Annotated in this window: 216 protein-coding genes and 5 pseudogenes (2 of these 221 only partly in view); 80 read left to right on the top strand and 141 right to left on the bottom strand. The window is 45.1% G+C overall.

What is annotated here, in order from left to right:
* Both PK654_RS18965 and frdA read right to left on the bottom strand, forming a co-directional pair.
* Positions 1-128: the beginning of a succinate dehydrogenase/fumarate reductase iron-sulfur subunit gene (locus PK654_RS18965; protein WP_271699066.1), read on the bottom strand. The gene continues 610 nt to the left of window position 1, outside the view; 128 of the gene's 738 nt are visible here — the first part of the coding sequence; the start codon lies at positions 126-128; the stop codon falls past the left edge of the window.
* Complete coding sequence (gene frdA, locus PK654_RS18960) at positions 128-1996, bottom strand: fumarate reductase (quinol) flavoprotein subunit (RefSeq protein ID WP_271699068.1); 1869 nt, start codon at positions 1994-1996, stop codon at positions 128-130. Before frdA ends, PK654_RS18965 begins: the two co-directional genes overlap by 1 nt.
* Positions 1997-2490: 494 nt before the next feature.
* On the opposite strand from frdA, the gene PK654_RS18955 reads away from it, so the two are divergent.
* The 4 genes from PK654_RS18955 (at position 2491) to PK654_RS18940 (ending at position 7752) form a co-directional block, all read left to right on the top strand.
* On the top strand, positions 2491-3396 hold the full coding sequence (locus PK654_RS18955; RefSeq protein WP_271700634.1) for a LysR family transcriptional regulator: 906 nt from the start codon (positions 2491-2493) through the stop codon (positions 3394-3396).
* Between the two features lie 475 nt (positions 3397-3871).
* Complete coding sequence (locus tag PK654_RS18950) at positions 3872-5173, top strand: anaerobic C4-dicarboxylate transporter (protein WP_271700633.1); 1302 nt, start codon at positions 3872-3874, stop codon at positions 5171-5173.
* Positions 5174-5491: 318 nt separating this feature from the next.
* Complete coding sequence (gene aspA / locus PK654_RS18945; protein ID WP_271700632.1) at positions 5492-6922, top strand: aspartate ammonia-lyase; 1431 nt, start codon at positions 5492-5494, stop codon at positions 6920-6922.
* A gap of 230 nt (positions 6923-7152) precedes the next feature.
* Complete coding sequence (locus PK654_RS18940) at positions 7153-7752, top strand: TetR/AcrR family transcriptional regulator (RefSeq protein WP_271700631.1); 600 nt, start codon at positions 7153-7155, stop codon at positions 7750-7752.
* A 102-nt stretch (positions 7753-7854) separates the two neighbouring features.
* On the opposite strand, the gene PK654_RS18935 is transcribed toward PK654_RS18940, so the two are convergent.
* The 15 genes from PK654_RS18935 to PK654_RS18865 form a co-directional block, all read right to left on the bottom strand.
* Entirely contained in the window at positions 7855-8316 is a 462-nt protein-coding gene (locus tag PK654_RS18935; protein WP_271700630.1) for an A24 family peptidase, read from the bottom strand.
* Positions 8317-8334: 18 nt separating this feature from the next.
* Positions 8335-9609 carry a hypothetical protein gene (locus PK654_RS18930; RefSeq protein ID WP_271700629.1) on the bottom strand — a complete coding sequence of 425 codons (1275 nt, stop codon included), beginning with the start codon at positions 9607-9609 and terminating at the stop codon, positions 8335-8337.
* A 29-nt stretch (positions 9610-9638) separates the two neighbouring features.
* A complete protein-coding gene (gene tadF / locus PK654_RS18925; RefSeq protein ID WP_271700628.1) occupies positions 9639-10256 on the bottom strand; it encodes a tight adherence pilus pseudopilin TadF in 618 nt (205 codons plus the stop codon).
* Positions 10249-10779 carry a TadE/TadG family type IV pilus assembly protein gene (locus PK654_RS18920; protein WP_271700627.1) on the bottom strand — a complete coding sequence of 177 codons (531 nt, stop codon included), beginning with the start codon at positions 10777-10779 and terminating at the stop codon, positions 10249-10251. The genes tadF and PK654_RS18920 overlap by 8 nt, the downstream gene beginning before the upstream one ends.
* Positions 10772-11902 (bottom strand): tetratricopeptide repeat protein, encoded by a 1131-nt coding sequence (locus PK654_RS18915; RefSeq protein ID WP_271700626.1) that lies wholly within the window; start codon positions 11900-11902, stop codon positions 10772-10774. The genes PK654_RS18920 and PK654_RS18915 overlap by 8 nt, the downstream gene beginning before the upstream one ends.
* Positions 11899-12765 (bottom strand): type II secretion system F family protein, encoded by an 867-nt coding sequence (locus tag PK654_RS18910; protein WP_271700625.1) that lies wholly within the window; start codon positions 12763-12765, stop codon positions 11899-11901. The genes PK654_RS18915 and PK654_RS18910 overlap by 4 nt, the downstream gene beginning before the upstream one ends.
* Entirely contained in the window at positions 12765-13682 is a 918-nt protein-coding gene (locus tag PK654_RS18905) for a type II secretion system F family protein (RefSeq protein WP_271700624.1), read from the bottom strand. Before PK654_RS18905 ends, PK654_RS18910 begins: the two co-directional genes overlap by 1 nt.
* A complete protein-coding gene (locus PK654_RS18900; RefSeq protein ID WP_271700623.1) occupies positions 13679-14944 on the bottom strand; it encodes a CpaF family protein in 1266 nt (421 codons plus the stop codon). The genes PK654_RS18905 and PK654_RS18900 overlap by 4 nt, the downstream gene beginning before the upstream one ends.
* On the bottom strand, positions 14941-16164 hold the full coding sequence (locus tag PK654_RS18895) for an AAA family ATPase (protein ID WP_271700622.1): 1224 nt from the start codon (positions 16162-16164) through the stop codon (positions 14941-14943). Before PK654_RS18895 ends, PK654_RS18900 begins: the two co-directional genes overlap by 4 nt.
* Entirely contained in the window at positions 16164-16652 is a 489-nt protein-coding gene (locus PK654_RS18890; RefSeq protein ID WP_271700621.1) for a hypothetical protein, read from the bottom strand. Before PK654_RS18890 ends, PK654_RS18895 begins: the two co-directional genes overlap by 1 nt.
* The gene (locus PK654_RS18885; RefSeq protein ID WP_443088766.1) at positions 16652-17977 is read right to left on the bottom strand and encodes a type II and III secretion system protein family protein; all 1326 of its coding nucleotides are present in this window, start codon (positions 17975-17977) and stop codon (positions 16652-16654) included. The genes PK654_RS18890 and PK654_RS18885 overlap by 1 nt, the downstream gene beginning before the upstream one ends.
* A 9-nt stretch (positions 17978-17986) precedes the next feature.
* Entirely contained in the window at positions 17987-19300 is a 1314-nt protein-coding gene (locus tag PK654_RS18880; RefSeq protein ID WP_271700619.1) for a hypothetical protein, read from the bottom strand.
* A gap of 112 nt (positions 19301-19412) precedes the next feature.
* Positions 19413-19631 carry a Flp family type IVb pilin gene (locus PK654_RS18875; RefSeq protein ID WP_271700618.1) on the bottom strand — a complete coding sequence of 73 codons (219 nt, stop codon included), beginning with the start codon at positions 19629-19631 and terminating at the stop codon, positions 19413-19415.
* 622 nt (positions 19632-20253) lie between these two features.
* Positions 20254-20922, bottom strand: coding sequence for a glutathione S-transferase family protein (locus tag PK654_RS18870; RefSeq protein ID WP_271700617.1), 669 nt, complete (start codon positions 20920-20922; stop codon positions 20254-20256).
* A 10-nt stretch (positions 20923-20932) separates the two neighbouring features.
* The gene (locus tag PK654_RS18865) at positions 20933-21601 is read right to left on the bottom strand and encodes a glutathione S-transferase family protein (RefSeq protein ID WP_271700616.1); all 669 of its coding nucleotides are present in this window, start codon (positions 21599-21601) and stop codon (positions 20933-20935) included.
* Positions 21602-21782: 181 nt separating this feature from the next.
* On the opposite strand from PK654_RS18865, the gene PK654_RS18860 reads away from it, so the two are divergent.
* The 3 genes from PK654_RS18860 (at position 21783) to PK654_RS18850 (ending at position 24919) form a co-directional block, all read left to right on the top strand.
* Complete coding sequence (locus PK654_RS18860; protein ID WP_271700722.1) at positions 21783-22685, top strand: LysR family transcriptional regulator; 903 nt, start codon at positions 21783-21785, stop codon at positions 22683-22685.
* A gap of 167 nt (positions 22686-22852) precedes the next feature.
* Entirely contained in the window at positions 22853-23572 is a 720-nt protein-coding gene (locus PK654_RS18855) for an SDR family oxidoreductase (RefSeq protein WP_271700615.1), read from the top strand.
* A 372-nt stretch (positions 23573-23944) separates the two neighbouring features.
* Positions 23945-24919 (top strand): DUF2860 domain-containing protein, encoded by a 975-nt coding sequence (locus PK654_RS18850; RefSeq protein WP_271700614.1) that lies wholly within the window; start codon positions 23945-23947, stop codon positions 24917-24919.
* A gap of 69 nt (positions 24920-24988) precedes the next feature.
* Here the strand turns inward: PK654_RS18850 and PK654_RS18845 are convergent, their stop codons facing one another.
* From PK654_RS18845 to PK654_RS18835, 3 genes are all read right to left on the bottom strand, one after another.
* The gene (locus PK654_RS18845; RefSeq protein ID WP_271700613.1) at positions 24989-25852 is read right to left on the bottom strand and encodes an SDR family oxidoreductase; all 864 of its coding nucleotides are present in this window, start codon (positions 25850-25852) and stop codon (positions 24989-24991) included.
* Positions 25849-26499, bottom strand: a complete 651-nt coding sequence (locus PK654_RS18840; protein ID WP_271700612.1) for a TetR/AcrR family transcriptional regulator — start codon at positions 26497-26499, stop codon at positions 25849-25851. Before PK654_RS18840 ends, PK654_RS18845 begins: the two co-directional genes overlap by 4 nt.
* A 204-nt stretch (positions 26500-26703) precedes the next feature.
* Positions 26704-27387 (bottom strand): response regulator transcription factor, encoded by a 684-nt coding sequence (locus PK654_RS18835; protein ID WP_271700611.1) that lies wholly within the window; start codon positions 27385-27387, stop codon positions 26704-26706.
* Positions 27388-27644: 257 nt separating this feature from the next.
* Between PK654_RS18835 and PK654_RS18830 the strand changes: the two genes are divergently transcribed.
* Complete coding sequence (locus PK654_RS18830; protein ID WP_271700610.1) at positions 27645-28337, top strand: response regulator transcription factor; 693 nt, start codon at positions 27645-27647, stop codon at positions 28335-28337.
* A complete protein-coding gene (locus tag PK654_RS18825; protein ID WP_271700609.1) occupies positions 28330-29703 on the top strand; it encodes a sensor histidine kinase in 1374 nt (457 codons plus the stop codon). Before PK654_RS18830 ends, PK654_RS18825 begins: the two co-directional genes overlap by 8 nt.
* Before the next feature lie 97 nt (positions 29704-29800).
* On the opposite strand, the gene trpB is transcribed toward PK654_RS18825, so the two are convergent.
* Positions 29801-31024: a tryptophan synthase subunit beta gene (gene trpB, locus PK654_RS18820; RefSeq protein WP_271700608.1), complete on the bottom strand. Its 1224-nt coding sequence runs from the start codon at positions 31022-31024 to the stop codon at positions 29801-29803.
* Positions 31025-31213: 189 nt separating this feature from the next.
* A complete protein-coding gene (locus PK654_RS18815) occupies positions 31214-32662 on the bottom strand; it encodes a protein adenylyltransferase SelO (protein ID WP_271700607.1) in 1449 nt (482 codons plus the stop codon).
* Between the two features lie 138 nt (positions 32663-32800).
* Here PK654_RS18815 and PK654_RS18810 point away from each other — a divergent pair, with 138 nt between their 5' ends.
* Positions 32801-33643, top strand: coding sequence for a histidinol-phosphatase (locus PK654_RS18810; protein WP_271700606.1), 843 nt, complete (start codon positions 32801-32803; stop codon positions 33641-33643).
* A 2-nt stretch (positions 33644-33645) separates the two neighbouring features.
* Here the strand turns inward: PK654_RS18810 and PK654_RS18805 are convergent, their stop codons facing one another.
* Positions 33646-34599, bottom strand: a complete 954-nt coding sequence (locus tag PK654_RS18805; RefSeq protein WP_271700605.1) for a LysR family transcriptional regulator — start codon at positions 34597-34599, stop codon at positions 33646-33648.
* A 101-nt stretch (positions 34600-34700) separates the two neighbouring features.
* Between PK654_RS18805 and PK654_RS18800 the strand changes: the two genes are divergently transcribed.
* Positions 34701-36074: an MATE family efflux transporter gene (locus PK654_RS18800; protein WP_271700604.1), complete on the top strand. Its 1374-nt coding sequence runs from the start codon at positions 34701-34703 to the stop codon at positions 36072-36074.
* A 114-nt stretch (positions 36075-36188) separates the two neighbouring features.
* Positions 36189-37880, top strand: coding sequence for an NAD-dependent malic enzyme (locus PK654_RS18795; RefSeq protein WP_271700603.1), 1692 nt, complete (start codon positions 36189-36191; stop codon positions 37878-37880).
* Between the two features lie 131 nt (positions 37881-38011).
* Here PK654_RS18795 and PK654_RS18790 read toward each other — a convergent pair whose 3' ends face one another.
* From PK654_RS18790 to PK654_RS18770, 5 genes are all read right to left on the bottom strand, one after another.
* The gene (locus PK654_RS18790) at positions 38012-38428 is read right to left on the bottom strand and encodes a hypothetical protein (protein WP_271700602.1); all 417 of its coding nucleotides are present in this window, start codon (positions 38426-38428) and stop codon (positions 38012-38014) included.
* Positions 38429-38645: 217 nt separating this feature from the next.
* Positions 38646-39566, bottom strand: coding sequence for an alpha/beta hydrolase (locus PK654_RS18785; RefSeq protein ID WP_271700601.1), 921 nt, complete (start codon positions 39564-39566; stop codon positions 38646-38648).
* 168 nt (positions 39567-39734) lie between these two features.
* Positions 39735-40646 carry a DMT family transporter gene (locus PK654_RS18780; protein ID WP_271700600.1) on the bottom strand — a complete coding sequence of 304 codons (912 nt, stop codon included), beginning with the start codon at positions 40644-40646 and terminating at the stop codon, positions 39735-39737.
* A gap of 110 nt (positions 40647-40756) precedes the next feature.
* A complete protein-coding gene (locus PK654_RS18775; RefSeq protein ID WP_271700599.1) occupies positions 40757-41332 on the bottom strand; it encodes a DJ-1/PfpI family protein in 576 nt (191 codons plus the stop codon).
* A gap of 183 nt (positions 41333-41515) precedes the next feature.
* Entirely contained in the window at positions 41516-42448 is a 933-nt protein-coding gene (locus PK654_RS18770; protein WP_271700598.1) for a DMT family transporter, read from the bottom strand.
* Between the two features lie 107 nt (positions 42449-42555).
* Between PK654_RS18770 and PK654_RS18765 the strand changes: the two genes are divergently transcribed.
* Positions 42556-43944 carry an aminotransferase-like domain-containing protein gene (locus PK654_RS18765; protein WP_271700597.1) on the top strand — a complete coding sequence of 463 codons (1389 nt, stop codon included), beginning with the start codon at positions 42556-42558 and terminating at the stop codon, positions 43942-43944.
* An 87-nt stretch (positions 43945-44031) separates the two neighbouring features.
* Here the strand turns inward: PK654_RS18765 and PK654_RS18760 are convergent, their stop codons facing one another.
* A complete protein-coding gene (locus PK654_RS18760; protein WP_271700596.1) occupies positions 44032-44520 on the bottom strand; it encodes a glycine zipper 2TM domain-containing protein in 489 nt (162 codons plus the stop codon).
* A 100-nt stretch (positions 44521-44620) separates the two neighbouring features.
* Positions 44621-45145 carry a GrpB family protein gene (locus PK654_RS18755; RefSeq protein ID WP_271700595.1) on the bottom strand — a complete coding sequence of 175 codons (525 nt, stop codon included), beginning with the start codon at positions 45143-45145 and terminating at the stop codon, positions 44621-44623.
* Between the two features lie 339 nt (positions 45146-45484).
* Between PK654_RS18755 and PK654_RS18750 the strand changes: the two genes are divergently transcribed.
* Together PK654_RS18750 and PK654_RS18745 are read left to right on the top strand one after the other, a co-directional pair.
* On the top strand, positions 45485-45979 hold the full coding sequence (locus tag PK654_RS18750) for a hypothetical protein (protein WP_271700721.1): 495 nt from the start codon (positions 45485-45487) through the stop codon (positions 45977-45979).
* Between the two features lie 5 nt (positions 45980-45984).
* Positions 45985-47466 carry a diguanylate cyclase domain-containing protein gene (locus PK654_RS18745; protein ID WP_271700594.1) on the top strand — a complete coding sequence of 494 codons (1482 nt, stop codon included), beginning with the start codon at positions 45985-45987 and terminating at the stop codon, positions 47464-47466.
* A 25-nt stretch (positions 47467-47491) separates the two neighbouring features.
* Here the strand turns inward: PK654_RS18745 and PK654_RS18740 are convergent, their stop codons facing one another.
* Positions 47492-48190 carry an SDR family oxidoreductase gene (locus PK654_RS18740; RefSeq protein ID WP_271700593.1) on the bottom strand — a complete coding sequence of 233 codons (699 nt, stop codon included), beginning with the start codon at positions 48188-48190 and terminating at the stop codon, positions 47492-47494.
* Between the two features lie 272 nt (positions 48191-48462).
* On the opposite strand from PK654_RS18740, the pseudogene PK654_RS18735 reads away from it, so the two are divergent.
* Together PK654_RS18735 and PK654_RS18730 are read left to right on the top strand one after the other, a co-directional pair.
* A pseudogene (locus tag PK654_RS18735) lies at positions 48463-49425 on the top strand (aldo/keto reductase).
* Between the two features lie 294 nt (positions 49426-49719).
* Complete coding sequence (locus PK654_RS18730; RefSeq protein ID WP_271700592.1) at positions 49720-50334, top strand: LysE family translocator; 615 nt, start codon at positions 49720-49722, stop codon at positions 50332-50334.
* Positions 50335-50345: 11 nt separating this feature from the next.
* On the opposite strand, the gene PK654_RS18725 is transcribed toward PK654_RS18730, so the two are convergent.
* The 3 genes from PK654_RS18725 to PK654_RS18715 form a co-directional block, all read right to left on the bottom strand.
* Positions 50346-51908: an EAL domain-containing protein gene (locus PK654_RS18725; RefSeq protein ID WP_271700591.1), complete on the bottom strand. Its 1563-nt coding sequence runs from the start codon at positions 51906-51908 to the stop codon at positions 50346-50348.
* Between the two features lie 416 nt (positions 51909-52324).
* Entirely contained in the window at positions 52325-52882 is a 558-nt protein-coding gene (locus PK654_RS18720) for a helix-turn-helix domain-containing protein (protein WP_271700590.1), read from the bottom strand.
* A gap of 547 nt (positions 52883-53429) precedes the next feature.
* Complete coding sequence (locus PK654_RS18715; protein ID WP_271700589.1) at positions 53430-54272, bottom strand: LysR family transcriptional regulator; 843 nt, start codon at positions 54270-54272, stop codon at positions 53430-53432.
* A 127-nt stretch (positions 54273-54399) separates the two neighbouring features.
* On the opposite strand from PK654_RS18715, the gene PK654_RS18710 reads away from it, so the two are divergent.
* Positions 54400-55047 (top strand): glutathione S-transferase family protein, encoded by a 648-nt coding sequence (locus PK654_RS18710; protein WP_271700588.1) that lies wholly within the window; start codon positions 54400-54402, stop codon positions 55045-55047.
* Positions 55048-55096: 49 nt separating this feature from the next.
* Here PK654_RS18710 and PK654_RS18705 read toward each other — a convergent pair whose 3' ends face one another.
* The 4 genes from PK654_RS18705 to PK654_RS18690 form a co-directional block, all read right to left on the bottom strand.
* Positions 55097-55855 carry a DUF3307 domain-containing protein gene (locus PK654_RS18705; protein WP_271700587.1) on the bottom strand — a complete coding sequence of 253 codons (759 nt, stop codon included), beginning with the start codon at positions 55853-55855 and terminating at the stop codon, positions 55097-55099.
* A complete protein-coding gene (locus PK654_RS18700) occupies positions 55848-56498 on the bottom strand; it encodes a hypothetical protein (RefSeq protein ID WP_271700586.1) in 651 nt (216 codons plus the stop codon). The genes PK654_RS18705 and PK654_RS18700 overlap by 8 nt, the downstream gene beginning before the upstream one ends.
* A 142-nt stretch (positions 56499-56640) precedes the next feature.
* Positions 56641-57456 carry a TauD/TfdA dioxygenase family protein gene (locus tag PK654_RS18695; protein WP_271700585.1) on the bottom strand — a complete coding sequence of 272 codons (816 nt, stop codon included), beginning with the start codon at positions 57454-57456 and terminating at the stop codon, positions 56641-56643.
* Positions 57457-57534: 78 nt separating this feature from the next.
* On the bottom strand, positions 57535-57918 hold the full coding sequence (locus PK654_RS18690; protein ID WP_271700584.1) for a winged helix-turn-helix transcriptional regulator: 384 nt from the start codon (positions 57916-57918) through the stop codon (positions 57535-57537).
* Between the two features lie 186 nt (positions 57919-58104).
* On the opposite strand from PK654_RS18690, the gene PK654_RS18685 reads away from it, so the two are divergent.
* Positions 58105-58647 carry a nuclear transport factor 2 family protein gene (locus tag PK654_RS18685; RefSeq protein ID WP_271700583.1) on the top strand — a complete coding sequence of 181 codons (543 nt, stop codon included), beginning with the start codon at positions 58105-58107 and terminating at the stop codon, positions 58645-58647.
* Between the two features lie 168 nt (positions 58648-58815).
* Here the strand turns inward: PK654_RS18685 and xylB are convergent, their stop codons facing one another.
* The 4 genes from xylB to xylF form a co-directional block, all read right to left on the bottom strand.
* A complete protein-coding gene (gene xylB / locus PK654_RS18680; RefSeq protein WP_271700582.1) occupies positions 58816-60267 on the bottom strand; it encodes a xylulokinase in 1452 nt (483 codons plus the stop codon).
* Positions 60268-60280: 13 nt separating this feature from the next.
* A complete protein-coding gene (locus PK654_RS18675; RefSeq protein ID WP_271700581.1) occupies positions 60281-61456 on the bottom strand; it encodes a sugar ABC transporter permease in 1176 nt (391 codons plus the stop codon).
* A complete protein-coding gene (locus PK654_RS18670; RefSeq protein ID WP_271700580.1) occupies positions 61453-62976 on the bottom strand; it encodes a xylose ABC transporter ATP-binding protein in 1524 nt (507 codons plus the stop codon). The genes PK654_RS18675 and PK654_RS18670 overlap by 4 nt, the downstream gene beginning before the upstream one ends.
* A gap of 72 nt (positions 62977-63048) precedes the next feature.
* On the bottom strand, positions 63049-64044 hold the full coding sequence (xylF, locus tag PK654_RS18665; protein WP_271700579.1) for a D-xylose ABC transporter substrate-binding protein: 996 nt from the start codon (positions 64042-64044) through the stop codon (positions 63049-63051).
* Between the two features lie 369 nt (positions 64045-64413).
* Here xylF and xylA point away from each other — a divergent pair, with 369 nt between their 5' ends.
* From xylA to PK654_RS18620, 9 genes are all read left to right on the top strand, one after another.
* Entirely contained in the window at positions 64414-65736 is a 1323-nt protein-coding gene (gene xylA, locus PK654_RS18660) for a xylose isomerase (protein ID WP_271700578.1), read from the top strand.
* A 152-nt stretch (positions 65737-65888) separates the two neighbouring features.
* Positions 65889-67061: a XylR family transcriptional regulator gene (locus tag PK654_RS18655; protein WP_271700577.1), complete on the top strand. Its 1173-nt coding sequence runs from the start codon at positions 65889-65891 to the stop codon at positions 67059-67061.
* Positions 67062-67329: 268 nt separating this feature from the next.
* Positions 67330-68613: a nucleoside permease gene (locus PK654_RS18650; protein ID WP_271700576.1), complete on the top strand. Its 1284-nt coding sequence runs from the start codon at positions 67330-67332 to the stop codon at positions 68611-68613.
* A 92-nt stretch (positions 68614-68705) separates the two neighbouring features.
* Positions 68706-69728, top strand: a complete 1023-nt coding sequence (locus PK654_RS18645) for an ADP-ribosylglycohydrolase family protein (RefSeq protein WP_271700575.1) — start codon at positions 68706-68708, stop codon at positions 69726-69728.
* Complete coding sequence (locus PK654_RS18640; protein WP_271700574.1) at positions 69718-70671, top strand: PfkB family carbohydrate kinase; 954 nt, start codon at positions 69718-69720, stop codon at positions 70669-70671. The genes PK654_RS18645 and PK654_RS18640 overlap by 11 nt, the downstream gene beginning before the upstream one ends.
* Positions 70672-70762: 91 nt before the next feature.
* The gene (locus tag PK654_RS18635; RefSeq protein WP_271700573.1) at positions 70763-72010 is read left to right on the top strand and encodes an L-lactate MFS transporter; all 1248 of its coding nucleotides are present in this window, start codon (positions 70763-70765) and stop codon (positions 72008-72010) included.
* A gap of 158 nt (positions 72011-72168) precedes the next feature.
* Positions 72169-72912: a GntR family transcriptional regulator gene (locus PK654_RS18630; RefSeq protein ID WP_271700572.1), complete on the top strand. Its 744-nt coding sequence runs from the start codon at positions 72169-72171 to the stop codon at positions 72910-72912.
* Between the two features lie 681 nt (positions 72913-73593).
* Complete coding sequence (locus PK654_RS18625; protein WP_271700571.1) at positions 73594-74859, top strand: RidA family protein; 1266 nt, start codon at positions 73594-73596, stop codon at positions 74857-74859.
* Between the two features lie 259 nt (positions 74860-75118).
* Positions 75119-75532 carry a hypothetical protein gene (locus tag PK654_RS18620; RefSeq protein ID WP_271700570.1) on the top strand — a complete coding sequence of 138 codons (414 nt, stop codon included), beginning with the start codon at positions 75119-75121 and terminating at the stop codon, positions 75530-75532.
* Here PK654_RS18620 and PK654_RS18615 read toward each other — a convergent pair.
* From PK654_RS18615 to PK654_RS18540, 16 genes are all read right to left on the bottom strand, one after another.
* On the bottom strand, positions 75495-76109 hold the full coding sequence (locus tag PK654_RS18615) for a hypothetical protein (protein WP_271700569.1): 615 nt from the start codon (positions 76107-76109) through the stop codon (positions 75495-75497). The genes PK654_RS18620 and PK654_RS18615 overlap by 38 nt on opposite strands.
* 69 nt (positions 76110-76178) lie before the next feature.
* A complete protein-coding gene (locus PK654_RS18610; RefSeq protein ID WP_271700568.1) occupies positions 76179-76619 on the bottom strand; it encodes a hypothetical protein in 441 nt (146 codons plus the stop codon).
* A 116-nt stretch (positions 76620-76735) separates the two neighbouring features.
* A complete protein-coding gene (locus PK654_RS18605) occupies positions 76736-79651 on the bottom strand; it encodes a multiheme c-type cytochrome (protein ID WP_271700567.1) in 2916 nt (971 codons plus the stop codon).
* Between the two features lie 18 nt (positions 79652-79669).
* Positions 79670-81040, bottom strand: a complete 1371-nt coding sequence (locus PK654_RS18600) for a hypothetical protein (protein ID WP_271700566.1) — start codon at positions 81038-81040, stop codon at positions 79670-79672.
* Positions 81040-81633: a hypothetical protein gene (locus tag PK654_RS18595; protein WP_271700565.1), complete on the bottom strand. Its 594-nt coding sequence runs from the start codon at positions 81631-81633 to the stop codon at positions 81040-81042. The genes PK654_RS18600 and PK654_RS18595 overlap by 1 nt, the downstream gene beginning before the upstream one ends.
* Positions 81634-81663: 30 nt before the next feature.
* Positions 81664-83082, bottom strand: coding sequence for an FAD-dependent oxidoreductase (locus PK654_RS18590; protein WP_271700564.1), 1419 nt, complete (start codon positions 83080-83082; stop codon positions 81664-81666).
* Positions 83079-83897 (bottom strand): FTR1 family iron permease, encoded by an 819-nt coding sequence (locus PK654_RS18585; RefSeq protein ID WP_271700563.1) that lies wholly within the window; start codon positions 83895-83897, stop codon positions 83079-83081. The genes PK654_RS18590 and PK654_RS18585 overlap by 4 nt, the downstream gene beginning before the upstream one ends.
* Before the next feature lie 68 nt (positions 83898-83965).
* A complete protein-coding gene (locus PK654_RS18580; RefSeq protein ID WP_271700562.1) occupies positions 83966-84448 on the bottom strand; it encodes a hypothetical protein in 483 nt (160 codons plus the stop codon).
* Between the two features lie 117 nt (positions 84449-84565).
* Entirely contained in the window at positions 84566-86581 is a 2016-nt protein-coding gene (locus PK654_RS18575) for a hypothetical protein (RefSeq protein ID WP_271700561.1), read from the bottom strand.
* Positions 86582-86944: 363 nt separating this feature from the next.
* The gene (locus PK654_RS18570; RefSeq protein ID WP_271700560.1) at positions 86945-88231 is read right to left on the bottom strand and encodes a sensor histidine kinase; all 1287 of its coding nucleotides are present in this window, start codon (positions 88229-88231) and stop codon (positions 86945-86947) included.
* 3 nt (positions 88232-88234) lie between these two features.
* A complete protein-coding gene (locus PK654_RS18565; protein ID WP_271700559.1) occupies positions 88235-88918 on the bottom strand; it encodes a response regulator transcription factor in 684 nt (227 codons plus the stop codon).
* Entirely contained in the window at positions 88908-92054 is a 3147-nt protein-coding gene (locus PK654_RS18560) for an efflux RND transporter permease subunit (protein WP_271700558.1), read from the bottom strand. Before PK654_RS18560 ends, PK654_RS18565 begins: the two co-directional genes overlap by 11 nt.
* Entirely contained in the window at positions 92044-92490 is a 447-nt protein-coding gene (locus PK654_RS18555; protein WP_271700557.1) for a hypothetical protein, read from the bottom strand. The genes PK654_RS18560 and PK654_RS18555 overlap by 11 nt, the downstream gene beginning before the upstream one ends.
* 42 nt (positions 92491-92532) lie before the next feature.
* Positions 92533-93222: an efflux RND transporter periplasmic adaptor subunit gene (locus PK654_RS18550; protein ID WP_271700556.1), complete on the bottom strand. Its 690-nt coding sequence runs from the start codon at positions 93220-93222 to the stop codon at positions 92533-92535.
* A gap of 4 nt (positions 93223-93226) precedes the next feature.
* Positions 93227-94597: an efflux transporter outer membrane subunit gene (locus PK654_RS18545; RefSeq protein WP_271700555.1), complete on the bottom strand. Its 1371-nt coding sequence runs from the start codon at positions 94595-94597 to the stop codon at positions 93227-93229.
* Between the two features lie 164 nt (positions 94598-94761).
* Positions 94762-96201 (bottom strand): glyceraldehyde-3-phosphate dehydrogenase, encoded by a 1440-nt coding sequence (locus PK654_RS18540; RefSeq protein ID WP_271700554.1) that lies wholly within the window; start codon positions 96199-96201, stop codon positions 94762-94764.
* Between the two features lie 573 nt (positions 96202-96774).
* Between PK654_RS18540 and PK654_RS18535 the strand changes: the two genes are divergently transcribed.
* Complete coding sequence (locus tag PK654_RS18535; protein ID WP_271700553.1) at positions 96775-97731, top strand: surface lipoprotein assembly modifier; 957 nt, start codon at positions 96775-96777, stop codon at positions 97729-97731.
* 142 nt (positions 97732-97873) lie between these two features.
* Here the strand turns inward: PK654_RS18535 and PK654_RS18530 are convergent, their stop codons facing one another.
* From PK654_RS18530 to PK654_RS18475, 12 genes are all read right to left on the bottom strand, one after another.
* Complete coding sequence (locus PK654_RS18530; RefSeq protein WP_271700552.1) at positions 97874-99469, bottom strand: ABC-F family ATPase; 1596 nt, start codon at positions 99467-99469, stop codon at positions 97874-97876.
* 108 nt (positions 99470-99577) lie between these two features.
* Positions 99578-101683 carry a hypothetical protein gene (locus PK654_RS18525; protein WP_271700551.1) on the bottom strand — a complete coding sequence of 702 codons (2106 nt, stop codon included), beginning with the start codon at positions 101681-101683 and terminating at the stop codon, positions 99578-99580.
* 67 nt (positions 101684-101750) lie between these two features.
* Entirely contained in the window at positions 101751-103820 is a 2070-nt protein-coding gene (locus PK654_RS18520; protein ID WP_271700550.1) for a DUF1176 domain-containing protein, read from the bottom strand.
* A gap of 215 nt (positions 103821-104035) precedes the next feature.
* Positions 104036-105235, bottom strand: a complete 1200-nt coding sequence (locus PK654_RS18515) for a DEAD/DEAH box helicase (RefSeq protein WP_271700549.1) — start codon at positions 105233-105235, stop codon at positions 104036-104038.
* Between the two features lie 135 nt (positions 105236-105370).
* Entirely contained in the window at positions 105371-107134 is a 1764-nt protein-coding gene (gene adeD, locus PK654_RS18510; RefSeq protein WP_271700548.1) for an adenine deaminase, read from the bottom strand.
* Positions 107135-107388: 254 nt separating this feature from the next.
* Complete coding sequence (locus PK654_RS18505; RefSeq protein WP_271700547.1) at positions 107389-108150, bottom strand: adenosylcobinamide-GDP ribazoletransferase; 762 nt, start codon at positions 108148-108150, stop codon at positions 107389-107391.
* Positions 108151-108172: 22 nt separating this feature from the next.
* Positions 108173-108781: a histidine phosphatase family protein gene (locus PK654_RS18500; RefSeq protein WP_271700546.1), complete on the bottom strand. Its 609-nt coding sequence runs from the start codon at positions 108779-108781 to the stop codon at positions 108173-108175.
* Positions 108754-109356: a histidine phosphatase family protein gene (locus tag PK654_RS18495; protein ID WP_271700545.1), complete on the bottom strand. Its 603-nt coding sequence runs from the start codon at positions 109354-109356 to the stop codon at positions 108754-108756. Before PK654_RS18495 ends, PK654_RS18500 begins: the two co-directional genes overlap by 28 nt.
* The gene (locus PK654_RS18490) at positions 109353-110666 is read right to left on the bottom strand and encodes a cobyrinate a,c-diamide synthase (protein WP_271700544.1); all 1314 of its coding nucleotides are present in this window, start codon (positions 110664-110666) and stop codon (positions 109353-109355) included. Before PK654_RS18490 ends, PK654_RS18495 begins: the two co-directional genes overlap by 4 nt.
* A complete protein-coding gene (locus PK654_RS18485; protein ID WP_271700720.1) occupies positions 110663-112132 on the bottom strand; it encodes a cobyric acid synthase in 1470 nt (489 codons plus the stop codon). Before PK654_RS18485 ends, PK654_RS18490 begins: the two co-directional genes overlap by 4 nt.
* 303 nt (positions 112133-112435) lie before the next feature.
* Positions 112436-112741 (bottom strand): helix-turn-helix domain-containing protein, encoded by a 306-nt coding sequence (locus PK654_RS18480; protein WP_271700543.1) that lies wholly within the window; start codon positions 112739-112741, stop codon positions 112436-112438.
* Positions 112722-113081, bottom strand: a complete 360-nt coding sequence (locus PK654_RS18475; RefSeq protein ID WP_271700542.1) for a type II toxin-antitoxin system RelE/ParE family toxin — start codon at positions 113079-113081, stop codon at positions 112722-112724. The genes PK654_RS18480 and PK654_RS18475 overlap by 20 nt, the downstream gene beginning before the upstream one ends.
* Before the next feature lie 433 nt (positions 113082-113514).
* On the opposite strand from PK654_RS18475, the gene PK654_RS18470 reads away from it, so the two are divergent.
* From PK654_RS18470 to PK654_RS18445, 6 genes are all read left to right on the top strand, one after another.
* Entirely contained in the window at positions 113515-114234 is a 720-nt protein-coding gene (locus PK654_RS18470) for an SDR family NAD(P)-dependent oxidoreductase (RefSeq protein WP_271700541.1), read from the top strand.
* Between the two features lie 192 nt (positions 114235-114426).
* Entirely contained in the window at positions 114427-114678 is a 252-nt protein-coding gene (locus PK654_RS18465; RefSeq protein WP_271700540.1) for a hypothetical protein, read from the top strand.
* A gap of 79 nt (positions 114679-114757) precedes the next feature.
* Positions 114758-115240 (top strand): hypothetical protein, encoded by a 483-nt coding sequence (locus PK654_RS18460; protein WP_271700539.1) that lies wholly within the window; start codon positions 114758-114760, stop codon positions 115238-115240.
* A 97-nt stretch (positions 115241-115337) separates the two neighbouring features.
* Positions 115338-117305: a marine proteobacterial sortase target protein gene (locus PK654_RS18455; protein ID WP_271700538.1), complete on the top strand. Its 1968-nt coding sequence runs from the start codon at positions 115338-115340 to the stop codon at positions 117303-117305.
* Positions 117287-117853 (top strand): class GN sortase, encoded by a 567-nt coding sequence (locus PK654_RS18450; protein ID WP_271700537.1) that lies wholly within the window; start codon positions 117287-117289, stop codon positions 117851-117853. Before PK654_RS18455 ends, PK654_RS18450 begins: the two co-directional genes overlap by 19 nt.
* A 27-nt stretch (positions 117854-117880) precedes the next feature.
* Positions 117881-118267, top strand: a complete 387-nt coding sequence (locus PK654_RS18445) for a ribosomal maturation YjgA family protein (protein WP_271700536.1) — start codon at positions 117881-117883, stop codon at positions 118265-118267.
* Between the two features lie 40 nt (positions 118268-118307).
* On the opposite strand, the gene PK654_RS18440 is transcribed toward PK654_RS18445, so the two are convergent.
* Entirely contained in the window at positions 118308-119303 is a 996-nt protein-coding gene (locus PK654_RS18440; protein WP_271700535.1) for a DUF3080 family protein, read from the bottom strand.
* Positions 119304-119310: 7 nt separating this feature from the next.
* A pseudogene (locus tag PK654_RS18435) lies at positions 119311-119412 on the bottom strand (thiol-disulfide oxidoreductase DCC family protein); the annotation flags it as partial.
* A 175-nt stretch (positions 119413-119587) separates the two neighbouring features.
* Here PK654_RS18435 and PK654_RS18430 point away from each other — a divergent pair.
* Positions 119588-120106: a GNAT family N-acetyltransferase gene (locus PK654_RS18430; RefSeq protein WP_271700533.1), complete on the top strand. Its 519-nt coding sequence runs from the start codon at positions 119588-119590 to the stop codon at positions 120104-120106.
* Between the two features lie 283 nt (positions 120107-120389).
* A complete protein-coding gene (locus PK654_RS18425; RefSeq protein WP_271700532.1) occupies positions 120390-120644 on the top strand; it encodes a YgjV family protein in 255 nt (84 codons plus the stop codon).
* Positions 120645-120717: 73 nt separating this feature from the next.
* Here PK654_RS18425 and PK654_RS18420 read toward each other — a convergent pair whose 3' ends face one another.
* A complete protein-coding gene (locus PK654_RS18420) occupies positions 120718-121176 on the bottom strand; it encodes a TetR family transcriptional regulator (protein ID WP_271700531.1) in 459 nt (152 codons plus the stop codon).
* A 283-nt stretch (positions 121177-121459) separates the two neighbouring features.
* Here PK654_RS18420 and PK654_RS18415 point away from each other — a divergent pair, with 283 nt between their 5' ends.
* Positions 121460-121768, top strand: coding sequence for a YfcZ/YiiS family protein (locus tag PK654_RS18415; protein ID WP_271700530.1), 309 nt, complete (start codon positions 121460-121462; stop codon positions 121766-121768).
* 135 nt (positions 121769-121903) lie between these two features.
* Complete coding sequence (locus tag PK654_RS18410; RefSeq protein ID WP_271700529.1) at positions 121904-122503, top strand: hypothetical protein; 600 nt, start codon at positions 121904-121906, stop codon at positions 122501-122503.
* A 71-nt stretch (positions 122504-122574) separates the two neighbouring features.
* Here PK654_RS18410 and PK654_RS18405 read toward each other — a convergent pair whose 3' ends face one another.
* Complete coding sequence (locus PK654_RS18405; protein ID WP_271700528.1) at positions 122575-123684, bottom strand: 1-acyl-sn-glycerol-3-phosphate acyltransferase; 1110 nt, start codon at positions 123682-123684, stop codon at positions 122575-122577.
* A 243-nt stretch (positions 123685-123927) separates the two neighbouring features.
* On the opposite strand from PK654_RS18405, the gene PK654_RS18400 reads away from it, so the two are divergent.
* Positions 123928-124533, top strand: a complete 606-nt coding sequence (locus PK654_RS18400; protein WP_271700527.1) for an AraC family transcriptional regulator — start codon at positions 123928-123930, stop codon at positions 124531-124533.
* Positions 124534-124772: 239 nt separating this feature from the next.
* On the opposite strand, the gene PK654_RS18395 is transcribed toward PK654_RS18400, so the two are convergent.
* Complete coding sequence (locus tag PK654_RS18395) at positions 124773-125312, bottom strand: nicotinate-nicotinamide nucleotide adenylyltransferase (RefSeq protein ID WP_271700526.1); 540 nt, start codon at positions 125310-125312, stop codon at positions 124773-124775.
* An 87-nt stretch (positions 125313-125399) separates the two neighbouring features.
* Between PK654_RS18395 and nadE the strand changes: the two genes are divergently transcribed.
* The gene (gene nadE / locus PK654_RS18390; protein WP_271700525.1) at positions 125400-126230 is read left to right on the top strand and encodes an ammonia-dependent NAD(+) synthetase; all 831 of its coding nucleotides are present in this window, start codon (positions 125400-125402) and stop codon (positions 126228-126230) included.
* A gap of 158 nt (positions 126231-126388) precedes the next feature.
* The gene (locus PK654_RS18385) at positions 126389-126721 is read left to right on the top strand and encodes a hypothetical protein (RefSeq protein ID WP_271700524.1); all 333 of its coding nucleotides are present in this window, start codon (positions 126389-126391) and stop codon (positions 126719-126721) included.
* Positions 126722-126729: 8 nt separating this feature from the next.
* Here the strand turns inward: PK654_RS18385 and PK654_RS18380 are convergent, their stop codons facing one another.
* Complete coding sequence (locus PK654_RS18380; protein ID WP_271700523.1) at positions 126730-128559, bottom strand: hybrid-cluster NAD(P)-dependent oxidoreductase; 1830 nt, start codon at positions 128557-128559, stop codon at positions 126730-126732.
* Between the two features lie 171 nt (positions 128560-128730).
* Between PK654_RS18380 and pyrC the strand changes: the two genes are divergently transcribed.
* Entirely contained in the window at positions 128731-129759 is a 1029-nt protein-coding gene (pyrC, locus tag PK654_RS18375; protein ID WP_271700522.1) for a dihydroorotase, read from the top strand.
* 17 nt (positions 129760-129776) lie between these two features.
* Here pyrC and PK654_RS18370 read toward each other — a convergent pair whose 3' ends face one another.
* Positions 129777-130574 carry an AraC family transcriptional regulator gene (locus tag PK654_RS18370; RefSeq protein WP_271700521.1) on the bottom strand — a complete coding sequence of 266 codons (798 nt, stop codon included), beginning with the start codon at positions 130572-130574 and terminating at the stop codon, positions 129777-129779.
* A 239-nt stretch (positions 130575-130813) separates the two neighbouring features.
* Here PK654_RS18370 and PK654_RS18365 point away from each other — a divergent pair, with 239 nt between their 5' ends.
* Positions 130814-131434 (top strand): glutaredoxin, encoded by a 621-nt coding sequence (locus PK654_RS18365; RefSeq protein WP_271700520.1) that lies wholly within the window; start codon positions 130814-130816, stop codon positions 131432-131434.
* A gap of 157 nt (positions 131435-131591) precedes the next feature.
* Complete coding sequence (locus tag PK654_RS18360) at positions 131592-132464, top strand: patatin-like phospholipase family protein (RefSeq protein ID WP_271700519.1); 873 nt, start codon at positions 131592-131594, stop codon at positions 132462-132464.
* Here the strand turns inward: PK654_RS18360 and PK654_RS18355 are convergent.
* The 8 genes from PK654_RS18355 to PK654_RS18320 form a co-directional block, all read right to left on the bottom strand.
* Positions 132445-132840 carry a YbaN family protein gene (locus PK654_RS18355; RefSeq protein WP_271700518.1) on the bottom strand — a complete coding sequence of 132 codons (396 nt, stop codon included), beginning with the start codon at positions 132838-132840 and terminating at the stop codon, positions 132445-132447. The two genes, PK654_RS18360 and PK654_RS18355, sit on opposite strands and share 20 nt — an antisense overlap.
* Before the next feature lie 85 nt (positions 132841-132925).
* The gene (citG, locus tag PK654_RS18350; protein ID WP_271700517.1) at positions 132926-133834 is read right to left on the bottom strand and encodes a triphosphoribosyl-dephospho-CoA synthase CitG; all 909 of its coding nucleotides are present in this window, start codon (positions 133832-133834) and stop codon (positions 132926-132928) included.
* Complete coding sequence (gene citX, locus PK654_RS18345; protein ID WP_271700516.1) at positions 133824-134345, bottom strand: citrate lyase holo-[acyl-carrier protein] synthase; 522 nt, start codon at positions 134343-134345, stop codon at positions 133824-133826. Before citX ends, citG begins: the two co-directional genes overlap by 11 nt.
* Positions 134346-134348: 3 nt before the next feature.
* A complete protein-coding gene (gene citF / locus PK654_RS18340; RefSeq protein ID WP_271700719.1) occupies positions 134349-135818 on the bottom strand; it encodes a citrate lyase subunit alpha in 1470 nt (489 codons plus the stop codon).
* A gap of 74 nt (positions 135819-135892) precedes the next feature.
* On the bottom strand, positions 135893-136768 hold the full coding sequence (gene citE / locus PK654_RS18335; protein ID WP_271700515.1) for a citrate (pro-3S)-lyase subunit beta: 876 nt from the start codon (positions 136766-136768) through the stop codon (positions 135893-135895).
* Positions 136765-137061, bottom strand: coding sequence for a citrate lyase acyl carrier protein (gene citD / locus PK654_RS18330; RefSeq protein WP_271700514.1), 297 nt, complete (start codon positions 137059-137061; stop codon positions 136765-136767). Before citD ends, citE begins: the two co-directional genes overlap by 4 nt.
* A gap of 236 nt (positions 137062-137297) precedes the next feature.
* Complete coding sequence (citC, locus tag PK654_RS18325; protein ID WP_271700513.1) at positions 137298-138401, bottom strand: [citrate (pro-3S)-lyase] ligase; 1104 nt, start codon at positions 138399-138401, stop codon at positions 137298-137300.
* A 261-nt stretch (positions 138402-138662) separates the two neighbouring features.
* Complete coding sequence (locus PK654_RS18320; protein ID WP_271700512.1) at positions 138663-140027, bottom strand: alanine/glycine:cation symporter family protein; 1365 nt, start codon at positions 140025-140027, stop codon at positions 138663-138665.
* A gap of 590 nt (positions 140028-140617) precedes the next feature.
* Between PK654_RS18320 and PK654_RS18315 the strand changes: the two genes are divergently transcribed.
* Together PK654_RS18315 and PK654_RS18310 are read left to right on the top strand one after the other, a co-directional pair.
* A complete protein-coding gene (locus PK654_RS18315; protein WP_271700511.1) occupies positions 140618-141475 on the top strand; it encodes a D-amino-acid transaminase in 858 nt (285 codons plus the stop codon).
* Positions 141476-141773: 298 nt separating this feature from the next.
* Positions 141774-142673, top strand: a complete 900-nt coding sequence (locus tag PK654_RS18310) for a DMT family transporter (protein WP_271700510.1) — start codon at positions 141774-141776, stop codon at positions 142671-142673.
* A 12-nt stretch (positions 142674-142685) separates the two neighbouring features.
* On the opposite strand, the gene PK654_RS18305 is transcribed toward PK654_RS18310, so the two are convergent.
* The 7 genes from PK654_RS18305 to dbpA all read right to left on the bottom strand — a co-directional run bounded on the left by PK654_RS18305 (position 142686) and on the right by dbpA (position 150346).
* A complete protein-coding gene (locus PK654_RS18305; protein ID WP_271700509.1) occupies positions 142686-143687 on the bottom strand; it encodes a substrate-binding domain-containing protein in 1002 nt (333 codons plus the stop codon).
* A 16-nt stretch (positions 143688-143703) separates the two neighbouring features.
* Positions 143704-144633, bottom strand: a complete 930-nt coding sequence (rbsK, locus tag PK654_RS18300; RefSeq protein ID WP_271700508.1) for a ribokinase — start codon at positions 144631-144633, stop codon at positions 143704-143706.
* A gap of 138 nt (positions 144634-144771) precedes the next feature.
* Positions 144772-145650 (bottom strand): ribose ABC transporter substrate-binding protein RbsB, encoded by an 879-nt coding sequence (gene rbsB / locus PK654_RS18295; protein WP_271700507.1) that lies wholly within the window; start codon positions 145648-145650, stop codon positions 144772-144774.
* A gap of 68 nt (positions 145651-145718) precedes the next feature.
* The gene (gene rbsC, locus PK654_RS18290; RefSeq protein WP_271700506.1) at positions 145719-146705 is read right to left on the bottom strand and encodes a ribose ABC transporter permease; all 987 of its coding nucleotides are present in this window, start codon (positions 146703-146705) and stop codon (positions 145719-145721) included.
* Complete coding sequence (gene rbsA, locus PK654_RS18285) at positions 146702-148207, bottom strand: ribose ABC transporter ATP-binding protein RbsA (protein WP_271700505.1); 1506 nt, start codon at positions 148205-148207, stop codon at positions 146702-146704. Before rbsA ends, rbsC begins: the two co-directional genes overlap by 4 nt.
* Positions 148208-148228: 21 nt before the next feature.
* The gene (rbsD, locus tag PK654_RS18280; RefSeq protein ID WP_271700504.1) at positions 148229-148648 is read right to left on the bottom strand and encodes a D-ribose pyranase; all 420 of its coding nucleotides are present in this window, start codon (positions 148646-148648) and stop codon (positions 148229-148231) included.
* A 312-nt stretch (positions 148649-148960) separates the two neighbouring features.
* A complete protein-coding gene (gene dbpA / locus PK654_RS18275; protein ID WP_271700503.1) occupies positions 148961-150346 on the bottom strand; it encodes an ATP-dependent RNA helicase DbpA in 1386 nt (461 codons plus the stop codon).
* 155 nt (positions 150347-150501) lie between these two features.
* On the opposite strand from dbpA, the gene dmeF reads away from it, so the two are divergent.
* From dmeF to PK654_RS18260, 3 genes are all read left to right on the top strand, one after another.
* Positions 150502-151443 carry a CDF family Co(II)/Ni(II) efflux transporter DmeF gene (gene dmeF / locus PK654_RS18270; protein ID WP_271700502.1) on the top strand — a complete coding sequence of 314 codons (942 nt, stop codon included), beginning with the start codon at positions 150502-150504 and terminating at the stop codon, positions 151441-151443.
* A gap of 1 nt (position 151444) precedes the next feature.
* A complete protein-coding gene (locus tag PK654_RS18265) occupies positions 151445-151861 on the top strand; it encodes a MarR family winged helix-turn-helix transcriptional regulator (protein ID WP_271700501.1) in 417 nt (138 codons plus the stop codon).
* Positions 151862-152114: 253 nt separating this feature from the next.
* Positions 152115-152336: a hypothetical protein gene (locus PK654_RS18260; protein WP_271700500.1), complete on the top strand. Its 222-nt coding sequence runs from the start codon at positions 152115-152117 to the stop codon at positions 152334-152336.
* A gap of 59 nt (positions 152337-152395) precedes the next feature.
* On the opposite strand, the gene PK654_RS18255 is transcribed toward PK654_RS18260, so the two are convergent.
* From PK654_RS18255 to PK654_RS18245, 3 genes are all read right to left on the bottom strand, one after another.
* Positions 152396-152959 carry a sugar O-acetyltransferase gene (locus PK654_RS18255; protein ID WP_271700499.1) on the bottom strand — a complete coding sequence of 188 codons (564 nt, stop codon included), beginning with the start codon at positions 152957-152959 and terminating at the stop codon, positions 152396-152398.
* A 13-nt stretch (positions 152960-152972) separates the two neighbouring features.
* Positions 152973-154907 (bottom strand): amylosucrase, encoded by a 1935-nt coding sequence (locus PK654_RS18250; RefSeq protein WP_271700498.1) that lies wholly within the window; start codon positions 154905-154907, stop codon positions 152973-152975.
* 195 nt (positions 154908-155102) lie between these two features.
* Positions 155103-155519, bottom strand: a complete 417-nt coding sequence (locus PK654_RS18245; protein WP_271700497.1) for an RNA-binding S4 domain-containing protein — start codon at positions 155517-155519, stop codon at positions 155103-155105.
* A gap of 572 nt (positions 155520-156091) precedes the next feature.
* On the opposite strand from PK654_RS18245, the gene PK654_RS18240 reads away from it, so the two are divergent.
* Together PK654_RS18240 and PK654_RS18235 are read left to right on the top strand one after the other, a co-directional pair.
* Positions 156092-157960 carry a methyl-accepting chemotaxis protein gene (locus tag PK654_RS18240; RefSeq protein ID WP_271700496.1) on the top strand — a complete coding sequence of 623 codons (1869 nt, stop codon included), beginning with the start codon at positions 156092-156094 and terminating at the stop codon, positions 157958-157960.
* A gap of 207 nt (positions 157961-158167) precedes the next feature.
* The gene (locus tag PK654_RS18235; RefSeq protein WP_271700495.1) at positions 158168-159046 is read left to right on the top strand and encodes a LysR family transcriptional regulator; all 879 of its coding nucleotides are present in this window, start codon (positions 158168-158170) and stop codon (positions 159044-159046) included.
* 7 nt (positions 159047-159053) lie between these two features.
* Here the strand turns inward: PK654_RS18235 and PK654_RS18230 are convergent, their stop codons facing one another.
* The 6 genes from PK654_RS18230 to PK654_RS18205 are packed head-to-tail and all read right to left on the bottom strand — an operon-like array spanning position 159054 to position 163471.
* Entirely contained in the window at positions 159054-159503 is a 450-nt protein-coding gene (locus tag PK654_RS18230; protein ID WP_271700494.1) for an NUDIX hydrolase, read from the bottom strand.
* Positions 159503-160063 carry a GNAT family N-acetyltransferase gene (locus tag PK654_RS18225; protein ID WP_443088765.1) on the bottom strand — a complete coding sequence of 187 codons (561 nt, stop codon included), beginning with the start codon at positions 160061-160063 and terminating at the stop codon, positions 159503-159505. The genes PK654_RS18230 and PK654_RS18225 overlap by 1 nt, the downstream gene beginning before the upstream one ends.
* 5 nt (positions 160064-160068) lie before the next feature.
* Positions 160069-160923 (bottom strand): patatin-like phospholipase family protein, encoded by an 855-nt coding sequence (locus PK654_RS18220; protein WP_271700718.1) that lies wholly within the window; start codon positions 160921-160923, stop codon positions 160069-160071.
* An 11-nt stretch (positions 160924-160934) separates the two neighbouring features.
* Positions 160935-161504: a HupE/UreJ family protein gene (locus tag PK654_RS18215; protein WP_271700492.1), complete on the bottom strand. Its 570-nt coding sequence runs from the start codon at positions 161502-161504 to the stop codon at positions 160935-160937.
* Between the two features lie 27 nt (positions 161505-161531).
* The gene (gene cyaB / locus PK654_RS18210) at positions 161532-162077 is read right to left on the bottom strand and encodes a class IV adenylate cyclase (protein WP_271700491.1); all 546 of its coding nucleotides are present in this window, start codon (positions 162075-162077) and stop codon (positions 161532-161534) included.
* 59 nt (positions 162078-162136) lie between these two features.
* Positions 162137-163471, bottom strand: a complete 1335-nt coding sequence (locus tag PK654_RS18205) for a hypothetical protein (protein WP_271700490.1) — start codon at positions 163469-163471, stop codon at positions 162137-162139.
* A gap of 338 nt (positions 163472-163809) precedes the next feature.
* On the opposite strand from PK654_RS18205, the gene PK654_RS18200 reads away from it, so the two are divergent.
* From PK654_RS18200 to nspC, 5 genes are all read left to right on the top strand, one after another.
* The gene (locus PK654_RS18200) at positions 163810-164211 is read left to right on the top strand and encodes a hypothetical protein (protein WP_271700489.1); all 402 of its coding nucleotides are present in this window, start codon (positions 163810-163812) and stop codon (positions 164209-164211) included.
* Positions 164212-164498: 287 nt separating this feature from the next.
* Positions 164499-165356 (top strand): hypothetical protein, encoded by an 858-nt coding sequence (locus tag PK654_RS18195; protein WP_271700488.1) that lies wholly within the window; start codon positions 164499-164501, stop codon positions 165354-165356.
* A gap of 723 nt (positions 165357-166079) precedes the next feature.
* Positions 166080-168956: a pyridoxal phosphate-dependent class III aminotransferase gene (locus PK654_RS18190; RefSeq protein ID WP_271700487.1), complete on the top strand. Its 2877-nt coding sequence runs from the start codon at positions 166080-166082 to the stop codon at positions 168954-168956.
* Positions 168957-168973: 17 nt separating this feature from the next.
* Positions 168974-170218: a carboxynorspermidine synthase gene (locus PK654_RS18185; RefSeq protein WP_271700486.1), complete on the top strand. Its 1245-nt coding sequence runs from the start codon at positions 168974-168976 to the stop codon at positions 170216-170218.
* A 91-nt stretch (positions 170219-170309) separates the two neighbouring features.
* Complete coding sequence (nspC, locus tag PK654_RS18180) at positions 170310-171443, top strand: carboxynorspermidine decarboxylase (protein ID WP_271700485.1); 1134 nt, start codon at positions 170310-170312, stop codon at positions 171441-171443.
* Positions 171444-171508: 65 nt separating this feature from the next.
* Here nspC and PK654_RS18175 read toward each other — a convergent pair whose 3' ends face one another.
* The gene (locus PK654_RS18175) at positions 171509-171931 is read right to left on the bottom strand and encodes a gamma-glutamylcyclotransferase family protein (protein ID WP_271700484.1); all 423 of its coding nucleotides are present in this window, start codon (positions 171929-171931) and stop codon (positions 171509-171511) included.
* 147 nt (positions 171932-172078) lie between these two features.
* Between PK654_RS18175 and PK654_RS18170 the strand changes: the two genes are divergently transcribed.
* Both PK654_RS18170 and PK654_RS18165 read left to right on the top strand, forming a co-directional pair.
* Complete coding sequence (locus PK654_RS18170) at positions 172079-173410, top strand: MFS transporter (protein WP_271700483.1); 1332 nt, start codon at positions 172079-172081, stop codon at positions 173408-173410.
* Between the two features lie 118 nt (positions 173411-173528).
* On the top strand, positions 173529-174272 hold the full coding sequence (locus PK654_RS18165) for a substrate-binding periplasmic protein (RefSeq protein WP_271700482.1): 744 nt from the start codon (positions 173529-173531) through the stop codon (positions 174270-174272).
* A 64-nt stretch (positions 174273-174336) separates the two neighbouring features.
* On the opposite strand, the gene PK654_RS18160 is transcribed toward PK654_RS18165, so the two are convergent.
* From PK654_RS18160 to PK654_RS18130, 7 genes are all read right to left on the bottom strand, one after another.
* Positions 174337-175944 carry a methyl-accepting chemotaxis protein gene (locus tag PK654_RS18160; RefSeq protein ID WP_271700481.1) on the bottom strand — a complete coding sequence of 536 codons (1608 nt, stop codon included), beginning with the start codon at positions 175942-175944 and terminating at the stop codon, positions 174337-174339.
* A 250-nt stretch (positions 175945-176194) separates the two neighbouring features.
* Positions 176195-176935 carry a substrate-binding periplasmic protein gene (locus PK654_RS18155; RefSeq protein WP_271700480.1) on the bottom strand — a complete coding sequence of 247 codons (741 nt, stop codon included), beginning with the start codon at positions 176933-176935 and terminating at the stop codon, positions 176195-176197.
* A gap of 124 nt (positions 176936-177059) precedes the next feature.
* Positions 177060-179009, bottom strand: coding sequence for an extracellular solute-binding protein (locus tag PK654_RS18150; RefSeq protein ID WP_271700479.1), 1950 nt, complete (start codon positions 179007-179009; stop codon positions 177060-177062).
* A gap of 98 nt (positions 179010-179107) precedes the next feature.
* A complete protein-coding gene (locus tag PK654_RS18145; protein WP_271700478.1) occupies positions 179108-179407 on the bottom strand; it encodes a DUF6506 family protein in 300 nt (99 codons plus the stop codon).
* Between the two features lie 318 nt (positions 179408-179725).
* Positions 179726-180361 (bottom strand): glutathione S-transferase family protein, encoded by a 636-nt coding sequence (locus PK654_RS18140; RefSeq protein ID WP_271700477.1) that lies wholly within the window; start codon positions 180359-180361, stop codon positions 179726-179728.
* 73 nt (positions 180362-180434) lie between these two features.
* A complete protein-coding gene (locus tag PK654_RS18135) occupies positions 180435-182342 on the bottom strand; it encodes a methyl-accepting chemotaxis protein (protein ID WP_271700476.1) in 1908 nt (635 codons plus the stop codon).
* Positions 182343-182605: 263 nt separating this feature from the next.
* Entirely contained in the window at positions 182606-183082 is a 477-nt protein-coding gene (locus tag PK654_RS18130) for a DM13 domain-containing protein (RefSeq protein ID WP_271700475.1), read from the bottom strand.
* Between the two features lie 168 nt (positions 183083-183250).
* Here PK654_RS18130 and PK654_RS18125 point away from each other — a divergent pair, with 168 nt between their 5' ends.
* Positions 183251-184213, top strand: a complete 963-nt coding sequence (locus PK654_RS18125; RefSeq protein ID WP_271700474.1) for a DUF2860 domain-containing protein — start codon at positions 183251-183253, stop codon at positions 184211-184213.
* A 57-nt stretch (positions 184214-184270) separates the two neighbouring features.
* Here the strand turns inward: PK654_RS18125 and PK654_RS18120 are convergent, their stop codons facing one another.
* Positions 184271-185248: an agmatinase gene (locus tag PK654_RS18120; RefSeq protein WP_271700473.1), complete on the bottom strand. Its 978-nt coding sequence runs from the start codon at positions 185246-185248 to the stop codon at positions 184271-184273.
* 147 nt (positions 185249-185395) lie between these two features.
* Between PK654_RS18120 and PK654_RS18115 the strand changes: the two genes are divergently transcribed.
* The 5 genes from PK654_RS18115 to PK654_RS18095 all read left to right on the top strand — a co-directional run bounded on the left by PK654_RS18115 (position 185396) and on the right by PK654_RS18095 (position 190015).
* On the top strand, positions 185396-186289 hold the full coding sequence (locus PK654_RS18115; protein WP_271700472.1) for an ArgP/LysG family DNA-binding transcriptional regulator: 894 nt from the start codon (positions 185396-185398) through the stop codon (positions 186287-186289).
* A 52-nt stretch (positions 186290-186341) separates the two neighbouring features.
* Positions 186342-187226 carry an ABC transporter six-transmembrane domain-containing protein gene (locus PK654_RS18110; protein WP_271700471.1) on the top strand — a complete coding sequence of 295 codons (885 nt, stop codon included), beginning with the start codon at positions 186342-186344 and terminating at the stop codon, positions 187224-187226.
* 100 nt (positions 187227-187326) lie between these two features.
* A complete protein-coding gene (locus tag PK654_RS18105; RefSeq protein ID WP_271700470.1) occupies positions 187327-187998 on the top strand; it encodes a response regulator transcription factor in 672 nt (223 codons plus the stop codon).
* A 3-nt stretch (positions 187999-188001) separates the two neighbouring features.
* The gene (locus PK654_RS18100) at positions 188002-189288 is read left to right on the top strand and encodes a sensor histidine kinase (protein WP_271700469.1); all 1287 of its coding nucleotides are present in this window, start codon (positions 188002-188004) and stop codon (positions 189286-189288) included.
* Between the two features lie 97 nt (positions 189289-189385).
* The gene (locus PK654_RS18095; protein ID WP_271700468.1) at positions 189386-190015 is read left to right on the top strand and encodes a LysE family translocator; all 630 of its coding nucleotides are present in this window, start codon (positions 189386-189388) and stop codon (positions 190013-190015) included.
* Between the two features lie 42 nt (positions 190016-190057).
* Here PK654_RS18095 and PK654_RS18090 read toward each other — a convergent pair whose 3' ends face one another.
* Both PK654_RS18090 and PK654_RS18085 read right to left on the bottom strand, forming a co-directional pair.
* Entirely contained in the window at positions 190058-191689 is a 1632-nt protein-coding gene (locus PK654_RS18090) for a VRR-NUC domain-containing protein (protein ID WP_271700467.1), read from the bottom strand.
* A gap of 17 nt (positions 191690-191706) precedes the next feature.
* On the bottom strand, positions 191707-192579 hold the full coding sequence (locus PK654_RS18085; RefSeq protein WP_271700466.1) for a LysR substrate-binding domain-containing protein: 873 nt from the start codon (positions 192577-192579) through the stop codon (positions 191707-191709).
* A gap of 104 nt (positions 192580-192683) precedes the next feature.
* Here PK654_RS18085 and PK654_RS18080 point away from each other — a divergent pair, with 104 nt between their 5' ends.
* Both PK654_RS18080 and PK654_RS18075 read left to right on the top strand, forming a co-directional pair.
* A complete protein-coding gene (locus PK654_RS18080; protein WP_271700465.1) occupies positions 192684-192980 on the top strand; it encodes a putative quinol monooxygenase in 297 nt (98 codons plus the stop codon).
* 3 nt (positions 192981-192983) lie between these two features.
* Complete coding sequence (locus PK654_RS18075) at positions 192984-193991, top strand: Gfo/Idh/MocA family protein (protein ID WP_271700464.1); 1008 nt, start codon at positions 192984-192986, stop codon at positions 193989-193991.
* A gap of 167 nt (positions 193992-194158) precedes the next feature.
* On the opposite strand, the gene PK654_RS18070 is transcribed toward PK654_RS18075, so the two are convergent.
* The 7 genes from PK654_RS18070 to PK654_RS18040 all read right to left on the bottom strand — a co-directional run bounded on the left by PK654_RS18070 (position 194159) and on the right by PK654_RS18040 (position 198032).
* On the bottom strand, positions 194159-194293 hold the full coding sequence (locus PK654_RS18070) for a hypothetical protein (protein WP_271700463.1): 135 nt from the start codon (positions 194291-194293) through the stop codon (positions 194159-194161).
* Between the two features lie 68 nt (positions 194294-194361).
* On the bottom strand, positions 194362-194637 hold the full coding sequence (locus PK654_RS18065; RefSeq protein ID WP_271700462.1) for a hypothetical protein: 276 nt from the start codon (positions 194635-194637) through the stop codon (positions 194362-194364).
* Between the two features lie 273 nt (positions 194638-194910).
* Entirely contained in the window at positions 194911-195060 is a 150-nt protein-coding gene (locus PK654_RS18060; protein WP_271700461.1) for a hypothetical protein, read from the bottom strand.
* Positions 195061-195303: 243 nt separating this feature from the next.
* Positions 195304-195924: a glutathione S-transferase family protein gene (locus PK654_RS18055; protein WP_271700460.1), complete on the bottom strand. Its 621-nt coding sequence runs from the start codon at positions 195922-195924 to the stop codon at positions 195304-195306.
* Between the two features lie 37 nt (positions 195925-195961).
* Complete coding sequence (locus PK654_RS18050) at positions 195962-196993, bottom strand: NADP-dependent oxidoreductase (protein ID WP_271700459.1); 1032 nt, start codon at positions 196991-196993, stop codon at positions 195962-195964.
* 134 nt (positions 196994-197127) lie between these two features.
* A complete protein-coding gene (locus PK654_RS18045) occupies positions 197128-197724 on the bottom strand; it encodes a TetR/AcrR family transcriptional regulator (protein ID WP_271700458.1) in 597 nt (198 codons plus the stop codon).
* Between the two features lie 113 nt (positions 197725-197837).
* Entirely contained in the window at positions 197838-198032 is a 195-nt protein-coding gene (locus tag PK654_RS18040) for a YqaE/Pmp3 family membrane protein (RefSeq protein WP_271700457.1), read from the bottom strand.
* 177 nt (positions 198033-198209) lie between these two features.
* Here PK654_RS18040 and PK654_RS18035 point away from each other — a divergent pair, with 177 nt between their 5' ends.
* Both PK654_RS18035 and PK654_RS18030 read left to right on the top strand, forming a co-directional pair.
* A complete protein-coding gene (locus PK654_RS18035) occupies positions 198210-199103 on the top strand; it encodes a DMT family transporter (protein ID WP_271700456.1) in 894 nt (297 codons plus the stop codon).
* Positions 199104-199176: 73 nt separating this feature from the next.
* Positions 199177-199983 (top strand): Cof-type HAD-IIB family hydrolase, encoded by an 807-nt coding sequence (locus tag PK654_RS18030; protein WP_271700455.1) that lies wholly within the window; start codon positions 199177-199179, stop codon positions 199981-199983.
* Between the two features lie 74 nt (positions 199984-200057).
* On the opposite strand, the gene PK654_RS18025 is transcribed toward PK654_RS18030, so the two are convergent.
* The 6 genes from PK654_RS18025 to PK654_RS18000 form a co-directional block, all read right to left on the bottom strand.
* Positions 200058-200582 carry a prepilin-type N-terminal cleavage/methylation domain-containing protein gene (locus PK654_RS18025; RefSeq protein ID WP_271700454.1) on the bottom strand — a complete coding sequence of 175 codons (525 nt, stop codon included), beginning with the start codon at positions 200580-200582 and terminating at the stop codon, positions 200058-200060.
* Between the two features lie 228 nt (positions 200583-200810).
* A complete protein-coding gene (locus PK654_RS18020; protein WP_271700453.1) occupies positions 200811-201086 on the bottom strand; it encodes a nitrogenase-stabilizing/protective protein NifW in 276 nt (91 codons plus the stop codon).
* A 154-nt stretch (positions 201087-201240) separates the two neighbouring features.
* On the bottom strand, positions 201241-202209 hold the full coding sequence (locus tag PK654_RS18015; RefSeq protein WP_271700452.1) for a nucleoside hydrolase: 969 nt from the start codon (positions 202207-202209) through the stop codon (positions 201241-201243).
* Between the two features lie 88 nt (positions 202210-202297).
* Positions 202298-203524: an EAL and HDOD domain-containing protein gene (locus tag PK654_RS18010; protein WP_271700451.1), complete on the bottom strand. Its 1227-nt coding sequence runs from the start codon at positions 203522-203524 to the stop codon at positions 202298-202300.
* A 70-nt stretch (positions 203525-203594) separates the two neighbouring features.
* On the bottom strand, positions 203595-204500 hold the full coding sequence (locus PK654_RS18005; RefSeq protein ID WP_271700450.1) for a DnaJ C-terminal domain-containing protein: 906 nt from the start codon (positions 204498-204500) through the stop codon (positions 203595-203597).
* A gap of 142 nt (positions 204501-204642) precedes the next feature.
* Entirely contained in the window at positions 204643-205572 is a 930-nt protein-coding gene (locus PK654_RS18000) for an alpha/beta fold hydrolase (protein WP_271700449.1), read from the bottom strand.
* Positions 205573-205766: 194 nt separating this feature from the next.
* On the opposite strand from PK654_RS18000, the gene PK654_RS17995 reads away from it, so the two are divergent.
* From PK654_RS17995 to PK654_RS17985, 3 genes are all read left to right on the top strand, one after another.
* Positions 205767-206504 carry an AraC family transcriptional regulator gene (locus PK654_RS17995; protein ID WP_271700448.1) on the top strand — a complete coding sequence of 246 codons (738 nt, stop codon included), beginning with the start codon at positions 205767-205769 and terminating at the stop codon, positions 206502-206504.
* A 90-nt stretch (positions 206505-206594) separates the two neighbouring features.
* Positions 206595-207554, top strand: a complete 960-nt coding sequence (locus PK654_RS17990; protein WP_271700447.1) for a DMT family transporter — start codon at positions 206595-206597, stop codon at positions 207552-207554.
* Positions 207555-207624: 70 nt separating this feature from the next.
* Complete coding sequence (locus tag PK654_RS17985) at positions 207625-207996, top strand: hypothetical protein (protein WP_271700446.1); 372 nt, start codon at positions 207625-207627, stop codon at positions 207994-207996.
* Between the two features lie 80 nt (positions 207997-208076).
* Here PK654_RS17985 and PK654_RS17980 read toward each other — a convergent pair whose 3' ends face one another.
* The 6 genes and pseudogenes from PK654_RS17980 to PK654_RS23055 all read right to left on the bottom strand — a co-directional run bounded on the left by PK654_RS17980 (position 208077) and on the right by PK654_RS23055 (position 213647).
* Entirely contained in the window at positions 208077-209120 is a 1044-nt protein-coding gene (locus PK654_RS17980; RefSeq protein WP_271700445.1) for a hybrid-cluster NAD(P)-dependent oxidoreductase, read from the bottom strand.
* Between the two features lie 73 nt (positions 209121-209193).
* Positions 209194-210855: a hydroxylamine reductase gene (hcp, locus tag PK654_RS17975; protein ID WP_271700444.1), complete on the bottom strand. Its 1662-nt coding sequence runs from the start codon at positions 210853-210855 to the stop codon at positions 209194-209196.
* A 199-nt stretch (positions 210856-211054) separates the two neighbouring features.
* A complete protein-coding gene (gene norR, locus PK654_RS17970; RefSeq protein WP_271700443.1) occupies positions 211055-212602 on the bottom strand; it encodes a nitric oxide reductase transcriptional regulator NorR in 1548 nt (515 codons plus the stop codon).
* Between the two features lie 139 nt (positions 212603-212741).
* Positions 212742-213131, bottom strand: coding sequence for a CZB domain-containing protein (locus PK654_RS23065; protein ID WP_443088764.1), 390 nt, complete (start codon positions 213129-213131; stop codon positions 212742-212744).
* A gap of 39 nt (positions 213132-213170) precedes the next feature.
* Positions 213171-213425, bottom strand: a pseudogene (locus PK654_RS23060) (methyl-accepting chemotaxis protein); the annotation flags it as partial.
* 33 nt (positions 213426-213458) lie between these two features.
* Positions 213459-213647 (bottom strand): hypothetical protein, encoded by a 189-nt coding sequence (locus tag PK654_RS23055; RefSeq protein WP_443088762.1) that lies wholly within the window; start codon positions 213645-213647, stop codon positions 213459-213461.
* Positions 213648-213767: 120 nt separating this feature from the next.
* Here PK654_RS23055 and PK654_RS17960 point away from each other — a divergent pair, with 120 nt between their 5' ends.
* Positions 213768-215141 carry an IS4 family transposase gene (locus PK654_RS17960; RefSeq protein WP_271695076.1) on the top strand — a complete coding sequence of 458 codons (1374 nt, stop codon included), beginning with the start codon at positions 213768-213770 and terminating at the stop codon, positions 215139-215141.
* Here PK654_RS17960 and PK654_RS17955 read toward each other — a convergent pair.
* The 3 genes and pseudogenes from PK654_RS17955 to PK654_RS17945 form a co-directional block, all read right to left on the bottom strand.
* The gene (locus PK654_RS17955) at positions 215080-215343 is read right to left on the bottom strand and encodes a hypothetical protein (protein WP_271700442.1); all 264 of its coding nucleotides are present in this window, start codon (positions 215341-215343) and stop codon (positions 215080-215082) included. The two genes, PK654_RS17960 and PK654_RS17955, sit on opposite strands and share 62 nt — an antisense overlap.
* 418 nt (positions 215344-215761) lie before the next feature.
* Positions 215762-216666 (bottom strand): annotated as a pseudogene (locus tag PK654_RS17950) (DMT family transporter).
* A 102-nt stretch (positions 216667-216768) separates the two neighbouring features.
* On the bottom strand, positions 216769-217080 hold the full coding sequence (locus PK654_RS17945; protein ID WP_271700441.1) for a hypothetical protein: 312 nt from the start codon (positions 217078-217080) through the stop codon (positions 216769-216771).
* A gap of 397 nt (positions 217081-217477) precedes the next feature.
* Between PK654_RS17945 and PK654_RS17940 the strand changes: the two genes are divergently transcribed.
* Positions 217478-217738, top strand: a complete 261-nt coding sequence (locus tag PK654_RS17940) for a DUF1496 domain-containing protein (RefSeq protein WP_271700440.1) — start codon at positions 217478-217480, stop codon at positions 217736-217738.
* 130 nt (positions 217739-217868) lie between these two features.
* Positions 217869-218372, top strand: a complete 504-nt coding sequence (locus tag PK654_RS17935; RefSeq protein ID WP_271700439.1) for a GNAT family N-acetyltransferase — start codon at positions 217869-217871, stop codon at positions 218370-218372.
* Between the two features lie 81 nt (positions 218373-218453).
* On the opposite strand, the gene PK654_RS17930 is transcribed toward PK654_RS17935, so the two are convergent.
* Positions 218454-219029, bottom strand: a complete 576-nt coding sequence (locus tag PK654_RS17930) for a class I SAM-dependent DNA methyltransferase (protein WP_271700438.1) — start codon at positions 219027-219029, stop codon at positions 218454-218456.
* 220 nt (positions 219030-219249) lie between these two features.
* Here PK654_RS17930 and PK654_RS17925 point away from each other — a divergent pair, with 220 nt between their 5' ends.
* Together PK654_RS17925 and PK654_RS17920 are read left to right on the top strand one after the other, a co-directional pair.
* Positions 219250-220128, top strand: coding sequence for a LysR family transcriptional regulator (locus PK654_RS17925; RefSeq protein ID WP_271700437.1), 879 nt, complete (start codon positions 219250-219252; stop codon positions 220126-220128).
* A 182-nt stretch (positions 220129-220310) separates the two neighbouring features.
* Positions 220311-220976 (top strand): annotated as a pseudogene (locus PK654_RS17920) (cation transporter); the annotation flags it as partial.
* Between the two features lie 98 nt (positions 220977-221074).
* Here PK654_RS17920 and PK654_RS17915 read toward each other — a convergent pair.
* The 6 genes from PK654_RS17915 to PK654_RS17890 form a co-directional block, all read right to left on the bottom strand.
* Positions 221075-221566, bottom strand: coding sequence for a DUF2850 domain-containing protein (locus tag PK654_RS17915; protein ID WP_271700436.1), 492 nt, complete (start codon positions 221564-221566; stop codon positions 221075-221077).
* 114 nt (positions 221567-221680) lie between these two features.
* Complete coding sequence (locus PK654_RS17910; RefSeq protein ID WP_271700435.1) at positions 221681-222088, bottom strand: OsmC family protein; 408 nt, start codon at positions 222086-222088, stop codon at positions 221681-221683.
* A 93-nt stretch (positions 222089-222181) separates the two neighbouring features.
* Positions 222182-223273 (bottom strand): ABC transporter ATP-binding protein, encoded by a 1092-nt coding sequence (locus tag PK654_RS17905; protein WP_271700434.1) that lies wholly within the window; start codon positions 223271-223273, stop codon positions 222182-222184.
* Between the two features lie 17 nt (positions 223274-223290).
* Positions 223291-224454 (bottom strand): carbohydrate ABC transporter permease, encoded by a 1164-nt coding sequence (locus tag PK654_RS17900; protein WP_271700433.1) that lies wholly within the window; start codon positions 224452-224454, stop codon positions 223291-223293.
* Positions 224455-225465: a carbohydrate ABC transporter permease gene (locus tag PK654_RS17895; RefSeq protein WP_271700432.1), complete on the bottom strand. Its 1011-nt coding sequence runs from the start codon at positions 225463-225465 to the stop codon at positions 224455-224457.
* A 176-nt stretch (positions 225466-225641) separates the two neighbouring features.
* Positions 225642-226991: an ABC transporter substrate-binding protein gene (locus PK654_RS17890; RefSeq protein ID WP_271700431.1), complete on the bottom strand. Its 1350-nt coding sequence runs from the start codon at positions 226989-226991 to the stop codon at positions 225642-225644.
* Positions 226992-227271: 280 nt separating this feature from the next.
* On the opposite strand from PK654_RS17890, the gene PK654_RS17885 reads away from it, so the two are divergent.
* The 3 genes from PK654_RS17885 to PK654_RS17875 all read left to right on the top strand — a co-directional run.
* On the top strand, positions 227272-228324 hold the full coding sequence (locus PK654_RS17885) for a LacI family DNA-binding transcriptional regulator (protein ID WP_271700430.1): 1053 nt from the start codon (positions 227272-227274) through the stop codon (positions 228322-228324).
* Positions 228325-228350: 26 nt separating this feature from the next.
* Positions 228351-230033 (top strand): glycoside hydrolase family 13 protein, encoded by a 1683-nt coding sequence (locus PK654_RS17880; RefSeq protein WP_271700429.1) that lies wholly within the window; start codon positions 228351-228353, stop codon positions 230031-230033.
* A gap of 124 nt (positions 230034-230157) precedes the next feature.
* Positions 230158-230686, top strand: partial view of an endonuclease/exonuclease/phosphatase family protein gene (locus PK654_RS17875; RefSeq protein WP_271700428.1) — the 5' portion only. It continues 470 nt past the right edge of the window; only the first 529 of its 999 coding nucleotides appear in the window; it begins with the start codon at positions 230158-230160; its stop codon lies beyond the right edge, outside the window.

The following is a 230686-nucleotide window of genomic DNA, read 5'->3' as shown; positions in this document are numbered from 1 at the left end:
TAACCTAACGCATCTAACAGAGACATGGTGTCATCAAACGGCACCTCAAAAGTCTGTTTGTACGGCTCGGCATCTTTGGCCGGGTCGTAACGCAGAATGTCGATTTTCTGAATTCGGTTCGCTGGCATCAGACTTGCTCCTCAGTGGTTTGTTCCTTACGGGCTTGCTTTGCTTTTTCTTGCTCTGCTTTCGCCTGCGCCGCTTTTTGCTCTTCTTCTTTCTCTTTCGCTGCTGCTTCTTCCGCCGCCGCACCGTACAGACGCGCTTTCGGCTGAGACTTAGTGATGGTCACATCGCTGTAGTCAATCACAGGAGAGGCATCTTGCCGGAAGAAGGCTTGTGAGTGTTTCAGGTAGTTGACATCATCACGCTCTGTGCAGCCTTCGTCTAAACGCTGGTGCGCACCACGGGATTCACGGCGAAGGATAGCCGAGTGTGCCATGGCTTCCGCCACTTCCAGACCGTAGCCCACTTCAATGGCGTACAGCAGGTCTGTGTTAAACACCTTGCCTTTGTCTTTGATGCTGATGTTTTTATAACGGGCTTTTAGCTCCGTCAGCTTGGCAATGGTCTCTTCCAGCAAATCTTCACGTCGGTAGATACCACAACCCGATTCCATGGTGGCGCCCATTTCCGTGCGGATGGTGGCCCAGTTTTCATCACCTTGCTGGTTCATTAGCGATTGGATACGCGCTTCGACGGCTTCCACTTGTGTAGCGATAGACTCATCGTTCCAGCCTTTAAACTCTTGAGCGCGTTTCACGGCATGCTCACCCGCTACGCGGCCAAACACCACAAATTCTGCCAGTGAGTTAGAGCCAAGACGGTTCGCCCCATGCAGACCAGAGGAGGCACACTCACCCACGGCAAACAGGCCTTTAATGGTGGTTTCGCAGTTCGGGTCAGTCTCAATGCCCCCCATGGTGTAGTGCACCGTCGGGCGAATTGGAATTGGCTCTTTGGCCGGGTCAACGTTCACATAGGCTTTAGCCAGCTCACAGATAAACGGCAAACGCTCTTGTAAGTACTCTTCACCTAAGTGAGTCAGGTCAAGGTGTACCACATCCCCTAATGGGTGTTTGATGGTGTTGCCTTTTTGCTGCTCATGCCAGAATGCCTGAGACACTTTGTCTCGTGGGCCCAGCTCCATGTATTTGTTCTTTGGCTGGCCAACCGGGGTTTCCGGTCCCATGCCGTAATCCTGCAGGTAACGGTAGCCGTCTTTGTTGACTATGATACCGCCTTCACCACGGCAGCCTTCGGTCATCAGAATACCGGTACCCGGCAAGCCCGTCGGGTGATACTGAACAAACTCCATATCACGCAGCGCCACGCCGTGACGATACGCCATGGCCATACCATCACCGGTCACGATACCGCCGTTGGTGTTGGTGTTGTACACACGGCCTGCACCACCGGTTGCCAGTACCACAGACTTAGCTTTGATGGTCACCAGCTCGCCTTCCGACATATGAATGGCCACCAGACCCTGTACTTCGCCTTCGTCCACCAGCAGGTCAACTACGAAGTACTCATCAAAACGTTTGATTTGCTCATATTTGATGGATGTCTGGAACAAAGTATGCAGCATATGAAAGCCGGTCTTATCGGCAGCAAACCAGGTACGCTCCACCTTCATACCGCCGAAACGACGTACGTTCACATCGCCGTTCTCTTTACGGCTCCACGGGCAGCCCCACTGCTCCATCTGAATCATTTCGCGGGTGGCATTTTCAACGAAATACTCCACGACGTTCTGCTCACACAGCCAGTCGCCGCCACCAACGGTGTCGTTAAAGTGGTTATCCAGACTGTCTTCTTCTTTGATGACCGCCGCCGACCCGCCTTCAGCGGCCACGGTGTGGGAGCGCATCGGGTAGACTTTGGAAATCAGGGCAACTTCCAACTCAGGGTTGGCTTCTGCCGCGGCGATTGCAGTCCGTAGACCGGCACCACCGGCACCGATGACTGCGATATCTGTGGTTATGGTTTTCACAGCATTCTCCAGTTGATATTTATATTTTTAATAATTGAAAATAGATATTGGACTAAATAGTTTTATTCACTCCAATATCTATTTGCGCGGATATTAATTCAGGTTGATTAAATAAATTACGCCTAATACTTGCTCTTAAATCTAAAGGCTCAGACAGACTGAACAATAAAGGTGAATAAAGATGTTGTAAAATGCTAAAAGTACTAATCAAGATACCTAAAATGCATAGAAACAGTAGAAGAATATGTGATCAAGATAGCAGACAAATTTTTCCAATCATAAATTAACACCAGCATGTTAAATTAGATGATCGGTTTACTTAGTCACATGTTAAAAATTACCAGAAACACTGTTACATACCTGTACCAGTGCAATTGCCGTGAAAATTATAAGTTGCTCCCCGGCATTTTTAATGTTTCCATATGGCATCTTAGCCTTTCATTATTAAAGGCTGCTCGAAAATTGAGTTCGTTGGATAGATTCCGGAGTTTCAGATGAATAACATTGAAACAAAATGGCTGAGAGATTTTATCACTTTGGCCGAGTTAGGCAGTTTTTCACAGGCCGCTTCTGCACGAAATATTACTCAGCCTGCTTTCAGCCGGCGAATTAAATCGCTGGAGTCAGAGTTAAACATTACTCTGATCGACAGAAGTAAAACACCTATAGAGCTGACAAAATCCGGCAAGCATTTTAAAACCACTGCTGAATCAATACTTTATCAATTAGATGAAGAAGTTGATCGTCTGGCGGGAAGCTCGGTACAAGGCAGACATACGGTTCGTTTAAGTGCGGCACATTCTATTTCCATAGGCATACTGCCACAGTTACACGACTGTCTGTTCAGCCCTGACCTGAACACCAGTCTGGCCATCGATGCCAATGAAGTGGATGACTCTATCGAGCTTCTGATTGACGGGAAATGTGATTTTCTTTTCTCTTTCTACGACGACAGATTACAGGTAGCGCCTTACCAGTCTATTTATATCGGCAGAAGCCTTCTTTACTGTGTTTCTGCCACCGATGAAAATGGTAATGCTCTTTTTGATACCAAGCTTGACAGTCACGTTCCCTGCCTTGACTACACCCCGGATAGCTATATGGGCCGGGCACTGAACCGGACGCAAATCAAACTATCTGACAATACTATCTCCACCTCATCCATGAGCGATTTAAACAAAGAGTTTGTCTTACAGGGTAAAGGTATTAGTTTTCTTCCGGATTATATTATTAAACAAGAGCTTGAGCAGGGTAAGCTGGTTATTTTGGATGAAATTCAGCCGGTACCGCTGGATTTATATGTCTATCGCTATGTATCTAAACTTCACTCTTCCTGTGAAGCGATCTGGAAAAAGTTAATTAAAGCCTGTCCGATTAAAGAACTTAGCCAGTTTGATTAAAATTCGCTTAATTTAACGTTTGCGCGACTGATTGCTATTTAAATCCGTCGCGCGATTAGTTGAAAAACTATTCACAACATATCTACCCATTAAGTGGTACTACCTGATTTCCATCCACGATACAGAGAATTAAGTCACAAAATCTTAAGTTATTACGATGCTATTTTTGTATAACTGCTTCAAATGAAACATTTCCCAATTAGATTTAATATCAGTACTCTCTATGGTAATCAAAGTGATTTATTTAAATCTTATATAATCCATCTATACCTATCTTTTATATATAAGAGTCGTATATAAACACAAATTGATTGCTGTTATTTTTAAGTTAAAAACAGTAACAAAACATATAACAGACTTAATTAAGCCCTATTACATTTTATAAACAGAGCAGTGTAATAAGAGCTTTAACTAAATTTAAAATTATTAACTTTTTACTTTCTAAAATTACACTTAAATTTAAGGAAACAACCATATGGTAGTCGTAGAATTAGCAGTTGTACTGCTGTTTATATTCTTGGGGGCACGTATTGGCGGAATCGGTATCGGTTTTGCGGGTGGTGCTGGTGTTATTGCACTTACAATGCTGTTAGGTCTGGATGCAGGTAGTATTCCGGTAGACGTTATTCTGATCATCATGTCAGTTATCACTGCTATCGCAGCGATGCAGGTTGCCGGTGGTATGGACTGGCTGGTTGATCTGGCAGAACAGTTCCTGCGTAAGAATCCGAAACGCATCACTTTTTATGCGCCGATTGTTACTTACTTTATGACCATTCTGGCTGGTACCGGACACACTGCATTCTCAACGCTTCCTGTAATCGCTGAAGTGGCGAAAGAACAGGGAATTCGTCCTTCTCGTCCACTTTCTATTGCCGTTGTCGCTTCTCAGGTTGCTATCACAGCATCGCCTATCTCAGCGGCTGTTGTGTTCTTCTCAGGTATCCTTGAGCCACTGGGTGTTGACTATCTGACACTACTGGCAGTATGTATCCCGACCACGTTCGTTGCTTGTATGATCGGTGCATTTATCGCTAACCTTATGGGCGGTGAGCTGAAAGATGATCCAGTTTATCAGGACCGTATGGCAAAAGGGCTGATTAAGGTTCAGGGCGCAACTAAGCGTGAAATCCTGCCTTCAGCTAAAACATCTGTATACATCTTCCTTGTTGCAATCATCGCTGTAGTTTCTTACGCAACTATGATCAGCGGTACAGTAGGGCTAATCGAAAACCCATCTATCGGCCGTAACCAGGCGATTATGGCGATTATGCTAACCGCAGCAACAGCTATCGTAATGATCACTAAGATCGATGCATCTAAGATCGCCAACGCAGCAACCTTCAAATCAGGTATGAGTGCGTGTGTATGTGTTCTTGGTGTTGCATGGCTAGGTGATACATTCGTTTCAAGCCACATTGCTGAAATCAAAGAGTTCTCTGCACATATCCTTGAGCAATATCCTTGGATGCTGGCAATTACCCTGTTCTTTGCCTCTATGCTTCTTTACTCACAAGGTGCAACAACAACAGCGCTAATGCCGGCTGCACTGGCTATCGGTGTTGCTCCACTGACTGCGGTTGCGTCTTTCGCAGCAGTAAGTGCACTGTTTGTACTACCAACTTACCCTACTCTGCTTGCAGCAGTTGAGATGGACGACACTGGTTCAACCCGTATCGGCCGCTACGTGTTCAACCACCCATTCTTTATTCCGGGTGTGGTAACAATCGCGACCTCTGTAGCTTTAGGTTTTGCATTCGGTGGCCTGTTTATCTGATAAACATTAACCATCTAATTGAAAAGGGTAAGCAAAGCTTGCCCTTTTTTGTTTCTGTTAATTATTTGCTAAATTTTATCACGAATAAAATCTGATGATTTATTCATTTAAACGTTTATATTATTCACTATTTTGGACACTCTATTCTCACAGGAAATCGCAAGAAATTTTCTTAATAAAAAAGCAGATTCCCATCGTATTTTTTGTTATTCATCTATGCCGTTATCGCATTAAAAGATACTTTTTGGCATTGTACATAAACATAAGTGAGGAGCATCATTACCCCATTAGTTTAATATCCAATAAAAGGTCGTTGTCATGGTTAACGGTACAAATAATTTCCGTGTAGAAGAAGATTTACTGGGCACATTAGAAGTTCCGGCTGAAGCTTATTATGGTATCCACTCTTTACGTGCAAGTAATAATTTTAACATTTCATCAAAAGTTATTTCCGACGTACCGGAACTTGTTCGTGGAATGATATTTACTAAGAAGGCAGCAGCTAAGGCTAATATGACTCTTGGTACAATTCCTTCAGATGTCGGCTCTTACATTATTCAAGCCTGTGACCTGATTCTTGAGACGGGTAAATGCATGGATCAGTTTATCTCTGATGTCTATCAGGGCGGTGCAGGTACTTCCGTGAACATGAACGCTAACGAGGTTGTTGCTAACCTTGCTCTTGAACTGATGGGTAACAACAAAGGTGATTACCACATTATCAACCCGAACGATCATGTTAATAAGAGCCAGTCAACAAACTGTGCTTACCCTACTGGTTTCCGTATTGCTGTTTATAACAGCATTATGCAGATGATCACTTCTATTGAGCACCTGAAAGCATCTTTTGACAAAAAAGCAGAAGAGTATCAGGACTACATCAAAATGGGTCGTACCCAGCTTCAGGATGCTGTGCCAATGACAGTAGGTCAGGAATTTGGCGCTTTCAGTGTACTTCTTAAAGAAGAGATCAAGAACCTGAAATACGCTGCCGCACTTCTGCTTGAAGTCAACATTGGTGCAACCGCTATCGGTACTGGTCTAAACGCTGCCGAAGGTTATCAGGCTCTGGCGGTTCAGTTCCTTGCTGAAGCAACCGGTCTTAACTGTGTACCTTCAGAAGATCTGATTGAAGCGACTTCAGATTGCGGTGCTTATGTTACTGTTCACGGTGCATTTAAACGCCTTGCGGTTAAACTGTCTAAAGTATGTAACGATCTACGCCTGCTCTCTTCCGGTCCTCGTGCTGGTTTTAACGAAATTAACTTACCTGAAATGCAGGCAGGTTCGTCTATTATGCCGGCAAAAGTAAACCCGGTTATTCCTGAAGTGGTTAATCAGGTCTGTTTTAAAGTTATTGGTAACGACACAACGGTTACTTTTGCTGCCGAAGCGGGTCAATTACAACTTAACGTTATGGAACCTGTAATTGGTCAGGCTATTTTCGAGTCAATCGAATTATTAAATAATGCTTGTATTAACCTTGCTGATAAATGTATCGACGGAATTACGGTTAATAAAGAAGTTTGTGAAGACTTTGTATATAACTCAATCGGTATTGTTACTTATTTAAACCCATTAATCGGCCATCACGAAGGTGATATTGTGGGCAAAATTTGCGCAGAAACAGGTAAGAGCGTTAAACAAGTCGTTCTGGAGCGTCAGTTATTAGAAGAAAATGAAGTCAATGAAATTTTCTCAACTAAGAACCTGATGAAGCCTGAATATAAAGCAAAATTATTTAGCTAATAATCAAATCATAAAATAGCTCTTATCCTAATTTAAGGAGCCGCTATAAAGCGGCTCTTTTTTCGTTTTTGTGATTAATAATTATACCTGTTACTTTACAGCGTTTGGCCTCGTAGCAGTAAGCGAACACACTCGACTCTTCTTTTCAATTTAATCCGCAAACTCCGGTAGTCTTTTTTATAGGTTAGAGGTAAAATTGAACGTACGTTCATAGCCAGAAGTCAGCCAAGATGAGTAAACCAGCCAAATTTGATCGTGATGACGTGGTAGAGAAAGCAACCAATCTTTATTGGCAGAAAGGCTTTCACGCAACCTCAATGCGCAATCTGCAAGACGTTGTGGACATGCGCCCCGGCAGTATTTATGCAAGTTTTGGCGGCAAAGAGGCGCTGTTTAAGCTCTCTATTCAGCATTACGCTTCCAGAAGTAAACAACAATTAGATCAATGTTTAGAGTTGGCAGGCTCTCCCTTACAAGCACTCAAGCTGTTTATGACAAACACTGTTATAGCTAACCGGACATCGGCGCCTAGCGGCATCTGCATGTTGGTAAAATCCATATCAGAACTGACGGAAGAGCAGCCTGAACTGCTGGCTGAAGCGAAACGCCTGCTGGCCGGTGCAGAGTCCCGTTTTACCGATGTTATTCAGATGGCCATAGATTGTGGTGAACTCCCTTCGGACACTGATGCCGGTTTTCTTGCCCGTTATATTCAAATCCAGTTAACCGGTTTGCGTATCTATGCCAAAGCGACAGAGAACGACGAAGCGGTAAGTGAACTTATCAACGGTATCTTTGCCGGTCTTGCTAACGTAAAAGGCCACAACTAATGTGGCCTATACACTTTTCATCTTTCACTAGCGATTCCGCTAATTTTTTGTGCAAAACAACCTAATTGGACTATTTATCAAAAACTTAAGGAGTAATGAATATTAGACAATGGCATAGATTGAAATCAGAGAAAAAAACAGACCGCTAATCACAATTGGTACGCCATAAGGGATACCACGAGTAAATGGCTGTTGTTGATATAAGTACATAATACCCAACTGTATTCCCCCCAAAAGCCCAGTGATACACAGCATCAGTAGCGTAAACTGAGGAGCAATACCAACAGTAAATGCTACAATCAACTTAACGTCTCCCCCACCCATAACTTTCAGAAACCAGAGGACAAAAAATATAATAAACACGATAAAAGCGACCGGTATAGAATCCACTACAAAACCACTTATCCAGGCGTTAATCAGACCAACAAGCAATACACATGCGCTCAAAACATCCGGAATCCTTCTTGTTTTTATATCACAGAAAATAATCCGCACAGATAAAACACATAATATATAAAAAGCCAATAACCTCTCTTCCTGTAAGTTAGCAATAGATGAATCCATTTCAATCAATGCTTTACATTATTTGGCTTTAAGGTGTCCTGAAACATCTTCAATCAATGTCAGAATATGTTTATATATCTCGTCGGCTCCGGTTTTAGCGACATAAATTTTATTACCGAAACAGGACTTAAACGCAGAATTTTTTGTTACACCGTCAAAATCTACCCCTATCACTCCCATTGTTACCTTTGTAGGTGCGCCGCCGACTGCTGAAAAGCGGTTGTTTTTACTACCGATACGCTTTCGGATTTCATTACACATTTTATATTTTTCTATCAGCGCATTTGCCATCGGCTTGTCATCCGAATCATCATAACCATCGGCTAACAGGATAAATATCTGCTCCGGATTAACTACTTTAGGATCATTGGTTGCTTTGTCAGCCATCTGAGCGGCGGCAATAATACCCTGCCAGGACGCTGTCGGCCCATAAGGATAAAACGTCGAAAACTTAGCATAAAAATCAGAGTAATCCGTTGTCGGTGTCAGATCATGAAATTCTAAATGTGCTTTTTTCACCAGTATTTTTCTTTTGCCCTCATAAACAGGTATTTCAGGGTGATGTACCCAGTCCTTAGGGTGAATCCACATCATCTTAAATGTGGGGTAATGGTATATTGGTGAAAGAGAACTGCCATTATAGCTATGTTCAACGCTATAAGTATCACTACCAATTTTCTGAATAGATTTTGAATTATATACTGACATAGACACTCTTGCAGGATAATCCGGGTTCTGCTTGGTCTTTAAATAATCTAACACATTCTTAATAGTATATTTGACCGCCTCTATTCTGCTTAGCCCATGCCCCTGAAGCCATATCTTTCTCATCGAGCCACTCATATCCACGATAAAATGGATGTCCACAGGCCGGGCTACATATTTTTCCGCTACTATCTCACCACCAATAACATTAAACTGCGGCTCAAAAAGAGGAGCCTTACCTTTGCTAGGTTGAAGAGAGGCCAGCCATGAGTCATGCACTGTAGAGACTCTCAGTGTATTTCGGACGTAAGCTATATCGCAACCGTCACCATAAGCACACTGTGTTTTGCTTAAGTTAACCTCTGTTTTCAGGCTATCTCCCATATAACGTTGGATCAGGTTATTTGCGTACGTAAGGTCCTGTGAAGTACTCAGCTTTTGATTTTCCCTTGCGATCATAGCCAAAGCCGTTACTTCTGTCGCTTCCATATTTCGTATATGAGTTAAATACTGTTGTGATACATAAATAGCAAAAAGGGCCATCAGAATCATAACCGGCAAAAATACAAGCAGTACAACCGTAGCCATTCCCTGATACTTGTGATTAGAAATCATAATTATATCCTGGCAAATGTATAGGAGGTGCTAATCAGGCGAAACGCTTCACCTGTCATCCCGCCAATCAAATCAAGGGGAATTTCATAACACAATGAGACTTGATAAAGTGGTAGATAAACGCTGCTGCCCAACAAATTTGTTGCTTCAACAGATATTTTTGGCAGTAGCGCCATTGCCGTGTCCAGATCGATATCCTTTACAGCATTGAAATGACACTGGTGGGTATTGCCAAAGATTAAAGGCTTATTTGTATCTAGCGAAAACTGAGCCGGCGATCCTTTCACCGCGATAGAGACATAATCAATACGCATACCCAGTTTGCTTTTATCAAAAGTGGTATCCATTCGACGTAAAGAAGCGACCACTATATCATAGGCAGTTTTAGCCTCTGATTGGCAACTGTTATCATCGGAGCACAAGCTCATTTTATTGTTAAACAGTTGCTTACGTTCCGAAATTATGGTGGCGACGGAATAGGCCGCTCTGTCCAATGCACCTTTTTTATTAAAAACAAGCAAGTGATTTAAAACAATAACCAACATTCCAGACAGAAACAGTAAACCGAATGCCAGTTCAATCGTAAATACTCCCTTACCTCTTTTTATTCTGTTAATCACAACTCCTCCCTGAAACAGTTAACGCGCAGCGTTCATATTCTTGAACCGCCATGATTTCACGCTTTATAGGCATAGCAGGTAACCAATTTAGCAGCAGCGGTTGATAGGTATAACTCAGGCTATATATAGCGATAGCCCCGTTTTTATAATCGGATGAACCAGAAGGACATTTGTGCGAAGACAGATATAGTTCCGAACACTGAGAAAGAAAGGCATACTCCTTAAAATAGGTCACATTGATGGAAACACTTGAGGGCACAGTTGTTCTTCCCCAAAGTATTCTGGCTGACTTTGATTCTTTAAGCTTTAACTCAACAATATCCTGATATTTTTCCCAGCTACTATCTTCAATATTTACTTTTTTCGCATAAATTACAGCACTTGCAAACGCGTGTTCCGTTGAACTAATAGCATAAAAAATAAAGCATAACTCCACCCATAACAGAACCACAAACAGTAAAACGGGCAGCCCTATAGCGGCTTCAACCGCAATTGTTCCCCCCATACCATTACGCTTAATCATGGACGCTAACCTTTGTGTATAAATGACCGTTGCTGACAACAAAAGCCCCTTTAACCTTGACCTTTTGCAGATAGATCTTAGCTTCTTCAAAGCTCGAAAATTTACCTATACTGTATTTTCGCCAGTGTTCCACCGAGTGCGAATACACATCACCATATTTCTCCCGCATTAAGTTCAGATAGCTCTTATCGATATCATGTTTATGATTCACCACTAATACCTGAATACGGTAGATTTTCTTCGCAGCAACGCTCTTCACGGAGGATCGATTACGCTCAGGTGACGAACTTGAATGGACGGGAATATTTGCTTCTTTACTGTCTAAAGCCGTATCAGTGGCGGGATGCAATATTTCACCAATACACCGATTTAACTCATGCTCTTGATTTTCTTCGACTGACGAGCCATCTATTGCCCCCATCAACTTAGCTAACAAATGAACCGCTTTATGCTCGCCATGGTTCCTTTTAAGGATATTGAGCGCAACATCATATTTCTTTAGGTGCACTAAGGTAATCAAATAATTGGATCGCACCTTATTATCATCGGGAAAATGGCGGTAAAGGCCTTGTAGAATTTGGTCGGCAGCCGTGAAATCCTGCTGCATCATGTAAACAACCGCGATATTGTTATTGACTTCTTTATCCGATGCACCGGCTTTCCTACTTTCCTTAAAAGCCTCAATCCCTTGTTGATATTTCCCGGATTGTGCTAGTGCTTTACCGTGTAACAGATAGTACTTATCTAAATTACCTCCATTTTTCCGATAACGTTGCAGTTCTTTTTCTGCCAGTTTGAAATTTTTCTTTCGATACAGAATTTCTGCAGAAGTAAAAATATATTCCGGCAGTTCAAGCTCAGCCTTAGTATAAGTATTCCTATACAGCTCAGCGGAAGGAACATCATTCATTTCAAGATAAAGCTCTACGAGCTTTAGTTTATAGTCCGGTTCGAAGCGTAAGTTATCTTTGTAAAACTCGACTAGCTTTTGTTTATTATCTGCTGAAACAAGCAAATGTTCTTTTATCTTCATATGATCTGAAAATGAGTTGCTATTTTTATTATTCACAGAGCACCCAGACAAAACACTTAAATTTAAAACAAGAAAAAATAATTTATTCATAGCATAAATATTCTCATAACACCGGGAGCAACAATAAGAACAACAATAGGAATCATAATAAAAACAATCATAGGAATAGACATCTTAGCGCTCATTTTCCCCACTTTTTCCTCTACTTCCAACATATTAATCTCACGGATATCGTTGGCTAAAGTAAACAATATAGGACCAATAGAAGAACCAAACTTAGCGTTATTCTGTATCGTCATGACAAAACTTTTCGCTTCCGGAGTGGGGAGCATTTCATGGAACTGGTCAAGAGCTTTATGAATACCAACAACTTCTATTCTGTCTACTGTTTTTTTGATCACATAAGCTAAATCACGATCTATAATGCTTATTTCTTTTGCCAAAAAAGACAGGCTTGCATCTATTGTCATTCCTGAGTTGATACAAACATTCATCAAATCTAACAAAAATGGCAGCCTATGGTTCATTCTGTTAATGTTTGACTTTCCCCTGCTGGAAATATACATATCCGGCGCTATAACGAATATCGTCAATCCAGTCAAAAATGCTAGGGTGAAAATTAGCATTGAAATCCATTCTTCATATAGGCCATAACCTATAATGATAGTGAAGAGAACAAATGGAACAATCTTAAGAAAATAATATCCACTAGCAATATGCTCACTGTAGATTCCAGCAGTAATCAACCTGTTTTGGATTTCATCTTTATTGTATTTTACGCTTCCTATTACTTTTAACATGCTTGGAATTATCTTACTTTGCTTTTCCTCAACTCCAATCAAACTTGCTGTTAACACATCTAATCTAACTTTATCAAACAATTTCAAAATAATAGCTGACAGAATCATCGTCAAGAAAATGATTACAACATAAATGGTAAAATATATATTCATCACTTAACTCCTCTGAGAATAAGCCTGATAACAAAAAAACCAATCAACTCGCTAACCAGAACATAGTAAAATATAGGTTTTCCGGCGTCCTCATACATAACAAAATTATAACTTTCAACATTAGTGAAATATAAAATCATTAAAAACACCACAGGTAAAAATCCGATGATTTTTGCAGACATTCTCGCTTCTGATGTTAAAGAGTTTTTCTTTTTTTCGATATTCCTTGATACAAAAATCAGGCGGTTTATTCTCCCAATCAATTCTTTGAGTTGGCCGCCACGGGCAATATTTACTCTAATAGCCGATATAAAGAAAAAATATTCCAGATAAGGAAAACGCTGACTACTTCGCTCCAGAACATCATCATGTGCCTCACCTATAAGAAATCGTTTCGCCATATACTCAAACTCTTTTCCAATTTCATTATCAAGCTGATTACCTACGTATTCAAATGCCTGAACAATACCTTGTCCAGAAGAGAATGCACTAACTAGGATATTTAATGCATCCGGAAACTGGTCTCGAAATTTATTTTCCTGATGTTGCTTAAGTTTGTTATAGAAAAGGTAAAACAAAATGGGCTCTACAATCAAAAGACATTTCCAGTAGGTAAAACGGAAAAAGAGATGATTAACCCAATGGCAGAGTAACGCTGTGATAAGAAAGAACAGGATTATTTTTAAAGGCGCATTGGGGTTAAATACTCGTATTATTTTCCCAATGGATCGTAACATTCGGTTGTTAAAATTGAGATCAAAATTTCGAAAGTCGATCACATTCACTTTTTCATTCTTATTTTGCTTATCACTATCAATATTAAGCCAAATATCCAACTGTTTTTTGTTGCTACGCTGCTCTAATAATAAATACAAAATACAACTTGCTAACACGATAAAGATCAAAAGAAAATTCATGCTAATATCTCCTTCACTTTCTCTTCTAGTCCCAAATATTTTGCTTTCTGATAAACCACAGACCGCTGAGATAATCCTGAAGATATAAATTCCCCTCGTGCGATGTCTTCATCAGAATCAGTGCTAGATTGATAACGATATATGTCATCCATTACAACTTGTTGCCCCTCTAAACCAGAGACTTCCGTTATATGAATGATTTTTCTTGTCCCATCATGCAACCGTTTTACCTGTACGATCAGATCCACCGCGCTCACAATGATACGCCGGATAGCTTCAACCGGCAGATTCGAGGTTGCCATCATCACCATGCTTTCCACTCGTGAAATTGCGTCCAGTGGCGTATTTGCATGTAGCGTTGACATAGAACCATCGTGTCCGGTATTCATCGCCTGCAGCATTTCAAACGCTTCACCTCCCCGACACTCACCGACAATCACCCGATCCGGGCGCATACGAAGTGAGTTAATGACTAAATCCCGGGCAGTAACCAGCCCTGTACCCTCAATACTTGGTGGTCGGGTTTCCAGCCTGACTACATTTGGCTTTTGCAGCTGTAGTTCAGCTGCATCTTCGATAGTCACTACTCGTTCTGAGTCATGAATAAAGCCGGATATTGCATTGAGAAGAGTGGTTTTTCCCGAACCTGTACCACCTGAAATCAAGATATTGCACTTGCAATAACATGCAATTGATAAGAACTTAGCCATTTCTAAAGACATAGCGCCAAATTCAATTAAGTTGTCTAACTGTATTTTCTGTTCTCTGAATTTACGTATGGAAACTGATGTGCCATCCAGAGATAAAGGTGGAATTACTATGTTTACACGACTGCCATTGTGCATTCTTGCATCACATAAGGGGGTCGATTCATCAACACGACGACCTACATTGGCTGCAATGCGCTTAGCTATCGCGACAAGCTGTTCTTCATCCACAAAACGAATCGATGATTTGCTCACCTTACCATCGATTTCCACAAACACGTTTTGATGGCCGTTAATCATAATGTCCGATATAGCATCATTATCCAACAATGTTTGCAGAGGCCCCAGTCCTTTTAACTCCGCAACCAAAGAACTCACTATCTCTTCTCTGCCCGAAGAAGTCACTTGAAGATCTTTCTTCTGAATAAGCAGATCGACAGATTCTCTTAGTTGGGCAGCCAAATCCTCCGCTCTGACTTCAACGAGAGATGAAGCATCCAAAGCATCAAAAATATCGTCTCGCAATGAAACATAAACGGCTTCTAATCTTTTCATTTTTTAAATGGTGAAAGCTTGTTGAACAATGAAAAAGTAACTTTGGATCGAATATCTTTCCCTGTCAGGTCTTTAACAATAGCGGTGAACGGAGAAAAGTATTGGCGGTTACTTATACTGGAGATCCCCTGTTGAAACAGCTGCTTTTCCAATCCGGAATCATAAATAAAACGTATGCCAGAAGTGTCTTTAACACGTTTTTGAGCACTATTGGTTGTCATTAAGTAATCTTTTTCAGGGCGAGTCAGATTAAATACCGTTTGAAAGTTACTACCAGCCAAAGTGCGAACCACTGCATTAAGCGCCCGTAAAGAGGCCACAGAGGGTTCACAAATAAGATAAATACGGTGATAACGGTCAAGATGTTCTTGCAATTTCAGTGACTCAAAAGATGAGACTGGTACCGAGTCGATAACAAAGTTGTAGTTCACAGAAAGTTCGTGAGACAACCGGTACAGCAGTTCCGTATGTTCCTGAAGTGATACTAAGCGGCTATCCAAAGCAACGTAATCCAGTTTGTCCTGTACCTTATATAAATAGCTTTCTGCTACTGCAGCATCAATATCCAGTAACGCAAGATTGCCAGGGTTTTGTTTAGCCTTGAACTGCTTTAAACCCAGATACGCATCCGATGAGATAGCATGGCTATCATGTTCCACCAGCATTACTTTAAGGCGCGCCTTAACCGCCAGAATATTGGCTAATACTGAACTAAAACAAGACACGCCTACTCCGCCTTTTGTTCCGATCACCAATACTCGTTTAGCACTTCTGATTGACTGTCGACGTGTATTCGATTTGTCTATGTGGGAAGCAATAGTTATAGTCAGGTTATGTAGGGCTTCATCCCATAACACATACTCTGCCCCCAAATGATAAATCTGATTTTGTAAACTGATTGAGTCAATATCACTCAACACGATGACGGTGATACTGGTATCCAATAAGGTCACCATTTGCGTAACCTTTGAGCATTGCTCAGATTCCTCGACACCTCGGAAATCTAAAATAACATTTATGATATCAGCGCTGGTATAGCGATGAATGTTGCTCTCATTCAGAAGCGAACTCGTTTCCAAAGATGAAAATCCTTCTCTGATATATAGCTCTTTGACGCAGTCCATTAATTGTTGGTCTTTAGAAACTATTAAATCCCGACGCTTTTTATCATCAGAACCAGTCTGAACTTTGGAAAGAAATGAAGTTAAATCAGACGCCATTACTCGGTCTCCCTGATCGGCTGAGCCAAACTCATCTGGTAGTTATATTCCAGCGTACATCCAAAAGGGTATGAGTTGTGTTTATGTATACTCAACACGCCGCAATCTCTGTCTTTTACTAGCGGATAGCTAACACGAACATGTAAATTTAACGAATATTGGTTATTCGCTTTAAAGTTGAACCGCTCCGGAGCAATACTTAACCATTTAAGCTCTTCTTTCAGTTCATTCATTGAACTAACAGCTTCAGCCGGATAGGTGATTGTAAATACAGATTTAGGATGTTCTCTATTAAGTCTCACCAATAAAGAAATAAGCTTTGGTGATGCATAAAATTCGGCTCCTTCCCGCTCTTGTACTTGCAGAGGCACGACATACTGTTGTTGCACAACGTCAGCATTATTGAACAAAGTTTTGGCTGTGAAGATATGATATCCACAACCAGAAAGACTAAACGCGTATACCATAAAGAACCAAGAACAACGCATTAGTTAAACCCTCCGTCATTGATGATATCGACTAGCGCAGGGGATGATTGCTTCTGTTTTGTAGAGAATTCCATACCAAACAGTCTTTCAATATCACTACTAGGTTTAAACACTGGTAACTTAATCTCTTCCGCAGCAACCGGATTAACAAAATTAACGGTAGCAACAATAATTAGTTCTTTTTTGGAACGTACAGATTTAGTGCTGCTAAATAACGCTCCAAGGATTGGAATATCACCTAAATAAGGAATTTTTGAGAGAGATTCAGCGTCTTCTGAAGAGAGTAGTCCGGCTAAGATAAAGCTCTGACCATTTTTAAGCTGTACCGTAGTTTTAGCTTTTCGGGTTTGAAAGGCAGGGATGTCCACTTGACCTGTACTAGTAGTATAAGATTTGTCAAATGAGCTTACTTCTGGCTGTAAAGTTAAACGAATACTATCCGCATCTACAACTTTCGCCACCATCGAAAGCCGTACGCCATACTCTTTATAATGAATCGAGATCCCGTTATCTTCCCTCACCGCAATTGGTAATTCTCCGCCAACCAAAAAGCTAGCTTGTTCACCGGAGAAAACAGTTAGATTGGGTTCAGCAAGTATTTTCCCCACACTTTCGTTACCAACAGCGGAAATAACAGCTACAATATCTTTAGCGGTAAAATCCAGCAATTTATTAACAAATGTACCTTGCTCATTACCTATTCCATAAGACATACCGAGATCTGTCAAAAATGAGTTTGATACTTCTGCAATGGTTACCTTCACATTAATTTGGTTACTGGACAGTACCTTTAAGTTATTCATAATATTTTTATATTGATACTTACCGGTATATAAAAGTGGATCGCCGTCATCACTATAATTCTTGTTAACTATTTCATAGTTAAACACCTCACTTTCCTTTGTCAACAATGTTCCCACCATTTGATATACCTGATCTTTTATCTCTTCCGAACTGACAACACCATCCAAAACAATATTATCTGACACATTACTTATCTTAATATCCTCGTCCGGAAATCTGTTTTCAATTGCTTGCCTTAACAACTTCATATTTAAGTTAACAATAATATCACTGTTATATATTTCTTCGCCTTTAGAGTTATAGATGATGATTGAGCTAAAGCCTAAATCAACACCATAAACTACAACAGTTTTAGAATTTATAATCTTATAATCAGCAATATCTGGATTGGAAATAAATACTGTAGATGAATTAATTGTTGTATTAATTGTCTTTGCACTTCCTTTACTCAACATAAGCAACTCATCAGCGTGAGAGAAAGCAGAGCAAAACAACAGTACAAGTAAAAATAATTTAGGTATACGCAATTGCTATTCCCCCTGTCCCCGTAACGCTTTAACTTTAATTGTTCTTATTTTTTTATCAGTAAACTCTTTACTGCTAAAACTACCTCTATTCTCACCATTTATAGTTAAATTAGACGAGAGCATTACTATCAATTCTCCCGTTTTTTTAGCAGTTTCTAATTTAAGAATCTGGGAAGTTTCCAGAGCAACAATCAAATTATAGGTAACGATTCCCTGTAGGCTTTGATGAGCTTTTAAATGCAATACTTTTACCTGATCTGCAATTATCTTACTGACCACAACTGCCGTTCCCTCAGGTTGATAACGTAAGATAAAACTAACTGTATTTCCCCGCTTTGCTGTAAATCCTCCCTGATTAACTAGCGTTGTTACGTCTACCCAGTAAGGTAACTCTCCACCTTTTAAAAACTGTAACGGATAATCACTATCATCAGTATTGGCAACCATATTCGTTGTCAAAACGGTACCAGCTTCATAGCCACCCTTATACACCGCGCCGGGCAAAAGCATGAGCTCACTTATTTCCGTATAGTCCTGACTAACACCTATTGGATCAAGCCTGCGGACAGTTAAATCTTCTTGCCTTATAGTCTGTCCGCGCAATACCTGTTTGTTTAGGGCGTAGACCTCTGAAACAGAGTCATTTTGTTTGTTAATATTGGTTGTTAAAACGATTTCAAGAGCATCAGTTTTCGATTGCCGGATTTTTTCTAACTTCAGAATGTCGTTTAATGTGAGTGCCAGAACCAGTTGGTAAGAAAAAGGAGCATTTTGGCTGCCAGTCAGCGATGAAAGCTCAGTTAATTTAAGGACTCGCGCCTGTTTAACGATAAGTTTACTGGTCAGGAAAGAAGTCCGTGGTATTAAAATAAAGCTGACATAATCACCACTTTTGACGACTAACGCTTTGTTATTTATAAGTTCAGTAACGTCATACCAATAAGGCAACTCCCCCTTATTTAGCGCATAGAATATATAATCATCATGATCAGGATTAATCACATCACTCACGGTTAAATAACTACCATTTGATATATTACGGGTAAAACGTGTTTTAGGTGATAAGGTAAAATCTTGAACCGGAGAGTAAGAGCGCCCTTTTAGTTCTGCCTTTGTATAGCTCTGTACCGATAGCATCTGCTCTTGAACGATTTGATTTTTCTCAGCGGAGTTGTCCAGCACATAAATATCAACTTTAGGCTCAACAACCTCAGTAACGGTTGTCTCAGATGAGGGAAACAAGAACTGATGCACAGAAAAGTAAAACAACAAAAAAAGCACAGTAGCAACTAAAATAAACCGGATAGAACGACTCATTGTTACTCCCAACGAATACAGTTGTGCTCATATTAAAAAGAAAAAAACTATACCTTCAATAATACTCTATTTTTCTTAGAACTATATTAAAGGTATATTTAATCGTCATTACCTACTTAGTAGGTACCGTTTTGGCAGCAGAAATATTCTTACCCACCTCTGCCATTGCATCTTTCATCGCCTTAACCAAATCACCATTTGTATAAACAGCTAAAACTACAGCAGACATAGCAACAGCTACAATGGCGTATTCTACTGCAGTTACGCCTCGCTCATCATGTGTAAATCTTCCTTTAATTAACTCAATACGTGCTAATATATCGTACAGCATACGACCTCCAAACCTTCAATTAATAACTCAAGCACTTGCGATAAGAATTTCGCCAAATTCTTATTAATTAAATTATTAATATTAAACCAAAAAATCGTTAGCACAATAAATAAAATACAAATCAAAATGCTAACAACTCAGTTATTAGCTAAACACGTTAGAATATACTTATATTACAAGAACAAAAATAAATCACTGTTAAAAAAGAAAAAAGCACCTTATTTTAAATCCAGAAAAAGTCAAAAAAAGTTTTTGCCTCGATAGTTTCGATATAATTCTAATTTTGAATAATGAGATTTATACCACATTATTTCAACCTTATTATTATTGTTACACAGGATAATTACCTGTCAACTCGATATATATCGTTAGCTATCAGGTTAGTAATATAAAAACCAGTTGATAATATGTACAGTTATATAAATAAAATGAATGATAATTTAAGTAAAAAATGGTGATATAAAGATTGTTATGGCTTATGTTCCCGCCAATGATAACTATGCTTGAGACAAGACATAGTTGCACCCTAAATATACTGTTGACCTTAATTGGTAAAAACATAGGCCACAACTAATGTGGCCTACTTATGCTACTTATGCAGTTAACGGTTTACAGTAAAGAGTTACCTTGTCACCATTTTGTTAATCTGTGCCACTTTCTGTTCTGCCGTTAACTGAGATGGCAAGGGGTTTTGTAAGCCAGCCTGACATGCCGGACGCAAGGCAAGTTCATTTAGCCACCTCTGCAAATGTGACAAACCAGAAATATCGACCCCACTCCATTCATGTATTCTCGCCCACGGCCATGTAGCAATATCGGCAATAGTGTACTCATCACCAGCCAGATAAGCATGTTTTTCCAGTTGTCCGTCCATCACCTCAAACAGTCTACGGCCTTCATTTTGATATCTTTCAATGGCCGCCGGTATTTTTTCAGGAAAGTAACGATAGAAGACATTAGCCTGCCCCATCATTGGACCGACTCCGCCCATCTGAAACATTAACCACTGAATAGCCTCAGAACGTTTCTTCGCATCGGCAGGCAGAAATTTTCCTGTTTTTTCCGCCAGATAAAGAAGTATTGCACCCGATTCAAATACGGCGAAATCATCATTATCACGGTCGATAATAGCCGGAATTCTACCGTTAGGGTTGATTTCAATAAACTCCGCTGACTTCTGCTCCAGAGCACTCAGATCCAATTGATGGACACAATAGTCCAATCCCATCTCTTCCAGTGCGATAGAGATTTTGTAGCCGTTTGGCGTCGCTGCTGTGTAAAGTTCTATCATTTCCTATCCCCTAGAAGTTTGATGGAAATAGTGCCCTTTTGGCGACATCATCCATTTCAGTCTTAAACTCAATACCTTTAGTCATGTTTCTTGCTCTCTCTACCGCCGGGCGACTATTAATACCGTCAAACCAACGCTGAATATTGGGATACGCTTTCAGGGCACCTTCACCCAGCACTACATTTGCTTTATCAATCCAACCCCATGCTGAGATATCAGCGATAGTGTACTCATCCCCAACCACATAGGTTCTGTTTTCAAGATGAGAATCAAGAACGGCATAGTGTCGATGCGCTTCCTTCATGTAGCGGTTAAGTGCGTATTCGTTACCTGCCGGAGCCGCACGCTGAAAGTGCACTGATTGTCCGGAGAATGGCCCAAGCCCTGTTGCAATGAACATTATCCAAGAGAGTAATTCAGCGCGGTCTTTTTCTTTTCCGCCCAGCTGACCGGTTTTCTCTGCCAGATAGAGAAGAATCGCATTTGAATCAAATACCCGCACACCATCATCTTCTATGGCTGGTGTTTTGCCATTTGGGTTGATAACCCGGTACTCCGGTGTATGTTGCTCACCTTTAAGGGTGTCAATAGCAACCAGCTCATACGGTAAGCCAGTCTCCTGTAGGTAAAGTGCAACCTTCATTGGGTTTGGTGTCATATGAAAATAGAACTTCAGCATGGTTATCTCCTTATTGCTTGAACGTTCATTCAAACACAAACTGAACAGTCGCTCAAATACAATTTGAACTCTTGTTCAATTAATTACGTTTCCCCTCACTGTCGCTACCGTAGATATGCAGGCTTGCAACCCCTTGTTCACTCTGGGCATAATCCAGCTTAGATTTCCTAAAACCATAACTATTATGAGCAACGTATCTTTAAGACAGCTGCGGGTTTTCTTTACCATCACTCAGTACGGAACCCTGACAGAAGCTGCTGAACATCTGGCATTGTCAAAAGCTGCTGTCAGCATGGCACTAGCTGAGTTGGAGAAGCAGTTAGAGCATAAGCTGTTTGACAGGGTAAATAATCGCTTATTGCTTAATCAGGAGGGACGGACATTACTGCCCCTTGCTGAGGAGTTACTTGCCCGATCTAATGAACTTGATAGCCTGTTTTCCCAACAGTCTCAGTGGCATAGTGCGCTAAAATTAGGCGCAAGTGAAACGGTAGGAAACCAATTAGTACCGAAATTACTTGGTGAGTTGTTTCAAGGTTCAAAACAGAAAATGCACCAGTTACTCATTTCTAACAGTGCCACTATCTGCGATATGTTACTGGACTACCAACTGGATTTAGCGCTTATTGAAGGTAAAACCGCCCACCCTGACTTGATTGCAGAACCGTTTTGTGGCGACGAAATGTGCTTTATCGTTCCGGCTAATCATCCTCTGGCCGATCAACAGCAGATCCAATTACTGCAACTTGATAACCATCAGTGGATTTTACGCGAACCGGGGTCAGGAACAAGGGAGTACTTTATCCATAATGTAGCTGCCGAACTCACTCACTGGCAGGAGGTGATGGAGTTAAACAGCACAGAAGCCATTATCAACTCAGTCTCGGCCGGACTCGGTATCGCCTGCCTTTCGGTTCTGGCTGTCGACTCTGCTGTAAAAGATGGCCGGGTAAAAATGTTACGTATAGAACATCCATTAACAAGAGATTTTTATCTGTTGCTGCATAAGGATAAATACCAGAGCCCTGCACTGAAAAAGTTTATTCGTCTCTGTCGTGAATGGTGCTGTAAGCAAGGCGAATAAAAGAGGAAACTCACTTCTCCGGACTATTGTTGCTATGCTGCAACAGTTATTGAACTAAATCGATATATATCATCAATCATCATTTGCCTAATATAGACGTATCGCAACAGGGGCTGCATTTAAAATGCCGATATGTTGCTTAACTGATTAATCTATTGGAGATAATGATGAAAAAACTGATTGTTGTTACTGGCGCAAGTTCTGGTATTGGTGAAGCGATTGCACGTCGTCTTAGCGATGAAGGTCACCCGCTTCTGCTGTTAGCCCGTCGTATTGACCGCCTTGAAGCACTTAATCTGCCAAACACTCTATGTGAGAAAGTAGATGTCACTGACAAAGCATCATTTGTTTCCGCTATTGAAAAAGCAGAGCAGCAGTTTGGTGCCGTAGACTGTATCGTTAACAACGCAGGCGCAATGCTGCTGGGTTCTCTGGATACTCAGGACGCTTCTGAGTGGAAAACCATGTTTGACGTTAACGTTATCGGCCTGATGAACGGTATGCAGGCAGTACTTTCACCAATGATCGAGCGCAAATCCGGTACTATCATCAACGTAAGCTCAATCGCAGGCAGAAAAACATTCCCTAGCCACGCGGCTTACTGCGGTACTAAGTTCGCTGTACATGCTATTTCTGAAAACGTTCGTGAAGAAGTTGCTGACGCTAACGTACGTGTAACCACAATTGCCCCGGGTGCTGTAGAAACAGAACTACTTTCTCACACTACTTCTACTGAAATCAAAGATGGCTATGAAGACTGGAAAGAGAGCATGGGTGGAGCACTGGTTGCTGATGATATCGCACGCGCTGTATCTTACGCATATCAACAGCCTCAAGGCGTATGTGTACGTGAAATCGTAATTGCTGCAACTCGTCAGCAACCTTAATCCCCTCAAGGCACTTATTCCCACGGTCTCCGTGGGAATACATACTCAGATCAAAATACCTGATTAACTTGCTTCTTCATACTAAAGGTCTGCATTCCCTCACTAATAGCATAAGAACGATGCATTGCTGAAACCTGCGAGCAGCCTCCCCTCAAGGCACTTATTCCCACGGTCTCCATGGGAATACATACTCAGATCAAAATACCTGATTAACTTGCTTCTTCATACTAAAGGTCGGCATTCCTCCACTAATAGCATAAGAACGATACAGTGCATTCAATCTACCAAAACACCTTTTAAAATCATTAACTAATCACTATGATTTGGTTCATAGTGTTAATAACTACAATTAAGTTGGCATAGGAAATTGTTATGAAAGCTATCTATATTTTAGCTGCTGGCGTTCTGTTAAGCGGCGCTGCTAATGCTGAGCTGGGTGAAGCCGGGTTTAGCGGAGAAGTCAACCTGCTAACCGGTTTTAGCGGCAACAAAGATAACCTGAATACAGAAAACAAAACCAAATCAGGTACGCTCAACAGCGAAGCAGAATCAGATTCGAAATTTGTTATCGTACCGTTGGGACAGCTGCGATATACCTTTGGTCAGGAAAATGATCAGCAACTGTTTATTGGTACATCAAGAAATGACATTATCGAAGGAGTAATGACCCTGGAAGTGGGCTACGCCTTTGAGTTCGATAATGAATCCGTTCTCTCTGTTTCGACTCTTCCGACTATCGCCAGCGGTGACGTGTTCGAAGACCCTTATCTGGTTAATACAAAGCGTAAAAAAACTGACCTTACCGGTAACACATATCGTATTCAGTACGACAATATCATTGGTTCCGGCCTCAATGCAGAGCTTGCTTATTACACCCTTGATGTAGATAAAGAAAGTTCCGCAAGTACACTGTCAGCGGATGCTCAAAAAGCGATGCAAAGGGATGGTAAAGGTATTTATACCAACATTAATATGAGGCTTCCTATTGCTAAAACCGCATTTATCAAGCCTTCCATCTTCTACCATAGCTTTGATGCCGACGGTAAAGCGGTCTCATTTGATCAGTATGGTCTGTCGATGACCTATATCCGCATCGTTGAAACACATACTTTTGCATTAAGGGGAGAGTACTCCGGCAAGAAGTTTGATGCTTCCAATCCTGTGTTTAACAAGACCCAGAAAGACAACAACTTTGGGGTAAATTTCAGCTATGAATACACTGATATTCCGGGGTGGGAAAACTGGGGGCTAAATGCTCTGTTAGGCTACAACAAAACCGAGTCTAACATTACCTTCTACGACAAGCATGACTATATTGCCGGTGTCGGAGTAACTTACCTGTTCTAAGTCTATTGAAACCTGAACCCTTGTCATAAGGGTTCAGGCTTTTATTCTATTTTTTACACGGCAGGGCTCTTACTGCTTACCTGCCAGCGATTCAAAATGCTGCTTAAGAGTGATCTCGCCATATCTGGGTGCAATCATATCGCCCGACATCACCGTCAGAAAAAACTCTGCCGGACCACCCCACTTCTCAGGTAGTTTTTTCATCACAGCAAGAGACAGCTTTCTAACCCAATCGGGTAAAGAAAGAGTCGATACCGGCTTATTCTGAGCGTGAAATGCCAGTTCAGCGATCTCTTTGCCGGACAAAATATCCGGCCCGCCTATATCCAGTTGGGTGTCGTTACTATCAATGGATTCGATACAGAAACGAGCCAGATCCTGACCATGAATCGGGTTGAGTTTCACCCTGCCATGATCGAACAGATAAGCTCTGCCGGAACTAGCCATACGGTAAACCTCTTCCAGATCGGAATAGAAACCATTGGGGCGGATAACACAAGGCATCAGCTTGTCTGAGCGCAGCAGTTGTTCAGCAAACTTCTCTTTAGCTGCCAGCAAACGTACCTGCTTATATTCGTTAGCTTTAAAAGCCGATATATAAATAAATTTTTTCACTCCGGCGCGCTCTGCTTCCCGCAATAGGTTGAGGTTAGCCTGATAGTCTACATCCATATATGCCATACCATCCTGCTGGCGGGTAATGCCCAGTACTGAAATTACAATGTCTACTCCGTCGCAACAGCCCGACAGTGAGTCCGGTTCAGTGACCTGAGCCAAGGTAATTTTCTGCTCCTGAACGCCCATGGACCTGAGTTTCTCAGGGTTACGTGCAAGAGCAGTAAAATCAGCCTTACTGCTGATCAGTTCAGAAACAATATGGCGCCCCAGATAGCCGGTAGAACCCGCGACCAGAATTTTACAACTAGTATTCATTTATGCTTCTCCCCAATTGCGACAGTGGATAGAAAGTAACGGGTGCGTTCAGAGACATGGCAACGGAGCTCTGTCTCATTCAAAACACATTTTCCCGTGACTTTACACTGGTCATAGAATCCACTTCGCCACAGATGAAAAAGAACATCAGCCAGTTGCTGTGAATTAAAAAAATCGCTGGAGAGCTTCTCTCTTTCCAGTAACTCAGACAGCAAGTCCAATGCTTTAACAGGCCCGTTTTGATACAACTCTGATTTGATACTGGAAAACTCTACTCCCCCAGCAAGAATGGCATTATCAAAAGCAATGATTCTGGGCTGAGATATAACACTCATAAGCTCTGTACCGTAATCCGTTAGTCTCTTCTCAAAGTCAAAGTTAATGTTGCTTTCATCAGAGTCATAACTGCTGATAAGGGAAAACAGTGGTTGAACTTCATTCACCACATACTGGTTCACAAGCCCTTTCAGGCTGCCAAATCTCCGGTAGAGTGTCGCTTTAGAGATACCAGCCAAACGGGCAATTCCCTCCATAGACAAGGAGGCAACACCCTCCGACAGCAGAATCTCATCAACGGAATCGAAAATCTTTTTCGTTTTTTTCTTATCTACCGGTCTTCCTGCCGGTAAGTTACTGTTCCCTGTCATTCACAACCTCTAATCAACATCAGCTGTACTTATCCTAGCCAAATTATTTATGATACGCAATCGTATCATTTATCTATTTCTAAAGTTGTAGGACGTAAAAAACCGGCATGTTCTGAAACTCAGTGGGGAACTGAGTGACAAATCATGCCGGTAAAAACTAGAGACTAATTTGAATACTACTGAGCGATTTTTCAGGGTTTATTTCTAAGCCGACGCGCCTATTCTCACTCCCTGCCCTGTTACTGTCTGAATCAGAGATGATCCAAACGCTTTATCAACACGGGTTCTTAATTGATAAAGCTGAACCTTAAGGTTATCGCTGTCCGGTGCACCTTCAGGCCAGATCTCATCTTCTATTTCATGGCGGGTGATAATAGAAGGGCTTTTTCGCATCAGCAGTTCCAGCAGCTTGAGGTTTGTTGGCGTAAGCTTCACCGCTTTACCACTGCGGATCACCTGTTTGGTATCAATATGCAGCTCAAGATCGGCTACTCTCAGTTTCTTAACCTGTCCGCTTCTGCGTGCTGAAAGGGCTTTGGTTCGTAGCTCCAACTCTTTCATAGCGAACGGTTTAACCAGATAGTCATCGGTTCCTGCGTGGAATGCTGTCTCTTTACTGTCAATGTCTTCTCTGTCAGAGAGCATAAGAACCGGTATGTCGACCCCGTCACCGCGCAAAGTCCGGCACAGCTCAATGCCGTTAAGGGTCTGGCAGTCCAGATCAATCACTATCGCGCTATACTGCTCTTTTTTCGCCAGATTGAGCGCCGTTTTACTGCGACAGGCATAGTCACAACAGATATTAGCCGCAGCAAGGTTATCGTCTACAGACAGTGCAAAGTCATTTGCCGCAGATACAAAAAGTATATTGATTTCTCTTGAGTTCATATCAATCTCTCTACAATGTCTAAGTTGAAATAAATGTGTTGAATCTATTGGTTAGTCAACGCTAATTGACAATATGGTTAGTCTGACAGAAATGCTGATTGGGTTGGGTAAGGCTATGTAAGCTGAAAAAGGTAGGATGTAAGCAAATGTAAGGGGGCTTCAAATAAGACAAACTGAGGGATAGTATTAATAGGCAAGCTGATGTTAAATCGTCTATTCATGTATGACGAGCGGCGCTATTAAATTTCGAGGCAGTTATGAGCAAAAAACAGATTTTGATAGTAGAAGATGATGTCGAAATCTCCCGTCTGACAGATATGTATCTTCAGGCTGAAGGCTACGATACTTTAACCGCCTACGATGGGGCACAGGCTCTGGCCAGTATCAGAGAACAAGATCCTGATCTTGTGATTCTCGATCTAATGCTGCCGGAAGTTGATGGTGTTGAAGTTTGTAAACGGTGCCGTGAGTTCTACCATGGTCCGATACTGGTGATGACAGCCCGCGATGATGATATCAGCGAGATTAGCCTGCTCAAGCTTGGAGCTGATGACTACCTGACTAAGCCTATCCGCCCTCACATTATGATCGCCAGAATTGAGGCGCTATTGCGCCGGGTGAATACATCTGCGCCTGCTCACCATACGGATCATTTACAGGTCGGTGATATAGAGATCGACAGCCGCTCTAAACAAGTGACCTTTAAAGGAGAGCCCGTTGAACTGGCAACAGCGGAATATGACATGCTTTACATTCTGGCAAAAAACGCCGGACAACCTGTAAGCCGTGAAGATTGCTGTCAGTCGTTACGGGGAATTAACTACGATTTTAACGACCGTTCAGTCGATATGCGTATCTCCGGGTTACGAAAAAAACTTGGTGACGCAAAATCGCCATACAAGCTAATACTCACTATACGTAATAAAGGATATATGCTGGTTAATGGCTAAACTTATCCCACCAACATTTTTACGCATATACGTCGGCATGATCATAGCCGTTGTGGCGACCGTTTTTGTTACTGTCTTTGCCGTCTCCTTCTATCTTGAAAACGATGAAATTCACTTTTTCTTAAAAGACACTGACTATATTTACCACGAAGTTAACACAGAGTTGCTCGCCGGTAACATGACTCCCGCTAAACTCTTTGCCGGTGAAACTCTATATCGATACGGCTATAAACTGGACTGGAAAGCCGGCACAGATACTGAAAACCTGTGTCCCGGTTGTGATTACATTTCCAAATATGGAAACGCAGAGCTCTTCTGGGAACTTCCTGCCGATAATTTATTAGCCATATACACTATCAAGCAGTTTTCAGGCTCCCTTGCCATAGGGCTCCCCCTGCCTTATGTGCCGGACGTGATTATAACGGATGAAGATATAGGGCTGTTTGAAGACCCTGAAATTGCAGCCACCTTCGGGCTGTTAATTATTGTGTTAGTCGTGATCGGCTGCGTACTTTATTACCCAGCTTTTAAACTACAAAAGCAGATCGAGCAGCTAAACAATACCTACAAGGCCTTTGGTCAGGGCAAGTTATCTACCAGAGCAAACGAGAAAATCCCTCAGCCTGTTAAGCAGCTTGCGGTTAACTTTAACCGTATGGCTGAAGAGATCTCAGATACGGTTAAAGAGAGCCAGATATTTGCTCAGGCCGTTCCCCATGAAATGCGTACCCCGTTGAGCCGGGTGCAACTGGCCACCGGCTTGTTACGGCGTAAGTGTGATGATCCGTTGCAGCAAGAGTTATTAACTAACATTGATACTTATGTTGATGACCTAAACTCCCTTACCTCACAGGTAGTCGCTTACTCCAAACTTAACTCAGTTGAACATGAAGAGACTGAGCAACAAAAAGAAGCGATTCAGTTGGCTGAATTTGTCAGCTGCAGAAGCAAGCTGCTGTACGCAGAGTCGGATATTAATATCACCATTAACTGCGATGACTCCGCCATTATCCAGTGTTATCCGGTTCATATAAGGCTGTTGCTGGATAACCTGCTGAAAAATGCCATGACCTATGCCAGTCAGCAAGTTGCCGTTAATGTGAGCCAGCATAAAAATAGTATTAGCCTTAGCGTAGAAGATGACGGTCCCGGCATTCCTGAAGACAAATACCAGACCATCTTTATTCCTTTTTCCCGTCTGGATAAGAGCCGTAACCAGAAAACCGGCGGGCTTGGTCTGGGCTTGGCCATCGCCCGCAATGCTGCACGTAAAATTAATGCAGAGCTGTTGGTCGGACGTTCTGAACAACTGAGTGGCGCTCGGTTCACTGTTTTAATTAGCCCTGAAGGGAAAGTTACTCACTAGCAACTTTCCTCTAAAACCTGACAATCCTATTCTGTGAACAGCAAAAAGCCTGCCGTATGGCAGGCTTGCTATCAATATTTCGCGTCAGCAATGGAAACTAGAGAAGCGACTTAATACCGTAATCAGAACCGTAGTTCTCCACCACAAAATCGATATCTTTATCACCACGTCCGGACAGGTTAATCAGCACACTCCCCTTAACACCCTGTTTTGCGAGTTTAAAGGCATAAGCAACCGCATGAGATGACTCAATTGCAGGAATAATGCCTTCCAGACGGGAAAGCTCAAAGAAGGCATCAATAGCTTCCTGATCATTCACCGTACCGTAAGCAACGCGTCCGGCATCCTTCAGATAACTGTGCTGAGGCCCTACAGACGGATAGTCCAGACCACTGGCCACTGAGTAAACTTCCTGTGGTTCACCGGCACTGTCTTTCAGCATATAAGATTTAAAGCCGTGCATCACACCCGGTTCACCAAGAGTCAGCGTAGCAGCATGTTCGCCTTCTTCCTCCAGCGTATGGCCCGCAGGCTCAACACCATGAATAGCAACGGCTTCATCTTCAAGGAAAGCACTGAACAAGCCCATCGCATTTGAACCGCCGCCCACACAAGCCACCAGATTATCAGGCAGTTGACCTGTCATTTCCTGAAACTGGACACGGGCTTCGTTGCCGATAATAGACTGGAAGTCCCTTACCATCATAGGGAACGGGTGCGGACCTACAACCGAACCAATAGCGTATAGCTGAGTAACAGGATCTTTCAGGTAAGCTTCAAAAGCTGCATCAACGGCTTCTTTCAATGTTTTGCGGCCATGAGACACGGGAATAACATTGGCACCAAGAATACGCATACGTACAACGTTGGGGTGCTCTTTAGCGATATCCACTTCACCCATATAAATATCACACTCAAGCCCCACCAATGCCGCTGCGGTTGCCAATGCGACACCATGCTGACCCGCACCGGTTTCAGCAATTAGCTTTTTCTTACCCATTTTTTTACCAAGCAGAGCTTCACCCAGGCAGTGGTTAATTTTATGGGCACCGGTATGGTTTAGATCTTCACGCTTCAGATAGATATCCACACCGTACTTTTCAGACAAGTTCTGCGCATGGAAGATAGGACTTGGACGACCAACAAAATGTTTATACAGACGTGCTAACTCAGCTTTGAATTCCGGATCTTTGCGGCAACTGTCATAAGCCTCGGTAATGTCTTTCATAATGGTTTCCAGCTCCGGCGGGATAAAACTTCCGCCATATTCACCAAAATAACCGTCACTGTTAGGCATTGCATGTTCAAAACTGTTTTTCATTACCGGATTCCTTCTAGGCTAAATACTGAGGCTGACTCTTATTCGTTATTTATTCACCAGATTTATGATCTAGCGAACTAGTACACTAGATCGCAGTTTAATTAGCTAATTGTTCAGTGTCAATGAAAGACAGTGCATAAATGAAAAATATTTTAGATGTTAACTATCTAATGGCTGAGCAGCACAGGCTCAGGTGCCACAAAATGTACGGTAACTCCGGTCGCCATCAGGCGGAAGGTCTTGATAAAGAATGGTTTCCACCAGAGGCTTGTAGGGAGAACGAAGCACATATAGAAAATCTTCAGCCGGCTGATAATTGTCGTTGTCCTGACACTCACTCAATACCTTTTCCACATGATGGTTTCTTGGAATAACCACAGGGTTGCTTCTTTGCATAAGATCAATAGCATCTCCTTGCCGGGTGTTATGGACACGTTTTTTCCATTTGCGAAACCAGCCGTCGAGGGGTTTTTCCAGATTATGATCAACGGCTCCACGGGCAACGCTCATTAACTGAATAAAGGTATCGGTATAATCCAATTGCTGTTTTTGCATTTGAGACAATAGCTTATCGATAAATTGATTATCATCCTGCTCACGGTTAACCAGGCCAAGTTTACCGGCCATCATGGTGTAGTAGGCATTTTGATATTTCTCCCCATACTCTATAACCAGAGGCTCAAGCAGTGCCAGTGCCTCATCCTCGGTTCCTTCGATCAACGGCAATAAGGTTTCAGCTAGTCTGGCCAGATTCCACTGAGCGATCACAGGCTGATTACCGTAAGCGTATCTGCCCTGTTCATCAATAGAGCTATAAACTGTCAAAGGATCGTAGACACCCATCATGGCGCACGGTCCATAATCTATCGTCTCTCCGGAGATGGTCATATTGTCGGTATTCATCACACCATGGATAAAGCCAACCCGCATCCAGCCGACAATGGTTTCAATTTGTCTGTCAATCACCAACTGCAGAAAACAGGCAACACGCTCATTTTCTGTCAGGGTAGGATCAAAATCGATCTCCGGATAGTGGCGGCTGATAGAGTAACTCAACAGCTTTCTAAGTGAAGTAACGTCATTGCGTGCGGCAAAATACTGAAATGTTCCTACACGGATATGGCTGCTGGCAACTCTGCTGACAACGGCTCCCGGCACACCAATTCCACGATAAAGAGTCTCTCCCGTTGTCACCACAGACAAACTCCGGGTAGTAGCAATACCCAGAGCATGCATGGCTTCGCTCATAATAAACTCACGCGCAGCCGGTTTCACTGCACAGCGCCCATCTCCCCTGCGGGAAAAGCGGGTCTGACCCGATCCTTTTAACTGTAAGTCATAAACATTGTCATTAAGGTCGTATATCTCACCAAGCAAGTGCGCCCTGCCGTCACCAAGTTGAGGGCTAAAACCGCCAAACTGATGGCCTGCATAAGCCTGAGCGATAGGAATGGATTCTGGGATAAGTTGATTTCCGCTTAGATAGTTTGCGGCATTGGCAATAAAACTATCTGGCAGCAAAAATTCACCGGCAAGTTTCTTATTCCATAACACCAAATGAGGATGCTCGATATGCGTTGGACGAATCTCCTGATAAAATTCACGTCCAAGTTCCCTATACGAGTTGGTTAGTTTCAACAGCAAGTACTCCGGTAAAGGTATTTTAGCGACTTCTCTTTTACTGAAGCACAGAATGCTAATTTTGACAATCGTCACATGGACAGGTTCGCTTAAAACGGTATCATCAGGGTCAGTATCAGAATCAGGGGCTCAAATATGCGACTAACCAACTACCATACTCATTGCCACTATTGTGACGGTAAAGGTACGCCGGAAGAGGTTGTAAACAAAGCTGTCGAGCTTGGCTACGAAGCTATCGGGTTCAGTTCTCATGCCCCGCTGCCCTTCGCCAATGATTATTCGATGCAGGAACAAGATCTGCCCGCCTACCTTGACGCTGTCAACAAGCAGAAATCGCGACACAATATAGAGGTTTATCTCGGGCTGGAAATTGACTTTCTTGAAGGCTACCTGCAACCGGCTGACAGCAGGTGGAAAACCCTTGGATTAGACTATGTCATCGGCTCTGTGCACGGCGTTATGTTCTCAGACGAAAAGCAGGACATGATGTGCGTTGACGGACTGGACGACGATATGGACTTCCTTCTTAATGATATTTATCAGGGCAACGGCCGTCGTCTGGTGGAAGATTATTATCAGAAAGTATCAGCCCTCTGTCAGGCAGGCGGTTTCGATATTCTAGGCCATTACGATCTGGTAAAAAAGCATAACCTGCGCCTTAACTTCTTTGATGAATCGGAAAGCTGGTATCGCGATATTGCAATTTCAACCCTTGATGATGTCGCTAAAAGCGGTGTGATTATGGAGGTGAACTTCGGCGGCATTCTGCGTGGTTCAACGAAAGATGTTTATCCTCCACTCTGGCTAATGAAACAAGCCAATAGACGAAACATTCCAATGCAGATTAATGCAGACGCCCATGCACCGCACCACTTGGGTGTTCATCAGGAGCATTGCCGCGATCTTATGCTACAAGCCGGATACAAAAGCCAGAGAGTGCTTCTGAATAACCGCTGGCAGGATATCGGGCTGGAGTAGCCTTACTCTGCGCTAATAACCCCACACCAGTGATGTTGCTCTCCGAGTCTTCGCAGGGCAACAAGCTCTTGCTCCGTTTCGGCTGTCAGCCATGAGATGATTTGATCCACTTCCGGCGACTGAGTTCTGCGGTGAAAAAAGTACTTCCATGCACTGTAGTGGATGGGTGCACCCGACGGACAGATCAAAAACTCACGCTCAAGCTCAGGCAAAATCAACAGCAAATCTGTTACTGTTGCCCCTTGCCCGGCCGCACAGGCACTTAACGCCAGATCAAGAGAGTAAAACGTGGTGTCTGAAGTGCGATAAGTATCCTGAATGCCCATATTACCCAGCCAGTTTTTCCAGTCGTGATGATCCGTTGTCGGATGAAGCCTTGGCAGAGCGACGATCTCCTCCAGCGACATACGCTTTTCAGACATATTGGAAGAATACACCGGCGCCATATATTCATCCCGCAAGAAATAGATATCCGCCTGATTATGATAGCGACTGCCTACCCGACTATTAAAGATCAGCAGGTCATATTCATCACTACGAATGCTCTGCTCTTCATCCATGGTTGGAATAATCACAATCTCCGTATCGGGAAACTTAGCATTCAACACCTGCATCTTTGGGATCAGGCTACGAATGGCGTAGCTTAACGCCGACTTAATCACAATCTTCTTTTTTTCCGGCTTATTCCATGAATGAAAAAGAGATTCGAGGGAGTGAAAGCTCTTGTTGAGAAGTGCATACAACTCCTGACCAGCTAGTGTCAGTTCGATGGCTCTGTGTTTGCGCACAATCAACTGAACATTCAGCTCATCTTCCAGCTGTTTAACCTGCCGGCTTACAGCGCTCTGGGTAACGTGTAGCTCATCAGCGGCATGGGTAAAGCTGAGCAGACGGGCTACAGATTCAAACACTTTCAGGGCGTTATGAGAGTTAGGTAAATTGGGAAATGGCGTCATAATTATTCGCATGAGTTTATGTAATGTCAGAATCGCATATTTATCAATTGAAGAACAGCCCCTGAAAGCCTATTTTTACCCCATATAGCAATGAGGTACTTATGAAAAAGATTTTAACACTGGCATTCCCGCTAATCATATCGCAACTGATCGCAATGGCACTGGTTCTGACTGACGTCTGGATGATGTCGCGATTAAGTATTGCTGATCTGGCAGCGGGTGGCCTTGGTGCTTCAATCTACTCATTTGTGTTTATTGTTGCCGGCAGCACGGTAGGTTGCTGCGCTAACCTGATTGCGATCGCTTACGGCCAGAGCCTTTCTCGTCCTGAATACGGTCAAAGCCAAATTCGTGCAGCAGTAAAAGGGGCTGTATTACTGTCGTTTATTCTGACTCTGATCCTTACCGCCAGTTTTAGCTACGCTCCCCTTATACTGGAGAGAGCACAGCAGTCACCGCAAGTAATAGAGATCGCTATGCGCTACCTCGACACCCTGAAATGGGCAATGCTGCCAACTTTGCTTCTGCTGGTGGTGCGCGGGCTGACCAGTGCGCTGGGCAATACCCGTTCAGTGATGGTTATGTCGGTGATTACGGTACTGCTTAACATTCCTTTGAGTTATCTGCTCGCCTTCAGCCTGAACTGGGGCATTGCAGGGCTGGGAGCCGGTACTGCTATTGCAACACTGGTGGTTTTAATCGGTTACTCATTCTGGGTGTTCCGCCATCATACCTATATCAGCTATGCTCCGTGGAAACAGCTTGATGAGTACTCTTTTAAACTGCTTAAACCACTATTGGCGATGGGATTACCCATTGCCCTTGCTGCGCTGCTGGAACACGGCCTGATTTACGGCGGAACATTAATGGCCGGCATGATAAGCGTTTCCGCTCTGGCGCTTCATCAAATACTACTGCAGTGCCTTAGCTTTACATGGAACATCAACTTCGGCTTTTCACAGGCGGCAGCCATTCTGGTCGGGCAGGATTTCGGCGCCGGTAATCCGGAAGGCATTAAGCAAACTTCCCTTAAGAGCTTTGTGTTGGTCACCATCGCCAGCCTGATTCTGGCGGCCGTATTTATTATCTGGCCGAACGCCATTGCCGATCTGTTCCAATTGGATAGCGCTGGTGGCAGCGACAGTCAACAAGGTATGAGCGAGATATTATCCGGCGTGCTCTGGGTTGTGGCTCTTTGCTTTGCTGTAGATGCATGGCAGTTGCTGGCCATCAACCTGCTGCGCGGAATGAAAATTGTAGTAGCCCCAACCGTTGTCACCGCCATTGGCTACTGGTTGTTCGGCCTGCCTGCTGCGTGGTGGTTATTAGATAAGTATCAATTGGCCGGAATCTGGGGTGGTATAGGTGTCGGGCTTGGTGTAACGGGCGTGCTACTTCTTGTTCAGCTTAAGCATGCTATTGCAAAAGAAGAAGGACGACATTCATTAATTCCCCGCCACTATGCAGCAGATTAATTGCTTATGTTAAAAAAGTAATGACCAAACTGGGGCTGGTCATTACTTTCTATTAACAATTGTAATAAGATGTTCTGGTTTTCCGCACTACGCAACCGCAATAATGAGTAAAGAATGAAGAACAAAAGCCAACGCCCCTTATATATCCCCTACGCCGGTCCTGTCCTACTTGAATCACCACTACTAAACAAAGGCGGTGCCTTTACACAAGAAGAACGAACTCAGTTTAACCTGCAAGGCTTACTGCCTGAAGCGATTGAGAGTATTGAAGAGCAGGTCGACAGAGCCTATCACCAGTACCAGAACTTTGAATCAGATATGGATAAACATATCTACCTGAGAAACATTCAGGATACCAACGAAACCCTGTTCTACCGTCTGGTGCAAAACCATATTTCAGAGATGATGCCAATCATCTACACCCCAACTGTTGGTGCTGCCTGTGAGAACTTCTCCAGCATTTACCGGCGTGCACGCGGCCTGATTATCTCTTATCCGAACCGTCATAAAATCGATGAAATCCTCAATAATGCTTCACGTAATAACATCAAAATCATCGTTGTAACAGACGGCGAACGAATTCTTGGCCTTGGCGATCAGGGCATTGGCGGCATGGGTATCCCGATTGGTAAGCTGTCACTCTATACCGCTTGTGGTGGTATCAGCCCGGCTTATACATTGCCTATCGTTCTTGATGTGGGCACTAATAACCCACAACGTTTATCTGACCCGATGTATATGGGCTGGCGTCATCCGCGTATCAGCAAGCAGGATTACGATGAGTTTGTGGATGAGTTTATTCAGGCAGTGAAGAACCGCTGGCCGGAAACCCTTATTCAGTTTGAAGATTTTGCTCAGAAGAACGCCATGCCTTTGCTTGAGCGTTATAAAGACAAAGTGTGCTGCTTTAATGACGATATTCAGGGCACCGCTGCCGTTACGGTTGGTTCCCTGCTTGCCGCCTGTAAAGCGGCCAAGTCTAAACTAAGTGAACAGCGCGTTGCCTTCCTTGGTGCCGGTTCTGCCGGTTGCGGCATTGCCGAGGCGATTATTGCCCAGATGGTTTCAGAAGGGATAAGCGATAAACAAGCGCGCTCACAGGTATTTATGGTTGATCGTTGGGGTCTGCTGGCTGACGATATGCCTAACCTGCTCGACTTCCAGAAAAAGTTGGTTCAGAAGCGCAGTGTGCTGAATAAATGGGAAAAAGAAGGCAGTGACGTTTCCCTGCTGGAAGTAATTAAGAACGGTAAGCCGACAGTGCTGATCGGCGTATCCGGCGCTCCCGGTTTGTTTAGTGAAGATGTGGTTACGGAAATGCACAAGCATTGCAAACGTCCGATTATTTTCCCGCTCTCTAACCCGACCAGCCGCGTAGAGGCGCTACCGGAAGATATCCTGCGCTGGACAAATGGTGAAGCACTGGTTGCTACCGGCAGCCCGTTCGATCCTGTTGTGCTTGGTGACAAGACCTTCCCCATTGCCCAGTGTAATAACAGCTACATCTTCCCGGGCATTGGTCTGGGCGTATTAGCTGCAAGAGCAAAAAGAGTTACCGATGAGATGTTGATGGAGTCCAGCCGGGCACTGGCTGAGTGTTCGCCACTGGCGAAGAAAGGTCACGGCCCGTTACTGCCACCGCTGGAAGATATCCGCGAAGTCTCCTGCAAAATCGCCTTTGCGGTTGCTAAGAAAGCGATGGAGCAAGGTAAGGCTTCTAAATCGACTGACGAACGCCTGAAAGAGAAGATTGAAGAGAACTTCTGGAACCCGGAGTATCGCGAGTACCGCCGCTCAGCTTTCTAATTTCGAATATCAATCTTGATAGATTGCCGGTACCCGGTTATCAAGGGTGCCGGCAATTAATTGTTCGCTGACTTCTAAACTGTTAAGCGTTCAAAGATAGTTGTCCTGTCTCACTCCCTACTCAACACCCGCTATTTATCTTCGGCTTTTTGTTGTTCTAGTAGCTGTTCTAGCCGCTCTTTTTCCCGCTCTTTGTTGCGTTCAGACATCTCTTTGTTTCTTTTCGCCTGTTCTTTACGCCGCTCAGCAGCTTGTTTTCTTAACTCTCTTTCCTTTTTGAGCGCTTGCTTTTTAGCCTCTATCTCTTTTTTCCTTCTCTCTTTTTCAAACTCTTTTGCGCGTTTGCGCTTTTCTATCTTCGCCTCTTGCTGTGCTTTCAGGCGCTCTTTACAGGCATCGTCTTTGTTTTCACACTCGATACCAACCTTCAAACCAATCCCATTTTGCATATCTTCAGAGGAGGGTTTGCCCTTTCCTGCCCATGAAGGTTTCTCAGCTGCAACACTGGCAGAAACGATTAGTAGTAATAGAGGAAATAACTTGATCATTTTGCGCTCCAGTTTCGGATACCGAATCATGGCTCGGCCTTATCAACAAAGCTACAAGTGGCGGCTATTTCTTATCTGATTGCAACAACTCTAATAATAAACACCGCCCGCTTCACCTATAACAAAGACTAGAGTACGAAGAATTAACAGGCAAAAGGCCCAGCGGGTATATAGTTACAAATAACCAAATATGAGAATCATTTTCTGTCTGATCCCATTACTCATCAGTACTCACAATATCCGAAACGTGTCGGATAGATTCCCTTGCTGACTGACTAACACCTGAAAGCTGGAAGAAGCCATGAATAACACCGGAATATCTCTTGCACTGTACATTCACACCGCAATCCAATAGCTTTCTGTATAGTTGCTCCCCTTCATCCAGCAGTGGATCAAACTCAGCCGTTAAAATATGTGTTTCCGGCAGAGCGGAAAGGTCATCGCGGAATAGAGGGCTGGCTTCAGGGTGTCTGCGCGGTAAATCTCCAAGGTATAGTTCAAATCCAGTGGTCAGGGTATCGCGGGTAATAATAAAGTATTCGCCGTTGGTGGCGTAACTTTCTGAAGATGCGGTGGCATCCAGCATGGGGTAAATAAGCACCTGTTTCGCAGGCAGCCAACTACCCTGTTCAGCAAGGCGCAAACTGGTCACCAAGGTGATATGTCCTCCGGCACTGTCACCGGCAAGGGTTATGTTTTTCGGGTTTCCACCCCAGTTTTTACAGTGTTTATAAATCACCTGAGCCGCATGGAAAGCATCATCGTGAGCTGCCGGATAAGTAAATTCCGGTGCCAGCCGGTACTTAACAGCAACAACAATGGCTCCGGACAAGTTCGCAAGCTTTCTTAGCTGCTGCTCATGGGTCTCGAACCCGCCACTGACAAAGCAACCGCCATGATAATAAATCACCACAGGCACATCTGTTTTGTCCGACGGTTTAAATACCTTTAAAACGGCACCTTCAATTTCGGTTTCGAACACCTCAGAAACAGGCTCCTGTTCACCGGCAAGCTGAACACTGTTTATGTAACCCTGCCGACGTTCAGAAATGGTTTGATCTTTTACTGACGGACAACCTGCTTCAATAAACTCTTCTACAAGCTGGCGGATACCTTGTTCCAATTGGTGATGACTCATATTTGCACTTCCGGACAGATAAATAAGCTACCAATAGGTAGCCGGATGGCGCGCATAATACAGAAAAAGGCAACAACTGTATAGATATACAGTTATTGCCTTCTATTGATATTTCTTTAATCTGATGCGGTTATTCAATGATAAAACATCACTGAATACAAACCTTACTTAACCTGCTGCGCCTGAAATCGCCTCTTTTGGCGCTTTTGCCGATCGTTCCTGACTTAACAGCACGCCGAAGAAGATAATCCCGATGGCTAGCCATTGCGTTGTCACCAGACGCTCATCCAGCAACACCATAGAGAACAGCAAGGTAAAAGCCGGAAGTAGATTAATGTAGCCAGCCGAAGTCGATGCTTTGATATAGGATAGCGAGTAGTTATACAATCCGTACCCGCCCAAAGAGACAACCAAACCTAAATAGATAATGCAGGCAATGGCGTTGACAGAAATATCCGTCGGCCAGCCTGAAGCCATCGCCAGCGGGAAAAAGAACACCGTACCAATATAGCTTTGAATTGCCGTCAGGAAGAACGCCGAATAACGCTGTGTCAACTTCTTGATCAGCATGGTGTAACCCACCGCCATCACCATAGCGCCAAATTCCAGCAAGTTCCCTAACACCGGATTAGGAGCCTGCTCACTCTCTGTTCCGCTCAAGGTCATCCAGACCACACCAATCACCGCCATAAAAAGCCCGGTCCACTGACGTGGCGTATTACGTTCTTTTAAGAAAAAGTAAGCGGCAACAGCCACCATCAAAGGCAGCATAGCGGTAACCATACCAGCCTGACCGGCACTGGTGTAACGTATTGCCTGCGCTTCGAAGATAAAATAGAGGCAAGGTTCAAACAGCGCCATACCCGCTAACAGCTTCCAGTCTCCTGCCTGATAGTTAATGCCTTTACGAATCAAAGGCCAGAAGGCAAGGAATGCCACTGAACCCACCGCCATTCGCAAAAAGACCACCACCATAGGCTCCACTTCTCCAATAGCAACTTTCAGGGCGATAAAGGAGGTCGACCAGACAATAACGGCAGTCAACACCGCCATATGAGCTTTTAATAACTCTCGATTCATAGTGGTTCTCAGATGATTAAAGCGCGGATAAACGACAGGTAACGCTTGAACATAATTGGTGATTAGATATGCATCACTTTTTATTCTTAACTGCCGGTTATGTCAAGATCTCATTTCGGCAGATAGCGGTATTCCATCTGCTTCGCGGTTAACTCCGCTAACGCTTTGCTGTGCAATTCAGATACCAGAAACAGGCTCATATCGATACCGGCAGAGATGCCGCCGGAGGTAACATATTTTCCGTCACAGACCCAACGCTCTTTTTCTACAACCCTTAACTGCGGAAAAGAGTGCATAAGATCCGGAATATCTTCCCAATGCGTGGTTACCTTTAATCCATCCAGCAAACCTGCCTTAGCAAGCAGAAAAGCGCCTGTGCATACAGAAGCGACTTTTGTAGTTTGCGATCCGGTATTTTTAATCCACTCAATCACACCGGGCTTATCTAGCTCATCAGTATGTACACCGCCTACCACGATTAGCACATCAAGCTCAGGGTGATTATCGATGGAATAGTGCGGCGTCACCATAAAGCCGCCCCGTGCACGTACCGGCTCTAACCGCTCCGCTATCAGAAAAACATTCCAGCTATCAGCTTGCAACCGCTTAGCTGTGCTAAACACCTCGAAAGGGCCTGAAAAGTCGAGCACTTCCGCTTCATCATAAATGTATATCCCTATGTTCATTGTCTATTCCTATCTACTAACATCCGGTTGCCAGGTCTACAACTTCATAACTCAACACTTCCCACTCACGACTCGTTGCCATGCTTTGCGTGGCAATGATTACGGAAACTTATATATTCTGACCTTAACTAGCTATTATCACTTCAGGTATGTATTCCCACGGAGACCGTGGGAACAAGTTCATCAGTCCGGAGTGTGATATTTGGTATAAGAAATCCCCAGCAGCATCAGTATTACCAACATAATAAATGTTTCGTTAACCACTTCACCGGCAAATCTGGCGCCAATGTAAATGGCAACTACCGGAAAAATAACAAACACATAAGATAATATCGTCGGGTTAATTCTCTTAAGCAAATAAAAATATGCAAGAAATCCCGCCACAGATGCGATTAAACCGAGGTACAGCAGGCCAAAAACACTTTGCTGGCTAAAGCTTTCCACGTTCCAGTCTTCGACAAAATAACCCAAGATAGTCATTCCGATACCTGCAATGCCAACGGGAAGAGTGTTAAAAGTCAGAACGTTTATCCCCTGCCCATGCTTTTTCGTTAACACGTAACACAACCCATGTAACGCCGCTGCGCAAGCTACAGCTATAACGCCTGTATAGCTGGTAAATCCGATACTTATGCCTTGGTTTAGAATAATAAAAAATAAAGAGGTAAAGCCAACTAATATACCGGCAACCTGCCTGCTATTGCATCTCTCATCATTAAACAGAGCGGAGAAAATAATAATAAATATTGGCATGGTGCTAAATAATAGCGATATAAGCCCGGAACTCACTTGAGTTGATGCAAAGCCGATTAAAAAATAGGGAATAGAAAAGTAAACAAGGGTAATAAACCAGAAGAATGTAGTCTTTCCTTCCGGATAAAATATGGGTACTTTCATCACCCTTGCTATCAGAAGAAAGAAAGGAAATGCAATCACAAATCTAAGCCCTGATGCGGTTAGAGGCGGGATTGATAAGGTGGCGTACTTGATGCCAATCCAAGTAGTGCCCCAACAGAGGCACACTATTGAGTAAAGAATAAAATAAATTAAATACTTTTTTTCTATTAATTTAAAAATAGATCTCTGATGAAATTTATTTACTGATTTTTCTGACATTTGCTGTAACCTAGCGTAATTGTAATTAAGAATTTCAGCATGTATATCCCATCAGGAATAATGCTTAGACAGCACTCAGTAGATTTATTTAAGAGGTTTTGGTCAAGATGAAAAATGATATAGTATCAATTTTAATCAAAGAGCTATCTTCTACATTTGACCCAAAATACAGAGCAATCTATAAATGTCTTGCACGTTTAATTACAGAAAATATATTAATCAAAGGAAGTCAGTTACCACCTCACCGACAACTGGCTGACAAGATAAATGTGACAAGTGTCACCGTATCCAGAGCCTATAAAGAGCTGGAAAGAGAGGGACTGGTTATAGGCATCATAGGTAAAGGTACTTATGTTAACGGTGATAAACTAGTCAATAGTAATCAGGACAAGTTCCAGAATTACCATCCCACTCCGTCGGCAATTGATCTCTCCAAGAGTTCAAGCATACATACACCAGAAATACTCTCGTCGATATCTAAAGTCAGAGATGAGGTAAAGCTGACGAATCTGCTTGATGACTATTTAGGAGAGTATGGCCCAGAGCTAGGTTTTACTGAACACAAACAGTCAGGACTGAACTGGTTGCTACATTGCGGAATCAAAGGAAACGTAGGTCAAATAGCGTGTACCAATGGAGCCCAACACGCTCTGCTATGCAGCCTGTTAATGACGACCAACCCCGGTGATACCATAGTTGCCGATGAGTTCACCTATCCCGGACTGATTCAGCTTTGTAAACAGTTAGGCAGGAAACTGGTCGGCATCGCCTCTGATGAGTCCGGAATGAACCCCGGTGAACTGAGCGATTTCTGCAGTTGCAACTCTAGCTCTGCCATCTACCTCTGTCCTCAGATTCATAATCCGACTGGTTTGATAATGCCGCAGTCACGCAGAATGGAACTTGTTGAAGTATGCAGGGAGTACAACTTGTTTATCATCGAAGATAGCGTGTTCAGCGTGTTGTCAGGCGCAGAACAACAGCCCATTCAGATGATGGCACCAGAAAGAACCATGTTGATCTCCAGCCTGAGTAAGATCTTTCTTCCCGGACTAAGAGTTGGATACCTCTACTTTCCCGAAGCTTTCAAGCAGAAAGCGACAGATGTACTGCGAGACAGCGGCTGGATGGCATCGCCGGTCAATCATCAGGTCGCTTCTGTATTTATTGATGGCGGGCAAGCTTTTGAGTTGCTTAGTATTCAGAAGAAGGAGATCTTAAGACGGAAAAAACTGGTCGAAAGCTATCTGGCAAACATTCAATACACGACAAGCAAATACTCTCCTCACTATTACCTTCAGCTGCCTGAACACAAAAAGGCATCTGCGGTGGTTGACGATCTGAAGCAAGCAGGCATATTTACCCTCACCTGTGCCTCTTTTTCAGTATCCAAGAAAAACAGAGACCGCTTTATTCGCGTCAGCATCAGTTGCCCGGGCGATGACGCAGAACTTGTGTTTGCTTTCGACAAATTAAAAGAGGCGATATTAGATTAATATCAGTTGGTCGATTCTTTTTATCCTTGCCATGCTGTTCATGACAATAAGTCGCATAAATTCAAAAAGCAGCGTACTAAGTTGGTTTCACATGGCAATATCAACGCGCACGTAGCCTGTCAGGTATACCACACGCACTTCGTCTCCGGCACTAAATGGCATTTGCGGATCAACATCCTGCAGCACCATTACCTGACTTCCATCTTCTAGATTGATCATCAGCTCAATTAATTTATATTGCTGAATACGTGTGGCGTCACCATGGTTACTGGCCGCAACACCACCAATGACAGCGCCGAGAATAGTGGCAATGTCCTGCCCTGAACCTTTACCAAATTGATGGCCGATAATACCGCCAGCGACAGCGCCACCAAAAGTTCTCCAACCGGCATTGCGCTCTTCAATCAGCTGTTTCTCAGTGAGATAACGAATCGACTCAACCTGCCCATAAACCACCTTTTCTACAGGAACCGCTTTATTCCGCTCATAGGCAAGCGCGGAATAACTTGTCATTAAAAGCAGCAGTGACATGAGTCCGCCGACAAACTTAGTTAAATTCGGGGTAAACGAATACATGGTTTACTTCCTCTGATCTTGCTTGGTATCTGTTAAGTATAACGGATCTGTAGTTGTCGGTTTTGGCGTTAGCCTAGCGTTTGACAACGGCCATTAACACTCATAAGGTATATTTCCAGCAAAGTGCACTTTCTTGGTGTTCTTTGATAAAGCTCTCTTTGTGCTTGCAATATAGCTCTATGTCGTTATCACAAACCAGAGCCCCTTCCCGCTTCAAGCTACCATACATCGAGGCGATATCAGGAAATTCAATCAAGTAATCCCGGAAAGCAATATGCCTTGTTACTTCTGCTGACCCTACAAGAAAAGCATGAACTTGATGGCTTCGTTGTACACCGCCTTTTTGGAAATAACGCCTGCCAGCAATGCCAAACTCGCCTTTTACTTCATACCCAAGGGTTTGCATTAAATAGTTATCTCGATCTAGCTGTTCCAGAGACTGTACTTCAATAAGAATATCGATAATGGGCTTTGCACACAGGTCTTTTACCGATGTGCTACCAATATGGTGAATTTCCACTACATTAGTTACATTCAAGGCAGATTGAAGAAGCTCTTTTTCCTTGTTGAACTCATCAACCCAAGAAGGCCTATAATCAACTACCTCTATTATCCTAGTACTCACCACTTCTCCTTAGGTTGCTTGGTAAGTTATAGAAAACCTGCTGTATAAACGTTTCACTCGCTAGTTTGCGAATAGATTCTATAGGAAACATGAGTCGACAGGCCAACTCCAATGTCATGAGAAACACGGCGTTACTCTTAAAAGCCTCTTAAGAACTATAGTGAGCTAAACAAAATAAGAGATCTGTCACTTTACATATTCGCAGCTTGAATCGTACTATTCCCACCATAAGGTAAGGAAATACTAAATTATCACTTACTGTCCATTACACAGTAATTGATCAAACACCCTAGTCTAAGGAATAAAGTGAAGAAAATTGTACAAAAATTGGTTCATTTGATGTGCGTCTTAGCATTTCTAAGCGGAACAGGTAGCGCCTTCGCCGAGTCTGAAGCCAGTTATCCGCAAGGGTGGGAACAGTGGCCGGTAGTAAAAGAATCCATGAACCTTCCTGCCGATACCGTTTTACCACCAGACACATCTCTGTTTATTCAAGAGTCTGTTCGCGCCTACGCATGGATAAATGAAGGTAAAGGTTCACCACTGACGATAAGAGTTAACCCGGAAAAACTTGAGCAGTACAAAACCCATGGCCCATATACAGACGGGCCGACCGTTGTCGCCGTTTCCGAAGTACAGGGAATCATCTGGGTAACCGAACATATAGAAGGAATGGCGTTATACGGCAGCTATGACAGGGAAGGCAACGACATCACATCCTTGCACCCGTCTCTGGAGCCGGGCTTTTGCGCCAACTGCCATATTACCTACAAAGATATCTGCATCAACGGCACTTGTACTGAACCAGTACTTGATACCTACAAGAACGAGTAACCACTTTGCGTGATCGATTATTTGGCTGGTTAACCATAAACCAGATGCTGTTTATTTCGCATCTGGCGCTTGTTTTATCCATCATTTGCGGTATGTCTTACTCCCGCTATCAAAGTGACTGGGAGACAAAAGTCCAATACCTTGCTGACACGTCTGCCAGCCATATAGCCGCATACAACACCTTTTTCTCCGGATCAGTAGCAGGGCGAAATTATGCCAACCTACTCATGCAGTCGACATTCGACAGCCTCAAGGCCATTCCGAACCTGAAGTTTGCTGAAATTATCGGCACCAGCGACTATACAAACCACAATGTTGAAGTGCGTTACTCCATTGAGAAAAGTAAAGGCTGGCGGCTGGATGTCACCCAAGAGGATGCTAAGCAGCTTTCGGTTAAACTAAACCGGCTGGAAAGCGCCTTAGCAAGCACACCAGAAGAAAATAGCGTCCACATCAAAAAACTAAACCGGTTGATCAACAAAGTTAAGCTCGACCTAAAAGTGGTAAACGAAAATATTGAGCTGCAATCTCTCTCAATTCCGGCAGCTCCGCACCAGATGCAACACTCTAGCCACTATCTGGACGAAGAAGCCAACCTGCTACACGTCCGTATAACGCTTCGCAACAAAAATGGTGGTCATTTATGGGCAATCATTGATGCCACTTCGTTGACAGAGATAAAAAATAAACTTCTGGCTGACGTATTAAAAGAAGCTCTTATTGCGCTAGCTATTTCGTTTTTTCTTATCTATATCATCACACTCTGGATAGTGAGCCCGCTGAAAGGGCTCGCTACTTCGATGAAGCAAGACATTGAAAAAATCGACCAGTCCCGAATCCCTGAAATTAACCGGGCAGACGAGATTGGCGATCTGGCCAGATCTTATTCAAGCCTCACCACACGGATAAAAAATCAGTTACGCATTTTGAAAAGCCAAGCTGAAACCGACCCGTTGACAGGCATCGGCTCCCGGTTCAAGTACCAGAAATATGCCGCGGAAATCGCTCAGCACGCTCTGCAAAAAGGTAATACTGTCTATATTGTGATCTGCGATATAGACAACTTTAAACGTTTTAATGATTTATACGGTCATACCGAAGGCGATAACGTTCTGACTGATGTTGCCAACACAATGAATGAGCTGATTGACGAGCAAGAGCTGGCGTGCCGGATCGGTGGTGAGGAGTTTGTGTTTATCCTCTCCGGTAAGGACCAGACACAACTGCAGAAAAAGATCGACGCCCTAAGGCTAGCGGTACTAAAACTGGCTATACCCCACCGGGGAAATCCGCCCCATCATGTTGTCACTGTTTCTGTCGGCGCGGTTCCTATTACTTCAACTCTAAATACCGTTACCGTCGAGCAGGCAGAGCAGCTTGTTCAGAAAGCACTTATGAAAGCAGACGAACAACTCTATAGCGGCAAAGAGTCTGGCCGCAACACTGTGATGTATGGTGAGCAGTTGAATATAGAGGGCTCAGACTAGACGGTTGATACAAATAAACACTCTGCTACCAATCAATCCTCTTCCCATCACGGAAAAAACCGCCGGTAGGGCCATTAACAGGAAGTGTTGCTGCCCAGACAATTCCACTCGCGCCGTCTTTAACAGGCCGGCCACCAAAACCGCCCATATCAGTGGCAACCCAGCCCGGGCAAACTGCATTTACTAAAAATTTTTCCCGTTTCAGCTCATCGGCCAGCATCAAAGTCAGGGCATTAAGAGAAGCTTTAGTGACGCTATAAGCAGGAGTTCCGCCGGACATCCCATTTAACGCACCTCCCCCGCTACTGACATTGACAATGCGCGGGTGAGCACTCTTTCTGAGTAGAGGAAGAAAGGTCTGCACCATTCGCCATGCTCCGTAAACGTCAGTTTGCATGGCTTCCTGTACCGTGTTCATATCCGCGTTATAAGCACTCTGCCATGTATCGTAGTGAATAGCCGCGTTGTTTACCAATACATCAATGCGGCCAAACTGCTGTAATACCTGCTCACTAAGCTGTTTGATGCTGTCTGGGTTAGCCACATCCAACTGAGCTGCAATCAGGTTGTTCCCTTTTAACTCTTCCACGGCACTTTGTGCATTCTGTAAAGAGCGTGACGTCACTATCACTGTATAGCCCTGTTCGGCGAGTTGCCGACTTACTTCTTTGCCAAGCCCACGATTAGCGCCGGTTACCAAGGCAATTGGATTTGAATGGCTCACTGTTTACTCCCTTTTAACTCTGTTTAAGACAAAAACTAGTTTTCAGTTCCTTTATATTAACGATAACAAGTCATTCGGGATTGGAAATTGCTGCTTTGCCTTTGGTAGAAAATTGCGCACCACTGTTTAGTAGTCAAGTCCGTCTCAATAAAGTACAAATGTTCAGGCAACTATCTTCAATCTCCTTATCCGTTCCATTGCTAATCTTTGCCTTAAGTTAGTAAGGCAGCTTACCGGCTGTTATTTCATACAATGCTATTTGGAGAAGAAAGATGTCTGACAATTTCGAAGCAATTAAACAGATCGGTTACGGCGCAATGGGGCTGGAAGGTTACTATGGCGAAAGTGACGATACAGAATCGGTAAAAACTCTGGTACACGCCATCGAAAAAGGCATGATGATAGATACGGCTGATGCTTATGGTGCTGGCCACAACGAAGATCTAATTAAGATAGCCCTTGAGCAGACAAATGAGAAAGCCTTTATTGCGAGCAAGTTTGGTATCGTATTTGAAGAGGGACAGACAGGTAGTACGGTAGATACGGGCTGAGGTTTTCCCCTTACGATTAACGGCACAAAAGAGTATGTTGCGCGTGCTATCGACAACAGCCTTGAGCGCCTTGGTATTGAGCAGATAGATCTGATGTACGCCCACTACCTTGATCCTCAGGTTCCCCTTGCAGAGACGGTATCCGCTATGGCAGATGCGGTAAAAGCAGGTAAGGTGAAAGCTATCGGTCTTTCTAATGTTACTGCGGCAGAAGTCCTTATGGCCAACGAAATCCACCCGATTTCTGCTGTTCAGTATGAGTACTCATTGTTCCGCCGCGAAGCAGAAAACGACATTCTTCCTGCGGTTAAGCAGATTGGTGCATCACTTATTTGCTGGTCGCCACTTGGAGCCGGTTTCCTGACAGGTCAGGTTCAGGAGCTGGATGAAAATGACTTCCGGAACAACAACCCGAAAATGCAGGGTGAAAACTTCACAAACAATCTGCAAAGGCTGGAAGAAATTAAGAAAATCGCCGGTGAGTACGATATCACTCCGGCACAACTGACACTGGCATGGCTGGTTGCACAAGGCGACAACATTATTCCGATTCCGGGCAGCCGAAAAACATCCCGTATTGATGAAAACCTCGCAGCACTATCGGTAACACTGTCTGAAGAGACATTAGCTAAACTGGATAAAATCGCGCCAATCGGCGCAATTAAAGGCGCGACTCTGGTTTAATCATAACGAGTGAATAGTATTAAAGCCTGTGGCTTCACTCTCGGAGTGCCACAGGCTTTTTGTTTAGGGTGGCATCCGGTAATAAGTTGACGGGAAACCAATCAGACTCTTATTATGAGGTCTCCGTAGGTTATTGAATTATTTATATAAACAATAATAGCATTAGGTTATATACAATGAATGACTAACCAAAAACAGTAACTATTAAGTAACCTGCTTAATGCGGGTTACCCTTGCTAGTCTATTGTGCTAGCCTAGCGAGTTTCTACCAAGATCAATTCTGATAGGGATATCATGGAAATCTGGAAGCTACTCCTTTTTATACCTGCCTGTTTTGCCCTTAATATGGCTTCGGGTCCTAACAACTTGCTATCTATGAACAATGCAAGATGTTATGGATTTAAATCGGCAGTGACCGCCGGTTTAGGTCGCATTGCTGCATTTTCAGTTATGATTGCATTGGCAGCTTCCGGGTTAGCAGCAGTATTATATGCATCAGAAACCCTGTTTTTCCTTATAAAGGTATTTGGAGCTTTCTATCTGCTTTGGATTGCATTCAATCTATGGAGATCAGAGTCGAGTCCTCTGTCCGGCATAAAGGAAAGTAAAAACCTATACGAGCTGGCAAGGCAAGAGTTTGCTTTAGCAGCCGGTAACCCTAAGGCAATTCTGATTTTTATCGCTTTTCTGCCACAATTTGTAGAAACTCAAGGTGACGTAAAGGCTCAGTTTTTCTCTTTAGGCAGCACCTTTCTATTGCTTGAGATGGTGGCGATATCAATCTACGCAGCTTTCGGTTTATATTTACGGCATTGGTTTTCACAACCAAAAATGGCAAAACGCTTTAATAAAGCATGCTCGCTTTTTTTGGCTGTTTCAGGTGGCAATCTTTTACTTAGCCGGCAGTAGCTGCCCATCTGCTACTTGCTACTATTGAGATATTCAAGTACCGCGTCCTCATACATAGGTTTAGCGATATAAAATCCCTGTAGGCAGTGCACTTGTTTCTCTACGTACGTGTTAAACATCCCTTCCGTTTCTATACCTTCCACCAAAAACTGGACATCATTGCGGTTACACATATCCAGAAGAAAGCAGATGTAGTTCATCGCTTCCTGATGTTGCATGGCTTTACTGGCTGTTCCTTTATCAAGCTTTATCTGTTGTATCGGAAGGGAAAACAAACTATTGAGAGTGCTGTAACCTGAGCCAAAATCGTCCAGTGAAATAGTGAACCCTAGCTGCGAAACAGACAATAACTGGGTACAAGCCAACGAGCTGTTGTCTAATAGGACTGACTCGGTGATTTCAATTACTACTCTGTCAGGAGAGACTCCGAACTCAGTAACAATACCCAGAGCTTTAAGGTAAAACTCCGAATCCTGAAGCTGAAGAACCGAGACATTAACATTCACTTTTACATCACTAAACCCGGCGTCACTCATTCTGCACAGAAAACGGCACGCCTTTCTCAGAACCGCCCAGCCAAGCTCGTTAATCAGGTTCTGTGATTCAGCAACGGGTATAAATTCATCGGGATAGATCTCACCGAAGTCGCTCTCCTCCCAGCGGGATAGTATTTCAAAGCTTTGTGGCTGGGCTGTTTCCCGGTCTAAAATTGGCTGAAATTTAACGGTAAGGCGATCATTGGCTATTGCACTTCTCAGCTCTTTTTCAATGTAGAAATGACGTGAAATTTTACTATTTTCATCACAATCTACCATTTCCCATCTCTGTTTGCTTTTTCTCAGGGCGTATTCGCTGGTTCTTGCAACAGCGTGTAGCAACTCCCGCGGAGTACTTATCTGCGAAGGCAATTTAATCACGCCCAAACCCAGTTCACATAAGCCCATAACAGAATCAGTTTTTGAGCAATTTTCAGAACCTGAAATAATGCGTTCACAGGTAGCTTTAATTACCTCATCACTTAGGGGATGATCAATTAGCACAACGAAGTTACCTAATATCGACTGATAACGGCTAATAGAGTGATAAGCTAATCCGTCAAAAGCATCAAAAATGCAGTTGTAAATCCGATCCAGAATGTCATACCCGTACTGGTTTACCAGCGTTCTAACCTTGCTGATATTGAAGTAAAACAAGGTTACATTCCGCTTCTGTGAGACGACCTCATTCAGATCATCAACAAGCTTCCGATAATGAAAAAAGTGATAAGGTGTCTCAATCCACTCCTTATGGTAGACGTGCTGATCAGGCCGAAGTTCCGGAAGATATGCTGACTGCTCCACCATAATACCGGACATCTGATCATCGGCTTCACATTGCCAGGACATCAGATAAAACTCACCTGAAATACTCTCTTTTCTGAACTCTACCGTCATTTCAGAAACCTGACCGCTAAGCATTTGACTTATGGCCTCTGACAAGTAGTCAAAATCATCTTTATGGACGGTTTTACTCAGTTCTGAAAAACATAAAGAGTAACAACCGGAATAGAGACCAGCATCTTCCTGTAAATGCACTAACCCATCAGAATCAATGATGAATTGTGCCGATTTTAATGAAGATCCTGAAATTGCATGGGAACCAATAAATCACCTCCGCCACAGCGTAAAAATAGTTCTGCTAATCTTTTCTTAAAGCTGAGTAACTGACGATTACTATTGAGCTTACAACGAAAAATAACCACTAGCTCATCGCTTAAAAACACATTTATCAATACGAACAATAAGTGTTCCGGAAAAATCAGCATCCGGAAACAGTTTTGAATACAAGCATTTTCAACATAACCGGGAATTTTAAATTCAACGCTATTGTTACTTTTTTCCGAAATGAATAATCAAGGCTAATCCACCAAAAATAAAGGACTGTGAGTCAATAATTTGTCCAGATGATAAATTTCAATCAAGATTAATAATGCATAAAGACATCACAATCATTAAGTAGATATTCGATATTCTCTCGGTGTCATTCCCGTTTTTTTCTTAAATAACCGGCTAAAATATTGTGAGTATTCAAAGCCTAGATCGAATGCTATTTCAGACACTTGCTTATCGCTATTGCGAAGTTCTTTTTTGGCGATTTCTATCACTCTGTCATGCACATGTTCCAAAACGGTTTTGTGTGTTTCTCTTTTTATTATTCCACTCAGGTAATTAGGGGAGTAACACAGTTCATGTGCAAAGTACTTGATGGTAGGAATGCCCTGCTTTTTTTGAAGTTCACGGTTAAAATAATTCATCAGTAGTGACTCAAACTTAGACACAACACGTGTGTTTGATTGCTTTCTGATGGTGAACTTTTGCCTGTAAAAGCGCTTTGAGCAATCGAATGTAAACTCCAGCTTGGTAACGATAACATCTTCGTTAAAGTCATCTAGATGAAAGTCAAGCTCAGCCTGAATATTGTTAACAATCGATTCAATAATCTTCTCCTCTTTCTTTGAAATATATAACGCTTTATCTGCACCACTCTCAAAGAAATCAAAATCATCCATATTATTTCTCAATTCATCAACATAGTCACAGTGAGCTAAATCACATCACTCCGACTCTTCCATTTGTATAGCTGTGTCAAAACTAATCAGTTATAAATATTACACTCAAAAAGTGCATAACTATTACATTATTGGATTTGCTGTTTAAAAATACCGCTTATTACTATTTCTATCAGCAATTAAATCCACTTATAATTTAATAATATATAAACGCTCATATAAGAGAAATATTATATTACATTACAGAATGGCACACGTATACAGCTCAAAGATATTTGTATACATTCCACATACTATTCTGCTTGCTTAACGACAAATTGATAATTTATGAGAACTATCCGGACTCATTGAGCAGCACGCTAACTGTTTGGCAAAACTAAAATTTATTCGCCAGTGTAAACATTTTAATCAGCCCGGTTATTCTGTAATCGATTACCAGTTTTCTCCCTTTATTGAGCTTTTAAGGAAGGGGGTTGCATTACACATAACTTTAAAAGCTTAACCTGCCGCAGCTTTACAAGCCTGAGTAAAGATAAATATGAGGAAGTTAACACCTCTCTAATGTTTCTGACCATACAAACTGAGCCAGATGTTGTTTATCTAATAACGAATGTGGCTCACTACCAGTAAGTAGTACTATATCTACTGCTGGCAACGGCGGCATATGATGCAGAATTTTAAGATCATCCGGCACGCTGATACTTCCCATAGCTCCGATAGCCAGCTTTGAACGCACTATCGCTGTTTGGGCTGAGGCAGTATTGCAGCACGCCAACAAGCGAAACATCCGGCCCTGCTTAGTTAAACCATCAATGGCCGCAGCATGATACTTACAGTCGGCCTGAAAAAGTGCCAATGGTAATGGTTCATCGCTATCTATTTCAAGATCAGGATGGCTAATCCAGACGCCTTTGTCACTGGCCAGCCAGTAGCCTTCTTCGCTGCCCGGAGTACGGGTAACAATGGCGGCATCCAGTTCACCTGCATCTATTTTTTTGCGCAGATTGATACTGGGCTCACTAAAAACCTGAATTGAGCAAGTAGGCTCTGCCTGCTGAAAACTACGGATAACGTTTGGAAGTACAGTGCTGTTGTAATCTTCCGGGCACCCCAGACGCAACGGACGCTTGTTTTCGTAGCGTTTTACCTGTTTTAGTGCCTGATTATGCAGGCTGACAAGCTGCTCAGCATGAGAGCGCAGTGCCAGCCCTGCTTCGCTCAGGATCAGGTTACGACCCTCTTTTTCAAATAACCCGACGCCCAGCTCATCTTCCAGCTTACGCATCTGCGCACTGAATGCAGATTGTGTCCGGTTTATCTGTCTTGCTGCACGGGTAAAACTGCCCGTTTCAGCAAAGGCCAGAAAGCTGCGTAACGCCTCGATATCCATCTCTGTAATCCATCCATCGGTTTTATTGAACTGACCTATTAAAACTATCCGTTAGTTCACCATAAAACAATCAGATATTGTGACAACTCACACGACAAGTCACAACTCAATAAGTATGGAGGCTAAAATGCAGCTATTTATCGGCAATCAAAACTACTCAAGCTGGTCGCTTCGCGCCTGGCTGATCTTCTCTCAGCATCAACTGGATATAGAGATTGTTAAACTTAAACTGTTTACTAATGACTTTTATCAAAGGCTGGAAAACATCACTCCAGCGGCAAAAGTGCCAACCCTTGTAGACAATGATATTACCGTCTGGGACTCCCTTGCTATTCTGGAGTATGTGAACGAACAGTTTTTACAGGGAAAGGCATGGCCGGACAACATTGCAAAGAAGGCCAAGGCGCGCGCTATCGCAGCAGAAATGCACTCCGGCTTTAGTGATTTACGAAACGAACTGCCAATGAATATTCGTGCCCGAAGGAAAGTAGAGTTAAGCGAAGGCGCCATCAAGGATATTGCCCGTATAGACGTAATTTGGTCAGAGCAACAGGAACAGTATCCCGATGGCTGGTTATTTGGCGAATGGTCCATCGCCGACGCTATGTACGCCCCCATAGCCCTAAGATTTGAAACCTACGGGATAGAGCTATCGGAAGGAGCAAAAAAATATCAGCAGAAGGTACTTAACAGCAGTGCTATCCGGCAATGGGTTAAAGAGGCCAGTACAGAAACAGATATTGTTGAAGAGGATGAAGCGGGTGAAGAGGTGTAGCCGTTCAGCTTCCTTGTGATAGTAATTGGCGGTGTTAGTGCCGCCTTATTTAGTTTATTGATATTCCCAACCAAAGTGATATCAAAGCACCGACTATTGTCGTAATAACAACCGACAGCAATGAACCGACTAGGACATACTCCGTCATTCTTCTGTCATCTGCTCTATTCAACTCCCCGAACCTGAATATTGATTTAGCAGCCAATACAAATCCCACAGCCGCATAGCTGCCAACCAGAGTAAAAGTTAATATTAACGTTCGCTCCAGATACCCAATCAACTCACCGCCAGAAGTTAGTCCATCGTCATTACTATTTGCATCCGGAGCGGATATAGAATGTTTTCGTAACACACTTCCAATCAGCAATGAAGCAGGCTTAAAAATTAGTAAATATGCAAAAATAATAAGAACGACATGCCAAAATTTTTCATGTTCTAACACGGCCTCGAATCGAGTCTCCGCTGTCAAAAAACATGTAATGACTACATAGCCCAAGAGATATAAACCCTGACTAATTATTAAATATGAGAGCCTTTTGTCATCAGTTCCCGTATTTTTCCAGAGCTCGATAATAAAGTGACCTGCCATAACGGCGAGCGCAAGATACAAAGCTGGTACCCAACTGATATTTAGCAAAAGAACGGGTAATACAACCGCAATACTATGCATGATGGAGTAATAATAAAGCTCGACAGATTGGTACTTTCTTTCTCTTTTAGATTTTTCCCATTTAGCTGGCTGCAGATAAAACTCGCATACAACATGCATAAGAAGCAATGCCACCAACAATTGAGAAAAATCAGTCATTCCTAAGTCCTATAACCTTATTTACAAACTTTTCGTTTAATTCCCTGATTAAGCCCCACCCCGATGCTTTCAATGATTTGCTAGCGGTAGCAATAGCTATATCCAGTTGTTCTGCCAACTTACTCACACTTATCTCTTCATTCGCCATAAGCATAGGCAACATGACTTCGCATTGACGTAAGGTTAGGTCGGAAATTTGCTTATCCAGATACTGAATGTACAGCTCAAATTGTTCGTTCAATTCCTGAAATTCTGAGCTAAACAGCATTCTATTACTTTTTAACTCTTTTAATCCTCGTCCTGACAAAACAAATGCCTGCCCCATCGACTCTGACACTTGCTCACGTAAGTCTGCATTAGCTGCGATAGCGAAGCTGATTCGGCAATCGAACCCTTTCCCTAGCGCCTTAATCCCAACACGATATGCGATGGTGTACCTCAGAGCATTTTCAATGTCATGTATTACACTTTGAAACTCATCACCACGATATATACTATGCGCGTTCAGTACTTCTTTTTCACTTATGAGTTGCTGGACATATTTAATCCGCCTAAGTAACTGTTCATACTGTACAGCCGAAAGTTTAGTCGAATTGACTATGTCGCCGCTAATCACTGCTATTAGTTTTTGCTCTGAGTTCACATTACACTCCTTTCTGCACAAGCTTACTTTAGCCTCTAAAGGCTAAAATGGCAAATTTAGCCCTAAGAAGCTAAATTGAACCATTTAGCTCTATTTGGCTAAATTTCAAATGAGATGAGCAGCTAACGGTCATAGACAAATCTTAAGTCACCGTCACTCTATGCATTTTTCGTGGAGTATCACCGTAATCAATAACGGCATAGTGTTGGGTCGTGCGGTTATCCCAGATGGCTAGTGAACCTTTGTTCCATTTAAAACGAACCTGATATTCAGGGCGGCGGGCCATTGCAAAAAGCTGGTTCAGTAGTTTATCGCTCTCTTTGCGCTCCAGTTCGTTAATGTAGCGGGTAAACTGTTCATTGATATAAAGGATCTCTCTTCCGCTTTCAGGATGAACAGTTACGACAGGGTGAACCACTGGCGGATTCTCCTCTGCTGTTTTTAGCAGTTTTTTATGCCACTCCAGTTCAACCTGCTCTTCATCTATCCCTTCAAAGGCTACCAAAGAATGAGTTGCCGTCAGTTTTCTTAATCTGGCTTTTAACTCTTCGTCCAGAGAATCAAATACCGCACTCATTGAACACCAGATGGTGTCGCCACCAGCCTGAGGAACATGCTGCGCATGTAGTAAAGAAGCCTTTGAAGGATTTTTGCGCCAGGTTAAATCCGTATGCCAATAACTTTCCATCGGAGCATTACCCCGTGTTGTTTCGATAACACTGACCTGAGGAGCATTTTCGACGTTAGGGAAAAATGGATGTACAGGTTCAAGATTGCCAAAGCGTTCAGCGATAGCCAGTTGCTGCTCTGGAGAAAAATTTTGCTCATCCAAAAAGATAACCTGATGCTCAAGCAGAGCCTGATAAACTTCATCCAGCTCTGTTGCGCTACAATTTGCTAAATCTACCCCGTGGATACGTGCACCGATATGAGGGGTAATCTTTTCTATTCTTATCATGTTTCGCTGACCGACTGTTATTTTAATTACCTGATAATAAACCGGTTTAAGGGAGATTTTCTTTCCTTATCCAGAATGTCATTTGCTTTGTTCATCATAAGATTTTCTAGCATTTTCGATTTTTTTCTGGTGTGTTTCCGCCCAGCAGACTAGCTCGTATAAGGGTTTAACCAGATCCTGTCCCATTTCTGTTAGGGCGTATTCTACTTTTACCGGAACTTCAGGATAAACGGTCCGGTCTACGTAACCTTCACGTTCCAGCCCGCGCAGTGTCTGGGTGAGCATACGCTGAGAAATCCCTATTATTCTGCCCTTTATTGAATTGAACCTGTCCGGCCCGTCAACAAGGGAAAACAGTATCAACATTGACCATTTATCACCAATCTGAGCCACCACGTTACGTATAGGACAGGTTTCATCGTTGTAAAACACTCTTCTTTCTGATTTATCTTCTTTTGCCATTTCTCTGTTCCTTTTTGTCCGCTTTTTCCTGCCGTTTTAGTCGCTGTTTTTATTTAGCGTCTTCACGACACAGGTTACCAAAATGTGCCCTAAGCACAGATTGGTGCCTTCTTGCACGCTAGGTTACTTATAATTACTATAGTATTCAATATATACCTGCACCACAAATAACAACCGGAGTTTATTATGTTTAGATCACTACTCACTGCTGCACTTTTACTGATGAGCGCAGCTTCATTTGCCGCTGAAAAACAGACGGTTAAAATTGATCTTTCATCACTACAAAAATCAAACTGGACGGAACACGAACGGAAAAATGCTGAACTGGTAGCCGACTTTGTGCAGAACCTGATGAACGACCACAACTTTGATTATGTACTTCAACACTATAACGACAGCGCTTATCGTCAACACAATCGCAACCTTCCGGATAAAGTCACTGGTCTGGTGGCGTTTTTACAAGAGTTTGTTGAAGAGTATCCGGACTACAGCTATGAGGTTAAGCATATCTATGTTGACGGCGACTACGTGATCTTCCACTCTCACGCTACACTCAAAAAGGAAGACAGAGGCGACGATCAAAAGGGTATGAACATTATTGATACATGGCGTATCGATCAAGGAAGAATTGTCGAACACTGGGATTCGATTCAGGCTCTGGATCTGTCTATGCGCTTCTATTCCCTGCTAAAGGGTGGTGATATCAATAACTCAAATGGTGTGTTTTAGAAAAGGCGCACTTAGCCAGTACTGTATCTAAGTACTATTTTTCTACTTTTGAGTTCAGACGCAACTCTTTGGTAGCACAAAGTCTATTACAGCTGGATGTGCGATTTTCGTAGGGTTTAAGCTCCGTCGTCCGTCAGAGCTTAACCCTATTCTGAATGCTGAGGTAACCTAAAATAGATCTTTTAGTTGGCCATAAAGCTTCTGGTAGGTCTGCCTTTTTTGCTTAAATAATGTGCTTTTTTCCTTATTTGGCGTATGAACTTCTACTAACTCGGGAACCGGACAAATATCTGCAACTGTAACGTTGTCTGTTGTAGCTAACTTAGCCAGTCTCGCTGCACCTAAAGCCGGCCCTACTTCACCTCCGCTGCGGTAAGCCAACTTTATTTCAAAAATGTCTGCCAGCATCTGACGCCAGTAACCACTTCTGGCTCCCCCACCAATAAGTGCAATCTCTTCCGGCTTCTCACCAGCCTCATGCAAGGCATCTAAACCATCCGCCAGCGCAAAACCAACACCTTCAAGCACAGCCTGAACTAAATCAGCTTTACTCGTGTCGTGTGTCATGCCAAAGAACACACCTTTTGCCTTAGGATCATTATGCGGTGTACGCTCACCTGACAGGTAAGGCAGAAAAACCACATCAGAGTGCGGATTAGCTTTCTGTTCCGTTTCTGCCAGCATCAAACCCACTACTTTCTGCCCCGTCAGGCTGGCAACCCAGTCCAGACAAGATGCAGCACTTAAAGTCACTGACATGGTATGCCAAGTGCCGGGTAGCGCATGACAAAAGCTATGCAGAGCCGAATCAGGGTTAGACGAAAAGCCATCACTTACTGAAAAATAAACTCCGGAAGTGCCTAAAGAGAGCATTGCCTGTCCGGGCTCGACAATACCAACGCCCACTGCGCCAGCCGCATTGTCACCTGCTCCCGCAGCAATCGCCACTTCGGGTATTCCCCATTTTTCTGACAGTTTGGATGAAAGGTAATTGGTAACCTCACACCCTTCATACAGCTTAGGCATCTGTTGCCGCGAAAGGCCGCATGCAGCTAAAAGATCATCACTCCAGTCCCTTCGGGCAACATCCAACCACATAGTACCGGCAGAATCAGACATATCCGAGGCAAAATCGCCGGACAGCCTGTATCTCAGATAATCCTTCGGTAATAACACTTTATGGATTTTGCCAAACAGTTCTGGCTCATTCTTTTGCACCCATTTCAGCTTTGGTGCAGTAAAACCTGCCATCATGATGTTTCCGGTTATCTCTCTGGATAACGGAACCTGCTGCTCCAGTTCTGAACACTCTTTATAGCTGCGTCCATCGTTCCATAAGATGGCAGGGCGTAATACGGCTCCTTTGTTATCCAGCAGAACCGCACCATGCATCTGGCCAGATAAACCAATACCTTTTACCAGTGAAAGGTCACTCTTCTGTTTCAGTGTGCTGAAAGCTGAACATGTTGCATTCCACCATTGTTCCGGATCTTGCTCAGACCATAATTGCTGCGGTCTTGAAACCTCTAATGGCTCGGTAGCTGAGCAGATAAGTTGACCACTATCGTCCATCAGAATGACTTTAACCCCTGACGTCCCCAGATCGATTCCAATATACATAAGTCAACAGCCCCTATCGTTTCTGTTTGGTTGCACTATCCATCCAAACTGCTAACAGCAGAATAGCGCCCTTAACCACATACTGCCAAAAGGTCGGGACATCCATCATGCTCATTCCGTTATCAAGAGACGCCATGATAAAAGCACCAATAACGGCCCCGATAACCGTTCCGACACCACCGGCAAGGCTGGCACCACCAATAACACAAGCGGCAATAGCATCCAGTTCAGCAATATTACCAGCAGAAGGCGAACCCGCACCTAAACGTGAGCTCAATACCAGTGCCGCCACCGCCACCAGAAAGCCATTCATAGCGAATACAGCTAACTTAGTTTTTTCTACGTTAATACCCGACAGGCGCGATGCATCAATATTTCCGCCGATAGCATATATTCTACGACCAAAGCGGGACTTTGAAGCGATAAAAGTGCCTGCTACTAAAAAGGCAGACAAAAGCAATACCGGCGTCGGTACACCGCGGTAATCATTAAGCAAAAGGATGACAGACAGAACAGCCATACCAAGCAGCACATTTTTAACCAAACTCACCTGAACCGACGGTACTGGTAACTGATACTCACGACGCATCATGTTTCGTTTCTTTTGCCAGCCCAGATAAACCGCCAGACAACCCACACCAATTATCAGGCTGACCATATCCGGCAGATAACTTTGCCCGATAATCGACATAGCCTCAGACGTAGGTGCAACTGTAGTGCCGTCCGTAACACCAATTAAGATACCGCGAAACGCAAGCATACCGGCTAAGGTAACAATAAAAGAAGGCACTCTGCGGTAAGCCACCCACCAGCCATTCCATATACCTAGCATCAAACCGGCGGAAAGAGTTATCACAATTGTGAATACAATAGGCAAACCAAGCCAGACATCCAGAATAGCGGCAATACCTCCCAACAAGCCCATCATTGAGCCAACAGAGAGATCTATTTCGCCGCTGATAATGACAAATACCATACCAATAGCAAGAATGCCGGTAATCGCCGTTTGCCTGAACAGGTTAGAAATATTCCTCGGAGTCAGATAACTCCAGTCAGTCATCACACTAAAAAACAGCATAATGACCAGAATCGCCGCCGCCATCACCAATAGTTGAACATTCATCTGTTTGAGTTGATGAACAAATCCGCCTGCTTTTTCATTGTTAAGTACTGTTGATTGTTCAGTCATGCTGCAACTCCTTCAGATAATGCACAATCCAGAATAATTTCCTGAGTTAAATTCTCGTTTACTAAATCACCTTTGATCTCTCCCTCATGCATTACCAGCACACGGTCACTGATTCCGAGTACTTCCGGCAGTTCTGAGGAGACCATGATGATGCTGATGCCCTGCTTTACCAGCCTGAACATCAATTTATATATTTCGTATTTCGCGCCGACATCAATACCTCTGGTCGGCTCATCCAGAATAAGAACGCTGGGGTTAACCATCAGAAAACGGGCAAGAATGGCTTTCTGTTGATTACCACCAGAGAGGTTTTTAATAGCCAATTCAGAATTAGGGGTTTTTACCGTAAGCCGTTCAATAGAGTCGGCAATCGCACTTGATTCAAGGGTGTCGTTTAACACTCCTGCTTTTGTAAACTGGTCAATTGCCGCCAGCGATATATTCGCGCCTACGCCCATAATAGGTACGATACCGTTACGTTTGCGATCTTCCGGCACCATGGCTATTCCTACCTTAAGTGCCTCCCGGCTGTTGCTGATAACAATCTCTTCACCTTTAAGACGAAATTCACCCTTGTACTTTCCCTGATAGCAGCCATACAGACATTCCATCAGCTCCGTCCGGCCAGCACCTACCAGTCCGGAAACGCCAAGTATCTCTCCCTTTCTAAGGTTAAAGCTGACGTTTTTTACCTTGGGAATAGATGAGTTGGATTTATCCCAGGCACTAACGTTATCCACCTCCAGAACAATGTCACCAATATCATGCTCTTCCCTTGGAAATAGCTGCTTCATTTCCCTGCCTACCATCATGGTAATAATATCGTCAGTGCTCATCTCAGTAGCAGGCTTAGAGCCAATATACTGGCCATCGCGGATAACGCAGATATGGTCTGAAATCTCCTTTACCTCCCCTAGTTTGTGGGAAATGTAAATACAGCTGACACCGCTGGCTCTCAGTTCTTTTACCAGTGACAACAGAATCGCCGTTTCTGACTCTGTTAAAGGCGCTGTCGGTTCATCGAGTACCAGAAGCTTTGCTTGTTTGGAAAGTGCTTTGGCTATCTCAACTAACTGCTGCTGCCCCACCCCCAAGTCACTAATAATGGTTTCAGGTGAGACATCCAGCCTTACCTTACTCAATAATTGCCTGGCTTTATGGTGCATCAGTTCGTAATCCATGATCCCGTGCCGGCAAATCTCTGAGCCTAAGAACAGGTTTTCCAGAATGCTGAGTTCTTTAACTAATGTCAGTTCCTGATGAATGATGGCGATGCCCAGTGCTTCAGTATCAGCGATCTTGTTAGGTTGAATAGCATTACCTTCAAACAAGATTTCCCCTTCATAGTCGCCATGGGGGTAGATGCCGCAAAGTACTTTCATCAAAGTCGATTTACCTGAGCCATTTTCCCCACACAGTGACAGAACCTCACCACGGGACAGGCGGATGCTCACCCCGTCGAGTGCTTTAACAACACCAAACTTCTTTACGATGTTGCGCATTTCCAATAATGGAGACATAAACAATCCTCAATAAAACGGTTGCCGGAAAAAGCTGCCCGCAGCCAGGGGCAACTCTCTCCGGATAAATGGTTATTTACGATAAACGTCGTCTTCAGAATGGAATTGGTCTGCAATTACCGTTGTTTTCAGATTGTTTTTGTTCACGGCAATCGGCTCTAGCAACCATGCAGGAACATCTTTTGCGCCATTGTTCAGTACAGAGTTACTCGCAGGAGCTTTGTCGTTGCCTAACTCAACGGCAATTTCAGCAGCACGGGTTGCCAGTGCAGTAATTGGTTTGTAGATGGTCATTGTCTGCGTACCGCCGACAATACGACGAACCGCAGCTAAGTCGGCGTCCTGTCCTGAAATCAGTACTTTGCCAGCCAGCCCTTGTGCTTCCAGTGCCTGAATCGCACCGCCAGCAGTTGAGTCATTAGAAGCTACAACCACATCAATATCGTTGTGGTTAGCTGTTAGCGCGTTCTCCATAATTTTCAGCGCATTTTCAGCCAGCCATGAATCAACCCATTGATCACCAATAACCTTTATATCGCCAGAATCAATTTTTGCTTGCAGAATATTCATCTGACCTTTACGGAACAGCTTGGCGTTGTTGTCTGTCGGAGAGCCGCCCATCAAGAAGTATTTACCCTTAGGTTTCGCCTGAAGAAGTGCCGACGCCTGCATTTCACCGACTTTTTCATTATCAAATGAGAGATAAAAATCGATATCCGCATTATTAATCAGGCGGTCGTAAGCCAGCACATTAATGCCGTCACGCTTAGCATCTTTAATTACGTTAGAAAGTACTTCACCGTTAGTCGGGATAATCACCAACACATCAACGCCGCGGGAGATCATATTTTCAACCTGAGAGATCTGAGTCTGTTCATTGCCGTTAGCTGACTGAACATAAACTTTCGCTCCTAGTGACTCAGCTTTATCAACGAAGATATCCCGATCTTTTTGCCAGCGTTCTAACCGTAAATCATCGATCACCATACCTATTTTTACTGTTTTGGCGAATATGGGAGAGCTCACGGTTATTAGCGCGGCACATAGAAGAGTTATTAATTTATTCATTCTACTGTCCTTTATTTTTCACGTTCACATAGAGTTAAATTCACTGAACTGGTGAATCTCAATTCACTCTACAACAGTAGTTTTCATGTTTCTTTTGACAGATTTCGCAATCAAATTACGTTTTTTCACATACTGCTTTTTTTGTGACAAAGATATATTTTTCTTTTATCTCACAATACCCACAAGGTACACATAACACTTATTTTACAATAACTTATGATGACAAGAATAAAATCAAAATATTCAACAAAGAGATTTAGCTCACACAAGCAAAATAGGTAAATAGTGATATTAAATATCGTAATTGCGCCGACACCCCTTAGGTATAAATATTAATAAACAGTTTATATAAAACAGAGAAAGGCGATTATGAAAGACTATTTTGACAATATAGATAAAATTAAATACCAAGGGCCGGATTCTGATAATCCTCTCTCTTTTCAATATTATGATGCAAGTAAAGTGATCTTAGGTAAATCTATGCAGGAGCACCTAAGATTTGCTGCATGCTACTGGCATAACTTCTGCTGGCCCGGTGCAGATATATTTGGTGCAGGCACCTTTGACCGCCCATGGATGCAACATGGTGACGCCATGGAAATGGCGATGATGAAAGCTGATGCCGCCTTTGAGTTCTTTTCCAAACTGAGTGTGCCTTACTACTGCTTCCACGATACTGACGTCGCTCCGGAAGGTGCAAACATTAAAGAGTATGTTAACAATTTTGCCAAAATGACTGATGTGCTGGAGAAAAAGCAGGAAGAGACAGGATTAAAACTGCTTTGGGGTACGGCAAACGCTTTCTCCAATCAACGCTATATGTGCGGTGCGGCAACCAACCCTGATCCAAAGGTATTTGCCTACGCAGCCACACAGATATTTAATGCCATGAGTGCAACTCACCGTCTGGGCGGCGAAAACTATGTGCTGTGGGGCGGTCGGGAAGGATATGAAACCCTACTCAACACTGACCTACGGCAAGAACGCAAACAACTTGGCCGGCTAATGCAAATGGTGGTTGAGCACAAACACAAGATTGGCTTTAAAGGCACCATCTTGATTGAACCAAAACCACAGGAGCCTACAAAGCATCAGTATGATTATGATACGGCTACGGTATACGGTTTTCTGAAACAGTTTGGCCTTGAAAAAGAAGTGAAGGTCAATATCGAAGCAAACCACGCGACACTTGCCGGTCACAGTTTTCAGCACGAAGTCGCTACAGCAACATCTCTTGGTCTGTTCGGTTCCATCGATGCAAACCGCGGTGACCCACAACTTGGCTGGGACACGGATCAGTTCCCTAACAGTGTGGAAGAAAACACCTTGGTTATGTACGAGATCCTAAAAGCCGGCGGTTTCACTACCGGCGGATTTAACTTTGATGCACGGGTTCGTCGTCCATCCATTGATGCAGAAGATCTTTTCTACGGCCATATCGGTGGTATGGACACAATGGCACTAGCGCTGGAGCGCGCCGCGAGAATGATTCAGAACGACGAGCTGTCTGAAAATATTGCCAGACGATACGCCGGCTGGAACGATGAACTGGGCAGAAAGATTCTTTGCGGTGATATTACCCTTCAGGAAGTTGCTCACTACGCGATAGAAAACAATATCGCTCCGCAAAAGGAATCTGGCCGGCAGGAACGATTAGAAAATATCGTTAATAACGTAATTTTTAAACCTTAAGAAATCACACGTGAATTCTAAAAGTCTGCCACTGCAGGCTTTTAGTTTTTTCACATCTCCATTCTGAAATCTCACAACTGGGTTTTAGATCATACTTGGCAGATACTATCTATTGTTACACTCACATTGGTTAATTTACTACGTCAGACGATATGGATAAGCGATATAGAATCACTCTTCTGTTTAACGCTAATAAAGTTTATGACCGTCAGGTCATAGAGGGAATTGGTGAGTACCTTCAGGCTTCGCAGTGTGAATGGGATATCTTCCTTGAGGAAGATTTTGTCACTCATCTGGAAAACTTCGACGCCTGGGAAGGTGACGGTATTATCGCTGATTTCGATAATCCGGAAGTAGTTGAGAGGTTGTCAGGCGTCGATATCCCCATTGTCGCCATTGGCGGCTCTTACAGTGATAAAAATGCCTATCCTCAAGTACCTTATGTTGCCACAGACAATCATGCGCTGGTTGAACTGGCTTTTCAGCACTTAAAAGAGAAAGGGCTGGAAAATTTTGCATTTTACGGAATTCCATCTGACTCATGGAAGCGCTGGGCACAGGAACGAGAGCTTGCCTTTGTTTCCATCGTAGAGCAGGAGGGATACAAAAGCTCCGTTTACAGAGGTTCCGAAACGTCATCAAAAACATGGCAATACGATATGAACCGCCTTGCCGACTGGATTCAGATGCTGCCTACTCCGGTGGGAATTATTGCTGTTACAGATTCACGGGCACGTCACTTACTTCAGACCTGTGAACAACTGGGCATTATGGTTCCTGACAAGGTATCTGTTGTAGGCATCGACAATGAAGAGCTCGCCCGCTACCTGACCCAGGTATCCCTGAGTTCAGTTGGTCAGGGTTGCAAAGAGATGGGTTATCGTGCTGCCAAAATTCTGCATAAAAAGCTGGAAAGAAAAGAGATCGATTCTTCATTACCAAGAGTATTAGTGCCGCCAACTAAGGTTTATGAACGCCAGAGTACAGATTTTAAAGCACTGAAAGATCCCTATGTTATTCAGGCTATGCACTATATTCGTCACAACGCCTGTAAAGGAATTAAGGTCGATCAGGTGCTTAGCCATGTCGGCATTTCACGCTCCAATATGGAATCACGCTTTAAAGAGGAGAGAGGCCACTCTATTCATCAGGAAATACACAACTCTAAGCTCAATCGAGCCTGTACCCTGCTGGTCAATACTTCTCTTCCTATTGCAGAAATAGCCGAGCTTTGCGGATATCCCTCGCTTCAGTATATGTACTCTGTATTTAAGAAAAACCTCAATCAGACCCCAAAAGATTTCCGGAGCAGACCACGCTCATAACGCTCCTTTTTTCCACTCCTTGCTATTTTTGATTGGCCATATAACCAATCAAAAACCATCCGATCATTTAAATTCTGCCTAACCTCCAGATAAACCTAATAATTACAATAAGTTAATCGCTAAACTGCACTATTTTTCAATAACGTATATACTTAATATTATCAGCAGGATTTCGATCTCTGATCACAAAAACACCACCTTGGTATTGTATTGGTATCTTTTGGGATTATTATTTTTCCTGTACCAAACAGTACCAAAGGAACCCTATATGAAACTAACAAATACAAAACTATCATTCATGATGTTCATTGAATGGTTTATCTGGGGAGCATGGTTTGTTCCTCTTTGGCAAATCCTCACAACCAACGGATTTACTCCGACAGAGATTGCGTGGTCGTATGCGTGTACAGCAATTGCAGCCATTCTTTCTCCTATTCTTGTCGGTTCGATTACCGACCGCTTCTTCCCTGCACAGAAAGTACTCTCCGTGATGATGCTTGCCGGTGCAGCCTTAATGTACCTTGCAGCGCAACAGACTGAATTTTCAAGCTTCTTCCCTCTGCTGTTGCTCTATGCATTAACCTATATGCCAACCATCGCACTGACCAACAGTATTGCGTTTTCTAACGTTGACGATGTAGAGCGTGACTTCCCGCGTATCCGTGTTCTGGGTACTATCGGTTGGATCGCTTCTGGTATTGCAGTCGGTTTCCTGCCGGGCTGGCTGGGTTACGGCGATATCTCCTCAAGCAATATCCCGCTGATCATTACTGCACTTAGCTCTGCGGTACTTGGTGTATTCGCTCTGCTTCTGCCAAACACTCCGCCTAAGAGTACCGGTAAGCTTAGCCTGAAAGTAATGCTTGGTCTGGATGCGATTGTTCTGCTGAAAGACAGAAACTTCCTTGCCTTCTTTGTCTGTTCATTTATGTTCAGCATGCCTCTGGCTTTCTACTATATCTTTGCTAATGGTTACCTGACAGAAGTCGGTATGAGCAACGCTACCGGCTGGATGACGCTGGGTCAGTTCTCTGAAATCTTCTTTATGCTGGCTCTGCCTTTCTTCACCAAACGCTTTGGTATTAAAAAGGTTCTATTACTTGGTCTGTTCACTGCAGCTATCCGTTACGGCTTCTTTGTCTACGGCAGTGCAGAAACATGGTACCTGTACTCACTACTGTTCGCCGGTATCCTGCTACACGGTATCAGCTACGACTTCTACTTCGTAACCGCTTATATCTATGTAGATAAAAAAGCACCAGCTCATATGCGTACCGCAGCTCAGGGCCTGATCACGCTTGGTTGTCAGGGCATTGGTAGCCTGCTGGGTTATCGTCTGGGTGGCCTGCTGATGGAGAAAATGTTCGCCTACGATGAGCCACAAAATGGCCTGACCTTCGACTGGGCCGGCATGTGGGGCTTCGGTGGCATCATGATTGCCGTCATCCTGGTTATCTTTATGTTCTTCTTCCGTGAACCAGACGGTGAAATTCAGGAGATAGAAATCGATAAAGAGAAACAGACGCCAAGTGCCGAAAAAGCACAAGCTTAACCCTACGCCAAAAGCGTAATTAAAACCCTATCCTGCTCTTGCAGTAAGAGCGCCAGAGCAGGATTTTTTAACCTATTTTTTGGTGTAGTAAGATGAACATAAGTAAAAAACAACGCATTCTGGGTGCATTCTATGGACAGGCTCTGGGCGACTCTATGGGTATGCCTTCTGAGCTGTGGCCAAGAAGTCGTGTTAAAGCCCATTTCGGCTGGATTGACAGCTTTCTGCCAGGCCCTGAAGAGAACAACGCAGCATGTTATTTCGATGCCTGCCAGTTTACTGACGACACCTCAATGGCGTTGGCACTGGCCGATGCTATTATTGAGTGTGACGGCGAAATCGTCCCTGAAGTGATCGCCAGAAACGTACTAAGCTGGGCAGAAGGTTTCGATGCCTTTAACAAAAACATTTTTGGCCCATCATCCAAAGCCGCTATGCGTGCCATTAAAGAAGGTACGCCAATCAGCGAACTTGAGAATAACGGCGTAACTAACGGAGCCGCAATGCGCGTTTCGCCAATGGGTTGCCTGTTGCCGACTCACTGTCTGGATACCTTTGTTGATCAAGTCGCTTTAGCCTCGAGCCCGACTCATAAATCTGATGTGGCTATCTCAGGTGCAGTCGCCATTGCATGGGCTGTTTCCAAAGCCATTGAAGGCGAAAGCTGGGCAACTATCCGTGATCAGTTACCTGCCATTGCCTCTACGGCACAAAACAAAAACGTCACCACTTTCAGTGCCTCTATGGCATCGCGTATTGAACTCGCCCTTTCCGTTGCGTCTGAAAACAGCGGTATCGAGAGCCGGATGGAGAAAATTTACAACCTGGTCGGTGCCGGTGTAAGTACCATTGAATCCGTTCCAGCCGCCATTGCTATGGTTGAGCTTGCTGAAACAGACCCTAACCGTTGCGCCATATTGTGTGCCAACCTTGGCGGCGATACGGACACTATCGGTGCAATGGCAACTGCTATTTGCGGTGCGCTAAACGGTATTGATGCCATTGATGGTAAACTTAAAAAGCAACTGGACGATGAAAACCAGCTCGATTTTGAGCAGTACAGTGATAAGTTCTTACGTCTTCGTACCTTAAAGGAGCAAGCTCATGCCTCATAACTCTTTGATTCAGCTTATCCCTTCCCTTAGAAATAAGCGCCAGATCTGTCTGGTTGGCGCAGCGGTGGTTGATATTGTTACTGAATTGGCTGAGCTGCCAAAACGCGGTGCAGACGTAGAACTGAAAGAGAAAGGCATCCACGTTGGTGGTTGTGCCCTGAATATTGCCATTGCGCTGAATCGTCTTGGCTTAAACTCCCTTAACGCGCTGCCAATCGGTAAAGGTAAATGGGCAGATGTGGTAGAAACGGCGATGGAAGAGCACAACCTCTCCAGCGACCTGCACAATCCGGAGGGTGATAACGGCTGGTGTATGGCCTTAGTTGAGCCGGATGGCGAGAGAACCTTCCTTTCTGTCAGCGGTGTAGAGAATCAATGGAGTAAAGACACCCTTGCCCAGCTTGCCATTGAAGATGATGCCATTATCTACCTTTCCGGTTATCAGCTCTCGTCAGCCAGCGGTGAAACGTTAGTAAGCTGGCTTGAGTCCCTGCCGCAAACCACAGATATGTTTATCGACTTCGGCCCGCGTATTGCTGATGTTGAGCCTGAGCTATTTAAGCGCTTGATTGCCCTTAAGCCTATTATTTCACTTAACCGTCAGGAAGCTGAAGTGCTGGGAATGAAAGGCATCACACCTTTCGTTGAAAACTGGTATGCCGAATATCAGTGCCCGCTTATCCTGCGCATCGATAGTGACGGAGCCCTGTTCGCCGATAAAGAGGTAACAGGCAATGTTGCTCCGTTTAAGGCCAATGTGGTTGACACCATTGGTGCCGGAGATACCCACGCCGGTGGTGTACTAGCCGGACTGGCATCAGGTTGGGATCTGGTAGATGCAATTCTGCTTGGGAATGCCGTTGCTTCCTATGTGGTAAGCCATGTTGGTGGTGATTGCGCCCCTAACCTGCCGGATATCACCCGCTACCTGCACCAGTACTAATCTGGTTCGGTACCTCCTTTATCTTTTTAACTTAAGCATCAGGCGCTGAATTTCAGGGTCTGATGCTTGCTATTTCCGTTAAGCAAAGACTATGAAAAAAAGAGCAAATCAAATTCTGTTTGCCGCCTGCGGTGTCAACCTGTGTATCGGCGTTCTCTATACCTGGAGTGTGTTTAAAAACGCACTTGTTAATATGGGTTGGAGCAACAGCCAGGCCTCTATGCCTTACACCATTACCATTGTGGTTTTATCTCTGTCGTTACTGATAGCCGGCAGGATACAGGATAAAATCGGCCCACAAAAAGTACTGATGGCAGGAACATTTCTGGCAGGGATCGGTATGGTGCTTTCCAGCCTCTCCCTTACTCCCGTTAACTTGTATCTTAGTTTCGGTTTGCTAACCGGAGCGGGAATCGGCTTTGCTTACGCCTGCCTGAATCCGACAGCAATGAAATGGTTTCCCGCTGAGAAAAAAGGCATGGTCAACGGCCTGCTGGCCACGGCATTCGGCCTGGCGGCTATCTACCTTGCTCCTCTCACCAGCTACCTCATCACTGGTTTTGGGCTAAGCTCCGCTTTTCTGATAATGGGTGCCAGCCTGATTCTGATCGCCCTGCCTCTTTCATTTACCATTATTAGCCCGCCTTCTGACTATGCTTCTGAGCTACACAAAACACCAGATACTTCAGAACCAAAACAACCGGAATCAGGCATCAAATCCGACTATACATGGCAGGAGATGATTAAAACCCGCCAGTTTTATCTACTTTGGCTGATGTACGCATTCGGCGCTTCTGCCGGTCTGATGATTATTGCCAATATCACCTCCATTGCTGCGACGCAGGCAAGTATTACTGAAGGCGCCTATCTTGTTGTCACTCTGTCTATATTTAACTCCGGCGGCCGTCTGGTTTCAGGACTACTAAGCGATAAGATAGGCGGCCTGAAAACCCTTGCTATCGCTATGGTGCTTCAGGCAGTCAATATGTTGCTGTTTAGCCAGTTTGTTTCCAGCGTGCCGTTAATGGTTGGTGCAGCATTAGCCGGAATCGGCTACGGAACTTTGCTCGCTGTGTTCCCTTCCGTAATGGCAGATCTTTATGGTTTGAAAAACTATGGAGCTAACTATGGCGTGCTCTATACCGCATGGGGCATAGGCGGATTTATCGGCCCCGTAGTCGCAGCCATATCTGTTGACACAACAGGAAGTTATGCCACTGCTTATATGATCTGCGCAGTATTGGTTACGCTGGCGGCAGTGATGACGTTCAGGGTTAAGCCGTTAACAGATACTTCAGTACTAGAGGAAAAACAAGCTGCCTGCGTTGAACTTAACTAAAGGATAATTCCGGGCTCCGGTCAGGTATAACACACGTTAGTTTAATACCGGCGCTTTAACACCTTGATGCAACTCTGAATTCTGCCTGCTGAGGTTACTTGGGTATTACAGGTTAAGACGTTATACTGAGTGAATATCTGAACGGAATAGTTGTGAATATGAATACCTATCAACCACTTATTGACCTGATTAAAAAGCGCATTGAGAAAAAAGATAAGTCTCCTCTCTATCTTAAGGTCGCCGACTCTGTAAAGCTGGCAACAGAACAGCAGATCGTTAAAGGTGGTGATTTTATTCCGACTGAGCGGGAATTTAGTGAGCTGGTTGGTGTCTCCAGAATCACTATCCGTAAAGCGCTGGATATTCTGGACAAAGAAGGAGTAATTGTCCGCTCCCGTGGTTTGGGAACCATGATCAGTGAAACCCTTGAGTATTCCAGTAAAGAAGCCACCGGCTTTTCTCAGCAGGTGGTTCTGAAAGGCAAAAAGCCTGACACGCTGTGGATTAAGAAAAACGTTATTCCCTGTTCTGAAGAGATCGCCAAACAACTAAATATCTCTTCCGGTGAAGAGGTGTTCCTGCTGAAACGGGTTCGTTATATTGACGAACAGGCGGTATCTATTGAGGAGTCCTATGTTCCCTCTCATTTGATTCATGATGCCGAAGAGATTCAACTCTCTCTCTACGATTATTTCCGCAGTCGCGATATTGTTCCGACCAAAACTCAAAGCCGCGTATCGGCTAAAATGCCAACAGAAGAGTTTCTGGAGAAGCTGCAAATTGAAGAGACTATTCCTGTGCTGCTGATTGAACAGACCGCTTATGACAAGAGCGGCTCCCCTATTGAATACAGTATCAACCGCTGCCGTGGTGATATGTATGTATTTGTTAGTGAAGATTAAGGTATCTATTTGTAATTTATTGTTTATTTATTAAATATCTTATTTTTATCGCCTTTAGTTAAATATATGGTTAAAGGCTTTGTTTCTTCAAATTTAATTAAGAAAAAACCATTGATATCAGCATTAAAAAGGTTATTTACCTTTCCCTGTCTCATTGGAAAAATTTGCCTTCCCTATGATGACAATTCAATCAACTAAAAAGTCATTTTTCACTTTTCAAGCCGATATCTCCCTAACTATGTGACCAACTTCACTGATTAACAACAAATATCCTATAGTGTGTCACCCATGTGCTTAGGAGAACGGATTAAGCGTCTTTCTGCTGCCTGAATTTCAGCTTGCTTCACCATTCAGGGCACATAACAGAAGGTGACTAATGGCCATATAATTTAATTACTCGGTACAGTCGTACATTAGTAATACTCTGAAATTTATAAATTTCATCTAAACAGCTTCATTTGCCATAGCACCACTTTGATTCTTTTCCCGCAGGAAAAGCGACAAAGATAAATTCTAAAAAACCGTACTACGTCATCGAATTTTAGTTGATTTAAAACCAGTCACATCAGGACCATGTGACCAACAGTCTGCAATAGTGGCTGGGGCCAAACTCACTTCAAATTCCGGCGAACAAACAACTCAATCACGTGAAACACTACACCGAACAGGAGAGCTATCGTTATGAGTAGCGATATCATTAAAGTATCAAGAAATACCGAAAATGCACCAATTTGCCCTGCTTCCACTCAGACAGTGGCTTTTTCTCACTATAACAACATTTCAGCTCAGCTACCGGTTGACGCAAGAAGCGGCCAGTTAGTTGAAGGTGGTGTGAAAGAGCAGGCAGCACAGTGTCTGGAAAACATTAAAGCCATCGTTGAGAGCATCGGCCACGGCATGTACGACGTTGTACGTGTGAATGTTTACCTGAAAAATATCATGGACATCGACGCTGTTGATCAGGTTTATGTTGGTTTCTTCCAGAGCTATCAGCCAACCCGCACTACACTGGCGGTTGCAGCCCTTCCACTGGATGGCGCACTGGTTCAGATGGATGCAGTAATCTCTAACGGCGAAGGTACCCCTTCTCAGGATCCATGTGATCTGGTTAAGCTGGTTCGTAACACGGATGCAGCACCACAAAGCAAGCTGTCTACTCAGACTGTTGCTTTCTCTCACTACAACCATATCTCAGCTCAGCTACCTGTTGATCCGAAAACTGGCAGCGTAGTGGTTGGCGGTGTGAAAGAGCAGACGGCTCAGTGTCTGAAAAACATTAAATCAATCATGGAAGGTGTAGACGTTCCGTTTGATGACATCGTTAAAATCAACATCCACGTTCGTGACCTTGCTGACGTTGACGCAGTAAACGAAGCGTACACCACTTTCTTCCCTGACTCTTCAATCGCAAGAACCGTTGGCTATATGCCAGCCCGCTCTGTGGTTGTTGCTGAAGGCCTGCCAATGGATGCACGCGTACAAATCGATGCCACTGTTTCTCACGGCGACGGCACTCCACCACAAGCTGTAGAAGACAGACACAATATAGTTATCCGTCCTAACAACACAGATAAGGCGCCTGTAAGTAAACTGTCTACTCAGACGGTTGCTTTCTCTCACTACAACAACATCTCTGCCCAGCTTCCTGTTGATGTTAAGTCTGGTGAAGTGGTATCTGGCGGCGTTAAAGAGCAGGCGAAACAGTGCCTTGAGAACATCAAAGCCATCGTTGAAAGCGTAAACCACGTAATGGACGATATCGTTAAGGTAAACATCCAGCTTAAAGATGTGGCAGACCTAGACGCGGTTAACGAAGTGTATAAGAGCTTCTTTGAAGGCGACCTGCCGGCAAGAACCGTTATCGGTGTTTCTGTAATCCCAATGGATGCAGCTGTACAAATGGATGCCATTGTCTCTAACGGCGAAGGTACACTACCTCAGCACTAATCTGAGCTAGCTATACTAATCATTACTATCTGTGTACCCGATCTCCTACCGGGTATGCAGGTAGTAATTTCCTGCCTGCCCTCACAACCCCCACACTACACGTTATACACTCAGTAAACCAACCAACATTTTTTGACAGGAAGTTCTCTACTTTATCGCCTGTTTTTTTGATCGGCATTCAGGCAATATCAATAAATGGAGATAATATTAGCCAACTGTCTTATTTTAAAAACTGATATTATCTAACTGGAGAGGCGTGGTGTACGAACACGGAAGTTATCAATGTGAAACCAAGGGAGAGGTTATTATCTGCTCTCTCAATGGCGCATTTAATGAAACCGGAATAACCTCCTGCCTGAACGCACAAAAACAAGCCATCAAATCCTTCGGCTCCAGAAGATGTTTCCTGTTAGTTGACTGTACAGAGCTGACTGGAGCAACTCCCGAAGCTTATAAAACCGTCGACGATTTTTATCGGGATCTGAACTATCCCCAACTTGTCGCTATCGCCATTATTCATACTCAATATGTTCTGGCCAGACTGGAAGAGCGCGATATCCCACAGATGAAAAATCACAATATTCAGGTGTTTGCTAACCGCAAGTCGGCATTAAGCTGGTTTGAAGAGGCTGAAATTAATATCCCGCAGGAAAGCCTGATTTACCAACCTTAATGATTTTCTCTGTCTGTTGCGCAGGTGTTTCGGACATACTCTGATCCTCACCGTGCTGCAGAAAATTTATCTTTACCGCTGAACTGACATCAAAAGGGTCATCTGTTGAAAGGGACTGAATCTTAATTCTGTCTCCAAGAAACAGGCTATCGAGCTGAGCCACTCTGGCACTCTTGATATCCAGTTTGAACATGCCCAGATACCAGAATAGTCCCGATCCCTGATTTGAAACGGAGAAAGGAGCCACAAATGTCATGTTCTGGCTGACATCGCCAACAGGCAGAGGTGTAATTTTGGAGTAATCCAGTTCAACAGTGCCCCGCTCTTCCTGATAGCTATAATCACCACTAACCTGATAGTTATCACTATCTGAGCTAAGCCTTGTTAACGCAGCTTTAGCCTCTGTTTTCGGAACCTCTATCAACCATGTCTGATCGGTTTTCAGGCTAAACAAGTTAAGCATAACCTGATCTTGCTTACTAGCATCCGTAGCCGTGTTATTACCCATTTGCTCAAATAAAACAGCAGCAATCAGTATCAACAGTGCTAAAACAGCGACACGTAAGCGATTAGTCATGGTTTACTCCTATAAACACCGCCTAGTAGGGATAGCGGTGTTACTTGTATGGCTGGCAATATTCAGAGGTTACTGCGGACGCTTTAACTTAAAGCGGATTCTGAGCACATCGTTATCAAAGCTGGTGTTGCCCATAACAAAGGTGCCGATTTCACGGGTATTTTCTACATGGTCACCGATGCAAGGTGATGCATCATAATCGCCGATACAGACGATACGAATACGGTCTCCGGCACCTTCCGGCAGACGTCCGAGATTATAGTTGGCTTCTGCTTCAGTAACAGAAAGCTCCTGAAAGCTGACATCCATATGCTCTGAAATGGCCTGATTAACCTTAAGTTCGATCTCGCTCTCTTCTTCCGCTGTTAGCGCTTTATGGAAACGGTAATCAACTTTTGATTTCTTACGTTCAAGGTGAGTAGAAAATGCTCTTTCACAGCCAAACATACGTACCATGGTCTGGTTGAGTACATGTTCTGCTGTATGCATTTCAGGGTTATGTTTTTTCATGGTTTTTTCGCTCTCCCTATTGAGTCTTGGCCGCTAAATATACCACAGCAGGCAAAGCAGAGTGGAGAAAAAACCTTACTGTCAGAACGGATTAGACAGTAAGGTTTGATTAGATATTAGTTCTGATAAACCTGAACCACTTTCTGTAGCTCAATCACTTCCGGATCAGGAATATTTTCCTCAGGGAATGCGGCTCTCACTTTTTCCGTCAGTCCTTTAGCAAATACCTGATAGAGCACTCTGGTCGATACCGTCAACGGATATTGCACCTGCTGCGGCAACTCAAACACTTCATTACGTGTTTTGCCCGACTTAAGGCGGGTATCCTTGCCTATCTTCACGTAACGCCAGAAAATCTGTCCGGCCGGTTTACCGTCTCTGTCCACCCCGACTTTAATAAACTTACGTGCATCTTTCGGAATGTAACCATCCTTCATCACACCTGACTCAAATACGCGTTTGCCGTTGGCGTCAGTCGCAATCACTTCCAGCCAAACCTGACGACGGGCACCGCCCGGCATATCGTGACCTGAGTTGACGTTAGTGACCATGGCGGTAAAGTTTCTGCCCTGCTTTTCCACTTGCAGCGTAAGTGCAGTTTTCAGAATATCTTCACTTAACTTCTTATGTTCCGGGTTTCGCATACCGGTAAAGAAGTAATTTCCTCCGGCAAAATGGTGCGAGCGAAGGTTCGACTTCATCGGACCATCGTCTGTAGACTGGCCGCCAACTTTATTATCAAAATCGCTAACATCTTGCGTCATATGACAATCGATACAGGTTTTATGCTGAGACGGATCATCCGGAGCGTTAAACGGTGAAGCCAGCCACTCTCCGAAGTTATCGTTGATATTGGCGCCCTGACCGGTAGTAAACTCATTGTGACAGGTGGCACAGTAGAGTGAGCTCTGGTAAAGCTCAGGGTTTGAGTAAGACGCCTTATGTCTTTCCGGATTTGCGTTGATCTGCTTTTCAGACAGCCATTTAAGCAGGGTTGAGTCAGCATCTTCAAATACATAACTCTCTCTGTCTTTCAGGTTGATGGTCATATCCGTATTACCGCCGGCATCTTCTGCCTTAGTTACCCGGTGACAGAACACACAGCCAGTACCGCGTTCATTAACGGGCTTGCCATGAGCCATTGCCTGAAGCAGAGATTCGCCCCTCTTTTCATACATATCACCAAACTCTTCAAGGGGCTTATTATCGCCATTAATTACCATCTGCGGTGCATGACAACCACGGCACAGCACGCGAAACTCTTCGCCCTCAACTTTTGCCGCCACATTTTCATGCTGACGATAATATGGGTGATCCATATTCATACCGTGATTTGAGTCCGCCCACTGATCATAAATGGTTTTATGACATTCAGAACATTCTGCAGAGTTAATCCACTCATCCGGATGGGTATAACGCTTGTTATCGTCCAGACGTAACCATGTCGACAGATAAGGCAGGTTCTCCTGAGATCGTACGTATTCGTTCAGTGCCACCATCATCTTGGCGACTTCTACCGGCGGGTTCTCAACACTTATCTCTTCAGGTGCATCCTCTCTAGGGTCACCACCCATGCCCCCCTGGGTCTTCTGGATAATATCGATATAAGCACCAACGGGATCGCCGGCAATCATCTTTCTTACATCCACATGGCCTGTCAGGGCATTTTCGAAGCGGTCTTTTTTACCGTCTTCCATCAACTGCTTGTTGGTAAAGTTAAAGCCGTCAAAGTGGCAAGAGTTACAGCTCATCCAGAAATCCCCTGCCATCGGCATTTCTGGGTTGTCAGCGGTGTTTGCTGAATTAAACAAGGTTTTACCTAAGCGAAGCTGAGCTGGTAACGGATCCGAAGAGACCAGATCAGCAAAGCTCTTCTCACTCAGTTTCAGCTTGGCAAAAGGGCCGGCAGCACCCGTATCAAACTTAGCGATATCCAGTGACATGGCATTCTGAACATAGAGTTCCCGACCGGAAACAATCAGACCTTTCGGGTTGTTACCCGGTACATTACGGTAAATCTGCGTAGCTTTTACCCCACCCTGAAACTTCTTACGTCGGTGACGGTTTTTGTTCTTTTTACCCTGACGGGAAAGATCGAATACCACAAGATCTTCTGAACCTGCCATGGTGAACATGACCTTTTTTCCGTCTTCAGTAAATACGCCATCGTGAGGGTTAGAAACGATTCTGACCCGGTTGCCGCTCTCAATAATGTTTATCTGCTTAAATAGTTGCTTACGCTCATCCAGGATTTCATGCTCATTGCCCTTCTCAAGATCAAGGATGGAGATGGCCGGGAACACGGTAGACTGAAACTGAAAATCGTGGCCGAAAGACCAGAGAACATGAGGCAACCACGCCGTGCTGCCATCAGGTGAGATAACGATATTATCCAGCAGACGGGGTTTACCCTGAGGAACGGTTTCGGTTTTGTTCTTAGCAGTATCAACTAGCTGAATCACCTTATTCAGGACAGGCACCTTTGCGCTGACATCAAATAGTGAGACTTGGCCAGTCATTGAGTGAGTTACCAGCAAGCGGCCATCATCCGTCAGCGCCAATCCACGGGGAGAACGCTCCGTGCTAAGAGTTTTAACGATTTCACCGGAACGATTGATTACCAGAAGTTTGGCACGCTCAAAACTGGTGACATAAAACAGCTGATGCACTGGATTAAACACCACGCCAAACGGACGGGAAGGAACCTCTGTTTTATGCGTTACCTTCAAGCTATCTGCATCGAGTAAAAGTACTCTGTCATTGAGATAGTCAGTAACCAACAGCTGCTTTTCATCATCTGTTATCGCAACACGGCGTATATCTTTACCCACCGTTGCCTCTTTTATCAGCTTACCATCACTGCGATTGAGAATACTGACGCTGCCCGTATCAAAGTTGGCGCTGTATATACGCTGTTTATCGGAATCAAAGCGTATGGAACTGCTCTTATCCGCAGCGTTAGCCAACGGGACAAGAAAGGTCAGAGCCAACAAAACAACTGATAGTACTGATTGATATCTACTACTTAACATCTTATACCTTACAGTAATTTAACTGCCGGTCTGTAACCGGCTGATTTTATATAAATAGAGACGCCGTTCCCCGCTAAAGCGAGCCGGAAACTGCGTAATTAATTTGTGATCTTTTAAACGGGTACCAGTAATGCGCCAGCCACCCTTGCTGCTTTTCCCAAGAGCGAGTGAACTGCTGGGGTAATACATGTCATACACAGCACGGCCCTCCAGCTCGTTGCGCAACAGATTTACACTGTAATTAGTTCCCACAACCTCTGCTTCAGGGTGCTCTTTTAGCCAGCTAATTGCCTGCTGTACCGGTGCCTGCATCAGAAGGAAGTGAGTATTTTTCAGGCCTGAAACTGCAAAACAGAGCAGCACGCCCACGCCACTAACGCCAGCTATCAGACGGCTGCGGCTATTCTGACTAAAACGGTGAAATTCAAGTGAGATCAATATGGAAAATAGCACCATCACCGGTGCCCAGTGACGCAGGTTATCCGGGTTCTGAGCCAGTAAAAGCCAAATCAAATAGCCCGATAATACCAGTGCGATTACTGTCTGCTGCTTACACTCTCCGCGATTTACTCCTAACGCATTCTTTGCCGCCATCAAAAGGGCAAGCGCTATTATCATCAGTCCGGAAATACCGTATACGGCCGACAGAGAATCAAACCATTGCAGAGCTAAAGGAGCATCACTGGCATAGGTATTTCCCCAGATACCGAAATGACCTGAGGTAAAGCGTATACCTTCCTCAATATAAGCTGCCCCGTCATAAATCCAGATATAACCAAAGCTAATAGCACCTACCAACATAATTGACGATGCCCCCTGCATTAGAGATTTAAGCTTGTTACCTTGTGGCACAATTAACAGCGGAACCGTCAGAAAACCCGCCAGCAAAGGGAAATAAGAAGGACGGCTAGCCAGCATCAGTCCCAGAAACAGCCCGGACAGATAGTAGCGATCTTTAAGCCCACTCATCAGAGCCAAAAGCAAAAACAGTATGCCGAGAGAGTCTGATAATCCATTAAGGGCAAGGGACGCCATTAAAGGCTGCATTATAATAAGCAAACCGGTCAAAGCAGTGGCAAACAAAGATGAAGTAACTGAGAAAATAATCACGCTGGCAGCCAAAGGTATTAACAGAACGGATACAAAAGAGACCATCACATTGGCAACCTCTGCATTACCCCAGAATGCAGCAATGCGGCTAAACACAACAAATGCCGGATAGCCGGGAAAATGTGGCCGGAACTCGAGTACCGAAAAGCGTTCAACTGCACGGGAGAAGTTCAGGGCATCGTCACTGGATAACTGGAACGGATAGTGGCTAAGCCACACCGCCCAGATCAGATAAACCACAATAAACATCAGCCCGTACAGGCGTACGCCAGTTCTCATTAGTAGTGCTGCAAGCCTGAAATCGCACCCGTCAGCTCAGACTTAAAACTGGCAAACTTTGCCGGATCTGCCGGAGCCTGTCCCACACCGAAAACACCCGGATTGCCAATAGAAGCAAGTACACCCTGTATCGCGCTATTGGCTTTGGTTCTGTTCGCTTCACTTAACTTAGGCATAATCAGATCAAGGAACAGTTTGCTTTTAACCACCAGCACTTTAGCGACCTGATAGTCACCGAGGTTCTTTTCTGCACCATCAAGACGGCGGATAATCTCTTCAACCACCGCCTGATCCATCACCTGCTCAACCTTTTGTTCGCTCTTCTCTGCGATTGCCTGCTGCATCGGTGTAGAAAGATCCACATTGTGGTCACTCAGCAGATAATCAAACTCCTCTTTCAGCTCAGCTACTGCTGATGTCACTGTTGTAAAGTCGTTTGCAGCAAGAGCATTAATAATGGTTTCACGCCCTTCTATCAAGGGCTCTTTACCCGCTGCAGCATAGGAGTATGCCCACGCATTACTCTGCAATACAACAGAGGCGAGCAGTGTTAAACCGAGTAGCAATGGTTTTAAAGTTGTCGACATTGTCATTTTTTATTCCTTATGTCAGTTACAGAGTGGTTAAGCCACACTCTGCACTTCAATCACTGTATTTTCGTTTCGGTAATCAAAGATCTCTTTGCGGCGATCTTTTCCGTCAAGCAAGGACTCAGCCGCCATCATGCCCATCTCCATTGCCGTGTCGGTAAAGATGTAGCGGAAGGTTCCCTGACGACCTGTCATAATCAGGTTGTTGAACTTAGATAAGTGGTTAATGGCTTTCTGACGTTTTTCCTGATAGCCCATATCCATCAGGGGATAAGCAAACTCGCTGTATTCAGTAAAGTACTCGCCCGTTGACCATGATGGGTTCACGCCCAGAGAGTCCAGATCCTTAAGTACTCGTTGACGAAGCTTTTCGCCGTCCATACTCCAGACTTCATCCCCTTTATTACACGGGATCTCTACCATTACGGATGTACGTCCTTGCGGAGCCATATAAGAAGAGCGCCTTCTTGGCTCCTGTAAACGGGTGCCGATAATCTCGGGATCAGACAGGTACTGCCAGGTATTGTCAGAGATGTTTTCTCTTTCCATCGGCATATTAAGAAAGCGCAAAGCACGGAAGCTTAAACCACTGTCAAAGCCGGTTAATTTACACATCAGTGGCAAAGGCAGGGTCGAAATGATGTTGTCAGAGGCAATCTGTTCTGTTTGCCCTGAAGCCAGATAGTTAACAGACACTATCCGCCCTTCTTCTGTACTCAGCCCTGACACTTCGGCGTTATAGATAAATGAAACACCTTTTTTCTCCAGCTCCTCTGCCAGTCGTGTATAAAGCTGACCGAAGCCCCATTTAGGGTAACGATACTGACGGGCATAGGTACGAACATTGGACTTTTTGCCCGGTAGCATTCTTCTGGCAACATCTTTCAGGTCAATCAGGCTGATACGCTGAGAAGCCCAGTCGCCGGACAAGTTTGCCGGATCGATACCCCATAACTTAGCGGTATAACCTTCAAAGAAATGTTTGTAGAGAGTTTTACCGAAGCGACTTTCAATCCACTGGGCAAAACTTACCTGCGAACGCTGCTGTGGCTTGGCAACAAACAGCTGCTTAACCAGATCCAACCCGCCGCCGATCAGCAGTGAAAGGGGTGCATTATTGATAAGATCTTTTAGCTTTAAAGGGTATTGATAAATTCGGCCACGGTAACGGATAACACTTTTGCGCTGTGCGAAAAGCAGATCATCACCCATAAGCTGGTCGACAAATGAGAGCAGTTTGGGGTTCTTGGTGATAAAACGGTGGCCACCAAAATCAAACCGGTATTCGCCATGTTTACCGCGAAAGGTTTGCGTAGCGCACATACCGCCCGCATAGGACTCTTTTTCGATAATAGTGACCTGATATCCGGCTTCATTTAGTTCCCATGCTGCCATCAACCCCGCAGGACCTGCACCAAGTATGACTACCTGTTTTTGTTCACTATGACTCATGCCTGCTTATACCCTTTTTTCCAGAAAAGGGTGAAGACTAACATGTAACCCATCCAGACCATTAGCTGTAGCAGTCCCGGAGAAGAGTTATAGCCGAACAAGGCACGCAGGAAGGTACCAAATACCCCTCTGTCATCCAGAATATGCGAGATATCAAACACCTGTGCATAGACAATCGGCAACACATGAGCCGCCTGCAACATATTAATCGCGGATGAAAGCAAGCCGGCAGCGATAATGATGATCAGTAAGCTGGTCCATTTAAAGAAAGATGACAGAGGAACCTTGCGGCTGCTGCGCATCATTGCCCACACCAGTACATAAGCCATAACCAAACCAGCAATAGCGCCGATTAAAGCGTCCTGAGTCGATAACTCGCCAAAGCTTGAATACATCAGGGCGGAGAAAAACAGAATGGTTTCGAACCCTTCGCGCAGAATTGCCAGCATTGAAAGGAAGACAAGGCCAAGCAGGTTACCTGTGCTCACCATATTACTCACGTCCTGCTGAACCTGAGCAACCTGTGCTTTGGCCTGATTCTGCATCCAGACCGCCATATAAGTCAGAACCAGAGTGGCAAACAAGAGTATTCCCGCCATCAGATAGTTCTGATAAAGCTCGTTGCTAAACTGATCTATAACAACCTGAAAAACAAACGCTACCGCCAGCGACAGAACAAGACCAATGGCAACGCCGATATAGATAAATTTGTTGTACTGGCGGGCATCCAGTTTTGCCAGATAAGACAACACGATTCCGACCAGAAGAAAGGCTTCCAGACCTTCACGTAAGGTAATTAAAAAACTTGCGAACATAAATCCTCAATAAAACCAGTAAACGGCTAACAGCTCTATCTCTTTGATTAAGATATTGTTTGATTAAACTATTTTTTTGTTTTAATTATTTTTAATACGCTCCAGCGCATTGCGTGTCTGAACACAAGCGGAGCAAGTAACCATGATGAGTAGAAATGGATATCCTGAATCAGAAAGCCAAGCTGATTTCCGGGAACACCAAAAAAGAACAGGTAAAAGCCACTTAGAGAACAGATCACCAATAACCACTCAATAATGGTGCCGGTCTTACGCAGAAATGGCTTGTTGCTCGCAGTAATCAGACGGCGATGTGATGCCCAGAAAGCCCCGACAATAACGGAAAACAGCGATATTCCCACCAGCATATGAGTGAGCAGCACCCAACGTTCTGCCTGCCAGGCCAGTTCCACCCTGTTCCATAAAAGTACGCCGCTGATAAACATCAGGTAGAGCATAGCTTCAGCCCACTTATGGTGATACGCCAACTTAGCCCACCACTGGCTGAGAAAATTACTCTGTTTTTCTGGTTCTGATATCAAATGACCTGCCATTTTTTATACCTACTCCAACCTTTGACCACCGGTCTGCCAGTCATCTTTTCTATGCAAACCGGAAACGACAAAAGCAGCGATATAAAATCGCTGCTTTTTCAGACAAACTGCTACCGCTTACTTAACGCTGACTTTGTTCGCCATTGTCATTGCAGTACCAAACTTGCCACCAGCAGCGATTACCTGAGGAACACCATCTTCATCGGTATCCGTAGAGTTGCTGCCTTTGATTTGGTTTTCACCTGAGTCACCCATCCACTCAGCTAACTGCATACCGCCGTTAATCACGCCACGGAACCAGCTAACATAGCGGTCAGTCAGAGCCTGAAGCTCAAGTGCCGGCTCATTTTCACCCTCTTCGTTCTTCAGGTGTAAAATCGCTTCACGCAGACCAGCTGAGATAGCCGCAGCCGTGTAAGGAGTGTGGATAGTTGCTGCTCCCGGTTTCTCAGCCCAAGTGTTGATTTTGCTGTCAAACAGGTTCTTCTCTACTGCCAGATAAACTGAACGCGCAGCTTGCTTGTACTTAACATCATCTGTTGCAAGGAAGGCAGCTACAAAGCCACGGATAGCCGCGAACTGTGCATCAAGAGACTGACGGGAGTCAGCCGCTTTACCAAGGGTAATACCGTCAGAAACTAAGCCGTTTTTGCCAATCAGATTTGCAAGAATAAAGTCAGCCTGACCTTTAATCATCGCCAGTGCTTTCTTACCAGCCGCTGATTTGAGGTTAACATCACCACCTTCAGCCGATGCATAACCTACAGGAAGAGCATCTTTAGCACGCTGGTAGATTGAAAGAGCAACCAGAGAGTATGACGCGTCATATACATCTACACGGTTACCTTGTTTACCCTTGTTGTATTCAGTAACAAAGGTGCCGGCCGTCTCGTTATAGTGAAGAGCAGCCATGTTCTGGAACAACAGGTTAGAGATATTGTTTGCCAGTGAAAATGCATCGGTAGCCACAACGTCATTGCTGTCGTTGCTATCGATGTTTTTCGCAGGAGCGGCTGCAAATGGAGCACCATCAAATACCGCTTTAAACGCAGGGTTCTGAGCCGTGTTTGCCGTTCTCTGATCGGTAAAGGCGAAGAACTCACCAACCGGCCATAGCATCATCCACGTATCACGCAGTGATGAAGAACCGTCGGTTACTTTCAGACTCTTAATGGATTTCACGCCGTTGTTGCTGCCCTCTTCCACCGCTACTTTGTGCGGGAACCAGATAGCACCATTGGCTGGGTTATAGTCAGGGCCAAACTTCACACCCAACTTTTTGCCGTTATAGCCAAGTTGTTCCTGAACAATCAGAAGTTTATCGATAGACATCTCTGTCAGCAGCATACCGTTAAAGCCGTCCGCCGCTGATACACCAAGGCTGTGTACGCCATCCTGATCCATTTTCGCTGAATCCGCTTCAACTTCTTCGTCACTCTCTGTTACGTGCATACCGCCCAGAAAATCCTGAGACCACATCACTTCTTTAAGAAGAATGCCGCCGGTCGCAGCCGGATTGAATGACTTATCAAATGATGCCGGATTCCATGCCAGCGACTTGTAGTCGCGGAAGTAAGCAGGAACGACAACCTGAACGGTCTTCTCTACACCCTTAGCGGTAGTAATTTCTACTTCATCACCGTTTACGGTTGTGGTGTCAGGTGCCTGTGCGAATTCCGGGTTACCTGAAACGTAAGGGATAGAGATCGGGTACATGTTTTGAGGAACTTCGCTTGCAGGAAAACCTACCGCCTGAGCCATCTCAATAACACGCTTACCCAGATCCGCCATAGTACCGCCACGAGCCTTGTTTACCGGGCCGTTTACAATGTGCGGCCCCATCTGAGACTGATAGTTCAGGGCATACATAGCCTCTTCTGAGTACTCATAACTCTCGATACCGGCAGCAAAATCAAAAGGTGTAGGAACATTGGCTACGTTCGGATCAAGTACATCCAGATCAAGGCCTAAAGACTCAGCTAAAGGCTCGCCAGAAAGTTCAAATTCTGTGTAGGCAAGGAAGCTGCCTGCCGGTTGGTGTGTTTTGTCTAAAACTTTTACTTGGGGTGCAGCCTGGATAGCCGACGCAAATACCGCGGCAGAAACAGCCAGACTTAAAGTGGTCTTTTTCACAACAGATCCTTTCTCTTTATTGTTAATTTAATCGTTTATAACCTAGAGATTCTGCATGCTATTGATAGTCATTCTCATTAGCAATACCACTTTAGGGGTAGTAAAACCACTTCTTTGTTTTAGATCAATTATAATGAGAATAATTATTATTATCTGGCGTATTTCTGTCATTTGATGTTCAAATTTTGACTAAGCTACCGCTATGTTAAATAAGGGATTTATTGTTTAGATGTATCTTATTTTTAGACGAAATTTGTCTGCAATTTATTATTTTGACGATGAATGTTGTTACGATTGTTGTGGGGAATATAAACAGCAAGGCTCTGAACAGAGCCTTACATTGGCTAAGAATTTTACTCTCTGCTACGGCAGAGTCAGAACCACCTTTGCGCCCCCCTGACTGTAGGTGATATCCAGTTCAAATGAGAGGCGCTCACACACTTTTTCTGTCAGTTCCAGCCCGAGACCGAAACCAAAATAGACATCCTTGTTCTCTTTACAGAGATCTTTATCTGAGTTCTCGATAATTACCTTGTTGTTCTGATAGCTGATCTCAATCCAGCCACGATGGGTATATTGGAAGGCATTACGGATAAGGTTGTTCAGCACAATCTGTAATGGGACAACAGGCAGATTTTGAATGGATGGTTTTTCCAGAGAGAGACGGAGCTCCACCTCTTCGACACTTATCAGGTAGTTCTGCTCTTCTGTCAGACGCTGAATCAATTGAGCAATATCTAACTCAACAATCTCCGGAGGCTGTTCACTCTTACGCTCCAGCCATAACAGAGTTTCTGTCAGTAACTGCATGTTGTTACTGGCTCTGTCGATACGATTTATGGAATCTTTCGCGGTTTCGGAGAACTGCATTCGCTCCAGAATTTCCATATTGGCACGAATAATAGCAATTGGCGTTCTCAGCTCATGGCTGGCGTGAGCGAGAAACTTTTTCTCTCTGGCAATAAGCTGGGCATTTTTGCTTAAAATCACCTCCAGACTGGCGGCTATCCTGTTGTACTCATCAAAGCGAAAATCTGGTTTTGTCTGCGATCCCGGTTGAGTTGTAATGGTTTCTGCCCAGCTAACAAGCTGAGATGTCTGCTTAGCTACCTTTCGGTTATACATCCAAAGCAGAATAACCAGAATGCCAAGAAAACTGAACGCCATATAAAACAACAACTTAAAGCGATGGTTTATCCAGTAGAAGTTCTCACTATTCTCGAAGTTGTACTCATATTTTGCCACGGTATAGAGTACCCGCCCGTCAGCTAAGTTTTGCCGGTAGACATTAACCATAGCTTCCAGACCGTCAATGTCTTCAACTATATCGTCACTAAAAACAAAACTACTTCGGCCCTCTTTAAATTCAATATTTTCCAGAAGATTAACACCATTAAACTCGACTACCGGTAACTCATCATAATAGTGATTCACAACCAGAGATTTCGGAACTTCAAGTTGAGGATTTTCTTTGTAAGCCTCTGCAAAGGCGTTGCTCTCCAGCATAAGTCTGAGCTCTTCAGACGCCTCTAATCCTGTCTCAAAGTAATCTAACAACATCACTGTATAGACGCAGATAGCCACCAGCATGATGCCGAAGAATGACGATACAAAACGGTTCTTCACTGCCAGACGGGATGTAAACTTCATAACTTAATTAGTCCCTGAGATCCTGAAACCGTGCCCTGCCACCGTTTCAATTAACGGATGATCAAACGGCTTATCTACGGCCTGTCTTAACTGATATAGCTGAACCTTAAGGTTGTTACTTTCCGGCGCTTCATCAGGCCAGAGCTGAGCGATAATATCCTGCTTACTTATCACTGACGGGCTGTTACGCATCAGTATTTCCAGCAGCCTGAAGCAGGTTCTGGTCAGCCTGATTTCCTTACCCGCACGGGAGACATAACGGGTTTCCAGATTCATCTCCAGATCAGCGAAACTGAGCTTGGTTGCCTGCCCGCTTCGCCTTTTTGCCAGCGCCTTTATACGCATTGCCAGCTCTTTAAGGGCAAACGGCTTTACCAGATAATCGTCGGTACCGGCATTAAAGCCGGTCTCTTTATCTTCAAGGGTATCCTTCGCCGTCAGCATCAGAATAGGGGTATCTTCCCCATTCTGACGAAGCCTCTGGCAAACGGTTATACCGTCGATTCTTGGTAGCATAAGATCAAGCAGTATCACGTCATAACGGTTTGAACTGGCCAGATTAAAACCGGTGTGACCATTGTAGGCGTGGTCGCAACGGATTCCCTCCAGCTCAAGAAACACCGCAACAGACTGAGCCAGATCTTTATCATCCTCAATCAAGAGCACATCTACAGAACTAGTATTCAACGGCTAACTCCCTGTTATCAGACTCACGGTTTTTCTTATTAAACAGTGAAGCAATATCTTCCACTATCATCACCAGTGACGGAATCAAAATAAGAGTGATTATAGTGGCGAACAGTATGCCGTACCCCATTGAAGCGGCCGCCGGTATCAGAAACTGTGCCTGTGGCGAGGTTTCTGCCAGTAAAGGAGCTAATCCGGCATAGGTGGTGGTTGAGGTTAATAAAATCGCCCTTAGTCTGCCGGTACCCGATTCCAGAATCGCTTCCGTTACCGGCAATCCATGTTTGCGGTTATTGTTGTATCGTGAAATCAGCAGCAAGCTATCATTGACGACTACTCCGGAGAGAGCAAGTATGCCAAACATGGAGAGCAGACTAACCGGAATGTCATGTGCCAAGTGTCCAAGCAAGGCGCCGACAATGCCGAAAGGTATCGCAAGCATAATCAGTACTGGCTGCACATAGGATTTCAGAGGAATAGCCAACAAAGCATATATGGCAACCATGGCAACGGCAAAAGCACCATAGAGTGAGTTGGTTATTTCTGATTTCTCTTTCTGCTCGCCGGAAATTCCGATTTCCAGATCACGGTACTGCTGTTTTAGCTCTTTAAACAGACCATTTTCCAGCTTGATTAACACTTCTTCAGGAGAGATGGCTTTCTTATCCACATTGGCCGATATCAGGTTTACCCTGTTGTAGTCCAGACGCTCAATCTTAGTTGCCACATAACGGGTAGAGATACTGGCAACGGTTGTTAACGCCACTCTTCTACCATCGGATAATCGGATCTCTGTCTGCTGTAGATCTGCCAGATTACCGCGGCTGGAGTCCGGATACTGAATCTTAACTTTTATCTCATTTTCACCTTTCTGGAAACGCTGAATCTCATAACCCTGATAAGCGTACTTAAGCTGGTTAAGAAGCTCGGTACTGGACAGACCCATGGCGATACCTTGTGGTTTTAGCTCCAGATCCACTTGCATCTGGGCATTCTTAAAGCCACTTTTTATTCCCGATACTCCACTGATTTTGTTCAGTTCCGCCATAAGCCATATTCCGGCTTCACTGATGGTTTCAGCATTCTTACTCTTAAGTTCAATACTGATATCTTTTTCAGAGATCATATCGGCTGCAAGGTTAATTGACTCCATCCCTTCAAGAGGAGGCAGTAACTCCTGCCAGCGTCTTGCAATATCTGCCGCGGTAAAAGGTCGTTGATTATTTGATGAGAGCCCCACGGTGATGGTAGCACTGGTGTCACTGGTTTCTGTCAGCAGTTGCTGAATAGGTTCAATCTCAAGGCCATACTCGTCAGCAAGCTGTTTATTTAGTTTCTCAGCCAGTTGCTCAACCACAAGAGTTTCTCTCTGGACCAAGCCGTAACCTGCATCATCTTCAAATACCATTTCAGCCACAATATAGTCTGAAGATATCTCAGGGAAGAAGGTCACCTTGATCTTACCTGAAGGCACTAGTCCCGCTATTGCGATAAACACCGCGATAAACATAGCCAGAGCGGCATAGCGATAGGCCAGAACTCTGTTCAGAAACGGCTTATAGTAATGGTGAGTAAAATAGTTCAACCCGGAGATCACTCTCCCCTGAAGGCGGTTCCACAAGGCACCAATACTTCTTCCTTTTGAATTGGAGTGCATGCGTACGTGCGCCAGATGAGACGGAAGGATCAGTTTGGACTCAATAAGAGAGAACAGCAGACAGAACGCCGCAGCATAAGCAAATTGAGCAAATATCTTACCCAACTCCCCTTCCACCAGGGATATGGAGACAAAGGCCACCATGGTGGTTAGCACACCAAAGGTGGTAGGCACTGCTACCTTGCCGGCACCGGCAATAGTGGACTTAAGTGTCGCGCCGCGTTTTTCCCGCTCTTCATAGATGCTTTCACCAATTACAACGGCGTCATCCACCACAATACCCAGCGCCATAATAAATCCGAAAGTGGTCAGTTCATTAAGGGACATACCGAAGAAGGAGTCTCCCATCATGGTCAGGGCACCGGCAAAAATAACCGGCAGCCCCAATCCAACCCAGAGTGCAACACGGATATTAAGAAACAGAGCCAGAAGGGCTATTACCATCACGATGCCCTGAAAACTGTTCTTCATCAGCAGGGCAAGACGACCTTCGATCGGTTTACTTCTGTCATCCCAGACTTCCGCATGAATACTAGCCGGAAGAGTTTGCCTGAACTCTGCCACTACCTGATTCACCTCTTCTGCCACCACGCTGACATTAGAGTTGCCATAGGTCTTCACTCTTACTCCGACAGACGGCTTGCCGTTAAAGCGACTGAGATTGTTTTTGTTCTCAAAATCATCGGATATTTCAGCAATATCTGATAACAGAATGACTCGGCCATCAGCCAACTGTTTAACCGGAATGGAAGCAAACTCTGCAGCACTGTATCTCTGCTGCTCTGTTTTCAGGGTTAGTTTTCCCTGAGAACTAAGCAACTCACCACCGGTATCGGTAACGGATGCAGCATTAACTTTAGCTGCCACATCGGAGATAGTTAGCCCATATGCCTGAAGCTGACTTTCATCTACCTGAACGGTAACTTTCGGTGTCTTACGCCCAAGATAGTTAACTTTCTGAATACCGGCACTTTTCAGTAGCTGAGCCCTAAGCTCCTGAGTGTATTCCTGTAGTACGCTGGCCGGAACATCACCATACAGGTTAACAGCAATAACATCTTCCACTTCTATTTCCGGACTAATCACAGGCTTTTCTGCTGACTTCGGCAAGGTGCTAATAGCATCTACCTTCATCTTTACATCCCGGTACAGGGTATCCAGATCATAGTTACTTAACTTGGTCAGGGTGACAGAAACACCTGAACCGTCAGATGATGTGCTCATGGACTTAATACCCTGAACTCCCCGTAACGCTTCTTCAATCTTGATTGCTACCCCTTCCTCCGCCGACGCAGCGGAACCACTGGAGTAGTCGACGGAAATAGTGATGTTGTTCGGCGGAATACTGGGAAAGCCTTCAACCCGGAGCTTGGAAAGTGTGGTTAGTCCGGCAACGACAATCAATACCATAAGCAGATTGGCAGCAACCGGATTGCGGACAAACCAAGCAATTACGCCATTTTCATAATTAGTCGACATGCTTTGTCTCCATCGCAAGCAATGAAACCTTTTCACTCTTTACCGGAGTCACCTGCATACCCTGTACGAAATTAGACAAAGGCTTACGGATAAGATTGATGGTGTCAGGAAGTTCACCTTTCCTAATCGCAATACGGCTATTACCTGCATACAGAGTCTCAGCCTTAACACGGTTAAGTTGCCCGTTCTGTTCCAGCCAGATATAACCATCAGCAGTAACAGACGAAGCCGGAATGGAGAAACTGTTTTTCTGTACTTTTCCCGATACCTGAACCTTCACAAAGCTACCAAACAGCAGAGGTGAGCTCTGATCGAGGGGCTTATCGACTTCGACGGTCAGGGTACGGGTTCGGGTTGCGCTATCCACCACCATAGAGAGGTGATTGATACGGCCGTTCCAGAACAGCTCCGGACGATTGGTAGAGTATATCTGCACTTCAGACTGTTCCCTGTTAGCCGGTATCTGCTGCCACTCCTGCTATGAAAGAGCAATATTTACCTCTGCAACCTGAGAGGATTTAAGCTCACCCAGCTTACTTCCCTGAGACAGATAACTGCCTTCGGAAACTGATCTGGCGGTAATAACAGCATCAAACGGCGCATAAAAACGAGTGTCTTTCAGCTTGCTCTCTTCATAAGCGACCTGCTCTTTGGCTGAATTATATTGAGCCTGTGCAATGTTTAACTGTGGCTGTCTCAACGCCAGTGCGGTAGGTTTATCTTTGATTCCCGAACGTTTCCAGTTCTCCTCTGCCCGTTTGTATTTTCTCTTCTCCTGAATCAGTGCCAGCTCAGCGTCCGCCAGTGATTTTTGCGCTTTGGTCAGTTCGACTTTATAAGCAGTATCATCCACCCGCGCCAGTAGCGTACCTTTAGCCACTTTCTCACCCGTTCTGAATTGCTCTGAACGCCAGATAACTTTTCCTGAAACTTCACTTAGTAAACTTAATGTATCGCTGCTTTTTACTTCACCAAAAGCCTCAATCACACTGGCGTTATCACCGGAATGTAATTGCTCAGTAGTCACCTTAGGCAGGGTAACAACTGGCTTCTCTGCCACAGTTTCTGGCTGGTTGCTGATGGCGTAGTCGGTATAAAGCAAAGCAGCCGGGATAGCCGCCACAGCAAGGGTACTGATCAGTACTTTTCTGATGGTATTCTGTTTCATAAGGTTACACTCCCATTCCTAATGCGAGTCCTAAGGTAATCCGGTTAGAAAAACGCGCTTGTTCGGTTTGTAAAAGTTGAATTCTGGCCTGAAAAGCCGACTGCTTGGCGGTTAGCAGTGTCAGGATATCGCTGACACCATCCTGATAACGCTCCTGATAATTGCCCATACTGGCTAAGGAGAAGTCGAGGGCTTTTTTCAGGTGTGATTGCTGCTGACGATAAGAGGCTTCCTGATCAAAGGCGTTCTCTACTTCACTCAGCGCATTAAGCAGAGTGTTCTGATAGGCGAGATAGCTGGACTCAGCTTTTAGCTGCTCTATTTCTGCACTGGTCTTTAGCTTGTCGCGGTTAAACAGAGGGGCGGTAATATTGCCCAGCAGAGACCATGCAGAAGAGTTGTTCAGCAACTGATCCATGCTATTGCCGGTACGGCTGACGGAGGCCGTCAGGGTAAATTTAGGCAGAAGCTCTTTATAGGCCACTGAGGTATTTTTATCGGCTTGCAACACTCTTTGATAAGCCGCAATCAGATCCGGTCGTGAGCCGATAACCTTACCGGGAAGCTGAACTGGCGGGTGAGCAATATCTGGCAACGTCATGGACAGCTCACTCAGATCATGGTCACTACGGCCGCGCAACACATTGAGTTTTCGCATTGCGATTTTCTGCTGATAGATACGGTTGGCAAGAGTCGCTCTGGTCTTCTCTGTCTCCGCTCTCGCAGTGTCTAAATCAGCAGGCTCTTTCACACCATCCAAAACTTGCTCTTTGATAATTTCTTCAGTATTGGTCAGGCTTTTAACCCACTCCTGCTCGACCCGGATAATTTCAGCTCGGTAAACAATATCCAGCCATGCCTGAACCACTCTGGCTGCCAGTGAGTTTCTTGCCGCCTGAAGATCCAGCTCTGCTGCACGGGTGTTGGCAATGGATGCATCAGTGGCATCAGCCAGCCTGCCCCATACATCCAGCTCCCAGCTAAGATCAAGTGATACTGTCTGTGAACTGGAAATCTTACCCTGCTTAGCTCTTTGGGCACTGTATTTGGCATCCAGAGAGGGACGCTCAGCAATACCAGACTGTACCTGAAGAAGTTGAGCCTGTTTAAGGGTTATCGCGGTACGGCGGAGATCGTAGTTTGCTGCCAGTGTCTGTTTCACCAATTCTGAAACCGAAGGTTGATCGACTATGGTGAGAAGTTGATTGGTGAAGGTGCGATTTTGATACGCATCTGACTGTGACCAGTTATCCGGAACCAACACTTCATTCGCCTGTTGCGAATAATGTTGCTGAGAATCGAGAGAACTGCAGCCAGCTAAAAGGGCGATAAGACAGAGTGTAATCCCCTTTTGGTTTAAACGTTGCGTGTTCATATGTTTCCTACTCTAATTTGCTCCGTTATTTATATTCAACAGAGGGTGAACTAGCGGTGAAACATAAAAAAAACCGCTCACACACCTGTGTGAACGGTAACTATAGGGGGAACAAAGATAATTATTATTATGGCTGTGGAGTTAAATTCTTAGCTAACCAGCTATTAACTAACAGGGTAGGTTTTATAGCGCACGCCCATCATCTGCTCCATGCAGTGAACAACCTGACAGCTATAGCCAAACTCATTGTCATACCAGATGTAAAGTACACAACGATTATCCTGAGCGATAGTCGCCGCACCATCTACCACACCTGCATAGCGGGAACCAACCAGGTCGCTGGATACGATTTCAGTTGAGTCGGTATAGTCGATTTGTGCTGACAAATCTGAATTAAGTGCCATCTCACGAAGATAAGCATTTAGCTCATCTTTATCTGTGCCTTTCTCAAGGTTCAGGTTAGCAACCGCCATTGAAACATTCGGCGTTGGTACACGGATAGAGTTACCTGTCAGTTTACCAGCCAGTTCAGGCAGCGCTTTGGCAACCGCACTTGCTGCACCGGTAGAAGTAAGCACCATGTTCAATGAAGCACTACGTCCGCGACGCTCACCAGAGTGGAAGTTATCGATCAGGTTCTGGTCGTTAGTAAATGAGTGTACTGTTTCGATATGACCAGATGTCACACCGTATTTATCATTGACTGCCTTAAGCACAGGAGTAATAGCGTTGGTGGTACAGCTTGCCGCAGAGATAATGGTATCTTCCGGCTTAATCACATCCTGGTTTACACCGAATACAACGTTCTTAATTTCGCCTTTGCCCGGGGCAGTTAGCAGTGCTTTTGCCGCACCGTTACAGGCAACGTGCTGACCAAGGCCATCCATATCACGCCATACACCGGTATTATCCACTACCAGCGCGTCGTTAATTCCGTATGCGGTGTAATCCACCTCTTCCGGCTTGTTCGCGTAAATGATCTGAATATAGTTACCATTCGCAATAATGGCTTTACGCTCTTTGTCAACAATAATGCTGCCGTTGAACTGTCCATGAACTGAGTCACGACGTAGCAGGCTTGCACGCTTCTCTAAATCACCTTTTTTACCGCCGCGAACCACAATAGCACGCAGACGTAACGGGTAACCCGGACCACTTTTCTCAACCAGCAGTCGGGTCAGAAGACGACCGATACGGCCAAAGCCATACAGAACAACATCTTTTGGTTCTGAAACGGTTCCGCCGTTCATGGCATCAGCAAGAGAACTCATCAGGAAGTCTTTAATAGCACTCTCATCAGAGTGGTTCTGCCAGTACTGGTGTGCTAACTGACCAACATCTACGCGGCAAGCGGAAAGAGCATCCAACTCCGTCAGCCCTTTAATCACCGGCAGAGTCTGCTCCAGAGATAGTGGCGTTCCGGTATAGTGGCGGGCAAGGCGGTGGCTCTTAATAACATCAATTACATACGCATTTACCAGTGTTTTACCAAACAGTAAAACCTCTACGCCTTTCTCGCGATATAGCTGACGGATCATAGGGGTTGTTGCTTCCGCAATCGTTTGGCTGGTTTGCCAGTCTAGAAGATGTTTTTCTGGACTCATTTTTTGACCTTTTGTTTATAAACAGACGTTTACGCGTGTAGGGAACGGGTATGTCTTGGGGTTACGGGGGAATTTTATTTTTTTGTAATTTTTATGTGGCGGGATTGTAAACCCCATCGAGTTATTCTGCTAGTAAAAATAACAGAATCCTGATTCTGCTGCTCAGTGGGGAAATACGCTGTAAATCCAGCTATTTATACGATTTATTGTATATTGACAAAAAATATTCCTGAGACTTAATTCGCGACAAAAAATACTAATCAGACATTTTATTGTGTAACAGATAGTTCACATATTAATCTTTGCGTGATCAATCTCACAATCAGGTTTTACTTATACCAGTAAAGGCAGGAATTTCCCGCCTTTACCCGTTTTCACTTTAGTAACTACTGCTCAATTTCCATGGAGACCTTTCTTAGCGCCATTCTCCAGCCCAATACCGTCATAATTAAACCGGACCCCTGACCGGCCTGTCAGAATTACCTCGCAGTTACCTTCATTCCCTTAACCTGTGCTCACTGTATAAGTTCAAACACTAAACCATTAACTATTCACTACATTTAAGGAAAACAGATGAAACATTTGTACCCTTTGTGTTTGGTCCCGTTACTGCTGTCAGGGACCGCAACAGCAGAGACATCAAAAAAAGGAATTAGCGGGGAAATTGGCTTTATTGCCGGATATTCGCGAAACACCAGCAACTTTAATCTGGATAACGAAACCAAAAGCGGTAGCCTGAACAGCAAAGGTAAAACCGAAGGGGAAGCAGTATTTGGCCCGCTGGGACAGGTTCGTTACAACATGGGCGACAAAGAGATTTTTCTCGGCACCAGTCAGGAGGATATCGTTAAAGGTATTTTTGCTGTTGAACTAGGTTATAAGCAAGAGATCAGCCGTAACGGCAGCCTCTCTTTTTCCTATCTGCCAACGGTAGTTGAAGGAGAAACATGGCGTGACCCTTATGTTGTAAATAGTAAGAGGGAAAAAACCGATATTTCCGGCAATGCCTATCGCTTAAAGTACGAGTTTCTTAGCCTGACAGCCGACGTAATTTATTACGACTATGACATAGATAAAGAAGAGTCAGGAACCAGCCAGAATGTTAATCGTAGTCTGCTAAAGCGCAGTGGTGACGGCTATATTGCTCATGTGGGTGTTGGCTTACCTATCACCTCTTCCACTATCATTGAACCGGCCTTGTACTACAGAAAAAACTCTGCTGACGGTAAGGCCATGGCTTATGATCAGACAGGAGTCGGTATCACTTTTATTCAGATGTTTGGTGACAATACTCTGGCTATCGACACCCGTTATTCTAAATCAGAACATAAAGCCGTTAACCCGGTATTTAATAAAAAACAGAAAGACAGCGATACCAGCATAACCATCTCATTTGAAAAAAGTCAGTTTATGGGCTGGAGTGCCGTCAACCTGAATGCCGCACTAAGCTACAGTAAATCGGATTCCAATATCGCCTTTTATGATGAAAGTGAGATTGCGGCCTTTACCGGAATGAACTATCAGTTTTAATTCGCTCTATATTTACTAAGTCGTTTTTAAACAATCTTTACCAGAGCACAACTGCAATAACGTCCACTCTTTTCTGTTCGCAAACAGTTTGGGCCACTAATTAGTGGCCCATTTTTTAGCAAATAAGTATTTTCGGACGGAATTAGCCGGTTAAACCCTGCTTAGCCAGATACTCGTCATAAGTGCCGTGGAAGTCCTGAATACCATCTTTAGTAATTTCAATAATACGGGTAGCGATAGACGAAACAAACTGGCGGTCATGGGAAACAAAGAACAAGGTGCCTTTGTAGTTTTCCAGTGCAAGGTTCAGCGCTTCGATGGATTCCATATCCATATGGTTAGTTGGTTCGTCCATCAGCAAAATGTTCGGGCGCTGCATAATCAGTTTACCAATCAGCATTCGGCCCTGCTCACCACCGGAAATCACTTTTACCGATTTCTTAATATCATTTTGTGAGAACAGCATACGGCCAAGAATGCCACGAACTACCTGCTCGTCTTCACCTTCGTTTTTCCACTGTCCCATCCAGTCCAGCAGGTTGATATCTTCGGCAAAATCATGAGCATGATCCTGTGCATAGAAACCGATATTGCTGTTTTCCGACCACTTCACCATGCCGTCCATCGGCGTCATAGCACCGGCAAGGGTGTTAAGGAAGGTAGACTTACCGATACCGTTCTCACCGATAATGGCGATACGTTCACCCACTTCCACCATGAGTTCGACACCATTAATCAGGATATTGTCACCATAACCCTGCTTCAGGCCTTCAACTTCAAGAGCGTTACGGAACAACTCTTTTTCCTGATCAAAGCGGATAAACGGAGACTGACGGCTGGAAGGCTTAACCTCTTCAAGCTGTATTTTATCCAGCTGCTTCTGACGGGAAGTCGCCTGTTTAGCTTTTGATGCGTTGGCGGAGAAACGGCTAACGAAAGTTTGCAGCTCAGCAATCTGAGCTTTTTTCTTCGCATTGTCAGCATGCAGACGTTCTCGTGCCTGCTCGGCAGCAATCATATATTCGTCGTAGTTACCGTGGAAAAGACGCAGTTCACCGTAATCCAGATCCGCCATATGAGTACAGACAGAGTTAAGGAAGTGACGGTCGTGCGAGATAATAATCATGGTGCAGTTACGCGCCAGCAGTGTCTCTTCCAGCCATGCAATGGTGTGCATGTCGAGGTTGTTGGTTGGTTCGTCAAGCAACATGATATCTGGTTCTGCAAACAGCACTTGAGCCAGTAGCACACGTACTTTCAGACCGGGAGCGACTTCGCTCATCAAGCCGAAATGTTGTTCTTCTGAAATACCAAGACCAAGCAGTAGCTCTCCGGCACAGGCTTCGGCAGAGTAACCGTCCATCTCAGCAAACTCTGTCTCAAGATCGCCGACACGCATACCATCTTCGTCAGACATTTCAGGCAGAGAGTAGATATGGTCGCGCTCTTCTTTCACCTTCCACAGCTCTTTATGACCCATGATAACCGTGTCGATTACGCTGTACTCTTCAAATGCAAACTGATCCTGACCCAGTTTCGCCATACGCTCACTAGGATCGATAGAAACCGATCCCGCAGAAGGCTCAAGCTCTGAACCCAGAATCTTCATAAAAGTGGATTTACCACAGCCGTTTGCCCCGATAAGGCCATAACGGTTGCCGTTACCAAACTTGATCGAGATGTTCTCAAATAGTGGCTTGTCGCCAAATTGCATTGAAATATTTGCAGTTGTAAGCACGGTCGTTCCCAAAAAATCGTAAGCAGAAAAAAGCTGGCCTAAAGCCAGCTTGTCTTATTGGGCGCGATAGTAGCAGTTTTCGTGAACTACATCACCATCTATTCTGTATTATCTGGGTCTACGCAAGTAACTAAACACGAGTATCACTGCTCCGAGGGCAAGCCAGAGCAGGCTGGTAAAATAAGCGTATTTCAGATTTAAAAATACATAATAGGGTTCAAAAAAGATTTCAGAGACACCTTTTACGCTGTTAGTTGCCCACCGGCTGACATAGTAACGGCCACTCAGGGTAACTATCTCTTCAGGCTGAACGGTATGGCGATCCTGATAGGCCCGCTTTAGCTGGTTATAGTAGTCTGGCTGCTCCCCGCTTAGCTCTGGTTGGTTGTTAAACTGCGGTATCGAGTCCCACGGATACTCCGCCTGCTCTGCGAAGCTGCGGCCATCATCTCCCCAAAACAGTAACTCAGGGAAATCCGCTTTCCTTCCGTTATCCTTCCATGTACCAGCCCGGACAGGGAAGTCACTGCCGGATGCTGACGACATGGTCCGGTAATACAATAAAGTCCATACTTTTTGCGTCAGCTCGATAACACCACCGTATAGCTGGCGCGAGTTAAGATCACAGTAGCTGAAGTCATCAGCAGAAGGATAGTATTGACTAAACAGGCGCTCCAGCCGCTTACTATCAATACACTCCAGAGGAGATCGCAGATACTGGGTAAACTTAAAAGGTGTCCCGCTGACATAGCGTACACTGGCTTCCAGTTGCTGACCAAAATCCAGCCACTGCTGATAAAGATCATCCACAACATCAGAACGATTTGCCACAGTGATAAACTCATTGATATCCGTCAGGGGGATATAATTCATAACGCCTTCGTTATAAGTTAGCAGCTCATCTAACTCAACCACTGAACCTGCCTGAATGGCTAGAGTATCTTCTGCACTGCGAACTGTTTCCGGCTGCTGAAAACTGTAAGTTACCAGTTGAGGAAAGGTATCCGGTCGGGTATTGGCCTGTAAAATAGTCAGCGCCAATACACCACTTATTATCAGCACTGCCCCGCGCAGCAGCCAGTAACGCTGATCCCGAAAGCGAATACCGGATAAGCTCTTTTCTAACTGATATTTATGGTCAAATAACTGAGCAGAGACCAGTTTACCTGCTTTGGCATTTACGCCTTTTCCTTTATAAAACAGTTCAAACTGGCCGGAGATCTGCTGCTTACTTTTAAACAAGCTACGTAAACCCGGAGGGATAAGTAACTGGCTTTTACTGCCGGCAACACGGCAATATCGCGCACCACCAAACCTTGCAGGCACCAGTTCCAGCGTGGTATTTAATTGCACAATATCATTTTCTACATTTGGGTAACGGGCAGGCCAGAAAGCGTATAAAACCAGTAGCATCGGAATCACCAGATAGCGCCCTTCATGGTCAATACTCCATAGATCATTGCTGAAATAGATCGCCAGATAACTGGCGGCAATCATAGGTAGCAGTAGCCATGGTTTTACCACAGAGGAGGGGTAAAGATAGCGGCGCTCTATCGGCGATGCAGTACGGAAACCGGCCTTGTCAGCCCACTCTTTTTGCTCGGCAGAAAATAGTGTCTTGATCGAGGCCTGATTAATTGTGACGGGATACGCTTTATCATCACAAAGAACAATCTCGCAATAATAGTCTTGCTCTAATAACTCAACCTGCTGTTCGGTTAATTCTTCATCGTCATCGATAAAGGGGTAAAGCATGCTATTAAGATCGAGATCGCCATGCTCGTCACCCTCTCCGGGCAGTTGTATTTCTATTCCGCCAATCCATATCTTATTTTTATTAATATGACGTCCGCTGAGTATCATATGTTCTAGCTTGCCCATGATTTTATATACGGGCGCCTCAGGCGGAATATCAAGGGCGTAAAAGCGACGTAGACCAATGGTTTCTGAAGTGGTTGCCCGCCTTGCGGCATTGGGCGGTAGCTGCCCGTTTTGCTGACGGTTATCAGCGCCAACAGCTTGCGGCTGTCCAGCTTTTGTTTCGGCTGCTGTTGATTCGGCTGCTTTCGTATCGGCTGAAAGTGGCATATTCAACGCTTGTTTGATCTGCTTTTCACGCTTAGCAAATGCCGACAAAGTTGAGTGGTTATTATATGCGGCAATCGCGCCCACAATAAAAATAACCAATCCAACCAATATAATGATGTATTCCATAACACACTACCTACTCTCAATTCTCTGTTAACTACTTACTAAGATGTTTAGCAAAGATGACTTATCCTTACGGAAGCATCTCATCATCGAATTTGATCACTGAGCCGTCTCGTTTGCGGATAGAAAAATAGGTGTATTCATTGCCGTCAATACTCTCTACGTCACTGATTTGAGTAAATGACGCTGTTCCGTAGCCCCAGATAATGGCTGTGCCATCTTTTGTTAGTGCAGCAAAGGCACGGTTAATACGATAGATGGAATCTACATTGACAAGCAGGGCGTCCAGTTCGGGCGATGCTTCTCCTTTCTCGTGATGCCCCCAGGCTTTAACAGTGCCGTCACGGTTAAGGGCCGCAAAGCCAAATAAGCTGGCTTTTACATCGGTATAATTTGCGGAAGTCACAAATGGAGAGAAGCCTCTAAGATTTCCCCATGTCACAATGGAGCCGTCTTTTCTTAAGGCGGCAAAAGCATAAGCAGAACTGACTATCTGTTTTACTTTGCTCAGTTCAGAACGGATGGCAGAGTCATCACCGCCACGATCGTGATCTCCCCAGCTAACAACAGAGTCATCCTGCCGTATAGCAGCAAAAGCGTAGGCCGCATGGACTACCTGCTTTACATTAGTCAGTTCACTGGCCACTTTCGAGATATCTGCCCCGCGATATTTATCTCCCCAGCTCACTACGGTGCCGTCACTACGCAAGGCAACAAAGGCATCACCGTTTCCTGTGGCGTATATGGCAGTAACATCCTTTAAACCTGACCAGACAGGTACATCTTTCAGCCCTCGTCTTTCTCCCTGATAACCGTCACCCCAGCTATGGACAACGCTTCCGTCTTTTTTCAATACAGCAAACGCACCACCATCGTAAAAACCAAGTGTGTCGCTTATATCACGATTAATATTGATGTAAGACAATAGGTTAGGCGGATTACTGATGACTTGCTGGTCAGGCCGTACAACTCTGGATACTTTGCTTGGCATCGGTTTTATAGATCTGACTCCGCGGCAAAGCCCGGTCGACTCACTATTTGCATGTACAAACTGCCTGCCGTCAAAAATCCAGCTCTGTTCAGAACGGCAATCCTCCTCAGCAAAATCTCCAGTTGCAGTGGTAATTTTGCCATGTAGGTAATAGCCAGTTGCTTTTATATCTAAAGGGGTTGGTTGATTGTTTTTGTCAAGAAGCCAGAACATTCGTACTGAATCGTAAGCGGACAGACGTAAGCAATCGAGCGCTACAAGGTGATAGCCATTACCTAAATCGGCCAGATGCAATTGCGGCCTGTCTTCTATATTGCACTCATCGTATATCCGATCAAAACCGGAATCCGGCGAATGATAAAGAATATCCCGCACTAAACGGTAGCGGATATACTCTTGCTGATTGTTTAGCGACACCAACTCACCTGCTGCTGCCCGGTTAACTATCACCGGCGCTGGCTGCGGTGGTTTAACGGAAAGTCCGGAGTTTGTGCCTTTATCGACAATGGCCGATGATGTACCGGTTCTTCCCTGATATTCGTCCATCTTACGGAATACTGCAGTCGCCCCCTGATCAGATAGATAACTTACGCCGGAACGTAAAAACTCTTCATCTGTATATGACAAGTCGAACCGGTATATGGCTTTTTGCCGCACAACAGACAGGATTTTATCGACTTGTCTCTGCGTTAATTGCTGATCTTTAGCAATCATGGAGACAGAATGGCGTCCGCTAATACCGTTATCACTTTCAATAGTCAGAGCCACCTTATTAAGAAACACGGTATCTGACTGCAAGTGTGGTCCCGTTCCGAAAAACGCCCCCTTCTGATCTTCTTCCTCATCCCATCCCCAATAAAGTCTGGCAGTAACTTTTGTCTGAGGACCGGCTTCACGGGTAAACATAACCGCTAACGGTCTCTCCGATGTACATATATTGCCTTTATTTCGTGAAGCAATAGAGAGCTCACAACGGCGGGGGTCATATGGCGTGGCATAGCCAGTTGCCCGACAGGTTCCGGTATTGTCACAAATCAATAGCCAGTCTTTGTTCTCATAGTGCAGAGAGTCGAAGGCAAGTGTGGGGAATATGGTGAACAGTAAAGCGGCAAGCGCTATAAGACGAGGGAAAATTTGTTTTAAAATCATAACCTAACCAAAGAATTAAATTTTGGTTAGGTTATGTTATTCACCTCGACCAAAATGGTGCTGGGTTATGAATCAGATACCTTATCCGTCAATAACTACAAACGAACATCAGGCGTTCTTGCCTGTATCAAAATGTGTTCCTTGCTCCCTAACTGAAAAAGCTGGCCTAAAGCCAGCTTTTGTCGATTAATGCAGTAACAACCGTTCGTAACGTGTTACTTGTCCTCTCTGTTCTCTCTTTTATGTTTCGGCACATAATTGAGAATCGAGATTGGAACCTCTTTTCTTGGCGTAAAGCCTTCAATGGTGCGGCGCTCCAGCAGATGTCCAAGTCGGCTTTCTATCATGCACAGGTTTTTAAAGTTGTCTTTAGAAACCAGTGACACCGCCTCACCTTTTGCATCCGCACGACCAGTACGGCCGATGCGGTGCACATATTCATCTGCAGGATAAGGGAGATCATAGTTAATCACACAAGGCAGGCCATCGATATCCAATCCACGCGCTGCAACGCCTGTTGCCACAAGATACTGAACTTTGCCCTGTTTAAACTCATCAAGTACCCGCGCACGGGCAGCCTGATTTCGGCCGCTATGAATCGCTTCAGCCTGAATACCCCTTTTTTCAAGCTGGCTGACCAGCTTGGCGGCACCGTGTTTGGTTTCGATAAAGATCAACGCCTGCTGCCAGCGGTTTTCATTCAGCAGATGGCTAAGCAGAGAGGACTTGGTGTCCTTATCTACTGTAATAATCCACTGCTCAATATTCGACTTAGAAGCACTGTGTTTAGCAATGGAGATCTCTGTTGCATCATTGATGGCGGTACGCGCCAGCTCACGAACCGGATTAGACAGAGTAGCCGAGAACAGCAGGTTCTGAATATCTTCCGGCAGGCGGGCGATCACTTTATTAATATCCTCAATAAAGCCCATATCCAGCATACGGTCTGCTTCATCCAGTACCAGAATTTCCGCTTCTTCAAAGTAGACCGCACGCTGGCCATACATATCAATCAGACGACCGGGTGTGGCCACCAAAATATCGATACCTTCAATCAACTTCTGTTTTTGCGGCTGGTAATCCACACCGCCATACATAGCCATGGAGGTCAGGCCGGTATATTTACCATAAGCGGAGATGCTGTCATTTACCTGAATAGCCAGCTCACGGGTCGGAACCAGAATCAAAGCACGGAAACGCTTTTTCTTTTTGGTTTCGCTGCCGCTTAGCTTTTCCAGAATCGGCAGAACAAAGCTGGCAGTTTTACCTGTACCCGTCTGAGCTGCGGCAATCAGGTTTTCACCTTTAAGCACTACAGGAATGGCTTTATTCTGAATCGTGGTAGGTTTGCTATAGCCTTGCTCGGCTATCGCTTTGGTAATTGGATCACTTAACCCGAATTTGGAAAATGACATAACGTCTCTCAATAAAAATCTATTCGCTGTTAACGGAAAAGCCGCAACATTTCAGTTGCGGCTAGTTTAAGGAGTTTTAGGGTAAAAGCCAGCAGCAGCGAGCTTTTCCTGCTCAGTTTTTCACTTTTAACCGGCTCATTCGTTACATTGTAACGAAATAAAATCAAATGCTTCTACATCAAACAGCCCTTTCGCCGTCATTTTAAGAGAAGGAATGACAGGTAAAGCGAGAAAACTCATCTGAATAAAAGGCTCATCCAGCTGTACGCCTATGGATTTAGCCGCCTGTTTTAACTTGGCCAGATGCTGAGTAATCTGCTCTGAAGGTTCACAGCTCATTAATCCACCAACAGGCAGTTTTAGATCGGCCATTACCTCACCATTTTGCGTAACACAGAATCCACCGCCGATCTCTATCAGATGATTGACGGCATTTACCATGCTCTGATCATCGGAACCAATAACCACAAGGTTGTGAGAATCATGGCCGACACTAGCGGCAATAGCGCCCTGAGTAATTGTAAAACCTTCAACCAAGGCGATAGCAGGCGGGAGTTGCTGACCATATCGTTCAACAACGGCAATCTTATTGATTCCCTCTTCGGCAAAGCTGTCTTCTTCGTAACGGCAGATTTTTCGCTCGGTGATCAACTCATTTTTGACTATTTTGATCACATTGTAATCACACTCGGTAAACGGATAGTCCAGCTCGTTTTCCGCCAGTTTCATTCTGTTAATACTTGGCTCTAAAGGCGGTTCCGAGCGGGTTAGTTTCTCTTCTACCTGCTCTTTCAAGGCAAGTTCATCAACAAACTCGCCGCCGATTAATACTCTGTCGATATCAACTTCAGCCAGGTCATTTAGCAGTAAAATGTCGGCTTTATAGCCCGGAGCAAGTAAACCCAAACGCTTAAGACCAAAATGGTTAGCCGCCGACCACGAAGCAACCCGATAGGCCAGATGTACCGGCACGGCATGCTTCTGAATCAATCGCCTGACCAGATAATTAATATGCCCTTCCCTTGCGATTTCATAGGGATTTCTGTCATCGGTACAGAGCATACAGTGGGTTGAACTAAACTCGCTTATTAACGGAGCAAGAGCATCAAGGTTTTTGGCCACTGAGCCTTCACGGATAATTACTGACATCCCTTTTAGGAGTTTCTCTTTGCCTTCCTGATAAGTCACTGTTTCATGGCAGTTCTGAATACCGCTGGTAATATAGGCTGAAAGTTCAAGGCCGGTTAACTGTGGGCAGTGACCATCGATATTTAGCTGATTAAAAGCTTGTAGTTTGTCCAGCATAGGATCCGTTCCGTTAATCACAGAAACGTAATCCATCACCTCTGCTAAGCCAAGCACATTTGGGTGAGTCAGGTAAGGCTGCATTTCACTCAGGTTAAAGCCGCTGCCGTTAACATCTATACCCTCTAGGGCCGGAACGCAGGAGCTTACCTGAATAAACATATTCTGCTTCATCTGTTCACTACAACGTAAGAACCACTCAAAGGCTCTCTTTCCACAGACATTTACCAGCTCATGTGGATCGGCAACTATGCTTGTGGTGCCCAACGGAAGGGTTGTGCGCTCAAATTCAAACGGCGTCATGGTTGAGCTTTCTACATGCATATGAGCATCGATAAAACCGGGCGCTGCTGTTTTGCCCTGACAATCCACCACCCGCTCAGCCATCAGAGCTGAGGCTTCTTTTCCCAAGGCAACAATTATCCCGTCACAAATCACCAGCGGCCCGTCAATCACTTCGCCATTCACCAGATCCAGAAGCTTAAGGTTGACCAGTTTCAAATCCGCAGGCTGTTCTTTGCGCAAAATTTTCAGACAAGTCTGCAACTGTTCCCGGCTTAGGGTCTGAGTATGTTTCTGCATTAAGTTAGGCATATGGAAGCTCCGCATTGGGCGTTTAAATTGGCAATTTATTGTTAAAAAGCAACTAGTAAGCCAAAGCTTTCGTTATCTGAGGATAGAGACAATCAGGAGGGGTGAAGTGGGAGGTAAATCAGATTTACAACAGGGTCGGATATCGGAAAATAGTATAGCGGATGGTTTTAGCGAGAAAAGAAGATATCAAACTGAAACAAACTATCATTTTGATAGTGCCTCATTGCGAAGCACTATCAGGGCTAGTTAGCCGATCACCAGAGCAAGAACAGCATCAGGTAACAAACCACCTCACTCATCTGTTGCACTGCTCCGAGAGAGTCACCGGTATAACCACCCACCTGACGCAGCATCCAGCGGCTGCACAACCAGCGTAAAATCAGCAGGCCGAGTATCAACAGCACAGAGGTTTTCGCACTGGTAAACACCACCAGAGTCAACAGCGCAATCATGGAGAGGTAAGCAAAATCACTACTACTGCTCGGGCTTTTTGCGACTTTAAGTTTTGACTCTTCTGTCTGCCTTACGTAACCGTGAGTAAAGATAAAACTGACCGCCAGCGAGCGGCTTAGTACATGGGCAACGATCAGGGCGGTTGCAACTTCAGTGATAGAGGTAAGAATGGTGAACTTCAGCATCAAGATAAGCACCATCCCCAGCAGACCATACGCCCCCACCCTTGAGTCCTTCATAATCTCCAGTTTACGTTCCGGGGTAAAACCACCGCCAAAACCGTCGCAGGTATCGGCAAAGCCGTCTTCATGGAAGGCGCCGGTAATATAAACACTGAATATCATGGAGAGTACTACGGCAACACCCATAGGCCAGATGTGGGCAGCAATGGCATACACCATGGCCGTCAGAATACCGATCACCAGCCCGACTAAACCACAATATTTGTAGGATTCGTTTTTACGCTCTTCACTGTAAGGAACATCAGCAGAAATTGGAATTCGGGTAAAGATGGAAAGGGACAGCAGAAAGATCTGCCACTCCCGCAATAAGAAACTGTTCATATGCCCTCTGACGTTTAGTGATTTAGTCGGCGACCGGCCATTCTAGTCGCGGCCACTGTTTTCCGTTTTCATCATGATAAACAGATATGGCCACAAGTGCAGCATAAGGAATGTTAAGCCTGTGCAAATATTTTTCATTTTCAGGCATTTGCATTATCTGACGCATCACCTGCTTTATCACACCCCCGTGTGTCACCAGCAAAACCGATTTACCTTTATGCTGCTCCAGCAGTTGACCCCATGCAGCATTTATTCGCTTATCATAGTCAATCAGAGGTTCAGCATTAGGCGGAGTTGTATTCCACGGGTCGTCCCAGAAGCGGCTCAAGGTCTGTTGCGAATGCTGCCAGACAGTATCTTTCTCTTCACCATCCCAGTCGCCGAAATTGATCTCCATCCAGCCAGGTTCCAGTTGAAGAGGCAGTTGATGCTCATTTGCGTACTCTGCGGCAAAATCAGCACAGCGGGAAAGGGGTGAGCTCACTACAACCTCAAAGTTACATAAGGGCTCAACTGAGCGCCGCATCTGCTGCAACCCTTTATCGGTGATGGCAAAGTCGGTATGACCGCGAAAGCAGTTATCACCTTCCGGCAGGCCGTGTCTTAGCAGGGTAATTCTGGTTGATGCCATGTTCTGTTCTCTTTCCTTTCCGGTTCAGGCCATACCAACTCCAGTGGAGTCGTGTTATCAACAATACCACCGCCTTTGTGCCAGCTTGGCTGATGCTGAGTAATATTCTGAAATGCCCTTAACCACTCCCCGTGGCTGATAAGGATAATATCGCAATCTGCGTAGTCGCCTTTTACCATGCTGATAAAGGAACTGATTCTATCTTCCAGTTCCTCCTCTGTCTCAACACCAAGAACGTCATCCATCTTCTCACGGTAGCGGGCGCGATAAGCCATCCACTCATAATAGAGCTCAGGATCCTGATCAATTACACAACCTTCAAGAATTCCGAAACCACGCTCTCTTAAACGATCATCGACAACCAGTTCAGCATTTAAGTCAGTAGCGACAATATCGGCGGTCTGTTTTGCCCTGCCTAAATCACTACAAAAGATCACAGGGTTAGTCAGGGTGGGAAGGGACATCTGATGCGTGTTTTCAATGGCTCCGGCGGTGAGTGGGCTGTCCATCCAGCCCTGTATCCGGTTTTGCAGGTTCCACTCAGTCTGTCCGTGGCGGACTAAAATGACTCTCATCCTTGTGCTATTTCACCTTTAAATATTCGAACAACTAACTCAGGGTTTGAATGAAAATACCAGTGAATATAGGATGCAACAACTTTTTTATGCAACCAGACTGGATCGGTCTTTCTGCCGCGTTGTGAAATAGGATGACACAGCACTTTTTCATTAGACTCTGTTTTAGAGTAATGGAAAGTATGGCCACGCAAACCAGCACCTTCTGACAACTTTCCTTCCACTAAACCCAAGGCTGCCAGTTTTGTCTGCATCTCTGATTTAGCATTCAACACACCACACATCTGCCCTGTTTCGCCTTCAACAGCCGCCAGAGTGTTATTGAGATAAAGCATACCGCCACACTCGGCCAGCACAGGCTTGTCTGCTTCCACGTGGTCTCTGATCTGCTGCTGTAAAATGCTGTTCTGTTCCAGTTCCTGAAGATAAAGCTCAGGATATCCGCCGGGCAGATATATCGCATCGCACTCAGGTAACACTTCCCCGTTAATGGGCGAAAAATAACAGATTTCAGCACCTGACTGATAAAGCAGATCCATATTTGCCTGATAAATAAAACTAAACGCCGTGTCATAGGCGACAGCGATTGTGGTACCAGTAAGGCTTGCCGGCAAGGGTTCTGATTCTGTTAACTCAAACTCTGTCGGCTCAGGCAGAGGAATATCGCTGTTTTCGGCAATCAGCTTAGCAGCAAGATCCAATTTGTTATCAAGGTCTTCAACTTCTTGTGCCTGAACCAGACCTAAGTGCCTTTCGGGCAGCGAAAGCTCCATCTGTTTGGGCAGATAGCCGCAAAAGGCCAGATCATAAGGCAGTGCTTCTCTTAGCATCTGCGCATGTACCGCCGAGCCAACGCGGTTTGCCACCACACCATGCATTTTGATGTCGTCGCGGAAATGGGCCAGACCGTAAGCGATAGCGCCAAATGTCTGTGCCATTGCTCCGGCATCGATAACCGCCAGCACCGGGACACCAAGAGTTGCAGCAATATCGGCACTGGAACACTGGCCGTCGAACATGCCCATCACCCCTTCTATCAGGATAAGATCAGCTTCTTGTGCAGCTTCGGCCACCAGCCTTTTGCAGTGCTCTTCACCACACATCCAGAAATCAAGTTGATAGACCTGATTTCCCGAGGCGAAAGAGAGAAAGTTAGGGTCGATAAAATCAGGGCCGGTTTTAAACACCCGTACCTTTTTACCTTGCTGAGTGAAATGTCTGGCAAGGGCGGCCACTACTGTAGTTTTTCCGCTGCCGGAACTCGGTGCAGCAACAACTAAAGCCGGACATAAGACGGTTTTTCTGTTCATTTGCTTTCCTGTTGAGTGCTTTGCCATTTCGAATAGCCCGGCCATAGTTTGTCAAGATCCAGATACTGTTCAATCGCATCCGCCACTCGGTTAATGCCCTCTTCACGCATTTGCTCAAAATCGCACCCTTTGGCATCAGCCAGTCCTGCCCATCTCAAAATGGCAGCGCAGGCAGGTTCAGATTCGAAGATACCATGCAGATAGCAGCCAAACACAAGACCATCATCACTAATATAGCCATCAGCACCGGATTCCAACATAAGGGGAGCGGTGTCATTCACACCTTTAGTCACTCCGGCATGGATTTCATAACCAAACACATCTGCTTTGTCCTGCCCCGGTAAGCTTATGGTTCCCTGAGTTCTTCTAAGCTGCTTATCATCTTTCAGTTCCGTCTCAATCGGCAGATAACCCAACCCTTCACTGGAACCGGCAGGGCCTTCTATCCCAAGAGGATCTGACAAGAGCTCACCCAACATCTGATAACCGCCGCAGATACCCATCACTTTACCGCCAAATCTCAGGTGCCTTGCAATCTGTTTATCCCACCCTTGCTGGCGGACAAACTCAAGGTCGCTGCGGACACTTTTTGAACCCGGCAGGATAATTAAATCTGCCGCAGGTAATGGCTGATTTTTACCGACAAAGATAAGGTCGACATTAGGGTGCATACGCAGCGGATCAAAATCCGTATGGTTACTGATGCGCTGAATTACCGGCACCACCACCTTGAGCTGCGGTTCATCACTCTTAAGCTGACTAATATTGATGGCATCTTCCGCTTCCAGCATCAGACCATGAAGGTACGGCAATACACCAATTACCGGTTTACCGGTTTTCTCTTCCAGCCAGTCTAATCCTGACTCCAGCAAAGCAATATCGCCACGGAAGCGGTTAATCACAAAACCGGCAACGCGATTTTGCTCTGATTCACTCAGCAGAGCTAAAGTACCGTATAGATGAGCGAAAACACCGCCTTTATCGATGTCCGCGACGATAATCACCGGCACATCTACCTCTTCGGCAAACCCCATATTGGCAATATCATGCTCTCGCAGGTTAATCTCGGCCGGGCTACCCGCCCCTTCCACCATTACCGCCTGATATTCTTCTTTCAGGCGATCAAATGACTCAATGACATGCCCCATCACCTTGGGTTTAAAAGCGTGGTAGCTCTGGGCATCCATGTCCGTCAATGCTTTACCATGGATAATCACCTGAGCACCAATATCGGTATTCGGCTTCAGCAGCACCGGATTCATATCCGTTGTCGGTTCAATTCCGCAAGCATAGGCCTGTACTGCCTGCGCCCTTCCTATCTCACCACCATCAACGGTGACAGCACTATTCAGTGCCATATTCTGTGGTTTAAAGGGCGCCACCTTAACGCCTTTGCGGGCTAACACCCGACACAAACCCGCCACCAGCACACTTTTACCTGCATCGGATGTGGTGCCTTGCACCATTAGTAGATTGTTTTTTTCAAACACCTGAAGCCACCATTTGCTCTGTTCAGATAAAGTACCTGTAAATCGCCATACCCTATCTGTCTGAATTTTCTCTATGTAACTCAAAAAGAGACATAATCTGCATCACCCTACTATGCAATAAACCGTGAATTATTACACTGTCAGAATTGATAGTAAGGGCACAGTTTTGGTTAATCGTATGGGATTTAGGTAGGCGTATGAAGTATAGAAATACAAAGGTACGAATAAACTAGCTGAGCAGTTAAATGACAAACTTTGTGCTCAAAGTACCAAGAAAGCTCAGATATCCAAGCCACGGTGAGAGCCATCAGATAGCTCTATATTAAGAGTTAGTTTTCCACCCAAAGCTTCGACATAGCGTTTAAGCGATAGTAGTTTTACATCTTTACCATTTTTCTCCAGATTCGCAACAGTTGGCTGCTTAACCCCCATTATTTCAGCTACTTCCGTTTGCGACTTTTGAGCAAGGTGGCGAAGCTCTGCCAGATTTAACTCAAACAGCATTGACTCAGCTTTTACCTTTGCCTGTTCCAGCTCTTCTTCACTCATTAACTCATCAAGAACATTAAGAGGTTGGCTTTTCATTGTTTCGCTCCTTTAGATGTTTTGAAAACTCTCGCTCCGCCAACGGTATTATTTTCTTATAAAACTTTTTGTCAGCAGTTTTGTTACCACCACATAAAACAACACATTGCCGTTCAGGATCAAAAGCAAACAGCACCCTTATAGGTTTCCCGCTGCTTTGCACTCTAAGCTCCTTTAGCTTTCTAAGGCGACTCCCCTTTAGCGTATCAGCATGAGGTCTCGAAAGGTTCGGCCCCACTTGTTTCAACAGTTCAATGGAAGCTCTAACATTAATCTTGTCTTTACTTTCCAGAGCTCGAAACCAGTCTATAAAAACCGGACGCAAAACCACATTCCACATGCATTTAATCACTTTCAGTAGTTGCCAGAAAAATTATAGACCCCAATCAATATAGATTGCAATCTATACACTTCATCAAAGCTAACTAAATAATCGTCCAATGGGTACAAATAACTTCATATTTTCGAGGCATATAACATATATTTCATATCATTCGACACTTTCAACCTGATAAAACAGAAGGTTATCCCACTCAGGTGAAAACTAGCGCCAAGAAAAAAGTCCGTTATGAACACAAGGTATGTAAATGTCAGCTTTGCTATTTTTCGATAGTTAACCGCTTAATATCATTATGACCACCCAAGCCGTATCTAACGTTCAAACTTAATAAGATTAGAGCTGCGTTTAGTTTCCATACGCTGCTACCTGACTTATCTGATCTTTTCGCTGTTTCCAACCGTATGGTCCTTAAACAATTTATGGAAAACAGTTTATGTATAAAAACATTGCCATTATAGGAAGTTCCGGAACTATAGGCTCCTCGCTGACAAAACTGGTTGCTGCTAACTACCCAGAGGCGACTATTCATGCGCTATCCAGACATACTCAAAACACTGAGATAGAGAATGTGACTCACCATAAAATAGATTACAACGACGAACACCAGCTGCAATCTTGCGCTGACGCTTGTTGCTCTGCCTACCCTCTTGATTTGGTTGTAGTGACGGTAGGGCTGCTTCACTGCAATGAATTTTTGCCGGAAAAATCCATAAAACAAATATCAGCAGAACAGATGCAAAAATATCTGCATATCAATACCGTACTTCCATCATTAATGGCTAAGCACTTTGTACCGAAACTGAATAAGCAAAGCCGTTCGGTGTTTGCCGTTCTTTCCGCAAGAGTCGGCAGCATTTCTGATAACTGCCTGGGAGGATGGTACTCTTACCGGGCTTCAAAAGCGGCCTTGAATATGGTGACAAAGTGTATTGCTATAGAAACAGAGAGAGTAAACAAATCGGCCATCATAGCAGGCCTTCACCCCGGCACAGTGAATAGCCCGCTATCTAAACCGTTTCAAAATAACATTCCGAAAAATAAGGTATTTTCACCTGACTACGCTACTGAGTGCCTGCATAACGTTATTGATCAACTTACCCAAGAACAGAGTGGAAAATGCTTTGCCTGGGACGGTAGTGAAATTGAACCCTAAGGTAAGATTTAGTCCGTCAGATCCACTCTTATTCTTCATAACTTCATCATCATACATCGCACGAGAAGTTGTCACTCCTTCAACGCCATTTTGAAATATATAGATACACTTTTATTCTGAAATATCGCCTCTATATCTGTATCTTCGCGCATATAAAACGAGTTTATAACGAAAAACTTATATTGAGGAATTATGCGTCTGTTCAAATCTATTTTCGCCATAATCGTTGTCTCAGTTATTTCAGGCTGCGCCACTTATCAGGTTATTAGCGAACCTACCTACACTCAGAAAAAAATCACTTACAGAGTTACCGATAACAAGCCTGTTACCGGCATCGTTGAACAGTTTCAGGGAGGCGTTATTGAGTACCGCACTTACAACCAAGGTAAGTTATTAGACCTTAAAACCGTTTCAACCCGTGATAACAGAGCCGTTTGCCAATAAAACCGCCGATCCTTTTGAAGCCACAAGAAGCGATTAAGGCGGAGCAACAATAAGGCGTACTTCGTATGGTGTATAGAAAATGCTCACAAAGATCTGTTTTGCATTGCTTGTACTGTTATTGGTTATTTCCATACCCAATGAAGATAATGCGATGAACTCAATATCAACGGATGATTCTGAGTATCCGGTATCACCCCAGCATGTGCTGCATGGTCACTACCACCTGTTGGGGTTCAATAAAGATACTGGTGCTAGCTACCTTGGCCGCACCTATATCCATGCCACCTTTGAGAGTGAAGGTCTTTTCCTTTTTATAAGCCGTGAACTGGCGGGAAAAACCTTGTCTGCTGATGCCGAACTGCAAAGCATCAACCAAGATGGTGATACAGCAGAAGTGTTACAAATAGCCTTTCAGAAGAATGGTGAAAAGTACTTGGGAATGTGCCATTGGAATATTGATTTAAAAGGTTTTCCTCAAATTACCTGTCAGATATACAGAGGAAGTTTGAGTGGAGAACCAGTCGCTTTGGAAGCGCTATTTTTTGCTGACAGTTTTGAATAGCTTTTGCTTCGGTTTTAACCAGACCAGAAGCGATTTTTTAGCACTTGAGTGATACACACACTCGTTTCGCGGATTAACACCGCAAGGAAGAATGATCGTGAAAAAGAACCTAGTACTTTTTATGCTGGCATGTTTGTTTTTCTCCCATGCAAGCTACGCAACCCTAAATCCGGAAGATGTTCATTTTAAAGATATCAGCCGTGGAGAGTTACTATTTGCAAGCTCTGACGGTCTGTTTACCCCGGCCCCCTCTCTTGCAAGGGAGGTAAAAATGAATATCAACGGCCTGACATCACGGGTGTTGGTAAAGCAGACTTTTATTAATAACACCAATGTCCTGCAAGATGCCAGATATGTTTTTCCCCTTCCACAGGACAGCGGTGTGGACGCCTTACGTATGAAGATAGGCACAAAGGTTATAGTCGGCAAAATAAAAGATAAAAAACAGGCAAAGCGCATATATGAAAAAGCCAGAAGCGAAGGGAAAAAAGCATCACTTCTGGCACAAAACCGGCCGAATATGTTTACCACCAAGGTTGCCAACATAGGCGCTGGCGAGACAGTTGTTATTGAAATCGAGTATCAGCAGCAAGTGCTATACAGAGATGGTGTTTTCAGCCTGCGCTTTCCCACGGCAATCACCCCACGCTACACACCGGATACCAGTTCACAACTCGCTCAGGGTGTAGAGGGAGAATTGAACCTCAGTGGCTGGTCCGTTGAACAGGTTCCGCAAGTTACCCCAGATAGTCAGAATAGCCCGCTGGCAATTTCCATAGATTTACGCCCCGGCTTTGAAGCTGACTCAATCAGTTCTGCCTATCACCAAGTAACAGTACAAAGGCAACAAGAACAAGATAACGCATACACCGTAGAGTACAAAGGCGAGTCGGCAGCGGCAAAACAAGTGTCTCAGGACTTTGTTCTGACATGGAAGCCCGGTAGCGCTGCCAAAATTAACGCTGCTTTATTTATGCAAGAAAAAGAGCAAAGTAACTATAGCCTTCTGATGCTGGTGCCACCTGTGCAGCTAAACAAGCATATGCCACGCAACATTGTTTTCGTGATAGATATTTCCGGTTCGATGAGTGGTACGGCAATAGAAGGACTAAAAGCCAGCATGCTTGTGGCACTGGACAAACTAAGGCCTGAGGACAAATTCAACATTGTTGTGTTTAACAACAATCACTACATTTTGTTCGATCAGCCAGTTGCGGCGACAGCAGAACATATAGAGCAAGCAAAACGTAACATCACTATCCTGCGGGCAAAGGGCGGCACTCAGATGCTTGGTGCGCTTAAGTCCGCCCTTAACCAGAGCCGGATAGCGGACAATGGTGCAATTCCGCAAGTTGTGTTTATGACCGACGGAGCCATCAGCAACGAAGAACAACTATTTGAAGCCATTCATGGTCAAGTCGGAAAAACCCGCTTGTTTATGGTGGGCATAGGCTCGGCACCAAACTCCTATTTTATGGAGAGAGCGGCAGCGGCCGGTGGCGGTTCTTTTGCCTATATTGGCAACACCCGCGAAGTAAACGAAAAAATGAATCAGTTATTTAGCAAGCTTGATCGTGCTGCAATGAGTGATATCTCAGTGACTTCACCTGAGGGTGAAGTTGAGTTCTACCCTAACCCTATACCTGATCTGTATCTTGGCGAGCCATTAACTCTGTCAATCCGTACTCCGAAGCAGGTAGAGAAACTGGTCATTAAGGGGAAAACCTCAGAAAAACCGTGGCAGACCACAGTTTCCTTAACGCCGGGAGCGGAAAAAACCGGATTAGATTCGCTGTTTGCCCGCAAGCAGGTGGCTTCCCTTATGGATCAAAGAATGCTTGGTGTACCCGAGCAGAGCATTCGCAAGCAGGTAGTAGACATAGCCCTTCGGTATAACTTAATTACTAAATACACCAGTCTGGTTGCCGTGGAAGAGCGCGAAGTTAAAGCGAAAAAACTGGCCGCACCTCAGACTGCTACTAACGCTCAGCTATTACAGATTGCGGGTTTACTGCTGGTTCTGTTCAGCGTAACGATCCTACTGGTATGGCGCAGAAAACAATAACAAAGCTGGCAGTTGTCGGGCTGGTTATTGGCACAGTTCTGCTTGTAAAAGGAAGCTGGATTCCTTTAAAAGCTTATGCCGCACAAGTGTTGATTGAGCGGGCTTGGAATAAGTCGCAGCAAAGCCAGAGCGATGTAAAAGCGTGGCCCTGGGCAGATACCATGCCCATCGCCCGTTTGTATAACCCGCGCCTGCAAGTATCTCAGGTAATACTGGCTGGCGTCTCCGGACAAAGCCTTGCCTTCGGCCCCGGCCATGACAGCAACTCCTCCTTACCGGGGGAAGCCGGCAACAGTGTTATTGCAGGCCACAGAGATACTCATTTTGCCTTTCTGAAAAACCTGCGTGAAAACGATCAGCTCGTTATAGAAAACAATCAAGGCAAAAAAGTGACCTATATAGTTCAGAGCATGACTGTTGTTTCTGCTGATGAGCTCTATCTTCAACAGACAAGAGAGCACTGGCTGACACTGATTACCTGTTACCCCTTTGATGCCGTACAGGCAGGAGGTGAGCTGCGCTATGTGGTCTTTGCCAAAGCAGAATAAGCTCACTGCTCAACCAAGAGTGTTCACATGATTCGTTTTTCAACCGTTCGTGCTGTTATCAGCGTTATTTTATTTCTGATACTGATCTATATCGCCTTTTACGTAGATGACCGCTTTGTCCGCCCTTTTCTCGGCGATGTCATTGTCGTTATCTGGCTATATTTCTGCACTAGTACTGTGATTAGTTATAGCCCGCTCCGGCTAGGCATAGGCGTAGCTGTTGTTTCTTATCTGGTTGAGTTCATCCAACACACCGCCGTTTTTAGTTTGGAAAATTACCCTCTGCTAAGGATTGCACTCGGTTCAACCTACGACTGGTTGGATATTCTCGCCTATACCGTTGGAGCCACAATTTGTGTACTCATAGATAGCGGCCTTATTGCGGCAAGTACCTTTGGCACATATCAAGGGTAATTTTATTACTATTAGTTTGTGTATTTCATATAACAGTATGCTAAGAACCTGAACTAATCTGGTAGCCACAACGCTGAAAAGTGTTCTGCCAGAACTGAGTGTGTGACTTCACTGACTGGCGAAAGGCTGCATGTTCCTGTACGGGATCAACTGCTTGTTCCGTTCCGAACGGTTTGTATAACGGTGGCAGATACGGGCTCAACTCGAGATAAAGCTGATCTATCTGGCTAACATATCGCTGAAGCTCATCAATATAGTACTTATAAAAGATATTTCTCAGGTAATCGAAAGTCTGCCTGTTGCGGTTGTTTGCGCAGATGATCTTATGTTTGTTTCTGTTTAGCTGCTCTGTAGTTAAATCCAGCCATTGGCTGCTTCTGCGCATGGAATAGATTAACGGCCCGGTCAATAAGGTCGTTTCTATTGTTTGCTGATAAGGGGTGACTGGTTCACATTCAGAGTAGTTCCCGGTTGGCTTTAATTTCGGGCTTAAAAGCGCTCTGAAAGCAGGAACTGCCTGACCTGTCAGGGTAAAATCCTCCACCCTGAGCCAGCTGCTTTTGGAGAGCTGACCACGAATTTCATCCGACAACACCATAAGGTTATGCCAGTGCATAGGCAGGTGCTTGGTTTTCTGCTGTTTTATCTCACCTAAAGTGAGCCGCTCTTGTTCACTTAGCTCTGCATTGTCCAGACAATTATCTAATGTAGTCAGAAGGCGCAACTGATAGTCAAAGTTAGCAAAATGATCCTGAACTTTGCCAAGTATAGAGTTCTTCTCTGCGATTACCTGAAACAGTCCACACTGCCTGAAACGGTAGCTTTGCAGAACGCCCATGCTTATACGGGGGATCGCTTTCTCAAGCTCGCGTTTAGCGGATAGTTCTATGGTATTAATTTGCGGCTTGTCTGGCGTTTCAACGGCAAGGGTTGTACTCAGCCTGCCAAGGTAGTTGTCAAATAGCTGGTCTTGTTTCGCTTCAAAACCACAAGCAGAGAGCAGCGGTAATATCAGCAGCGCAATTGGCCTGAGCATATTTATTTTACCTGCTGCAATCGCAACGGGATTTTCCGGTAAGCAGAAATGAAATACGATAACGATTTCTGGCAAGCAAGAGATAAAGTTTATCTGCCATCTCCCTGACACATAACGGGCAGCTACCATCGTAAAACAGGGTCAGTTTTGCCATGGCTACAATCCTTAATTTAACCGTTCAATAGAGTGTTACGTATTGCTGCTTAAATTCGATCACTATTGCGATTTTAGCAGCGACTTCTGGCTTTGATCCGCTTAAGCCAACATACTAGCCTGAATCAAAAATGGCTATCCTAAGCTATAAACCCAAGCAACCTAAACTAAGTCCCCATATGAAGGTAGAAAATTTAACACAGCACCCTCACCTGACGGAAGAAATTGCCCGCTGGCACTATAACGAATGGCACTCTTTGTACCCGGAGAGTACTTTTCAGGAGTTTGTGCAGGATATTGAACATTGCCTTAACGAAGAAGCCGTCCCTGCTACCAGGGTTCTGCTGGACAGTGACAAAGTTGTCGGTAGTGCTTCGGTTCTGAAACAGGATATGACAACAAACCAACACCTCTCACCATGGCTTGCTAATGTCTATATCAGCCCGGAGCACCGTGGTAAGGGATTGGGATCCATTTTGATTGAACAAGTGATGAAACAGGTGCAACAAACCGGTATTGAAACTCTGTACCTGTTTACTGAAGATCAAGCCTGCTTTTATAAGCGACTTGGCTGGCAGTTACTCAAACAAGAAAACTACAGTGGCGCTGAAGTATCAATCATGGCTGCAGACCTGAGAGAAGCAAACTAAAGGTTTCTCCCCTGCTTTATGTGAGCCAGTGCCCAAGATTTATTCTTAACTCCGTTTTACCTCCACAAATTTAGTTTCTAATTAAAAAATTTTTGAGGGCAAACGCTTGCGTAATCGCTAACTCTCTATTTCTCTATTTTTGTGGCTTTCATCACAGACTTGCCACTGCTATAGTGTTTCCAACTTAAGTAAACGAACCATTCGGGGCACGGAGCTTCCTCAATTATCTCAAGACGAGAAGACTGGTACCGAGATATCGGCATTCAAGACAGAGGGTCTAATAATGGATTTCAATACAGTTGAGATTATGGGTTACGCAGCATCTATCATGGTTGCTATTTCACTAACTATGAAAGATATCGTTAAGCTACGTGTGCTTAACTTTGTCGGCTGTAGCCTTTTCGTTGCATACGGTCTGATGATTGGCGCTATGCCAGTTGTTGCTACTAACGCATTTATCGCGGTAGTTAACGTATACTTCCTGACTAAAATGCGTCAGGAAAAGAAAGCTGAAGAGATGAAAGCAGTTAAAGCGTAATCGCTGACTGAACATTTCTCAGTAAGGGCTCTGATTTATCAGAGCCTTTTTTGTATCCATAGCAGCCAAGTTGCTATTTCAAAAGTAAAATTGACTGCCCCATAAGCCGTTCAAGCTCCTGCTTGCCATCTCTGCCGAATTTATCTACCACCAGCGCAGTCAGGTTTTCTATAAAGCTGACAGAACTCTGGTGTGAGTCATCGTTAGTAATCAAATTACGCAGAGTCAGCTTCAAAATTCCCCTAAACTTTCTTTTGCTAAATGATTCGCTCCAGCTGTTACTAAATGCGTTTAAGTCACTATCCAGATTCAGGTAGGCAATGAAACGCCGGTAGATTTTGTCACTAAGTGCGATGATAAAATCTGATTTGCACGGAAAATGGTGGCTGATACCGGTGCGGGAAATTCCGGTCTTTTCACTTAAAGTTGTGTAGGACATCGCATCATAGCCAATGGTGGTCATTTGGTGCTCTGCAGCTCTGGTTATGATTTTTATGGTCTGCAAAGTCTCTTTCCGGTTACGTCTTGGCATACTACTGTATCTTCTGTTAGTTGATAGTCTGTAGTGTGAAGGCTTTTCACACGGTCTGAACGGCATAATACACAAGGGAAAAACTGAAAAGAGTAAAGAGAAATACCTTGTTACAAGAACGCCGATTAATACGGTTTTTTGTGCGGTATTTAACATGCGCAAAAGCTCACCTATAGATTATCCCAATAATAGGATTGCTAATATATAAGCCATTGTTAATTTTTGCTGGATAGAAGCGCTGGTGCTGGGTACTATTACTGCCTTAGATGTAAGAGGATTCGTTATGACAGAAGAAAAGAAAATCCAACAAGAAGAGAACCAGCTATGTGAGGCTTGTGGTTGTAGTGCTGAAGTCGGCTTTATCATTAAAGAAGGTGATGAGGTTGCTGAAGTGTCTCTTTTTGCTGAGTCCAAACAGCAGTTAGAACAGGCTTTTGAGCAATATGTCTCTCTGGCTAAATCAGTAAACAGTGATGTTCAGTTTGAAGTGTCTTCGCTGACAGAAGAGAGCAAAGAGCTGCATGCCCGCTTCAGGTTTGAAGTAAGCGCTGAAAAACTGATCTTCGAGCTTAAATCTCGCTCAATCTCCTAAAATCGGTTTACCTTTCAGGTACAGACTTTGAAGTAGCGGGTAATTACTGCCCGCTTTTTTCTACCTGTAAGGTAATGCTTTAAGCTTTGCCACTTTCCGCCGATACAGTATTAAAGCCAACACCTGACTGCTGCTATGAAAAAAAGATTCCTGTTCTGTTCACTACTGCTTACCTCGCTGGCACTGCCGGCCAAGCAGCTTGATCACTACAAAATGCTCAACCATCTGGACAACTACGGCAATCTTTATCTGCGCAATAAACCTTACACTTCACTGCCAGACGGTCTGGAAGTGACGGGTAACCTGAACATTGCTAAGACCCCCATTGAACGTCTGCCAAAAGGCCTGGTAATTAATGGTCATCTTATTGCGTCCAACAGCAGCCTGAAATTTATCACTCCGGGAACGAAAATAAGGGGCTATGTAAACCTGCTTGGCTCTCAGATAGAGGAGTGGCCGATGGGCGTTGATGCCGGAGGCTACCTTAACTTTAACGACAGTTTGTTAAAGACCCTTCCGCCAGCCCTGCACGTAAAAGGCGACCTTAGCCTGATACGTACTCCGATTGAAACCCTTCCCGACAATATCCACGTTGAAGGTAACTTATATATCGGAGGTTCCCGTATCACTAAGTTTCCTAACAAAATGACCGTAGACGGTAATATATTCTTAGGAGGAAACCGGATTACAGAGTGGCCGGAAGAGCTGAAACTTGGCGGGGCTGTTGCCAGATAAAACAGACTGGGCAGAACTGAAAAGAGGAAGCCGTGCTTCCTCTTTTGTTATTTGAAACCTAAACAGAATAACTACTTAGCGCTGTTTTTTACCGGGTTGGCATACATATCAATCAGATAAGAGCGTGCGCCTTCCGGCAGCTCTTGTAGCTTTTTATCAAAATCAGCTCTTACCTTATCAGTGATTGAACTGTCTTCCTGCCCTGCAGCCAGCAGGTTAATTGGATACAGCTTATACAGCTGATGAATCTGACGATCCAGCTCTTCTGCCAGCGCTTCCGGTGTTTCAAAATCCTGCTCGATAACATCACCAAAAGCGACGTTCACTTTGCCTTTGTAACCAAGGATACCGCGGATAATACTGGTGATATCTTCAAACTCAGATTTCTCGTAGCCACCTTCACTCTCTTTTGAGAAGAGTTCATTGGCTTTAGCGATATCACAAGGATCATTCTCGTAAGAGACAGCAACCGGTACGATTTTCAGTGACTTAATATAGTCAGGGAAAGCAACCTTGCTCTTACGGCCATTTACATGGAACATCTTCAGAATCGCGGCATCCGTAGCATCATTGCCATCTTTTGCCCTACCCTCTTTCTGGGCAATCCAGACAGAGTTTCCGGTATCAAGGGAGTGTTTGATGTAAGAAGAGAGCAAACCCAGCGCTTTCATCAGCTCACGAGGCGCTTTCGCTGAACGCTTTACAATAAAGCTTTTGTTTAGCCGCATCAGCTCCGTAACACACTGTTTTTTAAGCAGGTTGTCACCGATTGCGATACGTACAGTTTTATGATTATTGTTATGCAGACCATAGTTCACCAGCGCAGGATCCATAGCGATATCGCGGTGGTTAGAAACAAACAGGTAAGCGGTATTTTTGTCCAGTTTTTCCAGCCCGGAGAAGGTCACTCCGTTGGTTGTTTCTTCAAGAACTTTGCGCAGGTATTTTTCAATTTCAACCTGAATGCTGTAAACGCTGTTGAACTTTGCCCATTTAAACTTAAGGTAAACCTTAAGCAACGGACTCATCAATGTCTGAAACCAGTCAGAGCGGTTTGAGAAGCGGTGGTTTAAAACCGCATCAATAAATTCTTTGTCGTGTATCAGTCTGTCGAGAGCCGGCCCAATTTCATCATCGTTATATGGCCTGATTTCCTGGTAAATATCTTTTTCTGAATTCATTTTCTTCTACGTATATACAAAATCGCGCTAATTCTACGCGCACTTTACCTTACCCGCAGCTTTATAATGGCTTTTATCGATCAGGTCAGACCACATCTGTAAGCCAGATCATAAAAATGACATCTTTGACTAATATACCCAAGTGACCTCAAAAAGCATCTTGAGGTTACTTGGGTATACGCTTACCTGTTGGCTTTGTTTTTAAGACAAGGTATTGTATGCGCCTTATTTGAAGAGGCCACCATGAACTACGCTATTGAACACCGCCAGAGTGACAACCAACACCTTGTTGTCACACCAAGAAAAAAAACCGTTAAGCACGCTCTTCTTGCCGTTAAATCGGGGCTGGTTCTGATCCGGCTAGGTAAGAACGAATATGCTTTGCAGGCAGGTGAAGCATTCTGGTTGCCTCTTGATTGTCTGGCTTCGGTGACCTATATGCCGCAGACCGTCTGTAGCGAAGTAACCTTTTCTGTGCGTTTAAGTGATAACTTCTCATCACAGGCGGGTTATATCAAATTGCAGAGTATTGCTTCTGCGGCAATCAATAAACTTCAGCAAGGCAATATCAGTGCTGATTATCAAAGTAGCCTGCTGCAAGTTCTGAGATTTGAATGCGCACAACTTAAGCCTAAGTTATCTGTAAATGCCCTGAGTGAGCAAATCAGCCGCTGGACTGAAAACAGCAATGCCATTAACCCTGAACTGGTTCTGGCTTTAAAGGTAAGAGAAGCGCGTAAAAGAGCACTTTCCGGGGCCAAGAGAGCGGCTATTGTCGATGAGTTATTTGCCGGTTCAGAGCAGGATTACGAGAATCTATCGGCTATGATTCTGGGAAAAGCCCTATAATTCGGCAAGTCAAAACAAGGGCAGCATAATCGCTGCCCTATTAGATCCTATCTACTAGTTTATAGCTAAATAACTGTTCTTAATTGTGCTACAGATTTTGTCATCAGGCAGATATCGAAAAACAAACCCTCCGCGCCAAGGATGGCGCGACGGAGCCCCATGGATGGGTTTACGCGTGTTTGTGTTCGATATTTGCCGAAGTGACGTATATTTAGGAACAGTTATTTAGTCGTTCAGAGTTAGAGGCCATAAAGATTATGTTGTTGCAGAAATGCCACCACGCCTGGGGTTGTGAGTGCAGCAACCGACTCTCCTTCAGCAATAGCGCGACGTATATCAGTACTGCGCACCGCCACTTTTTCCGGACAGGCAAGTACAGACCAGTTACTCAGTATCTCTTGTGCGCGATAGAACTTTGAAAAGTTCAGCAAATTATCCGGCCCCAATACAAAAGTAATTTCCGCATCAGGATGGCGCTTTTGCAGCTCTGACAGAACCGCAAAGGTGGTAACGCTCTCTCCCGGCTTATGTAGCTGTTGCTCAACCTTTGATAGGGTGACATTGTCCATTTTCAGATCAGAGATAAACAGCTCAACCATCTCACAACGGGTAGTAAACTCCAGCATCTCTTTGCCCCATGCGTGGGAGATACTAGGAAGCAGAAGTACCAAATCAAAATGGCTCAGGCTCTCAATCACGCTCTTATGCCCCAGACTTGGCGGGTTAAATGCGCTGCCAAATACGGCTATTTTGCCCGGTTTTGCTTCGCTTTTATTCATTCGGATTATATTCGCTATTTTCTACTCAGATGAATGGGGTATGATAATACCAATTGCAACATTTTAGTATCAGGAAAAGGAATCCAAATGGAACAGATGATTCGCGAAGAGATGCGAGTTCTACCATCCATAGACCCTCAGTTTGAAATAGAGCGCCGGGTAAACTTCATTAAACAGAAAATGACTGAGTCAGGTTGCCGTAATGTGGTTCTGGGTATCAGCGGCGGTGTTGACTCAACCACATGTGGTCGTCTTGCACAACTTGCCGTAGATAGCCTGAACAAAGAAGCAAAGTCAGACGAGTACCAGTTTATCGCTGTCCGCCTGCCTTATGGCGAGCAGAAAGATGAAGACGAAGCCCAGCTTGCGCTGCAATTTATCCAACCAAGCCACTCGGTTTCAGTGAATATCAAATCTGGTGTTGACGGTCTGCACGCCGCTACAGGTGAAGCACTGACCGGAACAGGACTACTGCCTGAAGACAGTGCAAAGCAAGACTTTGTAAAAGGTAACGTAAAAGCGCGTGCCCGCATGGTGGCACAGTATGAAATCGCTGGTTATGTCGGTGGTATGGTATTGGGTACGGATCATTCTGCTGAAAACATCACTGGCTTCTACACCAAGTTTGGTGATGGTGCTTGCGACTTAGCTCCGCTGTTTGGCCTGAGCAAACGTCAGGTAAGAGCTCTGGCGAAAGAGCTGGGCGCTCCTTCCCTTCTGGTTGAGAAAACACCGACCGCCGATCTTGAAGAACTGGCTCCGCAAAAAGCCGATGAAGATGCCCTGAATCTGACTTATGAGCAGATAGATGACTTCCTTGAAAACAAACCGGTATCCAAAGAAGTGAGCGATAAGATTGTCGCTATCTACAAAGCGACTCAGCATAAGCGTCAGCCTATCCCGACGATTTATGACTAACTGTTATCTGGACCGCTCCAAATAGCAAAATACCGGCTTAACTGCCGGTATTTTTTGCGCTGCCTTCAACTCCTTCCGGCAAAATTAGCAAACTATTTGATATTCCGCCCTTGTCATTGATAACCTTCACCAATGGTATAAAAGCAGTAAAATCCATTATGTCTTCTTCGCCGAACAGCTTACACACTCTAAAACAATTGGTTCCGGGAACCCGGGTTGAACATATGTTGTCGGGTCAACAGTTTGTTGTCACTGCCAATAACGGCAATCGTGTTACCGCGGTAGCCAGTGTTTCTCTGGTTACGGTCAATGATCACGCCCATAAAGAGTGGGTCTGCTCCACCAGCAATAAACCCCTCAACAAGCTTAAGGTTGGAGACATCATCACGAAAGGATATCCATACGTGATAACCAGTGTGTCAGATTATCTTCTGCATGCCACACGCAGTATTGAGATCACCAACCCTATGGAGTTTTATCTGCTCAGCTAGCCGCTTTCCTACTCATCAGAGACAACCAGATCCGACTTAGGAACACTACAACAAGCTAAAATCTCACCCTGCTCTCTCTCAGCATCATTAATGGCCGGAACATCGGCATGTTCAACATCACCAGATTCCAGAGTGACACGGCAGGCACCACAAAGTCCGGCACGACAACTATTTGAGATAGCAAAACCGGCCTTCTCAACCTGCTGAAGCAGTGAGCTCTGGTTGTCACCCTCAATCGTTTCACCATTAAACTGAATGGACACTTTTTGCAAAGGGGCACTGTCTTGCTGCTCCAGACCAAAACTCTCCTGATGATAGCTGGACTCAGGTAAACCAAGCCTGACCAGCAGGCTCTTGGCTTTTTGCATAAAGCCAGTTGGTCCGCAGACAAACACCTGACGCTGATCCAGATCGGGAATATGCTTCAGGTGCGACAAGGTCAGCCTGCCTTTAACCCCCTGCCACTCATCGTGTGCCTGACTAAGGGAGATAATGATCTTCAGCCCGGAAAACTCTTCATGCAGTGCATCTAACTCCTGCTTAAAGGGAATATCATCCAGCGTGCTGCACTGATGGTAGAACACCACATCGTCAAGCTGTTTATGATCCGCCAGATAACGCAGCATTGAAATCATTGGCGTTACCCCACTGCCGGCAGACAGCAGCAACAGAGGTTGCGTCACGCTGCTTGTCAGGTGGAAGCTTCCCTGCGGGGTATCTGCCTGAAGAACATCACCCACTTTGACATTCTCAATTAACCAGTTTGATACCTGACCGGAATCGACTCGTTTAACAGAGATAGCGTAACGCCCCATACGACTTGGGCTGGATGAGAGTGTGTAGTAACGGCAAAGCTTTTTACCTTCGCATTCCACTTCGATTGGCAAGTATTGACCCGGCAGATACTCCGGCAACACACCGTGGGTTGGTTCAAACCAGAAGGTAACGAAATCTTTGGCCACTTCTTCTTTTTCTACGCAAGTGAGTTTCAGGCTCTCGCTGCTGTTATCTGCATAGAACTCTTTCTCTTTGTACTCCAGCACTTCAACCTGATCACCGACAGTGATACAACCTTCGTTCAGGGCAATCAGGTTCTGCCCAAAGAAGACACCGCCCTTTTCGTTGGCCCTGAACTGGGAAAGGGTTTTTAGCGGCTCTTTAGCCGGGCTAAACTGACCGGTTTTATGATCTACGGTAGTCAATATACAGCGTTCACACGGCTTTCTGATCTCAAACTCTACTTCACCGATACGAATCCGTTTCCAGCTATCTTCAATAAAAGCTTCATCACCCGTTACCACCAGATTGGTGCGGAACTGTTCCATATACTGAGTTTCAGACGCCCTGCGGTTTAGCTCTGCCAGTGACGCTTCGCTAATCACCAGTAACGGATAACCATCAGCAAATGAGACATTGTGGCCGATCTTTGGCCTGATACGGTTTGACTGCTCACCCGTATAAAGAAGCCTGACGGGTTCCTCCAGAAGAGCACTCAGCCACTGATCCGCTTCATCCGTTGTGGTATAAGCGGTAAAAGTATCGCCCCACACCTGCGTCTGCTGTTGCTGCATTTCAAATTCGTTAATAGAGAGTTTCAGCTCGTCTTTGTCGGGATAGCTAAGCACCAGACCATTACCTAGCAAGCTTGTTCTTAGTTTTACCAGTTGCGGATAAGCCCTCGCCGTAACCATGCTGCCATCAGGCTTAGCGATCATAAAACGGCGGTCAAACACCAGCCCCTGCTTTTCCACCCAACTACTGGAAAGGGAGATTCCCTTAGTCGACTTAATAGGGAAAATATTGATTTGTGAAACGGCCGATTCGGCTTTGACTGACATAACTTACTTTTCCTTTGTGCTCTGATTACGCATAAAACGCAAACGTTTACTTTTTTTACTTGTTTTTGCTGTTTTGTAATGAAACTTTTGATCTTTTCCTCTATCATCCAGTCGCCTGAGCACCTGAAAAAGTGATTCAGGCTCCAGTGTCGCAAATATAAGGGAGCAGCAATGACAAAACTTACCATTACTCGTCCGGATGACTGGCATGTCCACCTCAGAGACGGCTCAGTACTTAAAGATACCGTTCGTGATATCAGCCGCTATAACGGCAGAGCCATTATCATGCCCAACACTGTCCCCCCTACTACCGACACCGAAATGGCTAAGGCTTATTACGAAAGGATTATGAGCCACAATAACAGCGAACACTTTGAACCGCTGATGACACTCTATCTGACTGATAATACTACACCTGAAGAGATCGTTAAGGCAAAACAAAGCGGAAAAGTAGTTGCCGCTAAACTCTATCCTGCCGGAGCGACAACTAACTCTGATTCTGGTGTAACAGATATTGAGAAAATGTCAGCGGTATTTAAAGCTATGCAGGAAGTTGGCATGCTGTTGCTGATCCATGGTGAGGTTACCACTCATGAAGTGGATATTTTTGACCGTGAGAAGAAGTTCCTGGATGAGGTTCTGTCACCAATCGTGGATGGTTACCCTGAACTGAAAATCGTGGTTGAACATATTACCACTTCCCACGCAGTAGACTTTGTTAAGCAGGGCGGTGATAACGTAGCGGCCACCATTACTGCCCATCACCTGATGTATAACCGCAACCATATGCTGGTTGGTGGTATTAAGCCTCACTTCTACTGTCTGCCTATTCTTAAACGTGGCAGCCATCAGCAAGCGCTTATCAGTGCCGCCACCAGCGGCTCAAAGAAGTTCTTTGCCGGAACTGACTCAGCACCACACGCCAAAGGCAATAAAGAGAACGCCTGCGGATGCGCCGGCCTTTACACTGCCTTCGCTTCATTAGAGCTGTATGCGGAAGTATTTGAACAGGAAGGTAAGCTTGAGCAACTGGAAGCATTCACCAGCTTTAACGGCGCTGACTTCTACGGCCTGCCACGCAACAGCGATACAGTCACACTGGAAAAAGCCAGTTGGACAGTAGCCGAATCTATGCCATTTGGTGAAGATATCGTAGTACCGGTAAAAGCCGGTGAAGAGATTAGCTGGAAAGTTGTTTAACCTGCCTTGGATCCAAGTTAAAAACTAATCCCTGTCAGCCTGTTCTTATAATACTCGGGAGTTTCTCCCGAGTATTTTTTAAACATAGAGATAAACGGGCTGGCTTGCTGATAGCCCAGTGTTAACGCCACCTCTTTTACTGACATGCCGCTTTTCAGCAGTGTCATTGAGTGCAGATACCTCACCCTGATACGCCATTCGGTAAAGCTCATTCCCAGCTCCTGTTGACAGTACCTCGCCAGTGTTCTTTCTGTGGTATGCACTTCAACCGCCCACTGTTTCAGGGAGCGGTTATCAGTCGGGTTATCTTCCAATGCGGCAAGGATAGGTTGTAACGCTTTATGAGGGCTGGAAGGCAGAAAGTGCTGCTGCTCTTCACTGATAGCAAGCTGGTCCAGCAATACATTGGCCAGCCTTTGATCAGGAATAGATTCTGCCACCCGGATCTCCCTTCTGCGGAAGTCCTCGATAATAGCCAGAACAATAGGAGAAACCGTTAACAGGCAGGTATGAGCAGGCATGGTATTTAACCTCGAAGGCTCAATATTTAATGAACAATACTGAAGGGGGCGCCTGTTATAGCTGCGGTGCTCTACCCCGGCCGGAATCCAGATTGCCAGATGAGGAGGGGCGATAAAACGAGTCTTCTCCGCGCTGAGTTCCAATGTACCACCTGTTACCAGCTGCAATTGCCCCCACTCATGAGAGTGTAATCGGGTTTCGGTATTCTCCCGAAAATCATCAAAGTTCAGAAAAATCTCTGAAGGTGCGGCATCTATGGCCAGCGACGGGTGTAGATAAGTGGATTTGCTCATTTCAGTGGTTTCGGCTCTGTATTTCAGCTATGTCTTTTCAGAAGAATATATCTTAATTCAGAAATCCGACACTGTCGCGATCCATCTATAAAAGAAGCAAGTAATCAGAAAAATGGTCAATCTGTTCAGGCTCAGACTACTGAAAAGTAAAAAAATCGAGTATTTTTAATAAAGGCTGAAATTAAATTCTGTTTGTCAGGTTCTTATCTGATACGAATCTTAAAACACGGACAAATACTATGGCAGATCCAATTAAAATTACACTGTATCGTTGGGGCGGAAGCTGGGGACCATTTAGCGTAAAGATCCCTTGTGGAGAGTGTACCCTGACCAAAGATATTCTTGCAGACACGTTCGAGAACGAACTTAAAGATGTCCCTGTTGAACTGGAAGTAAAAGATTGGTTATCACACTGGTGGGAACCACTAAAACTTGGTGCATGGCACGCGCCTATTCTGGTTGTGGAAGGTAAAGTGGTCAGTCAGGGTGAAGCGCTAAACCGTGGCGTACTGGTTCAGTCTGTCATTAAAGAGTGGACAAAACGCGATGATTTGAAAGGCAATATTGTATTTGGTAAAGCGACCTGCCCATACTGCGTTAAAGCGAAAGAGATGCTTGATAAGTCCGGTATCCCGTACGAGTACTACGATGTTGTTAAAGACAGCGCTGCCCTTTACCGTATGATCCCGGAAGTAAAAGCCATCATTGGTGAGAAAACACCGGTGACGGTTCCGCAAATCTGGATGAATGACAGCTATATCGGTGGTGCTGATAATTTAGAAAAATGGCTGAAAGAGAACAATCTGGAAACTGTGCCGGATAATGTGGTCGAAATTGAAAAAGAGACAGCAGCAAGCTAACCAGATAACCCGATAAACAAAGCTCCGTCATTGCGGAGCTTTTTTGTTTAAGAAATTCATTAAGTCTCACAAAATCTTACAGTTATCTTGTCTCCCTTCGGGTAAAACCCTATCGACTTACCTATAATCAGGTTTCACTGTTAAACGGAATAAAGCAATGAAACAGACGGTATCCTTAGTACTCGGGAGTGGCGGCGCACGCGGTCTGGCACATATTGGTGTTATCCGCTGGCTGGAAGAGAACAACTATCAAATTGAATCCATTTCCGGATGTTCGGCCGGCGCTCTGGTTGGCGGCATTTATGCGGCCGGCAAACTGGACGAGTTTGTCGACTGGGTATCGGCCATTGATAAAGTCTCTATGGCCAAGCTGCTGGATATCTCATGGCAGTCGAGCGGTCTGTTTAAGGGCGATAAGATCATCAGCAATCTGGTGGAGCTGATTGGCGATACGCAAATCGAGCAACTGGATATTACCTTTACCGCTGTAGCCGCCAATATCACCGAAGAGAAAGAGGTGTGGCTTAACTCCGGCAGTCTGTTTGATGCCATCAGGGCTTCTATTTCCCTTCCGCTGTTTTTTACCCCGGTTGAAATTGATGGCGAGCTGCTTATTGATGGCGGCGTATTAAATCCGGTTCCTATTGCCCCGACCTTCAGCGATAAAACTGACCTCACCCTTGCGGTAAACCTTGGTGGTGACTTAATGGCTAAGGTTGAGAAACCAACCATAGTCCCTCATAAAATAAACCCTTCATTCCAGAATAGAATTACCCGCTATATTGATAAAGTGCAGGACTCCATTATTGATTCCGTCAATATCAACTTTGATGCCTTTGAAATTGCCAATCAGGCCTTTGATGCTATGCAGGGCACCATTGCCAGACAGAAGCTGGCCGCCTATCCGCCGGATATGAGCATTGATATCCCGCAAAACCTATGCGGAACTTTCGATTTTGATCAGGCAGAAGAAGTGATTCAGTTTGGCTATCTGGCTGCGCAGAAAGCCTTTAGGCATCGGAAGAACTAACTACCTGAGCTTCCGGATTATAAGTCTTCATACGCAGGATAACCCAGGTTTCGATAAGCAGAATCAGTGACAGCATGGTTCTGGCGTGAACACTATCCAGTACAAAGATAATGGTCAGCCCGATAGAGAGCCAGCTAAAGAACAGAATACGTTTCTTCTCAGCACTGGTCAGGCCGAGGCTGGCCTTTATCCGCACTACTGTATCGCCCAGATAGCGGTTGTTTTCCAGCCAGATTTGAAAACGGGGAGAGGATTTACCGAAGCAGTACATAGCTAACAGAATAAAAGGTACTGTGGGTAACAGAGGCAAAAACACGCCTAAAAACCCCAGCGCCGTTGCTATCCATCCCAGTGAAAATAAAAACCACTTTTTCACACACACCACCATTAGCCGATAAAGAATTCACATCAATAAGAATACTTCGCATTTGCACTATTCCGCAAGTTAATGTTTGTAATCTCTACCGGCAAAAATCCCGACTTAATTCATCTAACTGATAAAGCAACCATGTTGCCGCCAATAGATCGGCACTACCGCCGGGGCTTAGATGTCTGTTTATCAGCTTCTGATCGAACGCTTCTATCGACTTGTTAAGCTCATCAGTACCAGAGTAGTTACGCTTAAGGTATTTCGCTGATTGCTGCTTAACATAAGCCAAGCCTTCAAGACCTCCCCTATGAATTAGATTGGTGTCGCAGTTCTCTGCCATCAACTTTAGCAGAGTGTAAGAGAGCGCCAGATGCTCATCATTATGTTTCGCCATAGCCTGACGATAAAAAGGCAGTGAGCATTTAAAAATAACAGGATAACCCTGAGACGCTTCACCACGAATACCCGTTATGTCATGCTCGGCAAAAATTCGCTCTCCTGCACTAACGGGACTGTCCTCGTTATTTTTCCCGTTATTTTTCTTCCGGACAAGCTCATCCCTGACCAGATGCCTGCACATATCCACGATAACCGGGCGTATATCTGCGGAGCTAAAAGCCTGTTTATTACCTTGTAGCCAGCCGGCCGCGCCACAGATTAAGCCCATAGTAAAAATCATCCCTTTATGGGTGTTTACCCCTTGGGTTGCCTTAAGCATGGCCTGTTCTGCCTGCAAACCTGTTTTACGTAACTGAGGCAGTAAATTTTCTGCGGTGATATGAGCTGACTGATATCCAACACACACAAACTCAAGCATATAAGGCTTTAACGCCTCACTACTTGCTACAAAGGTTGAGATATCCATATCGGTATGAGCGCCCTGCGAAACTGAATCAACCAAACCTGCTTTCGGTGTTAGTCTGGCTTCTTTTAGCATGGCGTTATAGGCAAATGTTCCAACCGCTTCCCGATAGGTTTGAGCTGCTTTTTTATATTGCACTTGCCACCACCTGCTGCATCTTACCCAGAAGCTCCTCAACGGAATGAGCCCGGCTTCTGCCACACACTTTGGCATCCTGCCGGCATATCAGACAGGAGCGGACAGGAAGTTCAAGGCTGGATCGTGAAAGTGCTTCTCCTTTCTCATTAAGCACATCAATATCCGCCAGCCGGCCGAGTTTATGCCGTTCTTCAATCTCTACCATCAGCCGCTTGATCTGGCGTGCGGTTTTACCACTCAGGCAAAGCAACATCTCATAGCCGCTGTTCTGCTCAATACACTGGTAGCGTTCTATCGTGATATTCTCCCGCCAACAGTAGTTAAGAATCGCGCCTTTTATCTGCTCAAAGATGATGCAGGCCAGTTGATTACGCTTTACCGGCCCGACCATATTGACAGTAAAACTCACCAGCGGCAGACCATACTTGTCTGCCCACTGCTTCTGAGTTTCGGCTCTTAACTCCCGGCTATCCAGCAGTTCCGCCAGCGAGACTTGCGGCCCCTTATGCACCCGTTACTCCTTTATCTGACGGATAACATCGATTACCGAACCGTCGCGATAACGAATATAAGCCACGGCATTGTCCAGATATTGAATCGGCTGCGGGCGGCCTGTCAGCATCTCTGCTCTCTGCTGCAAATCTTCTATGCTCATAGTCTGAATACCTGACTGCTCCAGTTTTTCTCTGATATCTGCTCTTTCAGGATTTACCGCAATACCGTGGTCGGTTACCAGCACATCAATCTGTGAACCTACGGTCACCACATTAAGCACTGATTCAACCACGGTCGGGATTCGGCCCCGCACCAGAGGCGCAACCACAATGGTCATCTTAGCCGACGCTGCCGTGTCACTATGGCCGCCCGATGCACCACGAATAACACCGTCCGACCCTGTGATCACATTGACGTTAAAGCGGGTATCAATTTCCAGCGCACTAAGGATAACCACATCCAGCCGTTCTACTACCGCACCTTTGGAGGATGGGTTGGCGTATTGGTTGGCGGAGATTTCAATATGATTCGTGTTTCGAGCTAAGGAGTCGGCGGCATTAGCATCAAAGGACTGCACATCAAACAGGGTTTTAATCAGCCCTTTTTCATGCAGATCCACCATGGTTGAGGTAATTCCCCCCAAGCCAAAACTGGCGGTTATATCATTGCGAACCATTTTCTCTTCCAGAAAACGGGTTACTGCCAGTGACGCTCCGCCGGAGCCTGTCTGCAGAGTAAAGCCATCGTAGAAATAACCGGAGTGCTCAATAACATCTGCCGCTTTACGGGCGATCAGTAACTCTCGCGGATTGGTTGTCATACGGGTGGCATCGCCACCGATTTTAGATGGGTCACCAACTTCATCCACCACCACCACGGCATCAACCTGATCCTGCTCCAGAGAGGCAGGCATATTTGGGAACTCAACCAACTCATCAGCTAACACAATAACGTAACCGGCATGTTGCGCATCGATTTTCGCGTAACCAAGGGAACCACAGCGCGCTTTGCCGTTTATAGCGTTCGCGTTACCAAACTCATCTGCCGTTGAGACACCGAGAATAGCAACATCAATGTTCAGCTCACCGCTGTCTAACAGGTGAACCCTGCCGCCATGGGAGTGGATATGTACCGGCTCTTCTAACAAGCCGCGCGAGATCTCTTCTGCCAGTTCACCACGCAGACCTGAGGTATAAAGCTTACTAACAACTCCATTACGGATATGCCCCACCATAGGTGCATGCACATCAGTAAGAGAGCTTGGTGCCAGCGTCAGGTTCTTAAAGCCCATTTTGGCAATCACATCCATCGCCATATTGATGATTCGGTCACCACCGCGGAATGAGTGATGGAACGAGACGGTCTGGCCATCTTTTAGTCCGGAGCTTTTTATCGCTTCTTCAAGGGTTTTATACAGCTTTCTCGAAGCGACACTGCTTTTATCAACGCACTGTGGCGTTAACTGGTGCGCTGTCTTGTACGGAGTCAGGCCGATGTCAGTTTTACCGCATGCCTCAATATCACGCTCTATTGCATTTAAAATTGTCATAATCTGTCCGCCTGTTACTGTCTGATGCCTGATTCTGCACGCTTAAGAGTCCAACGCGCTCTCTCTATAACAGGAGCGTCTACCATCTTGCCATTCAGCGATGCGACTCCCATACCTTGCGCTTCTGCCTCTTCCGCCGCTTCGATCACCGCAAATGCGTGATCCACCTCTTTCTGGCTTGGTGCAAACAGATTATGGATAAGCTCGATTTGTCGCGGGTTAATCAGAGACTTGCCGTCAAAGCCCAGCGATTTAATATGGGAAGCTTCGTTAAGAAAACCCTGCTCATTATTGGCATCAGAATAGACGGTATCAAAAGCCATAATGCCTGCTGCCCGTGCTGCCTGAAGAATAGAACAGCGGGCAAACAGCAATTCAGTCCCCTCAGCACTGCGTTGGGTTTTCAGATCCCTGACGTAGTCTTCCGCACCAAGGGCAATTCCGATAAGGCGCTTTGAGGCTTTTGCAATGGCGACTGCGTTATTAATTCCTTCCGCTGACTCAATGGCCGCCAGCATAGCTGTGCTTCCGACAGGACGGCCGAACTCGCGCTCTGCGCTCTCAATCGCCTGCTCCATACCTTCGACATCCTTAGGCGTATCGGTTTTCGCTAACCGAACCACATTGACTCCCGCTTTTACGATGGCTTTCACGTCATCACGGCCATATTGGGAATCAAGGGCATTTACCCGCACTATGGTTTCAATATCCGCATACAGAGGATGCTGCAGGGCATTAAATACCAGCATTCTTGCAGTATCTTTTTCTCTGATAGAGACAGAGTCTTCAAGGTCAAACATGATGGCATCAGGGCGATAGATAAAGCTGTTACTCAACATGGCCGCATTCGATCCCGGCACAAATAACATGCTTCTGCGTAACTTGCTCATGACAGGCCTCCCCACTCAATCTCCTGAGTTTCCGATGCGCGGATAACGGCCGCCTGCACACGGGCTCGGATAATGCAGTCAAGGGCACCTTTATCGTTCACCGAGACAAAACCCGATTTAACACCCATCTGCGACAAGGTTTCCCTCACTACCTTCTCTATTGCCACGCCAAACTGTTTCTCTACTGAGCTGGTGACTTCGATATCAAGTTCGTCTGTTTCTGACGGAGATATCTCCACCAACAGATCACTCGACTCCAGAGTCCCAGCGTATGACCGCCGACTGATAAGCATGCTCGCTCCTTATGGATAATCTGATAAATATAAAACTAATTAACTTGGAGATTACTCCTAGAAAAAGGGCTTCTCAGTGAAGTTGAACCACAAAACTGAAAAATTTATTTGATTTTTTTATTAGGCGTTTTTAAGGAGATAAAAAGTAAGAAATAACAAAGCATTGGAGAAATATTAGCTATCACTCCAGAAGGGTATTGGTAGGTTTTAAGCGGCCTGAACCGGATTAAATTGAATCAAACTGCCGCACTAAGCATAGGCATTGCTGCCATAGCGATTTCCGGCTTGGCTGTGTAGTCTCTCTTTCTGTGTTGATAGATGGAATCTTCAGTGTTGAATAGAGTTTTCAGATATTGATAACTGCTATCCGGCACCAGTTTCTTTATCTCATCCCACTCATTGTTAAATAGTAAATGACGTACCAGTGAAGCGGAAATTGGCTGCTCCTCTATCTCCGCTCTGGGAATCTCAATCAGGGTAATAGGATCAGAATCCAGTGACTGGGTCGTAAGCCATGTCTGCATCTGCTGATTATAAAATCGGGTAACAGTACAGATGGGCTCAGTACCGACAAAGCGGTGTGTGATGCCCAGTGCAGGACCGATATAGCTTCTGAATAGTTGCAAGTCCACTGCGGTATGGCAGTAGTTCACCACACCGTCGTCTTTAAGAAAATAACTGGGGAAAGTCGCCCGGGAGATAATATAGTCTGAACCGTCATGAACGATCACGTTGCCAAGGTCTTCGACTCCGGCACGGATCATATTGATACGGTCCTGATAGGTAAAAAACGAGCTATCCTCTTTCACTACAAACAGATGTAGCCAGTCACATTGGCCTGCCGCATGCTCAACCAGATAGCGGTGCCCTTTGGTAAAAGGGTTGGCATTCATTACGATGCTGCCGACCTTGTCGCCGGCACGCTTTAGTGTGCGGAGTTTACTACAGTACTTTTTCAGCCGGCTGCGGCTGTTTTCCAGTAGTATCACCCTGTCTTTTACTGAGGTTATTAAGTGGAATCCAGCCTGATGAAACATGCGGTAGTTTTCCGGCTTGGTATAGATAAACAGGTTATAGCGGCCAAGATCATAGGCATGAGTGACCAGTTCGGTCAGCAGACGGGTAGAGACGCCTTCGCCCTGATATTGCGGCGAAACAGCGATAGATTTAAGAGTGTTACCAGCCAGGCCACCACAGGCCACAACGGCTTCATCCTCAATAGCACAGACAAAATACTCCACATCAGCATCGATACCCAGCCCCATACTGTTTAAAAAGGAGTTAACCATCGCCAGCTTTCTGCCCGCTCTGGTTTTTGTTTTGTCAAAATAGATGGCCATTGATACCTGTAAATCCCGCTTTTCAGCCCGATGTTACAAGTGTCTCTCTTCTTAACTAAATTGAATATGATTTAAATCATATTTATATCTTAAGCTTTATTTTTTATTATTATTCACACATAAAGCCATTTGATTAAAATAAAATCACATTTACAACTCCATTAGTTTATTACTTTTAGTTAACATGCCTATAGCAGTCAGAAAGAAAAAAACCGCTTACCCTAAGGCAAACGGCTTTTACTATTTGGTCTGGATTAAGTGTTACTTATCTTCCGCGCTCTTAATCGCTTTTTCGCGCTTGAAATAAGCTTTGGTCAGGCTAAAGACCACAGGGCTCAGTACCGCCAGAGCAATAAGGTTAGGAATCGCCATCATAGCGTTTAGCGTATCACCCAGCAGCCAGACAAAGTTAAGTTCTGCCATGGCGCCGACAGGAAGTGCCAGTACAAAGATAACCCTGAACGGCATTACCGCCTTAGCGCCAAACAGGTATTCGGCACAACGCTCACCATAAACCGACCAACCAACAATAGTGGTAAAGGCAAACACCGCCAGACTAACCGCGACCAGATAACTACCCCAGCCCGGAAGAATGTCACCAAACGCCGCCGATGTTAATGCCGCACCTGACTCTCCGCCTGTCCACTCTCCGGAAATAATAATCACCAAACCGGTAATGCTACAGATCACTAGCGTATCTAAGAAGGTACCCAGCATAGCAATCAAACCCTGACGAACCGGATCATCCGTCTGGGCACTGGCGTGGGCAATAGGCGCTGAACCTAAACCGGCTTCGTTTGAGAAAACACCACGGGCAACACCAAAGCGAATCGCCATCCATACCGTTGCACCGGCAAAACCACCTTCGGCAGACGCCGGAGTAAAGGCGTACTCAAACACCAATGCAAATGCACCGCCTAACTCGCCGATGTTCATCAGCAGGATAGCCAGACCAGCCAGAATATAGGCAACGGCCATAATAGGGACCATAGCACCGGCAAAACGACCAACCCGCTTAAGACCGCCAATAATAACCCCGCCGGCAAGCACCATAATGATCAGACCAACAATAAGCGGTGAAAATGAGAAATTAGACTCCAGAACTTGTGCAATGGAGTTAGACTGAACCGCATTACCGATACCAAAACAGGCCACAGCACCAAACAGAGCAAACAGGGTTCCCAGCCATGCCCATTTTTCACCCATACCGTTTTTGATGTAGTACATAGGGCCGCCGACAAAAGCGCCGTTTTCATCTTTCTCACGGTATTTAACTGCCAGCACCGCCTCGGCAAACTTAGTTGCCATACCAACCAGAGCCGTCAGCCACATCCAGAACAGCGCTCCCGGGCCACCGATAAACACAGCGGTTGCCACCCCGGCAATATTACCTGTACCTATGGTGGCAGACATGGCGGTCATCAGTGCCTGAAATGGCGGGATCTCACCTTTTTCATCTGACTCTCTGCTGCTCCACAACAGGCGGAAAGCACGGCCGATATTAAAGATGGGCATAAACTTAAGGCCGACGGTCAGAAACAGCCCCACCCCAAGTATCATCACCAGCATAGGGACACCCCATACAATGCCGTTGATGTTATTAATAAACTCGGTAACAAAATCCATTTAACTTGTACTCCTTTATAGTTTTTCGTTTTTAAATCTGTTTTTTTAGTTTAAATTTTTATATACACCTGATTTACATAGAAAACCAAGGCGTATTCGGGCTTACAGAACGAACTTTATAGATGCCATAACACATAGCAATAGCTGAAAATGACAGTAAAACCACCTCATACAGAACTATAATCTTAGTACATTTTATTAACACAAGATTAACCATTAGACTTTCATTAAATAAACTATATTTATGACTCAATAAGTGAAATTTATTGGTGATTTAATCTTTCGTAGCTTTTATCTATAAAAATGACGTTATGTGATTTGAATCTACAAATAATGATAAAGCGCCAATTATTTTCCACGACAGAACTAAATCTCTGACAAATTGTTCTCACTGAATTAAGCTAGTTTGTGTTCATTTTTCTGAATAGCTGATCTCAGTTGTGCAGAGGATCTTGTCATCGGAGAAATAGCGATAAACAAACCCTCCGTGCCAGAGAGGGTTTACGCGTGTTTGTGTTCGCTATTTGTTAAAATGACTCAGTTTTTTTAAAGGAGATGCTCTGCGGAGCAACAGGCATAAGGAGCCCTGAATGGAACGTATTGTTTATATCAATGGTGATTACTTACCCGAATCTGACGCAAAGATCTCCGTTTTTGACCGTGGATTTCTTTTTGCTGACGCAGCCTATGAAGTAACCTCAGTACTGGATGGAAAGTTAGTGGATAACGAAGGCCATATGGCCCGTCTGAAACGTTCATGTGAAGAGCTCAGCCTTCCTCTGACCTTAAGTGAAGAACAGCTGTTTTCCATTCATAAAGAGTTAGTGCGACTTAATAAACTTGATGAAGGTGGTGTCTATCTTCAGCTTACCCGTGGCAACGATGGCGATCGGGACTTTGGCTACAGCGCAGATATTGCAACGACTCTGGTGCTTTTTACCCAGAAGAAAAATCTGGTCACCTGTCCGCAGGCGGATAAGGGTATCGCCGTTGTGTCCGTAGAAGACATCCGCTGGAAACGACGGGATATAAAAACCACCAGCTTGTTGCCGGCCTGCCTTGCAAAACAGGTTGCCCTGGCCTCAGGAGCTGATGACGCATGGCTGACAGAAGACGGTTATGTTACTGAAGGAGGTTCCAGCAATGCTTATATTGTCACTCAGGACGATAAGCTGGTTACCCGCCCGTTAAGTAACCATATTCTGCACGGTATTACCCGCGCCAGCCTGCTGCAACTGGCGGAACAAAACAACATCGAGATTGAAGAAAGGCTGTTTACCGTCGAGGAAGCGAAACAGGCCAAAGAGGCCTTTATCAGCTCAGCGACCACGTTTGTCTGGCCGGTAGTTAATATTGACGGAACCACCATAGGCAGTGGTCAGCCTGGTGAACTCACCAGAAAACTTCGGGATATCTATATCAGCATGGCCAAATCCATGTCGCGTTAACGCGCCTTCTGGCCATAAAAAGGAAGCTCTGATCAGATAAACCTGAACAGAGCTCCCCGTATTTGCGGATAGTATTCAACTGACTAAATTGGATAGACTTTAACAGATACCTACCTTAGTAAACTCAAATGCTCCTTGAGGTTACTGAGCTATGTCTTTATTATGCTCCACTGGTTGATTATAAAAACAGTAAATATCAGCTGCATTTTTTCCCCTATTAATTCCTATGTTGTTTTCTCTCCGGAAAAAATTAATAGATTCGAATAACCTGACCTTTCTGAAATAAGCGAGTTCTGCCATGCCACTATCCAGCGCTTTACAACTTATCGCTCTAGCCGCCATATGGGGAAGTTCATTCCTTTTTATGAGGATAGCGGTACCTTCGCTGGGTCCGGCCTACATGATTGAAGCAAGGGTGCTTCTCGCAGCGCTGTTTCTGTTTGCTGTTGCACTGGTAATGAAACGAAAACTGAACCTGCTTCAGTATAAAAAGCATTTCTTTATTATCGGCCTGTTTAACACCTCCTTACCTTTTCTGCTGTTTGCTTATGCGGTTCAAACCCTGAACGCTTCTACTCTTGCGGTTCTTAACTCTACTGCCGCTATCTGGGGAACCGCCATCGGCGTATTCTGGACTAAGACCCCCCTAACCCGCAGAAAGGCTATGGGGCTTGCTTTAGGTGTACTCGGAGTTGTAGTTCTTGTGGGATGGGACAGTGCCCAATTAGGAGAAGGTTCCGGCCTGGCAATTACTGCCGGTATTATGGCTGCCGCCTGTTACGGTATCGCCAGTAACTACACCAAAACGGCCCCGCAGATTTCCTCTTTTAATAACGCTCACGGCAATATGTGGGCCGCTTCATTAATAGTTCTGCCTCTGCTGCCGTTTATTCCTGTACGTGAGTCGGTCGGCATGGAAGTAGCCAGCTCTGTCGTGGCGCTGGGTGTGCTCTGTACCGGTGTCGCTTATCTGCTCTACTTTAAACTGATTAATGATGTTGGTGCCGCATCGGCACTTTCCGTTACCTTTTTAATCCCGGCATTTGGTATTTTCTGGGGGCATCTGATTCTGGATGAAGCTGTAGGTTGGAATACGGTTTTTGGTACCCTGCTTGTCGTATCGGGCACCATGTTAGTGACAGGTTTTTCTATGAAAGCTTTTGTTGGCAAACGGTTTAAAACAGCCAAAAACCGCTGAGTCTAATAGTTATTATTTGTTAATCACACTATTACGGGTAACTAAAGTCGGCTCCAGCTGAACCTGCTTAGAGTCACTCTCACCGTTATCAATACGTTGCAGTAGACGGTCGACCGCGGCCTTGCCCAGCCTGAACTTAGGCTGGTGAATGGTGGTTAGCGGCGGCACCATAAACTTGGAAATATAGATATCATCGTAACCGATAAGAGAGAGATCCTGAGGAATTTTGACGCCATGCTCTGCGGCGGCATTAATTACCCCCATCGCCATCATATCGTTACAAACAAACAGTGCAGACGGCATCTCTTCACCATTGAACAGCTGATTAAAGGCATCATAGCCGCCGTCACATTCAAAGTTTGATTCGACAACCCAGTTATCTTTCACCGGCAGACCAGCTTCTGACATGGCTTTCTTAAATCCGGCAAAACGGATCTGAGCCTGATGACGATTCAGCGGGCCGGTAATACAGCCAATCTCTGTATGGCCGTTTTCAATCAGGTGTCTGCCTGCCAGATAACCGCCATGTTCTGAGTTATCGTTGATCTTATCGCTGGTGAAATGGGTCTCACCCCAGTCCATCACCACAGTAGGAATGTTAGGGTAAAGTTCAAAGATATCCAGATACTGCCCTTCCAATGTCGAGCATAGCAGCAGCAGGCCGTCCACCCGCTTTTCAAGAAGCGTACTGATGGAGGCCTTCATTCTTGCATCATCACCTTCCGTATTACAAAGGATCAGGTTGTAGTTCTGCTCATAACAGCGCCGCTCAACCCCTTTTACCACCTCACCAAAAAACGGGTTAGTCGAGGTAGTTACCAGCAAACCTATGGTTCGGGTGCGGTTCATCTTTAAACTTCGGGCAAGAGCGGAAGGCGCGTAGTTAAGTTCCTTTGCCGCACTCTGCACCTTAGCGGAAATCTCTTCACTGACGTAGCGGGATTGATTGATCACATGGCTGACGGTCGAAGTGGATACTCCGGCCAGTTTTGCAATGTCTTTCATTGTAGCCATATGATCTCTCCTTTACCTATCCGTTAGTTTGTTGCGTAAGAAAAGCGTCTGTCTCTTCCCGGTTCGGAATAGAGGTCTGAGCACCAAAGCGGGTAACAGAAATAGCCGCGGCTGCGTGAGCAAACACAATGGCTTGGTTCATTGGTTTCTCTTCAATCAGCGCCGTTACCAAGGCACCGTTATAGGTATCGCCTGCAGCTGTCGTGTCCGTTGCATCAACGCGGAAGCCGGCAACAATCTCACCTTGCTCTTTTTCACAGCTTAGCCAGACACCTTTGGCGCCAAGGGTTATCATGACAGTCTTAATGCCTTTGGCATGCAGAATATCTGCCGCCAGTTGAGCAGAACGCTCATCAAACACCGTTACACCGGTCAGAATTTCAGCCTCGGTCTCATTGGGAGTAATAATATCCACTAAGCTAAGCAGTTCATCACTGAGCTCCCTGGCCGGAGCCGGGTTTAGCACCACTTTTGTCTGTGCTGCTTTTGCTGTTTTTGCTGCCAGTTCAACACCATCAATAGGTGTTTCCAGTTGCATCAGCAGGTAATCCGCCTGTTTAACAAGATCAAGGTGCGGGGTAATTCTGTCAGCGTTCAGCTTGCCATTTGCTTCTGCTGAAATACAGATGCTGTTTTCGCCGGTCTCGGCAACCTGAATCATGGCGATACCGGTAGGCGTACCTGACTCGGCCATTACTGCTGAGGTATCCATGCCCATCTCTGTAAAACTGTGCTTCATTTCTGTGCCGAAGGCGTCATCACCTACGCTGGCGATAAAGGCAATATCAGCCCCCAGACGAGCCGCTGCTACAGCCTGATTGGCACCTTTACCACCCGGAATCACCTGATAGCCTTCACCGTGCAGTGTTTCACCGGGACGAGGGAAAGAAGGCACCTTTAACACATGGTCAGCATTCACGCTGCCCATTACTACTAACTTGCTCATAGCTTTTTCCTGTTGAGAAGCAGAATCCTGCCGGAAATCTTATTGGTTTAAGCTCTTACCGCTGATATGGCTCAAAAGTTTAAACCAATAGTATTCAAAAGAAAGGGAGGAGAAGCTCCTCCCATTCAGATAGTGATATTATTCAACCACAATTTTCAGAGGAACAGGAATGTACTCTTCCACTGCCGCACCTTTCAGTACTTTATCTGCAGTTTCGATGCCAAGAGCACCAATCAGTTCAGGCTGCTGTGCAACTGTTGCTGCTAACTGGCCACGTTTAACTGCTGCAACACCATCATCAGTACCGTCAAAGCCTACGATAACAACCTCTTTGCCTGAAGCCTGAATCGCACGTAGCGCACCTAGTGCCATCTCATCGTTCTGAGCAAATACTGCCTGAACATCAGGGTTAGCTGCAAGCAGGTTTTCCATTACGTTCAGACCTTTAGTACGGTCAAAGTCAGCAGGCTGGCTGGCAAGAAGCTGCATTTTGCTGCCTTTTACTGCGTTCATAAAGCCTTCACCACGCTCACGCGCTGCAGAAGTACCTGCGATACCTTCAAGCTGAATAACTTTTGCGTCAGGTGCTACAACTTCAGCGATAAAGTTACCGGCAAGCTCACCACCAACTACGTTGTCAGAAGCGATATGGCTCACTACGTCACCACGTGTCGCACCACGGTCAAGGGTAAGAACAGGGATATTAGAACGGTTTACCATGCGGATAGCGTTAGATACCGCGTCTGAATCAGTCGGGTTAATCAGAATCGCTTTCACACCACGTACAGTAAGGTCTTCCACATTTGAAAGTTCTTTACTCGGGTCATTTTGCGAATCCAGTACAATCAATTTATAACCAAGCTCTTTCGCCTTAGCTTCAGCACCATCTTTCATTGATACAAAGAATGGGTTGTTCAGTGTCGAAACAACAACAGCCAGAGTATCTTCAGCAAATGCCGATGCACTCATAGAAGCAGTAAGAACAGCAGCAGAGATATAAGTTGCAATCTTTTTCATGTGTATAGTCCTTTGTTACGTAGGGTGGCCAGTTTTCGCTGGCCTGTCGTAGTGTTATTAAACAGAAGTTACTTGTTTTTGTTATCTACCAGTACTGCCAGCAGTATTACGACCGCTTTTGCAATCATCTGGTAGTACGAGGATACGTCGAGCAGGTTCAGGGCGTTATTCAGGAAGCCAATGATTAGCGCACCAATCAAGGTTCCCATAATACGTCCACGGCCACCTGCCAGGCTGGTTCCGCCCAGAACTACAGCGGCAATGGCGTCTAGCTCATAAGCCATACCTGCTGTCGGTTGTGCAGAAGAGAGTCGTGATGTAACGATAATACCTGCCAGCGCCGCTAACAGACCGCACACGGCATAAACCCCGATTTTTACTTTGTCGACATCAATGCCTGACAAGCGGGTAGCCGATTCGTTTCCGCCCAGAGCATAAACATAGCGGCCAAAGCGGGTGTGGTTTAGTACATACCATGCGGCTGCAAACACCATCACCATAATCCATACCGGAACAGGGATACCCAGTGTGTAGCCGGTACCAAACCATGCAAAAGCATCTGCGGTATCGGTAAAGCCAGTTGAGATAGGACGACCATCGGTATACACCATGGTGACACCACGCAGTAAGGTCATAGTCACCAGTGTGGCAATAAAGGCCTGTACCTTACCTTTGGCAATAATAATTCCGCTGATAGCACCCAAAGCTGCACCAGCAACCAGTGCGGTAGGAACGGCAATAAGTACCGGAACTTCCATGGCTACAAGGCTGGCGGCGAAAGCACCACACAAAGCCAATACCGAGCCGACACTCAGGTCAATACCCGCAGTCAGGATAACCAGTGTCATACCAACGGCAATAATGGCGTTTACTGAAGTCTGTCTCAGAATGTTCAGTATGTTATCCAGGGTAAAGAAGTTTGGGTTGAGGAACGAAACCACTGCAATCAAAAACAGTAATGCGATCAGTGATTTTTGTTCAATAAGCCACTCTTTACTCAATATTTTTCTATCTTGCATCAGTTCAGTCTTATTGGTTGTTAATTGGTTATTCATGCTGCAGCCTCCTGATTCAGTTTACCTACAGCACAAGCCATCAGTTTTTCCTGGTCTGCGTCTTTTGCATCAAACTCGCCGCTGATATGGCCTTCATGCATCACCATAATCCGGTCGCTCATTCCGAGAACTTCAGGCATCTCTGAAGAGACCAGAATAATGCTCATTCCGTCCGCTTTGAACTTGTTGATCAGCTGGTAAATCTCTTTCTTGGCACCAACATCGACACCACGGGTCGGCTCGTCCAGGATCAGAACTTTTGGTCTTGTCATCAGGCCTTTAGCAATGGCGACTTTCTGCTGATTACCACCAGACAGATTACCGATTATCTGATTACGGCCCGGTGTTTTGATATTAAACAGCTTAATAAAATCTTCTACCGCAATGGCTTCATCTTTGTTCTGGATATGAAGTCCTTTAGTAAGATGATCCAGACTACTTAACGACATGTTCTCTTTTACTGAAAGACTCAGCACCAGACCGTCGCCCTTTCTGTCTTCAGAAATATAAGCGATACCGCTGGACAAACCATCCTGAGGGCTGCGGGGATTAATCAACTTGCCGTCCAGAACGACCTCTCCCGAGGTTCTTTCCAGTGCGCCGTAAATCACTTTCATCAGCTCAGTTCGCCCTGCACCCATCAAGCCGGAAACACCAAGGATTTCACCTCTGTCCAACTTAAAGCTGACATTGTTAACGCCAGAACCAGACAAGTTGTTCACTTCCAGACAGGTGGTGCCGTGCACCGCATCAACGCGCGGATACTGCTCTTCCAGTTTACGGCCAACCATCATTTCAATTAACCGGTCCTCGTCGGTATCGGCAACCGCACACTGGCCGATAAACTTACCGTCACGCAGCACAGTGATATCGTCACACATCTGGAAAATCTCTTTAAGACGGTGTGAGATATAGACAATTCCGCAGCCTTGCTGTCTCAGCTCTTCAATAACTTTGAACAGGGATTCGGTCTCTGTATCGGTAAGGGCATCCGTTGGTTCATCCATAATAATGACTCTGGATTCGAACGAGAGTGCTTTGGCAATTTCTACCATCTGCTGCTCACCCAGACTCAGTTCACCAAGCTGTTTCTTTGAACTGTGTTTTACGTTCAGCCTTGCCAGCAGTTGATCAGCTTCCTGATACATCTCTGCCCAGAGTATTCTGCCCAAAGGTGAGATTTTTTCCCGGCCAAGGAAAATGTTCTCTGCAATAGTGAGTTCCGGAATCAGGTTCAGCTCCTGATGGATAATACTGATCCCTGCTTCCTGTGAATGTTTGGGTCCCTCAAACTTTGCGTTCTCTCCCTGATATTTTATTGAGCCGGCGTCAAGGGAGTAGATACCTGTCAGCACTTTCATAAGGGTAGATTTACCTGCGCCATTCTCCCCCAGCAGCGCCATTACGCGGCCGGGATAGACGTTCAGGCAGGCGTTATCCAGTGCCTTTACACCGGGAAACGCTTTGTCTATTCCGCTTAGCTCTAATATGGGTTGAGTCATTTTGATTCCTCAGTCGCTATCTTAAAAAACCACACCGGTCTGAAAAATAACGTTGGCATAAGGTGTACATTCACCGGTTCTGACGACAGACCGGCTCTCATGAGTTCTTGCTTTAAACTCCTCGTGAGATACGTAGCTGATCTCTATCTGTTTTCCGCAGTTTTTGCTCTCCTGCTCGATAACCTGAATCAGTTGATCATGTAACTGCGGACTTACTTGTCTGGTTTCGTGGGCAATAACCACGCCTTCAATCTGTGACTCTTTCAGTATGGTCTCAACGGTCTGAATAAAACCCGGAACCCCGTGAGTCAGCGCCAGATCAATACGTTCTACATGCTGGGGAATAGGCAGCCCTGCATCGGCAATGGTGATCTCATCGGTGTGGCCAAGGGTAGCCACAAGGTAAGACAGTTCAGAATTTAACAGCTCTGTTTTTTTCATAATTTTGTTCCGTACTGATTACAGCGTAAAGAGATACTATCTTAGTCGTAAATCTTCATCGAAACGTATCGATGAATCGTGAAAAAATTTTATCGAAACGTTTCGACAAATAATAACGGCTATTTTTCATTTGGCTTCCGGCGCCAAATAATTTCGTGATTTAGTTCGAAAGAAAAATAGAAATAACCATAAAAAAAGGGAAGCTAATCACCTTTAAAGTAATTATTCAGATCAAAAAACCTTCCGCGAATGGAAGGTTTTTTGTGATGAGATTCAGACTTTATCCTGCCAGTGTTTAGCAGGTATATGAGGCTATTTTAATATTCTTGCCCTGAAATTACGACCTTTCAGCTTACCGTTGGCTATTTTGCTTAGTGCTTTCTTTGCCACGCTTCTTTCTACAGCAACATACGAGCGCATAGCAAACAGGTTGATCTTACCAACCTTTCCGGCATCGATACCTTTATCACCGGTCAGTGCACCCAAAATATCACCCGGTCTGACCTTCTGTTTTTTACCGCCGGCAATTTCAATGGTCACCATTTTTGCCTGATAAGGCTTAGACGGCAGATCCGCTTCGTCAGGCAGTGCAACCGGCTCGATTGGCATATCCATATACTCGTCAATCAAAGCAACGCGGTACATCTCTTTTTCACTAAACAAACTGCATGCAACCCCTTTGCTGCCGGCGCGACCTGTTCTGCCGATACGGTGTACGTGTACTTCCGGGTCCCGCGATAACTGATAGTTGATAACCATATCTAAATCATCCACATCCAGCCCGCGCGCAGCTACGTCAGTAGCGATCAGTATAGAGATACTTTTATTGGCAAACTGCACCAGTGACTGATCCCTGTCTCTTTGCTCCAAATCACCATGCAAGTCAATAACATCAAACCCGGCATGGTAGAGTTCATCGGCTACCTCCTGAACTTCTCTTTTGGTATTACAAAAGATAACACTCGACTCAGCCTGATATTCTAGTAGCAGTCTCTTAACCGCCTGAAGCCTCTCTTCAGTATCCGCTACTTTAAAGAACTTCTGCTCTATGCTGTTTCCGCTATGAGTAGACTCTACCTTAACCAGCTCAGGTTTCTGCATAACACGCTCAGCAACAGACTGAATCTGTTTGGGGAAAGTGGCACTAAACAGCAGTGTCTGACGCTGCTTTGGCGCCTCATCCAGAATAGCGTCCAGCGCGTCCTGAAAGCCCATTTCCAGCATACGGTCAGCTTCGTCCAGAACCAGAGTGTTCAGCTCATCAAGGTTAATTCTTCCCTTCTCAAGGTGATCCAGAATTCTGCCCGGAGTACCTACCAAAATATGCGCACCGTGCTCCAGTGAGCCGATTTGCGGCCCCATCGGCATACCGCCACATAAAGTAAGCACCTTAATATTGTGAATACGTCTTGCCAGTTTGCGGATCTCTTTCGCTACTTGATCAGCCAGCTCTCTGGTAGGACACAATACCAGCGACTGAACGCGAAAGCGCTTTACATTCAGGTTAGTCAGCAGGCTTAAACCAAATGCCGCTGTTTTTCCCGAACCTGTCTTGCCCTGACCAATAACATCTTTACCTGACAGCATAAGTGGCAGACTACTGGCCTGAATGGGAGTCATCTCTGAATAACCCAGGGAATCCAGGTTTTCTAATAGAGCCGGAGACAACGGCAGGGAGTTAAAGGCTGAACTACTCAAGGCAAGGATCCTTATCTGATTAAACGCAGTCGGTTGATTGACCGCGCACCTTAACCAGATATCGGGGTCAGTACAACAAGTAATGTAAAATTAATTTACTTTGGCTATCAAACTATATATATTCAATTTACTTTGATTCTCAAACTACAATAACTATGCAAAAACAATCTGCTCTCTCTTTACCCCACGATCACAACTTCAGCCGCCATAATCATCAGGGCGAAAAGCGTACTTACTACGTGCTGTTACTCACTTTAGTTACAATGACGGTGGAGATTGCAGCCGGCATGGCGTTTGGCTCCATGGCTCTGCTGGCCGATGGCTGGCATATGGGCACACATGCAGCTGCCTTCTGTATCACTCTGTTTGCTTACCGTTACTCCAAAAAGCATGCTGATAGTGATCAATTCTCTTTCGGTACAGGTAAAGTAAGTGTGCTGGGCGGCTACACCAGCGCCATTGCCCTTGGTTTGGTGGCTTTGTTGATGGTGGTTGAATCCGTCAGCCGGCTTTTCTCCCCGCAAGCCATTCAGTTTAATGAAGCCATTGGCGTTGCCGTTGTAGGCTTAATTGTGAATGTTGCCAGTATGTTTTTGCTTCACGGGCATCATGACCATGGCCACCATCACGGTCACAATCACGACCACTCTCATTCTCATCACAGTCATAACCATCATCACGACCATAATCTCAGGGCGGCTTATATGCATGTTCTGGCAGACGCCCTGACCTCTTTACTTGCCATCGTCGCCCTTATTGTCGGCAAATATCTTGGCTGGACATGGCTGGATCCTATTATGGGGATAGTTGGTGCGCTGGTAATAACAAAGTGGGCGATAGGATTAATGAGTCAAACCAGCCCTATTCTACTGGATGCCAGTATTGAACAGGAATACAAGCAGAAAGTGATACTCTGCATGCAGCAAGCAGGCGCAGAAGTTGCGGATATTCATATCTGGAAAGTCAGTGCCGATCATTACTCTGCCGCTATCTCACTTATCAGTGAGCAGGAAAAGCCGGTAAATTTCTACCGACAAGAACTGGAAAAGTTTGATAAAATCAGCCACCTGACTATAGAGGTGAACCGGGAAATCTGACATGCAGGCGCTAACCAAACTCAACCATTTAATCATTGAATTTTACGACAAGATGTCCTCATGGGAGCAGTCTGTGGTAAAAGAGACCGGATATACCTTAGCGCAAGTACATACCATTGAAGTGCTAGGCAACCACGGTTCGATGCGCATGAAAGAGCTTGCCGATAAACTGGGCATCACCACTGGTACTCTTACCGTGCAGGTAGAGAGGCTGGTTAAAGCGGGCATGATTGAGCGTTGTCCTCACCATGAAGACAGACGCTCAATACTGGTGACTCTTACTGAAGAGGGCGAAGCACTGCACCACCATCATAACGACCTGCATATGAAGCTGACTCAGGATCTTACCCGCCATATCAACTCTAAGCAGAGAGATATGCTGATCACTTGTTTAGAGAAGATTAACCGCGAGTTTTAATCTCAAGCCGCTTAGCAATAAAGGTCTCTGATACGTTCACTGAGCTTATAGTGAAACTTTGTTTTAGGCTGTCTCGTACTTTAGTCTAGTTTGTAATTTTTGCCCGTTTTTTTAATTTTATATTTATCAATAAGCTAACAATGCATCTCTTGTTTACATGATTTAGATCAATTTTCTCCAGCCCCTATAGACTGCTCACCTGCTATGTTTAATAGGCAGCGACTGGTTATTTTCTACTCACAGGGAGAGTGTTATGGCAAGAGAGTTTGTACGAATTGAGTTTCAGGGTGGCGGCGTTGTCGTTGTTAAAGTACCCCGGAATGGCGATGGTCATATCGTTCAGGGTAATCAGGTTATGGGTTGGGATACCTTTACCGATTCCCGTGAATTATCTCACCTTGAGCTGATTGATGAGCTGATCACTAAGGCCGGTAAAAAGGTCGAGCGACAGATCAACTACTTAAACCTGAACTAGCTTGAAACCGACGCACTCCCACCGGAGTGCGGTTTTTTATCTCCAAGTTTCTAACTATATCAATCGTTATCTATTTGCCTGATAACTTTACATGGGTTACCGGCCGCAACCACGTTATCCGGTATATCTTTGGTGACCACTGCTCCGGCACCGATAACACTGTTATCTCCGATGGTCACCCCAGGGCAGATTATCGCCCCGCCACCAATCCAGACATTGTGGCCAATTTTGATCGGCAAACCGAACTCTATCCCCTCTTCTACCCGTCCTTTCACCTCAATGGGGTGACCCGCCGTGTATATCTGAACATTAGGCGCCAGCATGACATTGTCACCGATATCGATACGGTTTACGTCCAGCAATACACAGTTAAAATTGGCATAGAAATTCTTGCCGACATGGATATTACTTCCGTAATCGCAGCGAAACGGTGGTTCCAGATACACTTCACCTTTGGCATCGGGGATTAATTGTTGAATAGCACTCTTCCACTCATCACTATCAGGAATGCTGTTGTTAAGCTGCTGAAGCACTCTGCGGCAGGCAATTCTTTCTGCATAAAGGGTGTCATCCCAGGCCAGATAAGGTTCACCAGCCAACATTTTCTGTTTTTCTGTTTTCATTATTTATACTCGTTTAACCTTTAATATCCGGAGTTAACCAAAGCACATCATAACCATTTAACTTGATGTCTCCCTTGGTAAGAACCTCTTTATGAGTCAGCAAGTCCACCACCTTATCGCTGGCCAGAATATCGCAAATACTGGCAGGAACCTGCTGGGACTGGTCACTGAAGTTGCAAATAGCCAGTAGCTTTCTGCCCTGTTGATCGGCTCTTGCATAGGCAAACAGCCCGGACTGATAGGTTTCTAGGATCTGAGTATCTGCCTCGCCAAACACAGGATTTGACTGGCGGATATGGATCATATTCAGCAACTCACGGTGAATAATGCCCTGCGGAGAGGCTCTGTCTTCAGCAAGGGCAATCGCTTCCTGAGTAATTGCCGGACGGTTCACCCAGCGGGCATCATCATACTTATCCGCATCACCAACAAAACTGTAGTCATTGAGCATGCCAATCTCATCCCCCTGATAAATAAGAGGAATGCCACCAATACTCAGATTGATGCTGTTTAGCAGACGAACCCGTTTTATTGCCTGATCGAGTTTATGAATATCGTCTGATTTAATCGCATCTTCCAGCCCGGCAAGGGAGGCGAGAGAGCCACATACCCGGCAGTCGCCCGTTGCCGGATTCTCCTGAAACGCAACACCGTGTGCAAAAGAGCCTTCAAAGCGGCCGGTATAAAACTGATTAAGGAAACGACGATGATCAAAACCGTTAATCCCTAACTGCCCGGCTACGGCATCATCGAATGTCCAGCCGATATCATCATGACAGCGGATATAGTTTACCCAACTACAATCGGCAGAAATCTGAAAGCTCTTTTTCAGCGAGGCGGTCAGTAGTTTCGTTTCCCTTGTGGCCAGTGACTCCCACATTAGCGCCATCATCAGAGGGTTATAAGAGAGCTGGCACTCTTTTTTATCAATGTATTGCGCCACTTCGTCAGGGTGCACGATAGCCTCGGACTTAAATTGAACCGACGGCGCAACGATTTGCAGGCAGAGGTTAAACGCCTGAATAAGAGTGTGGGCTTTTGGCAGGCTTTCACACTGCGTCCACTTCTCTTTCCAGATAAAGGCAAGAGCATCCAGCCTTAAGCCCTCACAGCCAATATTGGCCAGAAACAGCATTTCAGCCGTGATAGCATTAAACACCGCCGGATTAGAGAAGTTAAGATCCCACTGAAAACTGTTAAAGGTTGTCCAGATCCATTTATCCACTTCTTCGTTGAAGGTAAAACTGCCCCGTCGCACGGTAGGGAAGATTTCCCGGCAGGTCTGGTTGTACTCATCTACCTCTTGTTTATCAGAAAAGAAGTAATAGTAGTTTTGATACTCTTCTTCACCGGCAAGGGCTCTCTTGGCCCACTCATGTTCACAGGAGGTATGGTTAAAGACAAAATCGAGTACCAGACTGATCCCTTCATCGCTAAACGCATTAGCCACCTTTACCAGATCTCTCTCAGTACCTAGCTTCTTATCCACACTGCGGTAATCAGATACTGCATAGCCGCCGTCGCTGCGTCCTTCCGGCGATTTATACAGAGGCATAAGGTGAACATAGTTAACACCGAGAGCCTTAAGATAAGGAATCTTATCCAGAAGCTTTTTCAGATCGCCGGCAAACAGGTCAACATAAAGCGCCATGCCCAGCATTTTTTCACTGCGGTACCAGTTTGGCTGATTAAGCCTTTTCTGATCCTGTTTTTTCAATTTCACTTTCCGGCTGCCGAAGGCGGAGGCCAACTCAGAAGAGAGCTTTTGCAGATAATAGAAAAAGTCGTACTGCGCCCCATATAAATGGTGCAACTTCACCATCAGCTCAGGAAAGTGCTCATCCATACGTGCCAGAAAAGTCTTCTGATCTTTCTGGCTTAATGCGGATAAATCCACCGACTCTAAAACTTGTCTTAAGGCCTTCTGTCCTTCCAGATGCGACAACATAAATCACTCCACAAACCTGATAACTGAAGAAAATATAGATAACTTAAACGATTAAGTAACGGTTAAGATAGATTACAGAGAAAAACATGTGAACAGCGACTCACTATAATTTACCTTATAGTGAGCCTGCATCTGGATAGAAACTAGTATGGTAGGGCAACATTACCACTATTGATATATGGACGCATAACCGGACTACAGAAACTGGATGGATTTTCTGCCTTTGCTTTTGGGTTGTTCCGGCTCACTTGGTTCATGTTCAACTTTTTCAGGTTCAACCTGTTCAGAAAGCGTCTCTTCATAAGCAACTTCATAGCCTGAATCTGCACCAGAAGTCTGGGCGGAATCAGGATTATAAATCGCCAGATAAAACTCCTGATTAAACTCAATCAGATCACCGTCAACTATTTTTCGGCGTTTGCGCGTTTCTATTTCACCATTTACGGCAACATAACCTTCACTGATAATGTGTTTTGCTTCTCCGCCACCGTTAACCAGATTGGCAATTTTAAAGATTTTATACAGCTCTATTGGTTGCGTAGCGATCTCTACTCCAATGGCTTCAATTTCAACTTCTTGCTCTTCTTCAAAGCCTGATTGATGTGAACTCATATTATTTCGCCTGCGGGGGTCTAAAACGCGCAGTTTAACACAAATGATTTGCTTAAAGAGCCGCTTTTATCCTCCGAATCTTTTTAGTCTAATTACGAAAAGTTATTGTTATCATTTGATAAATTGTATAAAAAACTGCCAACATTAGAGCCATTGATCCACATATTTAATTCACAAAATTGTCATTTTTATCTTTTTTATCAATAACGGACTATTTCTCACAAATAGAATTTAATTTTTCCACACATAAAAAATGGATAAATTGATTCCACTTACACAGCAAAAACGGGTATGAATTTACCCTAGCGAAGAATTAATTAGAAGATTCTCAAATACTACATCAACACATTGATAAATTTTGGCTATGCTAAACTTTAAAGAAATACGTAAAATTACTGATACATAGGTATGTTAATGATTAAGCTGTTTATTATTCACGAGACATATTGAACGTGAAATAAACTTTATTAAAAGCTCCAGAGAGAGCTAGCACCATAACTGCCTAACATATGTACTTAAAGTTGGCGCTTTTGAATCCTTAAATCCCAGGGAAGTACTTAAAGGAACCACATATGAAATTTAGCCACAAAATCGTTATTGCTTCGGCACTATTAATGCTAGTAACGGTAAGTACACTCTCCATTAATCAGGTGATGACGATTCAGTCAGAACTTGAAACCACCATTGAAAACAGCGTTAAAGACATTATGCAAAGTGTTAAGAATAACGTTGTTTCTGAAATGGAAGGCCGTAAAGATGTCGCTCGTTATACGACCAATATGGCTGAACTCGACATCTCCAGAGAGGGTATTCTTTCCGCTATCGATCAACCTGCCCTTAAAAAACCATTTGTATTGGTCGGTGGTGCTTTGGAAACAGATGGCAAAGCCATTCCCGGTACTGCAAGCTGGGATCCGGGCCCTACATGGGACGGCAGAGCGCGTCCTTGGTATAAAGGTGCTAAACAGGCTAATGGCTTATTTGTCACTACGCCGTATGCGGATTCGGTAACCAATGAGATTCTGATTTCTATCGCCACACCACTTAACGAGAATGGTTCATTTAAAGGTGCACTGTTTTTCGATGTGAGCCTGGTTGGCCTTGCAGAGATCGTCAACAACGTAGAGCTGTTTGACGCTGGTTACGTCTTTATCGTTGATAGCGCAGGTTCCACTATCGCTCACCCCGATGAAGAGAAAAACGGTCAGCCATTCTCCTCTTATCAGCCAAATGTGCAGATAACGCAGAAGATGCAAACTGTAGCGGTAAACGGAGACGAATATGTTTTCGACTTTGTTAAAGTCCCAAATCAGGACTGGTATGTCGGCGTAGCCCTTGATCAAAATATCGCTTTCGCCTCTGTCATTGATATGCGTAATCAGTCGATTATCTTTACTGTTATCGCCCTTATCGTCAGTGTTGCCGTTCTTCTTGGCCTGATCGCTAAACTGATGAAGCCGCTCGATTCACTCAACCACGCGATACAAGATGTTGCTTCAGGTGAAGGTGACTTAACCCAGCGTCTTGCCACCAATACTGATAAAGAGTTCGCTGAACTGGCCACAGGATTCAACGTCTTTACAGAGAACCTTCAGGGTCAGATTAAGCAGTTGAAAGGCATTGGTGAAGAGATAATGCGTGGCACTGAAAGCACAGCTGAGGGTTCTTCTCATGCCGCCTCTGCGATGCAGGAACAGCTTCAGGAGCTTGAGCAACTGGCGACTGCCATGAACGAGATGGCAACCACTTCCACCGATATGGCGGGTAATGCTCAGGGGGCAGCCGGGGCAGCACAAGAAGCTGACGATGCAACTCAGCAGGGCTCTGCTGTTGTAAACAGCACAACAGACTCCATTAACGAGCTGTCTGATCGTATTGATTCAGCTGTTGACGAAGTTAAAGCATTGGAAGATGCCACAGACAGTATCGAAACTGTGCTTCAGGTTATTAACGATATAGCTGACCAAACCAATTTGCTGGCACTTAACGCCGCAATTGAGGCAGCACGTGCAGGCGAACAAGGTCGTGGATTTGCCGTTGTAGCCGATGAGGTTCGTACCCTTGCTCAGAGAACTCAGGAATCGACCACTGAGATCCGTAATATGATTGAGCAGCTTCAGGCTGGTGCCGGTTCAGTTGCCAAAGCCATGGGTCTGAGCAAGGAGACAGCAAGTAATACTGTTACCCAGGCTGAAGAAGCCAATATGGCTCTTGAGAAAATCCGTAACGCTATACAGCGTATCACGGATATGAATATGCAGATCGCATCTGCTGCTGAAGAGCAAAGCTTAGTCGCAGAAGAGATCAACGCCAACACGGTTAAGATTAAAGATCTGTCAGTACAGGTTTCTCAGGGTGCTGATGAAGCCAATATGGCCATGCAGGTTCAGACAGAAAATGTCCGTGAGCAGAGCAGTATTCTGAATAAGTTTATCGTCTGACGAACAGCATAAGTCACAAAAGGTCAGCCGATTGGTTGGCCTTTTTATTTTAACGGGCAGAGCAACAATTGAACCGGAAAAGCGAGCCTGATAAGAGTTCAGCGTTAAAACTTACCATATCGATACCTGTCAGCACTTTTAAGCAACTGGATAAACGAAAAATTATCATTTATTCTTCAGTTAATAACCATTATTAATCATTTCACTATGTTAAATCCTGTCTGGCTTATTACTTATAAAACACTGGTTGAAACCGGTCACTTCACCAAAACAGCAGAAAAGCTGTTTATGACCCAGCCGGGAGTGAGTCAACATATTAAAAAGCTTGAAACTGAACTGAATGTCAGCCTGCTGACCAAAATAGGCAAAAGATTTGAATTGACCGAAGCAGGACGGGAAGTCTACCTGCACGCCTGCCGGCAGGAAAAAACAGAGGCAAACCTCAAAGAGAAAATACAGAACGACTCTCCCTACTCCGGTGAGTGTCGCTTTGCTATGTCCGGCTCACTCAGTATGCAGATGTATCCTCTGCTACTAAAACGGCAGCTTGAACACCCGCAACTGACTATCTCTCTTGAGGCGGCACCAAATAGCAGAATAGCTCAGCTTCTGCTGGATAATCACATTCAGTTAGGTTTAATGACTCAGCAACTTCCGTCCGCTGATTTAGACTATAAAGTGATTGGAAATGAAGAGCTTTGCCTTATTGTCTCTAATCAACATCAGGATAAACCTTTTTCGCCGGGTCTGCTCAGCCAAATAGGATTAATTGATCATCCTGACTGCTCACACTACCTGAGCAAGATATTGACCCAGACAGGTTTTGCCAAATCTATAGAAACCATTGCTACAAAAGGGTATGTGAATCAGCTAAATCAGATACTTGTACCAGTCAGCCACAATATTGGTTTTACGGTTTTACCCGTGAGCGCTTATCTGGCCAGCCCGGAAAAAGATAAACTAGCGGTTATTCCTCTTCCCGATATCGTGAATGAAACTGTCTATCTGGTTAGCAAAAAACATCAAGTCCCTGCAAAACGGTACGACTGGTTTATTGATGCCATTAAACAGCAGTTTATCAGTTGAAAAATGCTTACAAACAGACCTTTAAAAACTCTGATGGCGTGTTTTCAACAAATAGCTTCCAGACATGCTGATACAGCTGCTTCTGATTTGGGAAGGGAACCAGAGATATCGCCTCCTGCAGTGAGCACCAGCGGTATTCTGTATGTTCTTCGTTCAGGACAACTTGCTGGTTTTCAAGGCATAACATGGCAAAAGTGGGAATAATTAACAGCTCATTACTTTTCGCATCATAAAACTGTTCCAGATACTCGCCATTATAGAGTTCAGCGGCTTCAATTCCGGTTTCTTCTTTCAGCTCACGAAGCATAGCCTGACCGGCCACCTCTCCGGATTCAATTTTACCGGCCACATGGCACCAATAGCCCTCTTTCGCTCTCTTCATAAGCAGCATTTTAGTTTCACCATCTTGCTTAGAAAGAACTACACCTGCCACAACAGAAGTGTTTATTGGAATCATTACTTGTCTCCCTTTAGCGCTTTCCAGTCTTTCAGACTGATTCTATACAGACAGTGCCTTTCCAGTTTATGACCGGCTTCTAGTTTGGGATGGTTGAAATCTCTGCCGGTATTTTGCATACCAATACGTTCCATCACTTTTCTTGAAGGCAAGTTCTCCAATACGGTAAAAGAGTAAACCGCATCAACGCCCAGATGACAAAAGGCGTAACTAAGTGCCCCCTGTGCCGCTTCAGTTGCAAAACCCATTCCCCAGTTGGAACGGGACAAGCGCCAGCCAATCTCGACAAAAGGAGTAAACGGGATGTCACTCTGCTCAGGCTGAGCCAAAAGTCCGACAAAACCGATAAACTCTGCGTTGTCTTTTCGTTCCACTGCCCAGAAGCCCCAGCCATTTTCATCAATCATGTTAGTCAGTCGGTTGATAACGGCATCACTGCGCTCCCGGGATAGGCACTCCGGAAAGTATTGCATCACTTTCGGGTCACTGTTCAGTTGGTAAAAAGGCAGTGCATCCTCTGATCTCCACTGCCTTAATATCAAACGGGAAGTTTCAATTATGGCTTTCATATCAGCTCCTTCCAGCGTTTAATGGCATCCGCCGCAGCCTTCTGGCCACATTGATAACCATGAAAAAGAGGTTTTGCCTCGCGGGTTAATCTCTTCAGACGAAAAGACTCCGGCGGGCATATCTCGACAATTTCCACCCCTTGCGGAGGATTGCGCATAAGTTCAATCGTCTGGTTGTAACGGGAAGCTCTGCCACACATAGGTTCTATTAATTCAGGTGTGTTCTTTAACAGTCGCTTCAGCAAAGCGGAGGACTTCTCTTCAGCTTTAACATAGCTAAACGGCCTGCTTCGCAGCACCATAATACGTTTTGCACCACGCCGTATTGCCTCTGCTACCGGTATAGCATCAGCCACTCCGCCATCGACATAACGTTTTCCGTCCGGCAGAACAACGCCATTACGATAAAGAACCGGAAGTGCACTGCTGGCTTTCATGGTTTCAACAAGGCTGTCAGGTTCAGCCAGAAGATACTCTGCTTTGCCTGTTTGCTGTTCAGTTACGGCAAGATAGAAAGGACGTTGGTGAGACTGGATGGTGTCAATATCTAGCCCCAGCTCTGCTATGGTGACTTTCCATAACCAGTCCAGATCCATCATATTTTTGCCGGTGATAAACCTTAACGGGCGAATAAACTCTTTACGGCAACTGTAGTCAGTATAAATCTTGAGGTTTCTGCCCGGCATATTAGCCAGAAAGGCCGCCAGATTAGACGCACCTGCGGAGACGCCCCAGAAACTGTCAAACGGGTTGAAATTGTCAGCCAGAAAGGTGTCAAGAATGCCGCAAGAAAAAACGGCGCGCATGGCGCCGCCTTCTACTATCAGGGCGTTAGCTCCGACCTGATCGATTTTGTCCCTCATCAGGCAACCACAAAGTAGAGGCCCATACCAGCAATAGCAGTACCCGACAGACGCATAAATTTGTCACCGTACTGATTGTTTTTGGCAAAGGTACCGATGACCACGCCGGCAATATGAATTGCTGCCGTTCCGCAGATAAAGCCTAAGGCATACATTATCGGGCTGGCTAACCCCGGCATTTCAACGCCGTGAGCATGGCCATGGAATACGGCAAACAGAGCCACAAACATCATGGTCCAAAGAGCAGAAAAGTGCTTGTTCGCTGCAATAGCCGCACCAAGGGCAAGGACAGACACAGCAATCCCCAGCTCTACAGATATCAGAGGGATCCCCATCATGCCAAGAATGCCGCCTAGCAGCATCACCACAACGAAAGTAACAGGGACGGACCAGATAGCCTTGCCGCCCATTTGAGCACTCAATATACCCACGCAGATCATGGCTAAAAGGTGGTCAAGCCCGAGCACAGGGTGATTTAAACCCGCCCAGAAACCAGTGCCTGACGCATCGGCGTGAGCATAAGCTAAGTTAGGAATGAATAGGGCCAGAGTAAGAATTAATTTTTTCATAGTTTCTCTTTATTATTGCTTTTTTGTTTAGTCCATACCCGCCAGCTCTTTATAAGAGCGGTGCTCCAAATCCTCATCTGACAGTCCAAAACCCGACGCCAGTTGAATCAGCTCTCTGCGGTAACTCTCTAGCAGGGACTCATCATCAGTCATAATGGCGAACTCGGCAAAGTCCCCCAACCCCTGTAAATGATCCAGCGTGATATGGTATTTGTTTACGAAGTAGATACTACGCATTTTTTCCATCCGGAACACTGGCAAATATCCCATTGTTGATAACATCTTAACGGATTTATTAACATCTGAAACATTGACCGCTTCACAGCGGTCAGTTTCCGGCCCTTTTACGATCCAGAGTTTAATACCGGAAGGTTGCATTTCACGCAGGCATACACTTTTGTTCTCTCGCTTAAGTCTGCGATCGGGAAAGTCAAAGTACTGATCAAACTCAGTGTTGTCTTCCAACATCACCTGATAATCGAGGGTATTTAAATGTTGTAGAAAGGCTGTTTTCGATCGAATACGGTACTTAAGTTCTACTTCGAACTTACCGTTAAAATGGTCATGACTCATTTGCTGTCTCGTAATGCATTGCCGGTCACTATGGTAACAAACCCTTATCGGGTTTAAAGCTAACTGGCCTGCTTAAATGAACGGAATGTACCATCTATCAGATATATCTGAGCCCTGGCAAGGGAGTTTGTCTCACCTTCCCTGAACTTTTTCAGAGCGAGTTCATAAACATCATCCAGATCGGCTTCTATCTCTAATAAGCCAATTAAAGTCAGATAGTGGTGAAGGGTTTTCAGTGTCATCTGCCCAAGGTTCGATTTCATAGCGGACAATTTTTTAGCGGCTTCGCCGGTATGCCCTTCCAGTAACCGCTTGTGCATCTGAAGTAACTCAAGGCGCCATTTATCATTATCGGATAGCTTCTTGTACTTAAAAAACTTTATCTGCAAGTCAAACTTAGTAAGGTAAAGGTGACGGGACTCTTCATCCTGCTGAGCCACATACAGAATGGATTTAAGATAGTCGAGAAGATTAAGAGGTTTATCCAGATAACCATCTTTATTTGTCTGGTAGCTTTCGTTGTTCAGCTTCATCGCCTTAAAGTATTCACCCTGAATAAGATACAAGGTAGACAATACCGCTTTGCGCTCAAAGTTGGCCGGGGTTAAAGCACACAGGGATTCAGCGACACTCTGGGCATTTTCGATATCACCAATACAGATATCCAAATCAATAATGGTGTCGTAGAGCTCGGGAGACATACGCACTTTATTGGCCAGAATATGTTTACGAATGGCATCGGCTTTCTTAATCTTCTTGGCCTGTATCAGAGACTTAAGATAACGGGCATATAACCAAGGGTGACTCACTTTATTGTCGATACGCTTGATCATGGATTCGTACAGGTTGAGCACAACCTCCTGCTCACCCATATTTTCGAATACACGCCCACGGGTTTCCATTATCTGATAGTAAAACTTAGGGTGGTATATTTCAGACAAGTTACACGCTGACAATAGCTTATTCTGATTAGGTTCGTTGGCCAGAACTAAAAGGCTACTCAGCTTATTTTTCTCTTCACAAACAGTAGAAATTTTCGCTTTCATTTTCGAGGCAGAAAACGGGCGCATCAAAAAGCCGTCCGGTTCCAGATCCATAATGCCGTAGAGTGACTTTTTATCTGAGGTGACAAATATTTTTACCGAAACATCACTCATAAATCCGGTTTGCTGAGCCGTATGATAAAACTCTTCTCTTACCTCACTCTGATCATAATCCATTACATAGATATCAAACGCGGGCTGAGTAATACGGCGTAAGGCGAGCTTAAAGTTATGAGTTGACTGGATATTATGTTCAGCAACACCAAGCGACTGCAAAGCGATAGAGATGGTATTGATATCTTTGATAGTACTACTAATGATAAGTACTCTCGCTTCACTAATTTTAATCATATCGTACACACTACAACCGGATTACCACATATAACTCAGCCTGATAGAGTAAATGCTTTACAGCAACAGTGTTAGTGTTTTTTTGTCATTTATCGCTGTTTATTACAACAGTGTGAAGCATATTCCGAAGCCGGAAGGTTAAAAGGTTGCTGCATACGCTCTCATAACTGAGCTGAAAGGGAAAAACTGTTGCCCGTCACACCTAACTGCCTTTACTCCGGAGCCGCAATAAAACTGGTTTCTTATTTTTCAGTTGATTAATGAGAATAAGCTCAAAGAGTTGCAGTTCAAACGTGTTGTACCATTACAGTTGCATAAAGTGGTATAGGATGCGCAATATGAAAGAGTTAATCACTGCACTGGCAGCACTTACATACACAGATCTGACGGTAATCTCTGTTTTTATCGGTTCGCTAGTTTCTCTGCTGCTGTTTTCTGATGCATGGCTTTCGTACGCTGTTAGTTATCGAGTCCGCAAGCTTACTATTGCGACACTGCATATCCTTAAATTCTCTTCTTTCTTCTATATTATTTTTGTTGTTGTCGCACAACGTAATGAACTGTTCAACCCACTAACCGCCTTTACCTTTGTATTTGCGATTTTAGCCCTGCAATTTATTAACTACCGCACCGAGTTTTGTCCGCACTGCCACCACAGGTCAGAAGGTCACAACTTCTTCTCAAAACCTAAGGTATGTGGCCATTGCGGACGGGAACTCAGATTAAGTAACCATATCTGATGACATCTACAAATCGACAGATATCACCTTCTGGACAGAAGTACATGACACAAAACCTCAAAAAGTACACGGAGCTCTTGCTAAAGAGATACTTTTACTAAGCAGCCTTATTCCATAAACAGTCCCTGATGATACTAGTTCTTCGCTAAACGACTCCTTAACTATAGATTTTTGACTAATGATCATAGACTTACCATATTAATCGGCTAATATCGAGTACCTAGCATTCGATTTAGGTTGCATATTCTCGGTCGGGTTTAAATAGTCAAATATAGAAGGAAATATCAGTGATAAGAATACTTATAATAGCCATATTTAGCAGTGTAATATTTGGTTGCAGTAGTCCAGATAAGGAAAAGGCTGTGCCTAAAGTGACATTCGATCACAACCAGCTAAAAGGAGACTGGCAATGTACTCTGCAAGAGCCTGATAAAGAAATAACCTATAAAAGCCACGTTACAAATGGTCCAGAAGATACTTACATTGAAACCGGAGTCTTCACAGGGCAAATGACGGATATAAAAAGCCCTTTCGTATATAAAATAATAATGTCCGGAGAGAAGCGCTCAAGCAGCAACAAAATTTACACTACAATTAATTACTATTATGTTGAAGCGGCAAATGAGCTCTCCGAACAGTTCTTTAAATTGTTTTTGAAGTCATTTGAGAAACAATTGAAGAGAGATAGGTACCGACAGGTCGATACTCTACATAGTCTCAGCTCGCAGCAATACAAATATGTCAACGATGACAACGAAGAAACAGTATGTTCTAAAGCAGTTAAATCTGATAGTTTTGAAGCGACACTAAAGCTCATGATGCCTGCTTACATTGATGATTTTAATAAAAAAGTAACAGTTATACCTAATAAGCAAGCCGATAAAAGACAACTGTCCGGTGACATGGAGGGTATGATTGTAAAAGAAACCACCAAATCCCATACTCTATTGAACAAAGAAACAATACTTACCGAAGTGGAAAAAACTCAATGGCATAATAAATTAATTACAAAATTATGCTTCAAACCAATTGGTAAACCATTTTGGGTTCACGGTGTGCCATTAACATATGAAGTTTACAATACCAATAACAGCCTTATCACATCTAGCACTTTTCTCTACTCCGAGTGTGACGCTATTAAGTAAATTTATGTTATTTCCAGAAAGGAAATAGGCTGCATAAAAGCGTTTTTAAGGTGATTTTTAGTCAACGAATAGCTTCCGAGGCCATTCGTTGACTATCATCATGCTCATTATTATCAGGGTAAAAGTTGCTTTTCGGTTGGTGAAGTCGCAAACAGAGTTCTACCACTCCGTCTTTAATTACTATTCATAAACAGCCTTAAAAGTCAGAAGTAATCAATAATTAAATATCATTAAAATCGAGTGCATTATTTCAATATGCAACCTATTCCAAGTTATTGCCAAAAGAATTTAGTTTATGGTAGATTCCTGCCCAATCTCGGAGCACACGATTGCAACATATCGTTCTCTGGGGGATACGCGTAGTGACCATTCGGGCTGATTGCATCACTGCGTAGGGTAGGTACCGACAAAGCCATTTGCCGGTAGAAGGGATACTAATGCTGTGACCAAACAGCATATTTATGGGAAACCCAACAGTGACATCTTTAAACAAACACACACTAATCAGCTTTATTCTGCCTAAATGCCCTGTTTCACAAAACAGGTCTATTACGGAACCTTGATTACTCCCCAATCAAAATAATAAGTCGCGTTTATCGTGACGGCCTATCTGTATCTGCTATTTAACCAATAGCAAATGCGGAGGCGCATCTGTATACCCTGTATTTGCCTGACCAGCAAAGTACGGGAAACGAGTCATTATATTTCAATGGATTATGTAGCATGAGCACAGCCTTTGAAGTCGATAATACCATCGCAAATTACTTTCCCTCTCAGGTTCCGGTTGTAGAAGGCATCTATGACTTAACACCTGACGAGCTTCTTATTGAACAGGCTGAACACGAATCCGAGGTTCGCTCTTATCCGCGCCGTCTTCCCCTCGCAATTAAGCAGGCCTACGGCTGCTTAGTGGAAGATACACGCGGGCAGATCTTTCTCGACTGTCTTGCCGGTGCGGGCACTTTAGCTCTGGGTTATAACCACCCGGAAATCAATCAGGCACTAAAAGATCAGTTGGATTCCGGCCTGCCCTATCAGACGCTGGATATCGCCACTTCTGCCAAAAACAATTTTATTAAGTCTGTCAAAGCGTTTCTGCCACAAGAGCTCAGTGATAACTCTGTTATCCAGTTCTGCGGCCCTTCCGGTGCTGATGCCGTTGAAGCCGCCATCAAACTGGCAAAGCAAACCACCGGCCGGAATACCATGTTTGCCTTCCGCGGTGCCTACCATGGGATGACCAACGGCACCATGGCAATGATGGGTAATCTGGATACCAAAGCCCGTCGCAGCGGCTTAATGTCAGATGTTCATTTTATGCCATTCCCGTATAGCCTGCGCTGCCCGTTTGGTTTAGGTGGTGATGAAGGTGCAAAAGCCGGCATTCGCTATATCGAACGTCTGCTGAACGATGATGAAGCAGGCATTATGAAGCCTGCCGCTATCATCGTGGAGCCGGTGCAGGGCGAAGGCGGAGTGATTCCGGCTCCGGCATTCTGGCTACGCGAGCTACGCCGTATCTGCGATGAGCACAATATTTTGCTGATTTTTGATGAAATTCAATGTGGTGTCGGTAAATCCGGCTATAACTTTGCCTTCGAAGAAGCGGGCATTGTGCCGGATATTCTCTGTCTGTCTAAAGCCATTGGCGGCGGTATGCCGATGTCCCTGCTGGTGATCAACAAGCAACACGACACATGGAAGCCGGGTGAGCACACAGGTACTTTCCGGGGAAACCAGTTAGCTATGGTTTCCGGTGCAAAAGCACTGGAAATTATCCAGCGGGACAAGCTTGTTGAGCACGCAAATGTTGCCGGTCAGTACCTGCGCTTAGGCCTTGAAAACCTTCAGCAGCGGGTAAATTGCATTGCTGAAGTTCGTGGCAAGGGATTAATGCTTGGCGTTGAGATTCAAAACCCGCACAGCAAGTTAAACAAGTTCGGCGAACCTCTTGCCGATGGAGAGTTAACGCTGGCAGTTCAACGCGCCGCTCTTGAACGCGGTCTGATGGTTGAAAAAGGTGGTCGCGACGGCTCGGTTATCCGTTTCTTACCGCCACTAATTATCTCTTTCGACCAAATTGATTTCGCCCTGCGTGCGCTTGAAGACGCTATTATCGCCGCTGGCGGAAGCTATGTTGAAAGCGAACCTCAGCAAGAGTGGAAGCAGCACTTTATCCAGACAGGCGAGCTGGGCAGCCATGAGTTTGCTTCGGTAATGAATCACACCACCTCTGCGATGAAGTCGGTGTTTGAGCAGGTCAATGCCCCCTACTCCGGCCTTGATCCGCTGCAACTAGAAGCAGCAATTAATGCCGTTGATCTGGATAATAAAAATGCATCAATTAAGTCAGTGATTGATGAAACCGCTGATCTGGTAGCCAGAAACGCCATCTTCACTCAGCATCCTGACTGTATCGCTCACCTGCACACGCCTCCTTTAATGCCTGCCATTGCCGCAGAAGCTATGATTGCGGCACTGAATCAGTCGATGGACTCATGGGATCAAGCCTCTTCTGCCACTTACGTTGAACAGAAAGTGGTGAACTGGCTATGTGATAAGTATGAGATGAGTGATAAAGCGGACGGCATTTTCACCAGCGGCGGAACCCAGAGTAACCAGATGGGGCTCATGCTGGCCCGCGACTGGATAGCCGATAAGCTAAGTAGCCACTCGATTCAGCAGCTAGGGCTTCCTGATTACGCAGATAAATTACGTATTGTCTGTTCTGAGAAATCGCACTTTACTGTGCAAAAATCAGCGTCTTGGATGGGGCTTGGCGAGAAAGCAGTAATAACGGTTAAAGCTAACCCTGACGGCACTATGGATGTGACCTGTCTGGAACACGTGCTGACGCAGGCAAAACAGGACGGGCTGATTCCGTTCGCCATTGTAGGCACGGCCGGTACCACGGATCACGGTGCAATTGATGACCTTGAGGTTATTGCAGATATTGCCGCCAGACACCAGATGTGGATGCACGTTGATGGCGCTTATGGCGGAGCATTGATACTCAGCAGCCATAAATCACGTCTGAAAGGTATTGAACGTGCCGATTCCGTCAGCGTCGATTTCCACAAGCTCTTCTATCAGACAATTAGCTGCGGCAGTCTGCTGGTCAATGACAGATCTAACTTCCGCTTCCTGCTTCATCACGCCGATTATCTGAATCGCGAGCATGATGAACTGCCGAATCTGGTAGATAAATCCATTGCGACTACCAAACGTTTTGATGCATTAAAAGTCTTTATGACCATGCAAAACGTCGGCCCGCAGGCATTAGGTGAAATGGTCGATCACCTGCTGACACAAACTCAGCAGGTCGCAGAGATGATTCGCTCAAATGACCAGTTTGAGTTGCTGGTTGAACCCTCACTTTCAACGGTTCTGTTCCGTGTAACCCACGAATCTGCTGACCTTGATGAGTTGAATAAAGCCGTCCGCCTTGAAGCGCTGACCCGCGGAGTCGCTGTTTTGGGAGAAACCATCGTAGATGGTAAATCCGCACTTAAATTCACTATTTTAAATCCTTGTCTGAAACCTTCAGACTTCGAATCTTTAATCAATAAAATCAACACGCTAGCCATTGAGCTAGCATAATACAGGGAACATAAATTATGGCAGTTCTACAAATTGGTGCCGGCGGTGTTGGCTGGGTTGTTGCACATAAAGCAGCACAAAATAACGATGTTCTGGGTGATATCACTCTGGCCTCAAGAACCATTGCAAAATGTGAAAAAATCATTGAATCGATTCATAAAAAGAACAATCTGAAAGACGCAGCAAAGAAGCTGGAAGCGCGTGAAGTTAACGCAGATGATGTTGATTCTCTGGTTGCCCTGATTAAAGAAGTGCAACCGGATCTGGTGATTAATGCTGGTCCTCCTTGGGTAAACATGTCCATTATGGAAGCGTGTTATCAGGCGAAAGTCTCCTATCTGGATACATCAGTGGCCGTTGACCTCTGCTCTGAAGGTCAGCAAGTTCCTCAGGCTTATGACTGGCAATGGGGCTACCGTGAAAAGTTCGAACAGGCAGGCATCACAGGCATCCTTGGTGCCGGTTTCGATCCGGGTGTGGTTTCTATCTTCGCTGCCTATGCCGTTAAGCACCTATTTGATGAAATCGACACCATTGATGTTATGGACGTCAACGCCGGCGACCACGGCAAGAAGTTCGCTACTAACTTCGATCCGGAAACCAATATGCTTGAAATTCAGGGTGACTCTTTCTACTGGGAAAACGAGGAGTGGAAACAAGTTCCTTGTCACTCCCGTATGCTTGAGTTTGAGTTCCCTAATTGTGGCTCACACAAAGTGTACTCAATGGCACACGATGAAGTCCGCTCTCTGAAAGAATTTATCCCGGCTAAACGCATTGAGTTCTGGATGGGCTTTGGTGACCGTTACCTGAACTACTTTAACGTAATGCGTGATATCGGCCTGCTAAGTCCAGATCCGCTGACACTGAACGACGGTACTGTGGTTCAGCCTCTTCATGTACTTAAGGCATTGCTGCCGGATCCCACTTCACTGGCACCGGGCTACACCGGCCTGACATGCATCGGTACCTGGGTTCAGGGCAAAAAAGATGGCAAAGAGCGTAGCGTATTTATCTACAACAACGCCGATCACGAAGTTGCCTACGAAGACGTTGAGCATCAGGCGATCTCATACACAACAGGTGTTCCTGCTATTACAGCTGCACTGCAATACTTCCGTGGTAAATGGGCCGATAAAGGCGTGTTTAATATGGAACAGTTGGATCCAGACCCATTCCTTGAAACCATGCCTGAGATCGGTCTGGACTGGCATGTTCAGGAACTGGAGCCGGGACAGCCGGTTATCAATAAGCTGAAATAAGCCTGACCACGAATTTGCTTAATTAAGACAAGCAGCCTGATAGCCACTCAGGCTGTTTTTGCCATTTAAAGGATAGAGTTGAACTGTAGCTATGGACAAAGAGCAGCTAAAAACCCCTTACTTTATGATCAATGAAGATAAGTTGATTGAAAATCTGGAAAAAGCCAGACAGTTAAAGGAGAGCTCAGGCGTTAAGCTTGTATTGGCGCTAAAGTGCTTCTCAACCTGGGGAGTGTTTGACATTATCAAACCCTATCTGGACGGCACCACCAGCTCAGGCCCATTTGAAGTAAAGCTTGGTCACGAAACCTTTGGCGGAGAAACCCACGCCTACAGTGTCGGCTACAGTGAAGCGGATGTTCGTGATGTGGCTGATATCTGTGACAAGATGATCTTTAACTCGCAATCGCAACTTGCCGCTTACCGCCATATTGTGGAAGGTAAAGCATCACTGGGGCTTCGTCTAAACCCCGGAGTAAGCTATGCCGGTCAGGATTTAGCCAATCCGGCCCGCCAGTTCTCTCGTCTCGGGGTTCAAGCCGACCATATTGATCCGCAAGTGTTTGAAAGCATTGATGGTGCTATGTTCCATATAAACTGTGAGAACAAAGATGTGGATGCCTTTATTCGATTGCTCGATTCCATTTCTGATCAGTTTGGTCACTATCTGGATAAGCTGGACTGGGTAAGTATGGGCGGCGGAGTGTTCTTTACCTGGCCGGGCTATGATATTGAAAAACTGGGTCAGGCACTGAAAGCATTCTCCCAAAAGCATGACGTGCAGCTGTATCTGGAGCCGGGCGAAGCCATCATCACCAAAACCACGGATCTTGTGGTGACTGTGGTAGATATCGTTGAGAACGGCAAAACAACCGCTATTGTTGATTCAGCGACCGAGGCACATCGTCTGGATACGTTGATCTACAACGAACCGGCGTCCATTCTGCAAGCCTCTAAGAATGGAGAGCATGAGTACGTTATCGGTTCTTGTTCCTGCCTTGCCGGCGATCAGTTCTGCGAAGCAAGCTTTGAGCAACCATTAGAGATTGGTCAGCGGCTACACATACTCGACAGCGCCGGTTACACCATGGTGAAACTAAACTGGTTTAACGGTCTGCGCATGCCATCTGTGTATTGTGAGCGTTCAAATGGAGATATTCAGAAACTGAATGAGTTTGATTATTCAGATTTCAAACGCTCACTTTCGCAATGGAGCGTCTCTTAGTTATCCTGTTGTGGTTATCCATCGGCTCTAAGCAGTTTTCTCTGCTTAGAGCTTTTGTCGGATTATCAGCTTCTCCGGCTGTAAAGTTCACCATGTTCCGGAAGATACTCATCACCAAGTTGCTGACGAATATCAGCATTCTCCAGCTGCTCTACAGGTTTTCCGTAAACGTACACATCGATAAGCTCACCGGTTTCGTCACACTCAACTTTAGTCACCACTCTGTGATAACCATCCGGCTCAGTTATGCGTTCAAGTACATCCATCTCAGCCAGCTCTTCAGCATTCGCCAGATAGACTTCACCTCTGATTCTGTGCCCTTTCCCTACATCCAGAACCATCCAGGGTGTGTACCTTTCCCCTTCAAGATAAAGAGGAAATGACTCCGTGGTGCGGAAACTACTCCTGAAGCGAAGGCCTTTATTTATATGGTGATTCGGGAAGCCTGCTTTAAGCGTGCCGTAAACAAAAACTTTATCCTTTTCCATTAAACATCATTCCGTTTTTTCTAATCCGTAACGGGAAAAATTACCCGTGAATCAATACGATGTCAAAGAGGCTGCTGAAAACTCTCTGATTTTTCAGGGTAAATGGTATATAAATAGTCTTATACCACTCAAACTATGGACAGTTATATGACGCTCAGAGAGATCCTTCAGGTACGGAATGTCCGCTACTTTTTAATGTTCCGTTGTAGCTACTTTGCGCGTTTTTACTATCCGGTTTTCACCCTACTCTACTTAGATTATGGCCTGACACTCTCTCAGTTTGCCATGCTTAATGTGGTCTGGGCAGCAACCATTGTGCTGGCTGAAGTGCCCTCCGGCGCCTTTGCTGACACCCTTGGCCGCAAAAAACTGGTGGTGCTCTCCTCGCTGGTTATGTTTATTGAGATCGCCATGATCGCTTTTGTTCCCACCGGCAACCCTACTCTGGTATTTATGGTCTTTCTGGTCAACCGGGTATTAAGTGGCTTAGCAATGGCTCTGGCAAGTGGTGCTGATGAAGCGCTGGCTTATGACACGTTAAAGGAGCAAGGCAAAGAAGATATCTGGCCTCAGGTGTTACAAATCCAGATCCGTATCGCTTCTGGCGTCGGCATTTTCGTTACTCTGTTGGGTGCCGCCATGTACGATGTGAACTTTATGGCTGGCCTCTATTCCGCCCTTGGCTTCGCTGAGCCGGAAACCACACAGGACATTATGCGCATCCCTGTCTATGCCACCTTACTTGTTGCCATGGTGGCCATTTTTGCCGCAACCAGTATGCGGGAAAAGAAAAAGCAGCGGCCGAAAGAGAGCAGTAACTGGGAAACCACTGTGGCAAGTATGAAGCTCACCCTCAACACGGGAAAGTGGGTACTTTCAACCCCTTATGTACTTTTTATTCTGCTTTACTACAGCCTGTTTGAGCACACTTCCCGTATGTTTCTAACCATGAACAGCCAGTATTATCGCGCTATCGACATCCCCATTATTTACTTTGGTTTAATTGGTGCCGGGGTAAGCGTTTTTCAGATATTACTGGCAGGGCAAAGCCGCCGGCTGGCAGAAAGTATCGCACCAAAACCCTTTATTGCCGCTATGGGTTTAGCGACTATGGCAACCTATTACTGTATTAGCCTTGGCTGGCCTATCTATGGGGTCATACCCGCGCTGATGCTGATCTTTATTATTATGACCATGAATATCTTTATCAGTTATCACCTGAATAAAAAGACCGAGTCCCATAACAGAGCAACGGTTCTCAGCTTTAAGGGGCTGATGTTTAACTTAGGTTACGGCTTGATAGGCATGTTATACGCCTACTACTATAAGTTGATATCTCAGGGCTACAGCGAAGATCAAATCGAGCAAAATCTCGACTTTCTAGCCTCACTCTCTTCGTTCTTCTACTATTTCACCTTTTTGTTTGTGGCGGTCAGTCTGTTTTTCTTTATTAAAGATAAACAGAAGGCAATTTTCTGAAAGGAGTAAAGCCATTCTGAAATAGTGACAACAAATACAGACTCTTCTACCTTTAAAGATATGTCTGGCAATAGGTAGGGGCTGATGGGTTGACTAGTATCGACCTTAAAAAAGAACGATGAAATCTTTTATTCTGTCGACAATATTGCTGCTCATAACTTCCGTTCTGTCTGCGACAGAGCTGACTTTTTATACTGAAGAAAGTCCCCCCTTTCAGGTTGCCGGCAATAGCCAGCGCATGAGTGGAATTTCCGTAGAGATTCTGGAGCTGGCTCTGAATGAAACACCTTATACCGCCAATTACAAGATTCTGCCCTGGGCAAGGGCAATCGATCAGCTTGAAAAAACACCTAACTCCTTTCTGTTCTCAATGATTCGTACACCACAGAGGGAAAACCAATATATCTGGGTAGGAAAGCTGTTTGCCATTGAAATTCATCTATGGGCGTTAAAGAAAAATCCCCATATAAGCATCTCTGACGTTAAAGATTTTCAGCGCTACAGCATAGGCGCACTGTACAAAAATATTGAGCACGACTATTTCCGCTCAATTGGCTTAGAAGATAACTTAGATCTGGGCTATAGCCCGCTAAAACTTACTCAAAAACTGTTCCGCAACAGAGTAGATATTATTCCTTCTAATGAGCATATTCTGAAATACCAACTAACAAACGAACCCTCTCTGAAAAACTATAAATTCAGTGAACTTGAGCGACTTATAACCATTGAAGAGATTTCAGGAGAGGCTTACCTGGTCACTAACAAGAAGACCCCGGCAGCCATGGTGCTGCAACTTAGGGCAGCACTAAAAAAAGTGCGCCAGACTCCTGAATACCGACAAATTCTTCGTGGTAAAGATTAACGAGTTTGTGACAAAGAGAAAGAGCACCATATCGGTGCCCTTCTCTAACCGGAGTTACCGCCAACTAAGAATAAGAAGCGACTGATTCGCCCAAATCGTATTGAGCAATCTGAAGCTTGAGAGACTTGGACATTCTGGTCAGTTCCTCTACCTTCTTCTCCAGTTCAGCAACCCTGTCAGCCGTACTATATGACTGAGTGCTGATTGAAGAAACATTCTGGTTCATCTCTTCAGCAACACTCGATTGCTCTTCCGCCGCCGTAGCAATCTGCATATTCATGTCATTAACATCCGTCACAGATTCGACTATCTCAGTAAAGGCTGATTCGGTGCTCTGAATCTGTTCTACTGAAGATAAAACCTTCTGCATACCATCTTCTACCGCAAGCACAGCACTCTTACTTCCCATTTGCAGTTTTTCTATCATGGTATCAATTTCAACTGTAGACTCCTGCGTTCTGGAAGCCAGTGTTCTTACTTCATCCGCTACTACAGCGAAACCACGTCCCGCTTCGCCGGCTCTTGCCGCTTCAATAGCCGCATTCAGTGCCAACAGGTTAGTCTGATCAGAGATACCGTTAATGGAATCGGTAATATCTTTAATTTGCTGGCACTCTTCAGCCAGTTCAGTAATGGATTCTGAAATAGAGGTCAGGCTGGCGGAGAGCTCCAGAATCATTTCCCGGGTCTCAGACACAATAGCTTTACCACTTTGAGCAACAGTATCCGCGTTTGCCGCCAGATCTGATGTTCTTGAGGTATTCTGGGCAATCTCAGCGACCGTTGAACTCATTTCATTCATGGCCGTTGCAACCAGCTCTGTCTCAGTATGCTGAATATTCATACTGTCTTTGGTGGCATTACTGGTTTCTGACAACACATCTGTTGCCACGACCAAATCAACTGAGGATTCACCAAAGCGGCCTATTACTGCTTTCAGTCTGCCTTGCAACATTTTGGCCGTCATAACGGTTTCGCCAATCTCATCCTTCTTCAGGATCTCAATCCGCTCAGTCAGGTCACCAGTGGAAATTCGTTTCAGAATGTGAGTTAGCCGGTTAACCCGCTTAACCACATCGCCGTTAATCAGGTGCAGTAACATGCCAAACAGGAACAGCAGCCATAGGTTGCCGGCAATGTGCAGAATATCAGAGCTAAACAGCTTGCCATCTATCCACTGAGTAAAGGCCACAGTGGAAAAGGCCAGCGCCAAAATGCTTCTTACTTTGGTCGCTAACGTGAGCTGACTTAATGGGTTAGGCTTTGGCAGTGATTTGTCCGGATTACTGCGTAAATCGCGGTAAAGAGATTCAGCGTTTTCGATTTGCTGCCTTGTCGGGCAACTGCGAACCGATTGGTAGCCAACCTTTACCCCATTCTCGAACACGGGAGTAACATAAGCATCAACCCAGTAATAGTCACCGTTTTTACAACGGTTTTTTACCATACCCTGCCAGGGTTTATCTGCTTTAATCGTTGCCCATAAATCGGCAAAAGCAGCTTTGGGCATATCTTCATGACGAACGATATTGTGGTTTGCCCCCACCAGCTCTTCTTCTGAGTAACCGCATATAACAATAAAATCCCGGTTGGCATACTGAATAACACCTTCAAGATTTGTAACTGATACAAGTGTTGCGTTCTCAGCAAACTTTCTTTCTTGACTAGACATACTTTACTTAAAGTCCTTAAATAATTTTTTATAGTTTTTACTAACTATTTGTTTATTTGAATATTATTTAAGCCAACTAACTTCGGGGCTATAATGCTCTAGTTGCACAAGAAATGGATTGATCGAGGTCATTAGGACGGTATCAAATACAGGATGTCATACGTTTAGAGTGGAATTTTTGTTCTGTTAGTGACTGAAGTGGTAATAGTGACAACATAAACTGGCAGCTGAAAGTACCGTAATTTCCAAGCTACCAGAACTTAAGGGCACCTGTATTCAGACGTTTCATATAGTTTGCGATTGTCTGGTTGCGTATCGTTTCTATTTCGCCCGACTGTTCCATTTTACTAAGTTCCGCATCCAGTTTGTTGACTAAATCAGCATTAGATTTATGTAGAAAATGGTAAAGATGGATGTGGCTGAGGGGAGGCTCTAATAAGGTAACATGCGGATAATCTTTGTTGTCCTCAAATGGCAGACCGCTGAGTCTAGAGGTGATCACTAAATCTATACGCCCTTCACTCAACACTTTCATCATTCTGTCAGTCTTATTGAAAACATTAACCTGACCAGCATGCTGACTGCATACTTCTGCATGTTTTACCCCACGCCTGACCCCTACACTAAACCCTGCGAGTGCTTCGCAGGAATTCACCTTAAGATCACGATTTGAGTACAACACCTGATTAATGTAATTGATCGGAGTAGGAACTCTGATGAGATTTGGATAAGTATCTGTAATTGACCATATCCGGCTAACCTCGCCATCAAACAATCCCTGATTGACCTGCACAACTGAGCGTTTTGCCGGCAACACAACATATTCGACTGCAATACCGGCTCTTTGGTAGGCGACATTCAGGACATCGCGGCTTATTGTCACAGGTAAAAAATCTATCGGACTGGCCAGTATTACTTTTTCCGGAAGATCCTCTGAAACCGCCTGTGCGGCAAAAAGACTTAAAACAATAACCAGCCTAGTAACTTTCACAATACTTTATCTCCAGAGATCTCAGTAAAGTCTAGTTGCTGACTTTGTTGGCTGCAAATGGGCTTCTCAGCAGCAGAAGATATGCATCAGGAGAACTGTCCTGCCTTTAGTTTAAGAATTTGGCTTATTCAGAAACTTTCTTATTGTATTTATTTACTGTGGTGTACAACTCGGCAACAGTCCCTTCGACACTTAAATCTGTATTAATAAAACGACTTACAATATCAATAACTGGCTTTTGTATCTCTTTAGGTTGCACCTGAATAAAATTGAATGACGGAATAGCTTCATACTTAAACGCTGCCTCAGATGAGAGCTTAGAACAGTCATCGAACTTAGTTAAAGGAGTATCAAGTCTGGCAGGAATAGATCCTTTGAACAAATTAAACTCTTCCTGACTTTTTTTACTCATAATGGTACTTGCCAAAGCCATTTGTCCCTCTCGGTGAGTCATTCCAGAGTCAGGAAAGACAAATGAATCTACATTTGAAAGAAACACATGACTCGTGCCCGGCACCGGAACACAGATATAGCCATTGTCTCCGTATGGGAATTGACGCTCATCGAAGATAGTTTTTACCCAGTCCCCCATAAAATACACAGCAGCATCACCGTTAATAATCATTTCGGTGGCCTGTACCCAGGTTCGTCCTGCTCGATTTTTGCCAGTATAGCCAATAACTTTTTTCAGTTTACTCAGTATTTCCGCCATTGTGTCCGAACGAAAAGCTTCAGCATCTAACTCTATAAACAGTTTCCTGTGAAACTCAACACCACCTAAACCTAAAACCATTGACTCAAAAAGTGTTCCTTCCTGCCAAGGATATCCGCCCAATGCAACAGGGTTAATTCCGTTTTCCATAAGCTTTTCAGCTGCACTGAAAAAGGCATCCCAGGTAGTTGGGATCTCTAAACCCGCATCTTTGAACAATTTAGTGTTCAGCCACATCCAGTTAACTCTTTGAAAATTTGCTGGTGCAGCATAGTAGCTTCCCTGATAAGAAATACTATCCCGCACAGACCGAGTCAGGTTAGAGTCCCAGTCTTGCTGCTTGGCTATTCTATCCAGGGGCAGCAACAAACCCATTTTGGCCCAAGACTTTATCTGTGGTCCGACGTAATGCTGTATCGCATGTGGAAAATGGTCAATTTGCTTTCTGGCTTCTAATACTTTAGACAAGTTTTCACCCCCTCCGCCATCATAGGTATAGTCAACCCATTGGTATCCCTTAGAAGCCAACTGTTTTTTATACACATTGACCTGAGCTTGTTCATGTTCATTTGTCCAGAAATGTGCAACCTCAATGAGCTTTCCCGATTGACGAACAGACCGAAAGGATGCTTTAACCTCGCTTACTAACTCAGGAGAACTGTTCTTGCCCATTGCGATATACATCTCATTATTCTTGACAGGGATAGCAACAACCTTAACAAACATACTTAAATCAAGCTTATTTTCTCTATTCTCCCTATTGTAGAGGTCAATAATGTGGCTTAGCATCAACTCGTCACTGGCCAACAAATCAATCCTGCCTTTTTCCAGTTTTAAAATATTTTGAACACCATCATTCACGGTATTAATGTTATTAACAGCATTATTCTTCAGGCTCTGGATAAGAGTGCTTCCACGCACAACACCTACGCGTAAATCCTTTACTTCGGATAAGGATAAAATTTGAATATCGTTTCTGGAATGAAACTTAAATAGGTAACTATTAGACGAAGACACCTGCTCCAGCCAATGAAAATGCTCTTCAAGGTGCGGTTGCCTCATAAGAGGATAAAGCAAAATATTCTTAGTCGTTTTTGCTTTATAAATTCCGCGTAAAACCGGATAGGTTTCAATGGACACGTTGTGGGACATTGCTGCTGTAGCGGCTTTTACAAGTTCGGTTACATAGCCTGTATTTTCTTTCTCTGAGACAATACTGTAGGGAGGGACATTAAAAGCAATGACTTGCAAGTCTTCACTGGCAAGAGAGGGACGTACCGTTCCCCACATAACACAAAGTGTAGCAATAATTAGGCGCATTCTGACCATTTTACTCATCAACATAAAATAGTTATAGCACATCGATCTACCGGCTAAGAGCATAATCCGGTTGCTAAACTGAGGATAACCAAACAACTACCGGGCAGATTAGGCTCAACCTGCCCGGAAAAGAAACCTTGTCAGCTTTGGATGAAGCTTATAAATTTAGCTCTTTCTTCCTCTCTCATGCCCATATTACCAACAGGAATCTGACCATCTACGGCATTAATAACAGCGTCTATCATGTCGCCTTTAAATGCACCGCATAACTCAATTAACTGAATGCCCTGCGGCACTAGCTTCTTAGCTTCTTCACAAGCCATTTCAATGTTTTCTATACACACCACAGTGGTCGAGAATGAGCCTGAATCCAGCGTGGCAACTTGCGCAGGAGTATAACCTTCGCCAATCATCATAAATGCGTATTTTGTTAATTTCATTACTATTTTCCTTTTGTTTACTGTATTTACTTCTGTTATGTAGATTAATGAAAACAAAGGTGTTTTTTGGGATGTACATCACACATAATGATGGGTTTTGTAAGAGTGTGTAACAATGCTTATGACCCGTTCGCGGCTTTTATTAAAGAGCATCCAATGGATAGTCTGCTTCAGTTGTCAATATCATTGGTTAGGGCAGCTGGGCATATATTTGCATGTAAGCAGTTTTATTCTGCTTTGCTGAGCAGTAGCATTGGTTGCTTCTGACAGGTTTACTACTTGAAACCTTAATACCACCTACTTCTAGATCATTATAATTTAGTAAATAATCGCCAAACCCGTTAAACACTGGTTGATGAACTTATCGGCTCGGGCGATTGCTTCATCAGTACGCAACCATTCAAGGTGAGATTTATAACCGGCTATCGGAGCAGCACCATGTTGAATGGCTTTTTTGTATATTGTTGCCACAAAAATATCTGCCAGCGAAAAGCGATTACCTACGGCGAAATTTGACTCTTTCCATAGCTTAGGTTTCAGGATTTCCAGCTTGGCAGATATCCATTCTCCCCTTAGCACCCTCTTTGCCGTATCCGCGAGTTCAGGCCTTAATGCAGATAATACGCTTCTGTTTTGGGGCGCATGGATAGTGGAATTGACGTACTCACATATCTCCCTTGTCAGTGCCCTTTGTTGCCAATTATCTCCAAATAAAACCGGCAACGGATATAACTCTTCAACGCACTCCGCGATAGCCATTGATTCCGCAATAAGATAACCATCCAGAGAAATTGCCGGTACATAACCAAAGGGATTAATTGAGCGAAAGTGGCTACCCGGTTGCAAGTCATCCACTTCCACTCTCTCATATAAAAGACCTTTAAAGTTCAGCAACCACTCAACCCGCTCTGAGCAATTTGATCCTTGGGCGCTGTATAGCTTTATCTCTTTCATAAGGTAGTCCGTATTAACTCTGTTTTGCTCCCACAAACGCAGGAGCAAATGGTAAGAAGTCTTATATACGATACTAAGTCAACTTAAACTTATTTACTATGTTCACCAGATCTGAATTGATCTGTTCAATTTTTCCTGCCTCATTAACAACAGACTGCCCTGACTGGTCAAGCTCTGTCACGATTTGATTTATCGCATTCATGTTCTGGCTAATCTCATGGGTCACGGCACTTTGCTCCTGCGCAGCAGCGGCTATCTGTGTAGTTAATTTATCAACTTCAGAAACGTGATTTGACATAGAGTTCAGGCTATCCACAGCACTTCCCGCTTCAATTGCGGTTTCTTCACAACGGGCTTTAGTTTTATCCATTGCCGCCACAATGGCGCTGCTACCATTGGTCAGTTGAGTCAGGGCACTTTCAATCTCTTCAGTACAACTCTTAGAGCGGGTAGCCAGATTGCGCACTTCGTCAGCCACAACGGCAAAACCTCTGCCGTGCTCACCGGCACGGGCAGCTTCAATAGCAGCGTTAAGTGCCAGCAGGTTAGTTTGCTCTGCAATCTCTTCAATCACACTAAGAATGGATATTGTATTGCTCGACTGTTCACTCATCTGCTGCACATGTTCAGAAGCAACCGAAACATCTTCAACCAAAGAAGATACCGTATGTTGCGTCTGGGAAGCTTTGCTCTGTGAGTCTACACCGGCACTGACAGCGTCTCTGGTGCTGCCTGCAGAATTAGCGGCATCCGTTGCTACTGCCTCTGCTGTAGCATTCATCTGAGTCACGGCAGTGACAATCTGTTCCATTTCACTACGATGGTTCTGAATGGTTGCCGAGCTGCTAGCGGTCTGCTTATGTAACGAAGCAATATTGTCCTCTAGCTGATGCGTCGAACTCTGTATCTTTAGCATCATGCTCTGCAGGCTTTCTATAAACTGGTTAACCCCCATGGCAATCTGTCCAAGATCATCTTTTGAATGAACATCCAGCCTGCGGGTTAAATCTCCCTCCCCCTGTGACAGGGCAGAAATTGTCTCCTTCAGGGAGAGAATTGGCTTATACAACCACTGAATGACCAACAAGATAATCAGGCAGCCAAGCACTATAGATGTTGTTCCTGTGATCGATGATTGCCAGACGACACCCTGTAAAGGCGCAAATACAATAGACTCATCTATGGTGATCAGGTAATACCAAGTCGTATCACCAAACTTGATCTGCTTGGAGAAGAAAAGTTTCTGTCTATCATCCTGAGTGAACTGGCCTGTATAAGCATCGTTGCTGAGGATGTTGTCTCTTTCGGCAACATACCATGGAAGGTCGTCAAGTTTGGAGTTCGGAATTATCTCTTCGCTTGAGGATGCCAGCACGGTAGAGTCGTCAATAAACACCATTGCCTGAGAACCTTTTAGAGAAGTACCCGCAACAATATCACTCATCAAGGCCATGCTCGGATAACCAGCAATAGCACCGAAATTGGTCTTCTCAACAATACTAACCCACAGAGTAGCGCCGTCAGCGCCCAGATAAGGTTTGGTGATAGTGGTGCCGGACTTTTGCTGCGACTGTTTGTACCAGCCAACCGTATTGATATCATCTTTATACTTATGATCTGGATACCAGGCCGTACTATAGGTCCAGTAAGCATCGCCATTTTTAAAGGCGATAACCGTACCATAAATGTTCATTGCCTCGGCGAACACCTTGGTCAGTTCAATAATTTTATCAGGGTCGTCTGTGCCTATCCCGTCTCTATAGTGCTTAGTTAACCTATGTATACCGGAGACTTTTTCATCAAGAAATCCTCCGATGAGCTCAGCCTGCTCAGTGGCATACTCTTGAGTATGTTGGGTAATTTTCTCTTTCAGTAAATTTTTTTGATTGTAATAAGAAATAAAGCTATTCGTTAATACCGTACCGGTCAAAACGATAAATGCGGCAGTCAAAAGAGAGCCTTTAAAACCAATCTTCTTCATATTCCAGCCTTTCTGATTTTAATATCAATAATATTTTAACGCTCAGGCAATACAACTCTATTTATTTTTCGTTTATATATGATCTAATCGCTGTGATGATATTCACGCTTATGTCACAAAGCTATGGTTATGAATTTAATAGATATTTTATTATAAATTATTAATGGAGCATTAAAGGATATTAAAGCGCACTTGTGTAGTTTTGACATAAAAAAGACTGGCAATAATGCCAGTCTTCATTAACTCTAAATAAGTGCTTATTATTATTTATATTTGGCTGCTGTTATAAACTCACCAAAGGTTTCGCACCAGATAATAACACTGTTGTACTTAGCCGGGTCGATATCCGCAGGGACATTAACGACGAAGTTTTCAAAGGTTTTTACATCACCAACCCGAACCATATTGGGTTTAATACGATTAAAATCAGCTTCTGTTTCTACAAACTGCGGAGATAAATAGAGCTTATAGTCCGGCCCCGGAGCCAGCTCACCCATCAGGGTAACAAAATCTTTGCCGACGGTAACTTTGCCTTCACCCCAGTGAAAGCGATCGCTGTCCTGCAAATCCTTCTTAAACACTCCGCTAAACTCAGCCTGTGATGAGCTCGCCTGCACATCAGACACACTTGGTGCCGGCGGTGCAATCAATATCGGCAGTGCATAGATACCCACACCAAATCCAAATGCACCCACCAGAAAATGGGAGGCCAAAAGTAAAATTATTGTACGTAGTTTCATAAAACGTCCTGTTTTAAAAGGTGTGGCAGAAAACTTATAGTTTACAAGGCTATCTGGTTATTTCCACTTGCAATGTATGGAAATTATTAATTTTTTTCATTCTTTTACCCTCCGTTAACCGTGCGCTGCCTAAGGTGAAAATTTCATTCACCCAGATAGAGAACCAGTATGAACAAACACCTTTTAATCGCAGGCCTGTTGGTCAGCGGTACTGCCTTTGCCAATATGATGGAAGGCCCTTTTGACAGACAAGGCCTTTCCGGTGATCTTAGCCTGATGGCGGGTTACTCAAGCCGGACAAGTAACTTCAATACGGAAAACAGCACCAAAACGGGTACACTGAATAGTGAAGGCGAATCTGACTCTGATGTTATGTTCGCCCCAATTGGTCAGGTTCGCTACACCTTTGGTACTCAACAGCTGTTTTTAGGTATGGCACAGGAAGATATCGTAGAGGGTGTTTTCGCTCTTGAGGCCGGTTACGCATTTGAACTAGACAGTGGTACTGTTCTTTCACTCTCTTATCTGCCAACCATCGTGAAAGGCGAAACATGGCAAGATCCTTATCTGCTTAACACTGCCCGGCAAAAAACAGATATCAGCGGAAACGCCTATCGTATACAGGTCAGAAATATTGCAGGCATCGGTATTGATACAGACCTGGCCTATTACGATAAAGAGATTGAAAACGAACAATCGGGCTCGGGAGATAAACTGCTCCGCAGAGACGGAAATGGCTACCGTTTTAAAGTATCCGGGGGACTTCCTCTTAGTCAGTCAACATTTTTAATGCCTGCCGTTACCTATCACAGCTATTCTGCTGACGGCAAAGCGATGTCATATGATGAACTCGGGTTTGCGCTTTCTGTTATGCAAATGGTGGGTAACGGCAAAGTATCGCTTAACGGCAACTACAGCAACAGTGACTTTGAAGCCATTAATCCGCTGTTTAATAAAAAGCAGAAAGATAACAGCTACTCTGTCAATCTGGCCTATGAATATATGGGGCTGATGGGATGGCAGAACGCAAGCTTCAACGTGATGGCAGGCTATGAAGATATTGATTCAAATATCGATTTCTATGACGAAAATGGCTATAGGCTGGGAATGGGAGTGAAGTTCTCATTCTAGCGAAATAAGGTTCCCCTAAAGCCGTAATTTGACAAGCCTTAGGGGAACTAAACAAGTTTACCGGAAATACCCCGCCCTTACGGTTGCACCAATAAAGTTACACAAAAGTCTTTCTGCATGAATCATTGAGATATTGCCGACATCGGCTGAAGGCGTTATCTCCACCAGATCCATTCCAACTACCCGCCCTTTATTTACTAAGCCATGAATCAGCTTGTGCAGTTGCGGCCAGTTAAGCCCACCCGGTGTCTGCGCCAGCACGGCCGGCATAATGGTCGGGTCGATACCGTCGGCATCTATAGTGAGATAATAGGTTCCGCCGTCAGGGATGCTCTTTAACACCTCTTCCATACCCATGTCGTGTAGCTGATAAGCCGTTATTATTGAGCAGCCATGGTCAATGGCATCCTTCACCTCTGCTGTTCTGGCACTGCCAATCCCGCGCATACCAATCTGGTGAATTCCCTTAACAAACGGCAGCTCCGATGCCCTGCGAATAACACTGGAATAGCCGTTCTTCTCCCCGTTTATCTCGTCACGCCAGTCAAGATGAGCATCAATATGGATCAGGGTAATATCTTGCTCCAGCACTTCGAGCGCCCTGATAACCGGAACAGGAACACCGTGATCACCACCTAGCGTGATCAATAGTGAGCCGGAAGAGAATACTGAACGGGCAACCTGTTCTGCATTACGGTAATGCAGTTCGTGATCGCTGCGACTGGCCGCTACGTTTCCACAGTCAACCACCCTAACCTCTTGTTCATCCAGCAGGGTACCGCCTAAATCGAAATCATAATTGCCCAATGTCATATCTATTTCTGTTCGTGTTGACCACTGGCGGATATGGTCGGGAGCCAGACTCTGATCATTCGCCATGCCGTCAACGCTATAGGGCATACCAAAAGGCACACCGAGCACCGCAATATCGGCTCCAAAATGGTCAAAACTTGTGACTAACGGGAAGTTCAGAAAGGTGTGTGGCGCCTTGACGGGCGCCTCGGTAAGCAATTCGGATTTGTTATTATCACTCATGGTTGTTCCTCTGCTTTTCCGGAGTAAAACGGATGTTACTGGATTAGAAAAATATGCTTAACCCATCATATGCAGAACCGAAAATTGAATAAAACTAAAAAAACTATTATATCTTTAGCAACTCTAAAGACGGGACAGTAATGGTTTATGCTGGATAACAAAGAACTTGAAACCTTAATCGCCATCGTTGATGAGCAGAGCTTTGATAAAGCCGCCAGACAGTTGAATGTCTCTCCGGGTGCGGTATCTCAGAGAGTGAAATCACTGGAAAACCGGGTCGGAAGTACAGTATTAATTCGCAGTACTCCCCCAGTTACAACAGAGACAGGTAAGAAAGTGTTAGCCTACGCCCGCAGGCTGCTGCTGATCCACAATGAGATGGAACAGGCCCTGGAGGATGGTCATTGTTCAGCTGCGGTTCCCCTGACCATAGCCGTGAATCACGACTCATTAAGCTGCTGGTTTGGCGATGTCGTAACCCGTCTGGCTGAAAACACACCTTACCGCTTTGATATTCGCGCCTCCGATACCGTCACCACTCAATCTCTGTTAAAAACCGGAGAAGTGATGGCAGCAGTGACATCCAAAGCAAACCAGATAGCCGGTTGTAAAAGCCGCTATTTAGGTAAACTTGAATACTATGCGGTCTGCAGTCAGGACTTCTATCAGCGCTACTTTTCTGATGGCGTGAGTTCAGCCCGACTTAGCAAAGCGCCCTCTCTGGCATTTGACCATGAAGACAACCTTGTCAGCCTGTTTATGCAACAAGAGGGCCATGACAGCAAAACAGGCATAACTCATTATCTGCCATGCTCCTACAGCCTGCTCAACGCGGTTAAAAAAGGTATGGGCTGGACGCTTGTTGCTAAGCCATTAATCGATAAATTTTGTGACAGTGACAATATAGTGATTTTGCACACCAATGCTGTCTATATTGATCTCTACTGGAACTGTTGGGATCAGATTTCATCGACCATGGCAAAAGTTGAACAACATGTACTGTCTGTAAGTCGTCAGTCTCTCAGCTTTACCAGAAGTTAACCTTTACCGGACTACACTCGTTAGGGTTAATGAGTCGCAATGGGTTAGTAAAATGGGGTTAAACGGCAAGCTTGGCTTACTTTCAATCGCGAAAGCGTACAGGATAAAACTCGCCATCACATGGTCTATGGTCGTACTGGAAAATATTCTTATGGCCTCCATTCCTCTAGTGATCGGTATAGCTATTGATCAGCTGTTAGCAGGCAAAACTCAGGCTATCTTCTATTTTGCTGCCATTATGCTGGTGCTAATCGTTATTTCAGCCTTACGCCGTATGTACGACACCCGTGTATTTGGTTCCATACGGGTTGATTTGGGCGTCGAAGTTGAGAAGCGTTTTAAACAACTGTCGGTCTCAGTACAAAACGCCCGAATTGACCTCTCCAGAGAGTTAGTAGATTTTCTGGAAAATGAGTTACCCGAGCTCTTTTCCGCCCTGATTCAGTTGGTTGTGGGTTTTATTATTTTGTTAAGCCTTAAACTGGAGTTCGGGCTGGCATCCATTGCCCTTATTTGCGGAATGATGTTGATTTACAGCCTTTCTCATCACAGGTTTTATCACCTGAATGCCAGTTTAAATACTCAGCAGGAAAAACAGGTTTCTATTCTAAATAGAAAAACCGGCTATCAGCTAAAACGCCACCTGAATAAGCTTAGACTGCGGGAGATTCAGATTTCCGATACAGAAGCCCTTGTCTATGGTGCCATTTTTGTCCTTATTGCCATTTTTATGGGCTATAACCTGATTGAAAGCGCCTCCCTGCCTTCGCCTCAACCTGGCAAGATTTTCACCATCATCAGCTACTCATGGGAGTTTGCCGAAGCCGGCCTTATACTGCCGATGGTGCTGCAAAACCTGAGCAGGTTATGGGAAATCAGTAGCCGGCTAAACCAGATTGAACAGGCTGATGAAGAGTCTTCAGCGGCTGTGACCTGACTCATCTGTTCTCTGCACGAATTTATCAGACCAAGCTAGTTTAGCCAGTATGGCTGTACTAAACTAACGACCAGATAAACCTGATAAAAAAAGGAAAATCATGTCCATTGAAGCCTTGATAATTGAAGATGACAGAGACCTTGCAGAAGCCATCAGCGACTTTATGGAACTTGACGGTTATGAGTTTGATTTTGCCTATAACGGCGCATCCGGGCTTACTTTTGCTATGGAGAATCAATACTCGGTCATTTTACTTGATATTAATATGCCGAAAATGGATGGCTTAACTGTTTGTCAGACTCTTAGAGAGAAAGGGATCAGTACCCCGATTTTGATGCTGACCGCCAGAGATACGCTGGAGGATAAGATAAAAGGCTTCTCTGTCGGCACCGATGACTATCTGGTGAAACCATTTGCCATGGAAGAGCTGCGGGTGCGGCTTCAGGCTCTGGTACGCCGTTCACTGGGCACGGTACAGAAACTGTCAGTCGGTGATCTTAATATCGATCTGGATAAACATTCCGTAAGCCGTGCTGGTGACACTATCACCCTGCCTCCCGCCTGCTGGAAAATGCTGGTGTGCCTTATGCAGAAGTCACCCAATGTAGTCTCTAAACAAGAGCTGATTGAGAGTGTATGGGGAGAAGATCTTCCCAACAGCGACAGCCTAAAAGTTCATCTGTTTAAGCTTCGTCAGGCCATTGATAAACCCTATGACAAACCGCTTATTCACACCATTCACGGTGTCGGCATTGCCATCAAAGAGAGCTGATTCATGCCCAGTATCAAACGCGACATCTATATTTTCCTGTTCAGCTTAGCTATCGGGCTAAGTGTTGTTTATGGCTTGCTGATGAGCAAAAGCTATGAGCTGGGAATGAACGAATCAGCAGAGTATGCTTTTCGTTATGAGGTTGCCACCATTGAAAAGCTCTACCAGAAGACAGGTCAGCTTCCGCCATTGCCCAAGGGAGATACCCTACAAGCTTACACCGATATCAAACATATTCCTGCCAAGTACCAAAACAAAGTAAACTGGCAAGAGCTGAAACCAGATACCCTCAAAGAGGTTTCTTTCTGGACAGAAGAAGACTATCTCTATTTATACGCCTTCAAATATCCTTTGAGTGGCAGCGATACCACTATCTACTTTCTCTCTGAATACAGTGCTAATCAAGTCACAGAAATTACCGAAAAGTATCCGCCTGAATCTGCCAGAACCGATGGTGTCGGAACGTTTGCCGGCGCCCTGATTTTGATTGTTTTTATTTTGGCACGCTTACTGATTCATCGTATTACTTCACCTTTCTTTAAGCTGTCTGACTGGGCTAAGACACTGGATCTCGACCAGACACCAGATCATAAAAATCTCAGATACCAGGAACTAAATTTATTAGCACGACAACTGTCCACTAGCGTAAAAAAACAGCGGGAAGTGGTTGAGCGGGAAGAGTTCTTTCTGCGTGCTGCCAGCCATGAAATGCGCACTCCCATCACCATTATTTCGGCCAGTACTGAGATGCTAAACCGGGTAAGTGAAGGAGCGCCTAAAAGTACTCAGAGAGCCATTAACCGCATTAGCCGCTCTGTATCCGGTATGCGCGATACCATGACGGCTCTGCTCTGGCTGGCACGGGAAAATACCCATGATCTTGAGACGGAAAGTATTGTATTAAAGTCGTTAGTCGATGAAGTTATTCACGATCACCAGCACCTTATTTCCGGTAAAGAGATTGAAATAGAGATAAACGAAGAGGACAAGGCCAGCCTTGAACGGGAAATTCCTGAGTTAAGTCGTATTGTGATAGTTAACTTGCTAAGAAATGCCATTCAGCATACTGAGTCCGGTAAAGTTGAAATACAACTTAGCCCCTCATATATCGAGATATCCAACCCGTATCAAACCATTGAGCAACGGTCGAGCACTGCCAATATCAACACCGTCAGCTTTGGTATCGGTCTGTTTCTGGTAGAAAAAATCTGTTCCAAGCAGGGTTGGCAATTTAAATATTCACAAAACCAACAGCGGTTTAGTGCTTCGGTGACTTTTTCTGCCCACTAAAACCGTTAAGTTATTTATATATTGACGGCTTGTATATAAACGATATTGTATAGCAATCATATATCATATTTTCTCTGGATGGAGTTAAGGTACCGATATGACATTTGAAGGTGCTATTACATTTTTTATTGCTATTTTTGTCTTTAGCGTAACACCGGGGCCGGGGGTATTTGCTATTCTGGCTCGGGCATTGGTATTCGGTGCGAAAAAGTGCACTATGCTGGCCTTGGGAATGGCCATCAGCGATATTGTTTATCTGATTCTGGCCTGTTTTGGTCTGGCTACCATTGCAGAAAACTGGGCTGAAGTGTTTATTGTGATTCGCTATCTGGGTGCCGCTTATCTGATTTACCTTGGTTATAAAATGTTTAAAACCCTGCCACAGATAAAAGACTCCATTGACTCAGAGGTGACAGAAAAAGCCGCCGATACCGCTCTGTCAGGCTTTATTCAGGGTTTTCTTATCTCTGCATCCAACCCGAAAGTGATTCTGTTCTACATCGCCTTCCTGCCGACCTTTATGGATCTGACCACCCTCAGCAGTAACGATATTGCACTGGCTGCAACACTGGCTCTGATCGGCCTGATGGCAGGGCTGATGCTTATCGCTTATGGCGCAGCAAGAATGGCCAGCCTGTTAAAAACGCCTCTTGCTCACACAAGATTAAACCGGGGTGCAGGTAGCATTATGATTCTGGCCGGAACCTACCTTGCCGTAAGCCGATAAGCGGTAAATCATTACACAAAGTTGGTTGGCGAATTGATTTTGTCAGCCAACTTTTTTCTTTTCATGGTTAACATAACAGACTGAAAATGGCACCTGTAGCCGGTTAAACTCATTTATCCAGCGCCACTGACTATCCTGTAACTTATCGCCCGGCCCTTTAACCTCAATCCATAGAAAGCGGTTCTGTTTAAAAGCGATCAGATCCGGCATCCCGCTGCGATACAATTTTAAGTCCGACAGCATCACTTCAAATAGATCAGCCAGTAGTTCTCCCTTTATGCTGTTCAGGGCTAGTTTTAATAGCTCTTCATCAATTAAAGGCCAGTGTACAAAGTTGTTCGCTGTTCCCTGTTTCTGGTGATAGTGGCGTTCGATACACTCTATATCGCCCTCTCTCAGTTGTTGCAGCCGCTTCTCCAGCTCAGCCTTTCGTTTTTGACTAAACTCCTGCGTGTAAAGATCCAAAGGGGCAGTCTGATAAGCGTTGATAAAGGCATCGTCAACAGGGGCAAAAATAATATCCCAGAACGCCAGACCAAACAAAGCATTAAGCAATTGATTTTCAATAAAATAGACTTGCCAACCCTGCTGTTCGTACTCTTCCTTTACTGCTAACTCAACCCGCTTACCCTGCAGTTCCAAAGTGAGGTGGTTTTCACGATATTGCGGTTTAACCGCCCTACGGGTTTTCTCTCCCCTGCTCCTTTTTATTTTCAGGGCAAGACGTTCAGCCATCTCCTGTTCACTGACATCTTGTGGCTGCTGCTGCATCTCTTTCAGAATCTGCTCAGCTTTATCCAGTTTTTCCTGCTTATGCAGAATTCTTATCCGGCGCTCTCTGCTGGGGGCTAACTTCACTTGGCTATACCACTGCAGAGCCAGCTCCTCCTCTCCGCACCTCTCAAGATCTCGGGCAAGCCTGTTGATCAATTGTGCCCGTTTTCTGTCAATATAGCTGTGAACGCACAGTTGAGGAACCGATTGTAGTATTGCAGTTAACCCCTCTTTGTTACGCCCGGTGATGTTTTCATGTTGATTACTGAGACGGGCGATTTGCAGTAAACTATCAACCTGCTCCCTGACATTGAAAAAGCGCCTTTCACGACTTAGCTGATAATTTTCAAACTGGTGAAGCCCCAAATCTTCTGTGACAAACTGGCTGATATCCTGTCGGGTATTGGCAAAAAATAACAGCGTTAGTAGTTCAATAACCCGTGAGTTGTTCAGATAGAAGATTTCAAAATTAACATCTAACTCAGGAGAAATCGGTTCAGAAGAGAGCTGCTCGACCAATTCAGCTTTTCGCAATGTTTTATTATTCGGGACAAACAGCCGGATCAGCTCTGGGCGGGTCAGCAAGCTGGCAGCCAGTTGCTGTTCACTAATAGCCGGATTGATATCGATAAACCCGCACTGATCCAATTCCCGCGCAGCAGCACTCACATCGGATATCTCGTCATATCTAAGTTTGTCACTGCGAAACCACTCGCCTTTTCGTATCAGTAACCTGACCAAAAGACACTGCGCATCTGTCGTCAGGTTCGAGTACTTAGCAATCCAGTCAGCTTCCTCTGTGGTAAGCAGATCGGCATACCAGTGGCGGGCATGGTCAACCAGCCTGTCAAAATTGCTGCGATAATAGTCAGCGATTAACTGCAATTTTTGCTCAGCCACTTAACGCCTCTCTATGCTCATTTGTTCTCCCGGATTGACGCCAACACAAACTCGACAAAAGTACGGTTTTTTACCGATAGCTGTTTATCTTTATATAGCAGATGAATGGGGGAAGGTTTTGGGGTATGGCTGGTTAATATCTGAGTCAGACGGCCACTCTCCAGCTCTTCAGTCAGCAACAGCTCAGGTTGCAAGGTCACACCTAATCCATTTATTGCGGCATATTTGAGAATATCGCCGTTATTAGAGCTAAGACGGAAGCCGCGGTTATCTTCTGTCAGTAACTCTGAATACCTTCCGCTTTCGCTGTACTGAAAGCCCAGACAGTTATGCTGCCTGAGGTCATCAGGGTGAGATATTGGCGGATGCTGGTTCAGGTAATCTTGTGAGGCACAATAGATCATCTGGTAATCTCCCAGATGCCGTGCAATAAGGGAGGAGTCCGTCAGTTCTCCTATCCTGACCACCAGATCATACTGCTCATGCATAGGATCAATCAGGTGGTTGTTAAGGGTCAGCTCAACATTAATAGACGGGTACTGCCTGAGAAAGTCCACCACAATAGGCGCGAGAACTTTATTACCAAATGTAACCGGAGAGTTTATCCTTACTGTCCCCTGTGGGCTGTTTTCCAGAGTCTGGATCTGGTTTTCTGCATTGGCAATATCATCCAGAATCCTGCGGCACTCCAGATAGTACAGCTCACCTGACTCTGTCAGGGACTGCTTGCGGGTGGTACGGTTAATTAACTTAGTGCCCAGACTGGATTCAAGAAACTGGATATGTTTTCCCACCATGGTTGCCGACAAATTAAAGTAACCACAGGCGCTGCGGAAACTGCCGTTATCCACCACATAAACAAAGATCTGCATACTACGAAGCTTATCCATGGCAATTATCCACTCATAGTTAATAAACAATAAACTTTTACTGAGTTTATCAATATACACGAAGCTATAGAATAAAAGGTCTGAAATAAATTGAGGTATTACAAGTGTCAGAAACTGCTATTTTTATTACTGCTGAGCTGGAAATCAGTGAACAAATCGATACAACTGAGGGTCGCAAAGCCATCATTCAGTTTTGTGCGGATATGGAAAGTGAACCGGGCTGCGATATGGCCAAACCTATGGCAGTAAAAGATAACCCGCGCCGTTTTATTCTATGGGAAAAGTACCAGAGCCCGGAAGCGTTTGAAGCACACTTTAATGCCGAACATACTCAGGCGTTTATCCGCTCAGGAGTTACGACACTCGTTCAGGCATATGAGACAACAGCAGCAGAGGAGTAAACCATGAGGCAGCCTAACAAAAATCTTCGCTGGGGTATTCTTGGCACCAGCTTTATTTCCGGCACCATGGCTGAAGCGATTATCGCCAACCAAAACAGCGAAATTGCAGCTGTAGCAGGAAGAAATGAGCAAAACCTGACATCATTTGCCGATCAGTTTTCTATTGCAACCCGCTACACAAGCTATGATGAACTATTGGTGGATGAGAACGTAGATATCGTTTATATCGCCCTGCCAAACCACCTCCACCATGAGTATGTGGTGAAAGCCGCTAAAGCGAACAAGGCGATCTTGTGTGAGAAGTCACTGTCAGTCGATATGGAAAAAACCACCCAGGCATTAGAAGCCGTCAAAGAGAGCGGCGTATTTTTCGCAGAGGGTCTGATGTATCTAAACCATCCTTTTGCCGGACAAATTGAGTCTGTGGTCAAAAGTGGTGAACTGGGTGAAATCAAATCCATCAATGCCAGTTACTGTGCTGCTATCTCCCAGTTTGTCAATCCGGATAGTAAAGGCACTCTATACAACCTCGCCTGCTATCCTGTTTCCCTGATTAACCTGTTACTCAAATCTCAGCTCAGTGATGAAGAGCTAAAGGATTATCAGGTTAGTGCCTACGGCCGCAGGGGTGGTGATGGTAACTTCTGCGAAATTTCTGCCCTTATCCGCTTTAAAAACCAGATGGTTGTGCGTGTTCACAGTGCGGAAGACTTCGGCCTGCATTCAGAATTTGTTATCAATGGCAGTAAAAAAAGCTTAACCCTGACGTCTAATCCGTGGCTGGCTGATAAAGAAGATAACTCATTTGTTGTTACTGAGTATGAGAAAACAAGCGATGCTTATAGCTATTCTGCTGACGGTGACGGATTTTACTATCAGGTTCAGAACATTGTGGAGGCACTTGCTAACGGTGATAAACAACTGTCTGGCACTTCTGCCTCGGCAGAGGACTCTTATCAAATTATGCAAATGCTGACTGATATTGAGAATGCAGCAGGGCTTTCTGAGTAACCAGCCGCAGAGCCCTTGGTTTATCACAAATCCGGGGCTTTTTTCCGGGAAAGATAACAGCAAGTTTTATTGCCCTTTGTAGGGGCAATTCAAACTTTTTATTGCTGATGTTTTGACTGTTTACCTGCTGTTCAGGGCAGGATTTCGCAGGGGGATTAAAAGGTTACTTATGCGCTGATTGCACGGCTCATAAGAACTACAGACACCAGTGACAGTTTAGACGCAGATTTGCGCGAGCTGGTTTCTGCCATTTTAGCTGCTGCTTTCTGACCCATATATGCATTTGCGATACTGTTTTTCATCATTATTTCCTTTTAGTTTGTTTTAATTAGTCTGACTTACTTCTGTTATTTATCTGGGTAGCGTGCGATTACTGGCCAAGAGGCATAGTGCGACGTAGCAGATTGATTAGAAAGTTACCTTGCTTTTCAACCGCTTTAGTTGCACATGACTCAATGGAATCAACAACAGATTCAACCTGAGTGTTTGATTCAAGGGTACCGCCTACACCATTTCTCAGCATGATTGCAGAGATTAGCGTCGCTTTCTCTTTGCGTTTAACTTGCACCGGTTTTTCTGCTTGTTCTCTGATCATTTTTTGTGCAGCTTTCTGACCCATGTATGCATTAGCTATATTGTTTTTCATTTGATTTTCCTCTGAGTATTAATGGCGCTATATCTAACCTTCGCTCCTAAATCGAGCAGATAAGTTCAGAAGTCCGTGTCTGAGTAGTTTGTTAAGTTCTATCGGGTAGAAAACATTCAGATATGTCGTGAGTCATACACTATTTCCCGGCTCTGTTGGCAGAGCCTGACATCAGAAGATGATGCCTGCTGTTTGTCTGAAGTTTGGTGCCTGAAGGTTGTATTGCTTAAATTTGTAGTTACTTCTTTTTTGCCGGATGGCAGCTTGCCTGGATTACAGGCTAACAGCGTTTCTAATCATGATTGCTGAGAAAAGCGACGCCTTAAAAGTGTTCTTTTTCTCTGCTTTAAGCTTGATTGATTCGTTAATCATGTTTTTCATTGCTTTTTGGCCGATAAACGCATGTGCAATAGTATTTTTCATATATTCTTTTCTCCTGTTTTTTCTTCGCTTCACATTTATGGCGTGATTTTAGTCACGTTTATGAAGTTTATCAAGAGCAAAATCACATATTTTTTAATGTTTTTGCAAATTCATTAAATATTTTCCATCAGAAGCTCAATTTATACTCCATAAGCGTCAGATAAAACTACGGCCTCTTTTGCCAGCATTAACCATACAAAAGAGGCCGTATTAATCAAAATTTAAATCAGAAAGATAAACTTGTTACTTTTCCGCGTCAGCTTCAATATGATCTGCTTTTACAAATGCCGGATGTGTCGCCAGTTGAGCTGCGTAACCTTGAATATTCGGGTACTTTTCAATTTCACCCAGATTTTTCAAAGCTTCGACAATAAACGAAATCATTATGTCTGCGCCCGTCAGTCGCTCTTCTATCAGATAGCGTTTACCTTCAAGGGAACTGTTCAGGTAACTCATTACCTTAGCCAGCTCTGCATCGGCGTAGTCGCCCAGAAAATTAGTGTCACAACCATCTTTAAGCACAAATATCTTGAGTAGCGGAGGAAGAATTCCCGAACTCTCGGCAAAATGCATCCATTGCAGGTACTCAACATAAGCGGTAGTACCTTTCTCCGGAGCAAGTTTACCGTCAGAAAACTTATCGATCAGATACTCGGTAATAGCACCAGACTCAGCGATAACTAATCCGTTATCTTCCAGCACCGGAGATTTGCCCAAGGGATGAACCGCCTTTAACTCTGGCGGCGCAAGAAAAGTGACAGCATCACGCTGATAAGGCTGAATGTTATATTCAAGGCCAAGCTCTTCCAGCAGCCAGATAATACGTTTAGAACGTGATTTATTAAGGTGATGTAATGTAATCATTGCGATTTCCTCTTATTATCCTTAAACCAATAATCGGTTAAACCGGCTCATTCACTTTAATAACCAACTTACCGAAGTTCTTGCCTTCCAGCAGACCAGCAAATGCTTCCGGTGCATTCTCCAGCCCCTCAACCAACTGCTCTTTATATTTAATCTTGCCTTCCTGCAGCCACTTGCTCATCTCTTGTGCAAACTCGTTATAGCGGTGTGCGTAATCATCAAAAATAATAAAGCCCTGCATTTTGATACGTTTGATCAGCAGAGTTGCCATCAGCAGAGACATTCTGTCCGGTCCTTCAGGAAGCGAGGTTGCGTTGTATTGAGATACCAGTCCGCACAGAGGTACGCGGGCACCGGTATTAAGCAACGGAAGTACCGCATCAAACACTTTTCCGCCGACATTTTCGAAGTACACATCAATACCTTTGTCACAAGCGGACTGTAACTGCTGAGCAAAATCCTCAGCTCTGTGGTCGATACAGGCATCAAAGCCAAGCTCCTCTGTTGCGTAGCGGCACTTCTCTTCACCGCCTGCAATACCAACAACCCGGCAGCCTTTCAGTTTACCGATCTGACCAACGGTTGCGCCAACAGGCCCGGTTGCCGCTGCAACCACAATCGTATCGCCCGGCTTAGGCTCACCAATATCCAACAGCCCCATATAGGCGGTGAAACCCGGCATCCCCATAATGCCCAGCGCATAAGAAGGTGCTAAAGGTTGCTTACCGAGTTTAAGCAAGCCTTCCCCGTCAGACAGGGCATACTTCTGCCAGCCTGTGTAGGCCAGTACCCACTCGCCCACTTCGAAGTCTTTATGGTTTGAAACTTCAACCTGACAGACAGTGCCACCCACCATCACATCGTTCAGAGCCACTGGTTCCGCATAGGATTCCGCATCATTCATCCGGCCACGCATATAAGGGTCAAGTGACAGGTAGATTGTGCGAAGCAGTACTTCCCCCTCACCCGGAGCCGGTACAGTTGATGTTTCCAGACGGAAGTTCTCTGACCTTGGTGCACCGACAGGTCGTGAAGCCAGTACAATGCTTTGGTTGTTATGGTTTTGCATAGGATTTCCTTTTGTTGGCTGAACGCTCTCTTGTTTCAGCATTAATTTAATAATTTGACCTTAACAATTAGACCAGTCGTCTAGTGTCAGGTTATAAAAAAACCTGCAAGAACCCCCTCTCACAGGTCGTATGTTTAGTCGTCTGTTTTGCCGGATAGAACTGCTTCTGTCTTCAGCAAGGTTTTTTCCATTCCGCTGCTATCTTTACTTAATTTATAGAGCACACTTGCCCCAAGCCAGAGCTGATAGAGTTCAACAGCGGTCTCTGCCGGATTAGATACCGAGACTGAACCATCTTGTACACCCGACTCAATACAATCAGTGATCTGGCCGATAATGTTCTCCGCTCCGCGGTTCAGTGCTATCCGCATTGACTCAGAGAGATCAGAAACTTCTGCCGCCAGTTTAACAACCAGACAGCGCTCAGCTCCGCAGGTACCATTGTTTAACTCTATCCAGCGACGCCAGTAGGTCAGCAGTCGCTCTTTTCCTGTCAGGTTGCTGTCACTGAACAGCGCGCCGAGCCTTTGCTGATACTTATCAAAGTAATCGGCAATCATGGCCTCGCCAAACTGCTCTTTAGATTTAAAGTAATGGTAGAAAGAGCCCTTCGGCACTTCCGCATGTTTAAGTAACTGAGACAAGCCTACTCCGGTAAAGCCTTTCGCTACGATTAGCTCATAACCGGTATCCAGTATATGTTGTCTTGTGGCATTTGTTTGTCTGTTCATGGCGCTAGATTAATTCAAAATAGACCAGTCGTCTAGTAATTATTTAATTAAAGGCTAAAATACAAAGAGAGGGCCCCCCTCTCTCAGTCTTAAACGGCAGTAGCAACAAGCAATTAAGCCTTTTCCTGCAGCGCCTTTTCGATCTTTTTATCGGTTTTATACTGGCTTAATGCATAGACAGACCAAATTGCAGCCGGAATCCAGCCAATCAGGGTAATTTGGAGTACCAGACAAATAATGCCGGCAAACGGACGGCCTATGGTAAAAAACTGAAACCAAGGCAGAAGAAGAGCAAGTAGTAATCTCAATGGAATATCCTTTATAGGTTGGCTGTAATTATGGTTAGAAGAAAATAATATCCCGACATTCACGGACGGTCAAAACAAAATCCAGCAGAATAAAAACTGTGAATAACGTCAAATATTTTAGGGGGTAAAAATAAACTTGTGGTAAAGTCAGCCATCCTGAAATTTTGTGAACCCGGTATGCTCAACTCTCTTTCCGACCTTTTCCCTTCAGGGGTAAGGTTTATGATCTTATCTGCGCTTGGTTTTGCGCTTATGACGGCCTGTGTAAAATACGTCGGCCAGTATGGTATTCCTGTCTTTGAAATCGTGGCAGCAAGGGCGCTGGTATCCCTTGTCATCAGTTATCTGGACGTAAAGAGAAAGCGAATTTCTATCTGGGGAAACAATAAACCACTGCTGTTTTTACGAGGGGTAATGGGCACCATTGCCCTGATGTGTGTTTACTATGCGGTAACCACCCTGCCGTTAGCTGAGGCAACTATTCTTCAGTATACCCACCCGGTATTTACCTCCCTGTTAGCAGTGCTTTTCCTGAAAGAGAAAATACAGTTTTCTACAGTTATCTGTATATTGCTCTGCCTGCTGGGCGTGTTCGCCATGGTCTACCCGTCCATGTCACTGAAGCTTGCTTCTTCACTGCCATTACTGAGTGTACTGGTCGCTATTCTGGGGGCATTCGGCAGCGCTATCGCCTATGTTATCGTCAGAAAACTGAGTAAGAGTGAAGACTCTTCCGTCATTATTTTCTATTTCCCTATGGTGGCACTTCCGGTTTCCCTTGCACTGATTGGCGATAACTTTGTTATGCCTGACTTCCACCTGACCCTGTTCCTGATTTTTATCGGCCTGTTTACTCAGGTTGGGCAAATTGGTTTAACCAAGGCGATGCAGACACAAACGGCCGGCAAAGCTTCTGCTTATTCTTATGTACAAATTGTGTTTTCAATCCTGCTGGGTATCGCTTTCTTCAATGAAGTACCGTCCGCATGGACCTATGCAGGAGGAGCCCTGATTGTTGCCGGTGCACTGGTCAACCTGTTTGGACACAGAATCAGGCTGTTTAACCGCTGACAAAATTCAGGGCAGAGGCGCTATTCGCCTCTGCGATAATTATTTTTAAATTTAATCGATGAGTATGACCACAATGGCAAACAGAGATATTAAGTTTATTGCCGCCGATATGGACGGCACTTTGCTGGACGAAAACAGCAACCTTGATCCGGCTTTTTTTGATATTTTTACACAGCTGGAGAAGAGAGATATCATCTTCGCCGCTGCTTCAGGCCGCCAGTATTACAGCCTGCTGGAAACTTTTGCACCAGTCAAAGATCGCATGATGTTTGTGGCCGAAAACGGCACTCTGGTGATGTATAAAGGCGAAGAGCTTTATAGCAACACCATGAAAAAGAGCTCTACCGATGCAGTGATTCGTACAGCCCGCAACATACCCGGCTCCCATGTCGTTCTGTGCGGAAAGAAATCCGCTTATATTGAGACCGAATCGCAACAGGCCATCGATGAAATCAGCAAGTACTACCATAACTGTCAGTCAGTTGAGGATTTGCTGGCCGTTGAGGATGAGTTTATTAAAGTTGCCCTCTGTCACTTTGATGGTGCGGAAGAGTTAATGTATCCGGGCATCAATCAAGAGTTTGGTCATGATCATAAAGTGGTTGTCAGCGCCAGAGTCTGGCTGGATGTAATGAGCCACGATGCTTCTAAGGGTGCTGCTATCAGGCACCTGCAAAACAGCCTCGGTTTTACTTTCGAACAGACCATGAGTTTCGGTGATTACTTTAATGATCTGGAGATGCTGCAAGAGAGCTACCACTCTTACGCAATGGAAAACGCTCATAAAGGCGTGAAAAAGTATGCCCGCTTTGCCGCTCCTTCCAACAGGGAATCAGGCGTGCTTAAGGTGATTAACCAGCTATTGTCTGAAACAGAGTAGCCCCAATCCCAAAAGTCCATGTAAAAACGGCCTTCATCATTGAAGGCCGTTTTCTTTAAAAATCAAATAACGGTTTACGGACAGGCAACCAGATCCAGTGAATAGCTATTACTGCTAGTGGCTTGTGTATAACGAACATAACAGTTGTTATTTACTAAGGTTGGCACGCTGCCGTTATATACCAGATTAGATTTATCGGTAATAATCAAGGGGCCACTACCACCAATCTTGGTTATTCCCCAATCTTTAGTTTGCTCATAATCTTTGTTAATACCATCGACCAAAACGCTGAGGGTATACCAGTCTGATTCTGGGTAACCGTAACGGAAAATACAACGGGTACTGCAACCATCGATAGGAATAGTGGTTGGGTTGCTACCACCGGCATTAATGTAGGACTCATTCTCTAGGCCATTAATTGCCAATGCACTGTATCCGAGAGAAAGTCCCGATTCGAGTGCCCCTTTTAGCCCTTCTAAAGCCGCATTTCTTGCGTCTGACTGTAGGTTAAGGAAGCGCGGTGCTGCGGTAACGGCCAGAACCCCGAGAATAACAATAACGACAACTAACTCTATAAGAGTAAAACCATTTCTCTTCATACAACAACATCTGACCACTTAATACAACGGAAACAATTTAATTAAAATATAACCAAAGGTCAATGCAATAAAATTAAACTGTTATATAAATCATTACTTTTGTTTGTATATTTTATTTATTAATCTGTTAGTTATTCTAACGTTCATTAATTTAATCACTGATGACAGTTTGATTAATAAATTTCATGATAAATATATTTAACTATCTGAAAACAATGAAAGCGTACTCTATCGACGCTGACAGGAAGTACAACCACAACATGCAGAGCGGGAATGAGGGTCCAGACGTCCACGTTGAATTTTGCAATACGCATTTTTTAATGCACGGCGGGCGGAAAACCAGTCGTCCGGTTTCTGCATAATCAGATAACCGTTAAACCGTTTAGTGAGCGGCTGTCGATATTCATCTATAAACTTACTATCAAAGTCTATTTCAAAATATTCCAGTGCCTGCTCAATAGAGGTAAAGCTGGCAATTTTCTGCAAAATATCAGTCTGACTCAAAATAAAACCCGCATAACGAAAACCGGGTTAGTTTAGCAGATTTATCCTTTGCGGTTATGGCAAATTCAACTCAGCCGCGGCCTCTGATTTACTTTTCTGACAGGCCATGAAAAAGGCAGCCTGTTTGTAAGCTGCCTTTAAGAGAAATAAGCGACTATTTTTTCGAATAGTCAATGATGGTTTCACGATAGAGGGATAATAAGGTGTCACTATCCACCTTAACACCGACATTTTGAGCGGGATAAACACTCCACTCATCATGCATATAACCACGCTTATCTATTTTTTGCATGGTGTGACCTTCTGCCGGACCGTCAGTCACCACTCTTACTGCACCGCTTCGCAGGGTAAACAGAGACGGGTCAATAACATAGGCAATAGCTGAAGGATCATGAACGTGACAACCGTCCATACCGACTTTTTCAGAGTAGAATTTCAGATAGTAACGGCTGACATCCCAGATAAACTGCCCTACTTCTCCGGCATCATCACGCAGCTCGTCCAGGTACTGGCTGGTAAAGAAGCTCTCTTCCGTAACATCCAGCCCGATAATAACAACCGGCCATGAAGCGGTGAACACCTTGTCAGCCGCATGAGGGTCGTCGTGAATGTTCGCTTCAGCATACGGGGTAACGTTACCTCTATGGTCATTCTCACCAAAGGCTCCCCCCATAATGACCACCTCTTTAACCAGATTAACGATCTCTGGATCGGCTTCAAGAGCCAGAGCCAGATTGGTCAGAGGCCCTACGGCAACCAGAGTAATCTCTCCCGGTTCTGCCCTGACACTGTCGATAATATATTGATAAGCAGGTCTGGGATCTGCCGTTACCTCCAGAGATTCCGGAGCTTTTACATCGCCGAAACCAGCTTCACCATGCACCACTACCGTAGCGCCTACCGGCGGGCGTACTAAAGGCTTATCCGTTCCCTTTGCGACATCTGCCTGCATATTGTATTTCTGCTTCAGATAGAGGGCGTTGTGAGTAGCATTGTCTATGGTGGCATTACCGTACACAGTGGTAATGGCCATTAACTCAATTTCCGGGTGGGCTTCAGCAAAAATAATGGCCATTGCGTCATCGATACCCGGATCCGTATCCAGAATGATTTTTTTAGTCATAGGGGTTTTCTGATCAAACGAAAGGGAGGGTTACCTTACCCAGATTGACAGAAAATAAACGTGACCAAACGCTAAAGATAAAACCCTGCTATTTCAGAATAACCTGTATATCGCTTAGCAACTCTTCAACCCAGAGTACGGAATCTTCATAGCTTTGCGCCGTGATGGCAGCTATCAGCCCAAGCTTCTCGGCCAGAATATCCACCTCTTCCCACTCAGCGCACTCATAACTGACCACCAGCGAAAGAATATCCCCCAGAAAACCTTGCCGTTCCAGTAGCGCCTGTTTAACCTCTTTCTCAACAGGAACTGAGGCCATAATATCCTCAAGGGACTGATCCAGGAGTGAATCAAGCAGAGAGAATAACCCGACCAAAAACGCCTGACTGGTCATATTGTTTTTTGCCAGAGTTTCGCAGATTAACTCACAGAACTTAGCTCTCTGTAGCGACAGGCTGTAAAGCGAATCGGGTTTATCACCTTTTACCGTAGAGATAGCCACAAGGGAGACAAACCTTCTTAACCGCTCCTCCCCGAGATAGGCCAGAGCCTGACGGAAGGATTTTACTTCCGTGGTAATGGTGCTGGTTGAGTTAACGTATCTGAGCAACTTGTATGAAAGTGTCACATCCGCGGTAATGATATTTTCCACTTCCTCGTAGTCCACCTCTTTTTTAGCAATGGCTTTACATAGCTGGACCACAGTGAAGAATGAAGCCTGAATCTCCTTTTGCTGAATCATTTCCGGTTTACGGAAAAAGTAGCCCTGAAAAAATTTAAAGCCAGCCCGCTTTGCTCTGACAAACTCTTCGTAAGTTTCTACTTTCTCTGCCAGAAATTTAATTTTGGTTCCGCGCAGCAGGTTAATAAAAGGAGCCGCCTTACTGACAGGAGTTTTATGAATATCAAAACGGATCAGATGGATATGGGGAAGAAACTCCTTCCACGCTTTGTTGGGGATAAAGTTATCGAGTGCGATTTTATAGCCCCGGTCGGAAAGCTCCCGTACGGCCTCCAGCAACTCACCAGTGGGCGGACAATCTTCCAGAATATCGATCATCAGAGAGTCACTGGGAAACATGGTCGGGATTCGGTCCAGCAAACTCTGGTAAGGGAAGTTTACCGCCCCCAGTTTGTTCCCTAAAAGGTTAGGGCCGCTGCCAAGAAAATAGTTAGAAAGCAGAAGGTGAGTGGCATACTCGCCATCAACATCAGGAAATACATTTCTCTGGCTATTGCGAAAAAGAAGCTCATAGCCCACCGTCCGTTTTTCGCTATCCATGATCGGCTGGCGGGCAAAATAGGCGTATTTCATGTTCAGCCTTCAGATGAAATTAAGGAACTATACTCATATTACGCCATTTATACAGATTAAAAAACCGTGTTTAAGTCAGGGTCTCCCTGAAACGAGTCAGCAGCTCTTTCTGCTGCTCTGTCAGGTTGGTCGGTGTCAGCACCTTAATTTTAATCAGCAGGTCACCAGTTTCCCCCTTACGGCTTACCACTCCTTTACCTGTCATCTTAAACTTACGGCCATTCTGAGTACCGGCCGGAATTTTAAGTTTAAAACGGTTCTCCAGCGTTTCTACTTCCAGCTCACCACCCAGTGCTGCAGTCACCATATCGACTTCGGCGTTGCAGATTAAGTCGTTCTCTTCCCTCTCCATATAGGCGTGAGAGCGAATCGCGATTTTTATATACATATCACCGGCTGGCCCGCCGTGAGTACCGGCACCACCTTTACCGGTAAAACGGATTTTTTCACCCTCTTTAATGCCACGAGGGATCTTAACATTGATTTTTTTCTGCTGACCATTAATCGGCAGCTCAACCACTTTTTCTGCACCCTGAATAGCATCAGCGAAATCAACTGTTAACGGAAATTCAAAGTCCTGCCCTTTCTGCGGGCGGGGCTGACGACTGCGTCCCTGAGAGAACATATCTTCAAAACCACCAAAGCCTGAACCACCGAAACCCTGACCACGCTGACGGAACGCATCGCCGAAGATATCTTCAAAACCACCACCGAACCCTTGCGAGCGCCCTTGTCCGCCAAAACCACCATTTTCAAAGGCTGCATGACCAAACTGATCATACTGACGACGCTTGTCGGCATCAGATAAAGCCTCATAGGCTTCTTTGGTCTCTTTAAAGGCCGCTTCTGCAGCCTGATCACCCGGGTTTTTATCAGGGTGGTACTTCATTGCCAGCTTTTTATAGGCCTTTTTAATTTCTCTTTCTGACGCCCCTTTTGAGACGCCAAGTACGCTGTAATAGTCGCGTTTCGACATTCTGTTACCTTACTCAATCTTCTGTGAGGAAATGCTCGCCTCTTTCTGCTGTAGAAGTGTATGGATTTATGCTTATAACTCAACTGTTTCTTTTTGTAGCCAAATGAACCCGCAACGGGATCAGAAACAGATGGCGGAGCTATTACAGTGTTACTGCCTGACTGTCAGTCGTAGCTGTTTGCGAGTGCTGTTTCAGCCACTCCAGTACCGATAAGAAATGGTCCTGCTCGGCCAGTTTGTGAGTAAGGATATTGATATGGTCATAGTCCACCAGATTGCCGTTCTGTTTCGATAACAAGGTAAACCTTCCATCCGGGTGCTGAGTTTCTTTCAGAAAACGGTAAACATCGTCAGCGTGGCCGAGACTGTGGTCGTTTACTCCGGTCAGATACCATGTCGGCGGCCAGCTTACCTTTTTTGTTTCCTTAGTGTAGTTGTAGTTATCGGACGGATCTCTCCACTCACGTTTTTTCACCCAGTGAACACTTTGTTGAATAAACTTCTTGGTCTCAGGTGCCGCACCAATCCGGTAGTATTTTGCATCCAGATAACCCTTTCTGGTTGCAAGTAAGGGGGCCAGATTATTCCAGAACAAGCTTACCTTGAGTAGCCTGTCCCGGTTCCACACCGCTACCCTGCGTTTAGTTCCGAAGCAGACAATAGAGGCAATCCGGTTATCGTATCCTTTAGCGCGGATATAAGCGGCAGAAAAAAGCACTCCACCCCATGAATGACAAACCACATGCAAAGGTTGCTGGCTGACAGAGCAGATATAGCGCATAACGGAAGGAATATCTCTGGCAATCACGTCATATTGGTCATGATTACTATCCTGCTGAATCAGAGGACGACTGCCTCCCTTTCCCCTGAAATCGACCACATAGACATCAAAGCCATTTCGCGCCAGAAAGTTAGCAAGGCCTTTTCTGTCATCCTTATAGAAAATTGCCCCATCCTCAATTACACCGTGAAACATCACCACCACTGGCGCATTCTCTTTTTGCCATATGCGGCGCAGATGGAGTTTATGGTTGTCGACATCAATATAGTGCGACTTATGATTTAGTTGCATGCTTACATTCCGTTGTTATGTTTTTACACTGGTTCTACCAGTGAGTTTTATGCTCTCAAACAAACAGGAAAATGTAAACAACTTGTTAATCTACGCAACTAGCACTACTTTAACCCTTTGCTGCTGTTAAGGTTGAATTCTGTAGCCGGAGTCCGGATACTGATTAAGGTCTTACTTAAGTTAGTAGGTTGTTGATGCAAAACAGGCTTTCGGTTCGTAGTTACACCCTTCAGTCAAAAACCCATTCACACAACTACCACCAGTTGGTGTTTCCGGTTCAGGGTTCTATTGAGATAGAAGTCAGCCGCGGTAATGATGTCAGTTACAGTGGCGTGGTTAGTGTCGGAGACTGTGTAGTAATAAAAGCAGGATGGAACCACTGCTTTAGTGCCCACCAAGCTGCCCGTTTTGTCGTGGCTGATCTCACCAGTTTGCCGCAATGTTTGTCAGAAACAGCTGAAATTAACTTTTCCCTGACGGAACCATTTAAAGCCTTTATGCACTATATTGACTGTCAGTTGTCCAGCCAAACAAGTGCTGCTATTGAACAGAACTATCTCAACTTATTCGACTCCCTGCTTCAGCAACAGCTCACCGGCAAACAGAAAGACAGCCGTATTGAGAAGGTGATTCAGCAAATTCAGTACGACATCTCCCTGCCTCACTCTATTGAGAGTCTGGCAAAAACCGCCTGTTTAAGCCCCACTCAGTTTAAAAAACTGTTCAGCCAGAACACCGGTCTGCCATGTCAAAAATACATCACTCAGCAACGGATGGAAAAAGCCAAGGCTCTGCTGGTCTATACGGATACGCCGCTGCAGATTATTGCAGAACAGGTCGGTTACAGCGATTTCTCGGCATTCAGCCGGCGCTTCTCCGGCTATTTTGGTCAATCACCTAAATCCTTCAGAAAGTCTTCCGCACAAATTTAGTCTGACCAGACATAAAAAGTGTCTTTTCTGCAAAGTAACTTCGTTTAAACCCATTAGCATATCTGTCCATAAACTTCTTTTTTGGATCAGATGATGACCTATTTAACTAAGCACTCACAGGGTAGTATTGCGGTTCTTTTAGCATCGGTATTATGGGGAACCACAGGCACAGCAGCCAGCTTTGCAGAGGGTGTTTCACCGCTGGCAATCGGTGCAGCAACAACCGGTGGTGGCGGGCTGTTACTATGTCTGTTCTCCTTCTCCCTTTATCGCTACTACCTGCCAGTGTTAATAGAAAATAAAGGCCTGATAGCCCTCAGCACACTATGCATAACTCTATACCCTCTGGCGTTTTACTCCTCAATGCACTTTGCCGGAGTCGCCATTGGCACCATAGTTTCCATTGGTTCAGCCCCCATTCTGACCGCCCTTATTGAAAGAATTCTGGATAATAAGCCTCTGGGTAAATGCTGGATATTCGCCTGCGGATTAGGCCTGTCCGGTATCACACTACTTACGCTATCAAAAGGACAGCTATCAACTCATAGCGAGAGTCTTTTAGGCATAGTTTTAGGTCTTATCGCCGGAGCAACCTATGCCTTTTATTCGTGGGGAGCAAGAAAGTTAATCGGGGCTGAGATTCCATCCAGAGTAGTCATGGGCTCACTGTTTGGTTTAGCAAGTTGTCTGCTCTTACCTCTATTGTTTTGGTATGGAGCACCATTGGCAGAGTCAGTCACTAACCTGTCTGTTGCTTTATATCTGGCCGTGTTTCCTATGCTGGGCGGTTATCTGCTATTTGGCTTTGCTCTGGCGCGTATCCCTGCCAGCTATGTCACCACGTTAACCCTGCTTGAGCCTGTGGTCGCCACTTTGCTGTCACTGTTTGTACTTGGTGAAGTACTCAGTCTGTCCGGCTGGAGCGGCCTCCTGCTGATTATGCTCAGTCTGGTTCTGCTTGTTCTGTCCAGCCCGGACTTTCAGACAGGTAGACACCACTCCCGGCTATCTTCAGCAAGGAAAGGTATGCCACATTTTCCGGCAAATTAACTCTCTCAGCCTTGACGTTCGCCAATCTGCTAATACGCTTTTAAAACAGACAAAACAACGGAGGTTTGAATTGGCTAGGTTAATCAAAAGGATATCACTGCTTATAGGTTTGGTATTTGCGGTCAGTCCGTGGGTATACGGCGAACAAATAACTCTGCCCTCGATGAGTAAAGAACAGGTCTACTCCATGCTAAAAACACAACTGGAAAATGATCCGGCTATCGCAAAACTTTCATCTTGCGTCGGAAAAAGTGAAGGTGAAACGCGAAATATTTTGATAGAAACATTTGATCAATGCTGGAAGCTGACACCGCAGAAGTTTGGTAAGAATATTGGCGAGCAAGATATGGCGCCCTTTGCGGAGTGTTATGAAAGTAGATCGGTCAGTGTGTTTAATCTATCGAGAGATGAACTTGAAATCTGTGCTAATAAAATGAACTAACCCACCGGACAAATTTCGACGTATAAGAACGGCCTCATAACGAGGCCGTTCTGCTATTTAGTGATTTGAAGCTGCTGCTATCAGTTCAGGCTTACTTCCACATCTGAGTTAACTTTACAGGAACAAGCCAGTACAAAGCCGTCTTCAATCTCTTGCTCAGTCAGGGTTTCGAGGCTGGTTCGTTCAATCTCACCGACTTTCACTTTGCATTTGCAAGAGCCACAAATCCCGCTGCGACACGCCGCAATCACCGGTACTCCGCCTTTTTCCAGAGCATCGATCAGCATTGAGCCTTTTTCCGCTTCTACACTGGCGCCAAAGGCAGGAACCGTTACGCACACCGCACCACCGGCATCAGCCGCGTCAGCTTCATTGCTGCTTTGCTGCTCTTGTTCCGGTGAAAAGCTCTCTTCAAAGAAGTTGGCCATATCAAACTCAAGTTCAGAAAGATAACTGCGTACATCCTGCATAAAGCCGACAGGTCCGCAAAGATAAACCGTACGCTCAGCAATATCCGGGCTCAGCTCTGTCAGCCAGCTTTTGTCCAGCCTGCCCTGCGGATAATCGGTACCACTGTTGTCTTTCAGCAACAGTTTAAAACGGAAGTTTTCGTGTTTCTCAGCCAGCGCTTCCAGCTCAGAGAAGTAGATGGTGTTGGCTTTGTCTCTGGCCATATGGATAAAGTCGATATCAATATCCACACCCTGTTCCAGCCAGAATTTCACCATTGAAGCCACAGGGGTAATACCACACCCTGCGCTCACCATAGTTACCTTTTTGGCAGGAACACAGTCAATGCAATTAAAGTTACCGGCCGGTTTCAGGGCGGTTACCCTTTCTCCTGCCTGAAGGTTATCAAGGATATAGTTTGAAACCAGACCACCCTCAACGCGCTTAACGGTAAACTGCAGATCAGCCGTATTGGGCAATGAACTGATTGAATACGCACGGTACTCAACACTGTCAGCAAAGGTAAAACCAAGGGTCACAAACTGTCCCGGTTTAAAATCAAACGTCAATCCGCTATCAGCACAGCCTAGTGTAAAGCTGACGCTGTCCGGCGTTTCGTTCCATTTGTCTTTGCAGATAAGTTCGATGGTGTCTGAATGTGTCCAGGCTAACATGCTCAACATCCTTAAATTATAAAAACAGAAAATCCCGGCAACGCTTTCACATTACCGGGAACATAAGGTGCGATTAAGCAGCCAGAATGGTTTTCAGATCTTCTTCAACTGTTGAGATACCGCGCATGTCGAACTCTTTCTCAAGAATCGCCATCAGGTTATCTGTCAGGAAGGCCGGAGCCGTAGGACCTGTGTAGATACCTTTAACACCAAGAGCCAGAAGCGTCAGCAGGATAACAATCGCTTTCTGCTCGAACCATGACAGTACCAGTGTCAGCGGAAGTTCGTTGATGTCACAATCAAACTCTTTCGCCAGTGCCAGAGCAAGCTGAATAGCAGAGTAAGCGTCGTTACACTGACCAACATCCAGCAGACGAGGAATACCGTTGATATCGCCGAACTGGTTCTTGTTAAAGCGGAACTTACCACAAGCAAGGGTCAGGATTACGCTGTCTTCCGGAGCCTGTGCAGTAAAGTCTGTGTAGTAGCTACGCTCAGCTTTATCACCGTCACAACCACCCACAAGGAAGAAGTGCTTAATATTGCCCTCTTTCACTTGCTCAACTACCGCCGGTGCAGCAGCCATCAGTGCGTTACGGCCAAAGCCGACAGTGATCATCTGCTCGATTTCGTCGTGCTGGAAGCCTTCTTGTGCCAGTGCACAATCGATAACAGCGCTGAAATCATCACCTTCTACGTGTGCCACACCCGGCCAGCCTACGATGCTGCGGGTAAACAGACGGTCAGCGTACTGACCTACGTTCGGGTTAAGCAGGCAGTTAGAGGTCATAACGATTGCACCCGGGAAGTTAGCAAACTCTTTCTGCTGGTTCTGCCATGCGCTGCCGTAGTTACCTACAAGGTGCGGATACTTCTTCAGCTCAGGGTAAGAGTGGGCAGGAAGCATTTCACCGTTGGTGTAAACGTTGATGCCTTTACCTTCTGTCTGCTGAAGGATTTTCTCAAGGTCATGAAGATCGTGACCGGAAACCAGAATACATTTGCCTTTCACGGTTTTCACATTAACTTGTGAAGGCTCAGGGTGACCAAAGGTGTCCGTTTCACCTTTGTCCAGCATCTCCATAATGCGGTAGTTCATCAGGCCGATCTGCATTGAAGTCTGTAGCAGCTCCTGAAGCTCAGTAGGATCAGTACCAAGCCATGACATGATTTTGTGGTACTCGCCGTAAACCGCTTCATCAGTCTGAGAAAGCACACGGGCATGCTCAAGGTAGGCAGCAGCACCTTTCAGGCCATACAGGCAAAGCAGGCGCAGACCGATTACATCTTCATGCAGGCTGTCAGCACCACGGTTAACCGCAGCCTGAGGAGCAAGAGCCAGCAGCTCTTCAGCATCAGAAGGAAGATCAAAAGCAGCAGCCGGAGAGAGTTCAGGCAGTTCATAACCCGCTACCAGTGCAGCTGCTTTAACTTGTTGTGAAAGCTTCATTTTGTATGCCTGAGACTGAAGGGCGAACTCAGAAACGCGCTCAGGATCAAAGTTAACATTGGTCAGTGTTGAGAAGAATGCTTTAGGAGCCCACTGATCAACCTCAGAATCAATCACACCTACCGCGCGTCCAAGGTTAGCCCAGAAAGATACCCCTTGCAGAGAGTATACCAGTACGTCTTGAAGGTCAGACACTTCAGCCGTTTTGCCACACATACCCTGAGTGTAAGCACAGCCTTTACCGGCAGGTGTTGAAATAGTTTGCTCGCATTGAATACAGAACATAGTTTTAAGCTCCAGTTAATTATTTTTTATTGGTACTTTGCCAATAGTTTTTAATTCCGCAGCTTAATAGCACAATGCATGCCAATTTTATCTTGTTGTTTTTATTGCATTTTTTATTTCAGTTCGCCTTGACCGATGTATTTAAAACATCATCACTGTTGTGAATTACACATCCTTGATGTGTTGCGAGCAACAAACCTTAGTTAACCACTGATTTTGCATCCACACCCAGCTTTTTCCCCATGCGGTACAGATTACCTCTGTCCAGTTGCAGAAACTGAGCTGCTTTCGCCCATACACCATCACACTGCTGAAGAGCATGTTCGATAAGCTGTTTCTGGAACGCTTCTACAGATTCACGCATAGGTGTTGGTTCAGAAGTAAAGAAAGCACTGCCCGTTCCACTCTTCTGCGGGCTGATTTGCGGCTCAGAGTGGTCAAAATGAATCACATGCTCCCCTTGCTGAATCGCTTTCAGGCTGATTCGCATTAAAGTGTGTTCCAGCTCCCGAACATTGCCTTTCCACTCCATCTTTTCCATCCGGCACAGGGATTCAGGATGGATATAGAGGTTAGGCACCTTAAACTGGCTACGTACTTTATCCAGCAAATAACCGGCCAGTACAGGAATATCTCCCTCGCGCTCTCTTAGTGGCGGAATATAGATTGGGAACACGTTTAAGCGGTGAAACAGATCAGCGCGGAAATTGCCCAGTGACACCTCTTCATGAAGATCCCGGTTAGTAGCAGCAATAATTCTGACATCCACCTGCAAGTTTCTGTCTGCACCTACTCTCTGAACTTCGCCCTGCTGTATCACCCTCAGTAGTTTTGCCTGCAATAACAGTGGCAGCTCACCGATCTCATCAAGGAAAATGGTTCCGCCATCCGCCATCTCAAACTTACCGGCCCGGTTACTTACGGCACCGGTAAAGGCGCCTTTAACATGACCAAATAGCTCACTCTCGGCTATGGATTCCGGCAACGCCGCGCAGTTCACGTAAACCATGGGTTTATCGCTGCGGGATGACTGCTCATGCAGAGCGTGAGCCACCAACTCTTTGCCGGTCCCTGTCTCACCACTAATCAATACCGCATAGTTCGATTGCGCCACCATGCCGATGCTCTCTTTCAGGGATTGCATTTGCGGACTAAGGCCGACCAATTCACCCTGCTTATGCCGAGCCTGCTCAATCAGTAACTGGTTAATGGATTTTTGCTGACGGTTAGACTCCTGCAACGCCTCAAACAGAGTAATATTTCTCAGGGTTGCCGCCGTCATCGCTGCAAAAGTCTCTATCACAATGGCATCGGTTTTATCGAAAGCACCGGTATTCAGGGCATCAAGGGTCAGCAAGCCAACCTGCTTCTCCTCCACATACAGGCTGCAGCCCATACAGTCATGCACATCAATGGTCTCTTGCGGAGCGCCGGACAGCAATCCGTCAAAAGGATCAGGAAGTTTAGAGTCAGCTGAGAAGCGAACCGGCTTTCTGCTGGAGAGGATTTTTTTCAGCCTGGGGTGCTCTTTAGGATCAAACTTGCGGCCAAGTACCGAAGTGGAAAGGCCGCTGACAGCAACCGGCACCAGAAAGTTATTTTTATCCAGAACAAACAAGGCGCTGGCATCACAAGGCAATACTTTATTTACCGCATCAATCAGTTTTTGATAATGCTGGCCTTTGGGTAATTCAGAGGTCAAATCCAGTGCTATCTGAAGCAGCACTTTCTCTAAAGAAGGGGTCATAATACGTCTCAACAACCTGAAGAGGCGTAAAGATAACATAGTGATGTTTATATGACATCACTATGTCCGGTGGATTAACAGCAAATCAGCGACAAGATTAAAGATATGTCGAAAGCTTCAAACTCTTGAGTTGGTTAAGCTAGGAACGGACACCCGTTTCCACGATCTCATCCATCAACCTGTCTAGCTGATGAACCACCTCTTCACTGGAGTTCTCCATAGAGTTAACTGAATCTACGATCTTATCAAGGTTCATCTGCTTGCCCGAGTTCATCGCCGCCCTGCCAAAGTCATGCACCATCTTGTGGGGAGATTCAAGGGAAGAGAAACTGCGCATATGGCTGAACTTATCTTTACCGTCGCCCTTATAATACCAGGTACCCAGCCGGCACTCTGAATGGCTGTTCACCTCTGCCTCAAAGTTTTTATCTTCCAGTTGCTGATAAATACAGTTCTTCCATACGGCATGATCCAGTTTCACCGTATCGAGAAACGCTCTGGTTGAGGCGATACGAATGACTTCCTGCATATGTTCTGAACGGCTAAGAACATCATTCACAACAGAACCAATCTGAGATGATGAAGCGGACACTTCTTCGGCACAATGCTGGTTATCCTCAATCGTGCCTTTTATTGAACCAACCTGAGAAATCACCTGATTAACCAGTGACTCTATCTGAGTACTTGCGTCGTGCGCTTTTCCCGCCAGCGTACGGACTTCATCAGCAACCACAGCAAAGCCACGCCCCGCCTCACCTGCACGCGCTGCTTCAATAGCCGCATTAAGGGCCAGCAGGTTGGTTTGATCAGAGATCTCCTGAATGGTAGAGACTAAATCACTAATAGACGAAGCCGTTTAATCCAGCACTACCGCCGCATCCATACTACTACTGGCCTGTAGCTGTATTTTTTCAGCGCGTGTTTCCAGACGGCCGAGCGCATCATGAGTCTGGCCAAACATTTCATCCAGCTCCCGCAGTGACTCATTCTCTTCAGCAAGGGATTCCGCACTGGAAGCAAGGCCGATTCTGATCGCCTGCAGCATGGCACCACCTTTAAGGCTGTCTTTTATACAGAAGTCCCTCGCATAATGTGAGGGATTTTTTTTGAACTTAATTCTTGGTTCACGATCAGATCTTTAACGGACTTAGTTGAGGGTTTTGAGATGATTAAAAGCAATAGTGATTGGGCTGAAGAGCAATTTGGTCATGCTAAACTTGGAGACCCAAGAAGAACGGCTAGACTTGTAAAAATGGCATCAGACTTAGCTCAGCATCCAGGTAAATCGGTAGTGAAATCATCTCATTCTCCAGCAAGTATGGAGGGCGCTTACCGATTTATTCGGAACGACAATGTCTCATCAGACGATATTGCCGAAGCAGGCTTTAAAGCAACTGCAGATCAAGTTCATCGTTACCCTCTCCTTCTCGCGTTAGAAGATACAACTACCTTAAGCTACAAACATCGCTCTATTAGAGCGGACTTAGGACATGTAAACCAAGGTAATCGTTATAGGGGGTTGTTTGCCCATAGTATTTTGCTGTTTGCTCCTGAAACTCTCGACGTTATTGGGTTAGTTGAACAACAACGATGGACGAGAGATATCAAGACTCGAGGTATCCGTCGTAAGGGGTTGAAACGACCTTATGAAGAAAAAGAAGGTTATAAATGGGAAAGAGCATCACGCAATATGGCAGCCCGTTTAGGTACCTCGATGGTTAACGTAATATCAGTTTGCGATCGCGAGGCCGATATCTACGATTACCTCATTTATAAAATGGCGAATCAGCAACGTTTTGTTGTGCGGTCGATGATGAGCCGTCATATAGAAGAAGGCTCAGACAAGCTTTATCACTTTGCATCAGAACTTCAAAGTGTGAAGCAACGTCAAATCCAAATAGCTCAAAGGGGTGGCCGGAAAGCTCGTGAAGTCACTCTGGATGTAAAATATGCAGCAGTGACTTTAAAAACACCCTCAAACAAAAAAGGAGCTCCTATTTCTCTCAACTATGTTGGCTGCTCCGAAATCGGTGATGGAGAAAAGAGGCTCAATTGGCATATTTTAACTAATGAGCCAGTTAATAGTGCAGAAGATGCATTAAAAATTATTGGTTACTACGAAAAACGCTGGTTGATTGAGGAGTATCACAAGGTCTGGAAAACTGAAGGGACAGGAGTTGAAGAGCTTCGGTTACAAAGTAAAGATAACTTAGATAGGTTAGCAACAATTTATGCGTTTTTAGCAGTAAGAATTTTCCAATTGAAATTTGCCAATGAGCAAATCGAAGACGTTAGTTGTGAGAAAATCTTGTCCTCAAGAGCATGGAAGTTGCTTTGGCTGAAAAGAGTAAAGACACCACTTCCAAAGGAGGTTCCAACAGCAAAATGGGCTTATGAACACCTCGCAAGACTTGGCGGTTGGAAAGACAGCAAAAGAAATGGAAGAGCGTCAGTTAAGACGCTCTGGGAAGGATGGCTCAAACTACAAGCCATCCTTGAAGGCTACGAACTCGCTCTGTCTCTTGAGCAGGACTTGTGATCAAGAGACAGCCTTTAAGGTGGCTTTTCATCAAATCATTACCCAAACTGCACTGCTGACTAGATTCATCAATAAGCTGCTGTTTCGTAGCAATTTCACTGTTCAGCAGCTCTATTTCTGCCTCATAGCTCTGTTTTTGCTCAGCTATTTGTTGCCTTAGTGTCTCGTTTTCTTTTTTTATTTTTCCTGAACCTAACAACATACATAATCTTCCTGAATATGAAACTAAATTAAGTATAGATAATATAAATATCATTGAATATATTGTGAGCAGCTATTTGGGTTCTCTAATATAAGAATTGTGACAAAAACATATGCAACCAATATACAAATCAATAATGTTTTATTTACATTTGCACAGTTTCTACGGAATTTAATGACCACGGTCACAAAGCAGAATAAAATGGAAAAACAAAAAGTTATGTTTAGCGTACCCGTCTGGCATGGCAGGCGCGCAGATAGATGAAAACTCAGGAAAATCGTTGGCAAATAGAATAAATCCGCACTTCCCTTAGGTGGTAAGTACGGATCTATTCTTTAAGGTTTAAAAACAAATCAGGCTATTAACAAATAGTGGTAACATTGCTGTTCAATAAATAGCCAGAATAACAAAAGTTAATTTAACTGGTGCTCTGTTGTAGTTTTAACTGAGCTTTTCTTTCCCACTGGGTAATAAAGGCAACGGCAGCGATAATAATAAATGCCCCCAGCCATAACCTGCCCGGCGGTACCCAGCCAAACACCATCCAGCCGAGCAAAACATTAAGGGGCAACTTGGCATGATCAAATGGCTGAACAAAGGAAGCATCGGCAACAGAATAGGCCTTTACGATGCCCCATTGTGCCAGTGCTGTCATGGCGCCCGCAGCAACAAGAAGTAACCAGACCGTTCCGCCCTGAGGCAGGGACCATTCAGGCAGCGCCAGCAGAATATTAAACGGTGTAATCAGCAGCAGAAGATAAACCACCATGGTTGAAGGCGAGTCATCGGAAGAGAGGCGTTTCACCATCAGAGAGTAACAAGCCCAGAAAAATGCCGCCCCGACAGGCAGCAGAATTGCCCAGCTAAAGTCATCTGCCCATGGCTCGAGAATGATCATAGCACCGATAAAACCGGCCAGTGTCGCGCCGCCACGGGCGAAACCCACCTTCTCTTTCAGAAACAGGCCTGAACCCAATGTGGCAAACAGAGGTGAGGTCATCAGCAGCGCAATGCCCTGCCAGATAGGTACAGGATAAGCTAATGCCCACATCCATAACTGAATACCGATTACCGACAAAAATATACGAAAGATATGCCATTTAAGATGGCGTGTTGAAAGAGAGCGGCGGATACCGAGTGACTTCAGATATGGAAGAATCACCACCAGCGCAATGGCGTACTGGCGTACTGGATCAGTGCAACGGTTGTAGAAGCTAAACCAAAATGAATACTCAGATACTGAGCAAGGCTATTAACAATAGCAAAGGCTAAACCGGCGGTTAACATCCAGCTTGCACCCTGCAACGGAGAGTGAGACGACATAAAAACCAAACTGTGTAAAAAAGATGCCGCTATGATAAAAGAAAAAACTTATAAACCAAACTGTTAAATACGCAAGGGAAGTTCTCAATTTCTCCTATTATACTAGTGAAGTTTTCTGCTCGCCATCTCTTCAGCCAGCGCTTCCGCCCGGCTTCTTACTTTCATTAGCTCGGAGTAATCCGCATCTTCATCAATGGCTAACTCAATTTGATCATCGGCATTACACAGGCAACCATTATGAACTTCATGGAGGCTGTCGAGATAGAGCTGTGAAACAGGATCGAGACGCCGTCCTTCTACCTTCTCCAGTACTTTTTTCAGTTGTTGCGAGCAGTGTTCAATAGCGGCGGGGTTCTCATTCCGGCTGGCGGTTTTATACAGTTTCAGTAGGTTGTTTAACTTGTGACTAAGCATAGTGCCTCTCCATCACCTATTCTCATATGTCCGTCTCTATGAGTGTCCGGTGTGTAACTGGACGGTAAATTGCACCCAAATCCTTAGAAGCAAAGCATAGATAATTTATATATTCCTAATATCAAATATTCCTTTTGATAATGCACTCAATAAATCTCAGCCAGACGTCAGCTTTGTACGAATATCACTTTTTTCTGTAACACGTCGTTTTCACACTAGTCTCGTTTGGGCAGATGATAACACCACTATTGAGCTATTTATCAAATAACAAAATAGTTCCCTGCAACTCGCTTTTTATCTCTGTTTTTCTTTTCTGTTTGAGGCTTAGCTTACAACGGGTATCATCTATACTTTGTCTTGTAGAGCTTTTAAATCTTTTAAGTGAGCGAATAGAGAAATGATTAGAGCGATTTTGCTAAGCCTGTTATGTGCTCCTGCAGTGTTGCACGCCAATGTTGTGTCAACCCCGACACCTAACGTAGAAGTTAAAGTAGACTCAAGCCTGTTCCAGCGGGTTTGCTACTACGAAGACAGAGCCTATTCCCTCGGTGCCATTCTGAAAGTGGGTGACTACTATATGATCTGTAAAGCGGAAAACAGCTATGAGACAAACGGCAAGCTTAAGTGGTACCCATTGGATTACACAACGCAAAACTAGTTATTGTAACAACCTGCCATTCTCTGCCATGCCGGCTCAGCTTAGCCAGAAACTGACAAACACTGGTTAATATTGTGACAGTAGGATTGACCTGCTACTCTGCCAATAAAACAAGGCATGAGGCAATGGCGTGATCCCCAAACAGACTCAAAGATTACAATTTCGCAGGCTGACACAGCAAGACAGGCAGTTTATCTTCCGGCTTTATAGCTCAGAAGCGTTTATCCGGTATATCGGTGATCGCGGGATTAAAAATGAACAGGATGCAGATAAGTTTATTCAGGACAACTTGTTGCCCCTGTATGAGTCCCCGGGAATGGGACTGTTTGCTGTAGAGCACCAAGGGGAAGCCATTGGCATCTGTGGCCTGCTGCAAAGGGATAACCTGCCCCATCCGGATATCGGCTACGGCTATCTTAATCGCTTTACAGGCCAAGGCTTCGCCTATGAAGCGGCTAAGGCAACCATAGATTTTGCAGAAAATGAGTTAGAAGTCTCTACTTTGCTAGCCACTACCACTTTTGACAACCAAGCCAGTATTCAGCTACTTAACAAGCTTGGTTTTCACTTTGTTAAAAAGCAGCCGCAAACGGAGCAACAACCTGTTACCCATCTCTATAAGCGCGAGAAGTAAAAGATAAATGAGAGAGGTAAAAAAGCACGCTAAACAGCGTGCTTTTTGAATTCTGGGTCGTACGGCAATTTATGCCTTGTGTTACTTCTGACCTACCGCCATTAGCACCTTCAGCGTACCTTGTTCGCTGGTAATCTCAAAAGGAACAGATATTGCCACCGAGTTAAACCCGGCCTTAGTTAGGGTTTTCTTTGCCTGTTTTTCCGTTAACCCTTCTTCGCCTTCTGATGCCAGCCAGTCCCAGTGGACAAACATGCCATCCTCTTCCAGCAATGAATAAACCAGAGTGGCCGCTTCCTGATAATCCTCCAGAAACCCACACACAGATGAGGCAACTACACAGTCAAACTGCCCCCTGAATGCCGGGTGCTGCGCTATTAAGCCTCGGGTTAGTTGGTCAACAACAGGTTCAACATTAATCAGCATTTTTTTGTCCAGCTCTTCTATCATAAGTTCTGAGCTGTCCAGTGCCACTATCTCTTTTGCCAGCGGCGATATCTTCTGACTTAGCAGGCCGGTTCCGCAACCGAAATCAATAACTCTCTTTCCAGACAGATTAATCAGCTTAGTAAGTTGAGCAAATGCCTGCTCGGCAAATTCACCCGTGGCTTGATTGCTTTCCCACTTCGCTGCGTCTTCATCCCAATTATGAGCCATTTGGCCTCCGTAATACTTCCTTTTGGTCAACTGCACGACATATGGTAAACAAATTACCAACGGGCTTCACGCTCTAATCGCTATCTTTTGCCATTTTTTTCTGTGAACCCCACTTAGTTCACCTTATGCGTGTTAAATATGAGTAGAATCAAGTACTCTTACAAGGTTAACCGGAAACTAATCCGGCTGTGTTGGTGCCACTTTTCCGTGCGGAGTAGCGATGAACCTTTCCCATATTGAAGCCTTCTGTAAAGTCGCAGAAACGGGCTCAGTTTCTGAGGCTGCCCGTCAGCTTGAGTGCAACCGCACCAAACTCAGTATGGCAATAAAAGCGCTGGAAAAGGAGCTGGGCGTTACCCTTTTTGAGCGTAGCGGCAACCATGTCAGCCTTTCCGAGGCTGGTAAAGCCGTGTTTAAGGATTGCGAAAGCTTGCTGGTCACCTTTGCCCGGATTAAACAGACCTGCAGCCATGTCAGCGGCGAATTTAATGCCGAAGTGTGGATAGCGCGGGATGACTCTTTGCCCGACGAGTTCTGGCAGGATCTTGCTCATCAGTTAAACAACCGCTTTCCGGCCACGTCCTTTAATATTGTGCTCGCCTCCAGTGGTGATCTGGCCAATTTAGTGGAGACCCGTCAGGTCGACTTCGCTTTTGGCGTCGATTATGAGCGTATTGACGACCCGAGAATCACCTTTCAGCCACTGGGTAAAATCCGCATGATGTCCGTTTGTAAGGCGGGCCACCCCCTTAGCCGTATGCGCAGAGTGTCCGACGAAGTTCTACGTAACCATATGCAAGCTTCTATGGTTTACCTGAATGAGAAGGATAATCCGGAGCTGCAACCCTTCTCACTGAAATATATCGGCTTTTCCAGCTTCGACTATATGCTAAACACCATATTGTCAGAAGAAGCATGGGGCGTACTGCCCGAACCGCTGATCCGTCATTATCTGAGAAAAGAACAACTGGCCGTTATTAAGCATACTTATGGTTTAACTCAGGAAGATTACTGCATGTTTACCGCCGCCGGAATGGCGGAAGATCCGCGTATGGAATGGCTGACGGATCAGCTTAGTGATTTTCTGTTCGACTTCTGACCCTACTCTTGCCAATCACTGAGTGTCACTTTTTATGACAGATTAATATGCCACTTATCCCTATGAAAAAGTGAAGAATATTTAAACCAGACTAAATAAATCCGTTAGTTACAAACCAGTTTTAACTGGTAACTCGCCGGCTGATTGTCAATATTAATGACAGGTTTTAAGCGGAATATTTTATGCCAGTCAGCCACAGCAAATCAGAACATAACCAAGAGAAAAGTAACCACAAGGAAACTCGCATCCTTGCCGTCTCTGCTCTTTTAGCACTCGCCTTTGCTCTTGGCGGGCTGATTTTAGGCATAATGGCTGATTCGCTGGTCATTCTGTTTGACGGGTTTTACTCCCTTGTCAGCCTGCTGCTTACCCTGCTCTCTCTAGTGGTTTCCCGTTACTTTCTGACACACCCAGACGCCAAACCCAGACTGGAACCCTTGGTTATAGCCCTGAAAGGCGCGGTCATTTTACTGGTTGTGGCGGTCTCTCTTCATTCTGCCGTGATAGCCCTGTTTACCGGCGGACGGGAAATCGATATCTCTATCGCTTCGCTATTTGGCATAGCAAATGTGCTTGGCTGCGGTTTTACCTGGTGGTATATCGTAAAACAGAGCAGCAATCGTACTTCTCCTCTTGTTGAAGCTGAAGCCAAACAGTGGAAAATGGATACCTTGTTGAGCGTGGCAGTAACTTTGGGCTTTGTTGTTGCATTTGTACTTAACTTCACCCCATTTGCCTACTTAGCGGTTTACGCCGACCCGCTAATGATGTGCCTGATTTCCGCCTACTTTATTAAAGTACCATTGGATATGGTGACTGAGTCTGTCAGTGAACTGCTGGCTGTCAGTAAAGCCGATGGCAAGTTCAGGGAAGTAGCCTGACGGAATGGAAAAGTAACATAGAAACAGGGCTGCAACTGCAGCCCTGTTTCTATTTAAATACTCTATCACTTTTTACTCTGGAAGTGCTCAGCCAGTGAGACCCGTCTGGCGGGACCGACGTTTTCTTGTTTTGGCAGGGTATGTTCAAAGCCTTCCTTGATAAAAGAGGTAGCGTGGCCACCACCGGTAACCCGGCGCAGGCGTTCATCATCGTTACCGAACACCTGTAGCTCTATTAACTGGTCGCCAGTACGATAGGCAACAACATTGCCGTCGAAGGTGAATGAGGTGGCAAGATAGCGGTTATCTTTCATTACCCCGTCAACGCTGAGAATAAATTCATCCCGCGCCCATTCCGGGCCGCCAATCTCTGTCCACTTGCCGTAAACCCTTATAGGATCAACATGTTCACGGTAGCTGACAATACCTATATAAGTACCGGCAACAGTCACTACCGTAAGCAGAAACAGCCAGGTATACATACCACGGGAGATTTTCTTCTCCTGCTTACGTGCATTACTACGGCTGTTTTTTTTGTTTTGAACAACGGGTGCCATCTGTTTCTCTATGTCTACCTTCTATCCTAAGCCTAGCTCAGGAAGTTAACTTAGACATCAGTATATGCATTTATCGTTGCAGTTAATACAAGTAGTTTTACTGATAACTACACGTTATGAGGCTGGTTCAATATCCCAGCTATGGGTCATGGTTACCCCTTCACCCAGCATAAGACAGACAGAGCAATACTTTGTCAGAGAGTCTTCCGTCACTTTAGCAACCACTTCTGGATCAATATTTTCACCGCTAACGGTAAAGTGAATATTTACGGAGGTAAAGATACGCGGTGCGGTTTCCCTTCTTTCAGTTGTTAGTGATGCGGTACAACCCGTTACCTTTTGACCAGCTTGTTTTAGCCCATCCACAACATCAACTGAGCTACAACCGCCCGCTGCCATCAGTACCATTTCCATCGGGCTAGGTGCGGTTTCTCCGCCGTTACCGTCCATCACTACAGAATGACCGGACTGAGATAACCCGTTAAACTTAAGATCTTCTACCCATTGAACTTCGGCTTTCATGTTACTTCCTATTTTTGCTTATTATATAAAAAGGGAAGCTATATGCTTCCCTATATACTTTAGTGTGACAAACTATAGCCGTTTCCAGAGCAGTTATAAATACTTAACCGATACCCCTTCGCTATTAAACAGGTGAATCTTCTCAGGTTCCGCTTTCAGGAATACCTGCTCACCCTTGTGCAGATCGATAATGCCCGGAATCTTAGCCACAACAGGCTCTTCGTGGTCCGCAACATCGATATGTAAAAGCGTCACTTCACCCAAAGATTCCACAAACAGTACATTACCGGAGATAAAGGCATCTGCCTCTTCGGCCAGCTGGAAATCTTCAGGACGAACACCTACCTGCACTGCATCACCAGTGAGTGATTCAGGGCACGGGAACGGAAACTCTGCCATATGGCCGTTAGAGAAGCGAACCTTACCCTGCTCACCGCCGCCTACCAGCTCAGCAGGCAAAATATTCATTGCCGGTGAGCCGATAAAGCGGGCCACAAAGATATTGGCCGGATTGGTATAAAGCTCCAGAGGTGTACCCACCTGCTCAATGCGGCCGGCAGACAAGACGACGATTCTGTCCGCCAGTGTCATGGCTTCAACCTGATCATGGGTTACATAGATCATGGTTGTCTGATCCATCTTCTCTTTCAGGTTAGCAATCTCAATACGGGTTTGTACCCTAAGCGCCGCATCAAGATTCGACAATGGCTCATCAAACAGGAACACCTTAGGATTACGCACAATAGCGCGGCCGATGGCCACACGCTGACGCTGACCACCGGAAAGCGCCTTAGGCAATCGATCCAGATAAGGAGTCAGTTGCAGCATCTCCGCCGCTGCCGTTACCCGGCTGTGGATCTCCTCTTTTGACTCTTTGGCAATACGCATGGCAAACGCCATATTGTCATAGACCGTCATATGCGGATAAAGAGCATAAGTCTGGAAAACCATGGCGATACCACGCATGGCGGCAGGCAGGTCATTGACCCTTGCACCCTCAATTTCCAGATCACCACTTGTTATCTCTTCCAGCCCGGCGATCATTCTCAGCAGAGTCGATTTACCACAACCCGACGGACCAACAAAGACAATAAATTCACCAACATCGATATCCAGATCAATCCCGTGAAGAACCTCTGTCTCTCCGTAAGCTTTTTTTACATTTGTTAATTTCAAACCAGTCATTGAATTCTTCTCTTAAATTATTTCACTGAGCCTGATAGCAGGCCACGAACCAGATAACGCTGCAGGCTAAAGAATACGGCTAAAGGCACAGCAATAGATACAAATGCCGATGCGGTTAAGATTTCCCAGTTACCACCACGGGAACCAAGCAGTTCTCTTAGTCGGCCGGTTAGTACCAGTTCACTTTCGCCATTACCTAAGAATACGGTTGCCACCAGCAGATCGTTCCATACCCAGAGGAACTGGAAGATGGCGAATGATGCCAGCGCCGGGAATGACAGCGGCAGTACGATACGCATAAAGATTTCAAAATCTGTTGCTCCGTCTACCCTTGCCGACTCGATAATTTCACGCGGCAGACCGGCGATATAGTTACGCAGCAGGTAGATCGCCAGCGGCAGACCAAAGCCGGTATGAGCCAGCCAGATGCCGAGATAGGTTTTTGCACCGACACCAAAGAAAGCACCTACGTCGTTATACAAACGAAGCAGAGGGATTAACGACATTTGCAGCGGCACAACCAGTAAGCCGACAACCAGAGCGATCAGCAAGGGTCTGCCCGGCATACGCATCCACGAAAGAGCGTAAGCAGCAAATGCAGCGATAAGAATTGGAATCACAGTAGCCGGAATGGTCACCGTCAGTGAGTTAATAAACGACTGACCAATACCTTCGGCTGTTAGCACTTCATAGTAGTTATCTAACCCAAACTTAGGCGGAACTTCTGAGGTGTAGAATATCCGTTTGCCACGCGAGCCTTTAAAGGGCTCGGGAGAGGTCATTACATAGTGACCATCTTCGCTAACGGTTAGTGTGCCGCCCTTGCGCATTGGCGCGGTATCACCCGGCATAAACTGAGTAGGCGCTTTGGAAGAGGCACCAAACTTAATCACAACAATCTCTTCGCCCGCTTCACCCAGTTTACCTTGCAGTACAAACACGCCATCTTTTTCGATCTGCGTGTCCGGATGTTCTGTGCGGGCAATCAGGTTTTGCTGAGAGGCAGACAGTGATGTCCACCAACCCGATACAGCCAGTTGTTCTTTATCACGGAACGAGGAGATCAACAGCCCCGCTGTCGGCAGCGTCCACAAAATTACGATCAACAGCACCGAGAGGTGAACCAGAATCGTCAGCGGAGAGCGCCTTAATTTACTTAAACCAAAAGTCGCACCTGACATCTAGCGCCCCTCCATCTGTTTGTTGGCCTGACTAATGTTCCATACCATTACCGGAATTACCGCCACCATAATAATTACCGCGATTGCGGCACCACGGCCAAAGTCACCACCGCCCCGGAACATCCAGTCAAACATCATATTTGCCAGTACCTGCGAGTTCCACTGACCATTGGTCATTGCCAGTACGATATCGAACACCTTAAGTACTGTGATAGTAATGGTGGTCCACACCACAGCAATGGTTCCCCAGATCTGCGGAATCAGAATTTTAAAGAAGATCTGCACGCCGTTTGCGCCATCCAGAACCGCCGCTTCTACTGTCTCTTCCGGTATACCACGCAATGCCGCAGAAAGAATGACCATAGCAAAACCGGTCTGAATCCAGATCAGAATCACCATCAGGAAGAAGTTATTCCAGAAGGGAACCGCTATCCACGCCTGAGGCGTGCCACCAAAAGCTTCCACCACTGCATTTAACAAACCTATCTGTTCAGAGCCTTCTGCACGGTAGTCGTAGACAAACTTCCAGATAATAGATGCACCGATAAAGGAGATGGCCATCGGCATAAACACCATACTTTTGGCGATATTGCCCCAGCTTACTTTGTCCGTCATGGCAGCGATCACCAGACCAAAGAAGGTTGATGCCGCCGGCACAACCAGAAGCCAAAGCAGGTTATTTAGTAAGGATTCCTGAAACTCTTTATCTTTAAACAGCCAGATATAGTTATCTGCGCCGATAAAGACTTCCCCTGTTCTGTCGTGCAGGGAGAGTGAAAAGGAATCGAAAATCGGATAAACCAGATAGAGACCAAGGAAACTCAGCGCAGGGCCAAGAAACAGCCACGGACGAATCGATGCTGCCCTGCTGATATTTCTGGCTCTGGTTTCATTTGAGACACCACGGGTGGGAAAAATAAGAGAAAGTAAAAAATTACTCCCTATAAAATAAACGACACAACCTACAACACCGAGGATCATGATAAAGAGGGAGTAGTAAAGTTGCTCCATGAAAACCTCACAAAGACCTAAAATTGTTCAAGCAATAAATCGGGGGTTATTTATTTTCAGCTACCCGGACGAAATCAGACCGGGTAGCTGTTGACTAAATAACGATTCCTAAATATGCGTCACTTTGACAAAATCTGTAGCACAAATAAGAGCAGTTATTTAATTCTGAAGAATAATTACTTCAGAGCATCCCAGGTTTTCTGGATATCTTTAGCAACCTGCTTGGACGATTTACCGCCACTGTAGTCAACCATACCTGTCCAGAATGAACCTGCACCGATCTTACCCGGCATCAGATCAGAACCGTCAAAGCGGAAGGTTGTTGCGTTCAGCAGGATCTGACCCTGTTTCTTCAGGGATTCATTTGCATACGCATCCAGATTTGCCCCCTTGAACGGAGTCAGGAAGCCAGACTGAGCCATCCATACTTCGTGTGCAATTGGTGAGCGAAGGAACTTAAGGAATTCCTGTGCACCTTTAGAGTCGTTAGTGATACTCCAGATAGTACCTGCACCCAGAACCGGTTTACCCAGATCTTTGCTCTCGTAAGCAGGGAAGTAGAAGAAGTCAGCATCTTCGCCCAGCACGGTTCCCTCTGGGAAGAAGCTAGGAATAAAGGAAGCCTGACGGTGCATATAACACTTAGCCGGCGATGAGAACATGCCTTTCGGGCTGTCACGGAAGTCTGTTGCAGCAACGGCACGGGAACCGCCATCTACGTATTTATCCTGAAGGAACCAGCCAAACTCATCGATGGCTTTAACCACTTTAGGATCATCAAACTTAAGGTCGTTCTTAGTCCATGCATCATAATCAGCAGGAGACTGAGTACGCAGCATCAGATCTTCAACCCAGTCCGTTGCCGGCCAGCCAGTTGCGCCGCCACTTCCCAGACCGATACACCAAGGTGTTTCGCCGTCTTTCACCATCTGCTTGGTCAGGGCTTTCAGCTCTTCCATCGTCTCAGGCACTTCATAGCCGGCATCTTCAAAGTTTTCAGGCACATACCAGACCAGAGATTTCAGGTCCACTTTATAGAAGAAACCGTATAGGTCTTCTTTGCCTTGTTTGTTTGCAAAGGTACCCAGATCAACCCAGGATGAGCCGGCTGCGTAGTTGTCTTTGATCCACGATTTCCAGTCACCTTTTAGTGGTGTCAGGAAGCCTTTAGAAGCTAAATCGGCTGCCAGTCCCGGTTGCGGGAAGATAGCAATGTTCGGCGCACTACCCGCCTGAACGTCGATCACAATCTGAGTTTCGAAAGAGTCTGAACCTGCATACTGAACGTCTGCACCGGTAGCCTCTTCAAAATACGCGATAACACTTTCAATCAGTGCCTTATCCGGACCTAACCAAGGACCGCTGATGGTGATGGTCTCACCTTTCAGGTCAACATTTTTTAGCGCTTCGTAGCTTTGCCAGTTAAAACGGCTATCTTCGCCCGGAGCGTATTTCAGATCAGCAGCCATTGCGGAGGAGGAGATAATCGCCGCCGCTACAGCACTGGTAAGAAGGGTAGTTTTCATCAGTTCGAACTCCATGTATTTCTCAATTTTAGTTCTGTCGCTTCACGTCGGACTTAATCGGTTAAGTCCATATAGCCACCTTAGTATCCTTTTCTCTTTTCGACCAATAATCTGCCTATATATGTTGATTAGATCATATTATCGAGCGTTATTTGCTCGTTTTTTTGAACCAGTGCAAATTCTTATTAATTTTACTTAACGGCCTTCTTCTTAACTTTACTTAATCGTTCTAGAATTCAGTCAAGACTTTTCTCTGCTGTAATAATCAGGACGTAATAACATGAACCGGAACCCGACTAAGAAACCTACCCTGAAGGACGTCGCCAGCAAGCTTGGGGTATCCACCGCAACGGTTTCCAATGCGTTCAACCGTCCGGATCAGTTATCTGCAGCGCTGAAAACAAAAATACTGGAGCAGTGTCAGGAGCTGGGCTACACAGGACCAAGCCTGACGGCCCGGAGCCTGCGAACAGGTAAAACCGGGGTTATCGGTGTGCTTCTGGCTGACAACCTCTCTTATAACTTTACCGATCCTGTTGCCACAGAGTTTCTGGCTGGCATCTCAGAAGTTCTGGATGCCCAGCATGTCAATATGCTGTTGTTGCCATCAAACTCAGAGAACTATCAGGCCACTCAGGCTGAAACCATTCCCGACAGTTTTATTGTTTATGGTAAACCGGCAGATACTGGTGTTCTGGAACGTTTGCAACGTCAGGGAAAACCTTTGGTCACTGTCGACTTTGATCTTGCTAAAACCCCTTCGGTTTCCATTAATAATGAAGAGTCAGCCTACAAAGTAGCCTCTCATGTACTGACCAGCCCGCAGCAAAAACCACTGATTCTCGGACTAAGACTGGAGCCATCCAACGCCCTATCTTTCAGTCACTTCAACAATCTGTATAACGCAGAAGAGAGTATCTCCAGACGACGCTTAGATGGCTATAAAAGAGCCATGGCGGAGGTTGGTATTGAGCTGGCAACTCAGCATGTATGGCAGATCCACCATCTGGAACACGAAGCAATGAAAGCGGTATTACGGGGAGCACTCACTGCTCCGGAACCTGTGGATGTTCTACTCTGTATGAGTGACCGTATTGCCCTTGCTGCTATGGATGCAGCCAGAGAGCTGGGACTTAAAGTACCAGAGCAACTGAAGATCGTTGGCTTCGACGGTATTGCTCAGGCAGAGAGCTACGGCCTAACTACGGTGCGCCAGCCTTTGATTGAGAAAGGCCGCACTGCCGCCAATATTGCCCTTGGCCAGTTGCCTTACCAGTCCGTACAGCTTAAAGAAGAAATTATTATCAGACAAAGCAGCTCATTAGAGCCTTAAACATGCTTGCTAAAGGAGTCAGTAACATGACTAAACAACTGGAAAAACGTTGGTGGCACGACGCCGTTGTCTATCAGATTTATCCCCGTAGCTTTAACGATTCTAACGGTGATGGCGTCGGTGATATTCCCGGCATTATTGAGAAACTGGATCATATTCAGCAATTAGGGGCTAACGTTATCTGGCTTAGCCCGGTTTACCAGTCACCAATGAATGACAATGGTTACGATATTTCTGATTACTGCGCTATCGCCCCCGAGTTCGGTACCATGGCGGACATGGACAAGCTGATCAGCGAAGCCGATAAACGCGGTATTAAAATCGTAATGGATCTGGTGGCTAACCACACCTCTGATCAGCACCCTTGGTTTATTGAATCAAAAAGCAGCATAGATAACCCTAAACGCGACTGGTATATCTGGAAAGACCCTAAACAGGACGGAAGTGAGCCCAATAACTGGGAATCATTCTTTACCCCTAAGGCATGGACTAAGGATGACACAACCGGCCAGTACTACTGTCACCTGTTCGCTAAAGAACAACCGGATCTGAACTGGGCTAACCCGGAAGTACGTGAAGCCATCTACGATATGATGCATTTCTGGCTCAAAAAAGGGCTGGGCGGTTTCCGCATGGATGTGATCAATATGATAGGCAAACCGTCGGACTTCCCCGATGCCACTATCTTTGATTCGGGGGTAGCCGGCTGGGAGCACTGGTCAAATAATCTGTTGGTTCACCAGTATCTGCGTGAAATGCACGAGAAGGTGCTTTCCCATTATGATGTGCTGACAGTAGGTGAAACCCCATTTACCACCACTCTGGATGGCCAGTACTACTCTAATCCTGCCCGTAATGAGATCAGTATGATTTTCCAGTTCGAACACGTGAGTATCGACCGTGAAGAACATAATGCGGTGAAAAAACCGTTCGATCTGATTCAGTTCAAGTCCATTATGTCGAAATGGCAGGACGATCTACATAATAAGGGCTGGAACAGCCTGTACTGGAGTAACCATGATCAGCCGCGACCGGTTTCCCGCTACGGTGATGACAAAGGTGAAAAGCGCATACTAAGTGCCAAAATGCTCGGTACTGTTCTGCATATGATGAGTGGCACGCCTTATATTTATCAGGGTGAGGAGTTGGGGATGACCAACAAGCACTTCTCCTCTATCGATGAGTTTGATGATCTGATGGCTCATTTCCACTACAAGAAGATGCTGGAAAGAGGGGTATCAGAGCAGGAAGCTTTAGCATTTCTTAACTTCTTCTCCCGCGACCATGCCAGAGTGCCTGTACAGTGGGACAGCAGTGATAACGCCGGATTTACCACAGGCACACCTTGGCTGGCAGTAAACGAAAACTACCCGGAGATTAATGCAGAGCAGGCCAGAGGCGATGATAACTCGGTATTCCATCATTACAGAAAACTGATCGCCCTGCGTAAGAGTGATGAGTATGGTGATACCATTGTTTATGGTAAACATCAGCTTCTGGACAGTGAAGATAGCAAGGTATATGCCTATTTGCGCCGAAGTGGAGAGAAAACTTTATTGGTTGTAGCTAACTTCACTGCTGAACATCAGCAGCGTAGCTATGGTTTTGATCTGAACAAAACGGTGATAAATAACTACCCGCAAGCCGTTTCATCACTAAACAAGCTGGAGCTTCAGCCTTATCAGGCATGCATTTTTGATGTGAGTTAAGCCGATAAGGGCAGTAAAAAAGCGCCGGCAGGAATTCATTTTCTGCCGGCGTTTGTTTTTTCTAAACATTTTTCTTATTACGGCATATGCTTAAGCTATTGAATCGCAGAGTAAAGAGTCCGCCTTGAGTATTAAGCCAGCCAGTTACAACCTTAAGATAACCACATGTAATTTGTTTAATTACGTGCAGCCGCCCTTTTCTGCCTATGAGTCGGAAAATATCTACACTAATGATGAATGGCGTAAAAAACAGAGCTGGTTATCGGACACTCTTACTCAGTTAAATAGCGATATTATCGCCTTTCAGGAAGTATTCAGTTTTCACGCTCTTGAGCAGCAGATGCAAACTCTCGGCTATAACGAGTTCCGCTGCCTTGATCTGCCCCATACAGAACACGAGTACATCTGCTCCCGCCCTCCGGTCGCGATTGCTTCCCGTTACCCTATTGAACAGGCAGAATTGTTGTCTGTGCCTGAAGAACTGATTAAAAACGGCTTAGTGACTGCTGAGTTTGAATTCAGCCGTCGTCCCCTTCATGTCACTGTCCGTGTTCCCCAACTGGGGCTGGTCGACTTCTATGTGGTGCACTTTAAGTCTCAGCGGCCTGATGACAACGCGGTTGCCGCAGGAGAAGAGTACAGACAGATTGGAA

The sequence above is a fragment of the Vibrio sp. SCSIO 43137 genome (genome assembly GCF_028201475.1).
Classification (GTDB): Bacteria; Pseudomonadota; Gammaproteobacteria; order Enterobacterales; family Vibrionaceae; genus Vibrio.
The sequence above is the reverse complement of the archived record's forward strand: the minus strand, read 5'-3'. Positions and strand labels throughout refer to the sequence as shown.

What these genes read in the sequence shown, in the direction of transcription:
- PK654_RS18695 (WP_271700585.1), bottom strand. Translation starts at nt 57,456, where the DNA reads ATGATAAGAATAGAAAAGATTACCCCTCATATCGGTGCACGTATCCAC.
- PK654_RS18625 (WP_271700571.1), top strand. Translation starts at nt 73,594, where the DNA reads ATGAGTAGCGATATCATTAAAGTATCAAGAAATACCGAAAATGCACCA.
- PK654_RS18525 (WP_271700551.1), bottom strand. Translation starts at nt 101,683, where the DNA reads ATGGAATACATCATTATATTGGTTGGATTGGTTATTTTTATTGTGGGC.
- PK654_RS18315 (WP_271700511.1), top strand. Translation starts at nt 140,618, where the DNA reads ATGGAACGTATTGTTTATATCAATGGTGATTACTTACCCGAATCTGAC.
- PK654_RS18635 (WP_271700573.1), top strand. Translation starts at nt 70,763, where the DNA reads ATGAAAAAAAGAGCAAATCAAATTCTGTTTGCCGCCTGCGGTGTCAAC.
- PK654_RS18505 (WP_271700547.1), bottom strand. Translation starts at nt 108,150, where the DNA reads ATGAACAGTTTCTTATTGCGGGAGTGGCAGATCTTTCTGCTGTCCCTT.
- PK654_RS18560 (WP_271700558.1), bottom strand. Translation starts at nt 92,054, where the DNA reads ATGTCGACTAATTATGAAAATGGCGTAATTGCTTGGTTTGTCCGCAAT.
- PK654_RS18115 (WP_271700472.1), top strand. Translation starts at nt 185,396, where the DNA reads ATGCTGGATAACAAAGAACTTGAAACCTTAATCGCCATCGTTGATGAG.
- PK654_RS18060 (WP_271700461.1), bottom strand. Translation starts at nt 195,060, where the DNA reads ATGAAAAATACTATTGCACATGCGTTTATCGGCCAAAAAGCAATGAAA.
- PK654_RS18650 (WP_271700576.1), top strand. Translation starts at nt 67,330, where the DNA reads ATGAAACTAACAAATACAAAACTATCATTCATGATGTTCATTGAATGG.
- PK654_RS17925 (WP_271700437.1), top strand. Translation starts at nt 219,250, where the DNA reads ATGAACCTTTCCCATATTGAAGCCTTCTGTAAAGTCGCAGAAACGGGC.
- PK654_RS18690 (WP_271700584.1), bottom strand. Translation starts at nt 57,918, where the DNA reads ATGGCAAAAGAAGATAAATCAGAAAGAAGAGTGTTTTACAACGATGAA.
- PK654_RS18645 (WP_271700575.1), top strand. Translation starts at nt 68,706, where the DNA reads ATGAACATAAGTAAAAAACAACGCATTCTGGGTGCATTCTATGGACAG.
- PK654_RS18100 (WP_271700469.1), top strand. Translation starts at nt 188,002, where the DNA reads ATGCCCAGTATCAAACGCGACATCTATATTTTCCTGTTCAGCTTAGCT.
- PK654_RS18610 (WP_271700568.1), bottom strand. Translation starts at nt 76,619, where the DNA reads ATGAAAAAACATAACCCTGAAATGCATACAGCAGAACATGTACTCAAC.
- PK654_RS18430 (WP_271700533.1), top strand. Translation starts at nt 119,588, where the DNA reads ATGGCTATCCTAAGCTATAAACCCAAGCAACCTAAACTAAGTCCCCAT.
- PK654_RS18085 (WP_271700466.1), bottom strand. Translation starts at nt 192,579, where the DNA reads ATGGATAAGCTTCGTAGTATGCAGATCTTTGTTTATGTGGTGGATAAC.
- PK654_RS18265 (WP_271700501.1), top strand. Translation starts at nt 151,445, where the DNA reads ATGCAGGCGCTAACCAAACTCAACCATTTAATCATTGAATTTTACGAC.
- PK654_RS18095 (WP_271700468.1), top strand. Translation starts at nt 189,386, where the DNA reads ATGACATTTGAAGGTGCTATTACATTTTTTATTGCTATTTTTGTCTTT.
- PK654_RS18250 (WP_271700498.1), bottom strand. Translation starts at nt 154,907, where the DNA reads ATGTTGTCGCATCTGGAAGGACAGAAGGCCTTAAGACAAGTTTTAGAG.
- PK654_RS18170 (WP_271700483.1), top strand. Translation starts at nt 172,079, where the DNA reads ATGACGCTCAGAGAGATCCTTCAGGTACGGAATGTCCGCTACTTTTTA.
- PK654_RS18305 (WP_271700509.1), bottom strand. Translation starts at nt 143,687, where the DNA reads ATGGCTACAATGAAAGACATTGCAAAACTGGCCGGAGTATCCACTTCG.
- PK654_RS18005 (WP_271700450.1), bottom strand. Translation starts at nt 204,500, where the DNA reads ATGTCGAAACGCGACTATTACAGCGTACTTGGCGTCTCAAAAGGGGCG.
- PK654_RS18025 (WP_271700454.1), bottom strand. Translation starts at nt 200,582, where the DNA reads ATGAAGAGAAATGGTTTTACTCTTATAGAGTTAGTTGTCGTTATTGTT.
- PK654_RS17955 (WP_271700442.1), bottom strand. Translation starts at nt 215,343, where the DNA reads ATGTTGTTAGGTTCAGGAAAAATAAAAAAAGAAAACGAGACACTAAGG.
- PK654_RS18450 (WP_271700537.1), top strand. Translation starts at nt 117,287, where the DNA reads ATGGCGCAGAAAACAATAACAAAGCTGGCAGTTGTCGGGCTGGTTATT.
- PK654_RS18500 (WP_271700546.1), bottom strand. Translation starts at nt 108,781, where the DNA reads ATGGCATCAACCAGAATTACCCTGCTAAGACACGGCCTGCCGGAAGGT.
- PK654_RS18480 (WP_271700543.1), bottom strand. Translation starts at nt 112,741, where the DNA reads ATGAAAAGCCAACCTCTTAATGTTCTTGATGAGTTAATGAGTGAAGAA.
- PK654_RS18370 (WP_271700521.1), bottom strand. Translation starts at nt 130,574, where the DNA reads ATGAGCAAATCCACTTATCTACACCCGTCGCTGGCCATAGATGCCGCA.
- PK654_RS18130 (WP_271700475.1), bottom strand. Translation starts at nt 183,082, where the DNA reads ATGAAACTACGTACAATAATTTTACTTTTGGCCTCCCATTTTCTGGTG.
- PK654_RS18715 (WP_271700589.1), bottom strand. Translation starts at nt 54,272, where the DNA reads ATGGATATCGAGGCGTTACGCAGCTTTCTGGCCTTTGCTGAAACGGGC.
- PK654_RS18365 (WP_271700520.1), top strand. Translation starts at nt 130,814, where the DNA reads ATGGCAGATCCAATTAAAATTACACTGTATCGTTGGGGCGGAAGCTGG.
- PK654_RS18630 (WP_271700572.1), top strand. Translation starts at nt 72,169, where the DNA reads ATGAATACCTATCAACCACTTATTGACCTGATTAAAAAGCGCATTGAG.
- norR (WP_271700443.1), bottom strand. Translation starts at nt 212,602, where the DNA reads ATGACCCCTTCTTTAGAGAAAGTGCTGCTTCAGATAGCACTGGATTTG.
- PK654_RS18255 (WP_271700499.1), bottom strand. Translation starts at nt 152,959, where the DNA reads ATGAAAACAGAAAAACAGAAAATGTTGGCTGGTGAACCTTATCTGGCC.
- PK654_RS18420 (WP_271700531.1), bottom strand. Translation starts at nt 121,176, where the DNA reads ATGCCAAGACGTAACCGGAAAGAGACTTTGCAGACCATAAAAATCATA.
- PK654_RS18320 (WP_271700512.1), bottom strand. Translation starts at nt 140,027, where the DNA reads ATGGATTTTGTTACCGAGTTTATTAATAACATCAACGGCATTGTATGG.
- PK654_RS18490 (WP_271700544.1), bottom strand. Translation starts at nt 110,666, where the DNA reads ATGAACAGAAAAACCGTCTTATGTCCGGCTTTAGTTGTTGCTGCACCG.
- PK654_RS23065 (WP_443088764.1), bottom strand. Translation starts at nt 213,131, where the DNA reads ATGCAGGAAGTCATTCGTATCGCCTCAACCAGAGCGTTTCTCGATACG.
- pyrC (WP_271700522.1), top strand. Translation starts at nt 128,731, where the DNA reads ATGACAAAACTTACCATTACTCGTCCGGATGACTGGCATGTCCACCTC.
- PK654_RS17910 (WP_271700435.1), bottom strand. Translation starts at nt 222,088, where the DNA reads ATGAAAGCCGAAGTTCAATGGGTAGAAGATCTTAAGTTTAACGGGTTA.
- nadE (WP_271700525.1), top strand. Translation starts at nt 125,400, where the DNA reads ATGGAACAGATGATTCGCGAAGAGATGCGAGTTCTACCATCCATAGAC.
- PK654_RS18910 (WP_271700625.1), bottom strand. Translation starts at nt 12,765, where the DNA reads ATGAATATATATTTTACCATTTATGTTGTAATCATTTTCTTGACGATG.
- PK654_RS18485 (WP_271700720.1), bottom strand. Translation starts at nt 112,132, where the DNA reads ATGGTGCAAGGCACCACATCCGATGCAGGTAAAAGTGTGCTGGTGGCG.
- PK654_RS18460 (WP_271700539.1), top strand. Translation starts at nt 114,758, where the DNA reads ATGCTCACAAAGATCTGTTTTGCATTGCTTGTACTGTTATTGGTTATT.
- PK654_RS18445 (WP_271700536.1), top strand. Translation starts at nt 117,881, where the DNA reads ATGATTCGTTTTTCAACCGTTCGTGCTGTTATCAGCGTTATTTTATTT.
- PK654_RS18110 (WP_271700471.1), top strand. Translation starts at nt 186,342, where the DNA reads ATGGGGTTAAACGGCAAGCTTGGCTTACTTTCAATCGCGAAAGCGTAC.
- PK654_RS18685 (WP_271700583.1), top strand. Translation starts at nt 58,105, where the DNA reads ATGTTTAGATCACTACTCACTGCTGCACTTTTACTGATGAGCGCAGCT.
- hcp (WP_271700444.1), bottom strand. Translation starts at nt 210,855, where the DNA reads ATGTTCTGTATTCAATGCGAGCAAACTATTTCAACACCTGCCGGTAAA.
- xylA (WP_271700578.1), top strand. Translation starts at nt 64,414, where the DNA reads ATGAAAGACTATTTTGACAATATAGATAAAATTAAATACCAAGGGCCG.
- citD (WP_271700514.1), bottom strand. Translation starts at nt 137,061, where the DNA reads ATGCTTATCAGTCGGCGGTCATACGCTGGGACTCTGGAGTCGAGTGAT.
- PK654_RS18050 (WP_271700459.1), bottom strand. Translation starts at nt 196,993, where the DNA reads ATGCAAAACCATAACAACCAAAGCATTGTACTGGCTTCACGACCTGTC.
- PK654_RS18520 (WP_271700550.1), bottom strand. Translation starts at nt 103,820, where the DNA reads ATGATTTTAAAACAAATTTTCCCTCGTCTTATAGCGCTTGCCGCTTTA.
- PK654_RS17990 (WP_271700447.1), top strand. Translation starts at nt 206,595, where the DNA reads ATGATGACCTATTTAACTAAGCACTCACAGGGTAGTATTGCGGTTCTT.
- PK654_RS18775 (WP_271700599.1), bottom strand. Translation starts at nt 41,332, where the DNA reads ATGAACATAGGGATATACATTTATGATGAAGCGGAAGTGCTCGACTTT.
- PK654_RS18425 (WP_271700532.1), top strand. Translation starts at nt 120,390, where the DNA reads ATGGATTTCAATACAGTTGAGATTATGGGTTACGCAGCATCTATCATG.
- PK654_RS17960 (WP_271695076.1), top strand. Translation starts at nt 213,768, where the DNA reads ATGATTAAAAGCAATAGTGATTGGGCTGAAGAGCAATTTGGTCATGCT.
- PK654_RS18855 (WP_271700615.1), top strand. Translation starts at nt 22,853, where the DNA reads ATGAAAAAACTGATTGTTGTTACTGGCGCAAGTTCTGGTATTGGTGAA.
- xylB (WP_271700582.1), bottom strand. Translation starts at nt 60,267, where the DNA reads ATGTATATTGGAATCGATCTGGGGACGTCAGGGGTTAAAGTCATTCTG.
- PK654_RS17890 (WP_271700431.1), bottom strand. Translation starts at nt 226,991, where the DNA reads ATGAAAACTACCCTTCTTACCAGTGCTGTAGCGGCGGCGATTATCTCC.
- PK654_RS17880 (WP_271700429.1), top strand. Translation starts at nt 228,351, where the DNA reads ATGACTAAACAACTGGAAAAACGTTGGTGGCACGACGCCGTTGTCTAT.
- PK654_RS18890 (WP_271700621.1), bottom strand. Translation starts at nt 16,652, where the DNA reads ATGCGTTGTTCTTGGTTCTTTATGGTATACGCGTTTAGTCTTTCTGGT.
- PK654_RS18825 (WP_271700609.1), top strand. Translation starts at nt 28,330, where the DNA reads ATGGCTAAACTTATCCCACCAACATTTTTACGCATATACGTCGGCATG.
- PK654_RS18310 (WP_271700510.1), top strand. Translation starts at nt 141,774, where the DNA reads ATGCCACTATCCAGCGCTTTACAACTTATCGCTCTAGCCGCCATATGG.
- cyaB (WP_271700491.1), bottom strand. Translation starts at nt 162,077, where the DNA reads ATGAGTCATGACCATTTTAACGGTAAGTTCGAAGTAGAACTTAAGTAC.
- PK654_RS17915 (WP_271700436.1), bottom strand. Translation starts at nt 221,566, where the DNA reads ATGGCACCCGTTGTTCAAAACAAAAAAAACAGCCGTAGTAATGCACGT.
- PK654_RS18640 (WP_271700574.1), top strand. Translation starts at nt 69,718, where the DNA reads ATGCCTCATAACTCTTTGATTCAGCTTATCCCTTCCCTTAGAAATAAG.
- PK654_RS18570 (WP_271700560.1), bottom strand. Translation starts at nt 88,231, where the DNA reads ATGAAGTTTACATCCCGTCTGGCAGTGAAGAACCGTTTTGTATCGTCA.
- PK654_RS17995 (WP_271700448.1), top strand. Translation starts at nt 205,767, where the DNA reads ATGCAAAACAGGCTTTCGGTTCGTAGTTACACCCTTCAGTCAAAAACC.
- PK654_RS18235 (WP_271700495.1), top strand. Translation starts at nt 158,168, where the DNA reads ATGTTAAATCCTGTCTGGCTTATTACTTATAAAACACTGGTTGAAACC.
- PK654_RS18580 (WP_271700562.1), bottom strand. Translation starts at nt 84,448, where the DNA reads ATGGCAGGTCATTTGATATCAGAACCAGAAAAACAGAGTAATTTTCTC.
- PK654_RS18515 (WP_271700549.1), bottom strand. Translation starts at nt 105,235, where the DNA reads ATGTCATTTTCCAAATTCGGGTTAAGTGATCCAATTACCAAAGCGATA.
- PK654_RS18710 (WP_271700588.1), top strand. Translation starts at nt 54,400, where the DNA reads ATGCAGCTATTTATCGGCAATCAAAACTACTCAAGCTGGTCGCTTCGC.
- PK654_RS18495 (WP_271700545.1), bottom strand. Translation starts at nt 109,356, where the DNA reads ATGAGAGTCATTTTAGTCCGCCACGGACAGACTGAGTGGAACCTGCAA.
- PK654_RS18930 (WP_271700629.1), bottom strand. Translation starts at nt 9,609, where the DNA reads ATGGCTACGGTTGTACTGCTTGTATTTTTGCCGGTTATGATTCTGATG.
- PK654_RS18415 (WP_271700530.1), top strand. Translation starts at nt 121,460, where the DNA reads ATGACAGAAGAAAAGAAAATCCAACAAGAAGAGAACCAGCTATGTGAG.
- PK654_RS18770 (WP_271700598.1), bottom strand. Translation starts at nt 42,448, where the DNA reads ATGTCAGAAAAATCAGTAAATAAATTTCATCAGAGATCTATTTTTAAA.
- PK654_RS18030 (WP_271700455.1), top strand. Translation starts at nt 199,177, where the DNA reads ATGGCAAACAGAGATATTAAGTTTATTGCCGCCGATATGGACGGCACT.
- PK654_RS18900 (WP_271700623.1), bottom strand. Translation starts at nt 14,944, where the DNA reads ATGAAAAGATTAGAAGCCGTTTATGTTTCATTGCGAGACGATATTTTT.
- PK654_RS18845 (WP_271700613.1), bottom strand. Translation starts at nt 25,852, where the DNA reads ATGAATACTAGTTGTAAAATTCTGGTCGCGGGTTCTACCGGCTATCTG.
- PK654_RS18730 (WP_271700592.1), top strand. Translation starts at nt 49,720, where the DNA reads ATGGAAATCTGGAAGCTACTCCTTTTTATACCTGCCTGTTTTGCCCTT.
- PK654_RS18230 (WP_271700494.1), bottom strand. Translation starts at nt 159,503, where the DNA reads ATGATTCCAATAAACACTTCTGTTGTGGCAGGTGTAGTTCTTTCTAAG.
- PK654_RS18440 (WP_271700535.1), bottom strand. Translation starts at nt 119,303, where the DNA reads ATGCTCAGGCCAATTGCGCTGCTGATATTACCGCTGCTCTCTGCTTGT.
- PK654_RS18840 (WP_271700612.1), bottom strand. Translation starts at nt 26,499, where the DNA reads ATGACAGGGAACAGTAACTTACCGGCAGGAAGACCGGTAGATAAGAAA.
- PK654_RS18865 (WP_271700616.1), bottom strand. Translation starts at nt 21,601, where the DNA reads ATGCTGAAGTTCTATTTTCATATGACACCAAACCCAATGAAGGTTGCA.
- PK654_RS18185 (WP_271700486.1), top strand. Translation starts at nt 168,974, where the DNA reads ATGGCAGTTCTACAAATTGGTGCCGGCGGTGTTGGCTGGGTTGTTGCA.
- PK654_RS18600 (WP_271700566.1), bottom strand. Translation starts at nt 81,040, where the DNA reads ATGAGAACTGGCGTACGCCTGTACGGGCTGATGTTTATTGTGGTTTAT.
- PK654_RS18260 (WP_271700500.1), top strand. Translation starts at nt 152,115, where the DNA reads ATGGCAAGAGAGTTTGTACGAATTGAGTTTCAGGGTGGCGGCGTTGTC.
- PK654_RS18675 (WP_271700581.1), bottom strand. Translation starts at nt 61,456, where the DNA reads ATGACTGAACAATCAACAGTACTTAACAATGAAAAAGCAGGCGGATTT.
- PK654_RS18670 (WP_271700580.1), bottom strand. Translation starts at nt 62,976, where the DNA reads ATGTCTCCATTATTGGAAATGCGCAACATCGTAAAGAAGTTTGGTGTT.
- rbsC (WP_271700506.1), bottom strand. Translation starts at nt 146,705, where the DNA reads ATGAATAACCAATTAACAACCAATAAGACTGAACTGATGCAAGATAGA.
- PK654_RS18830 (WP_271700610.1), top strand. Translation starts at nt 27,645, where the DNA reads ATGAGCAAAAAACAGATTTTGATAGTAGAAGATGATGTCGAAATCTCC.
- PK654_RS18795 (WP_271700603.1), top strand. Translation starts at nt 36,189, where the DNA reads ATGAAGAACAAAAGCCAACGCCCCTTATATATCCCCTACGCCGGTCCT.
- PK654_RS18615 (WP_271700569.1), bottom strand. Translation starts at nt 76,109, where the DNA reads ATGACTAATCGCTTACGTGTCGCTGTTTTAGCACTGTTGATACTGATT.
- PK654_RS18410 (WP_271700529.1), top strand. Translation starts at nt 121,904, where the DNA reads ATGAAAAAAAGATTCCTGTTCTGTTCACTACTGCTTACCTCGCTGGCA.
- PK654_RS18585 (WP_271700563.1), bottom strand. Translation starts at nt 83,897, where the DNA reads ATGTTCGCAAGTTTTTTAATTACCTTACGTGAAGGTCTGGAAGCCTTT.
- adeD (WP_271700548.1), bottom strand. Translation starts at nt 107,134, where the DNA reads ATGCCTAACTTAATGCAGAAACATACTCAGACCCTAAGCCGGGAACAG.
- PK654_RS18135 (WP_271700476.1), bottom strand. Translation starts at nt 182,342, where the DNA reads ATGAAGAAGATTGGTTTTAAAGGCTCTCTTTTGACTGCCGCATTTATC.
- PK654_RS17945 (WP_271700441.1), bottom strand. Translation starts at nt 217,080, where the DNA reads ATGCTTAGTCACAAGTTAAACAACCTACTGAAACTGTATAAAACCGCC.
- PK654_RS18765 (WP_271700597.1), top strand. Translation starts at nt 42,556, where the DNA reads ATGAAAAATGATATAGTATCAATTTTAATCAAAGAGCTATCTTCTACA.
- PK654_RS18165 (WP_271700482.1), top strand. Translation starts at nt 173,529, where the DNA reads ATGAAATCTTTTATTCTGTCGACAATATTGCTGCTCATAACTTCCGTT.
- PK654_RS18705 (WP_271700587.1), bottom strand. Translation starts at nt 55,855, where the DNA reads ATGACTGATTTTTCTCAATTGTTGGTGGCATTGCTTCTTATGCATGTT.
- PK654_RS18175 (WP_271700484.1), bottom strand. Translation starts at nt 171,931, where the DNA reads ATGGAAAAGGATAAAGTTTTTGTTTACGGCACGCTTAAAGCAGGCTTC.
- PK654_RS17885 (WP_271700430.1), top strand. Translation starts at nt 227,272, where the DNA reads ATGAACCGGAACCCGACTAAGAAACCTACCCTGAAGGACGTCGCCAGC.
- PK654_RS18140 (WP_271700477.1), bottom strand. Translation starts at nt 180,361, where the DNA reads ATGAAAGAGATAAAGCTATACAGCGCCCAAGGATCAAATTGCTCAGAG.
- PK654_RS18545 (WP_271700555.1), bottom strand. Translation starts at nt 94,597, where the DNA reads ATGAACACGCAACGTTTAAACCAAAAGGGGATTACACTCTGTCTTATC.
- PK654_RS18550 (WP_271700556.1), bottom strand. Translation starts at nt 93,222, where the DNA reads ATGAAACAGAATACCATCAGAAAAGTACTGATCAGTACCCTTGCTGTG.
- PK654_RS18395 (WP_271700526.1), bottom strand. Translation starts at nt 125,312, where the DNA reads ATGAATAAAAGCGAAGCAAAACCGGGCAAAATAGCCGTATTTGGCAGC.
- aspA (WP_271700632.1), top strand. Translation starts at nt 5,492, where the DNA reads ATGGTTAACGGTACAAATAATTTCCGTGTAGAAGAAGATTTACTGGGC.
- PK654_RS18190 (WP_271700487.1), top strand. Translation starts at nt 166,080, where the DNA reads ATGAGCACAGCCTTTGAAGTCGATAATACCATCGCAAATTACTTTCCC.
- PK654_RS18750 (WP_271700721.1), top strand. Translation starts at nt 45,485, where the DNA reads ATGTGCGTCTTAGCATTTCTAAGCGGAACAGGTAGCGCCTTCGCCGAG.
- PK654_RS18075 (WP_271700464.1), top strand. Translation starts at nt 192,984, where the DNA reads ATGAGGCAGCCTAACAAAAATCTTCGCTGGGGTATTCTTGGCACCAGC.
- PK654_RS17940 (WP_271700440.1), top strand. Translation starts at nt 217,478, where the DNA reads ATGATTAGAGCGATTTTGCTAAGCCTGTTATGTGCTCCTGCAGTGTTG.
- dmeF (WP_271700502.1), top strand. Translation starts at nt 150,502, where the DNA reads ATGCAAAAACAATCTGCTCTCTCTTTACCCCACGATCACAACTTCAGC.
- PK654_RS18215 (WP_271700492.1), bottom strand. Translation starts at nt 161,504, where the DNA reads ATGAAAAAATTAATTCTTACTCTGGCCCTATTCATTCCTAACTTAGCT.
- rbsB (WP_271700507.1), bottom strand. Translation starts at nt 145,650, where the DNA reads ATGAAAAAGATTGCAACTTATATCTCTGCTGCTGTTCTTACTGCTTCT.
- PK654_RS18920 (WP_271700627.1), bottom strand. Translation starts at nt 10,779, where the DNA reads ATGATTAAGCGTAATGGTATGGGGGGAACAATTGCGGTTGAAGCCGCT.
- PK654_RS18595 (WP_271700565.1), bottom strand. Translation starts at nt 81,633, where the DNA reads ATGACAATGTCGACAACTTTAAAACCATTGCTACTCGGTTTAACACTG.
- PK654_RS18160 (WP_271700481.1), bottom strand. Translation starts at nt 175,944, where the DNA reads ATGTCTAGTCAAGAAAGAAAGTTTGCTGAGAACGCAACACTTGTATCA.
- PK654_RS18590 (WP_271700564.1), bottom strand. Translation starts at nt 83,082, where the DNA reads ATGAGTCATAGTGAACAAAAACAGGTAGTCATACTTGGTGCAGGTCCT.
- PK654_RS18360 (WP_271700519.1), top strand. Translation starts at nt 131,592, where the DNA reads ATGAAACAGACGGTATCCTTAGTACTCGGGAGTGGCGGCGCACGCGGT.
- PK654_RS18780 (WP_271700600.1), bottom strand. Translation starts at nt 40,646, where the DNA reads ATGAATCGAGAGTTATTAAAAGCTCATATGGCGGTGTTGACTGCCGTT.
- PK654_RS18055 (WP_271700460.1), bottom strand. Translation starts at nt 195,924, where the DNA reads ATGATTACATTACATCACCTTAATAAATCACGTTCTAAACGTATTATC.
- PK654_RS18200 (WP_271700489.1), top strand. Translation starts at nt 163,810, where the DNA reads ATGAAAGAGTTAATCACTGCACTGGCAGCACTTACATACACAGATCTG.
- PK654_RS18810 (WP_271700606.1), top strand. Translation starts at nt 32,801, where the DNA reads ATGCGACTAACCAACTACCATACTCATTGCCACTATTGTGACGGTAAA.
- PK654_RS18605 (WP_271700567.1), bottom strand. Translation starts at nt 79,651, where the DNA reads ATGTTAAGTAGTAGATATCAATCAGTACTATCAGTTGTTTTGTTGGCT.
- rbsK (WP_271700508.1), bottom strand. Translation starts at nt 144,633, where the DNA reads ATGAGCAAGTTAGTAGTAATGGGCAGCGTGAATGCTGACCATGTGTTA.
- PK654_RS18905 (WP_271700624.1), bottom strand. Translation starts at nt 13,682, where the DNA reads ATGAATTTTCTTTTGATCTTTATCGTGTTAGCAAGTTGTATTTTGTAT.
- PK654_RS18405 (WP_271700528.1), bottom strand. Translation starts at nt 123,684, where the DNA reads ATGAATTCAGAAAAAGATATTTACCAGGAAATCAGGCCATATAACGAT.
- PK654_RS23055 (WP_443088762.1), bottom strand. Translation starts at nt 213,647, where the DNA reads ATGCTGCAGGCGATCAGAATCGGCCTTGCTTCCAGTGCGGAATCCCTT.
- citE (WP_271700515.1), bottom strand. Translation starts at nt 136,768, where the DNA reads ATGAGCAAGTTACGCAGAAGCATGTTATTTGTGCCGGGATCGAATGCG.
- PK654_RS18475 (WP_271700542.1), bottom strand. Translation starts at nt 113,081, where the DNA reads ATGTGGAATGTGGTTTTGCGTCCGGTTTTTATAGACTGGTTTCGAGCT.
- PK654_RS18915 (WP_271700626.1), bottom strand. Translation starts at nt 11,902, where the DNA reads ATGAATAAATTATTTTTTCTTGTTTTAAATTTAAGTGTTTTGTCTGGG.
- PK654_RS18720 (WP_271700590.1), bottom strand. Translation starts at nt 52,882, where the DNA reads ATGGATGATTTTGATTTCTTTGAGAGTGGTGCAGATAAAGCGTTATAT.
- PK654_RS17895 (WP_271700432.1), bottom strand. Translation starts at nt 225,465, where the DNA reads ATGGAGCAACTTTACTACTCCCTCTTTATCATGATCCTCGGTGTTGTA.
- PK654_RS18850 (WP_271700614.1), top strand. Translation starts at nt 23,945, where the DNA reads ATGAAAGCTATCTATATTTTAGCTGCTGGCGTTCTGTTAAGCGGCGCT.
- PK654_RS17980 (WP_271700445.1), bottom strand. Translation starts at nt 209,120, where the DNA reads ATGTTAGCCTGGACACATTCAGACACCATCGAACTTATCTGCAAAGAC.
- trpB (WP_271700608.1), bottom strand. Translation starts at nt 31,024, where the DNA reads ATGAAAAACAGTTTTGAACATGCAATGCCTAACAGTGACGGTTATTTT.
- PK654_RS18805 (WP_271700605.1), bottom strand. Translation starts at nt 34,599, where the DNA reads ATGACGCCATTTCCCAATTTACCTAACTCTCATAACGCCCTGAAAGTG.
- PK654_RS17905 (WP_271700434.1), bottom strand. Translation starts at nt 223,273, where the DNA reads ATGACTGGTTTGAAATTAACAAATGTAAAAAAAGCTTACGGAGAGACA.
- PK654_RS18205 (WP_271700490.1), bottom strand. Translation starts at nt 163,471, where the DNA reads ATGATTAAAATTAGTGAAGCGAGAGTACTTATCATTAGTAGTACTATC.
- PK654_RS18015 (WP_271700452.1), bottom strand. Translation starts at nt 202,209, where the DNA reads ATGACTAAAAAAATCATTCTGGATACGGATCCGGGTATCGATGACGCA.
- xylF (WP_271700579.1), bottom strand. Translation starts at nt 64,044, where the DNA reads ATGAATAAATTAATAACTCTTCTATGTGCCGCGCTAATAACCGTGAGC.
- PK654_RS18895 (WP_271700622.1), bottom strand. Translation starts at nt 16,164, where the DNA reads ATGGCGTCTGATTTAACTTCATTTCTTTCCAAAGTTCAGACTGGTTCT.
- PK654_RS18655 (WP_271700577.1), top strand. Translation starts at nt 65,889, where the DNA reads ATGGATAAGCGATATAGAATCACTCTTCTGTTTAACGCTAATAAAGTT.
- PK654_RS17900 (WP_271700433.1), bottom strand. Translation starts at nt 224,454, where the DNA reads ATGTCAGGTGCGACTTTTGGTTTAAGTAAATTAAGGCGCTCTCCGCTG.
- PK654_RS18245 (WP_271700497.1), bottom strand. Translation starts at nt 155,519, where the DNA reads ATGAGTTCACATCAATCAGGCTTTGAAGAAGAGCAAGAAGTTGAAATT.
- citC (WP_271700513.1), bottom strand. Translation starts at nt 138,401, where the DNA reads ATGGCCATCTATTTTGACAAAACAAAAACCAGAGCGGGCAGAAAGCTG.
- PK654_RS18760 (WP_271700596.1), bottom strand. Translation starts at nt 44,520, where the DNA reads ATGTATTCGTTTACCCCGAATTTAACTAAGTTTGTCGGCGGACTCATG.
- PK654_RS18380 (WP_271700523.1), bottom strand. Translation starts at nt 128,559, where the DNA reads ATGTCAGTCAAAGCCGAATCGGCCGTTTCACAAATCAATATTTTCCCT.
- PK654_RS17930 (WP_271700438.1), bottom strand. Translation starts at nt 219,029, where the DNA reads ATGGCTCATAATTGGGATGAAGACGCAGCGAAGTGGGAAAGCAATCAA.
- PK654_RS18150 (WP_271700479.1), bottom strand. Translation starts at nt 179,009, where the DNA reads ATGTGCTATAACTATTTTATGTTGATGAGTAAAATGGTCAGAATGCGC.
- PK654_RS18045 (WP_271700458.1), bottom strand. Translation starts at nt 197,724, where the DNA reads ATGAACAGACAAACAAATGCCACAAGACAACATATACTGGATACCGGT.
- PK654_RS18800 (WP_271700604.1), top strand. Translation starts at nt 34,701, where the DNA reads ATGAAAAAGATTTTAACACTGGCATTCCCGCTAATCATATCGCAACTG.
- PK654_RS18120 (WP_271700473.1), bottom strand. Translation starts at nt 185,248, where the DNA reads ATGAGTGATAATAACAAATCCGAATTGCTTACCGAGGCGCCCGTCAAG.
- PK654_RS18950 (WP_271700633.1), top strand. Translation starts at nt 3,872, where the DNA reads ATGGTAGTCGTAGAATTAGCAGTTGTACTGCTGTTTATATTCTTGGGG.
- PK654_RS18465 (WP_271700540.1), top strand. Translation starts at nt 114,427, where the DNA reads ATGCGTCTGTTCAAATCTATTTTCGCCATAATCGTTGTCTCAGTTATT.
- PK654_RS18145 (WP_271700478.1), bottom strand. Translation starts at nt 179,407, where the DNA reads ATGAAATTAACAAAATACGCATTTATGATGATTGGCGAAGGTTATACT.
- PK654_RS18065 (WP_271700462.1), bottom strand. Translation starts at nt 194,637, where the DNA reads ATGAAAAACAATATAGCTAATGCATACATGGGTCAGAAAGCTGCACAA.
- PK654_RS18875 (WP_271700618.1), bottom strand. Translation starts at nt 19,631, where the DNA reads ATGCTGTACGATATATTAGCACGTATTGAGTTAATTAAAGGAAGATTT.
- PK654_RS18105 (WP_271700470.1), top strand. Translation starts at nt 187,327, where the DNA reads ATGTCCATTGAAGCCTTGATAATTGAAGATGACAGAGACCTTGCAGAA.
- PK654_RS18880 (WP_271700619.1), bottom strand. Translation starts at nt 19,300, where the DNA reads ATGAGTCGTTCTATCCGGTTTATTTTAGTTGCTACTGTGCTTTTTTTG.
- PK654_RS18535 (WP_271700553.1), top strand. Translation starts at nt 96,775, where the DNA reads ATGAAACATTTGTACCCTTTGTGTTTGGTCCCGTTACTGCTGTCAGGG.
- PK654_RS18785 (WP_271700601.1), bottom strand. Translation starts at nt 39,566, where the DNA reads ATGAGTCATCACCAATTGGAACAAGGTATCCGCCAGCTTGTAGAAGAG.
- PK654_RS18000 (WP_271700449.1), bottom strand. Translation starts at nt 205,572, where the DNA reads ATGCAACTAAATCATAAGTCGCACTATATTGATGTCGACAACCATAAA.
- PK654_RS18400 (WP_271700527.1), top strand. Translation starts at nt 123,928, where the DNA reads ATGAACTACGCTATTGAACACCGCCAGAGTGACAACCAACACCTTGTT.
- PK654_RS18470 (WP_271700541.1), top strand. Translation starts at nt 113,515, where the DNA reads ATGTATAAAAACATTGCCATTATAGGAAGTTCCGGAACTATAGGCTCC.
- rbsA (WP_271700505.1), bottom strand. Translation starts at nt 148,207, where the DNA reads ATGACTCAACCCATATTAGAGCTAAGCGGAATAGACAAAGCGTTTCCC.
- PK654_RS18070 (WP_271700463.1), bottom strand. Translation starts at nt 194,293, where the DNA reads ATGAAAAACAGTATCGCAAATGCATATATGGGTCAGAAAGCAGCAGCT.
- PK654_RS18125 (WP_271700474.1), top strand. Translation starts at nt 183,251, where the DNA reads ATGAACAAACACCTTTTAATCGCAGGCCTGTTGGTCAGCGGTACTGCC.
- PK654_RS18935 (WP_271700630.1), bottom strand. Translation starts at nt 8,316, where the DNA reads ATGGATTCATCTATTGCTAACTTACAGGAAGAGAGGTTATTGGCTTTT.
- PK654_RS18035 (WP_271700456.1), top strand. Translation starts at nt 198,210, where the DNA reads ATGCTCAACTCTCTTTCCGACCTTTTCCCTTCAGGGGTAAGGTTTATG.
- PK654_RS18955 (WP_271700634.1), top strand. Translation starts at nt 2,491, where the DNA reads ATGAATAACATTGAAACAAAATGGCTGAGAGATTTTATCACTTTGGCC.
- PK654_RS18385 (WP_271700524.1), top strand. Translation starts at nt 126,389, where the DNA reads ATGTCTTCTTCGCCGAACAGCTTACACACTCTAAAACAATTGGTTCCG.
- PK654_RS18835 (WP_271700611.1), bottom strand. Translation starts at nt 27,387, where the DNA reads ATGAACTCAAGAGAAATCAATATACTTTTTGTATCTGCGGCAAATGAC.
- rbsD (WP_271700504.1), bottom strand. Translation starts at nt 148,648, where the DNA reads ATGAAAAAAACAGAGCTGTTAAATTCTGAACTGTCTTACCTTGTGGCT.
- PK654_RS18240 (WP_271700496.1), top strand. Translation starts at nt 156,092, where the DNA reads ATGAAATTTAGCCACAAAATCGTTATTGCTTCGGCACTATTAATGCTA.
- PK654_RS18540 (WP_271700554.1), bottom strand. Translation starts at nt 96,201, where the DNA reads ATGAGTCCAGAAAAACATCTTCTAGACTGGCAAACCAGCCAAACGATT.
- PK654_RS18870 (WP_271700617.1), bottom strand. Translation starts at nt 20,922, where the DNA reads ATGATAGAACTTTACACAGCAGCGACGCCAAACGGCTACAAAATCTCT.
- PK654_RS18940 (WP_271700631.1), top strand. Translation starts at nt 7,153, where the DNA reads ATGAGTAAACCAGCCAAATTTGATCGTGATGACGTGGTAGAGAAAGCA.
- PK654_RS18010 (WP_271700451.1), bottom strand. Translation starts at nt 203,524, where the DNA reads ATGAAATACGCCTATTTTGCCCGCCAGCCGATCATGGATAGCGAAAAA.
- PK654_RS18790 (WP_271700602.1), bottom strand. Translation starts at nt 38,428, where the DNA reads ATGATCAAGTTATTTCCTCTATTACTACTAATCGTTTCTGCCAGTGTT.
- nspC (WP_271700485.1), top strand. Translation starts at nt 170,310, where the DNA reads ATGGACAAAGAGCAGCTAAAAACCCCTTACTTTATGATCAATGAAGAT.